147 protein-coding genes and 4 pseudogenes (1 of these 151 running past the window's edge) are annotated in these 180,416 nt (G+C 69.5%); 56 read left to right on the top strand and 95 right to left on the bottom strand.

All coding sequences use genetic code 11. The annotated features are described in order from the left end of the window. Positions 1-108: 108 nt before the first annotated feature. The 3 genes from ABZS42_RS05235 to ABZS42_RS05225 all read right to left on the bottom strand — a co-directional run bounded on the left by ABZS42_RS05235 (position 109) and on the right by ABZS42_RS05225 (position 2,659). Positions 109-1,491 carry an alpha/beta hydrolase domain-containing protein gene (locus tag ABZS42_RS05235; RefSeq protein ID WP_355142681.1) on the bottom strand — a complete coding sequence of 461 codons (1,383 nt, stop codon included), beginning with the start codon at positions 1,489-1,491 and terminating at the stop codon, positions 109-111. Positions 1,492-1,595: 104 nt separating this feature from the next. Beyond that, positions 1,596-2,162, bottom strand: a complete 567-nt coding sequence (locus ABZS42_RS05230; RefSeq protein WP_355142680.1) for a QsdR family transcriptional regulator — start codon at positions 2,160-2,162, stop codon at positions 1,596-1,598. A gap of 230 nt (positions 2,163-2,392) precedes the next feature. Further along, on the bottom strand, positions 2,393-2,659 hold the full coding sequence (locus tag ABZS42_RS05225; protein ID WP_355142679.1) for a zinc ribbon domain-containing protein: 267 nt from the start codon (positions 2,657-2,659) through the stop codon (positions 2,393-2,395). Positions 2,660-2,829: 170 nt separating this feature from the next. On the opposite strand from ABZS42_RS05225, the gene ABZS42_RS05220 reads away from it, so the two are divergent. Together ABZS42_RS05220 and ABZS42_RS05215 are read left to right on the top strand one after the other, a co-directional pair. After that, positions 2,830-3,819: a DnaJ domain-containing protein gene (locus ABZS42_RS05220; RefSeq protein WP_355142691.1), complete on the top strand. Its 990-nt coding sequence runs from the start codon at positions 2,830-2,832 to the stop codon at positions 3,817-3,819. A gap of 511 nt (positions 3,820-4,330) precedes the next feature. Next, complete coding sequence (locus ABZS42_RS05215; protein WP_355142678.1) at positions 4,331-4,558, top strand: hypothetical protein; 228 nt, start codon at positions 4,331-4,333, stop codon at positions 4,556-4,558. A gap of 331 nt (positions 4,559-4,889) precedes the next feature. Here the strand turns inward: ABZS42_RS05215 and ABZS42_RS05210 are convergent, their stop codons facing one another. The 7 genes from ABZS42_RS05210 to ABZS42_RS05180 form a co-directional block, all read right to left on the bottom strand. Beyond that, positions 4,890-5,594 carry a GntR family transcriptional regulator gene (locus ABZS42_RS05210; RefSeq protein WP_355142677.1) on the bottom strand — a complete coding sequence of 235 codons (705 nt, stop codon included), beginning with the start codon at positions 5,592-5,594 and terminating at the stop codon, positions 4,890-4,892. 20 nt (positions 5,595-5,614) lie between these two features. Beyond that, a complete protein-coding gene (locus ABZS42_RS05205) occupies positions 5,615-6,625 on the bottom strand; it encodes a proline racemase family protein (protein ID WP_355142676.1) in 1,011 nt (336 codons plus the stop codon). A 4-nt stretch (positions 6,626-6,629) separates the two neighbouring features. Continuing rightward, complete coding sequence (locus ABZS42_RS05200; RefSeq protein WP_355142675.1) at positions 6,630-7,358, bottom strand: ABC transporter ATP-binding protein; 729 nt, start codon at positions 7,356-7,358, stop codon at positions 6,630-6,632. Beyond that, positions 7,351-8,172, bottom strand: coding sequence for an ABC transporter ATP-binding protein (locus ABZS42_RS05195; RefSeq protein WP_355142674.1), 822 nt, complete (start codon positions 8,170-8,172; stop codon positions 7,351-7,353). The genes ABZS42_RS05200 and ABZS42_RS05195 overlap by 8 nt, the downstream gene beginning before the upstream one ends. Then, positions 8,169-9,206: a branched-chain amino acid ABC transporter permease gene (locus tag ABZS42_RS05190; protein WP_355142673.1), complete on the bottom strand. Its 1,038-nt coding sequence runs from the start codon at positions 9,204-9,206 to the stop codon at positions 8,169-8,171. The genes ABZS42_RS05195 and ABZS42_RS05190 overlap by 4 nt, the downstream gene beginning before the upstream one ends. Further along, the gene (locus tag ABZS42_RS05185) at positions 9,206-10,099 is read right to left on the bottom strand and encodes a branched-chain amino acid ABC transporter permease (RefSeq protein ID WP_355142672.1); all 894 of its coding nucleotides are present in this window, start codon (positions 10,097-10,099) and stop codon (positions 9,206-9,208) included. Before ABZS42_RS05185 ends, ABZS42_RS05190 begins: the two co-directional genes overlap by 1 nt. Before the next feature lie 69 nt (positions 10,100-10,168). Further along, on the bottom strand, positions 10,169-11,341 hold the full coding sequence (locus ABZS42_RS05180) for a branched-chain amino acid ABC transporter substrate-binding protein (RefSeq protein WP_355142671.1): 1,173 nt from the start codon (positions 11,339-11,341) through the stop codon (positions 10,169-10,171). 204 nt (positions 11,342-11,545) lie between these two features. Between ABZS42_RS05180 and ABZS42_RS05175 the strand changes: the two genes are divergently transcribed. The 4 genes from ABZS42_RS05175 to ABZS42_RS05160 are packed head-to-tail and all read left to right on the top strand — an operon-like array spanning position 11,546 to position 14,346. After that, the gene (locus ABZS42_RS05175) at positions 11,546-11,698 is read left to right on the top strand and encodes a hypothetical protein (protein ID WP_355142670.1); all 153 of its coding nucleotides are present in this window, start codon (positions 11,546-11,548) and stop codon (positions 11,696-11,698) included. Continuing rightward, complete coding sequence (locus ABZS42_RS05170; RefSeq protein ID WP_355142669.1) at positions 11,698-12,981, top strand: aconitase X catalytic domain-containing protein; 1,284 nt, start codon at positions 11,698-11,700, stop codon at positions 12,979-12,981. The genes ABZS42_RS05175 and ABZS42_RS05170 overlap by 1 nt, the downstream gene beginning before the upstream one ends. A 4-nt stretch (positions 12,982-12,985) precedes the next feature. Then, positions 12,986-13,414 carry a DUF126 domain-containing protein gene (locus tag ABZS42_RS05165; RefSeq protein WP_355142668.1) on the top strand — a complete coding sequence of 143 codons (429 nt, stop codon included), beginning with the start codon at positions 12,986-12,988 and terminating at the stop codon, positions 13,412-13,414. Continuing rightward, complete coding sequence (locus tag ABZS42_RS05160) at positions 13,411-14,346, top strand: ornithine cyclodeaminase family protein (RefSeq protein WP_355142667.1); 936 nt, start codon at positions 13,411-13,413, stop codon at positions 14,344-14,346. Before ABZS42_RS05165 ends, ABZS42_RS05160 begins: the two co-directional genes overlap by 4 nt. A 126-nt stretch (positions 14,347-14,472) precedes the next feature. On the opposite strand, the gene ABZS42_RS05155 is transcribed toward ABZS42_RS05160, so the two are convergent. The 17 genes from ABZS42_RS05155 to ABZS42_RS05075 all read right to left on the bottom strand — a co-directional run bounded on the left by ABZS42_RS05155 (position 14,473) and on the right by ABZS42_RS05075 (position 37,336). After that, on the bottom strand, positions 14,473-15,183 hold the full coding sequence (locus ABZS42_RS05155; protein ID WP_355142666.1) for a YcnI family protein: 711 nt from the start codon (positions 15,181-15,183) through the stop codon (positions 14,473-14,475). Between the two features lie 87 nt (positions 15,184-15,270). Next, a complete protein-coding gene (locus tag ABZS42_RS05150; RefSeq protein ID WP_355142665.1) occupies positions 15,271-16,005 on the bottom strand; it encodes a hypothetical protein in 735 nt (244 codons plus the stop codon). 52 nt (positions 16,006-16,057) lie between these two features. Further along, positions 16,058-17,203 carry a branched-chain amino acid ABC transporter substrate-binding protein gene (locus ABZS42_RS05145; RefSeq protein ID WP_355142664.1) on the bottom strand — a complete coding sequence of 382 codons (1,146 nt, stop codon included), beginning with the start codon at positions 17,201-17,203 and terminating at the stop codon, positions 16,058-16,060. A gap of 200 nt (positions 17,204-17,403) precedes the next feature. Beyond that, positions 17,404-19,209 carry a hypothetical protein gene (locus ABZS42_RS05140; protein ID WP_355142663.1) on the bottom strand — a complete coding sequence of 602 codons (1,806 nt, stop codon included), beginning with the start codon at positions 19,207-19,209 and terminating at the stop codon, positions 17,404-17,406. 100 nt (positions 19,210-19,309) lie between these two features. Beyond that, positions 19,310-19,954, bottom strand: a complete 645-nt coding sequence (locus ABZS42_RS05135) for a hypothetical protein (RefSeq protein ID WP_355142662.1) — start codon at positions 19,952-19,954, stop codon at positions 19,310-19,312. Positions 19,955-20,079: 125 nt separating this feature from the next. After that, positions 20,080-21,891: a copper resistance protein CopC gene (locus ABZS42_RS05130; protein ID WP_355142661.1), complete on the bottom strand. Its 1,812-nt coding sequence runs from the start codon at positions 21,889-21,891 to the stop codon at positions 20,080-20,082. 5 nt (positions 21,892-21,896) lie between these two features. Then, positions 21,897-23,063, bottom strand: a complete 1,167-nt coding sequence (locus tag ABZS42_RS05125; protein ID WP_355142660.1) for a branched-chain amino acid ABC transporter substrate-binding protein — start codon at positions 23,061-23,063, stop codon at positions 21,897-21,899. Positions 23,064-23,148: 85 nt separating this feature from the next. Beyond that, positions 23,149-24,624, bottom strand: coding sequence for a hypothetical protein (locus ABZS42_RS05120; RefSeq protein WP_355142659.1), 1,476 nt, complete (start codon positions 24,622-24,624; stop codon positions 23,149-23,151). Positions 24,625-24,932: 308 nt separating this feature from the next. Then, entirely contained in the window at positions 24,933-25,112 is a 180-nt protein-coding gene (locus ABZS42_RS05115) for a hypothetical protein (RefSeq protein WP_355142658.1), read from the bottom strand. A gap of 152 nt (positions 25,113-25,264) precedes the next feature. After that, positions 25,265-26,434, bottom strand: coding sequence for an FAD-dependent monooxygenase (locus ABZS42_RS05110; protein WP_355142657.1), 1,170 nt, complete (start codon positions 26,432-26,434; stop codon positions 25,265-25,267). Further along, positions 26,431-27,603, bottom strand: a complete 1,173-nt coding sequence (locus ABZS42_RS05105) for an FAD-dependent monooxygenase (protein WP_355142656.1) — start codon at positions 27,601-27,603, stop codon at positions 26,431-26,433. Before ABZS42_RS05105 ends, ABZS42_RS05110 begins: the two co-directional genes overlap by 4 nt. Then, complete coding sequence (locus ABZS42_RS05100; protein ID WP_355142655.1) at positions 27,600-28,517, bottom strand: thiopeptide-type bacteriocin biosynthesis protein; 918 nt, start codon at positions 28,515-28,517, stop codon at positions 27,600-27,602. The genes ABZS42_RS05105 and ABZS42_RS05100 overlap by 4 nt, the downstream gene beginning before the upstream one ends. A 70-nt stretch (positions 28,518-28,587) precedes the next feature. Further along, complete coding sequence (locus ABZS42_RS05095; RefSeq protein WP_355142654.1) at positions 28,588-30,078, bottom strand: hypothetical protein; 1,491 nt, start codon at positions 30,076-30,078, stop codon at positions 28,588-28,590. Then, positions 30,075-31,997 carry a TOMM precursor leader peptide-binding protein gene (locus ABZS42_RS05090; RefSeq protein ID WP_355142653.1) on the bottom strand — a complete coding sequence of 641 codons (1,923 nt, stop codon included), beginning with the start codon at positions 31,995-31,997 and terminating at the stop codon, positions 30,075-30,077. The genes ABZS42_RS05095 and ABZS42_RS05090 overlap by 4 nt, the downstream gene beginning before the upstream one ends. Then, positions 31,987-33,618: a hypothetical protein gene (locus ABZS42_RS05085; RefSeq protein ID WP_355142652.1), complete on the bottom strand. Its 1,632-nt coding sequence runs from the start codon at positions 33,616-33,618 to the stop codon at positions 31,987-31,989. The genes ABZS42_RS05090 and ABZS42_RS05085 overlap by 11 nt, the downstream gene beginning before the upstream one ends. Then, the gene (locus ABZS42_RS05080; RefSeq protein ID WP_355142651.1) at positions 33,615-36,197 is read right to left on the bottom strand and encodes a hypothetical protein; all 2,583 of its coding nucleotides are present in this window, start codon (positions 36,195-36,197) and stop codon (positions 33,615-33,617) included. The genes ABZS42_RS05085 and ABZS42_RS05080 overlap by 4 nt, the downstream gene beginning before the upstream one ends. Beyond that, entirely contained in the window at positions 36,194-37,336 is a 1,143-nt protein-coding gene (locus tag ABZS42_RS05075; protein ID WP_355142650.1) for a hypothetical protein, read from the bottom strand. Before ABZS42_RS05075 ends, ABZS42_RS05080 begins: the two co-directional genes overlap by 4 nt. A 173-nt stretch (positions 37,337-37,509) precedes the next feature. Between ABZS42_RS05075 and ABZS42_RS05070 the strand changes: the two genes are divergently transcribed. Together ABZS42_RS05070 and ABZS42_RS05065 are read left to right on the top strand one after the other, a co-directional pair. Then, entirely contained in the window at positions 37,510-38,085 is a 576-nt protein-coding gene (locus ABZS42_RS05070) for a hypothetical protein (RefSeq protein WP_355142649.1), read from the top strand. Further along, complete coding sequence (locus ABZS42_RS05065; RefSeq protein ID WP_355142648.1) at positions 38,082-38,240, top strand: hypothetical protein; 159 nt, start codon at positions 38,082-38,084, stop codon at positions 38,238-38,240. The genes ABZS42_RS05070 and ABZS42_RS05065 overlap by 4 nt, the downstream gene beginning before the upstream one ends. Positions 38,241-38,310: 70 nt before the next feature. Here ABZS42_RS05065 and ABZS42_RS05060 read toward each other — a convergent pair whose 3' ends face one another. Then, positions 38,311-38,487, bottom strand: coding sequence for a thiazolylpeptide-type bacteriocin (locus ABZS42_RS05060; RefSeq protein WP_355142647.1), 177 nt, complete (start codon positions 38,485-38,487; stop codon positions 38,311-38,313). A 233-nt stretch (positions 38,488-38,720) separates the two neighbouring features. Beyond that, positions 38,721-40,226: a SagB family peptide dehydrogenase gene (locus ABZS42_RS05055; protein WP_355142646.1), complete on the bottom strand. Its 1,506-nt coding sequence runs from the start codon at positions 40,224-40,226 to the stop codon at positions 38,721-38,723. A 302-nt stretch (positions 40,227-40,528) separates the two neighbouring features. Between ABZS42_RS05055 and ABZS42_RS05050 the strand changes: the two genes are divergently transcribed. Both ABZS42_RS05050 and ABZS42_RS05045 read left to right on the top strand, forming a co-directional pair. Then, complete coding sequence (locus ABZS42_RS05050) at positions 40,529-42,049, top strand: AMP-binding protein (protein ID WP_355142645.1); 1,521 nt, start codon at positions 40,529-40,531, stop codon at positions 42,047-42,049. A gap of 121 nt (positions 42,050-42,170) precedes the next feature. After that, positions 42,171-42,779, top strand: coding sequence for a response regulator transcription factor (locus ABZS42_RS05045; RefSeq protein ID WP_355142644.1), 609 nt, complete (start codon positions 42,171-42,173; stop codon positions 42,777-42,779). Positions 42,780-42,798: 19 nt separating this feature from the next. Here ABZS42_RS05045 and ABZS42_RS05040 read toward each other — a convergent pair whose 3' ends face one another. The 4 genes from ABZS42_RS05040 to ABZS42_RS05025 form a co-directional block, all read right to left on the bottom strand. Further along, positions 42,799-43,992 carry a histidine kinase gene (locus ABZS42_RS05040; RefSeq protein WP_355142643.1) on the bottom strand — a complete coding sequence of 398 codons (1,194 nt, stop codon included), beginning with the start codon at positions 43,990-43,992 and terminating at the stop codon, positions 42,799-42,801. Positions 43,993-44,159: 167 nt separating this feature from the next. Beyond that, positions 44,160-44,813 carry a hypothetical protein gene (locus ABZS42_RS05035; protein ID WP_355142642.1) on the bottom strand — a complete coding sequence of 218 codons (654 nt, stop codon included), beginning with the start codon at positions 44,811-44,813 and terminating at the stop codon, positions 44,160-44,162. Positions 44,814-44,848: 35 nt separating this feature from the next. Further along, positions 44,849-47,107 carry a TOMM precursor leader peptide-binding protein gene (locus ABZS42_RS05030; RefSeq protein ID WP_355142641.1) on the bottom strand — a complete coding sequence of 753 codons (2,259 nt, stop codon included), beginning with the start codon at positions 47,105-47,107 and terminating at the stop codon, positions 44,849-44,851. Position 47,108: 1 nt separating this feature from the next. Further along, entirely contained in the window at positions 47,109-47,297 is a 189-nt protein-coding gene (locus tag ABZS42_RS05025; RefSeq protein WP_355142640.1) for a hypothetical protein, read from the bottom strand. A gap of 287 nt (positions 47,298-47,584) precedes the next feature. Between ABZS42_RS05025 and ABZS42_RS05020 the strand changes: the two genes are divergently transcribed. The 3 genes from ABZS42_RS05020 to ABZS42_RS05010 all read left to right on the top strand — a co-directional run bounded on the left by ABZS42_RS05020 (position 47,585) and on the right by ABZS42_RS05010 (position 50,103). Next, positions 47,585-48,190, top strand: a complete 606-nt coding sequence (locus ABZS42_RS05020) for a response regulator transcription factor (RefSeq protein WP_120674231.1) — start codon at positions 47,585-47,587, stop codon at positions 48,188-48,190. Between the two features lie 129 nt (positions 48,191-48,319). Then, positions 48,320-49,282, top strand: coding sequence for an ABC transporter ATP-binding protein (locus ABZS42_RS05015; protein WP_355142639.1), 963 nt, complete (start codon positions 48,320-48,322; stop codon positions 49,280-49,282). After that, positions 49,279-50,103 carry an ABC transporter permease gene (locus tag ABZS42_RS05010; RefSeq protein WP_355142638.1) on the top strand — a complete coding sequence of 275 codons (825 nt, stop codon included), beginning with the start codon at positions 49,279-49,281 and terminating at the stop codon, positions 50,101-50,103. The genes ABZS42_RS05015 and ABZS42_RS05010 overlap by 4 nt, the downstream gene beginning before the upstream one ends. A gap of 605 nt (positions 50,104-50,708) precedes the next feature. Here ABZS42_RS05010 and ABZS42_RS05005 read toward each other — a convergent pair. Further along, complete coding sequence (locus ABZS42_RS05005) at positions 50,709-51,824, bottom strand: hypothetical protein (RefSeq protein WP_355142637.1); 1,116 nt, start codon at positions 51,822-51,824, stop codon at positions 50,709-50,711. Between the two features lie 345 nt (positions 51,825-52,169). Between ABZS42_RS05005 and ABZS42_RS05000 the strand changes: the two genes are divergently transcribed. The 3 genes from ABZS42_RS05000 to ABZS42_RS04990 all read left to right on the top strand — a co-directional run bounded on the left by ABZS42_RS05000 (position 52,170) and on the right by ABZS42_RS04990 (position 55,629). Beyond that, positions 52,170-53,636 (top strand): multicopper oxidase domain-containing protein, encoded by a 1,467-nt coding sequence (locus ABZS42_RS05000; RefSeq protein ID WP_355142636.1) that lies wholly within the window; start codon positions 52,170-52,172, stop codon positions 53,634-53,636. A gap of 72 nt (positions 53,637-53,708) precedes the next feature. Next, on the top strand, positions 53,709-54,548 hold the full coding sequence (locus tag ABZS42_RS04995; protein WP_355142635.1) for a 2-amino-3,7-dideoxy-D-threo-hept-6-ulosonate synthase: 840 nt from the start codon (positions 53,709-53,711) through the stop codon (positions 54,546-54,548). Beyond that, complete coding sequence (locus ABZS42_RS04990; protein ID WP_355142634.1) at positions 54,520-55,629, top strand: 3-dehydroquinate synthase II; 1,110 nt, start codon at positions 54,520-54,522, stop codon at positions 55,627-55,629. The genes ABZS42_RS04995 and ABZS42_RS04990 overlap by 29 nt, the downstream gene beginning before the upstream one ends. Before the next feature lie 607 nt (positions 55,630-56,236). On the opposite strand, the gene ABZS42_RS04985 is transcribed toward ABZS42_RS04990, so the two are convergent. Then, the gene (locus ABZS42_RS04985; protein ID WP_355142633.1) at positions 56,237-57,205 is read right to left on the bottom strand and encodes a helix-turn-helix domain-containing protein; all 969 of its coding nucleotides are present in this window, start codon (positions 57,203-57,205) and stop codon (positions 56,237-56,239) included. Between the two features lie 141 nt (positions 57,206-57,346). Here ABZS42_RS04985 and ABZS42_RS04980 point away from each other — a divergent pair, with 141 nt between their 5' ends. The 5 genes from ABZS42_RS04980 to ABZS42_RS04960 all read left to right on the top strand — a co-directional run bounded on the left by ABZS42_RS04980 (position 57,347) and on the right by ABZS42_RS04960 (position 65,889). After that, complete coding sequence (locus tag ABZS42_RS04980; RefSeq protein WP_355142632.1) at positions 57,347-61,036, top strand: S8 family serine peptidase; 3,690 nt, start codon at positions 57,347-57,349, stop codon at positions 61,034-61,036. Positions 61,037-61,105: 69 nt separating this feature from the next. After that, on the top strand, positions 61,106-61,945 hold the full coding sequence (locus ABZS42_RS04975) for a hypothetical protein (protein WP_355142631.1): 840 nt from the start codon (positions 61,106-61,108) through the stop codon (positions 61,943-61,945). 463 nt (positions 61,946-62,408) lie between these two features. Beyond that, positions 62,409-63,584: a M14 family zinc carboxypeptidase gene (locus tag ABZS42_RS04970; protein ID WP_355142630.1), complete on the top strand. Its 1,176-nt coding sequence runs from the start codon at positions 62,409-62,411 to the stop codon at positions 63,582-63,584. Between the two features lie 40 nt (positions 63,585-63,624). Next, positions 63,625-65,448, top strand: coding sequence for a CocE/NonD family hydrolase (locus tag ABZS42_RS04965; protein WP_355142629.1), 1,824 nt, complete (start codon positions 63,625-63,627; stop codon positions 65,446-65,448). A gap of 279 nt (positions 65,449-65,727) precedes the next feature. Then, positions 65,728-65,889: a transposase gene (locus ABZS42_RS04960; RefSeq protein WP_355142628.1), complete on the top strand. Its 162-nt coding sequence runs from the start codon at positions 65,728-65,730 to the stop codon at positions 65,887-65,889. Between the two features lie 309 nt (positions 65,890-66,198). Here the strand turns inward: ABZS42_RS04960 and eccCb are convergent, their stop codons facing one another. Both eccCb and ABZS42_RS04950 read right to left on the bottom strand, forming a co-directional pair. Beyond that, positions 66,199-70,536, bottom strand: a complete 4,338-nt coding sequence (gene eccCb, locus ABZS42_RS04955; RefSeq protein WP_355142627.1) for a type VII secretion protein EccCb — start codon at positions 70,534-70,536, stop codon at positions 66,199-66,201. Between the two features lie 2 nt (positions 70,537-70,538). After that, positions 70,539-71,012, bottom strand: a complete 474-nt coding sequence (locus ABZS42_RS04950) for a hypothetical protein (RefSeq protein WP_355142626.1) — start codon at positions 71,010-71,012, stop codon at positions 70,539-70,541. Between the two features lie 354 nt (positions 71,013-71,366). Here ABZS42_RS04950 and ABZS42_RS04945 point away from each other — a divergent pair, with 354 nt between their 5' ends. The 7 genes from ABZS42_RS04945 to ABZS42_RS04915 all read left to right on the top strand — a co-directional run bounded on the left by ABZS42_RS04945 (position 71,367) and on the right by ABZS42_RS04915 (position 74,342). Beyond that, the gene (locus tag ABZS42_RS04945; RefSeq protein ID WP_355142625.1) at positions 71,367-71,837 is read left to right on the top strand and encodes a Scr1 family TA system antitoxin-like transcriptional regulator; all 471 of its coding nucleotides are present in this window, start codon (positions 71,367-71,369) and stop codon (positions 71,835-71,837) included. A gap of 57 nt (positions 71,838-71,894) precedes the next feature. Then, positions 71,895-72,293 carry a YbaB/EbfC family nucleoid-associated protein gene (locus ABZS42_RS04940; RefSeq protein WP_355142624.1) on the top strand — a complete coding sequence of 133 codons (399 nt, stop codon included), beginning with the start codon at positions 71,895-71,897 and terminating at the stop codon, positions 72,291-72,293. After that, positions 72,280-72,600, top strand: a complete 321-nt coding sequence (locus ABZS42_RS04935; RefSeq protein WP_355142623.1) for a type VII secretion target — start codon at positions 72,280-72,282, stop codon at positions 72,598-72,600. Before ABZS42_RS04940 ends, ABZS42_RS04935 begins: the two co-directional genes overlap by 14 nt. Beyond that, entirely contained in the window at positions 72,597-72,968 is a 372-nt protein-coding gene (locus tag ABZS42_RS04930; protein ID WP_355142622.1) for a hypothetical protein, read from the top strand. Before ABZS42_RS04935 ends, ABZS42_RS04930 begins: the two co-directional genes overlap by 4 nt. Before the next feature lie 84 nt (positions 72,969-73,052). Beyond that, a complete protein-coding gene (locus ABZS42_RS04925; RefSeq protein WP_355142621.1) occupies positions 73,053-73,754 on the top strand; it encodes a DUF6883 domain-containing protein in 702 nt (233 codons plus the stop codon). Between the two features lie 3 nt (positions 73,755-73,757). Beyond that, the gene (locus tag ABZS42_RS04920) at positions 73,758-73,952 is read left to right on the top strand and encodes a DUF4926 domain-containing protein (RefSeq protein ID WP_355142620.1); all 195 of its coding nucleotides are present in this window, start codon (positions 73,758-73,760) and stop codon (positions 73,950-73,952) included. 57 nt (positions 73,953-74,009) lie between these two features. Beyond that, positions 74,010-74,342 (top strand): hypothetical protein, encoded by a 333-nt coding sequence (locus ABZS42_RS04915; RefSeq protein ID WP_355142619.1) that lies wholly within the window; start codon positions 74,010-74,012, stop codon positions 74,340-74,342. A gap of 11 nt (positions 74,343-74,353) precedes the next feature. On the opposite strand, the gene ABZS42_RS04910 is transcribed toward ABZS42_RS04915, so the two are convergent. Beyond that, the gene (locus tag ABZS42_RS04910) at positions 74,354-76,501 is read right to left on the bottom strand and encodes a UvrD-helicase domain-containing protein (protein WP_355142618.1); all 2,148 of its coding nucleotides are present in this window, start codon (positions 76,499-76,501) and stop codon (positions 74,354-74,356) included. Positions 76,502-76,705: 204 nt separating this feature from the next. Between ABZS42_RS04910 and ABZS42_RS04905 the strand changes: the two genes are divergently transcribed. Continuing rightward, positions 76,706-79,804: an N-6 DNA methylase gene (locus ABZS42_RS04905; protein WP_355142617.1), complete on the top strand. Its 3,099-nt coding sequence runs from the start codon at positions 76,706-76,708 to the stop codon at positions 79,802-79,804. A 127-nt stretch (positions 79,805-79,931) separates the two neighbouring features. Here ABZS42_RS04905 and ABZS42_RS04900 read toward each other — a convergent pair whose 3' ends face one another. Both ABZS42_RS04900 and ABZS42_RS04895 read right to left on the bottom strand, forming a co-directional pair. Then, the gene (locus ABZS42_RS04900) at positions 79,932-80,318 is read right to left on the bottom strand and encodes a hypothetical protein (protein ID WP_355142616.1); all 387 of its coding nucleotides are present in this window, start codon (positions 80,316-80,318) and stop codon (positions 79,932-79,934) included. Continuing rightward, the gene (locus tag ABZS42_RS04895; RefSeq protein ID WP_355142615.1) at positions 80,315-80,833 is read right to left on the bottom strand and encodes a hypothetical protein; all 519 of its coding nucleotides are present in this window, start codon (positions 80,831-80,833) and stop codon (positions 80,315-80,317) included. Before ABZS42_RS04895 ends, ABZS42_RS04900 begins: the two co-directional genes overlap by 4 nt. A gap of 115 nt (positions 80,834-80,948) precedes the next feature. Between ABZS42_RS04895 and ABZS42_RS04890 the strand changes: the two genes are divergently transcribed. Then, the gene (locus ABZS42_RS04890; RefSeq protein ID WP_167190842.1) at positions 80,949-81,185 is read left to right on the top strand and encodes a GntR family transcriptional regulator; all 237 of its coding nucleotides are present in this window, start codon (positions 80,949-80,951) and stop codon (positions 81,183-81,185) included. A 139-nt stretch (positions 81,186-81,324) separates the two neighbouring features. On the opposite strand, the gene ABZS42_RS04885 is transcribed toward ABZS42_RS04890, so the two are convergent. Genes ABZS42_RS04885 through ABZS42_RS04875 form a run of 3 tightly spaced genes read right to left on the bottom strand, consistent with a single transcriptional unit; the run spans position 81,325 to position 94,605 of the window. Then, on the bottom strand, positions 81,325-85,407 hold the full coding sequence (locus ABZS42_RS04885; protein ID WP_355142614.1) for a DNA methyltransferase: 4,083 nt from the start codon (positions 85,405-85,407) through the stop codon (positions 81,325-81,327). Beyond that, positions 85,407-88,337 (bottom strand): DEAD/DEAH box helicase, encoded by a 2,931-nt coding sequence (locus tag ABZS42_RS04880; protein WP_355142613.1) that lies wholly within the window; start codon positions 88,335-88,337, stop codon positions 85,407-85,409. The genes ABZS42_RS04885 and ABZS42_RS04880 overlap by 1 nt, the downstream gene beginning before the upstream one ends. Before the next feature lie 43 nt (positions 88,338-88,380). Beyond that, entirely contained in the window at positions 88,381-94,605 is a 6,225-nt protein-coding gene (locus ABZS42_RS04875) for a protein kinase (protein WP_355142612.1), read from the bottom strand. A 251-nt stretch (positions 94,606-94,856) separates the two neighbouring features. Between ABZS42_RS04875 and ABZS42_RS04870 the strand changes: the two genes are divergently transcribed. After that, complete coding sequence (locus ABZS42_RS04870) at positions 94,857-95,168, top strand: hypothetical protein (protein WP_355142611.1); 312 nt, start codon at positions 94,857-94,859, stop codon at positions 95,166-95,168. Then, entirely contained in the window at positions 95,165-95,566 is a 402-nt protein-coding gene (locus ABZS42_RS04865; RefSeq protein WP_355142610.1) for a hypothetical protein, read from the top strand. The genes ABZS42_RS04870 and ABZS42_RS04865 overlap by 4 nt, the downstream gene beginning before the upstream one ends. A 2-nt stretch (positions 95,567-95,568) precedes the next feature. Here the strand turns inward: ABZS42_RS04865 and ABZS42_RS04860 are convergent, their stop codons facing one another. Then, positions 95,569-97,485 (bottom strand): N-6 DNA methylase, encoded by a 1,917-nt coding sequence (locus tag ABZS42_RS04860; protein WP_355142609.1) that lies wholly within the window; start codon positions 97,483-97,485, stop codon positions 95,569-95,571. Between the two features lie 106 nt (positions 97,486-97,591). On the opposite strand from ABZS42_RS04860, the gene ABZS42_RS04855 reads away from it, so the two are divergent. From ABZS42_RS04855 to ABZS42_RS04820, 8 genes are all read left to right on the top strand, one after another. Further along, positions 97,592-98,125 carry a DUF4352 domain-containing protein gene (locus ABZS42_RS04855; RefSeq protein ID WP_355142608.1) on the top strand — a complete coding sequence of 178 codons (534 nt, stop codon included), beginning with the start codon at positions 97,592-97,594 and terminating at the stop codon, positions 98,123-98,125. Positions 98,126-98,214: 89 nt separating this feature from the next. Next, a complete protein-coding gene (locus ABZS42_RS04850) occupies positions 98,215-98,973 on the top strand; it encodes a hypothetical protein (RefSeq protein ID WP_355142607.1) in 759 nt (252 codons plus the stop codon). A gap of 207 nt (positions 98,974-99,180) precedes the next feature. Beyond that, positions 99,181-101,652, top strand: coding sequence for an AAA family ATPase (locus ABZS42_RS04845; protein ID WP_355142606.1), 2,472 nt, complete (start codon positions 99,181-99,183; stop codon positions 101,650-101,652). Further along, positions 101,649-102,062, top strand: a complete 414-nt coding sequence (locus tag ABZS42_RS04840; protein WP_355142605.1) for a hypothetical protein — start codon at positions 101,649-101,651, stop codon at positions 102,060-102,062. The genes ABZS42_RS04845 and ABZS42_RS04840 overlap by 4 nt, the downstream gene beginning before the upstream one ends. Before the next feature lie 28 nt (positions 102,063-102,090). After that, positions 102,091-102,486, top strand: coding sequence for a DUF4190 domain-containing protein (locus tag ABZS42_RS04835; RefSeq protein ID WP_355142604.1), 396 nt, complete (start codon positions 102,091-102,093; stop codon positions 102,484-102,486). 105 nt (positions 102,487-102,591) lie between these two features. Beyond that, positions 102,592-103,323 (top strand): hypothetical protein, encoded by a 732-nt coding sequence (locus ABZS42_RS04830; protein WP_355142603.1) that lies wholly within the window; start codon positions 102,592-102,594, stop codon positions 103,321-103,323. 480 nt (positions 103,324-103,803) lie between these two features. Beyond that, positions 103,804-104,700, top strand: a complete 897-nt coding sequence (locus ABZS42_RS04825; RefSeq protein WP_355142602.1) for a hypothetical protein — start codon at positions 103,804-103,806, stop codon at positions 104,698-104,700. A gap of 98 nt (positions 104,701-104,798) precedes the next feature. Further along, the gene (locus tag ABZS42_RS04820) at positions 104,799-106,307 is read left to right on the top strand and encodes a PIN-like domain-containing protein (RefSeq protein WP_355142601.1); all 1,509 of its coding nucleotides are present in this window, start codon (positions 104,799-104,801) and stop codon (positions 106,305-106,307) included. Positions 106,308-106,807: 500 nt separating this feature from the next. Here the strand turns inward: ABZS42_RS04820 and ABZS42_RS04815 are convergent. The 4 genes and pseudogenes from ABZS42_RS04815 to ABZS42_RS04800 form a co-directional block, all read right to left on the bottom strand. After that, positions 106,808-107,302 (bottom strand): annotated as a pseudogene (locus tag ABZS42_RS04815) (site-specific integrase); the annotation flags it as partial. After that, positions 107,299-107,700 (bottom strand): annotated as a pseudogene (locus ABZS42_RS04810) (hypothetical protein). The pseudogenes ABZS42_RS04815 and ABZS42_RS04810, both read right to left, overlap by 4 nt. Continuing rightward, positions 107,675-108,619, bottom strand: coding sequence for a DUF2637 domain-containing protein (locus tag ABZS42_RS04805; RefSeq protein ID WP_355142600.1), 945 nt, complete (start codon positions 108,617-108,619; stop codon positions 107,675-107,677). Before ABZS42_RS04805 ends, ABZS42_RS04810 begins: the two are co-directional and overlap by 26 nt. A gap of 343 nt (positions 108,620-108,962) precedes the next feature. Beyond that, positions 108,963-109,850: a replication-relaxation family protein gene (locus ABZS42_RS04800; protein ID WP_355142599.1), complete on the bottom strand. Its 888-nt coding sequence runs from the start codon at positions 109,848-109,850 to the stop codon at positions 108,963-108,965. 533 nt (positions 109,851-110,383) lie between these two features. Here ABZS42_RS04800 and ABZS42_RS04795 point away from each other — a divergent pair. Beyond that, a pseudogene (locus tag ABZS42_RS04795) lies at positions 110,384-110,866 on the top strand (HAD domain-containing protein); the annotation flags it as partial. Positions 110,867-110,995: 129 nt separating this feature from the next. Here the strand turns inward: ABZS42_RS04795 and ABZS42_RS04790 are convergent. Continuing rightward, positions 110,996-111,793 (bottom strand): DeoR family transcriptional regulator, encoded by a 798-nt coding sequence (locus ABZS42_RS04790; protein WP_355142598.1) that lies wholly within the window; start codon positions 111,791-111,793, stop codon positions 110,996-110,998. Positions 111,794-112,262: 469 nt separating this feature from the next. Here ABZS42_RS04790 and ABZS42_RS04785 point away from each other — a divergent pair, with 469 nt between their 5' ends. Then, positions 112,263-112,760, top strand: a complete 498-nt coding sequence (locus ABZS42_RS04785) for an NUDIX hydrolase (protein ID WP_355142597.1) — start codon at positions 112,263-112,265, stop codon at positions 112,758-112,760. A gap of 196 nt (positions 112,761-112,956) precedes the next feature. Here the strand turns inward: ABZS42_RS04785 and murA are convergent, their stop codons facing one another. The 9 genes from murA to ABZS42_RS04740 all read right to left on the bottom strand — a co-directional run bounded on the left by murA (position 112,957) and on the right by ABZS42_RS04740 (position 120,707). After that, positions 112,957-114,228 (bottom strand): UDP-N-acetylglucosamine 1-carboxyvinyltransferase, encoded by a 1,272-nt coding sequence (gene murA / locus ABZS42_RS04780; RefSeq protein ID WP_355142596.1) that lies wholly within the window; start codon positions 114,226-114,228, stop codon positions 112,957-112,959. Positions 114,229-114,298: 70 nt separating this feature from the next. Beyond that, positions 114,299-114,916: a DapH/DapD/GlmU-related protein gene (locus tag ABZS42_RS04775; RefSeq protein WP_355142595.1), complete on the bottom strand. Its 618-nt coding sequence runs from the start codon at positions 114,914-114,916 to the stop codon at positions 114,299-114,301. After that, positions 114,913-115,164 (bottom strand): acyl carrier protein, encoded by a 252-nt coding sequence (locus ABZS42_RS04770; protein ID WP_355142594.1) that lies wholly within the window; start codon positions 115,162-115,164, stop codon positions 114,913-114,915. Before ABZS42_RS04770 ends, ABZS42_RS04775 begins: the two co-directional genes overlap by 4 nt. Next, a complete protein-coding gene (locus ABZS42_RS04765) occupies positions 115,161-116,573 on the bottom strand; it encodes an FAD-dependent oxidoreductase (RefSeq protein WP_355142593.1) in 1,413 nt (470 codons plus the stop codon). Before ABZS42_RS04765 ends, ABZS42_RS04770 begins: the two co-directional genes overlap by 4 nt. 1 nt (position 116,574) lies before the next feature. Then, positions 116,575-117,438 carry a methyltransferase domain-containing protein gene (locus ABZS42_RS04760; protein ID WP_355142592.1) on the bottom strand — a complete coding sequence of 288 codons (864 nt, stop codon included), beginning with the start codon at positions 117,436-117,438 and terminating at the stop codon, positions 116,575-116,577. Next, complete coding sequence (locus ABZS42_RS04755) at positions 117,435-117,755, bottom strand: hypothetical protein (protein WP_355142591.1); 321 nt, start codon at positions 117,753-117,755, stop codon at positions 117,435-117,437. Before ABZS42_RS04755 ends, ABZS42_RS04760 begins: the two co-directional genes overlap by 4 nt. Positions 117,756-117,846: 91 nt before the next feature. Next, positions 117,847-117,978 carry a multiple cyclophane-containing RiPP AmcA gene (gene amcA, locus ABZS42_RS04750; RefSeq protein WP_355142690.1) on the bottom strand — a complete coding sequence of 44 codons (132 nt, stop codon included), beginning with the start codon at positions 117,976-117,978 and terminating at the stop codon, positions 117,847-117,849. Positions 117,979-118,456: 478 nt separating this feature from the next. Beyond that, positions 118,457-119,341, bottom strand: coding sequence for a phosphotransferase (locus tag ABZS42_RS04745; RefSeq protein ID WP_355142590.1), 885 nt, complete (start codon positions 119,339-119,341; stop codon positions 118,457-118,459). Positions 119,342-119,348: 7 nt separating this feature from the next. Then, the gene (locus ABZS42_RS04740) at positions 119,349-120,707 is read right to left on the bottom strand and encodes a hypothetical protein (protein ID WP_355142589.1); all 1,359 of its coding nucleotides are present in this window, start codon (positions 120,705-120,707) and stop codon (positions 119,349-119,351) included. Between the two features lie 445 nt (positions 120,708-121,152). On the opposite strand from ABZS42_RS04740, the gene ABZS42_RS04735 reads away from it, so the two are divergent. From ABZS42_RS04735 to ABZS42_RS04715, 5 genes are all read left to right on the top strand, one after another. Then, entirely contained in the window at positions 121,153-122,034 is an 882-nt protein-coding gene (locus tag ABZS42_RS04735; RefSeq protein WP_355142588.1) for a hypothetical protein, read from the top strand. A 554-nt stretch (positions 122,035-122,588) separates the two neighbouring features. Next, complete coding sequence (locus ABZS42_RS04730; RefSeq protein ID WP_355142689.1) at positions 122,589-122,777, top strand: Rieske 2Fe-2S domain-containing protein; 189 nt, start codon at positions 122,589-122,591, stop codon at positions 122,775-122,777. Positions 122,778-122,944: 167 nt separating this feature from the next. Further along, a complete protein-coding gene (locus ABZS42_RS04725) occupies positions 122,945-123,070 on the top strand; it encodes a hypothetical protein (protein WP_355142587.1) in 126 nt (41 codons plus the stop codon). Between the two features lie 127 nt (positions 123,071-123,197). Beyond that, positions 123,198-123,614: a cupin domain-containing protein gene (locus ABZS42_RS04720; protein ID WP_355142586.1), complete on the top strand. Its 417-nt coding sequence runs from the start codon at positions 123,198-123,200 to the stop codon at positions 123,612-123,614. Between the two features lie 348 nt (positions 123,615-123,962). Next, entirely contained in the window at positions 123,963-125,054 is a 1,092-nt protein-coding gene (locus tag ABZS42_RS04715) for a hypothetical protein (protein ID WP_355142585.1), read from the top strand. A 199-nt stretch (positions 125,055-125,253) separates the two neighbouring features. On the opposite strand, the gene ABZS42_RS04710 is transcribed toward ABZS42_RS04715, so the two are convergent. Further along, positions 125,254-125,415 carry a hypothetical protein gene (locus tag ABZS42_RS04710; protein ID WP_355142584.1) on the bottom strand — a complete coding sequence of 54 codons (162 nt, stop codon included), beginning with the start codon at positions 125,413-125,415 and terminating at the stop codon, positions 125,254-125,256. Positions 125,416-125,648: 233 nt separating this feature from the next. Between ABZS42_RS04710 and ABZS42_RS04705 the strand changes: the two genes are divergently transcribed. After that, complete coding sequence (locus ABZS42_RS04705) at positions 125,649-126,596, top strand: NAD(P)-dependent oxidoreductase (protein WP_355142583.1); 948 nt, start codon at positions 125,649-125,651, stop codon at positions 126,594-126,596. A 353-nt stretch (positions 126,597-126,949) separates the two neighbouring features. On the opposite strand, the gene ABZS42_RS04700 is transcribed toward ABZS42_RS04705, so the two are convergent. The 7 genes from ABZS42_RS04700 to ABZS42_RS04670 form a co-directional block, all read right to left on the bottom strand. Beyond that, positions 126,950-129,874 carry an FAD-linked oxidase C-terminal domain-containing protein gene (locus ABZS42_RS04700; RefSeq protein WP_355142582.1) on the bottom strand — a complete coding sequence of 975 codons (2,925 nt, stop codon included), beginning with the start codon at positions 129,872-129,874 and terminating at the stop codon, positions 126,950-126,952. A 183-nt stretch (positions 129,875-130,057) separates the two neighbouring features. Then, positions 130,058-131,098: an ABC transporter substrate-binding protein gene (locus tag ABZS42_RS04695; protein WP_355142581.1), complete on the bottom strand. Its 1,041-nt coding sequence runs from the start codon at positions 131,096-131,098 to the stop codon at positions 130,058-130,060. An 87-nt stretch (positions 131,099-131,185) separates the two neighbouring features. Next, entirely contained in the window at positions 131,186-132,043 is an 858-nt protein-coding gene (locus tag ABZS42_RS04690; RefSeq protein ID WP_355142580.1) for an ABC transporter permease, read from the bottom strand. Next, the gene (locus ABZS42_RS04685) at positions 132,040-132,807 is read right to left on the bottom strand and encodes an ABC transporter ATP-binding protein (RefSeq protein WP_355142579.1); all 768 of its coding nucleotides are present in this window, start codon (positions 132,805-132,807) and stop codon (positions 132,040-132,042) included. The genes ABZS42_RS04690 and ABZS42_RS04685 overlap by 4 nt, the downstream gene beginning before the upstream one ends. Beyond that, positions 132,804-133,739 (bottom strand): DUF6282 family protein, encoded by a 936-nt coding sequence (locus ABZS42_RS04680; RefSeq protein WP_355142578.1) that lies wholly within the window; start codon positions 133,737-133,739, stop codon positions 132,804-132,806. Before ABZS42_RS04680 ends, ABZS42_RS04685 begins: the two co-directional genes overlap by 4 nt. A gap of 84 nt (positions 133,740-133,823) precedes the next feature. Then, on the bottom strand, positions 133,824-134,549 hold the full coding sequence (locus ABZS42_RS04675; RefSeq protein ID WP_355142688.1) for a GntR family transcriptional regulator: 726 nt from the start codon (positions 134,547-134,549) through the stop codon (positions 133,824-133,826). 56 nt (positions 134,550-134,605) lie between these two features. Then, entirely contained in the window at positions 134,606-135,625 is a 1,020-nt protein-coding gene (locus ABZS42_RS04670) for an amidohydrolase family protein (protein WP_355142577.1), read from the bottom strand. Between the two features lie 234 nt (positions 135,626-135,859). On the opposite strand from ABZS42_RS04670, the gene ABZS42_RS04665 reads away from it, so the two are divergent. Further along, positions 135,860-136,516, top strand: a complete 657-nt coding sequence (locus ABZS42_RS04665) for a GntR family transcriptional regulator (protein ID WP_120680987.1) — start codon at positions 135,860-135,862, stop codon at positions 136,514-136,516. Positions 136,517-136,556: 40 nt separating this feature from the next. On the opposite strand, the gene ABZS42_RS04660 is transcribed toward ABZS42_RS04665, so the two are convergent. The 6 genes from ABZS42_RS04660 to ABZS42_RS04635 form a co-directional block, all read right to left on the bottom strand. Continuing rightward, a complete protein-coding gene (locus ABZS42_RS04660; RefSeq protein ID WP_355142576.1) occupies positions 136,557-137,360 on the bottom strand; it encodes a DUF1932 domain-containing protein in 804 nt (267 codons plus the stop codon). Between the two features lie 46 nt (positions 137,361-137,406). Further along, positions 137,407-138,483, bottom strand: a complete 1,077-nt coding sequence (locus tag ABZS42_RS04655) for a 4-oxalomesaconate tautomerase (protein WP_355142575.1) — start codon at positions 138,481-138,483, stop codon at positions 137,407-137,409. Beyond that, positions 138,480-139,184 (bottom strand): 4-carboxy-4-hydroxy-2-oxoadipate aldolase/oxaloacetate decarboxylase, encoded by a 705-nt coding sequence (locus ABZS42_RS04650; protein WP_355142573.1) that lies wholly within the window; start codon positions 139,182-139,184, stop codon positions 138,480-138,482. The genes ABZS42_RS04655 and ABZS42_RS04650 overlap by 4 nt, the downstream gene beginning before the upstream one ends. 34 nt (positions 139,185-139,218) lie before the next feature. Beyond that, entirely contained in the window at positions 139,219-139,653 is a 435-nt protein-coding gene (locus ABZS42_RS04645; protein ID WP_355142571.1) for a hypothetical protein, read from the bottom strand. Between the two features lie 464 nt (positions 139,654-140,117). Then, positions 140,118-140,480, bottom strand: a complete 363-nt coding sequence (locus ABZS42_RS04640; protein ID WP_355142569.1) for a nuclear transport factor 2 family protein — start codon at positions 140,478-140,480, stop codon at positions 140,118-140,120. Then, positions 140,477-141,517, bottom strand: a complete 1,041-nt coding sequence (locus ABZS42_RS04635) for an NADP-dependent oxidoreductase (protein WP_355142567.1) — start codon at positions 141,515-141,517, stop codon at positions 140,477-140,479. The genes ABZS42_RS04640 and ABZS42_RS04635 overlap by 4 nt, the downstream gene beginning before the upstream one ends. Before the next feature lie 92 nt (positions 141,518-141,609). On the opposite strand from ABZS42_RS04635, the gene ABZS42_RS04630 reads away from it, so the two are divergent. Beyond that, positions 141,610-142,209, top strand: a complete 600-nt coding sequence (locus tag ABZS42_RS04630; protein ID WP_355142565.1) for a helix-turn-helix domain-containing protein — start codon at positions 141,610-141,612, stop codon at positions 142,207-142,209. A gap of 535 nt (positions 142,210-142,744) precedes the next feature. Here the strand turns inward: ABZS42_RS04630 and ABZS42_RS04625 are convergent. From ABZS42_RS04625 to ABZS42_RS04600, 6 genes are read right to left on the bottom strand one after another with little or no spacing between them, the layout of a single operon-like run. Continuing rightward, entirely contained in the window at positions 142,745-143,494 is a 750-nt protein-coding gene (locus ABZS42_RS04625; RefSeq protein ID WP_355142563.1) for a sugar isomerase domain-containing protein, read from the bottom strand. After that, positions 143,487-144,680 carry a hypothetical protein gene (locus tag ABZS42_RS04620; protein ID WP_355142561.1) on the bottom strand — a complete coding sequence of 398 codons (1,194 nt, stop codon included), beginning with the start codon at positions 144,678-144,680 and terminating at the stop codon, positions 143,487-143,489. Before ABZS42_RS04620 ends, ABZS42_RS04625 begins: the two co-directional genes overlap by 8 nt. Positions 144,681-144,727: 47 nt before the next feature. After that, positions 144,728-145,663 (bottom strand): BadF/BadG/BcrA/BcrD ATPase family protein, encoded by a 936-nt coding sequence (locus ABZS42_RS04615; protein WP_355142559.1) that lies wholly within the window; start codon positions 145,661-145,663, stop codon positions 144,728-144,730. After that, positions 145,660-146,556, bottom strand: coding sequence for a carbohydrate ABC transporter permease (locus ABZS42_RS04610; RefSeq protein WP_355142557.1), 897 nt, complete (start codon positions 146,554-146,556; stop codon positions 145,660-145,662). Before ABZS42_RS04610 ends, ABZS42_RS04615 begins: the two co-directional genes overlap by 4 nt. Next, a complete protein-coding gene (locus ABZS42_RS04605) occupies positions 146,557-147,507 on the bottom strand; it encodes a sugar ABC transporter permease (protein WP_355142555.1) in 951 nt (316 codons plus the stop codon). After that, positions 147,486-148,754, bottom strand: coding sequence for an extracellular solute-binding protein (locus ABZS42_RS04600; protein ID WP_355142553.1), 1,269 nt, complete (start codon positions 148,752-148,754; stop codon positions 147,486-147,488). The genes ABZS42_RS04605 and ABZS42_RS04600 overlap by 22 nt, the downstream gene beginning before the upstream one ends. Before the next feature lie 159 nt (positions 148,755-148,913). On the opposite strand from ABZS42_RS04600, the gene ABZS42_RS04595 reads away from it, so the two are divergent. After that, on the top strand, positions 148,914-149,687 hold the full coding sequence (locus ABZS42_RS04595) for a GntR family transcriptional regulator (RefSeq protein ID WP_350793102.1): 774 nt from the start codon (positions 148,914-148,916) through the stop codon (positions 149,685-149,687). A gap of 18 nt (positions 149,688-149,705) precedes the next feature. On the opposite strand, the gene ABZS42_RS04590 is transcribed toward ABZS42_RS04595, so the two are convergent. The 3 genes and pseudogenes from ABZS42_RS04590 to ABZS42_RS04580 all read right to left on the bottom strand — a co-directional run. Further along, positions 149,706-152,900: a beta-N-acetylglucosaminidase domain-containing protein gene (locus ABZS42_RS04590; protein WP_355142551.1), complete on the bottom strand. Its 3,195-nt coding sequence runs from the start codon at positions 152,898-152,900 to the stop codon at positions 149,706-149,708. Positions 152,901-153,256: 356 nt separating this feature from the next. Next, the gene (locus tag ABZS42_RS04585) at positions 153,257-157,546 is read right to left on the bottom strand and encodes a LamG-like jellyroll fold domain-containing protein (RefSeq protein ID WP_355142549.1); all 4,290 of its coding nucleotides are present in this window, start codon (positions 157,544-157,546) and stop codon (positions 153,257-153,259) included. Positions 157,547-157,953: 407 nt separating this feature from the next. Then, positions 157,954-158,180, bottom strand: a pseudogene (locus ABZS42_RS04580) (IS5/IS1182 family transposase); the annotation flags it as partial. Between the two features lie 177 nt (positions 158,181-158,357). Here ABZS42_RS04580 and ABZS42_RS04575 point away from each other — a divergent pair. Next, positions 158,358-161,294 carry a M4 family metallopeptidase gene (locus ABZS42_RS04575; protein ID WP_355142547.1) on the top strand — a complete coding sequence of 979 codons (2,937 nt, stop codon included), beginning with the start codon at positions 158,358-158,360 and terminating at the stop codon, positions 161,292-161,294. A gap of 155 nt (positions 161,295-161,449) precedes the next feature. Here ABZS42_RS04575 and ABZS42_RS04570 read toward each other — a convergent pair whose 3' ends face one another. Continuing rightward, positions 161,450-162,556, bottom strand: a complete 1,107-nt coding sequence (locus ABZS42_RS04570; protein ID WP_355142545.1) for a LuxR C-terminal-related transcriptional regulator — start codon at positions 162,554-162,556, stop codon at positions 161,450-161,452. 174 nt (positions 162,557-162,730) lie between these two features. Here ABZS42_RS04570 and ABZS42_RS04565 point away from each other — a divergent pair, with 174 nt between their 5' ends. Genes ABZS42_RS04565 through ABZS42_RS04555 form a run of 3 tightly spaced genes read left to right on the top strand, consistent with a single transcriptional unit; the run spans position 162,731 to position 164,959 of the window. Then, on the top strand, positions 162,731-163,789 hold the full coding sequence (locus tag ABZS42_RS04565) for a cupin domain-containing protein (RefSeq protein WP_355142543.1): 1,059 nt from the start codon (positions 162,731-162,733) through the stop codon (positions 163,787-163,789). After that, on the top strand, positions 163,786-164,556 hold the full coding sequence (gene eda, locus ABZS42_RS04560) for a bifunctional 4-hydroxy-2-oxoglutarate aldolase/2-dehydro-3-deoxy-phosphogluconate aldolase (protein ID WP_355142541.1): 771 nt from the start codon (positions 163,786-163,788) through the stop codon (positions 164,554-164,556). The genes ABZS42_RS04565 and eda overlap by 4 nt, the downstream gene beginning before the upstream one ends. Continuing rightward, entirely contained in the window at positions 164,504-164,959 is a 456-nt protein-coding gene (locus ABZS42_RS04555; RefSeq protein ID WP_355142539.1) for a GNAT family N-acetyltransferase, read from the top strand. The genes eda and ABZS42_RS04555 overlap by 53 nt, the downstream gene beginning before the upstream one ends. 24 nt (positions 164,960-164,983) lie before the next feature. Here ABZS42_RS04555 and ABZS42_RS04550 read toward each other — a convergent pair whose 3' ends face one another. From ABZS42_RS04550 to ABZS42_RS04495, 12 genes are all read right to left on the bottom strand, one after another. Further along, the gene (locus tag ABZS42_RS04550; protein WP_355142687.1) at positions 164,984-166,246 is read right to left on the bottom strand and encodes an amidohydrolase/deacetylase family metallohydrolase; all 1,263 of its coding nucleotides are present in this window, start codon (positions 166,244-166,246) and stop codon (positions 164,984-164,986) included. Between the two features lie 167 nt (positions 166,247-166,413). Next, complete coding sequence (locus ABZS42_RS04545) at positions 166,414-166,908, bottom strand: RidA family protein (RefSeq protein WP_355142537.1); 495 nt, start codon at positions 166,906-166,908, stop codon at positions 166,414-166,416. An 85-nt stretch (positions 166,909-166,993) separates the two neighbouring features. After that, positions 166,994-168,589 (bottom strand): hypothetical protein, encoded by a 1,596-nt coding sequence (locus ABZS42_RS04540; protein ID WP_355142535.1) that lies wholly within the window; start codon positions 168,587-168,589, stop codon positions 166,994-166,996. Positions 168,590-169,306: 717 nt separating this feature from the next. Then, the gene (locus tag ABZS42_RS04535) at positions 169,307-170,980 is read right to left on the bottom strand and encodes an FAD-binding protein (protein WP_355142533.1); all 1,674 of its coding nucleotides are present in this window, start codon (positions 170,978-170,980) and stop codon (positions 169,307-169,309) included. Positions 170,981-171,465: 485 nt separating this feature from the next. Next, entirely contained in the window at positions 171,466-171,762 is a 297-nt protein-coding gene (locus tag ABZS42_RS04530) for a hypothetical protein (RefSeq protein ID WP_355142531.1), read from the bottom strand. A gap of 37 nt (positions 171,763-171,799) precedes the next feature. Then, on the bottom strand, positions 171,800-172,597 hold the full coding sequence (locus ABZS42_RS04525; protein ID WP_355142529.1) for an ABC transporter ATP-binding protein: 798 nt from the start codon (positions 172,595-172,597) through the stop codon (positions 171,800-171,802). Beyond that, on the bottom strand, positions 172,594-173,433 hold the full coding sequence (locus tag ABZS42_RS04520; protein WP_355142527.1) for an ABC transporter permease: 840 nt from the start codon (positions 173,431-173,433) through the stop codon (positions 172,594-172,596). Before ABZS42_RS04520 ends, ABZS42_RS04525 begins: the two co-directional genes overlap by 4 nt. Beyond that, on the bottom strand, positions 173,434-174,279 hold the full coding sequence (locus ABZS42_RS04515; protein ID WP_355142525.1) for an ABC transporter permease: 846 nt from the start codon (positions 174,277-174,279) through the stop codon (positions 173,434-173,436). It lies immediately after the preceding gene. Then, the gene (locus tag ABZS42_RS04510; RefSeq protein WP_355142523.1) at positions 174,270-175,382 is read right to left on the bottom strand and encodes an ABC transporter substrate-binding protein; all 1,113 of its coding nucleotides are present in this window, start codon (positions 175,380-175,382) and stop codon (positions 174,270-174,272) included. The genes ABZS42_RS04515 and ABZS42_RS04510 overlap by 10 nt, the downstream gene beginning before the upstream one ends. Before the next feature lie 7 nt (positions 175,383-175,389). Continuing rightward, positions 175,390-176,361 carry a sugar kinase gene (locus ABZS42_RS04505; protein WP_355142521.1) on the bottom strand — a complete coding sequence of 324 codons (972 nt, stop codon included), beginning with the start codon at positions 176,359-176,361 and terminating at the stop codon, positions 175,390-175,392. Positions 176,362-176,368: 7 nt separating this feature from the next. Next, entirely contained in the window at positions 176,369-177,022 is a 654-nt protein-coding gene (locus tag ABZS42_RS04500; RefSeq protein ID WP_355142519.1) for an RraA family protein, read from the bottom strand. Between the two features lie 31 nt (positions 177,023-177,053). Next, entirely contained in the window at positions 177,054-177,821 is a 768-nt protein-coding gene (locus ABZS42_RS04495; RefSeq protein ID WP_355142517.1) for an SDR family oxidoreductase, read from the bottom strand. Between the two features lie 757 nt (positions 177,822-178,578). On the opposite strand from ABZS42_RS04495, the gene ABZS42_RS04490 reads away from it, so the two are divergent. After that, positions 178,579-179,937 carry a mandelate racemase/muconate lactonizing enzyme family protein gene (locus tag ABZS42_RS04490; RefSeq protein WP_355142515.1) on the top strand — a complete coding sequence of 453 codons (1,359 nt, stop codon included), beginning with the start codon at positions 178,579-178,581 and terminating at the stop codon, positions 179,935-179,937. 131 nt (positions 179,938-180,068) lie between these two features. Here ABZS42_RS04490 and ABZS42_RS04485 read toward each other — a convergent pair whose 3' ends face one another. Further along, on the bottom strand, positions 180,069-180,416 hold the 3' portion of the coding sequence (locus ABZS42_RS04485) for a molecular chaperone GroEL (protein WP_355142513.1). 1,296 nt of this gene lie beyond the right edge of the window; the window shows 348 of its 1,644 coding nt (coding positions 1,297-1,644); the start codon falls outside the window, past its right edge — the gene reads right to left on this strand; it ends in the stop codon at positions 180,069-180,071.

The following is a 180,416-nucleotide window of genomic DNA, read 5'->3' as shown; positions in this document are numbered from 1 at the left end:
CCGTGCCGGGCTCTTGTTGCCATCCCCCATCCCGCGAATCGGGACTGGCGCTCAGCACTGGGCAACCCCCCGCGCCCGGCACCGCGGCACGCCGGCCGGGTCGGTTGCTCACGCCGGGCCGGATCGGAGTGTCTCGCGGAGGTTCTCTGCGGCGTCGGCCGGCTGGAGGTAGCCGGCGACGATGTTGCGGACATCGGTGGCCACCACGCGGGCGACGTAGCCGGCGTGCGTCGGGTAGAGATCGTCCAGGGTGGCCTCGTCGAACGGTTGGTAGGTGCCGAACAGCACGCAGAACGACTCGCCGGCGTTGTCGCCGGTGTTCAACGCGGTGGGGACGGCGACCTGCGACAGCCGGATCCCGCCGCGGGCCAGGCCGTGGGCGTCACGGGCCTTCGTACCGTCGGGGTTGAACACCAGCGGCGGCGCGGTCGGCGGCGGGGTTCCGCGCTCGACCCAGCGCGCCAGGTGGGCGTACGCGGCGGCGGTGACGTGGTGCATCGGCACCCGGCTGAACGGTGGCCGGGCGCAGGTGTACACCGGCGCGGCGCCCAGGTCGCGTTCCTGTATGGGTGCCCGGTAGACCTGGCCGTTGTAGCCGCTGTGCGCCGCACCGGCCACCTCCCACCGGCGGAACCGATCGGTGTCGGCGGGTCGGACGGGCGTCCGCACGTCGGTCTCGGACAGCACCTGGAACACGGGTTCGTCGCCGACCCGGGTCGGCGCGGAGCCCACGACGAAGGCGTACCCCTCGAACACCGGCCGCACCTGCGGCAGGACCCGGTCGTAGTAGACGGTCATCCGGCCGGCCGACTGCGAGGCGCCGATGGCCAGGACGGTGCGGGCCCGCAGCCGGCCCAGCGGCGAGACGCCGCGCGGGTCGGCGATGGCCTTTCCGGCCTGGGCGAAGATGTCGTACGAGAGTTCGTCGGCGACGTACCGTCCCCCGCCGGTGACGTCGAGCCGGCCGTACCGGGTCGGGCTCCAGCCGCGGAGCTGGTCGACGCCGACCCGCTGGGCGGAGACCCCGATCCAGGCGTCGCCGGCCCGGATGGTGGACTCGGCGTTCCACAGCGCGTCGAGGTCGTACCCGGCCGTGACGTTCTGCCACTCGACCAGCGCGACGCCGCTGAACCGGCGCGGGTCGGCCGGCCGACGCACGATGAGCCGGGTCTCGTACGCCACATCGGTGGCGACCCGGCTGCCGACGGTGTCCCAGCCGTCGGCCACGCCGGAGAGATAGAACTCCTCCTCGACATAGCCCTTGGCCGCCAGGTCGTCCGGCGTCGAGAAGAAGGGGTACGTGTCGGCCAGCCGCTCGGCGAGCGGGTCGCCCGGCACCGTTCCCGGTATCGGGCCGTGGACCGCGGCGCGGGCGATCGGCTCACGGTCACCGGTCGCCGAGGCGTGCACGGGTGCCGAGACGAGAAGTGTGGCGACCATGCTGGTGACCAGGCCGGCAGCGAGGGCGGCAACGCGCCGTGGACGTGTCATGCCGGAGACTCCTTCACAACGGGCTTCCTGGCCGTACCATAAGCGGCCGTCGATGGAGTGGGAATCGACTGGCGGCAACCTGAGACGGCAGTCGCAGCGGCCGTTCAGCAGGCTTCGAGCACGGCGCGGGCGGCACGTTCCGCGGTGACCGGGTCGGCCCGCCGCCCCCTGATCAGCTCCGCGTACAACATCGACTCGACGATCCGTACGTAGAGGAAAGCGGCGCCGTCGAGGTCGGCGGGCGACCAGGCGGGATCGGCGGCCGCGGCGGCGAGGATGGTCTTCTGCGCCTCGACGACCCGGACGTGCACACCGCCGGCCGGGGTGAACAGCACCCGCGCGGCCGTGACCGGCTCGGCGCGCAGGAAGGCCCGGAACGGCTGCGCCTGCCGCACGGCGACGGCGAACCGACGGGTGGTCTCGAGCACCCCGTCGACGCCGGTGGCGACGGTGTCGGCCCGAGCCTGGGCGAGCAGCCGATCCGCGAGGCGCCAGAGTACGTCGCCGAGCAGCCGGTCGCGGCTGTGCACGACCCGGTAGAGCGTGGCCCGACTGACCGCGAGACTGCCGGCGAGCGCGTCCATGTCGACGGTGGAGTGGCGGAGGAAGAAGGCGCATCCGCCCTGCAGGACGCGTTCCGCGCTGACCACCCGCCGCGACGGCACCGGCATCCCCCGACGATAGCGTCGCGGCCGACGGCGTCTCTACCCGTGCGGCGGGAACACCGCTGCACCGACCGACGCGCCGACGGGACGGGTCGTACGCGCCGGGCCGCAGCGGAGGACCCACCGGTACGCCTGGACGAGGCCCGTGTCGAACCCGACGGCCGATCCCCAGAGGAAGATCCGGAACCGGCGTTGACTTCCTCTGTCCCCTGAAGGAGGCAGGTTCCCGGCGGTGCTCATGCTGCACGCCGAGAGGTTGACGCTTCACAGCGGGACCCGACGGTCTCGGCTCCACGTCCATACACGGCAAGCCCTGCCGCGTTCAAGATGTTCATGGCAGCGTTGCTGTCGGCGTGACCCGTCCAACCGCACGACGTGCAGACGAACGCGACATCCCTGCGGGAAGCCGGGTCACGATGACCGCAGGCCGAACACTTTTGCGACGTACCCGCAGCGGGAACCTTCAAGAACTGACCGCCTCGTTCCACCAACTTGTACGCCATCACTCCGAGGCGGCTGTGCCGTGCCTGGACGATCCGCCGGCCAGGCACGACACCCGGCCGTCGTAAGGCAGGCGCTGACCGCGCCGGACGGGGCGCGTACGCATCGGCAACCGCTGTTATGATCACGGCGGCACGCGCGCACCGAATATTCGCAGGATCCGGTGGAGTTCATGTTCCCTGACGGCCAGGATCCGTATGCGCTTGTCGGCGTGACGCGCGATTCGTCAGTCGCGGAGATTCGGGAGCGCTATCTCGTCCTCGTGCAGATCTGGCATCCGGACAAGCATCAGTCGAGTTCGGCAAAGGTCCGGGCGGAAGTCACCCGGCAGATGCAGCGGATCAACGCGGCGTACAAAGAGCTGACAGATGCTCACGAGCGCGCGGCCCGCGAACGCCAGGACCGTGAACGCCAGGGCCGTGAACGCCAGGACCGTGAACGCCAGGCGCGTGAGCGCGAGAACCGCGAACGCGATACGCACCAACGCCGGGACCGCGAGCGCGAGACCCGCGAACGCCAGGACCGTGAGCGCGAAACGCGCGAACGAGAGCACGCTAGGGCGCGGTGGACCCACCCGCGGTTCACGAGTGCGAGCCCGCCTTCCGCTGTTCACCCGATCGCCATCTCACTTCGGTCCGGCGAGAGGGGATACACGCTGCGCGCGTACCTCGACGACCAACGGACCGACGCGGTTTTCCTCGGCGCGCAGAACCGTCTGCTCCTGTTCAGATCCGCGGAGTCGATGCGCACGTACGCGGCCAGGACGGAAGCGCACGAACTGGCCGGCATGCCGAGCTGGGCCGATTTCGTCGACCAATTGGGGGGCGCGGCGGCAGAGCCTGACGACGAGCACTGCTTCGACCTCGACCTCATCCTGTACAGCCTGAGATATCCACCGGTGCAGTGGGTCCCCGCGTTGTTCATCGCCAATCGCGATTTCATTCGGGAGGTCGCGGAGGCGTTCGACCTCGGTGACGTGCTCAAGCTGCTGACCGTGGGCTCGCCCCTGGATCACCTCGACGACCTGTTCCGGATCGCCGACCGGCCGATTGCCGGGTGGAGCGCACGCCGTCAGCTCGCGTCGGTCGACAGCGGCCTGGTTAGCAGTGCCTGGCGGAAGGCGATCCGTGGGATCGAGGAACACGTCCGCTGGCTACGGTGACCCGCGCCGGGCGGCCCGAGTGCTCGGGCGGCTGGTCCGCACGCTGTCGCGCGTGACCCGGTCCATGATGGCGGGGCTGCCGCCGGCGCCCTCCCAGCTTTCGTCGTCGAGCACGGACACGGCCCGGTCGACACGTGCCACGGCGATCTGGCGTCGCGGCCGGTTGGTCGACCTGGTCCACCCGCACGGAAGATGTACGCCGAGGTGCTTACGCCGCCGGCTGGCATCGACGCGCCCACGGAGAGCTGGCTCGCCGGCGAGGTCGCCCGCAAGAGCGCATGTTCGGCTCCACTTACGAGGTCGGCACCCGGAGATCCCGGCCGAGCTGACCATGCTGGTATGGCGGCTCCCGGTGGCGTAAGCCCGATGTCGAACTACGGCCCCTCATGGGCGACCACCACAGTGAGGCCCGCATCAAGCGTCTCCTGTCAACTCGACCGCACGGCGTGACGGACGAGGGCGTGCCCTGGTACGTCGGGGTTTGTATCCGGCCCAGCCAGCACCCTGGTCAGTGACGACACCCGCGCTGCTGGCGCAGATCTGCGCCGACAAACGGCTCGACAAGCTCAACCTACGCCTACTCGCCCCCACCGTGCTGGCGAGTCAAGCCAACAGGGCCGACATAATGGCCGCCCTACGCAAAGCCGGCTACGCGCCCCGCCAGCAGAACCCCGACGGCCGCGACGTCCTCGAGAAACCCGCCGTCACCGCGCCTGACGGACTGGAGAGCAAATGCTGATCGTACGCGCAACCAAGAAAATCCCGCCCGTCGACGGTGCCGCCCATCACGTCCACGCCGTTGACCAGAATCGACGGCGACGGACAGTCCCCGGCGACCTCGCTGACCACCGCGAGGGGCCGACTGAGGTCGGCCAACACGGCGCGCAGCTCCCGCGGAGCCGCGGCGGGGTTTGGAGAGTCGGGCACGGAACGAAGCTCAACGCCACCCGTCCCACTGCTGCTGCGGTCAGCACTGCACCTCCTCACCATCCCCTCGCCGGATAGCGAGATTACAGCGACGCGCCGTTGCCCGGCTCGACTTCATCCGCCACGGCCCCCGGTGCCGGCGGTCAGGGTTCGTGGTGGCCGGCCCAGGAGCCCCGGACGTGGCCGATGTGGCGTCGCATCAGCGCCGCCGCCCCCGGCGCGTCGCCGGCCACCACCAGATCGACGATCTGCTCGTGCTCGGCGGCCGAACGCCCCAGCTCGCCACGCTCGGCGAGATCGTGCAGGCCGTACAGACGACTGCGGGCCCGCAGGTTCCCGACCACGTCGATGAGATGCCGGTTGCCGGCGAGGGCGAGCAGCGAGAGGTGGAAACGCCTGTCGACCTCGACGTAGCCGATGAGGTCGCCGGTTTCGGCGAGGCGCTCCACCTCCTTCGTCAGCGGACGCAGCTCCTCGACCGCCGCCCGGGTGGGCTCGTTGATGGCCCGGGCGATCTCGGCCACGGTGGGTACCTCGATCAGCGCGCGCAGCGACGTGATCTCGTCCAGGTCCCGGTCACCCAGCTCCTTGACCCGGAAGCCCTTGTTCCGGACGATCGTGACCAGTTCCTCGTTGGCGAGGTCGAGCATCGCTTCGCGCACTGGCGTGGCGGAGACACCGAACTGCTCCGTGAGCATCGGCACGGAGTACAGCACGCCGGCACGCAGCTGCCCCGTGATGACCGCGCCGCGCAGGGCGTGCGCGATCTCTTGTCGGAGGTTGGGCCGGCCTCCCAACTGCGGCAGCGAGAGCGCGTCCGGGGCGAGGCGCCCGGTGGCGTCCGTCACGGTCTCACTCCTTGTCCTTTTCATCGCAGCGTGAATCCCAGTCCGACGGGATCGTTGTCCTCAAGGACAAAATGGTGTTCGCCGGTGCGATAGGCCATCCCTCGCACCTCTGAAACGTAGGCCGGGCGGCCCTCTGTTTGCACTTCCCGCACGACGCGGCCGAGGAATCGTGTTCCGATCACCGAGTCGTGCGTCAGCACCTGGTCAGGGGCGAGTTGCCCGGATGATGCTAGCAGCGCGATCCGCGCGGAGGTGCCTGACCCGCACGGTGACCGGTCGACCTCTCCGTCGGCGAAGACGGTGATGTTGCGCTGGTGGGGGCCGTCGGACCGTCGGCCGAGATCCTCGAACAGGATCGTGCCGTAGACACCGTCGAGCCGCGATTCGCTCGGATGCCGGGCCCATTCGGTGCCGTTGAGTTTCCATTTGATTTCCCGGCCGAGTGCGAGCAGTTCACCGTAGTGCTCCGGGGTGACCGACAGCCCGAGGAGCGAGGCGTCGACGGAGGCGTAGATCCCGCCCCCGTAGCTGACGTCCGCGCGTACCGGGCCGCGGCCGGTGTTCACGATGATGCCCTCGCCCAGTACATACGCGGGCACATTTCGGAAGCCGACCTCGCGGACCTCGCCGGCGACACAGGAGACTGTGGCCGTGACGCGACCGGACGGTACGTCGATCACCACGTCGGTCTCCCCGTCCGGGGCGGCGTCCACGAGCCCGCTGCGCACGGCCCACACACCCAACGCGATGGTGCCGTGTCCGCACGCCGTCGAGTAGCCGTCCTTGTGCCAGAACAGCACCCCGAAGTGTGCGCCCTCGTCGTTCGGCGTCACGAGGAAGCAGCCGTACATGTCGGCGTGGCCACGAGGTTCGTTGACCAGGAGCCGGCGTACCGCGTCGACCTGCTCGTCGCGCTGAGCGTGTTCGCGTCGTTGCAGCACTGTGGTGCCGGGAATCTCCGGGACGCCTTCGGTGACGATGCGGAAGGGCTCTCCCGCCGTGTGGTAGTCGGTGGCACGAATGTCCCGCATCGCCTCAGGCCCCCAGGTACGCCTCGACCACGCGGGAGTCGCGCGCGAGTTCACGGGCCGCTCCCTGCAGGGTGATCACACCGTTCTCCACGACGTACGCCCGGTGCGCGATCTTCAGCGCGGCGCGGGCGTTCTGTTCGACGAGCAGCACCGAGGTGCCGTCGGCGTTGATCTGGCGGATCAGGTTCATGATCTGCGCCACCATGAGTGGTGCGAGCCCCATCGAGGGTTCGTCCAGCATCAGCAGTTTGGGTCCTGCGACCAGCGCGCGACCGACGGCGAGCATCTGCTGCTCGCCGCCGGACATGTTCCCGCCCTGCTGGTTGCGCCGCTCGGCGAGCCGCGGCAGCAGGGCGTACACCTCGTCGATCCGGCGGCCGACCACGGCCTTGTCGCTCACCAGGTAGCCGCCGAGTTGCAGGTTCTCGTGGACGGTCAGCCGGGAGAAGATGCGGCGTCCCTCCGGCACGTGCACGACCCCGGCGCCGACGATCTCCCACGGCTTGGCCTTGGTGATGTCCCGGCCGAACGCGCGCACGGTGCCGCCGGTGGACCGCACCACCCCGGAGACGGTGGCGAGCGTACTGGTCTTGCCCGCGCCGTTGTTGCCGAGCAGGGTGATGATCTCGCCCTCGCCGACGGTCAGGGTGAGCCCCCGGAGGGCGTGGACGCGGCCGTAGTGGACGTCGAGGCCGTCGATTTCGAGTGCCCAGCGGCCGGCGGCGTCACTCATGGCTCATCATCTCCTCGTTCGTGTCCTCCTCCTCGTCGTCGTCCTTGCCGAGGTACGCCTCGATCACGGCGGGGTCGCGGCGTACCTCCTCGGGAGTGCCGTCGGCGATCTCCCGGCCGAAGTTCAGCACGACGACGCGGCGCGACACCTGCATGACGAGGTCCATGTCGTGCTCGATGAGCACGATGGCGATGTCGAGCGCACTGATGCGCTGCAGCAGATCGAGCAGCTTCCCCTTCTCGCCGTAGTTGAGGCCGGCGGCGGGCTCGTCCAGCAGGAGCACCTTGGGCCCGCGGGCGAGGGCCCGAGCGATCTCGACCCGTCGCTGCTCGCCGTACGGAAGGTTCCGCGCGAGACCACCGCGGTCGCCGCGCAGGCCCACGAAGTCGAGCCACCGGTTGGCCTCGTCGGTGGCCTCCCGCTCCGTTCGTCGGAACCGGGGCGTGTGCAGTAGCGCGTCGAGGGCGTTCTGTCGCAGCCGCAGGTGCATCCCGGCGCGGACGTTGTCGAGCACCGTCAGCTCACCGAACAGGCGCAGGTTCTGGAAGGTGCGCGACATCCCACGGGCCGCGACCGCGGACGGTCGCAGGCCGGTGATGTCCACGCCGTGCAGCGTGATCGAGCCGCCGGTGGGCTTGTAGAAGCCCGTGATGCAGTTGAACGCGCTGGTCTTGCCGGCACCGTTGGGACCGACGAGCGAGAGGACGTCGCCTTCGTGGACCTGGAAGGTCAGCCCGTCGACGGCCTTCACGCCACCGAAGTCCAGGTGCAGGTCCTGCACCCGCAGCAGCGGTACGGAATCTCGCGTGCTCACGGCACTACCTCCTTGCCCTTGCGCACGTCATGTTCCTCGGCTCTGCGCCGGTCGCGCCGGGACGGCCGTTCCGCGGCCCGGGCCGGCCACAGCCCCTGCCGACGGAAGATCATCACGATGATGAGCAGGATGCCGAACACGAAGTACCGGTAGTCCGCGGCCTCCCGGAGAAGCTCGGGCAGGACGCTGATGAAGATGGCGCCGAGCACGACGCCGGGCGTCGAGCCCATGCCACCGAGCACGACGGCCATCAGGATGAGGGCCGACCACAGGAAGGTGAAGCTCGGTGGGGAGATGGCGGACAGCTGGGCGCCGAAGAGGATGCCGGCGAGACCGCCCCAGATGGCGCCGCCGATGTAGGCGGCGAGCTTCACCCGGTACGTGTTGATGCCCATCGCCTCGGCGGCGTCCTCGTCCTCGCGGATGAACCGCCAGGCGCGGCCGAGCCGGCTGCGGCCGAGCCGCGCCGCGCCGAGGACGGCCAGAGCAACGACGACCACACAGGTGTAGTAGAGGCCGACCGGGCCGCTCAGGTCGACCCCGAGCAGCATGATGCCGGGGATCCCGTAGATGCCGGACGGCCCCCCGGTGATGGTGAGGTTGTTCGCCGTGATCCGGATGATCTCCCCGAAGCCGAGCGTCACGATTGCCAGGTAGTCGCTGCGCAGCCGCAGGGTGGGTCCACCGATCACGATGCCGGCGACCACCGCCGCGACGATGACGACGGGGACCGTGGCCAGCAGCGGCCAGCCGTACCGGGTGGCGAGGACGCCGCTGACGTAGGCGCCGATGGCGAAGAACGCGGCGTACCCGAGATCGAGCAGGCCGCAGTAGCCGACGACGATGTTGAGGCCGACCGCGAGCATCACGAAGAGCAGCGCGGAGGTCATCACGGACAGGGCGTAGTTGGTGGCGGTGATGAACGGCGCCAGCAACGCGACGGCCAGTCCGACCAGGCCGAGGTAGCGGTTCTGCTGGATGCGGTCGAAGAGCGCGCGGGCGCGGGCGGGTGACGTGGCGAGGTCGGTGGTCATCAGACACGCTCCGTGACGCGCTCGCCGAGGATGCCAGTCGGACGGAGCGTGAGGAAGATGATGAGGAAGCTGAAGGCGAAGACATCGCGCCACTGCCCGCCGATCCAGGCGGTGCCGATCGACTCGAGCAGGCCGAGCGTCAGGCCGCCGAGCATCGCGCCCTTGATGTTGCCGATGCCGCCGATGACGGCCGCGGTGAACGCCTTGAGCCCGATGATGAACCCCATCAGGAAGTCGATCTTCCCGTAGTAGCCGCCGGCCATCACGCCTGCGGCGCCGGCGAGGGCGGAGCCGATGAAGAAGGTGCGGGCGATGACGGCGTCGACGTTGATGCCCATGTACAGGGCCGCCGTCGGGTCCTGGGAGATGGCGCGCATGGCCCGCCCGGTCTCGGTCCCCATGACGAGCCACTGGAGGCCGGCCATCAGCAGGATCGCGATCAGGATGAGACTGACCTGCTGGACGGTGATGCGGGCGCCGAGGAGATTGACCGGGTCGCCCGCCAGCCGGACCGGGTAGACCTCGGGGTTGGGGCCGGCCGCCAGTCGCATTCCGTACTCGAGTGCGAACGAGGCGCCCACCGCGGTGATCAGCACGGAGAGCCGGGGTGCGCCGCGCAGGGGACGGTAGGCGACCCGCTCGAGCAGCAGGCCGGCCGTTCCGGTCACCAGCATCGAGATGATCATGACGATGAGCAGCGCCACGAAGCCGAGGCCGGTCGCCAGGCCGCCGGCGACGCTCAGGACGCCGAAACCGACGAAGGCGCCGAGCATGTACAGGTCGCCGTGGGCGAAGTTGAGGAGTCTGATGATGCCGTACACCATCGTGTAGCCCAGGGCGACCAGGGCGTAGAACGATCCGACGAAGAGACCGTTCCAGATGAGTTGGGTCATGGGAGTCCTTCGGGGCGGGGAACGCCCCGGCGGCGCACTCCTGGGAGGGCGCCGCCGGGAGCAGGCGACCTACTGCAGGGTGTCCTTGAGGACGATCTTGCCGTTCTCCACCGTGAGGATCTGGAAGCCACCGCTGGAGAGCGTGTGGTCGGGCGTGAACTTCAGCGGCCCGGAGAACAGTTGGAAGCCGTCGATCCCCTCGAGTGCCTTGATGACGGCGTCGCCGTCGGTCGAGCCGGCCTGCTTGACCGCCTCGGCGGCCACCCGGACCGCGTCGTAGGCCTGGGTGGAGTACGGACCGGGGGCGGCGCCGAACTTGCTCTTGTAGTCCGCGATCCACTTGTCGGCGCCCTGGACCGTCTCCGGGGTCTGGGTCATGGTGGCGAAGACGCCTTCGGCGGCCTCGGGGCCGGCGATGTCCACCAGCTTCTGGTCGACCGACCCGTCGGCGACCATGATCTTGCCGTTGTAGCCCGCCTGCCGCAGCTGACGGATGATGAGGCCACCCTCCTGGTAGTAGCCGGTCCAGTAGATGAAGTCCGGCTGTCCCTTCAGGATGGCGTTGACGTTGGCGTTGTAGTCGCTCTCACCCGCGGTGACCGACTCACGTCCCGCGAGCGTCGGCGAGCCGGTCAGCAGCTTGGCGGTGGTGTCGGCGATGTCCTTGGAGTAGCTGGTGTTGTCGTCCATGAGGGCGACCTTGGTGGCGCCCACCTTCTTCATGAACTTGAGCGCCGCGTCGGACTGCTGAGCGCCGGTGCCGTTGATCAGGAAGACGTTCTTCTTGTGCTGCGCGACCAGTTCGTTGGAGTTGGCGGCCGGGATGAGCATGGGCACGCCGGCCTTCTCGAAGATCGGCAGCGTCGGGAGCGTCGCACCGGAGCAGTAGCCGCCGACCGAGATCTTCACGCCCGCGGTCACCAGCTTGTTGGCGCCGGCCGTGGCGCTCTTGGCGTCGCACGCCTCGTCCTCGACCTTGAGCTCGAGCTTGCGCCCGTTGACGCCGCCCTTGGCGTTGAGTTCGTCGACGGCGAGTTGCGCGGCGTTTTTCATGTACGGACCGATGGCCGAGCTGCTGCCGGACAGCGGCGTCAGCATGCCGAGGACGATCGGCCCCTCGTCAGACTTGTCGCCCCCTCCCGAGGCGAGACCGTTGCCGCAGGCGGAGAGCATCATGGCCGCCACCGCCGCAGTGCCCACGAGGGCGACTCGCGACAGCCGGCGGGTGAGGTATGACGTCATTGTCCAAACTCACTTCCCTCAAGGACCGACACAGGGACGGCCAGGTAGCGATTGGTGGCACTGCTGTGTGACGTAGCACCGCACTATGGCACAGGACACAAAGTTGCTCCAGAGGTGCACGTGGGGGTGTTACCGACGCGTGATTTCAGCTCGGCGGTCTGCTGTGTAATGTTTTACTGGCCGTCGCGAAAGGGCCTTCCCGAGATGACTGACGCAGCGACCACCGGAGTCGACTTCCACCTGTCGTTCGGCAGCGCGGAGGCGTCCAACGCGGACGGTTGTGAGCAGGGCAAGGCCGCGCAGGACCTCTTCACCTCCCTGCACACCGTGCCCCCGGCCCCCGACGAAGGAGCCTGATGCCCGGCGACGCTCTGGTCCTCACCGCCGAGGAAGAGTCGATGCTGGCCGGCGAGCACGGCCCGGCCACCGCGATGTGCATGCGGCTGATCGTCGGGGTGGCACGCGCGAACGGTGCCGAACGGTTGGTGCCGATCGAATCGGCGCACGCCGACGGCTGCCTGTACCACGGCGTGGCGGGGCTGGAGTTCACCGAACGGCTGGTCTCCCTCGGCGCCCGGGTGCGGGTGCGTACGACACTCAACGTCGGATCGCTCGACCTGCTGCATCCCGGGCTGGTACGCGCCGACCCGGAGGTGGCCGAGAACGGCCGGCGCCTGATGGACGCGCACGTGGCCCTCGGCTGCGAGCCGATCTGGTCGTGCGCGCCGTACCAGTCCGGCCACCGCCCGGCGGCGGGCAGCCACGTGGCGTGGGCGGAGTCGAACGCCATCGCCTTCGTCAACTCGGTGCTCGGGGCGCGCACCGACCGGTACGGCGACTTCATCGACATCGCCGCCGGCGTTGCCGGCCGGGTCCCCCACTCGGGCCTGCACCTGCGGCGGAACCGCGCCGCCGCGCTGGTGCTCGACTTCTCCGCGGTCCCCGCCGCGTTGCTCGACGACGACGTCGCCTGGCCCGCGATCGGGGCGCTGCTCGGGGAACTCGCCGGAACCCGAGTCGCGGCCCTCACCGGCCTGCCGGGCGACCTGAACGACGGCGGGATCACCGAGGACCGGCTCAAGGCGCTCGGCGCCACCGCCGCGTCCGCCGGTGGCGTCGCGCTATTCCACGTCGTCGGGGTGACCCCGGAAGCGCCGACGCTGGACGGAGTGCTGGCGCTCGGTGCCACCACGGTGCCGGTGACGGCACACGACCTCAGGCGAGCGCGCGACCGGCTCAGCAGCACCGCCACGACCGCACTCGACGCCGTCAGCCTCGGCACCCCGCACTTCTCGCTGTCCGAGTTCGCGGCGCTGGCGCGCGAGTTGCGCGACGGCCCGTCGTTCGCCTCGTCGGTCGACGTGTTCGTGTCGACCAGCCGGGCCGTGCTGGCCGAGGCGGAGGCAAGCGGGTACGCCGACGCCGTACGCGACGCGGGTGGCCGCATCCTCACCGACACCTGCACGTACGTGACGCCCGTGCTGAGCGACGGGATCCGCACCGTGATGACGAACTCGGGCAAGTGGGCCTGGTACGCGCCGGCCAACCTTGGGATCGACACCGTACTAGGAAACCTGGCCGAGTGCGTCGCCTCGGCAAGAGCCGGGAGGGTGGTACGCGATGGGCGGCTATGGGGATGAGCCGGTGACGTTGTCCGGCCGCTCCCTTCATCCAGGAGCGACGGACGGCGTCGTCCTCGCGCTCGACGAACCGCTCTCGTTCTGGGGCGGGGTCGACGCGCGCGGGGTGATCGTCGACGCCCACCATCCGCAACGCGGCGTCACGGTCGCCGGGCAGGTCCTCGCGATGCAGGCCGGTCGCGGGTCCAGCTCCTCCACGGCGGTGCTCGCGGAGCTGATCCGCTCGGGGCACGCGCCGGCGGCTCTCCTCCTGGCCGAGTGCGACGCGATCCTGGTGATCGGTGCCCTCGTCGCCGCCGAGATCTACGGCACGAGCCTGCCCATCGTGCAGCTCACCGGCGGCGACCTGGCACGACTGCACACCGGCGCCCAGGCCGCCGTCCTCGCCCACACCGCACCCCGCCCGGCGACCGTGATTGCGAAGACCCGATGACCGCGACGCTGCCGTACCTCGACGAGGCCGACGTCTTCGGCCTGGTGCCGTTCGCCGACGCCGTCGCCGCACTGACGAAGGCGCTGTCCGGCGGGCTCGACCCGCAGGCGTCGCTGCAACGCTCCATCCACGACGTGCAGCACGGGCAGCTGCTGCTGATGCCCGCCGAGACCGCCACCGCCGTGGGCGTGAAGCTGAGCACGGTGGCTCCGGGCAACTCCGGCCGGGGTCTCCCCCGCGTCCAGGCGCTGTACGTGCTCTACGACCGGGTCACGCTGACGCCGGTGGCGCTGCTGGACGGCACGGCCCTGACGACGTTGCGGACCCCCGCGGTTTCCGCGGTCGCGGTGGACCACCTCGCCGCGCCCGGGGCGCGACACCTGGTCGTGCTCGGCTCCGGCCCGCAGGCGTGGGGGCATGTGCAGGCGCTGCGAGCCGTTCGCCCGCTCAGCGACGTCACGGTGGTGGGCCGGAACCCCGACCGCGCCTCGGCCCTGGTGGCCAGGGTCCGCGACAGCGGTCTGGACGCGCGCGTGGGCAGCCACGACGACGTCGCGGACGCGGACGTGCTGGTCTGCGCCACCACCGCCCGCCGGCCGCTGTTCGACGGCCGCCGGCTGCGCCCGGGAACCTGCGCGGTCGCGGTGGGCTCCCACGAGCCGGACGCCCGTGAACTCGACGACGTGACGATCGGCGCCGCCGAACGGGTGGTCGTCGAGTCCCGCAGCGTCGCGCTGCGCGAAGCCGGTGACATCATCCAGGCCGTACGCGCCGGCGTCGTCGCCGAGGACAGCCTCGTCGAGCTACGCGACGCGGTACATCTGGCACCCAGCACGGGTTCATCGGTCTTCAAGAGCGTCGGCATGGGCTGGCAGGACCTCGTGGTGGCCGACCTGGCCCACCAGCGCTGGACGGAGCGAGGCCACGCCTGACGTGGTCGTAGTCGGCCCGGGCATGGTGGGAGCTGCCTGCGCGCCCACCATGCCGCCCACGAGCGACTGCCGCTGACAGTTCCACGGCGGCTCCCGCATCAGGCGCGAGGAGCGCCGATCAGGCGCTCATCGCGTCCGGCGCGACCGTACGGCGATCGTCGCGCACACGAGGCCGATCACCAGGGAGGCCACGGACAGTCCGACCGCCCACCGACTGCCCGCATCCGACTGCGGAGTGCTGTCCACGGCCACCGCCGCCTGCTCGGTGCCCGCCGCCGGCGACGATGCCGTATCCGCCCCGGCCACGAGCCGCAGCACCGGCGCGGGCCGCTCCGGCTCGTCGGTCCCGGAGGCCGGCTCCTGGATCCACCGCACGACCTCGCCGTTGCTGTAGTGCTGCAGCGTCTTGAACACCAACTGGTCGGTCGCGGGCAGCGGTCCGGCGCTCACCGAGAACTCGTCGTACTCACCCGGTTTGATCGCCGACTGCGGATCCGCCGCAGTCCAGGTGATCTTGTCGATGACCTCGCTGATCTGTGCGCCGTGGGCCTCGATCGGGGTGGTCAGCTTCTTCTTCGTGATCTCGTACGACCACCCGGCGTGCGGCTTCACTGAGAGCGAGGCCAGTGGGGAGTCGGTCGGGAACTGCACCTCGACCTTGGTGGTGCTCGCGTCGTCGCTCTCGGTGGGGATCCGGAACGTCAGTGCGGCGTAACCGCCCTGGGTGGCCGTGCCCGGGTTGACCGTCACGTGCGCGAACGCCGCCGCCGGTAGGACACCGACGAGGCAGGCCGCCACGCCTACGGTTACCAGGCCACGTACAACTCGGCGAAGCATGTGCATTCTCCAGCTCTCCACTGATCGACAATCATGGCGTTGAACATGCGGATCACGGTCTCGTGGGCGCTCCGGGGCAGGTCCCGATCAGCCCAGCCGCCGCAGGACTTTCTCCATGGCGCCCTCGGCCTTGTCGGCCGAGTCGGCGCGGTCTCCGACGATCTTCTTCTGAGTGAGGTCGAGGTAGAGGATGAGGTTCGCCCGATGGAGCACCACGACGGCCATGTCCTCGAAATAGACGTCGTCCTGCCCTGGCGGGTACGTGTGGGCGACCTGCTGGACGTATCCCTTCCACCCGAACAGCTCAAGCGGACGGCTGGTCCCCCGATAGGCGCCGAGGATGACCGGCGGTCCCCCGTCGACCTCATACGATTCGGGGCAGGCGGCCAGCCCCATGCCGACCTCGTTCATCGCTTTGTCGGCGATGGCGGCCGAGGCGAAGACGAGGGCGTTCTGAGTCATGTACGGGATGCGGGAGTCGGTAGCCCGGGTAGGTTCCACGGCGAACTGCCCCACGGGCTGCCCGCCGACGGGCTGAACCACGTTGGATGGCGCGTTGGGTGTGTCGGAGCGATGGACCAACGGGCAGGTCTGGATGGCGCTCGGCGGCACGTAGTTGTTGTGCGAGTGGAAGTCCGGGTCGTACCAGTAGTCGCGGGCGCCCTCACCTGCGTCCTTTGCGTTGTAGAACGTGGCCTTGACGTCGGCGGCTGTGTAGGAGGCTTTGCTCGCCGTGGCGCCCGCGGCGCTCGAGCAGCCGGTGACGCCGGCGCAGACGGCGGCCAGCGCGAGGGCCGCCACGGCACGGGAGCTCAAGATCACGGATGGCTCACTTCATCGGGGGGCGGGACAGGATCCACTCAGCCACGGACCGTCAGGAGCCGTCGTCCGAACGTAGTGTGTTGGCGACGGTGAAGGCGCCGCCCTTGACGGTGAGCACGAGATGGTTGTCGTACTTGACCGTGTGGTCGGGGGCGAACTGAAGCTCACCCATGAACGTGGTGAAGCCGTCCTCGAGCTGGGCCAGCTGTTCGCTGTTCAGCGCAGCGTCCACCTTGCCCGTCTGCGTCACGGCCTGGCCCAGGGCGCGCAGCGCGTCGTACGCCTGCAGCGCGTCCCGGCCCGGTGGGTGGCCGAAGGCCTTGGTGAACCGTCCGGTCCAGGCCGCGGCGGCGGGGAGGTTCTGCGGGCTCGCTGTGGTGATCACGAATGCGCCCTCGGCGCCATCTTTGCCGGCGGCGGAGAGGAAATCGGGGCTTTCCGACGCCGCAGAGGCGATGTATCTGCCTTTGTACCCGGCTTTGCGGAGCGCTGCGGCCAGCTGGCCGGATTCCTGGGCCGGGCCGGCCCAGTACACGACGTCGGGCTCGGCGGCCAGCGCGGTGGCAGCCGCCGCGGCCATGTCCCGCTGCCCGGCGGGCAGGATCTGCTTGCTGACCGCCTTGGGAACAGGCGAGGCCACGGAGATCACCTGGTCGACCAGGTATGCGGACTGCGGCGTGTCGTCAGCGATCACCGCGAGCCGCTGCGCCGCGTGGTAGGCCATCCAGCGCACCGACGCGAGCGCCTCCTGGTAGGGCGTGCCGTTGGTGAGATAGGCCGTGGGGGTGTCCTGGGCGCTGACGAGTGTGGGCGAGTTCGCGGAGGTGATGAGGAACGGTATCCCGATGCCGCCGAGAACTCGTGCGGCGGCCTCGGCGGCGCCATCGCAGACGCCCCCGAGGACGCCGGCGACGCTTTCGGTGAGATGGAGCCGCTTCGCCGCCTCCTTGCCGCTGTCGTCGAGGCACTCGTCGTCGACGGTGACGAGGGAGACGTGCAGTCCGATGATCCCACCACGGACGTTGAGGTCGTCCACCGCCATCCGCGCCCCGTCGGCCAGATCCTGCCCGCGTGCCTTGTCCGGCCCGGACAGCGGGGCGAGCACACCGAAGGTGATCTCCCCCCGGGGTGCCGACGGCACGTCGGCGGTCGAGGTGCACGCGGCTACGGCCGGGACCGTGAGGATTGTGAGGGCCATCAGTGCGAGCCAGCGGGTGCGACGGGTCCGGCCGCGGCCGACGGGGGTGGTCGGGAGGTGCATGCGGTGCTTCTCTCTCGGCACGGTGGTGGTGAACGGGATCGTCGAGGCAGGTCCGCCCCAGGGGCGGGTGACGGGAGGAGACCCCGGCCGCCGGTAGCGGCGCGGGGACCCCCCACGTGTGAAACGGCCGCCGGAGACTACTTCTCGCAGGAGTTCCAGCAGACCTTCTTCTCGTGCTTCCCGGGGATGTCACCGGTGAACTTCAGGACATCGACGCCCCGACCGTAGTCGGGGACGTAGACGTACCCGTTGTGCCAGTACGCCGAGGAGGCGTTGCTTCCGATGATCGCCGGGCCGTCGGGGCCGGCGGCGCGGTCGGGCACCCGGAACCAGCCGACCTGCTGCGGGTTGCTCGGGTCGGAGATGTCCAGAAAGCGGACGCCCTGCTCGTAGAAGCCCGCGGCGACGATGTTGCCGTTCACCGTGAACCAGTGCGCGGAGCAGTCGCCGGCCTTACCCGTCGGGTCGACGTAGTGGCCGGGCTTGCCGCCGGGGCTGTAGGTGGCGAGCCGCGTCATCTTGACCGGGTTCTCCGGCGTGGAGGTGATCCCCTCGTCGTCGTGCGTCCCCTCCAGCGACGCCAGGATGAACACGCCGGCCTTCGCGCAGTCCTGGTTGTTGTTCTCGTTGGTGATGAGCATGACGTCGCCCTTCGGGCGGTCGCCGAGGGCGTTCGGAAAGCGGTAGGCGTTGTGCAGGAAGGCACTCTCCGAGCCGCTGACGCTGCCACCCGCGTACGGGATCGGGTCGTAGGCCGTCGCGTAGCGCTTGGTCTGCGTGGCCGGGTCGAAGTGCTTGCCGTCGGTCCAGTAGCCGCGGACGCCGCCGCTACCCGAGACCCAGACGACACCGTCGAAGTCGACATCGACGCTGTGCGTGGAACCGCTCGTCACACCGGTGCGCCGTACGTCGGAAACGACGGCGTGGCTGTAGGTGAACGGGTGGTTGACGTCCCGTACGTCGGTCACGTAGACGGGGGAACTCACACCGCGCACACCCGAGCCCACCGACCAGATGAACCGGCAGTCGTTGATGCACGTCGCGGTGTGGCCGAGCGGGACGCGGTGGAAGCCCAGCAGCTTCGGGTGCCACGGATCGTTGATGTCGATGATGAACAGGCCCTTGGTGCCCGAGTCACGGGTCAGGAAGACCAGCTTGCGCCGGCTGTCGACCGTGAGGTTCTCGCCCTCCCAGAACTGGGTCATGGTCTCGCCCGGCTGCTTGAGCTGGTCGACGGTGACGGCGGCGATGTACTCCGGGTGCTCGGGATCCTTCAGCGACCAGACGGCCAGGCCACCGGTGCCATTGGCGACCATGACGTCGTAGCCGAGCTTCTCGTAATGCACGAAGTTCAGCGACGAGAACGCCGGGCACTTCGTCGCCTTGAAAGCGGGACAGCTCCCGTTGGCGGAGAGCACACCGCGCACGTGGCCGACGACCTCGACGTTGTCGCTGTGCGTCGCGTTGTCCGGGAACACCCCGGTGTCCGGAAGGGTCTGCGTCCCCTCGGTGGCGGTGCCGTCCGTGAGGCCGGCGAGCGACGCGGCCTCACGCTCGGCGTTGGTCGCCGCCTCCGCCGCGGCCGCCGCCGCCTCCGCTGCGGCAGCGGCCTTGTTGTTGTACTCCAACTGCGCCTGCGCGGCCTTGGCGGATGCCTGCGCTGCCTTGGCGGCGGCGGCCTCCGCCTTGTTCTTGTCGGAGATCTTGCCCGACTGCTCGGCCGTGGCGGCAGCGTCAGCGGCCGTCTTCGCCTCCTCCTCCGCCTTGGCCTTAGCCTCGTCCAAGCGGGCGGCTGCCCGGGCGGCGTCCTTCGCGGCCGCGTCCGCCTGGTTCTGCAGGCTGGTCGCCTCGGCCTGGGCGGCGCCGACCGTGCCGGGACGGACCGGACCGGACGGGTCCGCGTGGGCCGCGCCGATGCTCGACATCTGCAGCGCGACCGCCATCGCGAGCACGGTCGCGCCTCTCAGGAGGGCTTTGCCCCTCCTGGCTCTTCCAACGGGTGTAACTCTCACCCTTCCTCCGCTTCCCTAGGTGGTATACGCGCTAGCCGAGACGGGCCAGCGTGGTCTTCATCAATGCCTTGACCTTTTCGTCGGAATCGGCGCGCTTGCCCACGGATTTGATCTGGGTGTAGCCGACGTAGATGATGGCGTTCGCCTTGCGCACCACGACGGTGACCAGATCGTCGTAGGTCTCCGTGTTCACCTCCGGGGGCGAGGTGTGTACGAGATGCTGCGAGAACCCTTTCCACCCGTTGATCTCGATCGACCGGCTGCCGACCTTGTACTCACCGACCACGGTCGCCGGTCCGCCGAGCACGCTGAACGTCGCTGGGCACTTGCCGGCTTCGGCCACGACGGCGTTCATCGCGTCGTCCAAGAGCGAGGCGCTCTGGAAGACCACCGCGCCCTGGGTGACGACCGGCAGCGACGACGGCCCCACGATCTGAGGCGCGACGACGGTCCGTCCGGTCGGATTTCCGCCCACCGGCTCGATCGCCGGCTCCACAGCGACCTCGACGTCCTCGGAACGTTGGACGTACGGGCAGGTCGGGATGCTGTTCGGGGGCGTGTAGATGACGTGCGAGGAATGGCCCTCGTCCTCGATCTCGATCGCGCCCTCGCCCAGGTCACTGGGGCTGACCAGGCCGGAGCGGACCGAGTCCACGGTGTAGGGGGGTTTGGTCACGGGTGCCGGGCCCTCGCTGGAGCAGCCCGTCAGGACGCCGAGGGCGAGCAAGCCGGCGGCGATCGCGGTCGATCGGCTCCGGGAGGCCTTTCGGTCAGCGCCTCGCATGTGTGTCACCTACCTTTTCAGCGTGCCGTGAACTGGACGCGCACGGGTGTCTCGTCGAAATCGGAGACTCGGATGTCCAGCCGCAGCACCCACTCCCCGGGGAACGGGATGGACATCGAGTTCGCCACGTAGTGGCCGGGTTCGGCCGCGGTGACGGTGACCGGCAGTGCCGGGACGTCGCGGTCGGGTGATTCGAGCTGACCGGAGACCTCGGGTACCGCGACGAGCGAGCCGTCCGGGCCGGTGAGGTAGATGTCGGCCACGTTTTTGCCGGACCGCGCCGGCTCGATCTTCACCTCGACCGTGGCGTCCCGCAGCCCGGCGGCCGAGTCGGCTGCGGCGGCGGGAACGGGGACGGTGGTGTGCACCGGCGGCGCGTAGCTGGTGCGGGCCGGGGCGGTGTTGACGAGCACGGCCGTGATCGACACGACCGCTACCCCGAGCAGGATCTCTCCCACGACCGAACGGCGCAGCCGGCGCACCGCGGCGGCGGGAGCGGCGTCGAGGCCGAGGGTTTCGCGGCCGCGCCGCCGCACGAACCGCCGCGCTCCGGCGGCGAGACCCACCACGGCGAGGACGACGGCGAGCTTGCCGAGAAGCAGCCGACCGAAGTCGGTCGCGCCGAGCGCGGCCCACGTCCCCACCTGCCGCCACGCAAGATAGACGCCGGTCACCGCGATCACCGCGAAGCAGAGCTGCGCGAGCCCGGAGAACCTGCGCAACGCGGGCTCCAAGGTGATGGCTCGGCTCGTCTCCCGCCTCCCTGCCGGGATGAGGACGCAGGCCGCGAGCGTGATCAGGCCGCCCAGCCACAGGGCCATGGCGAGCAGGTGCAGGCTGGTCGCCGGCACGGCGAGCCAGGTCTGCACACCGGTCTGCGCGTGATCCGTCAACGTCCAGGTCAGCGGCAGGGCGACGGCGCCGACCGCGGCGACCGCGGGCAGGACGATCCGACGGTTGGCACCGGCCGTCCCGGTGGTCGCCGTCGCGGGGGTCGCCGTCGCGGGGGCGGCAGAGCGTGACCCATGGCGTACGGCGAGCCCGAACGCCACGCCGAGGGCGAGCACGATCACCAGCCGCGCCAGCAACGCGTGGCCCAACCGGGTGGCCAGTGCCGCGCCGAGCAGGTCCGGGTCGAACACCCCGGTCAGCGACGTGCCGGCGGCGTACGGCCCCTGTACGAGCAGGACCACCACGGTGCCGGCGGCCAGCACGGCGAATCCTGACCACACGATGCGGCGGCCGCGGCGGTCGGTGCGGCCGGCGGGCCAGAGCACGGCCACGAACAGCGCGCCACCGAGGGCGAGGGCCATACCGAGAAAGGCCAGGGCACGGCCGACCGCGTCGACGACGACGACGGCACGGTGGGCGTCCTGCTCCACCGGGGCGGCCGTTGCGCTCGGATGGCCGATGCTGAACGTGAGCGCACCCGACACCACGTGCGAGTCCGCGGAGGTGACCCGCCAGGCCAGGACGTACGTTCCCTCGGCCAGATCCGTGGGTAGGCTGACCTGCGCCGTGTTGGCCTTCCCGTCCACGTGACCGGGGGTGCCGATCGTCAGCTTCTCCGCGTTCGTGTCGAGCAGCTGCAGCGACCGCTCGTTGAAGTTGACCGCCTCGTTGAAGCGGAGCCGGACCTCCGCCGGGGGCGAGGCCAGCACCGCGCCGTCGACCGGCGAGGTCTCCTGCAGGTAGGCGTGGGCGTACGCCGGCTGCGCGGTGGACGCGAGGTTGGTGACCAGGCCGCCGGTCGCGAGAAGGAGGACCACCGCCAGCCGCGTGAACAGCCGGGCCCAGCGATGGCCTGCGAGTTGGATCCTGTGCGTCATCCGACCTAGTCCGTACGCAGCTTGCTGGCCAGGGTGAACGTGCCGCCCCGGACCTGGGCGATGACGTAGTTGTCGTACGTCATCGAGTGATCGGCGGCGAAGCGGAGCACCCCGGTGAAGGTGGTGAAGTCCTCGAGCCGCGGGATGTTGTCGACGACCTTCGAAGGTGCCGTGTCCCCTGCCTGGCGCACCGCCTGCGCCAGCGCGCGGAGCGCGTCGTAGGCCTGCATGGCGTCACGGCCCGGGTCCCGCCGGTAACGGTCCTTGAAGCGTGCAGCCCAGTCCGCCGCCGTCGGGAGAAGCTTCGGGCCCGCGGCCGTGGTGAGGAACGCGTCCTCGGCCGCCCCGCCGGCCGCCTGCAGAAACTCCGGGCTGTCCGACTCGGAGGAAGCCATGAAATTGCCGGTGTAGCCGGCCTGACGTAGTGCGCTCACCAGTCGTCCACCTGGTGCCGCTGCCCCCGTCCAGTAGACGAAGTCCGCCTTCGCGGCGATGACGGTCCCGGCGAGCTTCGCAAGATCAGGACCGTTGGTGCTCTGCCTGCTCACCGGCAGGCCGTCGGCCTTGATCCGGTCGGTCACCAGGCCGGACAGCCGCTGTGCGGCCGGCGAGCCGTCATCGAGCACCGCCACCTGCTGCGTGCTCCGGTAGCCCATCCAGTGCACCGCGGCCAGCGCCTCCTGATAGACCGTCGACTCGAGCGGGAACACCGACGGCACCCCGGCTTCGATCAGCCGGTCGGCGGGTGCGGAGGAGACCAGGAAGGGCGTACCAGCCGCGGCCACGGCCTTCGCCGCCGCCACCGCCGCGTCCTCACACAGCCCGCCGACCACTCCCACGACCTTCTTGGCGGCCAGTCCCGTCGCCCCCTGCTCGCCGGTCGCCGACGTGCAGCCGCCGTCCTCGACGACCACCTTCACCTGCCGATCCAGCACCCCACCCTGATCGTTGAGCTCAGCGGCAGCCAGCTGCGCCCCGTCGACGAGGTCCTGCCCGCGCTCAGCCAGATCGCCGGACAGCGGGGCCAGTACCCCGAACATGATCTGACCTTGCAGCTTCGGGGCGCTTCCGCCCCCGCCCTCGTCAGAGCCGCTGCACGCGCCGAGTAGACCGCTCACCACCAGCGCGGCCGCGCCCAGCGCGACCGAGCGCACGGCACCTCTGCGTCGCACCGTTCTACCTCCAGATCCGTCACCACCGAAAGCCGGCCCGGGCGCAGCGGTCGCCGCGCTCGGGCCGGTGCTTCCGTTCAGACGGTTACTTGTCGCACGAGTTCCAACAGATCTTGTCGTCCGGCGCGCCGGCCAGCTTGCCGTCGAACCGCAGGACGTCGACGCCCCGGTTGTAGTCCGCGACGTAGATCAGCCCGTTGTGCCAGTAGACGGCCGACGCCGAACCGCCGGTCACGCCCTGCCCTGCCGGCACCCGGAAGTAGCCGACCTGGGTCGGGTTCCGCGGGTCCGACACGTCGATGAAGCGGGTGCCCTGCCCGTACCACCCCTGCGCCACGATGTTGCCGTTCACCGTGAACCAGTGTGCGGAGCAGCTACCGGTGGTGGCCGAGCCCTCCTTGCCCCACGGCGACCAGTGGCTGATCAGGTCCAGCCGGAAAGGATTCTCCGGCGTGGAACGCCAGCCCTCGCCGTCGTAGCTGCCCTTCAACGAGGCGATCTTGAACTCGCCCGCCCGGGAGCAGGTCGTGATGTTCTCGTTGGTGATGTAGAGCAGCTCGCCCTTGTCGAAGTCGCCGACCTTCTCCGTGTTGTGGTACGCGTTGTGGTCGAAGAAGTCGAAGAAGTCGGTGCCCTCCGGGTTGGTGGCCAGGACGGTACCGCCCGCGTACGGCACCGGGTCGTACGCCGTGGCGACGCGGTTGCGCTTCTGCACCGGGTCGTAATGCCTGCCCTCGGTCCAGTAGCCGCGTACGCCGCCCTCACCGGAGGCCCAGGCGATGCCGTTCTTGTCGACGTCGACGCTGTGCACGTAGTCGGTGACCCCGTCGTGCCGGCCGAGATCGACCGCCTCGTCGAAGGTGTACGGGTGCTTGATGTCGTGGATGTCGGTCACCCGCACCGGCACACCCTTCCAGGAGGGGTCCTGGCCTGGCGTCCCCGTGTTGGCCGGACCGACCGACCAGAGGTACTTGCAGTCGTTGATGCAGGTGGCCGTGTGCCCGGCCGGAATCGGGTGGAAGGTGACGACTTCCGGCTTCCACGGATTCTTGACATCGACGATGTACACGCCGGACTGACCGGTCGAGACGGTGCCGCCGAAGCCACGCGGGTCCCGGGTGAGGAAGACCAGCTTTCGCTTCGGGTCGACGGTCATGTTCTCGCCTTCCCAGAACCTGTCCTGGGTGTCCCCCGGCAGGCGCAGCTCGGCCGCCGTGATCTTCGAGACCAGGGCCGGGTGCTTGGGGTCCTTCAGCGACCAGACGGCGAGACCGCCGGTGCCGTTGGCGAACATGAAGTCGTAGCCGTACTTTTTGTAGTTGATGAAGTTCAGCGCCGAGTAGCCGCTGACTCCCCTGACGTTGTCGATGAACGTGACGTTGCCTGCGACGGCGGTCGTCGGTTCATTGTGGACGTCGTCCAGGACCGCCCCGCCGTGGGCGGAGTTGTCCGACGGGCCCGATCCGGGCCCGGCGGCGAATGCCGCGCCGGCTGCGCCGAGCTGCACTGCCAGAGCCGCCGCCAGAGCGACTGCGCCCGCGACGAGGGGCTTCGCTTTCACCACGTTTCTCCCTTGGCAATTCTCCCTTGGTGACTCTCAGCGCGGCTTGGACACCGCGCAGCCGAAGAGCACACGAGGCATGACACTAAGGACGGCACGAGCGGGACGTCTTGCTGCAGTTGTCGAGGAAGGTGGCCCTGCCACTACGTCAATCGTCGTGATCATGCAACGCCGCACGTCAGCTGAGCTGTCGTGACTCCGCGCGAGTGCCGGACGGCGCCCGCCGACCACCGCGTACGGTGACCGCCCGAGTACGCCGAGCACGCTCCCACGGTCGGCGCCGGTCGGCGCGCGGGCCATCGCCTACGTCAAGTGCCGGACAGCCGGCGGGGAGTCGGCGTCGGCACCGACTTCGTGCACGGCGCGCTGAAGGCGACGGCATCGCGGATCGTCTCTGGGCGCGGCTTCACCAACTGGGCCAGCCACTCGTCGGCGTACGCCCGGAACGTCAGCAGCTGTTCGGCAAGCTCCGGCGCCGGGACGGCCACGCTGGCGGGAAGGAGTAGTCGAGTTGCTGGCCGTCCCACTTGCCCGTGCCGCCGATGCGCCACCTCACCCGCCAGGGGGTGACCTTGCCGCCCTCGTACTGCCTCCCGGACACGTCGGAAGGACCTGCGCGAGCTGCCTGGCCTGCGTCCATCTATCCGCTCCCGCCGGTCGGCGCGCCGTGCGCCAGCTCCGCGTCTGGGTCGTGGCCGTAGAGCCACCGGAGGTGGCTCAGGTCGACCTGCCGGGTCAGTTCCTCGTCGCGGGCGCGCTGCGCCGGCCCGTCGGGCAGGTGGAAGAGGGCGGCCCGATGCCGGGCCTGCCGGTGCACCTCCGCCACCCGGGGGCGGCGCGCCCGCTCGTACCGACTGAGGGCGGTGGCCGGGTCCGCCGCGAGCAGGTCGGCGACGAGCAGGGCGTCCTCCAGCGCCTGGTTGGCGCCCTGCGACAGGTACGGCAGGGTCGGGTGCGCGGCGTCGCCGAGCAGCACCAGCCGACGGCTGTGCCAAGGCCCGGTGATCTCCCGGTCGTACAGTCCCCAGCGGCTGACCCCTCGGGCCGCGCCGATGACCCGGCGCACCTCGGGATGCCAGCCGTCCAGTGCGGCGGTCAGCTCCTCGACGGCAGGGTCGCCGGTCTCCGCGCTCTGCGCGCAGACCGCGCTGACGTGCACCGTTTGTCGGGCTGCGATCGGGTAATACGTGACGTGGGCGTCAGGCCCGAACCAGAAGAGCACCCGGGGTACGCGGCCCAACGCGGGCACCTCGTCCACCGGGAGCAGGCCGCGCCAGACGGCGTAGCCGGAGTAGCGCGGGGTGTCGTCGATCAGCGCGGGACGCACCACGGAGTGCACACCGTCGGCGCCGATGACCAGGTCGGCGGTGTCCCTGGTGCCGTCGGCGAGGTGCAGCGTGGCCTGCTCGTCGTCCTCGGTGACGCGGACAACGCGCCGGCCGAGCCCGAGGTCGGCGGCCGGCAGGAGCCCGACCAGGCCGCGCTGCAGGTCGGCACGGTGGATAAGCACGTACGGGGCGCCGTAGGCGGTCACGCACGCGTCGCCGTGTGGGAGGGCGCAGAGGAGCCGTCCGTCGTCCCAGCGTCGGATCTCGATCGATTCGGCGGCCACGCCGTGCTCGCGCAGCGTCGGGCCCACACCGAGCCGGCGCAGGATCCGCACCCCGTTCGGGGAGAGCTGGATACCGGCGCCAACGGCGGTGAACCGGGCCGCCTGTTCGTAGATGCGGTACGGCACCCCGTGCCGGCGCAGCAGCGCGGCGACGGCCAGGCCGGCCACCCCGCCGCCCACGATCGCGACCCGTGTCACGCCGCCACCCCGCCCGGCTCGTACCCGTACAGCCAGGCGCGGGCCTCCAGGTCGGCGGCCTGGCGCAGCGCCACGTCTCGGGCGGCCTGTTCGGGGCCGTCGGCGAGGTGCATGTGCCGAGCCTGCGCGCGAGAGGCGCGCTGCACGGCGGTGGCCCGGGGCATGCGCTGCCGCTGGTAGCGCAGCAGCCGGTCAGGGGCGTCGGCGCGGGAGGCGCCGGTGAGGCAGGAGGCCAGCTCGACGGCGTCCTCGACGGCCTGGTTGGCGCCTTGAGCCAGGAAGGGCAGCATCGGGTGGGCGGCGTCGCCGAGCAGGGTGACCCGCCCGACCGACAAGGCGGTCAACGGTTCCCGGTCCCACAGCGCCCAGTACCGGACCTCGCGGGCGGCTCGCACGACGGCGGCGACCGGGGCGTGCCAGCCGTCGAAGGTGGCGACGAGTTCGGCCGGATCCACCGTGGCGGACCACGATTCCACGGGCGGCCGGCGCAGGGGGGCGATGGCGGCGAAGCCGAGCGCTCGGCCGCCGCTGACCGGGTAGCAGACGAAGTGCCTGCCCGGACCGAGCCACATCCGGGCCACCGGCGCACGGGCGCCCGCCGGCAGTCGGTCCATCGGCACCAGCCCACGGAACACACCGAGGCCGGAGAAGACCGGCGTGTCCGGGACGAGCGCCGCGCGTACCGCCGACCGCAGCCCGTCCGCGCCGACCAGCACGTCGGCCCGATGGGTGCGTCCGTCGGCGAAGGTGAGCACCACCTCCTCGCCGTCACCGTCCACCCTGGTCAACGGCCGGCCCAGGTGCAGCCGGGTGGGGTCCACCCGCGTGTGCAGGGCGTCGCGCAGGTCGGCCCGGTGCATTCCCAGGTACGGCGCGCCGAAGCGCACCTCACAGGCGGCGCCGAGCTCGGTGCGGGCCACCGGACAGCCGGACCAGCCGTGGATCTGCGCTGCGGCGAGTCGGACGGCCCGGGAGTCCAGCGTGGGCCGCAGGCCGAGCCGGTGCAGGGGCCGGACCGCGTTCGGGGAGAGCTGGACGCCGGCGCCGACCTCGGTGAGCCGGTCGGCACGCTCGAACACCCGGTAGGCCGTGCCGGTCGCGTCGAGGGCCGCGGCCAGGGCCAGTCCGCCGATGCCGGCACCGACGATCGCCACCCGCGGGCTACTCATGACGGGTTTCCGTCCGGGTACGCCGCGGCGAGCCAGGCGTAGGTGCGCAGCTCCTCGAAAAGGCTGCGGCCGAGTCGGTTGTGCAGCATGTGGACGTGGGAGAAAAGGATCTGGGCCGGCGGCGTGTCGCCGCCGGCGGCGATCTGCTCGGCCAGCTCCGCGATCGCGGCGTGCCAACGGCGGAACGGGCCGTGTGCGTCCGGGTCGGGGACCGGGCCTGTGGCGTCGACGGCGCAGAGGGCGGCCAGCTGGTCAGGCGTGGTGCCGGAGTGCCCGGCCCACACCCGCCAGGCGTCCATGCTGCGGCGGTAGAACTCGGCCTGCCGCTCCGGGCCGCCGAGGGCGGCCGCGGCGGCGATGGTGCCCCGCAGCCCCAGCCCGGTGCGCAGCCTCTCGGAGGGCCGGCTGGGCAGCACCGCGACGACGAGCTCGCTGGACAGCTGGAACAGTCGCTCGGTGGCGGGCATCAGCGACCGACCGCCGTAGCGCAGGTGCTCCGGCTCGTAAACGGCTCGATGCACGCCCGGTGGCATCAGATCGCGCACCTGCCGGTCGGCACCGCGTTCGGTGGCGGCGAAGGTCACCGCGCCGGCCCGGTAGCCGGCCTCGTCGAGGGGTTCCTCGTCGTCGGCCAGCCGGCCGGCCTCGGCCAGCCGGTCGCGCAACGCCTCCTCCACCCGGTGGTACGCCTTGGAGCCCAGGTCGCCGACCCGGAACCGCAGGTGAGTGCCGGCCTGCCAGAAACGCATGAAGAACCAGGGCCGGCCGTCGAGTTCGGCGGCCACCGGCCGGATCACCTCCTGGATCACCCGGTCCTGCACCGAGCGGGCGTCGGAGGCGAGGTGCAGGTGCCACGAGCTCCACTCGGTGGGCCGGGTCGCGGCGGGGTCGGGGCGGAGCACGGTCTGGGTCACGGCATCTCCTTCGTTCTCGATTGCCGGGCTCGCGAGCCCGGGTCACTGCTCGCGCTCACGGCACCTCTCCTCACAACCTGATGTCGAGCAGCCCGCCGCTGGCGTGCCGCGGGGTGCCCACTACCGCGGCGAGCGCGATCATCTCGTCGCCGGCCAGGCCGAGCAGGTCCCGTGTCGCGTTCTCCACGAATGCCCGGACCGGCCGGGCGTACAGGTCGGCCGCGCTGGCCGCGAGGGAGAGGCCGTGCGCGGCCCAGCCGACGGCGTACTGGGTGGCCGTCCAGGCGGTCGGCCCGTAGGCGGCATGCAGCTCCCGGGGGCGGACCGACAGGAACCACACCATGGAGGCGTGCCGGACGCCGCAGCCGTCGGTCGGGGTGAGCGGGTAGCCGTACGTCGCCTCCAGCTTTGTGGTGATCTCCCGGTCGGCCCGGTGCAGGACGAGTTCGCCGTCCGGCCCGACCCGGTGCACGCCGTCGGCGTACCCGTCGATGTCGCGCAGCGCGACCGAGACGGTGATCCCGTCGCGGACGGCGGCCAGGGTGGGCCCGGGTGCCGGCACCGCCAGCCAGCGTGTGATGTCGTGCACGACCGCCGCCGGCAGCCGCCGCCGGCGGGAGTCGAAGCCGGGCCGGCCCGCCGGCATCCGCCCCGAGTTCCGGCGCCAGGTCAGCTCCGCCCAGTCCGGCGCGGTCGGTGCGGCAGCCGCGTCCGCCGGCACACCGGAGCCGAGCCGGGTGGGTGGGTCGGTGAACGCCTGCGCCCGGTTCACCGCCGCTACCTCGGCGAGGACCGGATCGGGTGACTCGGCGGGCGGGTCGGCGGGCGTCGGGCCGGGCACCGGAGGGGGCGCGCCCAACCCGACGGTGACCGGCAGCGACCATTCCCAGGCGGGGTCGAGCCCCACCTCGGCGAGGACCGCGCCGGCCCCGGCGTCGGGCAGCCGCACCCACGCCGGCACCCGGAAGAGGTGCAGGCCGATGGCGAGCGCGCGCAGCGCGTAGCCGGTCTCGATGGCGACCAGTGAGCCGCGGAACCAGCGGTAGCCGCGCGGGATGCGGGTGTATCGACCGGTCAGCGCGAGCTGCCGGGCGCGGGGCGGATGCCCGGGTACCGACAGGGTGGTCAGCGCGTGCCGGTCGGGATCCAGCAGTGCCCAGTGCTCTCCGTCGTCGGCGAAGACCTGCACCGGGTACAGGCAGCGCGGCGAGGCGTAGCCGCGGTGCGGGTTGTAGATGTTGTCCGGGTCGTACCACTGCGGCCCGTACGCGGCGACCAGGGCGTGCCCGAGCGGGTCGGCCACCTCCCCCGCCACCTGCCCGTGCGGGTACGCGGTCCGCCCCAGCAGCTCCGCCGTCCCGTACGGCAGTGGGCGGCGGGTGCCTCCGACAGCGGCGGCCGGGGTGGGCGGGTGCACGTGCGTCTCCATCGGAGGCACCGGCTCGGACAGCCAGGGTGGGATCACGGTCTCGTCGGCCCCGGCGGCGTACGCGTACCAGAGCGACTCCCGGCCGATGGTGTGGTCGGTGTACGGGGCGGGAACCCGCAACCCGGCGCTCACGGGAACGGGTGGGGGTCGTAGGGCAGCGGTCGTCCGGCCTGGGCGGTGCCGGCGAGCGCGGCGGCGAGCCGGGGCTGGCCCAGCAGCCGCTGCTGGGCGTGGCCGAAGCACATCGGCAGGATGCCGGGTACGACCATCTTGACCACCGAGATGCCGACGTCCCGGTGCTCCCGGGTGCTCTGGTCGACCAGCACCATCCGGTCCATGCCGGCCGCTGCGTAGAGCTCCCGGACGTGCTCCAGGGCGCCCCGGACGTCACCAGCCGCGGCCCGGTCGAGCTGGCCGGGCCAGTCGCCGAACGCCTCGGCGATCGTCGTCTCCGGGCCGCCCAGCACGGCGGTGGCCCGGGCCAGTGTGGCCGGATGCATGTAGTAGCGGGGGTGGTGGACCAGTTCCTCCATGTTCCACGGGTCGGCCAGCATCGGCTCGATGTCGGAGGTGTCCGGGTCCTGCGGGTCGGTGACGAGCTGGGCGACCTCCCGTAGGGCGCCCCGGATGGCGGTGGCCGGGTTGGCGCCGGACCCTCCGGAGTGGAAGGTGGCCGGGAATCCGCCGGTCCGGTTGACGGCGAGGGTCCACACGATCGGCAGGGCCACGTCCTGGGTGGCGACGAGGATGTGGACGTCGAAGCCGCGAGCGTCGATGAGGTCGATCAACGCCTGACTGTCCGGGTCGGTGATCGTCGAGGTGGGGATCACCGGCAGCGGGGTGGCCCGGTGCCAGGCGATCAGGAAGGCGTCCCGCTCGGCGAGCTCGAGCAGCGAGTGCAGGGCCGCCTCTTCCAGGCAGGAGCCGGCGGCGCAGCCGCTGGAGGAGTCGTAGAAGTGCTTGCGGTTCTCCCGCGGGTTGGCCCGGCGCGCGGCGCGGGCGGCCCGGCGGTTCAACTTGTACCGGTACTCGTACTGGTAGAAGCCGATCTCGGCGGGTACCAGCACCGGCCGCCCGGTGCTGAGGTCGTGGCCCCACACCCAGTCCATCGGGCTGTCCGGGTGCACCGGAAGCACCCGGGCGGTGGGGTGGGCGAGCTGCTCGTCGGTGTGCCCGCCGAGGGTGGCCGGGTCGAGGGCGTAATCGGCGACCTGACGGTAGGTCAGCCCCTGGAGCACTGGCGCGTCGAACGGGAAGCCGCCGAGGCGCTCGTAGAGCTCGATGAGGCCGACCGGTTCGGCCTCCCGGAAGGTCACCGCCCGGCCGTGTCCCCACGCCGGTGCGTCCGGCATGATCGACATGCTCATGGCAAAGGGCGCGGCCGACTCCAGAATGATCTTCTGGACCGGGCCGAAGCGCTCGTCGACGACCCGGTCCCGCAGCGCCCCCGGAACGACCAGGCGGGCACCGTCCGCGGCCCGGGTGGGGTCGCCCGGTGCGGCCGGGTGGCTGCGCAGGGTCAGCGGCTCCGGTCGCCAGTCCAGGTCCGGGTGGAAGCGCGGTGCGCAGCACGAGCAGTAGAAGTGCCGCGGGATCCGGTGCCGCCGCACACCGGCCGGGCCGACCACAGCGAGCTCGCCGGGAGCCAGCGGCACGTCCGCCAGGTTCCGGGCAGCCGCCGCCAGCAGGTCCGGCAGCAGTGGGTCGCCGGTGCCGGTCCGCCAGCGGTTGAGGTCCAGGCGGGCCTGCAACGGGTGCTCCAGCACCGAACGCTCGCGGGACTCGGCGCAGACCGGGCAGCCGGCGTCGGTGCCCGGTACCCAGCGCGGGCCGATCTGCACCTCGTCGTCGTACACCCGCACCGACAGGTGCTCGCGGCCGTCGGCGACGCTGCGGCGCCACTGCCCGGTCTGCCAGTTCAGGTCGAATCCGCGGTCGAGCGTCACGGTGGCGTCGACCGCGAGCAGGGGGGCCAGCGCGGTGAGCCACTCGTCGGCGGCGTCGGCGGCGAACCCCGGCCCGAGGTTGGGCCGGTCGGTGTCAGTGCCCATCGGTCTGCTCCTCGATGTCGCCGGTAACCTCGACCGGGCCGTACCAGAACGGAAGCTCGCCCAGGACCGGATCGGCGTGCCGGGCGCGGCCGCGGAACCGGCGGCCGGTCGCCGCGGCCAGCGCGGTGACCTGCTTGCGCAGCGCGTCCACCACGCCGTCACCGGCGAGCAGCAGGGCGTCGGTGTGCAAGGCGGCTGCCGGCTCGCCGCCGGCCGCCCGGACCTGCCCGGCGGTGACAGCCACCCCCACCGCGGCCCGGACGGCGGTGTCCGCGTCCGGCCCCCAAGCCACACCGAGCGTCTCCCCGCCCGGGGTGCGCACCCGGGCCAGCCGCCAGTCCAGGCCGGGTACCGCGCGCAGGTCGACGACGTGCGGCTGGGCACCCAGGCTCTGCCAGATCCGGTGCGTCTCCGGGTCCAGCTCCGCCGGGTCCACCGTGGGGACCTGCTCGGCTTCCGCGGCGAGCAGCCGCAGTGCGCCGTCGAGCAACCACGTCTCCTCGGTCAGTCCGGCCGCGCCGCCGTCGGCCGTCCGCCGCATCCCCTCGATCGCCGCCGCGACGTACGCGGTCTGGAGGTCGGGCCCACCGGCGAAGACCGAACCGGTCCGGCCGTCGCGGTACGCCAGCTCGCGCTGTGACAGCGGTAGCTGGGGCAGCTCCGGTTCCCGGTCGCCCCGGGTGTACGGGCCGGTCCAGCGGGTGGTGAGGGCGGAGACAGCCGGGGTCAGGTCGTCGATCGTGGGCAGCGGAACGGGTTGGGCGTCGTCCAGCAGGTGCCAGCGCTCGTCGTCGGCCAGCGGCGCTCCGAGCACCACCCGGTCAGCTGTGAGCGCGTCGGAATGCACGACGTGCGCGTCCCTGCGGGTGTCCTGACCAGCGATGACCGTGAACAGCAGGTGCGCGGCGAGCGCACCGGCCAGCGCGTCCGCGACCGGACGAGCGGGCGGCGGCACGGCGTCCGCCGCAGCCTGGTCCAGGACCCGGTCCCGCCACGCCGGCCACCTGGCGGCGGTCGCGGTGTCGGTCACCACCGGTCCGGCCACCAGCACCCGGTCGTCCAGCAGCACCGGCAGCACCGGCGCCGTGGCCGGCTCGGGCGCCTCGCCGGCGGCGAGGCAGCGGATCACCGCGTCGAATCCGGTGAGGTCGTCGGCCGCGTCCCGCGCCTCCGCCGCACCGATCCCGGCCCGGAGCAGCCCCCGCACCGCCGGCCCGGTGACCTCGACGGGGCCCACCACCGCCACCCGCGCTGCCCGCACCGCCGCGAAGGCGGCGTACGGATCCGCGGAGACCGCCTCCAGGTAAGCCAGTGGTCCGGCCCACCGCTGCCGCTCGGCCTCGTCCGGCTCGGCGACGGTGTGCGCCGCGAAATCCAGGAGCAGGTTGTGCCCCCGTAGCTGGTCGACCAGGTGGCGGACGGCCGGCCTGGCCCGCTCGGTGCCCAGCGCGGTCACCATCTCGTCCTCGGTGGTGCCGACGTCCAGCAGCGGCACACAGGTGTCGGCGACCCGGAACAGCAGCGTCGAGCCCCGCAGGACGAGCTGGTCGCGGCCCCCGGCGAGGTAGACGCCGTCGGGCGTCGGCGCGTAGTGCAGGTACGGTCGCGCGCGCAGTCTCATGACTTCTTCCCTCCGTACTGGAACAGGCCGCCGGGGCGCCTGCCGATCTCGACCACCCACTCGTAGGCGTGCGTGCCGTCGACCACCCCGGGAAGCGCCTCCTCCAGGTAGTCCACGGCCTTCCCGTCGGCCCGACGCTCGAGCATCCGCGGCAGCACCCGGGTGCCGAGGGCGGAGGTCAGGTCGACGTACTGCGGCTTCTGCTTCTGCCGGCGGGGCATGATGTCGGCCGGGCGCAGTGACCGGGGCGCCTCGTCGTCGAAGGCGGTCTTGACCACCACCTCTTCCGGTACGCCGTACCGGCCGCGCCAGCCGGTCAGGGCGAGCAGCCGCTCGGGGCCCTCCGGCGCGGCCAGCGCCCCGTCCAGCTCGGCGCCGCCGTACCAGCGGCGGCGGCTCACCACCACATCGCCGACGGCGACCCGCGGGGCGATCCGGGTACGGGCTCGATCCCACGGGTTGCCGCCGTGCCAGAGGTCCAGCAGGTAGTTGTTGAGTCGACCGCCGGTCGCCAGGCAGGACGCCACCGACAATGGCGGCGGGAACAGCCCCGGGTGCCCGGTGCCCAGCGGCAGCACCCGCAGCCGCTGCCCGTCGGCATCGGTGACCGCGAGCGTGTCGGTGTCCGGATCGTGCACCAGACGCAGCGCGTACCAGTCGTCCGGGCCCAACCCGTCCGGCAGCACGCGGGGATGGGCGTTGACGTTGAGCCGGTGCAGCCCCAGGTCCTCCACGACCCGTGCGCCGTCCCAGCCGAAGCGCTCGGCGAGCCGGTCGGCGAGGTACGGCAGCGCCCGTCCGCCGAGCCGCCGGTCGCCGTCGAGGAAGCGGGAGTAGAGCATGCCGTGCCCCGGCAGCCCGTCGTTGACGACCAGCCGGTCCCCCGCCCACTGCGCGAGCACCCCGTAGCTCAGTGGGTCACGCCGGAACTCCTCGGGCAGCTCGGCGACGAGCTCGTACGCCTGCTCGGCGGACCACCGCACCTCAGGCTCGCCCGCCTCGGCGGCTCGACTGATCTCCGCCCGGGTCCAGGCCATGATCCGGCGGCGCAGCGCGTAGAGGCGCAGCAGCGGGTCGTCGCCGACCGGGCTGTCGTCGGTGAGCGTGGCGGCGTACTGGCCGGCCGCCACAGCCTGTGCGGACACCGCCTCGACGAGTTCGTCGGCGTGGTCGGCGAGCGAAACGCCGGCGCCGGCGCCGAAGCGCCCGACGAAGGCCCGGGTGGTCATCATGCGCACGTCGTGCAGCCAGTCGAAGACCGACAGCAGCTCCACCGCCGCGCCCAGGTCGGCCAGGTTGCCCCGCACCGGCTCGGTGTCCACCGTGGCCGGCGGGAGGAGGTAGTCCTCCTCCACCATCACCTGGGCCGGCCGTTGCGCCAGCCCGCTGACCCGGGCCAGGTCGGCGCGCAGGGTCGCCAGGTCGGCGCGCCGCTGCATCACCGGCCCGTCGGCCAGCCGAGACAACCCGGCACGCACGTCGGCGAGGGCGTCGGCGGCCAGGGTGTCCGGCCGGTCCAGCTGTTCGGCCAGGTCGGCGTCGCCGTTCTCGGCCTCGTTGAAGGTGCACAGGATGCCGCCGTCCAGCGCCCGCAGCACGATCTGCTCGGCGTCGGGCAGTGGGCAGCCGGCGTGCGTGGCCACGTACCCGGCCACCGCCCGGGCCGGACGCGGGCCCATGGCGATCGCGTCCATCAGCAGCTTGATCGGGCCCCGCAGCGGTGCGGAGAGGCGCTGGTAGCCGCCCTCGGTGGGGCGCAGGAAGAACAGCGCGCCCTGCTCCGGCTCCACCGCGGAGGTTGGCGAGAGCCCCACCCACGCACCGAGCCGCGCCGCGCCCGCCGGCGGGTTCAGCCCGCCCAGCACATAGGCGATCATGACGCGGTCCAGGCTGGTAAACGAATGCGCCCCGGTGAACGGCACGTTGCGCGGGTCGATCCCGTCGGGGCCGGGCACCGCGATGCCGACAGCGGTGAACCGGGCCAGCGGACTGGTCCGGACCATGGCCCGGGTGACGTACTGGATCAGGCCGCGCTCGGACTTGCGGCCTCGGGCTGCCACCGGTTCGCCGGTGGCCACGGCGGCCCGGTAGCGCTCGGCCTCCTCGTGCACCTCGGGAGCGAGCAGAGCCAGCGAACGGCGCAGGTCCTCGTCGCCCAACAGCCCGGCGAGGGTCTTCCGTTCCCGCTCGGCCGCCGCCGGATGCTCGGCGATGAGCCGGGCCCGCAGCTCGTCGCGGCGATGCCGGGCGGCGACCCAGGCGGCCACGGCGGGCAGATGCGTCAGGTCCGTGCGGGGCTCCCGGTCCCGGGAGATGGCGCGGCGGGCCTCCACCAGGCGCTTGCGTTCGGCCTCGTCGGCGCTGGCACCGATCAGCCGGTAGAGATCGTCGGCGCAGCGGGCGGCACTGTCGGACAGCGCCCGGTCCACTTCGGTCAGGTCGGCCAGGAGCACCCGCAGCGCCGGGTCGGCGAGGCGGGCCCGGCGCAGCGGGTTGATCCGCAACTGCCAGAGGGGCTCCGCCGGCGAGGTGGTGCTGATCGGGGCGAGAGGCGCCGGGGCGGCGGGGGCGAGGGTCATGCCGCCCTCCCCGCGGTCGCGACGACCCGGACCCGGTCACGGGTGAGCCGGTCCTGCCAGCTCTCACCGAGCACCTCGTCGACCAGCTCGCTGATCGCGTAGCACATGTAGTAGCGCTGCATCGGCGACACGGTGAGCAGCGGAAGCTGCTGGTAGAAGAGGTTGATCAGCACGCGGTAGGCGGCGAACCACTGGGTGGTCCGGTCGTAGGCGCCCGACGCGGCGACCCTGCGGTGGAACTCGGTGTCCGGCTGGTCACCGGTCGGCACCACGTCGGGGGCGCTGGGCGGGCCCATCGCGGCGGTGTCCACACCGCCGGTGATCTCGTCTAGGAGGTCGAGGCTGAGCGTGCCGTCGGTCACGGCCGCGTCGAAGGTGCCGGCGCAGTAGGCGAACGCCGTCCGCCAGGCCGCCGCCGGGCCGCTGGGGGTGCCGGCGAGCCGCTGCTCGACCACCGAGCGCAGCACCGTCGCCTCCCGCGCCAGCCGCTGCGCGAAGATCGGGCGTACGTCCCGGGTGGGCCTCGCCCAGGCCAGGAAGGCCTCGACGTGCGACCGGAACGAGTAGACGCCGTGCGCCAGCCCCAAGAAGTACGAGTCGGCGAGCGCCGCGAAGGCCTCGCCGAGGCGTACCGTGCCCTGCTCGGGCCGGCGCGCCAGCTCGTCCACCGTGTCCAGCAGCGGCGTGGTCAGGACGCTCTGCGCCACCTCCCAGCCGGCCAGGGCGCGCAGCGCCGGCTGCCGGGGGCCGCTGTCCTCCCGGCGGAGCAGTTGCACCGCGCCATGCTCGGCCATCGGCAGGTACGGCGGGGGCACCGCCTCCAACCGTCCGAACTCGCGGGCCTGCGTGAGGTAGTCCTCCTCGCTGAGGGCACGGGCCGGGTCCAGTGGGCCGGCGTCCAGCTCTGCGGCGACGGTGGCCCAGTCCGCCGCGCCCCCGGCGCCGCCGTACGCGACGATGTCGACGTGGGGACCGTGCCGCCAGCCCCGGTGGAGGTGGACGACGGCGTTGCCGTCGTCGTGCAGTGCGCGGGCCACCGGCACCACGGATCGCGCCAACCAGGGAAGCGTCACGGGCCCCCTGGTGTGGAGCCGCACACCAATCACGTCGGTGGCCGGCTCATACGCCTCGGTCGTCATGTCGACGCACCTTTCCGGAATTGTCTCGACGAGCAGGAAATTCGCTGGAAATTCGATTCTCGACCCGCGCGGCGATCGAACAACAATGTTCCTGACAACTGTCAGGAATTTGCTGACGGCTGGTCCCGGCGGGTGGTTTGCGCCTTTTGAGCGACCTACGCTAAGGTCTGTCCATGTCAACTGACACCGGCGCGCGTCAATTGGGCGGCGAGTCCGTGAATCGCCGAGGCCCGCTCGCCATGGGCATCGCCACGATGGTCGTCTACGGGATGCTCTGGCTGATCGTGGGTGTGACCGGCCTACCGGTGCCCACCGGCGTCCGGCTCGCCCTCGACCTGGCCGCCGTGGTCGGCGCCGGCGCTCTCCTGGTGGCGAGCCGGCGGCTGCGGGCGCGCGGTCCGGCCCGGGTCCGCCGCGTCCACCCGCATTCGATGCGGTGGTTCCACCTGGTCAACCTGGCGCAGACCGTGTTGATCCTCGCCGCCGTCTTCGGGCTGCTTCGCCTCGGTTCACCAGGGCTGATCGTCGTGGCCGTCTGCCTGGTCGTCGGCTTGCACTTCCTGCCACTGGCCCGGATCTTCGACGTCCCCGGCTACTGGTGGACCGGCGCGCTGCTGATCCTGGTGGCGGCGGTCGGCGCGACAGCGTACGGTCTTGATACGGGCAACGGAACCGTACGCGCGGTGGTCGGCCTGCCGGCCGCCGTCGCGCTCTGGTCCACCGCGCTGGACGTGTCCCGGCGCGGATGAGCGAGGGCCGGGCGCACCGACGTCGGCTGCACTCGTCCAACTTCGACTTGGACGAGCACAGCCGACGTGAGCCGCGTCAGCAGGTGCTGGACGAGCGGGTGGGCGAGGGCGATGACGCCTCGGCGCGGCCACTCGATGCGCCCGACGCCGGCTGACTCTCGCCATCGTTCATCCACTGTGTCCCGTTGCCGGTCCGGCTGGTCTCGGTCCGACCGCGACGGTCGTTCAGCAGGTGCTGGACGAGCAGGTCGAGGAGGAGGACGAGGTGCCGATGCTGCCGCTGGACGCGCCCAGCTCCGGCAGCGCCACGCCCTGGGCGACCTCGAGGACCTCCAGGTCGGCGATCTCGAACGAGTCGAAGGTCTTGTCGTCCTGGGTCGCGGGGGTCTCGTCGATGCTCATGTCATTTCTCCTTCTGTTTTGAAGGGCTTTTCTTCAACCCTTCCGGTGAAATCAATTCTGGCCCCACCCAACGACCGTGTCCATGCTTTGCCAACGCCTGCTGACACATATCACGGTGGCAATTACACCGGTGCCGGCCGTAATCGCGAAAGGGCCGCCCGGGGCGAGATGAGTGCCTGTCGGAGAAGGCGCACACCAGGCCCGGACGGCCTGTGGAACGAAGCTTCGGCAGGTCATCGGCGCCCCAGCTCCTCGCCGGCGCGCAGCGCCCAGTCCGCGCCGTTGAGCAGCCGCCAGCCGTCCTCGGTGCGCCACGTGCCCAGCTCACCCGCCGGCCGGCTGCCGAGCAGGAAGTCTCCCACCGACGTCTCTCGCAGCCAGTCGAGCCGCAGCACCCGGGCGGTCAGGTCGGCGTCGCCGATCCCCAGCCCGCACGGCGCCAGCCCCATCGCCGTCGCCACCAGGTACATCGTCTGGTAGACCACCCCGCAGTGCCGCAGCGTCATCCCGTAGGCGATGCCCGCGTACTTCCAGGACAGCCGCTGGAAGCGGGAGGTCAGGGTGATCAGCACGTCACCGTCCGCCTCGCCGCCGGTGGCTCCCGCGGCGACGTCCAACATCGCCGCCCGGTCCGCCGGCTCGTCGTTGACCAGCACCAACCGGTGCGCCACGGAGTCGTAGAACCAGATCCCCGCGTCCAGGCCCGCGCAGCGGCGCACGGTCAGGTACAGCTCGATCTCGTACGCCGACCCGCCGGTCGGATAGGGCCGCCCCACAATCTCGTTGCCGGTCGGGTCGCCCTCGGCACCGCGCAGCACCCGCACCCGACCCACCCGGTAGAGGAACTCGCCGAGCTGGCGCAGGGTGAGCGGCTCCTCGCCGTAGGAGCGGATGGACCGGCGGCCCTCCAGCGCCACGGTGAACGCCGGGTCCCGGGCCAGCACCTCGTCGAGCTCCGGCCGGTACAGCTCCACGGTGCGGCCCGCCGGCGGCTGCTTGACGGCTGGCAGCGGGGGGATCTCTCCCCGGTGCGGGTAGATCCCGCCGACCGGGTCGTCGTAGCGACCGGGGCGGGTGCGCGAGTGGAAGAGCAGGTCGTGGAAGGACCACTGGCGCAGCGTCGGATCCACCTCGGACTCGAAGCCACCGGCGCTGTCCGCCGCGTCGACCAGGCCCGCACCGACGAGATGGCCCAGGAGCGTGCCGACCGCCGCGACGTCGAGGTCGTCGGCGGCCAACTCCGTCGGGGTACGCGGGGTGCCCAGCTCAGCCACCAGGCGTCGGGCCGCCGGGTGCACCAGGATCACCCGGTGCCGGGCCAACGGCGACTCCACCACCAGCGCGCCTTCCCGAGTGCGGCAGAAGGCGAAGCGGGACAACCGCACCCGGACGGCCGGCGCCACGGTGACCGGCGCGTACCGCGTTCCCGGCGAGGTCCGCTCAAGCTGCAGCATTTCGTGGCCACCCGCGACGACGCCCCGGGCGAGCAGGTGGGGCGCCCGGTCGAGAAACCCGCGCAGCTGGGCGGCTTCCCGCCCGGTCAACCCGGCGAGCAGGACGGCGGGGTCGACCGGCCCGTCGGCGAGCCGGCGTAGCGCCGCGGCGAGCCCGCTGCCGATCTGCCGCATCGCGACCACCCCGGCGGGGCTGGTGAGGACGACCCGGTCGGCTTGGAACTCCACCCGGGCGTCGTCGCGGAACCTGACGACCGTGCCGTCGGTGGGGCTTGTCGTCTGCATGGTGCACTCCGTTTCCGTCGCGGGACTGGGTCTCGGGTCTCGCCGCCACGGATTCCGGACCTCGCCGGACACGACGCAACGAGGCGCCGCCGCCACTGTCCCCGGCTGCCCCGGCCGCCGTCATCGCCGGATGACGCTCGCACCTCACTCCGGTGACACCGGTCATGCCGGGTTCGTGACACCCGTACCGGCATCCGTGACGGACATCGTGGGGGCGCTGGCCCGGTGAACGGTCCGGGTGGAGGCTGGCCGGGTCCCCGCCCTGCCCGGCGGCGGGCGGAGGCTGCGGACGGGAGGTCACGGTGGAGACCGGCGAGGCGCACTACGTACGGCGGCTGTTGGACGCCCTGCAACGGCGACCCGGACGGCCCGTCCTGCACCGACCGGAGGGCGCGACGAGCGGCGGCGCGCTCGCCGCAGCGATCCTGGCGACCGCCATCGGACTGACCCGCGCCGGTGTGGCGCGCGGGGAGACGGTAGCCGTGCTGACCGAGCCGAACGTGCCGGCCATGCTGGTCACCCGGTACGCCGCGCACCTGCTCGGCGCCACCGTCACGCACGTGCGCTCGATGAACGCCCGCGCCGACGGTGAGCATCTTTCGACAGTCGCCCGCCTGCGGGTGCTGCGCGCCACCGGTGCCCGCACCCTCGTGGTCGACGCGGCGAACGCCGGGCGGGGTCGGGAGTTGGCCGCCGCGGCGCCCTCGCTGACGGTGCTGGCCGCCGACGGGCTGTGCCGGTACCGGTCGGATCTTCTTCCGACCGCCGCCTGGCACCCGAACGACATCGCGGTGGTCGACCTGACCAGCGGCAGCTCCGGCGACCCGAAGCTGGTGCAGCAGACGTTCGGCGCCCGCGACACCCGGATCCGGGTGTCTGCCGGCGACGGCTCGCCGGACTGGCCGGTGACCATGCTGTCAGTGACTCCGGTCAGCCACGCCACGGCGACCATGGTCGACGCGGTCCTGATCGGCGGGGGCACGGTGGTGCTCCGCGACGGCTTCGACCTGGACGAAGTGGTCGACGCCGTCGTCCGGCACCGGGTGACGGACGTCTACCTGGCGGTGCCGCACCTCTACCAACTGGTCGACCGGCCGGAGGCCGCCCGGCGAGCACTGCCCTCGCTGCGCCAGGTGCTATACAGCGGTACCTTCGCCGCTCCTTCCCGGATCGCCCAGGCGGTGGCGCTCTTCGGCGAACGGCTGACCCAGCTGTACGGCAGCACCGAGGCCGGCGGCATGTGTACCCTCACCCCGCTCGATCACACCGAGCCGGAGCTCCTGCCCAGCGTCGGCCGACCCTTCTCGTGGGTCGATCTGGAGATCCGCGAGGCCGACGGCCGGACCGCAACGCCTCGCGGAGTCACCGGTGAGGTCTGGGTACGCGCGGCGACCACCATGGCCGGCTACCTCGGCGACCCGGCCTTGACCACGCAGACGATGCACGACGGTTGGATGCGCACCGGCGACCTGGCCCGCTTCGACCGCTACGGTTACCTCCACCTCGTCGGACGCATCGGCAGCGTGATCAAGGCGAACGGCTTGAAGATTCATCCGTCCACCGTGGAGCAGGTTCTCCTCGCCCACCCGGCGGTGGCCGACGCCGTCGTGTACGACCGACGCGACCCGCGCCACGGCGAGACCGCCCACGCCGCGGTGCAGTTGCGTCCAGGGGTCCAGTGTGGTGCTGCCCAACTGCGCGACCACATCGCCGCCGGCCTTTCCCCGGCGCACGTGCCGGCCGGCTTCTCATTCCTCGACGCGCTGCCGCTGACCGTGTCGGGCAAACCCGACCGCGTCGCCCTCCGCGCCGCCGCCGACTGACGCCCGTTCAGTCGGGATGGCACATCCGGATGGGTCGTCCGTAACGACGTTCGGACGGAGAGTGACGCTGGTAGCACGAGTGGCCCCCTAACGCCGGCGCCGTTGATGCGAAGCTGGCCGGGTGACGATCAGGGTTCTGCTCGCCGAGGACATGAACATGGTCCGCGGCGCCCTCCTGGCACTCCTCGCCCTGGAGCCCGACATCGACGTCGTCGCCGAGGTGGCGTCCGGTGACGACATCCTGCCGGCGGCGCTGGCGCACCGGCCGGACGTCGCGGTGCTCGACATCGACCTGCCGGGAATCAACGGGCTGACCGCGGCAGGTCTGCTGCGCGAGCAGTTGCCGAGCTGCCGTTGCCTGATGCTGACCAGCCTCGGGCGGCCAGGCAACCTGCGCCGGGCGATGGCGGCGCACGTCGCCGGCTTCATCCTCAAGGACGCCCCGCCGGAGATCCTGGCCGACGCGATCCGGGGAGTGGCGGCGGGCCGCCGGGTGGTCGACCCGCAGCTGGCGCTCGCCGCCTGGGACAGCGCCGAATGCCCGCTGACCGCCCGCGAGGCCGAAGTGCTCCGGCTCACCGAGAAGGGCGCCGAGCCGAGCGAGATCGCCACGCGGCTGTTCCTGTCTCCCGGGACCGTCCGCAACTACCTGACCACCGCGGTGACCAAGCTCAACGCCCGAAACCGGATCGACGCGATCCGGATCGCCCGCGACGCCGGCTGGCTCTGACCCCGGCCTCCCGGGCCGGTCAGGACGCGAGCTTGGCGGGCGGCTCCAGTGCGGCGGGCAGGCTGACCGGCAGCTCCGCCCGGAGCCGGAACCAGCCATCCGGGGAGCAGCAGGTGACCAGGCGGCCGCCGAGCGCCCCGGCCCGGTCGGAGAGGTTGCGCAGCCCGCTGCCCCCGTGCTCGGACGGCAGGCCGGGCCCCTGGTCGGCGCCGTCGTTGGCGATGGTGAGCAGCACGCGCCCGCCCTGCTCGGTGACCAGCACCTCGCAGTTGCGCGCCCTGCTGTGCCGCAGCAGATTGGTGACCCCCTCGCGGAGCACGGTGGCGAGCACGGTGCTGATCGCCTGTGGCAGCGCGGGATGATCGATCTCCATCCGTACCTGGATGTCGGCGGCGGCCAGCACCGACCGCGCCGAGCGGGCCTCGTCGCCCAGCGACATGTCGCGGTAGCCGCTGGCGAGCTGTCGTACGTCAGCCAGCGCCTGTCGTGAGATGCGCAGGATGTCGTCCAGTTCGGCGACCGCTCGGGTCGGGTTGCGGACCACCAGGCGCCGGGTCAACTCGCTCTTGAGGGTGACCGCGGAGAGGCTGTAGCCGAGCAGGTCGTGCAGGTCACGGGAGAAGCGGAGCCGTTCCCGGATCACTGCCAACCGAGCCAATTCGGTGCGGGTGGCGTGCAACTCACGGACCAGGATGGACATCTGGGACAACCCGTAGACGATAAGACCGCTCAGGACCGTGGACACCGTCGTGTACGCGACGAGCAGGACCTCTGTGGTCATCGCCGACTGGATCACCACAGTGCCGAACACCGTCGCCGCGAAGCCCACGACCGAGCGGGGAGGCGCCAGCATCAGCAGGAAGCTGCCCGCGACGAAGCCCGGCATCCCGACCCAGGACTGGCCGAACACGAGGAACGGTAGGAAACCGAGTAGCGACTGGGCGGCGAGCAGCCCCAGACGGGCCGGCCCGGGGAGCCGACGGGCCCGATCGGTCAGGAAGAACAGCTGCAGTGACAGGAGGCCGCCCATCGACACCAGGGCGAGCACGACCGCGTGGAGCTCCTGCGCCGCCTCGAGGATGTTGAGCAGCGCGACCAGGCTGAGCCCGGTGACGACGGTGGCGACCACGACCCGGGCCAGTCGCGACGCCGTGGGGCCGGTGCGCACGTCGTCGTTGATCGAGCTCGAATCGTCTGACGGTGTCTGGTCCATGTGCACGCCCCCCCGAGCGCCGATCCTCCCGCGCGAGCCTACGCGTTCAGGCCCTCGCGGCGGATCCGCGATAACGCCGAAGTTCGATGTTAAGCTCTGCGTCACCCGAGCGGGGGGCAGCGTCACTCGTGCGCCCGCCTCGCGGACCGCGTGTCCACACTGGTCGGCTACGCCCGCTCGGCATGCATGCCAGTGACCGCCACGCCCGCCGCGAGCAGATGCGCCACCGCCTCGCCGACCAGCGCCGCCGGCAGTCCGACGGCCACCGCCAGCGCCGCCACGGTGCTCGGCACGACCAACGCGTCGACCAGCCGGCTGCCGTCCGGGCGGTGCAGGACCACCCGGTACGCGCCGCCGGGCACCTCCAGCACCAGGCCACCCGACTCGCGGCGCGTCTGGACCGCCGGGGAGAGCCACACCAGGCGGTCCGCGGGCAGCGGCGCCAAGCGGAACACCGCTCTCGGGGTCAGCGGCAGAGCCGAGAGCCACGGACCGAGGCCGTCGGCCAGGCCCACCGATCGGACCACCACGTGCTGAAGTCGGTCCAGCAGCTCGGACAGCCGGCGACGCAGGTCCTCGACGCTGTCGTCCGCGACACCCTGGAGAACGTTCTCCAGGGACACCGGGCCGAAGCTCATCCGGCGCAGCGACTCCACCGTCGTCGGATCCGGATCGGTCACCCGGATCTCACCCCACCGGGTCAGCAGCAGCACGCTGCCGTCCGGGGCGCCGGTCTCCACGAGCACGTCCTCCGGGAACGACCAGAGGGCGACCGTCCTGACTTGCCGGCCGGGCTGCCGCCACGACATGTGGCTGTTCACGTGGGCCCTCCTCACTCCGGCGACGCGCTGATGGATCAGACAAAGATCGGGATCGGGTTCAGGTCCTCGTACCGGGTGGCGCGCTCGACCCGCCCGAGTTGGACCGGCAGGTCGTAGAGACGCCCCGGCGCGAACCTGGCCCAGAAGTGCCGCAGTCCCGGTACGAGCACCTTCACCACCGGCAGGCCGATGTCCGGCCGCGTCTGGTCGAGCACCAGCAGCTCCAGGCCGCGCGCCGTCACCGCCCGCTGCACGGTCTGGATGTCGTCGCGCAGGTCGGTGCCCGGGACGTAGCCATAGTCGGCGGGCGTGCGGGCCGGCACCCCGGCGTTCGGCCTCAACCAGGGCTGGTTGGCCACGGTCGCGCCGGCCCACCAGCGGCGGGCCTCCGGGTCGTCGCAGGCGTACCCACGCCCCGTCGCGTCCACCTCCACCACGGCGGGCAGCAGCTGGTTGACTTCCGTCAGTGCCCGACGCAGCGCCACCGCCGGGTCGAGATGCGCACCGAAGCCGAAGACGATGTCCTCCGCCGGCTTGTCCGTCCGCCGGGACAGCGCCACGAACGTCGGCACGCCCAGGTCGGCGGTCAGGTCCAAGGCCCATACCTCACGGTGCAGCCGGCGGTGTACCTGCCGCAGCTCGACCATCCACCCGTCGGCGAAGGCGTCGAGGTCCACCCCCGGCTGCCGGGTGCGGTTGTACCACCACAGCGCCACCGCGTCCCGCTCCACCAGCTCGAAGAAGCCCTGGCAGATGGCGTCCTCCAGGCTTGCTCCGGCGGCGTTGCCGTTCGAGTCGGCCCGCAGGCAGCGCTGGCTGGCCTCCGCCGGGGTGCCATAGTAGAGCAGCGCGGTGGGGAGCAGCCGTTGCCGCCCGGCGGTCAGCGACCACACCGGCGTCCAGTCCAGCTCGGCCTGCTCGTCGAAGCGCGGACCGATGTATTGGAACGCCGAATGCCGGGCGTTCCAGGCGGCACGTTCGGCGTACTGGCGATCGTCGAACAACTGCACCGAGTTGGGGTGGACGGCCTCGTCGCCCAGCTCCGCGAAGCGGGCCCGGATGCGCAACTCGTCGCCGTGGAAGGTGCCGGACTGGCGCTCCAGCGCCTCACAGAGCGCACTCACCCGAGCCTGCTCGGCGGTGGCGCCCTTGCCGCCGTGCTCGCTGCGGAGACCGCGGCGCAGGTCGTCCAGGCCGCGCACGTCCAGGGCCAGGTTGGCGCCCGCACGGTAGGAGTGCAGGAACTCCGGCCCGCGCGGGTCCCGGCGGATCTCCCGGACCAGCCCGGTGACCGGGCTGACGAGGTGCTCGTACCGCTGCCACACCTGCTCCGGTGAGAGCGCCCGGTGGCCGCCGCCGTCGGTCGACGCCTTGGGCCGGCTGACCGGACTGACCGGGCGGCGGCTGCGCTCACGGACCAGCTGCGGGTCGCCGCAGGAGGGGCACTGCGGGCGGGCCCGCAGCTCATGATGCCGCCCATCCAGGGTGAGGGTGTCCACCGTCCACACCGCCTGCTGACCGGCGTAGCGGTGGCCGGCCAGCCACTTCGACGCTTCGAGGGCGACGAGTTGGGCGGCGACGGCGGCCGACGGCGGCACGGCGGCGACGGGACGGGGCACCGGCCCGTCTCGTCCGAGGACGCGCTGCACGTACGCCTCTGCCCGCCGGTGCAACCAGAGCCGGTGCGCCAGGCAGTGCCAGCAGGCCTGACCCGGTCGCAGCACCGGGCCGATCCAGAGCTGGGTGCCGACCGGGCGAGCCAGCAGCCAGGGCCGGTCGGTCTCGCGCTGCCGCCGGTCCACCGCAGCCAACTCGCGGTCGAGGTAGTCGGCGCAGAGCACCACGTCGAGGTCGGCGGCACCCTCGCCGCTCACCAGGGCGAGGCCGGCGGTGGCACAGGCCTCGCGTACCGCCGTGTCGTCGATCCCGCCCACGGCCCGGACCCGGACGGCGGCACCGGTCAGGGCGGAGGTCGCTGCACCGCTGTCCAGCCCGGCCGACTCCCAGTACGCCACGGCCCGCGGGTCGTGCTGTCCGACACCGGGCGTACGGGCGACGAGCAGCCCGGCGTCGGCCAGGTCGCGGACCAGGCCCGCGCATTCCTCCGGGGCCTCCCGCAGCACGGTCGCCACGTCGCGGGTGCCGTCGAGCAAGGGGGTGAGGTGTTCCATCCGGGCCGCCTGGACGGCCGTCACACCGTGCTCCGAGAAGAGGTACGTCGCCTCGCCGGCGATAACCTCCGGGCGCAGGTGCCGCCGGAAGCCCACCAGCGGCGGCTCCGCGACCCCGGTCATCTCAGGCGGCCCGCTCGTCGTGGGCGGCGTCCGCCAGGCAGATCCAGGTGAAGGCGGCGGGCGGGGTGTCGGACGTCGTCCACGCGTCGTGCTGGCTGATCCGCAGGCCGGAGTTCGCGCCGGCCGGGCCGAAGGCGTTGGCGGTGCCCGCCACACGGGAGTCGCGGTCGGGTGCGGATGAGTGCGTCATGGTGATCCTCGTTCCCGGTAGGGCAGGGGATGATGCTCGCCCTGCGATAGGAAAATGGTGTCGTCGCGGGGGCGGCCCCACCAGTGCCGACGTCACCGACCCGATGTGAAAAACACACGTCGACGCGGCATGAGAATTTCAGGTTCGCCGGCTGTGCAAATTTCATGTTCGCCTCGGGACCGGCGCACTGTTCCGATCACGGTCGCGTCGCCATGCTTTTGGGCAACGTCGGAATGGCCTCCGCAACGCCGGCCACCGACGAATCCTCTCACCAGCGGGGTGGCCCAATGAGCATTCGAATTGTCGTCTGCGACGACCACGCTCTGGTCCTGGACGCGTTCGCGGAGACACTGCGGACGGTTTCGGGCTTCGAGATCGTCGGTCTCGTCAACGGTGGCCAGCACGTGGTCGCCACGGTCCGGCAGCTGCGTCCCTCCATCGTGATCCTGAGCATGGGGATGGCCGGCACGGACTGCCTTCAACTCGCCCGTCAGGTACGCGAAGCACTCCCCTCCTGCGGCGTCGCGCTGATCGCCGCCTCACCCACGCGAGCCCTGGTGGATCGCGCGGTGGAGGCGGGCGTCCTCAGCGTGATCCCGAAACACGCGCGCCTGTCCCACCTGGTCGGCGCGGTCCGCGGGGTGGCTGCCGGCTGTCTCACCATCGACCCGGCCCTGATCGGGCCGCCCGGGGCGCGGGCGCAGGCCCTGTCCCACCGCGAAAGGGAGATCCTCAGCCTCACCGTCGGCGGCGCCTCGGTGAAGGAGATCGCGAAGGAGCTCTTCCTCTCCGCCGGGACGGTCCGCAACCTCTCCTCCTCGGCGATGCGCAAGCTCAAGGGGCGCAACCGTTTCGACGCTGCCCGCATCGCCTACGAGCAGGGCTGGCTTTGACCGCCGGTGACATCTGTCCCGGCCTGCGGTGATGTCGGTCAGCGACGCCGCTCTCCGGCCGCCGGGCGCCCTAGCGTCCGGGGAAACCAATCGAAAGGGAAAGACCGTGACAGCACCGGAGCACCCCCGATGAGCGCCCTGGTCGTGGACGGACTGCGCAAGCGGTACCGCGACCACGAGGCCGTGGCCGGCATCGGCTTCACCGTCGAGCAGGGAGAGATCGTCGCCCTCCTCGGCCCGAACGGCGCGGGCAAGACCACCACACTGGAGATCCTGGAGGGCTTCCGCAGCCGCGACGCCGGCCGCGTGGAGGTGCTGGGCCGTGACCCGGGCGACCGGGCCGAGCGACGCTGGCTGCGGGAACGGGTCGGCCTGGTGCTCCAGGACATCGCGGTGGAACCGCACCTGCGGGTTCGGGAGACGGTCGCCCGCAGCGCTGGCTACTACCCGGACCCGCGGGACGTGGACGAGGTGGTCGAACTCGTCGGACTCGCCGAGAAGCGCGACGCCAAGGTGAAGGACCTCTCCGGCGGGCAGAAGCGGCGGCTGGACCTCGCCCTCGGCGTGATCGGCGACCCGAAGCTGCTCTTCCTCGACGAGCCCACCACCGGTTTCGACCCGACCGCCCGCCGCGGCGCCTGGGAGGTCGTCCGCAGCCTGCGCGATCTCGGCACCACCGTCGTGCTCACCACCCACTACATGGACGAGGCGCAGGCGCTCGCCGACCAGATCGTGGTGCTCAACGCGGGCCGCGTGGTGGCACAGGGCGCCCCGGAGACGATCGGCGGCCGGGACACCGCCCGTACCCGGATCCGCTTCGCCCGGCCCGACGGCGTGACGCCAGAGGAGCTGCCCGTCGTCCCCACCGAGATCGACGAGACGAACGTGACCCTCGAGGTGGACGACGCCACCGAGGCGTTGCACCGGCTGACCGGCTGGGCGCTGGCACGCGGGACGTCGCTGCACCGACTGGCGGTGGAGCAGCCCACCCTCGAGGACGTCTACCTGAGCCTGACCGGCGACGCCGCCGGCCGGCCCGAAGCCGCGCTCGCGTCACGTCGGCCGCGCCGCAGGAACCGGAGGGCAGCATGACCACGTTGAATCCCGTCGCCGTCGGTGCCACCGACGAGACCACTGACCGCCCGTCCCGCCACCGCCGCGGCGACCTGGCCGTGCTGCTCCACCAGATTCGGTACGAGCAGCTGTCGTTCTGGCGCAACCCACAGGCCATGATCTTCACGTTCGTCTTCCCGATCGCGTTCATCGCCATCATCGGTGCGGTCTTCGGTGGCGGGGAGGCCAGCGACTTCTTCTACGGCCGCACCGGCATGCAGTACTACACGGCGACGATCGCCGCCGTGTCGGTGCTCGGGGCCTGCTACGGCCAGCTCGCCATCGCGCTCGCCGCCCGACGGCAGACCGGCGTGCTCAAACGACTGCACGCCACCCCGCTGCCGGCCTGGATCTACTTCGCCGGGCTCCTCGCACACTGCCTGATGGTCAGCGTCATCGACGTCGTCCTGGTAGTGAGTGTGGGCGCGCTGTACGACGCGCCGGTGCCCGCCGACTGGGCCTCGGTCGGTGTCACGCTGCTGCTGGGCTCGGTCTGCTACTGCGCCCTGGGTGCGGCGGTCGCCTCTCTGGTCAGCAACTCCGAGGCGGCCCCCGCGGTGGTGCAGTTCGTGCAGTTTCCGCTCGTCTTCATCTCGGGAAGCTATTTCCCCATCCACTCCGACACGTTGAACACCCTGGCCGGACTACTGCCCGTGAAGCCGTTCAACGACGCCCTGTTGTCGGCGTTCACCACCGGCGACGGCCTGCACTGGAAACAGCACGGCATCCTGCTCGCCTGGGGTGTGCTGGGCACCCTGATCGCTGTCCGCCGATTCCGCTGGGACCCGCGCCCGGAGTGATCCGCGGCCGTACCGGCCCGCCAGCACGGCGGCGTCCGGACGGTGAGTTCCGGCCCTGGTTCCGGAGCTCGCCGCCCGGACGTCGCCGCACTCGTTTGCGGCTGCGGCTGCGGCTGCGGCACCCTGGCCGATGCAGAGGCGCGGCACGGCGTGGACGCAGGCGCCCGGTCAGCGGGGCAGGGACGTGCTCACGCAGCTGGATCGCTCACGGTGGACCGCACCCGACGGTGACCCTCCCCGGTCTGCCTCGGGGCCGTACAGCCGCCTGGCATCCGGAGCTCCTGGACGGTGGCAGGGTGAGGCCCTTCCGGGTCTGCGTGCGGGTCGCGCTAACCGATGGGCGACGGTGACCGGCCCGACCGGCATGGCTACGCGGCGCGCAGGGCCGGCACGGCGGCGGGCAGGGCCGGCACGGCGGCGAGACCGTCCTGGCGCTGCGTCGTCCGGCACGGCGGTGCGTCGTCCGGCACGGCGGTGCGTCGTCCGGCACGGCCGTGCGGAAAGTCCGGCACGGCCGTGCGGAGTGCGGCACAGGCGACTGCGCCCGACCCTCGGCCGAGGCCGTGGATCGGGCGCAGTGGATAGGACGCTGCGGACGCCGGGCGTCAGTGGGCGAAGGCGGTGAGGTTCCAGCGCTGGCTGCGCAGTCGTTCCTGCCAGGGCTCTCCCAGCACGTCGTCGACGGTCTCCGCGATCGCGTGGCACATGTAGTAGCGCTGTAGCGGGGACACGGTCAACAGCGGCAGCTGCTGGTAGAACAGGTTCGTCAGCAAGCTGTACGAGGCGAAGAACGGCGACGGGGACTCGGTCACGCCCGACTCCCCCACCGCCCGGTGGAAGTCGCTGTCCGGTTCACCGGCGAGGCGCCGCCGCGGCCCCCCGTCCGGGCCCACCGAGTCGACCAGGTCCGGGGTCAGCACCCCGTTCGCAGCCGCGTTGTCGAGTGCGCCGGCGCAGTAGCCGAGCGAGGCCCGCCAGCCCGACGCGGCCGGTGACGCCGCGTCGGCGAGCCGGTCGGCGACCACCTGCCGGATCTGGTCGCCCTCCTTGGCGAGACGGTTGGCGAAGGTGGTCCGGACCTTGCCGGCCGGCTTCGCCCAGGCCAGGAATGCCTCCGCGTGCCAGCGCAACGACAGGGCCCCGTACGCGGTGCCGAGGGCGTGCGTGTCGGCGAGCGCGACGAACGCCTCGGCGAGGCGTACGGTCGCCCGTTCCGGGTGGGCGGACAGCTCGTCGACCAGGCGCATCAGCGGCCGGCCGAGCATGCTGCGCACCACATCCTTGAGCTGGTTGAACGCCGGCGCCGGCTCCTCCATGCCGGCGGCCCAGAGGAACTCCACCAGGCCGTGCGTCCGCAAGGCGCCGTACGGTTGTGGCAACCCCTCCAGCCGGCCGAACTCCTCCGCCTGAGCCAGGTACACCTCATCGGTGAGTGCGGTGGCGGGGTCCAGCGGCCCGGCGTCGAGCTGGGCCGCGATGGAGTGCCATGGCGGCGGCGGGCCGAAGGCGCGCCGGGCGATGATGTCCACGTGTGGGCCGTGCAACCAGCCCCGCCTGAGATAGACGATGCGTCCACTACCCTCGGCAAGGGCCCGCGCGACCGGTACGACGTGGTCGGCGAGCCATGGCAGGCTCACCGGCCCACGCGTGTACAGGCGCAGACCGGTCACGCCGGTGGTGTCCAGTTCCACGGTGTGCGGTGGCACGGCGTCAGCCAGCATCTCCATGACCTCCCATAGGCATCGGAAACCGTCCACTGGTGCCGGTTCGGATGAGCGGTTCCGCCGACTGCCGGCGGCCGTTCCGCCTCGGATCATCCGGGCCTAGAAGCATTGCGGGAAAGTGCTGGAAACGATCCGCTGACAAGTGTCATCCCACTTTGTGTGCGGCCGTGAAAAACGCACATGACGGAACGTCAGCGGGACGATGACAAGTGTCCCCGACCGACCCGCCGACACCTTACGTAAGGCCTTTTGCGCCTCATCATCAAGGCGTGGCGCAATGGCCCGGACCGGGCCGCCGGACGCACCGGAATTCGCACCACCGGGTTATTGGAAGGGACCACCGTGTCCACTCGTCGTCAGTTGCTGCGCCTCGGTGCGGCGTCGGGCATCCTCGGCGCGACCGGTGGCCTCGCCAGCCTCGCCGACCGGCTGGCCGACACGCCCGCCGCGGCGGCCACCGTCGCGCCGCCGGCCGCCGTCCCGGCGCCGTACACCGTTGCGCTCACGGTGCCTCAGACACTGCGGCCGGTCCGTCGGACGGCCACCACCGACTACTACTCGGTCACCATGCACCGCCGCCGGTTGGAGATCCTGCCCGGCACCCGCACCGAGGTCTACACCTACAACGGTGACCTGCCCGGCCCCACCATCCGGGCCCGCTCCGGTCGCCGCGTGGTGGTCCAGCAGCGCAACCGGCTCGACATGCCGACCGCGGTGCACCTGCACGGCGGGGCGACCACGCCGGGCGACGACGGTTCCGGCGGTGTGACGATCGCCCCCGGCGAGGAGCGCGTCTACGCCTACCCCAACCACCAGCCGCACGCCACGCTGTGGATGCACGACCACACCCACCACATGGAGGCCGAGCACCTCTATCGCGGACTGAGCAGCCTTTACCTGCTCACCGACGCCACCGAGGAGGCCCTGCCGCTGCCGCGCGGCTCCTTCGACGTCCCGCTGGTGCTACGCGACGCCCATTTCGACGCCGACGCGCAACTGGTCTGGACCATGGACGACGTCGAGAACCGGAACACCATCCTGGTCAACGGCCGGCCGACGCCCCGCTTCCAGGTGCAGGCGCGGCGGTACCGGCTGCGCCTGGTCAACTCCAGCAACATACGCATCTTCCTGCTGCGGCTCGCCGACAGCGGGACCTTCAACGTGATCGGCTCGGACGGCGGGCTGCTGGAAGCGCCGGTCGACACGTCGTACCTGCTGCTGTCCCCGGGGGAGCGGCTGGAGGTGGTGGTCGACTTCGCCCGCTACACACCGGGCAGCTCCGTCGTGCTGGAGAACCTCATGGGCCCGGGCCCGGGCCCGACGGACCAGGTCGGCCAGGTGATGCGCTTCGACGTCGTACCGGCAGCGGCGCGGGATCGCAGCGCGGTGCCGGCCCGGCTGCGCACGCTGCCGGCGCTGCCCACCCCGACGGTGCGGCGGCAGGTCGAATTGCGAATGGACGAACCGGGGACGGGCCACCGGGCGTACATCGACGGAAAGGTCTTCGACCCGGCCCGGATCGACACCACCATCGCGTGGGGCACCACCGAGGAATGGACGGTCACGAATGCGAACAGCACCATTCCCCACAACTTCCACATGCACCTGGTGCAGTTCCGGGTGCTCGATCGCGGGCCCAACCCGGCCGACCCCACCGAATCCGGCCTGAAGGATACCGTGACCATCTTTCCCGGCCAGTCGGTGCGCCTACAGGCGACCTTCAACACCTGGCGCGGTGTCTACCCCTACCACTGCCACATGGTCGACCACAGCGGGATGGGCATGATGGCCCAATTCAGAGTCGTCTGATCCTGACCTGCTCGAAAGAGACTCCCGGCCCACCGGACCGGGCCGCACACCTTCGGGACAGGAAGGATGGAAATGCCACTACACAGCCATTCGGCACGGTCGTTGCGACTACGCCGACTGCACCATCACAGCACCGCCGGTCTGGTCGTCGCGCCGGTCGACCACAGCATCGCCGACGGCCCGGTGGTGACGCCGAGCCAGCCCATCGACCGGCTCGTCGGCCAGCTCGCCGGCGGCGGAGTCGACGCAGTCGTGGTGCACAAGGGCAGCATGCGACACATCGGCCCGGACAGGTTCGCCGACATGTCGCTCATCGTGCACCTCAACGCGAGCACCAGCCAGGCTCCCGACCCCGACGCCAAGTACGTCGTCACGGCGGTGGAGGAGGCGATCCGCCTCGGTGCGGACGGGGTCAGCGTGCACGTCAACCTCGGCTCGCAGCAGGAGCACCAGCAGATCCAGGACCTGGCCCGGATCGCCGACTCGTGCGACCGGTGGAACCTGCCGCTGATGGCGATGATGTACCCGCGCGGGCCACGGATCGACGATCCCCGCGATCCGACCCTGCTCGCACACGCGGTCACCATCGCCGCCGACCTCGGCGCGGACCTGGTCAAGACGGTCTATCCCGGCTCGGTGGCGGGGATGCTCGACCTCACCAGCATCTGCCCGATCCCGGTCCTGGTGGCCGGCGGGCCGCGACGGGGCAGCGAGACCGAGCTGCTCCGCTTCGTCGCCGACGCGCTGGCCGGCGGGGCCGCCGGAGTGGCGATGGGTCGCAACCTCTTCCAGGCCCATGATCCGGAGCAGCTGGCGCGCAGGGTGGCGCGGCTGGTGCATCGCTACCCGATGGAACAGATCGACGACCTAGAGGGAGGACACCATGACGGGCAACAGACTGTGCTGGCTTGACATCCGGGCAGCCGGCAAGGCGACCGCAGCCATTCTCGAGGAGGCCGTACACCAGGGTCTGGACGCCGTGGTGGCGTCCGACCCGGCGGCCTTCGCGGGCCTGCCACCGACACTGGGCAAGGTTCTGCTGCTGCGCGGCGGTGAGTTGCCGGACCACCTCGGGGAGGCCGACACGGTGGTGCTGCCCGGCCCGAGCGCGCAGCGGGCCACGCAACAGGCGGCGCACCCCGGCGTGCGCTTCGGTCGGTACGTCGAGATCGTCGACGCGCCGACCCTCGCCGAGGCATGTACGGCGGCCCGCGAAGAGGAGATCGCGGTATTGGACTTCCGCGACCCCACCAAGATCCCGCTGGAGATCGTGCTCGCCGCAGCGGCCGAGTCCGAGGGAACGATCGTCACGGTGGCCCACGACGTGCCCGAGGCCGAGATTCTCTTCGGGGTGCTGGAGGTCGGCTCCGACGGGGTGCTGATGGCCGCCCGGTCGGTGGGGGACGCCACCGCGCTGCGCCGCGCGGCGATCGGCCAGCACGGCGAGATCCCACTGGTGGAGCTGGAGGTCACCCGGACGCGGCACGTGGGCATGGGCGAACGCGCCTGTGTGGACACGTGCACGTACCTCGGGCAGGACGAGGGGATCCTGGTGGGTTCCCACTCCAAGGGAATGGTGCTCTGCGTCAGCGAGACGCATCCCCTGCCGTACATGCCGACCCGGCCGTTCCGGGTGAACGCCGGCGCCATCCACTCGTACACCGTCGCGGCGGACGGGCGGACGCACTACCTGAGCGAGCTGGAGGCGGGCAGCAAAGTGCTCGCGGTGACCACCAAGGGCCAGACCCGGCTGGTCACGGTCGGCCGAGTCAAGATCGAGACCCGGCCATTGATCTCTATCGACGCGGTCGCGCCGAACGGGCAGACGGTCAACCTGATCCTTCAGGACGACTGGCACGTGCGGGTGCTCGGGCCCGACGCGGTGGTGCTCAACTCGACCGAGCTGCAGCCCGGGGACCGGATCCTGGGCCACCTTCCCACCGCCGATCGGCACGTCGGCTACCCCATTGAGGAGTTCTGCCGCGAACAGTGAGTGACGGTTCCGCGCAGAGACCCGCCCCGCAGGCGTTCACCGGCCTGCGGGGCGCGCCTCTGTGCGGCGATCCGGTGGGCTCCACCGCTACGGGCGGCGAGGCGTCCAGCCGCGCAACGTCGGCGCGGCCAGTAGGTGGTGCAGGGCGTTTATCGCGGTGCCACCGCAGGCCGACGACGTGACTCGACCCGGACGGCGTTGAACCCCGAGAGGTCTACGGAGTATCGCCTCATGTGCCGCCAGCGGCTCGTCGGTACCGGTTGGCGAGCATGTTCAGGTGAGCGACAAGCTCCGGCGGCTCGATGACTTGGTCCACTGAACCTGCAACCCCGCCCCGACCGGACCTGGCGCGCCCGCAGGACCAGCCGGCTTCCTCAAGACCCTGCGCCGCTACCGGCCCGACCACCTCTACATCGTTCCCGGGCCGCATGCCTCCCGATGACCGCAAGGTGCTGTGCGGGATCCTGTCCGAGTAGTCGTACCTGTCGCCGTGCTTCTCACGGGCTCGGGCGATGAACTCAGCGCCGGCGAGTCGTTCTGTCACGGGCCTACCGTAGCCACAACACCCCGACTCGCCCCGTCCGCCTGCGGGCGAGCGATATACGACTCAGAGCCAGCCGCGGCGTTCCGCCAGACTGCCGGCCTGGAACCGGCTCGACGCTCCGAGCTCGGTCATCAGGCGCTGAAGCCGGCGGTAGGTGGTCCGAGTGCTCCAGCCGTTCACGCGCGCGATGGCTGAGTCGGTCAACCCCGCCATCATCATCTTGCAAAGGGACCGGGTTTCCTCGTCCGGCCCTGGGACACCCCCGTCGAGCGGAGCGGCCTGGGCCCATTCCCCCTCGAACAGGGCTTCCAGGGCGGTGAGCAGCGGGGAGCGCCGCACGAGGTAGGCGACCTGTAGGCCGCTGCGGCTGAGGTCGAACGGGATGAGGGCGTCCTGGTCGTCGCGGATGATCAGCTTGATGGGCAGGGTCGGCCGGGTTCGGGCTTCTTCGCCGCCGCGTACGGCGGGCAGGATGTCGGTTTCCAGCTTCTGGGGCCAGGTGACCGCGTCCAGACTGTAGATCACGCGGTGCGTCACGCCGTCGTTCTGGTGGCGGGCGATCTGCGCCTGGGTGTTCCTGGCGGCACCTTCACCCCCGGGCGCCTCGTAGTAGGGCGGCGTGTCGAACACCCGGACCTGATGGTGCGCCTCGGATTCCAGGTGGGCGACGGCCGCGGCGATCGTCTCCCGGTCGGTCAACTGCTCGATCGCAAGCTCAGGGCTCATCCGGTGCGCGCTGCGGTGGATCTCCGACAGCGAGTGGACTTTGGCGCGCGCTGCGCTCAGCTCGCGTTCCCGCTGCTGCACGAGCTGGTTGATCGCGATGTCCGGGGGAGCGGCCAGGTACCGCGCCGGCCTGCCGCTGGGGGCCACCAGGTGCTTCGCGCAGAGCGCGGCGAGGGTCCGCTGCAAGGGGCCCGCCGGGGTTAACAGGTGGTCGGCGAGCGCCGCGACCGTCGACCCCGGCAGGGCGACCAGCGCTTCGTAGACCCGCTCCTCGTCAGCGGACAACCCCAGGACCGCGAGCTCCATTGTCGAGATTGTGCCAGGTGGCAGTGAGCAGCCACGAGGGAATCTTGTGGCGGGTGATGCCGGCTGGCACTGTTCGGCCGCAGTGGCGCTCTTCGACCTGCGCCGACGCGGAAAGGAACCCCGCTATTGAAAACCTCACGCATGCGTCGCGCCATCGCGACGGCCGCCTGCCTCGCGTTGTCGCTCAGCTCGATCATCGTTCCCGGCGAGGCGTCGGCCGCTCCCGGCGAAACATCGAAACGCGCGGCCCCGCAGACCCACACCATCACCCTGATCACCGGCGATGTCGTCACGGTGAACGCGACCGGTGACGCCGGTGACAGCGGGGGGACGATCTCGGTCGAGGGACCGGACGGCGAACCCGCCGACGCGAGGATCCTGGCCTCGGCGGGAGACGTGTACGTCTACCCGTACTCGGCGGTGTCCTACCTTGCCAAGGGGGTGCTCGACCGGCGGCTCTTCAACGTCACGGAACTGATCGCCGACGGCTACGACGACGCTCGCCGCGGCGACCTGCCCCTGATCGTCTCCTACACCGCCCAGTCGCCGGGGTTCCGCGCGAACACCGCCCCGCGGGGATCGGCGCTGGTCCGAACGCTCCCGAGCGTCGACGGCGCCGCCATCACCGCCAGCCACGCGCACGCGCGAGACTTCTGGGCCGCGGTGACGGCAGGAACGCCCGCGGCGGAAGTGGCCCGATCCGCAGCCCCGACGTTCGCGAACGGCATCAAGCAGATCTGGCTCGACGGCAAGGTCCACCCGGACCTGGCCGAATCGGTCGGGCAGATCGGCGCGCCGGAGGTCTGGGCCGGCGGTGACACCGGGCAGGGCGTCGACGTCGCGGTCCTCGACACGGGTGTGGACGAAGGCCACCCCGATCTGGCCGGACGCATCGTCGACACCCGCAGCTTCATCCCCGGCGAGGGCGTCGAGGACGTCCACGGCCACGGCACCCACGTCGCCTCCACCATCGCCGGTACGGGCGCCGCGTCCGGCGGCACGGAGAAGGGTGTCGCCCCCGGCGCTCGCCTGCACATCGGGAAGGTGCTGGCAAACTCCGGCTCCGGCACCGACTCCCAGGTCCTCGCCGGCATGGAGTGGGCGGCGGTGGAGGAGCAGGCCAAGATCATCAACATGAGCCTGGGTTCGCAGGAGCCCTCCGACGGCACGGATCCGTTGTCGCAGGCCGTGAACCGGCTCAGTGCGCAGACCGGCGCGCTGTTCGTGATCGCGGCGGGCAACACCTCCGGCCCCGGCACCGTCAGCTCGCCCGGTGCCGCCGACGCGGCCCTCACCGTGGGCGCGGTGGACAGCGGTGACCGCCTCGCCGAGTTCTCGAGCCAGGGTCCCCGAGTCGGCGACGGCGCGCTCAAGCCGGAGATCACCGCCCCCGGCGTCGACATCCTGGCGGCGCGGTCGCAGTACACCTCCGAAGGGGATGGCCCCTACCAGACGATGAGCGGCACGTCGATGTCCACGCCGCACGTGGTCGGTGCCGCCGCGCTACTCGCCTCGAAGCACCCCGAGCTCACCGGCGCCCAGTTGAAGGACCTGCTGACCAGCACCGCCAAGCAGACCCCCGACTACACCGCGTTCCAGGCCGGCAGCGGCCGCGTGGACGTCGCAGCCGCCGCCCGCGCCGGGATCTTCGCTTCGGCCACCGCGTCCGCCGGGCAGAACGCGGCCGACCCCGTCAGCCGCCCGGTGACTTACACCAACCTCGGCGCCACGCCGGTGACACTCGCCCTGTCGATCGCGGCGCCCGTCGTGCCCGAGGGGATGTTCCGGCTCTCGACCGACCGGGTCACCGTGCCCGCGCACGGCAGCGCCTCGGTCACCGTGACCATCGATCCGCACGCCGCATCCGGCGGTTCCAACGGTTTCAGCGCCCAGATCCTGGCCACCGGACCGGACGGCGGGCTCGCCGCGCACACGGCGGTCTCGCTCGGCGCGCTGGCGCACCGGATGACCATCAGCGTCAAGGACGCCGCGGGCGTACCCGCGTCCGCCTTCGTCATCGTGCTCCGGGCGGGCGATCCGACCCCGATTCCGGTCCCGGTCGATGGCACCGTCAGCTTCTACACTCCGGAAGACCAGTACTCGGCGCTCGGTTATCTGACCGTGCCCGGCGTCCACGGTTCGAATTCACAGGGGCTGGCGCTGCTCGGCGATCCCGACTTCACGTTTGACGGGGACCGCACGATCACGCTGGACGCCCGCCACCTCCGGCTGGTCGATGAGACCACCCCGCAGCCGGGAGTCCCCAGCTACCTGCGGCTCGAGTACTCGCGGATGCTCCACGAGGACGGCCGCTGGCACGACTTCGGTCTCGCTGGCGCGGGCTTCGACAGCCTGTGGATCCAGCCACAGGGCAAGGTGACGCACGGCGACTTCGTCCTCGGTGCGAGGTGGCGCAAGGAGCAGCCGGCGCTGACGGTGTCCGTGCGGGGGACCGAATACACCGATGTCCTCCGGCAGGCGGGCGTCACTCCGCTGCCCGAAGGAACCCGCACCCTGCCGCTCGTCTTCGCGGGTGCCGGGGCGCCGGCGGACTACGCGGGCCTCGGCGCGCGGGGCAAGGCTGTGGTCATCCGGCGCGCCACGTCGGCGACCCCGGCCGCGCTCGCCGAGGCGGCGGCGGACGCCGGCGCCGAGCTGTTGCTGGTGGCCAACGACCGTCCCGGGCGGCAGCGCCTGTACTTCGGGACGGACGCGCTCGACGTCGGGCTCCTCAGCCCCGACGAGGGCGCGAGGCTGATCGCCCAGGCCCAGCGGCCCGGCGCGATGCTGCGCACGGAGTCACACCCGACTCCGGCCTACCTCTACGACCTCATGCACACCTGGCACAACGAGGTGCCGAAGGACATGGTCGTGCGCGCGTCGGGCAGGAACCTCGCGCGCATCGACGAGACGTTCGCAGGCGCCGTCCCCAGTGGAGCCGGTCAGGAATGGCGGTACGATTTCCCGGCGTACTCGGAGTGGGGGATTGGGAACTACGTTGCCATGGCCGCCAGCGGCCGCCGCACGGACTGGGTCACTACCGACGGCGCGAACCGGTGGGGCCACGAGGTCTACGACGGCCTCCTAAGCCAGTGGGGCGTCAGCCGGACGTACGAAGCCGGCACCGTGTCGAGCGACGACTGGTTCACGCCCATCCAGCGGCCCTACCTCAACAACAACTACCTCGGGCCGACGCGTACGGACGACCAGATGCGGATCGACGTGCCGGGGTACGGCAACGCCGACCACGTCGGCGCGATCTCGGACCGGCAGCACGCGAGTCAGACCGTGACCCTCTACCAGGGTGACACCCAGCTGGGCACGTCCGACAACGGACTCATCATCTATCCCACGGCCCCCAGCGCCGGACCGCTGCCGTACCGCCTGGTCGTCGTGAACCAGCGCGACACGTCCGTCAGCCCCTACTCGTCCTCGACCATGACAGAGTGGAGGTTCACCTCCGCCGCCCCGAAGGTCACCGGCCAACGGGACCTGCTCCCGTTGCTGCAGATCCGCTACGACGTCGACCCGAACGCCTCCGGGTCCGTGCGCCGCGACGCGACATTCGGCGTGACCGTCGAACAACGCGCTCCCGTATCGGTCGGCCTGACCCCGGTATCAGTCGGTGGCGGTGGCACTCCTCGCTCGCCCCGCGTGGAGGTCTCCTACGACGACGGCACCACCTGGTCCCGTCTCTCCGACGGCCGCCAGGGCGCCTACCGGCTGGACGCACCGAAAAAGGCGCAGTTCGCCTCGCTGCGCGTAACCGCCACCGACTCCGCCGGCAACTCCGTCACCCAGACAATCCTCCGCGCCCTCGGACTCCACTAACCTATTTGTCCCTTTGCTGACGTCCCGGATTCACTGTGGGGTGTCCCTGGTCCCGAACAACACTTGGCGATGCGCCAAGATCATTGCGCGGATTGCCATGGGACACCCCACCATCCGTCGAGGGATGCGATCGCTGGTGGCACGCTCACCGCCACCATCACCGGCCTGGCCAGCCCGACCGGCCTCGCGATCACGCCCGATGGCAGCCGGGTCTACGCGGCGCTCTCCGGCTCCAACGAGATCGCCGAGATCGACGCCGCCACCCTCGCCGTCACCCGGCGGATCGACCTGTCCGCGTACCCGTCCCCTACCAACCTGTCGCTGGACGGCGACCGGCTCTGGGTGGGCTACGGCGTGAAGGGCAGCTGCGTCGGCGGCGTCCTCAGCCTCGACCTGTCCGCCGCGGCATCCGCGCCGGTCCAGGTCGCCGACCGGATGTACGGCGCGCCGCTGGTCGCGGGAGCCGGCACCACGGTCGCCACCGGCGCGTCCGGCCTCAGCCCCAGCAACCTGCGGGTGCACGACGTGAGCACGACACCGGCCACGCTACGCGGCATCATCAACGGCTCCGCCAACGGTTTGTGGGACCTGAACGACCTCACCATCACGCCGGACGGCGCTCACGCGATCACCGTCTTCCCCGGCTCTGGCCTGGACGTGTGGGACACCACCACACTGGCCAAGGTCCGCACCTACGGTTCCCGGTCGGAGTACCCGGGCGCCCCGCGGTCCGTCGCCCGCAGCGCGGACGGCGCGCACACCTCGCCGCCACCTTCGGCGGCGTCGCCGCGGAAGGTGCCCGGCTGGCGGCTGCGGATGATCACACTGCTGTTGACCACCACGTCCACCACCGCGTCCAGCGTGCGCCGCTCCTGGTACGGCCGGCTCTCAGCGTCCCGGGCCAGGTAGTCGAGCACCTCGGCGCGCTCGAAACCCCCGGACGGGGACACCGTGGACGGGTCGTGCCCGAGGCCTTCGACGAGGGCGATCAGAGTGTCCCGCTCGGTTTCCTGCTCGGTGGCGTCCAGCAGCCGCTCGGCCGGGTAGGCGTCCAGCAGCGCCAACGTCGCCACGGTCTCGCCGCGACGCCGCCCGGTCCGGCTGAGGACCCTTTCGAGCAGGTCACGGTCGTACCGGGCCGCCGACACACGTCTCGACGGATGTCCTAAACGGGCGCTCGAAATCCCTGCACGTGTTCGGTGCCCCTCCGACACCCGGCCAAATACATTGATAAACGAAGATCACAACACCGGCGAGGAAGCTGGTGGCGGTCGCAGCCGCAGGGAGCCCAGCCGGTCATAGACCACGGAGAAGAGGACCGAAATTGGTGGCTACATTACCTGGCATACGTCGAGTGTTCGGAGCCGGCGTCTTGGCCGCACTGGTGTTCACGTCGGTCGCGGTGGTCGAGTCACCGTCGCCGGTCAGAGCGGAACCGTCGCAGTGCAATGAGTTCCCGGAAGGCCAGGGAAGCGAAACGGTCGAGGGGTATTACCAGCCTGCGGAAATCGAGCGCGTGGTCCAAGAGCTTGAGCAAACCGGCCAGGGTGTGACCACCGACGTTATTGGGACGTCGAACCAGGGACGACCGATCTACTCGGTCCGAGTAGGCTCCGGCGACAAGGTCGTCTTCCTGCAGGCCGGAATCCATGCGAACGAGCCAACGGGAACGATCGCACTCGTCAACGTGCTCAAGAGCTTGAGCGACAGCTCGCGTCGATCGCAGCAGATCCGTGAGGCCGTGACCATTGTCGCCGTCCCTCAGCTGAACCCGGACGGGGCTGTCCCGTACCAGCGGGAGAACCACCAGACCTGGGACGATACCGTCGTGATGTTCCCGCAGCTGGCAGGCGCGCCGTCGGCGTTCTACCATTCGCTTCCCGGACCCCGGTTCTGGTCCGATCCGCGGGTACCCGGCTTCGACCTGAACCGCGACTTCAACCCAGACTTCGACTATGCGCCGCAGGCGGGGCATCTTCCCGGCAGCGGCTCGGTGCGCGGCATGTACCTCACCCCCGAGGCGCGGGCTTCGCGCGACCTGTACACAGAGCTGGAGCAGGAGTTCGGCCTCGTAGACGTGTTCGTGGACCTGCACAATCAGGCGCCCTGCAACACGTTCGATGACGGCGACGCGCATACCCCCGACCTGCACACGCCGATGTCGATCTCGGCGCAGTTCCTCCGTGATCCCAGCTCACACGGCGCTGGGACCGTGTATCCGAACTTCGGCTGGGACGCGTCACGCCGCGCGAACGTCGCCGCCTGGGAGGGCGTCCAGCGCGGAGGCTCGACGTTTTCCGGCGCGACCCGTTACCCGCAGAACCTCGACCTGGCCGGCTCGGCCAACGCCTCCTACCAGCTGCGCGGCAGCGCAAGCGTGCTGATGGAGGCCGGCCGTCAGCGCCACGCCAACCCGCAGTGGCGGCACGGATTCATCGCGAAGGTCCACGAACTGGCGATGATGGGAATCATCGACTCCCTCGTCGACAACACCTTCAACGACATCAACCCTGACCGCTACGAGGAGATTCCGGTCCGCAACGGCTGATCGGCGGGACGCGACCATCACGGACGACGAGGAGACATCGATGCAAAGACGGACGACGGCGGCGGCGCTCGGCGTGCTGCTGACCGCGAGCGTCTTCACGGGAGGGATCGCAGCGGCGGCCGCCCCCGCGACGGCGGCGGAGGCCCCGCCGGAGTGGATCACCCACGAGGAGAACGACCGGGTCCCGGAGGGCTCGGTCTGGACGGAGCACTACTTCCCGTCGACGGACGGAGTCGAGCTGCACGCCGACGTGCTGCGGCCCGAGGGACTGCCGGCGGGCGCGAAGACGCCCGTCATCCTCGCCATCGGGCCCTACTTCGGCCACGCGGGGCAGACCGGGCCTGAGGGCTTCACCCACACCGGGCCGTCGGCACGCTTCAACGATTTCCTCGAGGGCACGGACCTCTTCGACGAGGGCTACACGTACGTCATGGTCGACCTGCGCGGGTTCGGCGGGTCCACCGGATGCCTCGACAACAAAGGCCCGGGCGAGCAGAACGACGTCCGCGCGGCCATCGAGTGGTCGGCCTCGCAGCCGTGGTCGAACGGCAACGTCGGCATCTACGGCAAGTCGTACGACGGCGCCACCGGTCTGATGGGCAACAACCTCAAGATGCCGCAGCTCAAGGCGGTCGTGGCGCAAGAGTCGATCTGGAGCGGGTACAACTACCTGTTCTCCAACGGGGTGCCGCGCCCGAACGCCACCGGCACGCCGAACTCCTACAACAACATCGCCACGATGGACCCGCTGGCCGACGACACCTCGCGCTACCAGGCCAACGCCCGGTACGAGGAGTTGCACCCCGAGTGCCTCAGCGAGAACATCGCGGACAACTACGAGCCGGACCCGAACGCCCCCTTCTGGCAGGCGCGCGACATGGCAGCCAAGGCCAAGGGCACGACGACTCCGCTGTTCGTCACGGCGGGCTTCATTGAGAACAACACCAAGCCCGAGGGGATGGAGGAGTTCCTCAAGAACCACGTCGGCCCCGAGCGCGGCTGGCTGGGCCAGTGGGACCACGTGCGCGGCAACGACCGCGTATCCGACGGACGCCTGGCGATGGGCCGCGAGGGCTGGTTCGACGAGGTGATGAGCTTCTACGACCAGTACCTCAAGGGCGAGGAGCCGACGACGACGTACCCCACTTACTCGATCGAGGACAACCTCGGCGAGTGGCGGGCCGAGCCGACCTGGCCGACCCCCGACCGCCGCATCACCGTGGCGCTCGGCAACGGCACCTACGTCGACGACGGCGGCGCCGCGGGCGTGCCGTACGCGTCGTCGCCGTCCACGCTCGCCTTCCCGAAGAGCTACGGGCAGTGGGACATGGAGAGCGCCCCGAGACTCGAGGGACTCGGGGCGACGCGCAAGGCGGCCTCGCCGTCGGCGTCGTCCGACGCGGCCTCCGCGGCGCCGGCGTCGAGCTACCTCGTGTGGTCCGACGTCGTGCGGCAGGAGACGCGGCTGACCGCCACGCCACGCATCGAACTCACGGCTGGTGCGGCGGGCAACGTCATGGTCAAGGTGTGGGACGTCGCGCCCGACGGCACGGCGGTGATGTTCGACGAGAACGTGTCGCTGGTCAAGAAGGGCCGGGTCGGGTTCGACCTCAAGTCGACCGACTGGACGCTGCAGACTGGGCATCGGCTCGCGGTCGAGATCGGCTCGATCACGACCGGAAGCTGGCGGGACACGCCGTCGGGCGCCACGATCAGGGTGACCGGCGCAATCCTGCGGCTGTCGACGAAAAGCACCACGAACGACGTGCCGACCGCGGGGGAACGCTCGCCGTTCCTCGACAGCTACATCCAGGCGTACACGCGCACCCTCCCGGAGCCGGGCACGCCAAAATTCCGACTCTGAGCAGCAGTTCAGGACCAGCGCACGCCGCGGCGTGCGCTGGTCCTGACACCCCCGGATATCCTCTCATCAGCCTCAGGAGAGGCTGCCGCGTTAAGGTGGCCGGAGCCCGTGCCACCTGGTGTCCGGCTCATAGTGGTCGAGCACGTCCATGAGCATCGGATCTGCCGGTCGCCGATCCCAGTGCCGGCGCATTGCGGCAGGCCCGGCGACGACTCGGCCCGTCGCCGTTACGGGCCTTGTTCGACCTGCTGCGCCCGCGGCCGCCGGTATGCGACCTTGTTGCTCGACGCGGTCACCCATCGCCGCATTGACGTGCTGCCCGACCGCCAGGCCGCCACCCTGGCCGCCTGGCTGCGCGAGCACCCCGAAGTCGCGGTGGTCTGCCGCGATGGATCCGCAGCCTACGCCGAGGCGATCCGCGCTGGCCCCCTCAGGCGGTGAAGGTCAGCGACCGGTGGCATCTGTGGCACAACCTGGCCAAGGCGGTCGAGAAGATCGTGGTCGCGCACGGTGGCTGCTGACACCAGAGCCGATCACACTGGGACCGGCCGCTGGATGAACGTACCCGCCGACGGCACGCCGCCGTGCACGCCCTGTTCGACCAAGGCGTCGGTCTGCTGGAATGTGCCCGCCGGCTGGGCTGGGCGCTAAACACCGAACAAACCCTCTCACCGGTTACCCTCCACCAGATCGCGGCATGCCCCGTGTCCACATCCCGGGGAACCTCACCCGAGTGGAATTGCGGCGGCGTCAGGGCTCCGACCATGCGGTCTGTATCAGCCGGGCACCATCACGCCGGCATACCAGCGTCCCGCGGCCGGCCGGCATCCGCTGCGGCCGCAGCCCGCCGAAGAGCTGGCCCTCATCCCGGTCACCTGACATCAGCAGGCCGGGTGAGTCCAGCTCCCGCAGGCGTTTCAGCACGGGCTCGTAGAGTGCCCGGCTCACCCCACCCATCCGGCGTGCGATGATCAGGTGCAGCCCGATGTCCCGAGCCACCGGCAGCAGCTCGTGCAGCACGGCGAGCGGGTTGTTCCCGCCGGAGGCGACCAGGTCGTAGTCGTCCACCAGGATGTAGAGGTCCGGCCCGTGCCACCAGCTCCGGTCACGCAGCTGGGCCGGCGTCACGTCCGGGCCCGGCAGTCGGCGCTGTAGGGCCTCGGAGGCCGCGCTGAGCCCCTGGCTGAGCGCCTGGTTGGAGGGGACGTAGTCGAGCAGGTGGTCGCCCTCCACAGCCCCCAGCAGACCCCTGCGGTAGTCGGCGATGACCAGTCGGGCCTGCAGCGGGGTGTAGCGCTCGACGATGCCCCGGGCGATCAGCCGCAGCAGGTTCGTCTTGCCGCATTCGGCGTCGCCGAAGATGACCAGATGCGGGTCACCGTTCAGCTCGAGGTAGACGGGAGCGAGAGCCGCCTCGTCGACGCCGATGGGCAGCCCGCTGACGGCCGGGTCACTGCGCTCGTTGAGCTCGGCCACCGACAACTGGCGCGGCAGCAGCCGCACCGGCGGGGCCGGCGATCCAGGCCACGCGGCGGCCACCTGGTGGGCGAGTTCGCCCGTCGCCCCATTGAGGTCCTCGGCGGTGTCCCCACCGTCGATGCGGGCCAGGGCGGTCAGGAAGTGCAGCTTGTCGCGGGTGAGACCGTGACCGGGCGAGCCGACCGGGACGCTCTGCGCGGCCCGCCGGTCGATCTCCGACTCCGCGGGGTCGCCAAGCCGCAGCTCCAGCTTGGTGCCGAGCAGGTCGCGCATGTTGATGCGGATCTCCGCCCACCGCACGGCCGTCACAATCACGTGTACGCCGAAGCCCAACCCCCGGGCCGCCAGGTCCCTGATGCTCTGCTCCAGCTCCTCGTAGTCCTGGCGCAGGGTGTTCCAACCGTCGACCACCAGGAACACGTCACCGAACGGGTCGTCGGCGAACTCCCCGACCGCCCGTCGCCGGCGGTAGGTCGCCATCGAGTCGATGCCGTGCTCGCTGAACCGCGCCTCTCGCGCCGCGAGGACCGCGAGCGCCTCGGCGACGGTACGGCGCACCGCCTCGGTTTCCCGCCGACCGGCGACACCGGACACGTGCGGTAGCTGCCCCAGACCGCCCATCGCACCGCCGCTGAGGTCGAGACAGAGGAACTGCACCTCCCGAGGCGTGTGGGTCAGCGCCAGCGCGGCGACGAGGGCGTGCAGCAGAGTGCTCTTGCCCGACCGCGGCGCGCCGACAACGGCGACGTTGCCGTCGGCTCCCGACAGGTCGAGTCGCAGGGGAGCCTGTCGCTGCTCGTGCGGTATGTCGACCACACCGACCGGCGCGGTCAGCGCAGCCGCGGCGGGCACGTTCAGTCCCCGCCGCGGGTGCCGGGCCAACGGCGGCAGGAGCTGGTCGAGGCTGGGCGCAACGGCCAGCGGCGGCAACCAGACCTGGCGCGCCGCCGGCCGGCCACCGCGCAGCCGGTCCAACACCAGGTCGAGGACGCTGAGGCCGGCCAACTCGGGTGGCACCCCCGCGTCCTCCGTCCCGGTCAGGACCGGCGCGCCGGAGACGTAGGTCGCCCGGAAGCGGCGCGTCGATGCGCCGTCCTTCAGCAGGCCGTGTCCCGGGGCGTTCGGCAACTCGGCCGCGTCCGGCACGCCCAGCACCATCCGACTCTCGGCGGCGGAGAAGGTACGCAGACAGATCCGGTACGACAGGTGGCTTTCCAACCCGCGCAGCGTGCCCTCCTCCAACCGCTGAGCGGAGAGGAGGAGGTGCACGCCGAGGGATCGGCCCAGCCGGCCGATCGCCACCAGCAGGTCGATGACCTCCGTCCGGGCGGCGAGCAGTTCGGTGAACCCGTCGCAGATCACCAGCAGACTCGGCAGGGGATCCAGCGCGGCCCCGGCCAGACGCGCCGCCGCGTACGCCGAGCGGCTCGGGTAGTTCCCAGCCGCGCGTAGCAGCTCCTGGCGGCGGGTCAGCTCGCTGAACAGCGAGACCTCGATGCGGTCGACCAGCGAGAGTTCACCCTCGATATTGGTGATCACCGCGCTGGTGTGGGGTAAAGCATCCAGAGTGGCGAAGGTGCTGCCGCCTTTAAAGTCGAGCATGATGAAGTTGAGATCAGCGGACGAGTGGCGGGCCGCCAACATCGCCACGATCGTGCGGAGCAGTTCGCTCTTGCCGGACCCGGTCGCCCCCAACAGCAGCCCGTGCGGACCCATCCCGCCCTGGGCCGATTCCTTGAAGTCGAGGCGCACCGGTTCGCCGGTCTCGTCGACTCCGATGGGTATCCGCAGGTACTCCTCGCCGGTGGGCGTCGGATGGCCGGTGAAGGTCAGCAGCGCCGTGGGGTCCGGCAGGTTGAGCAGGGTCAGGACCTCACCCTGTAGTGCCTCGCCGGCCGTCCGGAGGCTTTCCGGCCCCGTATTCGCCTGTAGCGTCCCCCACGCCTCGGCGATCAACGACACCAATCTGTCGGCTTCCTCCGGGGTGGAGGGTTCCGCCTCAGCATTGCGGTCGACCTCCCCGAGAGCCGGTTCGGGCAGGGCGATGCGGAAGGTACGCCGACCGTGGATGGCCCAGCCGGGCAGGTTCAGCGGAAGGCGAGCCGCCTGGTCCGGATTGACCAGCGACTCGTGTGGTTGGGACAACCGGGTCTCGATCCGGGTCTGCGGCAGCTCTCGCAATTCCTCGGGGATGCTCCGCCAGTTCCGGTCGAGAATCACCACGTGGAACCCGTAACCGAGGCCCTTGTTCGCGAGATCGACCACCCGGGGGGCGAAGTTCTCCAGCAGGGTCGCGAAGTCCTGCCAGCGGTCCACGATCAGGAAGACGTCGGGGCAGGGCACGGCGTCCAGCTCACCCCGTCGGGCGCGCAGACTGGCCGGCGACTCCAGAGAGTGCCGGCGAAACAGTTGCTTGCGGTCGAGGACGTCACGTTCCATGCGATCGAGCAGATCGCTGACCTCGCTCAGCTGGTCGTCGCCGAGGACCGTGCGAACGTGTGGCAGGCGCTGCATCGGCCCCAACCAGTTCCCGCCCGATTCCAGACAGTGGATCGCCACCTCGTTGTCGGAGTGGGTGAGCGCCAGTCCGGCGATGATGGTGCGCAGCAGGGTCGTCTTGCCGGTGCCGGCGCGGCCGACGACGAGCAGATGACCCTCGGCGGATGCCAGGTCCAGCCAGACCGGCTCGCCGGCGGGCTGGTCGATGCGGTGCGCCTGGCCGACCGGCACCTTCAGCAGCCCACGCCGGCGCCAGTCGGTAGCGCAGAGCGGCACGTCGCCCGCCGACTCCAACTTGCCCAGCAGGTCGCCGAGGCGCGGATCGCGTTGGTCCCGTCGCAGGCGCTGACGGTGCTGTCCCTCGCGGGACAAGGCGATGTGTATCTCGTCGCTCGCGCTGCCGAACTGACACGGCGTCTGCGCCGACCGTTTCGGCAACTCCAGGTGCACGTACCGCCACAGGTCGTCCGGGGTGATCCGGCCCTGACCGGTGATGTCCGCCGCACCGGTGCTGAGGCCCTGGATGACCGTCCCGGTGAACGCCGACCGAGAGCCAGGCTCGGTACCGGTGGCCGGCCGGCCGTCGTCGGCCCGTTCCACCGAATTGGTCGCCGTGATGACGTAGCGGCCGTACCCGGTCCGCAGCTCGCCGTCGAGGGCGAGGTCGTCATCCGCCGCCTTCAAGCCCAGGCCCTCGAACGCCCCGCTGTAACAGCAGTCGAGCAAAAGTACCGAGCTGGCGGCATCGGACTCGTCGAGCAACTCACGGATGAACGACGCGGAGATCGCTGTAGAGGAGAGGTGATCCACCTCGGTGTTGGCGACCGCCAGGTGCAGCCGCCCCCGCTTGCTGCTGCGCACGCCGTGGCCGGAGAAGTAGAGCAGCACCATGTCCTCCGGGCCGGCGGCCCGCAGCATCGACTCGATCTCCCGCTCGATGGCGCTCTTCGACTCGTTCTCCAACAACCTGAACTGGTCGAATGCGCCGACGTCCGGGTCGGCCAGCAAGCTGAGCAGGTCCCGGGCCTCCTCGCGGGGGGCGTAGAGATCCGCCAACGAATCGTCGATGTACCGGTCGTTGGCGACCAGTAGAGCCCGTCGCAGTCCCATGCTCAGCTACCGGAAATCCCCCTGAGCGAATTCTGCGCGGCGGGCGGCGCGACGTCCGCCGCCGAATCCTGGGCGGCGGGTGGCGCGATGCCAACCGCCGGCTCAACAGAACCCGGCGCCAGGAGACGACCCAACTCGTCGACGAGCCGCTGGTCCACCCGCGTCGCCCCAGTGATCACCAGCTCGTTGCCGCCGCTGCGCACGGTGATGGAGCGGGCCTTGACCCGGTCCGCGTAGGCGATCGCGATCTGGGCTATGGCCCGCATCGTGGCCGCCGAGAACACACCGCCGACGATGAGCATGCCTAGCTCCCACGCCTGCTGCGATTTGCCGTGTCCGACGGCGGGCGACTGAGCGTGCGCGACCTGCAAGCCCCGCACTGATCGCAGGTCATCCGCGAGCCCAGCGGCCAGCGCGTCGACCCGATCGGCGGGGAGCCCGATGGACGGCTCGATCAGCAGGGAGAGTTCGGACACGGGGGCACCTCCGGCAGTACGAGTGCCTATATTCAACACCACTACTCGACCCCTGCCGTGCCTCGTACTCGTCGGGCGACAGTCGGCCGAGGTCCTCCTGGATGCGTCCGCGGCCGCAGGACACATCAATGCGGATTGAAGTCGCGTTCTCCGCCATGCCCCAGGGTGCGCCACGAGTTGCAACAAACCGGCTCTGGACATTGTCGCCTGACATGTTGCAGGCAAAGATCAAGACGTTCGCTTCAACCTGACGCCGCCTCACGCCGATTGGACCGAGGTCGAAGACGGCACTCTCCTCTCGAATAGGGCCGGCAGAAGCTCGGGCGCATCGACTCCGGTCTCGGGACGGTCCGGATGCTCGACGTCACGGCGATGTGCGAGCTGTACGGCGTCCCGACTGAGCTCACCGAGGCCATGAAGGGCCCCGCCAGAGGCGCCAAGTCGAAGGGCTGGTGGCACGCGGAGGCCGTGTCGAACTTGATCGAGCCGTACGTGAGTTTGGAATCCGCCGCTTCTCACTCACGCCAGCAGGAGGAGGCACTGATTCCCGGTCTCTTGCAGACTCGCGAGTGGGCCTGCGGCCTTGCCAGACTCGATCGGCCCTCGGCACGGGAGGAGGATCGAGAGCGAGCAGTCGAGGTACCTCTGCAGCGGCAGAGTCTGTTGACCTTTGTCGGCCGAAGCCGCCGATCTGCCCAACGTTTCGGACCGAGTGTTCCCGTTCGACGCCGGCCCGCATTCCGGTGCTGTCGCCGGCTCCTTCGTCATCCTGGAGCACTGCTGGCGGCCCACCCGGGCCGACCAGCACGGAGCGTCGCTGACTGATACCGTCACCGTGACCATGATGGCCGTAAGTGCGTAGTGTCCCTGGGGAGGGTCGGCATGTGGGCGGACGAGGCTGCGCTCGACGCGGTGGCGCAAAGACTCGATCGCTGGGAGACGTCCTTCGCTGACCGGGCGCAGCGTGCGCGGTCGCTGACGTCGCAAATCAAAGCGCTGACCGGCACTGCGCGCAGCCCAGACCGGACGGTTGAGACCACCCTGGACTCGACCGGGAAGCTGGTCGAGCTGCGCCTCGACGAGCGGATCCGCCAGCGCCCCGCCGCGCACATCGCCGAGCTGATCGTCACGGCCGCCAGGTCGGCGTACGCCGACCTGCTTCGGCAGGTCACCGAGGTGACCCGGGAAACCCTGGGCGACGACCCGGCAGGGGCAGCCATCGTCGAGTCCTACCAGCGACGTGTGCGGCCCGAGGCCGGTGGCGCCGGTGCCGCCCGGTGACGGCATCCACGTCCGGCCCGAGGACCTGACCGCCCACGCCGGCCGCCTCGACCGCACCGCCGACCGCCTCGACACCGCCCGAGCCGCCGGCCAGCACGTCCGGCTCGACGCCGACGCCTACGGACAGCTCTGCGTACTCATGCCGATGCTGCTGGACGGCCTGCAACGTACCCTCGTGGGCGGCATCGGCGCGGCAGCCGATTCGGTCCGGGACAGCGCCCAGCGGCTGCGCCTCGGCGCGGACCGCTACCTGGCCACCGACGCCCACGCCGAACGGCTGCTCGGCCAGGTGCGGCGTCAGCGGTGACCAACCCGCTGGTGGCCGCCGCGGCGGACACCTCCCCCAGCGCATGGGCGGGCGTGTGGATCCTGGAGGACATCGAGCTCATCCACCAGGGCGTGCGCGACGGCAGCTGGATCGACGGCACCCTCGGCGTGGTGAGCGCGAGCCTCGACGCCCTCGCGTTCGTCTCCGACCCGGTCGGCGCCCTCCTGCAGTACGGCGTCGCCTGGCTTATCGAACACGTCAAGCCGCTCAGCGAAGCCCTCGACTGGCTCGCCGGTGACCCGGCCCAGATCACCGCCCACGCCCAGACCTGGCGCAACACCGCCGCGTCGCTCCGCGAGACCGCCATCGACCTGGCCCGCGACGTCCGCGCCGACGTCACCGGGTGAGGCGGCGCCGCCGGGCCCGCCTACTGCGCATGGGCGGGCGAACAGCAGCAGGCAATCACCGGACTGGCCGCGGGCGCCGACGCGATGGCCATCATCACCGAGGCGACGGCTGGCCTCGTCGCCGCCGTCCGGCTCCTCGTCCGCGACGCCATCGCCACCTGCGTGTCACGCCTCATCGTGTACGCCGCCGAACTCGTCGCCACGGCCGGGCTCGCCACACCCCTGGTCGCCGAGCAGGTCACGACGCTGGTGGCCTCCTGGGCCGCTCGGATCGCCAAGCTCCTGCGCGGATTGATCAACAGCCTCCGGCGGGTCATTCCAGCCGCCCGCCGGCTCGCCGAGCTGATCGACAAGCTCAAGCAAACCCTGGGCCGACTTCAGCGGCAGTCGCCCAGACCGCAGAGGCCCGAGGAGCCCGCGCCAGCGAGGATTCCAGGTGATCCCAATCGGCCGGACTTCAGCAATGCGGAAATCGATGCACGAAAGATCACCGCGTATGCGATGAATCCGGATCACCCAGTCGGCAAGAACAAGTATCGAGTAATCAACTCCGCCACCGGCCTCGGCCTGGAAGATGCCGACCTGATCATGCGGCAGATCCGCGAGGGCGTGCTCACCGGCACCCCCATGCCCGGTAGGGTCGACGAGTTCGGCCAGAGGTGGTCCGTGGACCTCCCACTCACTGGGCCGGCCGGAACGATTACGGTCCGCACGGCTTGGATCCTGGAGAGCGGGGCGTCCGATCCTCGCATGGTGACCATCTCGTTCCCACCGAAGGAAGGTTGACACGTGGAGTTGTACGACGTGGTCAAGCTCAGGGAGGCCCTTCCGAGCGAGCGACTGGCCGCCGGGGCGGTCGGAGCCGTCGTTCACGTCTTCGGTGGCCCTCCAACGGCGTACGAGGTCGAGTTCGCCGACGCGGACGGTCGTACCGTCGCCATGGTCACCCTGACCGCCGAACAGATACAGCAGCACAGGAGGTAGAACAGGTCTGCTGCACCTACATTGCCCGCACCGGATCGCGATCACTACCCTCTCCCCATGCCTGAGATCTTTCAGATGGACCGCGTCGATCGGATCGCCGACATCCTCTACGGCGTTGCCGTCGCGGAGGGCCTAATCGGCTACGGTCCTCTCGGAAGGCGCGTCGGACTCCAAGCGAACTTCTTGAGCCAACCTCTTGCCCAGGTCTCAGAGCGTGCCGCTGAACGAGATGAGCCGATTTGGAGCGCACTCGTGGTCGGCAAGGACACCGGCCGGCCACACGAAGGCTTCTACGCCCTCGCCCGTCGTCTACGTCCCGAGTACGAGAACCTCGATGACGAGGTGCTGTGGAATAAGGAGCGCGAACGCTGCTACGCCGCCGCGCGTTGACCGCGCCTGCGTCATCGCGCGGCGGCGAACGTCAGGAACTGGCTGGGCTGCCCGCTCCATGACACGTGCAGCGCCTCCCGCGCCCGTGTACTAGCCACGAACAGCAGGCACCGCTCCCGAAGCAGGTCGCTCTCGTGCTGCATCGGATCCACTTCGGCCGGCGTGACCTCCTTCGCGAACGGCACTGACCGCGCCGTGACACCGACCACCGCCACGCACCGGAACTCCAGCCCCTTCATCGCGTGCATGGTGGCGAGCCGCACCCCGTCGACGTCCGCGCCAGGCTGATCCCGCACCCGCACAGAAGGAATCCCTGCGGCAGCCAACTCGTCCTGCACGTTGCCCAACGTGATGTTGAACCTGGCGCACACCGCGATCTCGCTGGGCGCCACGCCCTGCTTCAGCCACTCCCCCACCCGCTCGACGAGTGCCGCGATCTCGGCCTGGCTCGTCGGGTACCCGGCAGCGTGGGGCCGCTTGCCGTGCAGCAGCGACCGGTACCCGGCAAGGCTGTCGTCGCCATCGCCGCCGAGGTCCTCGACCCGCGACCCGACGAGCACGCCGGTCGACCACGTGAGGATTTCCTCGGTGCTGCGGTAGTTGACCCGCAGGCGACTGCTGCGTCCGCTGACGGAGATGCCGAGCGCGTTCAGCGAGACGCGGGAGTCGTAGATCCGCTGGTGCGGGTCGCCGGTGATGAAAAGGTCGTCCGGGCCGGGCGCCACCGCCGCCCGCAGCACCCGCCACTGCGCGGGATGCAGGTCCTGCGCCTCGTCGACCACGACGTGGTCGTACCCGTGGTCGGCGAGGTCAGCGCCGTCGAGCAGCTGCGCCGCCCGCGCACAGATCTGCAGGTGGGTGGCGGTGCCGGCGGCGGACAGCTCCTTCTGGAACATGTTCACGGCGTCCCACACCCGGTCGCGCTGCCGCGGACCGAGCGCCGACCCTCTCCCCCGCCGGCTGGCCGCGCGGTACTCCTCCAGGCTCTGCACGTTGTGGGCGAGGATGACGTGCCGGAACTCCTGGGCGAGGAACTGCTCGGGCCACGGCAGGTTCAGTCGCCGGCACACCCGCCGCCAGACCTGCCGCTCGTCCACATCGCCGATGGGGTTCGGCACCCGCCCGGCGAGGGCCCGCACTGTGCGGTGCGCGAACGCGTTCACCGTGGTCACTTCCACCCGTGCCAGCTGCTCCTCGTCGTCGAGGAGCAGCGCCAGGTTCTCCCGCAGGATCGCGGCCAGGGCATTGGTGTACGTGGTGAGCAGCACCCGGCTGTCGGGCGTACGGGAGAGCAGGTGCTTGACCCGGTGCAGCGCCACCACCGTCTTGCCCGTGCCCGGCCCACCGGTCACCTGGACCGGCCCGTTGTAGGAGACCCGGTAGGCGACCCGCCGCTGCGACGGGTGCAGGAACACCCGCCAGGCGGCGAACGGCTTGTCGAGGATCTCGGCGAGTTCGTCCGGCCGGGTAACCAGGGTGATGCGGTTGGCGGTGTTGGCGATCGCGACCGCCAGGCTCTCGCTGGGCTCCGGCGTCGCGTCCGCCGGCCGGCGCTCGGCCACCACGTCGCGGTAGACCTCATCCGGCGTGAAGCCCTCGGCGAGGTACTGCAGCACCTCGAACTGGTCCTCGGGCAGCAGCGTGCCGAACGCGTCCAGCTGCCGTTTGTCGATGATCGTGCGTACCGCCCGCAGCACCTGGTCGTCGATGCCGAGGTGACGCAGCACCGTGTCGGAGTGACGGGCGAAGAGCAGGCTCGGGGCCTCCGCGGCGGCTTTCTCTAGCGCCGGGGTGAGCTGCTCGATGGCGACGACGTTGCGGACCTCCAGCGCCCGGGTCGCCGTGTTCACCGTGTAGAGGCGCTTCGCGGCCCAGGTGTACGCGTCGTCGTGCGGCACGACGTTGAGCAGCAGGAACGTGTCGCTGCCGTCGTCGGGTGCCAGCACCACCCCGCGCCAGAAGTCGGTGACCCGGATGGTCCGCATCCGCGGGTCCCGGGCGTTGTTCACCGACTCCAGGTGCAGGCCCTTGTCGGCGTGCAGCTCGGCGATGCTGAGTTGCTGGAACTTCTCCATCGCCTTGCGTACGCCGGCCTTCACCGGCTTCTCCAGGACGTCGTAGCTCTGCCAAAAGCTGTTGGCGAAGGCGAGCTGCGGCACGGCGCGACCTCCTGTGATTGAACGAGGCGGTGGGTGCGACCCTATCGGGCTACCGGGTGCGTCGAAGTGACCCTATCGACGGGGTTGATGCGGACCGACGCTATCGGTTCCTGGCCGGCTGGGTAACCGTACGTGAGCTGTCCCCAATCCGACAGTGATTCATCATCTCTTGGATTCGGCGGACTTCAATATCCACACTGGTGTATGGCCCGCTCGGACGGTACGCCAGACGCAAGCCGGACCCGCCCCTCACTACCCCGGCCGCAGGTACGCGCGCCCGACGGCTTTCCCCCGTCGCTGCGGCCCTTGCTGGCGCGGATCGCCGACCGGCGTGCCACCCGCACCGAGGCGACCCTGCAGGCCGACATCCGGCAGCTTCTGCTGGCCGGTGATTTCGGGCTCTCCGACGGCCACCTCGACGACGTCGATCTCGAGGCTCCGGCTGGTGGCGGCCGACGCATCGACATCGAAGTTGGCTACACCATCATCGAGGTGAAGCGACGGCTCCAGACCGGGCGCCCGCTACTGGAGGCCGAGCGGCAGCTCGGCGGCTACGTTCGGTCGCGGAGCCTGGAGAGCGGCCAGCGATACGTCGGCATTCTCACCGACGGCGCCACCTGGCGCGCGTACCAGCTGACCGGCGAAGCTCTGGCTCTCATCGACACCCACACGTTGGCCACCAGTCGCCCCGACGGCCTGGCCCTCTTCTACTGGCTGGAAGGCGTGCTGGCGACGAGCCAGCGGGTCAGGCCGGCTCCCGCCGAGGTGGCTCGCCGGCTCGGCGCGCAGAGCACCTCCCACAAGCTGGATCGCGGCGCGCTCGCCGCGCTGTACTCGGAGCATGAACATCTGCCGACCGTCGAGTTGAAGCGGGAGCTGTGGGCGAAGCTGCTGGACAGCGCCCTGGGCACCCAGTTCGTCGACAAACCGGACCTGTTCGTCGAGCACACGCTGCTGATGAACAGCGCGTACATCATCGCGCACCTGGTCGTCGGCATCGACGCCCTGGAGTTGCAGCCGCAGGACCTCATCACCGGGCAACGGTTCGACCAGGCCCGCGTTCTGGGCGTGGTCGAACACGATTTCTTCGGCTGGACCACCGAGGTCCCTGGCGGTCGCGAGTTCATCCAGGGGCTCACCCGGCGGCTGGCCCGGTTCGACTGGCTGCGGGCCGACCACGACATCCTCAAGGTGCTCTACGAGTCGATGATCGGACCGGAGACGCGCAAGCGGATGGGCGAGTACTACACGCCCGACTGGCTCGCGGAGCACCTCGTCGACACCGTCGTCACCGATCCGCTGCGGCAACGGGTGCTGGATCCCGCCTGCGGCTCCGGCACCTTCCTCTTCCACGCCGTACGCCGGTATCTCGCCGCCGCCGAGACCGAGGGTGTGCCGCTGGATGTCGCGCTGACGCAGCTCACCCACCACGTGGTCGGCGTCGACCTGCACCCCGTCGCGGTGGCGCTGGCGCGGGTGACCTACCTGCTCGCCATCGGCCACCAGCGGCTGACCGACCAGCGGGGCGCCATCACCATCCCGGTCTATCTCGGCGACAGCATGCAGTGGCGGGAACGCCGGGACCTCTTCACCGAGGAGCACGTACGGATCAGTGCCGGCTACAACGCCAGCAAGGAAGAGGAGTGGCTGCGCTTCCCCAGAACCCTGCTCGACGAACCGAGCCGCTTCGACCAGATCGTCGCGGGGCTCGCCACCATCGCAGCTAAGCCGCGAGACCCGGACAATCCGCCGTCGCTGGAGGCGTTCTTCCATCACATGCAGATCGCGCCTGACGACCAGCCCATGATCCGAGGCACCTTCGAGGCGATGTGCCGGCTGCACGACGAGGGCCGCGACCACATCTGGAGTTACTACCTGCGCAACCTCGCCCGACCGGTCTGGTTGGCAATGGACGGCAACCGGGTGGACGTACTCATCGGCAACCCGCCTTGGCTCTCCTACCGCCACATGCCGACGGGCATGCAAGCGATGTTCAAAAAGCTCTCCCGTGACCGGGGACTGTGGCGTGGTAGTCAGTTCGCGACGCAGCAGGACCTCTCCGCTCTCTTCGTCGCCAGGACAATCCAGCAGTACCTCCGCGACGGTGGCGCGTTCGCTTTCGTCCTGCCCAACGCCGTACTCGATCGCGAGCACTTCGAGGGTTTCCGCAGCGGCTGGTACGAAGACAAGGCCGAGCCGACCGCGGTTGCCTTCACCGGCTCCTGGGACCTGCGTCGTCTGCGTCCCCACCCTTTTCCGCGGGGCGCCAGTGTCGTCTTCGGCTACAAGGCAGCCACGGGCAGCCCCCGCCGCCTTCCACCGATCACCGAGCGGTGGACGGGGCGCCTCGGTGCCGATGCCAGGAGGTGGGAACAGGCCGCGCCGTCCATTCACCGGGAGCCTGCCGCCTTGGGGCAGGCGTTCCTCGACGAGTCACCGTATAGGGCACACGTGCACAACGGCGCGACGATCTTCCCCAAGATTCTCTTCTTCGTCGAGACGGAATCCGGCGGACGGCTTGGGCTTGGTGCCGGCCGTCACGTCGTACGGTCTGCGCGCAGCAACATGGAGAATCCCCCGTGGAAGGATCTGCCCGCTCTCGAAGGCGTGGTGGAGAGCGAGTTCATCCGGTCGGTGCTGCTCGGCGAGACACTGCTGCCGTATCGGATCCTGCCGGCGAAGAAGGCGGTGCTCCCGCTCGACGGTTCCAGCCTGATGACAGGACCCGGCTCCCGGCTCGACTACTACTTCGGTCTGGCCGAATGGTGGCGGAAGGCGGAAGTAATCTGGGAGGCGCATCGCAGCAGCGCACGTCTGACCCTGGCCGAGCAGCTCGACTTCCGACACAAGCTGACCGCGCAGCTCCCCGCACCGCCGCTTCGGTTGGCCTATTGCGCCTCCGGGATGCACGTCGCCGCCGCCATCGTCGACGACCCGACCGCAGTCATCGAGCACGCGCTCTACTACTGCGCGATCGACAGCCGGGCGGAAGGCCACTACCTCAGCGCGATCCTGAACAACCCCGCTCTCACCACGCTCGCCCGTCCGCTGATGTCATACAGCAAGGACGAACCGCACATCGACAAACACGTGTGGAAACTACCCATCCCCCGGTACGACGACGCCGACCGGGCGCACCGACGGCTCGCAGAACTCGGCCAGGACCAGTGTCAGTTCGTGGCCGGACTCGACCTTGAGGAGGGGCGGAGCTTCGTGACTTTACGTCGGCGGGTCCGAGCCGCACTCGCAGACCACCCGGCGACTCGAGAGATCGAGGCCGCCGTCACGGAGATGCTGGGCTGATGGGCGTTTCGCCTGCTGCCGGGTCGCAGAAACGGTCGATACTGCTCAGGGCACACGACGCCGCACCCGCCCAGGCACCGGGCTTCTCCCTTGAGCAGGTAAGCGGTGGCTCAGTCATGCGGACGCATCACCCACCCGACGAAAGCGCCGCGACCCGGGCCAGCACCGGGCGGAAGGCGCCGTCCTGGCCGTCCGGGCCGATCTCGACACCTTCGAGCCACACCCACTCGCCGTCGTACCACTCGCTGAGGTCCGGCCGGACCCGCACGACCCGGAGCCGGAGCGGGCCGTCCGCGTACCGGTGGTCGGTTTCGGCGAACTGGACCACGTCACCGGGGGCGACGGGCACGCGCGGGACGACCGGCACGCGGGCTACCGCCGCCGACGCCGCCTCGGCCGGGCCGTGTGGGCGGGCCGGCGGCTGCGGTCCCGGTCGGGCGGCCAGCGCCGCCCGACGCGCCCGCAGGATCAGCCGGTTACGGATCTGCGCGGGCGACAGGTCGAAGACGTTCATCGCCAGTACGTCCGCAGGCAGCGCACGATGATCGAGTCGGCCCAGGCTGCCCGGGGGCAGGTGCCGTCGGCGCGGCAGTCCGGGCATTTTCTGGTACGGGCATCCTCGGTAGGGCTACGCCAGTGCAGCTCGGCCAGCCGGTTCGCCCTGGTGAGTTGAGCGGACGTGACAAAGAGGTCGTCGCCCGTCGCCGACCGTGCGGGTCGGGCCGGGTCACCGCCGGGCGGTGCCTTGTCGGCTGGCGTCGGGAACCTTCCCCGGTTCCGCTCGCCGCGCCGGTCCGGTTCGTAGCCGCCCGCACGCTGGTTCCGCGCCGGGGACGCCACCGGCCGCTCCTCGGGGCGCTCGTAGACGAGCGCCCCGTCGCAGCGGGAGGTTTCCCGCAGCTCCGGTACGAGGTGCTCGACCGCCAGCCGCCGAAACCGCCCCGGCACGTCCCCGTCCGGCACCGCCTGCCCGGTCAGGTCGAGCACGACCTTCCGAGGCCGCAAGAACCACTTCCACCGCCTACCCATGCCCCTCCCCTCATCGCCCTGTCACGACGAGCAGAGTCTACGACACCTGTAAAGCCTGTAAAGATAGGTTGGGGATGCTTTACATGATCCTTCGCGTGGGTGCTTCCCTGATCCCATGCCGTACGCCCAGCCGCTCTGGCGCCAGATCAGGGATGATCTACGCGCCAAGATCCGAGCTGGCATCTACCCGCCGGGCAGCAAGCTCCCGTCCGCGCGACTCCTCGCCGAGGAGTACGACACCAGCCACGTGACGGTCAGACGCGCCTTGGATTCCATGATCGAGCTGGGTGAGCTGGTCGGCCGCATGGGCATCGGCGTCTTCGTCGCCGACACGTCGGAGCAGGATTCGTAGCTTCCGAACCAAGCCGACGAGTTTATCGTCAGCACGATGCTCCCCGACAGGGTCGCCTTGATGGCGCTGCTCTAGTGGCTCCCCATGGCAGTGGCGCCCTCCAACTGGCCTACTCGTTGACGAGGCTCCTCCTCTGCTATCAAGGCGTGGCAGGGCTCGCCGGGTGACGCGGACCGTGTCCGGGTGGCGGGGTCAGGGTCGACGCGAAGTTCTTTCCGTCAACTAGCGGTCTGGTCAGACTGACGCCCAAATCAGCCATGCGGTCATACTCGGCCAGGATCAGTTCCTTGGTTCGATACCTGCCATACTTCGCAATCTCGTTGTGCCTCAGGCCGCCCGCCTCAGTCTGGAAGGTCTCCAGGATGTAATCCACATCGGATCGGGAGATCCCGTATAGATGGAAACAGTAGGCGTCCAACTCGGCACGGATCTGGAGCCGCCGCTCCTCGTCCCATCGAAATGGAGTACCTGAGTCGTCGACTTCGCGGGCGAGTCCAATCATGTCATGGGCGGTGTAGACAAGCTCGAGAACGCGGGGCGCAAGAAACGGCGCGTGTGGCTCCAACATCGAAGGCGTGGGCACAGGTAGCTGCTTGAGGATCGTCAGGGTAAGGTGCACGCCACTGACCTTCTGTCGACCGACGTAATCAAACACCAAGGCTGATTTTATGGCAGCGAGTCCAGCGGCAAGTTCTGGACTACACGAAGACAAGACTAATGGAAACGTGTGACCGACAGCAACCCTAGGAAGCAAGGCTGGAATTGCTGTTCGTTCATTGGTTGCACTCGTGACATCGCAGTAGCCAAAAAGCCATTGATGCTCCCAGCCCATGGCCCTCAACTTCTTGGAAACCTCTTGTTCGGCGACCCAGTGGTTCGGCTGGGCAAGGCGATCGGGTGAATCATGCTCCTTGGCCGTCAGATAGTTCGGCTGATTCTGTCGCTTCGCTGCAGTCTGGCTCTTGATTACGTCAGCCGCCCGATGATCGAAAAAGCTCACCATTTTGGCTTCATACAAGGGAAGCATCTTCGATTCGCCTTTTACGAACACGTTTCCGACCAGCGCCCAACCATCCTTCTCGAGTTCCGACTGCGAGACGAAGAGCGCCGAGTCGTGCGACATGTTGAAAAGCCCTTGGGCGGAAGTGAGTTGCCAGGGGTTGCCGTTGGAGTCGCCGTCTCTGATCAGAACAGGCAGGCGGCGGTAGATACTAAGAGTAAGCTCTGCATCGCGGCGAGAGCGAAAGACCGGACACGTTCCACTGTTGGGATTGAGGAGGCTGATCTCCTCAGGGGTGAGAACGAAAGTCCTGTTGGCGGCGTCAAGATCTGTTGGATCATGAAGGAAAAACGCGAACCTCCCCGCTGGCACTCGCAGACTTGATCCCGCTAGGGACAGGATACTAAACCTTGCCCGCGAGTCTACTGCAGGAAACAGCCCCATACGATTCTCAAAATCGTAGAGTGCGGCTATGGCGCCATTCTGCACCAAGTCCCTGAAGAAGAACTGCGTGCGAGCATCAGTTGCAATGCCCGTTGGAACGATGACTCCTGCCCTACCTCTGCCAGCCATCAAGGTTCGGGCAGTTTCCGTGAAGACGGAATACGTATTGAGGTTACCTTGGCCGGTTAAGGGAACGCGACCCGAATGCCGCAGAAAGTGGCTCTGAGCGTAACTTTTCCGCTTTGCAACTTCGAATTCTTCGAACAGCCCCCGGGTGTCCGACCCCTCCCCGAGGGACACTATTAGCCTCTTCCGCTCTGAGGCCGTCGACGCAGTGGCAATGGCGGGAACGAGGTGAGCGAAGAATTCCTGTTCTTTGAGGTCGACGGTATCCCATGGTGGATTGCCGAGGACGCAATCGAATCCACCCGCCCATCCCGTCATCGGGTCAACGCCGGCATCGTTGTCTGGGACATCGAAGACATCAGGGAACTCAAGGTGCCAGTGAAAGAAGTTGTGTTGTGCCTGGAGACGGACAATCTCATCGTGCGTCTCCCTGAGGGCGGCAGAAGCGTTAGGGTCCTCCAAACCGCGGAAGATCGCGTGGGTGACAGAATGGGGAGAGCCCGCCGCCTTCTTCCACATAAATGCCGCGCACCAAGCGTTCGCGACGTGTAAGGCTCGCTCGTACTCGGCCGAGGTTGCCCATTCGTGATAGGCGGACTCTTGCCTGCGCACATCCCTAAGGTTATCGGAGGGACCACCGATGATGCGGCGCAGACCGTGCGCGAAGATGCTGTTGCTTACCTTCGCCACTTGGTCCGGGTCGAACAGGCTTATCTGCTGCGCTCGTTGCTGACTGTTTTGCTTCTCCAGCGCCTTAGCGTACTTCTTGTCGTCACCCTCAGTGGGGATGAATGCCTCGTCGGGGATGCCGCGCTTCAGCAGCGCGGGAGTGGCGCCGATCAGCGCGTTGCCGCACTTCACGTGCGCGTCGAGGAAGCTCAACGGCTTGCCCGGCTCCAGGGCCTCCATCCAGAGCGACACCTTGGCGAGTTCGACGGCCATCGGGTTGAGGTCGACGCCGTAGATGCAGCGGGCGACGACCTCGTGCAGGGCATGGCGGACCGCGTCGACGGTCGGTTCGGGGTTGCGTTCGCGGACTGCGGCCACCCGCTTAGCGATCCGACGGGCTGCGGCGACCAGGAAGTGGCCGGAGCCGCAGGCCGGGTCGCAGACGGTGAGCGCCAGCAGTTCGTCAACGATGGCGTCGCTCGGGTCGGGCTGCCCGGCCGCGGTAGCGGCCTGCTCGCCGCGCTTCACCGCGTCGTCGATCACCGGGTCGAGCGCCGAGTCGAGCAGGCAGTCGATCAGCGAGGCCGGGGTGTAGTAGGAGCCGGTGGTCTTGCGGGTGTTGCCGGCGAGTTCGACCAGCTCGAAGGTGCGGTCCACGGCGCTGTGCTTCGGCACCAACTCCAGCAGGGACTCATAGATCGAGCCCAGTTCCTCAGCGTCCAGGTTGCGGTAGTCGACCGACCGCCAGCGGCGCGAGGCCGCGTCCCGCACCAGCGACAGGTGACGAACAGCCGTCAACAGGTAGTCGTTCGACAGCGACAGGCCACGCAGCGGAGCGTCGGGTTCGCTGGCATCGAAAAGGCCGCCGAGGCCGGGCAGGCCCAGCTCCGGGCGGCCCTTCTCGTCGCCGAGCGCGTCGAGAACGATCCGCAGCGCCCGATAGAGGTCGCTGTGCGTGGCGCCCCGGCGGCGTCGCGCCTGCGACCGCAGCCGGGCGGACGAGAAGTACGCCGCGTACCGTTCGCGGGCCTGCTCGTCGGCGTAAGGATGGTGCAGCGCGTCGCGGTCCTCTGCGACGAAGAGGAAGAGCAGCCGGTAGACCAGGCGCAGCAGGGCGTTGTGCAGGGCCTGCGGGTCGACGTTCTCCCGCAGTGCGGCGTTGTCGGGGTGACGGAGGAAGCCGGTGCCGAGCGCGGTAATCGCGTCCTGGACACCCTTGCGGAGCTGGTCGAGCGCCCGGGTGCCGGCGGTGATCGCCTCGGTGCGCCACTTCTCCAGCCAGCACGTCGACGGCGCCGCGTCCTCGGCGACCTCGAAGCGCGAGACGTGCAGCAGGCGGTACAGCAGCACGAACTCGCTGAACAGCTCACCGTCGAAGATCGCCTCCAGGTCGAACTCGACGTACGCGGCGGTGGCGAGCGCGCTGGAGTCGCGCAGCAGCCGCAGCTGCCGGCCGTTGGTGAGCACACCCCACAGGTGGGCCTCGGAGCGGTTGAGCAGCTCCTGCACCAGCGACTGCGGCGGCACGCCGCCCCCACCGGCGGGCCGCTTGTCCAACGCCGCGTTCCACGGGGCCAGGTGGATCGGCACGTGATTCCAGCGATGGCTGATGACGAACGTCTTGGCACCGTCGTCGGAGGTGATGCCGGTGGCGCCGAGTGCGGTCAGGCGGCCGAAGCCGAGCTCCGCGAAGAGCGGCTCCAGCCACTGGGCGACCGCCAGGCCGGTGGGGTCGGCGGGGGTCTCGGCCTCCGGGGCGACGGGGAGTCGGTCGCGCAACTCCTTCCAGATTGACTTGAGGTAGTCCCAGTGCCGCTCGGCGTCGTCGCGGACCGACCGTGAGCCGACGACCTTGTAGTCGGCGGGCTTGGAGCCGCTGACGTCCCTGCCCTCCTCCGAGATCCGGACCAGCATGTCGGCGGGGATCAGACCGCCGATCGTGTGGACGGCGGAGAAGACCTGGTTGCGGGCGGTGGCGGACATCAGGCGTTGCCTCCGGCGGGGGTGGAAGCGGGCAGGTAGACGTAAGCGCCGAGGATGTCGGCGGGCTTCTGCGCGGTGACGGTGAGGCCGCGGACGATCTCACCGGCGGCGCTGCGCACCCGGCGGTGCGAAGCGAGCAGCTCGGCGGCCAACTCCTCGCCGTACGCCTCAAGGTGGTCGGTGACCTCGGGCAGCCCGTCGAGAATCCGGCTCATGGTGCGCTCGCCGAAGTCCGGGTCGGTGTTCTCGTCGGCGGTGGCATCGAGCAGCTTCAGCGCGTCCGCGGTGGGCAGCCAAGTGGCGTTCGCAGGGGCACCGGCGAAGGCGAGCAGCCGGGCGTCCTCGGCGACGAGCTGCCGGGTTCCGGTCCGCGACGGCAGGGTGAGGTGGAAGCGGTAGCGGACCAGCAGCAGGGTGGTGCGGCCGCTGACAGCGCGGGTGCGGATGACTCCGCAGCGGCGGGCCGGGCGCGGGCCGGAGACCTGGTCGTCCAGGGCGGCGTTGAGGACGTACCCGGCGAGCGCCACCACCGCCGGGTCGGTGCGGACCAGGGCGGCCTCGCCACGCGCGACGGCCGCGGTGGTCCGGAACGGGACCTGGCGGCCCGACTCGACGGCGTCGCCGCCGAGCACTGGGGCGAGCGCGTCGCGGAGCCCGGCGGGGGTGCCACTCAGGTCGGCGGTGAAGTCGCCCGTCCGGCCCGGCTCGTCGCGCAGCACGCCGTCGAGCGCGCGAAGTGACTGGCGTATGAAGTCGCGGATCTCGGCGGCGCGGCCGAGCGTGTCGCGGATCGCGGCGACCTCCTGGGCCACCTCGTCGGGGCGGATGGTGTGCTGGGCGAACCGGGACCGGGAGGTCTTCTCCTTCTCGGCCGCGGACTGCCACTCGGCCCCTAGGGCAGCGGCCTTCTTGTCGATGGCGCGGTACTCCTCGGCGTCGAAGAGGCTGCCCTGTTCCTGCTCCTGGCCGCGCAGCAGCAGCCACTCGACGATCGCGTCGGTCACGCCCTGGGAGGCGGCGTCCGGGACTGAGACGGAGATGCCGAGGTCCTTGCGGATCTGGCGGTGCTTGCGGATCAGGACGTCGAGGACCTTGCCGTCGATGCCGTTGTCGCTGCCCCAGAGGGTGATGACCCGGACCACGTCGCGCTTCTGGCCGTACCGGTCGACCCGGCCCTCCCGCTGGTCGTGGCGTGTGGGGTTCCAGGCGAGGTCGTAGTGGACGACGGCGTCGAAGTGGTGCTGGAGGTTGACGCCCTCGGAGAGGCAGTCGGTGGCGATCAGCACGCGGCGGGCGGCCGGGTCGTCGCCGGCCGCCTCGGCCAGTTCCTCGATGCGCTGCAGGCGCTGCTGCGGCGAGAGGGTGCCGGTGACGGCACGCACCACGGTCTTCTTGCCGAGCGCGCCCTCCAGATGCTCGGCCACGTACTCGGCGGTGGGGATGTAGCGGCAGAAGACGATCGGGTGGTAGCCCTGCTTGAGCAGGTCCTTGAGGTGCTTGACCAGCGCGGCCAGCTTCTTGTCCTCGGCCGGGCCCTCCAGCTCGGCCGCCCGGTCGGCCAGTTCGGCCAGCCGCGCGCCCGCGTCGACCTCCACACCGCCGGCCTCGGCACCGGGCGCGACATCCAGCCCTTCCAGGGCGTCGGTGTCGGAGAAGTCGCTGGTCAGCGGGGCGCCGAGCCGGTCGGCTTCCTCAGCGGTGACGGCGGTCGCGGTCGCCGAGCGGGTCCGTAGGGTCTGCGCGGCGGCGCGCGGCGAGGACACCAGCGAGCGCAGCAGGGCGATCGCCGACCACCAGGCGATGCGGGCCTCCCGCCGGCCCCGGCTGTCCGCGGCGGTCACCCGCTCGCTGGCGTACGCGATGGCGTCGTTGAGCAGCGCGCGGTAGGCCGGGGTGAGCTTGTACGTCTCGTCCTTGAACTCCCGGTCGGACGGGAATGCCGTCTCCTCGGCAAGGCTGTCGTCGGTAAGGCCGTCTTCCCTGGTGAGGTACTGCCGCACGTCGGCGCGCTTGCGGTGCACGAAGTGTTGGGCGAGCATCCGCCGGCCGGCCTCCGAGCCGAGGTCGACGGTGGCGAGTTCCGGCCGGACCAGACCGAGTAGGTTGCGGAAGGCGCTCTCCTTGCCGCTGTGCGGGGTCGCGGTGACCAGCAGCAGGTGGCGTTCGGTGTCGGCGGCGACGCGCTGCAGCAGCTCGAAGCGGAGCTGGTTTTGGGCCGAGGTGTTGTCGTCGGCGGCGACGCAGGTGTGGGCCTCGTCGACGATGACCAGGTCCGGGCAGTGACGGACGAAGTCGTCGCGGTGCCGGGTGGACTTGATGAAGTCCATGGAGACGATGACGTGCGGGTGCTTGTCGAAGAGCGACTGGCCCAGGTCCAACCCGCGCTCCAGCCGGGACACCGTCGAGGCGAGCACCAGCTCGGCGTCGATGCCAAACTTGGTGCGCAGCTCCGCCTGCCACTGCTCGGCCAGGGCAGGCGAGCAGAGCACGGCGAGCTTGGTGGCACTTCCCTGGGCCAGCAGCTCACTGGCGATCAGGCCCGCCTCGACGGTCTTGCCGATACCGACATCATCAGAAATCAGCATCCGCACGGTCCGCTGCCGCAACGCCATCAGCAGCGGCACAAGCTGGTAGGCGCGCGGCTCGACCGCGATCCCGGCGAGCGAGCGGAACGGGCCGGCGCCGGAGCGAAAACCGATCCGCAGCGCGGAATGGAGCAGGCCCGCCGCGTACGCGTCGCCGAGGTCGGACGGGGTGGGTGGGGCGAACTCGGCGCTTTTGACCTGCTCGAAGGCGGGGAAGACGGCGGCGATGTCGTCGTCGGCGCCGCCCAACGGTCGCAGGACCAGCATGTCGGGGGCGCTTTCGGGCAGCACGACCCAGTCGCGGCCCCGGGCGGAGACCAGCGTTCCGGCGCTGAAGGTGGTCATGAGGCTGTTCCTCGCGTCGTCATGATGAGTGGCAGTCGGATGGTCAGGCGTTGGCGCCGGTGCCGAAGTAGCGCTTGTTCTCGGTGGCGATAGCGGCCCAGTCGGCGTTGTGCGGGAAGCGCACGACGTCCCAGCCCATGTCGAACAGGCGCTCCTCCGCCTCGCGGTCACGTTCGGCGATCGAATCGTGCTCGTGGACCGGTCCGTCGACGAACACGGCGACGTTCGCCCCGGGCAGGCGGTAGACGTAGTCGGGGCGGGCCAGCGCCTCGGTGACGAAGACCTGCGCGTCGTCCGGCAGTCGCAGGCCGCGCTCCTTCAGCCAGGCGATCAGCTTCCCCTCCAGCTTGGTGTCCGACCGCTCGGTGAGGCGGGCCAGCTGCTCCGTGCGGGACTCGGCCTCGCCGGTGGTGCGCGCCGCCGCACCGGCGAACCGCAGCAGCAGGTCGCGGACCAGGTGCCGGTTGATGGAGTGGTGGTTGAGCTGGTTGCCGTAGGTGAGCAGGCACTCGTAGCAGCCCCAGGCGCAGGGCCGGTCCTTATGCGGGCCGCCCCGGTCGGTGCCGTCCGGCTCGAAGTGGCAGATGTCCAGCGCTGTGGCGGCGGCGCGGGTCAGCGCCGCCGGGTCCGACTGCATGAGCCGGAGCGCGCCGGCACCGCCCTCCGCTGCCTCGGTGAAGAGCATCCGGTCGCGGGGACCGTCGTCGGGCGGGAGCAGCTCGGTGGTGAGCTCCGAGTCCTCCAGTTCGAAGGCGGCCTCGATGCCGCGTTCGAGCGCGTACATCAGGGTGAGCGCGACGTCGTGCTCCACCGGCTCGTCGAGCTTGAGCACGAGGATGTTCCGGCGGTCCTCGACGTACGGGATGACCCGCTTCTTGCGGCGCTTCTCGTTCCCGTCGGCGTCGACCACGGGCATCTCGCTGGAGTCGCCGGACGCCTCGCCGGCGTCACGTTCGTTCATCCACCGCCCGTCCGCAGGGTCGAGCCAGAAGCCGTCGGGCTCGTCCTGCTTGGCGCGGGCCCGGCCGACGTTGGTGATGCGGACCGTCGCCGAATCGCCGTACGAGAGGGTGGCGAGCCGGTCGTCGCCGTCGGACACCACCGCGTCCTGCCGGCCGGCCCGGGCGCCGTGGTCCTGGAAGCGGTACGACGTCACCAGCCGGAAGCCCGCCCGGCGTCGCTCCTCCTCGTCCGAGGAGATCCGTTCCCGGCGCTTGGTGTAGACGGTGTGCAGGTGCAGCAGGCCGTAGGTGGTGTCGCCGAGCTTCTCGTCGCACATCTCGCAGCGGACCGCGCCGCCCCGGGCGTCGTGGTGGTAGCCGCAACTCGTGCAGCGCCGGGCCTGGCTCGTCACTACCTCCCCGGCCGCGTCCGGCGGCAGCTGGATGCGGGTGACCTGGTAGCGCGCGCCCTCGTGGTAGATGAGCGCACCGGGCCCGAACTCGCGGATGGCGAGGAAGCGGGGGCGCTGCAGGTAGTCACCCTCCCCCGACCTGCGCCCCGTGGTCGGCACATACGCGGCCAGTGGCAGGCGCGGGAAAGAGTAGCCCGGCAGGAAACCCTCGCTGGCCAGGTAGCGGTACGGGTTGAAGTCCGAGAGCACTGACCGGTTCTCGACCGTCTCGTTCTTGAGCAGGTTGAGCTGCGTCTCAGCCTCCTTGCGGCGACCCACGGCGATGCGCCGGTCCCGCTCGGAGAGGGTGTGGTCGAGGACCCGGCGGTTCTGTTCGGCCTGGTCGACGAGCGCCGCCTTGAACAGGTCCCGCCAGCGGTCGAACGCGCGGTCGAACTGCTCCGGCGTGGTCCGGACGGTGTCCTCGATCCAGTTGTCGTCCCACCACGTCGACTTCCGGAAGTCGGGCAGCAGTTCGGCGAAGACCGCGCGGGCCGCGGCCGCCGCTCGGTCCTGCGCGTGCGTGTCCTGCAGCGCCGCGGTGATGTGATCGGCCAGCGCCAGCGCAGGGTTGGGATTGCGGGTGTCCTCGAGGTAGCTGATGTCGATCGTTTCGGGGATCGCCCGGCCCAGCTTGAGGCCCGCCTCAGCCAACCAGATGGCGTGCACATGTGAGCGCACCAGGTCCTCGTTGGCCAGGTCCAGGCGAGGCGGTGCCACCGCCCCGGCCACCATCCGCTCCGAGCGCCGGAAGTAGTACTGGTCGTGGCTGTTGCCGGTGGCGCAGTAGGTGGTGACCAGCGCCGGCTGCCCCGACCGCCCAGCGCGGCCGCTGCGCTGCGCGTAGTTCGCTGGCGTCGGCGGGACGTTGCGCATCATGACGGCGTTGAGCTCGGAGATGTCGACGCCGAGTTCCATTGTCGGCGAGCAGTAGAGCAGCTTGAGCTCGGCCTTGCGGAAGGCTTCCTCCCGCCGCTCCCGCTCCATGGGGTCCACCTGCGCCGTGTGCTCCCGTGCGGTCAGGCCGGCGAGGGTCCCGGCCGTGCTCTGGTACAGCTCGCGGAAGAACTTGTTGACCCGCGGCCCGTCGCCGCTGGCGTACGTCCGCGTCAGCGGGTCGTGGCTGCCGGTCTCACCCGTCCCAGCCCGCCAGATCAGCGCCGCCGCCGAGACCTGGTAGCCGGTGGCTACAGTGCCGGCCGAACGCCGGTACCGCCCGGCGCGTTCCGGCACCTGGGTGACCTCGGTGACCTGGCCGCCCCGCTTGAGCACCTCCAGCAGGTCGGCGATCACCTCCTGGGCGTCGTTCCACGACAGCTCGTGGAAGTGCACCCTCCGCAGGTACTTTCCGACCTTTCCTCGGCCGGATAGGAACAGGTTCGATCGGTCCAGGCCGCGGCCGGAGGGTTGGGGGTAGGCGGCACCTATCTTGGGCTTGTCGGTGGCCGAGAGCACCCATGGGTCGACGAGGCGTTCCTCGCTGGCCCGCTGGAGCGAGTCGAAGTCGTCCCGGAAGTACTGGACGTCGATCGCCAGCCCGCGGCGCATTTCGTCCAGGAGCACCCGCATGATCGCGATGCGGTCCTCCGGCTCCGCGTCGCGGAGCTTCTCGTGGGTGCCCGACCAGCGGTCCTGCCTCTCGGCGAGCCAGCCCAGATCGTGGTAGTCGATCTTCAGGAGGCCGGTCTGCTCGAGGTTGGGCATGGTGATGCGCCAGCCGCGTTCCAGATCGAGGTACAGCCGGAACGCGACGACGTCCCGCAGCGTCTTCGCTGCCAGGTTGGCCAGCGACGGCGGAAGGTCGGCTTCCCGTGCGTAGTCGCCGAGGCTCAGCCCGAGCGCGGCGCTGACCCGGGCGGCGAGATCCTCGTGGGTGATGCCTTCGTCGCCCGCCTCGACCACGGCCCGGTAGAGAGCCCCACGAAGCTGCGTGACTTGCACGAAGTCGTTGAAGTGGCCGGCCTGCAGCGAAGCGTCCTGGCGGTTGTCGACGAAGGTGAGCAGCTTGCGGGCCTTCTTGTTGAGCGCCTCCGGCGGTGCCTGCATCAGCGATCGGACGATCGACGCCGAAACCAGCGAGGTGGCCGAGGAGCGGCCCTCCTGGTCCAGGGTCGCGAGCTTGGCGAAGTCCTTTCCCCGGGTCTGCTCGTAGCTGACGCCGCAGTGCAGGCAGAAGAGGAACGGCGAGGGAATGAAGGCGGCTTTCAGGTCGCCGTGCCCCTCCCAGCCCTGCGGGTCGACCGTGACCGCCCGCGGCAGCCGTGGCCGGTAGGAGCTCTTGACCACCTCGTGTCCGCCGGCGTCGACCTCCAGCCAGGATTCCGGAACCCGCCGGGCCTCGATCGCCTCCTCCTCGTTGGCGGGCCAGGGACGGTCCGAGTCGATGTAGAGGTAGCCGTCGTCCCCCGAGCCACCGGTCGCGGCGGTGTCGCGGCGCGGCGCGTACACGACCTTGCCGTCCTTCTCGGACCGCCACACGGTCAGGTACTCCTGGCCGCACTCGCGGCAGAAGGCCAGCGGGAGGAGGATCTTGCTGTCGGAGCCGGGCAGGACGAGCTGGTATTCGCGGGTGAGGTGCCGGGTGAGCTCGTCCTCCAAGGTGACGTAGACGGTGTCGCCCTTGGACAGGAACTGATGCAGCCGGAATGCGAACAGCGGGCGCTCCGTGACTGGGTCCCGGGCCTCGGATCCGGCCTTGAGCGTGGCCCGAATCGCCTGGGCGCAGTCGGCGGCGGTCAGGTCACTCTGCCGCGCCAACTCCAGCGCGGCATCCTCGATCTTGGCGGGTTTCTGCCGCACGAGCTGGCCGGTGATCGAATCGGTGTCGAGCCCGAAGCGGGTCTCGATCCAGCGGGCCAGCGGGTCCTCAACCAGATCCGCGTACGCACGTGGCGCGCCCGGCGCTCGCAGCCGCTCCACCGGCACGCTGTCGGGCGCCTCCGCCGTGGCGCGGATCAACGTCTCGCCGATGACGTTGCCGTCGCTGACCTCGGTGCCGAAGAGAGTGGTGGCCACCCGTGCCACCGCGGCCCGTTGGTCATCCAGGGTGCCCTCGGTCGACATCGTGGCGGAGGTGCCGATGCACTGCAGATCGGTCGCCTGGCAGGCCTCGCGGACCCGGCGGATCAGCAGAGCCACGTCGGCGCCCTGACGGCCCCGGTAGGTGTGTAGCTCGTCGAAGACGAGGAACTCCAGCCCTCGGGCCATCTTGATGAGCGACCGGCGGTCGTCCGGCCGGGTCAGCATCAGCTCGAGCATCACGTAGTTGGTGAGCAGGATGTCCGGGGGGTTGTCGCGGATCTCCTTGCGCCGCTCGTCGCTCTCCTGCCCGGTGTACCGGGCGTACGTCACCGGCTCCCGGCCCGGCCCGTACCCGTCACAGAGGTACTTGTCGAGCTCCTTGAGCTGGCTGTTGGCCAGCGCGTTCATCGGGTAGACGATGATCGCCCGAACGCGCTTGCGGGTCTTCGGGCCCTCCTGCTCGGGTGCCTTGAGCACCTTGTCCACGATCGGAACGATGTACGACAGGGACTTGCCGGAGCCGGTGCCGGTGGTGAGCACGTAGGAGGCACCCGACTGGGCCTTCTCGATGGCCTCGCGCTGGTGCCGGTGCAGGGTGAGCGGTCGCCCGTCGCAGTCGGTGCCGCCCTCGGTCTTGTTCGCCTGGAAGATGCGCGCACACTCGCGGTGCAGCACGCCCTCGTTGACGAGTTCGAGCATGCTGCCGCCGGAGGCGAAGAACGGGTTCAGCGACAGCCAGGGGTCGGGCCACTGCGACTTCGCGTCGAGGTCGCGCTCGACGAACTCGGTGATCCGGTCGTCGCGGATGATCGTGCCGCCCTCGGTGAAGGCCCGGTAGTCGGTGATGAGCTGACGGTGCACACCGAACACGTCCATGCCGGAGGCCGGGCCGGTCATGGTCGTTGTCTCGTTGGTCGCGGGTCGGTTGGTGCCCGCGCCAATCGTGTAGGTAGTGCGGAAACAGCCAACCGGGTTGAAGTCGTCCCAGCCGATGACCTTGTCCTCGCCCTTCGCCAGCGGCAGGAGCGCCTCACGGACGGCCACGGCGTCCTCCGGCCGATCCGCCGGGTCCTTGGCGAGCAGGCGTTCGATGAGTCGCTCCAGGCTCGGCGGAACATCTGAACGCAACACCCGAACCGGCGGTGGCGGCTCCTCCAGGTGCTTCTGCCCCACCTCGTGCGCGGAGCCGCTGTGGAACGGCGGCACACCGGTGAGCAGCTCGAACAGAACACAACCGAGGGCGTACAGGTCGGCGGCCTGGGTGACCGATGAGGCCCGGAACTGCTCAGGCGCCATGTAGCGGGCCGTACCCACCGTGACGCCGGTGCTGGTCAGCCGCTCGGCCTCGTCGGAGTCGACGATCCGACCCATGCCGAAGTCGAGGACCTTGACGAGGCCACCGCGCAGAAGCATCACGTTCGACGGCTTGAGGTCGCGATGGATGACACCAGCGGTGTGTGCCGCGGCAAGAGCGTCGGCGATCTGGGCCCCGACTGCGGCGACCCACGAGATCGGCAGTTGCGGCTGTTCAGAAATCAGGTCCCGGAGCGTCTCGCCGTCGAGAACCTCCATGGCGATGTATGGAAGGCCAGAGGGATCGACGCCACCCGCGATCGAACGTGGCAGGTTCGGGTGGGTCAGGCGACGCATAATCCGGGACTCGCGCTCGAACCTCTGCACCGCCTTGTTGTCAGCGGTCGAATCGATGACGGCGCCGGACCGGCTCCGGAGGATCAACTTGACGGCGACGACGCGGTCGCTGGAACCCTCCGGCGCCTGCATGTCCTCCGCCCGGTGGACCTCCCCCATGTTGCCCCGGCCGAGGGAGTTCAACAGGCGGAATCGGTTCGCCACCAGCTCCAGGTTCACAACCACCCCTACATCGCCACGTGCTGTCACGCTTACTTCAACGGCTCGGACACGGTCCAGGTCAGCGACAACGTCTCCGGACGACGGCACCCATCGGCTTCCTTTTGTTTTCCTTAAGTCCCGCAGTATGCCCCCGGTGTCGCATCCGCGTGGTCCCCCGCCCGGTGGAGATCATTTGACCGAGTGGCAGCGAGTCGTTGCCGACCCCCGATTCACACTTCGGTAGGGTGTTCCGTATGACTCGGCGTGTGACGATCTCGGTGCCGGACGATGTGGCCGAGCAGCTGGACGCGCTGCCCGCCCGCCAGGTTTCCGCGTACGTCACGGAGGCACTGCGCCGGCGTCGGACATCCGACGACATGCGGACCGCCCTCCGGGCCGCAGGACACGGGGACTTCCCGTACGACCCGATCGGTGCCGCGCAACGGCTGGCCGCCCACCAGGTGAGCCCGGAGGCACGCGAAACGGCGATCGCCCGGGCGGCGGAGCTGTTGGGCCGCCCGGCCGACGATCTGCGGGCGGAACTGGACCGGCGCTCGGCCGCGTGAGCCGGCCGTACTGGGTGCTCGACACCGGGGCGCTGCTGGCCTACGTGCACGGGTTGCAGGCCGTCGGCGAGACGCTGGTCGAGGTAGCCGACGCCGAGGGCAGTGTGACCGTGCCGTCGACGTGCCTGCTCGAGGCGTACTGCCTGCTGGACCCGGGCGAGCAGGAACTGTTGCGGATGCTGCGCCGCAATCCGGCGGTGCACACCGTGGCGCCCGCTTTGGATCTGGTGGGCGACGACGAGGCGCCGATGATCGGCAGCATGGGCCGACACGCCGGTCGGCTCGGCGCCGGTCACGCCGCCTGGGTGGCATTGGTCAATCAGGCCGGCGTCATCACGTCGCGGCCCGACCAGGTGCAGGCCGTGCTCGGGGAGGGCTGGGAGATCCTGCAGGTGTGACGTCACTGCGTCTTCCCGTCGGGTCGGACCGCGCCCTGGGCCAGCCCGTCGGCGGTGAGCTGCACCAGCTCCGCTCCGAGCGACGCCGCCTGCCGCATGGCGGACTCGAAGGCGTCCAGGCGCTGAAACGCCTCCCCATGGGCGCGCTGCTCGTCTAGTGGTAGCCGCCGCACCAGCGCCCGCCGGACGTCGAAACGTAGGGCGCCGGAGAGGCTGGATGCCTGCTTCTCGTTCGCCGAGTTCCGCAGTTGACCGGCGAGGAACCAGGGGTCGAGGGCCGCGGGGTTGGGGCGGAGCAGGTAGATGTTGGCGCCGAGTAACGCCTTCTCTGTGGTGATCACGCGGGCGGTGAGCCGCCGAGCGACCATCGGCACCAGCACGTCGCCGGGGGCTACGGCAATTGCTTGGCCGGGCGGCCGCTCTGATCGTGGCGACGGCGCGGCTCCCTCCACCACATCCCGCGCCGTAAGGACTGGTAGGTCGCTGGAGCCAGCGGGGGCCTCGGCTGTGCCGACTGTTGGCCGGAGAGGTCCGATGAGTTGCAGCGCTCCCGTGCGGGCCAGGTCGCTAATGGAGATGGCGGGAGCTGCGGCTGTCCCGTCGGGCGTCGGTGCGACATGCGGCATCAGCGCGGGCAGTTCACAGACGATGGCGGCGAGCCTTTCCCTGGTGCGCACGAGATGTTCACCAGTCCGCTCCGCTGTCGCAGCGGGTTGCCGACGTGCGGGAGTGAGGTCGACGTCCTCGTCGAGGAGTTCGATGACCGGTACGGCGCGGGCGAAGCCGATCTCCTCGACCTCACCGTCGGGCTCACTCGTGAATGAATGCCACGCGGCCAACACCCGCGCGGAAAGTTCGGCGAGTTTCCCGTCGGCCGCGTCGATCAGCAGGGCGCGAGCCGGTGCGGGCGCATCGGCGGCGGGTCGGCGTAGCACCCACAGGTGCAGCGGCACGGCGTGCGGTGCGGCCACGCCGCTGGGCAGCGCGATGACGGCTCGCAGCGCACCGCGTCGTAGCAGGTCGGCGCGGATCCGGCGGCCGGCACGCCTGCGCGCTGCGGTGGGTGGCATGAGGAGCACGGCGCGCCCATCGGGCCGCAAATGGCTCAGGGCGTGCTGCACCCACGCCAATTCCGGTTCGGTGCGCGGAGGTAGGCCGTACTCCCAGCGGGGGTCGTAGCCGAGTTCTTCGTGGCCCCAGTTAGTGACGCCGAACGGTGGGTGGCAGACGACGGCGTCGACGGTGCGGCCGGCGAACGCGTCGGCGCGTAGTGAGTCGCCGGCGCTGACCTCGCCGGGCACGTCCCGCAGCGCAAGCCACAGGCCGGCGAGCCGGGCGAGATCCTCGTCGAGTTCCTGCCCATATGCCTCGGTGCAGCCGGCTCGGACGGCGGCCCGCAGGACGGCGCCGGAGCCGGCGGCAGGGTCGAGGACCGTACCACCGGGTACGTCGGCGAGCCCGATCATCAGGTCGGCGAGGTCGTCGGGGGTGGCGAAGGGACGGCCAGGGCCGGGCGCGGAGAAACGCTGCCACAGCTCGTCGAACGCTGCTTGCGGGCCGAGTTCGTCGGCGAGCGCGTTGACGTCGGGCAGAAGTGGCTTCAGGTGCGGGTCCGGCGTTAGGCAACGCTGGTCGCGTTGCCGGGCGATCAGCAGCTCGCCGACGGCGGCGAGACCGGCGGTTGCGGTCTCGCTGGCCGCGGCGACGCGCCGCCACAGTCGGTCGGCGGTGGTGAGTTCGGGGAGTTTGCCCTGTCCGCGTAGCCACTTTTCGACCTCTGTCAGGTCGAACTCTGGGCTGGCCGAGGTGCCGCCCACGGGGGCGGGAAAGTCGGCGTACCGCTTGCGCCAGTTGCTGACCGCGGCGCGGCCAACGCCCGCGAGCCGGGCGATCTCTGCTGCCGTAATGCTCGGGTTCACCTGCACTTCCGTAGTGTGTCACACCTGTCAAGCATCATGTGTGTTGACAGCGTTCACAGGTGGTGCTCTTATTGACGCCGCCACGTTCACAACGGAGGAAAACACGATGCGCAAGACCACCACCCTCGCCCTGATCGCCGCCGCCGCCGTCGCCCTGGGCTGCGGCGCCGGCGCCACCGACAACGCCAGTAGCTCCAGCAGCGACGACGGCGGGGCCAAGGGCGAGGAGAAGGCGGCGAAGACCGCCAAGATCGGCCAGCCGGTCCGCGACGGGAAGTTCGAGTTCACCGTCAAGTCGTCCAAGTGCGGCGCCACGAAGGTCGGCAGCGACCTGATCGGCGACAAGGCACAGGGCCAGTTCTGCCTGATCACCATCAACGTGAAGAACATCGGCAAGGAGCCGCAGACCCTCGACGGCAGCAGCCAGAAGGCCTACACCGCCGACGGCACCGAATACTCCTCCGACACCGAAGCCGGCCTCTACGCCAACAAGGAGCAGAGCACCTTCTTTGAGGAGATCAACCCCGGTAACCAGGTGACCGGTGTGTTCGTCTTCGACATTCCGAAGAAGGTGAAGCTCGCCAAGCTCGAGCTCCACGACTCGATGTTCTCCGGCGGCGTCGAGGTCTCCCTCAGCTGATCAACCGCTTGACGGGGCGGGCGCACACCGCCCGCCCCGCCCTCTCCTCCGCACCCACCGCCACATCAGCGTTCACAGGGAGCACCGTCATGTCCGATCCGAACACGCCGCCGCGCGCCAAGCCAGCCGGCCAGCCGCAGCCCATCGGCGAGCCGCACGGGGCATCGATCCGGCCTTCGCCGTCCGACTCGACACCACCTCCACCGCACCAGCCGACAGAAGGCGAGTCGCCGACGCCCACCGCGCGGAAACGCCAAACCGCTCGGGCCGCCATCGTCGGCGGGCTCGCCCTGGCCGTCGCGCTCGGCGCGGGGGTGGCCATCGGCACGATGAGCTCCGGCGGCGCCAACCCGGCCGGTGACGGGAGCCGCACGATCGCACCCGCACTGAGCAGCGCCGCCTCGACCACGGCCACGCCGACGAGCTCCACGCCCACGAGCGCGACGCCCACGAGTGCTGCCCCGTCGCCGACCCGGACCACTCCGGCACCGAAGCCGAAGCCGCCGTCCTACAAGACGCTGACCGCCCGCCAGTGGAAGCTCATCGCCAAGAACCCTGACGCTTACATCGGCAAGACCTACGTCGTCTACGGCGTGGTCACGCAGTTCGACGCCGCGACCGGCACCGACACCTTCCGCGCCGACGTCGCACACTGGCGACTGACCGACAAGTACGACTACGAAACCAACACGATGCTCACCGGAGATGCCGCAGACCTCGAGAATCTGGTGGAGGACGACATCTTCCGCGCCAACGTCACGGTGCTTAGTTCCTTCAGCTACGAGACCCAGATCGGCGGCGAGACGACCGCGCCGCTGCTCATGGTCAACTCGATCAAGGTCCTGTAACCACCTCCCTACCCTCACGACACCCTGTGCCGACCGTGTTCACAGGGTCCGCGCGGTAGCGCCGACGGCGCACGTCGACAGGCCACCGCACCCGCTGAGTCGTCACTGACATCAGCTGAACAGCGTCTCGGACTCGCAAATCCACCGCTCATCCCGGGCGGGCCGGCACATCTGCCGCCCCGCGGACACCTCGCGCCTGGAGACGACATGCCGCTTCCCCACCAGCACTCCCCCGCCCCGTCGAAGGCCCGCACCGACCCCCTGGTCGAGCTGATCTTCAACCGGCTCGCCGACGACCATGTACCCGACGACACCGCCGACCTGGTCCTCGCCGCGCTCTCCGGCGAGGCCGACCTGGCCGCCGCGCTCAACGGCGACACGGCCGGCCTGAACCTGTCCGCGCCGGCTCCGGCCGAGCCGCCGGCGCAGATCTGGCTCTCCTCGATCACCGTCGCCGGGTTCCGCGGCGTCGGCCCGGAACGCACCCTGCAGATCGGCCCGGGACCCGGGATCACCCTGATCGTGGGCCGCAACGGGTCGGGCAAGTCGAGTTTCGCCGAGGCGGTGGAGCTGGCGTTGACTGGTGACAGCACCCGCTGGGCGGACCGCAACAGCGTGTGGCGTACGGGGTGGCGCAACCTGCACAGCCCGGACCCGTGCTGGATCGACGTGCAGTTGCGCGTCGACGGCGTCGCGAAGCCGGTGCGGGTGAACCGGTCGTGGCCGCTGGGTGCGGGGCTCGCCGAGGCGGAGGTGACCGTCTCCAGCGAGCAGGGCCGGCACGCGGACCTGACCGAGCTGGGGTTGGCGCGCCCGCTGACCCTGTACCGGCCGTTCCTCACCGCCGCCGAGCTGGGACGGCTCGCCGCCGGCACGCAGAGTCAGCTCTTCGACGCGATCTCCGCGATCCTTGGCCTGGAGGCGATCACCGACGCCGACCAGCGCCTGCTGGCCGCCATCCGGCCGGCCGACACGGCAGTCAGGGAGGTACGCGCACAGCGGGCCACCCTCGCCGCCCGGCTGGCCGAGGTGGGCGACGACCGGGCGCGCCGCGCCGCCACCCTGATGAAGAAGCGCGGCCCGGTGGACCTGCCGGCGCTGGCCGCGATCCTCGACGAGCCGGACGATGTGACCGCCGACGGCCCGCTACGGCTGTGTCGGGCGCTCGTCGAGCTGCACCTGCCGACCCTGGAGGCGGTGACCGGCCTGGCCGCCCGGCTGGCCGACGCCGCCACCGAGGCGCGCCAGCACGACGGTGGGCGAACGCGGGCCGCACTGCGTAGCGCCGAGCTGCTGCGCCTGGCCATCGAGCACCACGAGGACACCGGCGACGGCCCCTGCCCGGTCTGCGCCACGGGCAGCCTCGACGACGAATGGCGTACGGCCGCCGCCGTGTCCCTCGATCAGCTGCGGCACCGGAGCCTCGCCGCGCAGGCCGCAGACTCCCGCCTCGACGCGGTACTGAAGCAGGCACGGCACCTCGTCGACGACGTCAGACTGCCCGAAGGTGAGGCTCCGGACGTACCGCTCGACGCGCTGCGGCATGCGGTGACCGCGCTGCGACAGCTGCCGGGTGAGCCGCCGGAGCTCGCGCGCCACCTCGCCGCCTGCTACCCGGCGGTCGTAGACGCGGCGCAGGACGCCCGAGCGTACGCCGAGAAGACCTTGCGGGAACGTGACACCGGTTGGCGGCAGGCGGCGGCCGAGCTGCGGTCCTGGCTGGACGCCTGCGCCGGGGTGTCGTCGCGGGAGGCGGCCCTGGCCCGGCTGAAGGCGGCCCGGGCCTGGCTGAAGGAGACCGCCGCGCAGCTGCGCAACGAACGGCTGGCGCCGTTCGCGGAGCACTCGCAACGGATCTGGGCGCAGCTGCGCCAGGAAAGCAACGTCGAGCTCGGCGCGATGACCCTGGAGGGCAGCAACACCCGCCGCAAGGTGGTCTTCCCGGTCAGCGTGGACGGCGCCGACAACGGCACCGCGCTGGGTGTGATGAGCCAGGGCGAGATGCACGCCCTCGGCCTGGCGACGTTCCTCCCGCGCAGCTGCGCCGCGGAGAGCCCGTTCCGGTTCATCGTCGTCGACGACCCGGTGCAGAGCATGGACCCGGCGAAGGTCGACGGCCTGGCCCGGGTGCTCGCCGAGCTGGCCGAGCAGCGGCAGGTGGTGGTGTTCACCCACGACACCCGGCTGCCCGACGCGATCGGTCGGCTCGACCTGGGCAACGCGCGGATCGTTGAGGTGACCCGCGCCGAACGGTCGGTGGTGACTTTGCGTTCCGCCTCGGATCCGGTGACCCGTTACCTCGACGACGCGTCCGCGTTGGCGCGTAACGACGAGATCGCCGCGGAGGTGCGTGGGCCCGTGGTGGCGGAGTTGTGCCGCTCGACGATCGAGGCCACCTGTCATCGGAGGGTATGGCGGGTACGGGTAGGGCGCGGCGTGCCGCACGCCGACATCGAGGACGCGATCGAGCAGGCGTCTCGGCGGGTCGCCACGATCGTCGCGCTCGCCGTGTTCGACGACGCCGAGCGGGGCGGTGACGTGTTCGGCTGGCTGCGCCGGCACGGGCCGCGGGCCGTGAACGCGTACACAGCGTGCCGCGAGGGGGTCCACGGCGTCTACCTTGCGGACCTGCCCGGACTGGTCGCGGACGTCCGCCACCTCGTGGAGGTGCTCTCGTGACCGCGCCGACGCCGCAGCGCTGCCTGGCGGCTGCCGACCAGCTGCTGCGCGGCTCCGGCGCGCTCGGCGCCACCGCGGTGACCGCCGGCTGGTGGCCGCGGGCCTGCGCCTGCCTCATCCGGCTCGCCCTCGAAGGCGGCGTCAACGCCTACTGGCGGCGGGTCAAGCCGAGCGTGGCCGCCTGCCGGCAGGGCCGCGCCAAGCAGCTCATGCTGCGCGGCCGGCTCGGCCCGGGCGCCGACACCGCGCGGCGGGTGGCGTTCGCGTGGGCCACGCTGTCCGCCGCCGCGCACCACCACTGTTACGAGCTGGCGCCGACGGCTGCGGAGCTGCGTCGCCTACACGCCGAGGTCACCGCCCTGCTCACCCGCCTGCAGGCCGGCGGCGCCGGCCCGTCGCACCCGAACTGACCACCGTCACCGACCTGAGAGGTACGCCGTGTCCCACCAGCCCTACTACGACCCGGGCAGCCCGCGGCCGCCGGCATCCGCGGCGCCCGCGAGCCCGTACCCGGTCACCGGCACCCACGCACCGCGACACGTGTTGGTGCAGGTCCCGCCCGCCTCCGGCGCCGCCACCGCGTCGATGGTGTTCGGGATCCTCGGGGTGCTCGGCGGTTGGTGCCTGTTCGGGCTGCCCTGCATCCTGGCGGTCGTCCTCGGTCACGTCGGACTGCACGAGACACGGCAGGGTACGAAGTCCGGGCGGGGCATGGCCGTCGCCGGCCTGGTCCTCGGCTACGTGTTCGTCGCGCCGATGATCGCATTCACGATCATGGTGTTCTTCGGTGGCATCATGGGCGCCGATACCCCGACACCGAACACTACGCCCTGAGGCTGAGCGCAGGCCGCAGGAACGGCGTCCGCATTCAACGATCAGCGCAAGATCCGCTCGGCTGCTCGAATAGGCGACTCAGCTGGAACGCTCAAGGAGTTCAACATGGCGACAGGTGCCCACGACGGGCCGGATCCGGAAGCTGCCGTACGTGGGCAGCGAGTCCTCGACCTCCTGGATAAGGCAATCGCCATCCAGAGTCCACTAGTGCGCAAGAACATCGCCCGGGCCCGTCAGCGGAACCCAGAGGCGACACCAGCACAGGTAATCCGCACTCTCGAGCGGATGTACGTCAGCGCCTTGACCGGGACCGGCGCTGCAGTGGGAGGAGCTGCCGCCGCGCCCGGCGTCGGCACCGGCGTCGCACTGGCCCTGTCGGCCGGCGAGGTGCTCTCATCTCTTGAGCTGAGCGCCCTCTTCGCGCTCTCGATCGCCGAAGTCCACGGAGTCCGCATCGACGAGATCGAGCGCCGCCGAACGATCGTCATGGGAATCATGCTCGGCGGATCCGGCTCCGCCACCATTACCAAGGTCGCCGAGCGCACCGGGCAGCACTGGGGAAGACAGGTCGTCGCCAAGGTGCCTATCGAGACGTTGCGTCAGATCAACAAGATCTTGGGGAGACACTTCGTCACGAAGTACGGGACCAAACAGGGCATCATCGTGCTCGGCCGAGTGGCACCCTTCGGTATCGGCGCTGTGATTGGTGGTGGCGCCAACGCTGCCCTCGCCACTCTGGCTGTGCGCGCCGGTCGTCGCGCATTTGGCTCACCCCCGACGTCGTGGCCAGAGCCGACGCGCAGCACACCGCCAACGCCCGAGAACTCGCTCGACTGACCCTCGTTGAGCCGGGCCTCGGGCTTGTAGCCGGCACCGTCAGCGTGGCCGCGCAGACCGTGGGCGAGGTCGCTGATCGGGCGAATGGTGCAGGCCTTGCTCCGCTGCAAAGACGAGCTGGGATGACAGGGGTGAGTGAGCGTCCGGGAACTGAGAGCTTGGCCTGGCGTTGTTCGCCACCCGACCCGTGTCCTGCTGGGCAGGGCATCGACGCGGCCGCGAAGTGGTGCTTGTGCGTCGCGCGGGTCCGTCGTACGGTGCAAAAGCCGGGACGTCGGTCGATCCGTCTCCCTTGCTGCCGCCTCCTCTCGCGGAGCCCACCTCGCGGCCTGAGTGCCGAGGGCTACAGAACCGCTCGCGGCCCCGCTCACGTGACTGGTGAAGGCGTTTTCCGATCTGATGTCTCGCGCGTTCCATGCTCGCTGGGTCCGCTGCCGCGTCCGTGGTCAGCGTCACTTGCGCCGTGAGAGGACTACCACCATGGGCCTCCGATTCCGTGTCCTTAAGCAGGATCCCGTCGGTGCCTGGTTCGCGGAGACCTTTCCGCAACAAGATCTTCTGCGCGCCGAGATCGCGGCCGAACTTCGCCGCTGTCCGATCCTGCTGACAGACCCGCCGAACAAGTCTTACTTCGGCCACGTCGTCGAACTCGCCATCGGCTTGGCCCTGTGCGATCAGCGCCCGTACCCACGTCTGTTCCACTGCCTCGACCCTGGCCTCGCGACCCGGATGCTCATCATGGCCGGCTATCAACCCACCGTTGCCGATGCGGCAGGCTACGACGCCAGGCGCAGTAGCGACCCCACGGTGCACCCGGCGCACCTCTTCACCGCCGCCAGCCGGCTCGCCCACGTCCGTATCCTGCTCAACAAGTTCGACGGCCACGACTGCGATGCTGTGCCTAACACCCGTTATGTCCTCGGGCAGTACCCGCACCTCCTCCACGGACTCCCCAGAGAGACGTACCAGACCAGGCGTGCCTTCGGTGTGCTGTGGTCGAGCTACTGCGGCGGCTTTCACGACGCTCTCCGCTCGTACGGGCCGGCGACCGCGCAGCTGTCCCTGCTCAACGGACACCGCCACGCCGACTTCCTCCTGGGCACCACCGGGCTGGAAGTGAAAAGCGGCCGGCTCGACGAAGACCGCTACCTCGACGAGCTGATCCGTCAGATCCTGACGTACGCACTGCTCGCCCATCACGACGGGCACCACGTCACCCACGTCGCCGTCTACGCGACTCGATACCAGCGGCTGCTGCGTTACCGCCTCGATGAGCTGACCAACCAGCTCACCGGCAACCCCAGCGACCTCAGCGCAACCGGAGCCGAACTAGCCGCCCTCATCAGGAACCAGCCCTGCCGACGGTCGGCCGCCTGACCGCAGGGGCGGACCAGCAGACCGGCAATCGGCCGCTCGGCCCATAGGACCGCGGCATGGGATCGACAACAATGAAATCCGTCTCGGGGAGGTCATTGATGGCTGGGCTGTTCGACGGGTTTGAAGGCTATCGCGTGGTAAGCGAGGCCGAGTCACGCCAGGCGTTGACCACCGCGCTAGTCGCGGTAGACGCGAACGTGCTTCTCAACCTCTACCGCTACAACGCTCGGACGACGGCGGATCTGTTGGCGATCTTCGAGAAGCTCGGTGACCGTCTCGTCGTGCCGTACCAGGCTATGCGCGAGTTCCACCGCAATCGGCTCCGCGCCATCGGCAATCCCGAACAGGCGACCGGCGAAGCCCGCGCCGCCCTGGAGAAGAGCCGCGCAGCGGCAGTGCGGGCTCTCGAGACCTGGTCGAAGCAGTTGGCCATCGACGACGCCGAACTGCAACGTTTGCATCTTGACATCGACGGCGTGTTCCAACGCCTACGGGACGCGATCGACCAAGCCACACCCGACCGCGTTCACCCCTCCACACCGGCCGACGCAGACCCGGTACTGAGCAGACTCTCCGAGCTTTTGGCCGGCAGGGTCCTCCGACGCCCCGAGGACAAAGTCTGGGACGCGCTGATCACCGAGGGCAATCAGCGCGTCGACGAACTCATACCCCCCGGCTATCTGGATGCAGAAAAGAGCGACCAGTATCCGGAGGGCGCGGCTGGTGACTTCCTCGTCTACCGACAGGCATGCCACGAGGCGAAAACGCGGGACATGGACCTCATCATCGTCACGAACGACGAGAAGGAGGACTGGTGGTGGCGCCGTGGGCCAGACATGATCGGCCCGCGACAGGAGATGACGAAAGAGTTCTTCGACAGCACGGGGCGCCGTCTGTTCCTGATGCGGGCCAGCGACCTGCTGAACAGGTCCCAGGCTCTCGATGTCGAGGTCAATCCCGAGTCCGCCAGAGACGCCGACGTGAACCGTGCAGATATCCATGAGCCTGGCAAGTGGACGGCTGAAGCGGTGGACATGCTGCTCCAGCAGCTACGCGGCGAAGGGCGACGCGACCTAGCCGACGTGATCACTGCCGCCGCGTCTGCCGGCGGCACCATCAGTCGCGAAGACATCTACATCCTCTGCGACTACCGCGAGGATCGCATGCTGCGCGGAATCACCCGACCAACCGCCCGGATCACCGGCGACCTGCAGGCCGCTAGGGTCCTACCACCCTCCGTCACACCGATGATGAAGCCGGTTTACATCGACGCAGGCGCCTTGAGTGCCATCCGAATCCCGTCGGAGGTCGTGGAGATCCTCGATCCGAATACAACACTGCCCAGCGCAGGGCTGGATGCAGAAGCGAGCGGCAAGTATCAACCCCTCGCTGACTATCTGGCGGCGCTGGATACCGAGACGACATCAATGACTTTCGGTAAGATCGAAGACATCCTCGGCGACACGCTTGCACCCTCGGCCCGCAAGCACCTCCCCTACTGGTACTCCCCGCAGAACTCACTGGGCAAAGCGATAGCAGCGGCAGGCTTCAAAGCTCGCGGTGTACGGACGGAGACCGAAACGGTCGAGTTCGTCCGGCGCTCCTAGACCAATCAACCCGAGACCGCCCGACCGCCGCGACGGAACCCCCGCGACGGCCTTGCCGAGGCCAGCACCGCGGGCGGCGGGAGTCGCCATCACCGGCTGCGACAGCAACCCAGCACTGAACTTGAGCCCCGCCAACGCCCGCCCCTCCACCTCGGGTAGACAGATGCGCTACCCGGCATACGTGATCGACTCTCCCCCAGGCAGCCGACGTGAGTTCCCCTCGCAGGTTGGTCTGGTTGGGTTGCCACAATCGTGGTTCTACAAGTGGCGCGATCAGCCACTGACCGCCCGTCGGCAGCGGCAGCACGACCTGGATGAGACGGTCCGGGCAAGCTTCGCCGCCTCCGGCGGCACCTACGGCTTCCCGCGGCTCACCGTCGATCTGCGGGCGACCGGCTGGCGGTTGCGGGAAACGCGTCGCCGCGCGGATGACGGCCCTCGGCCTGGCCGGCCGTACCCCAGGATGCCGGCGCGCTCTCACCAGGCAGGGCAGAAGGCCGGCCGAGGTTCTTGATCAGGTACAGCCGGATATGCCCTTCGTAGGAGCGCAGGGTGCCGGTCATGATGTTCTTGCGTCCAGCGAGCCAGTCGGTCAGGTAAGCCTGCATCGTGGGCAGCTCGGTCGGGGTGATGTCCAGGTGCAGCGCCCGCCGGACCTGGTCCGGGGCGGGAACCGGCGCACCGGCCTTGACGGCGGATTCGATCAGGTCGCCGGTCTTGACAGTGGTGTGCGCGTCGGTGGGATCGGGGACGGCGAGCGCGGCCCGGATCCGGTCCAGGACGGAGTCTGCGTCGGCCTGGGTGGCGTAGGGGCCGTGACGGAGCGGGCGGCGGGTGCCGTCAGCGCGGGCGGGCACTTCAATCTGCCAGTGCCAGTGGCCGTGGGTGCGGGACCAGCCGCCGCCGGGCCGGCGAAGCTGGGGACACGAGCGTCCCAGTCGCCGGCCCGTAACGCTGTCGCGGCAGCCGCAGCGTTTGAAGGTGGATCCCTTCACTCATCGTCTCCTGGATGCTCCGTATGGCACCGCCAGCGGCGCCGGGTGGAATCCGCTGGCGGCGGGGTCAACGCGTCCACGCTCACCTTCGCGTCGGCATCAAGTTGCCCACCGCCGGTGGCGTCGGCGTCTGGTTGGAGGAGGTGGAGCAGGGCGGCGACCGGGACGATGATGCGGCTGCCGGCCCGGATCAGCGGTAGAGGGAACTAATCGGTGGCGGCGAGCCGATACGCCTGGGATCGGCTGATCCCGAGCACCGAGGCGGTGGTGGCGAGGGTGGTGATCACGCCGAGGGCACGGATGCGCTCGATCGTCCACACCTGCCCGACGCTGGGCGCGGTGGTGTTGTCGGTCGTGGTGCGGGTGGTCTTGTCACCGTGGTTCGTTGGGCTGTTCATGATCAGGCTTCTCCTGGTTATGAGATGGATGGCTGTGCGGTAGGAGCGGAGCAGCCCTGTCGGGGTCGACCGGCGCGGGGGTGGCTACTCCGCCACCATCGCGCCGCTCCGGTGACAGAGGCGGTGACGCCGGGCTGGTCGGCATGACCGGGCTCACGATCACTCCGGGTGGTGCCGACGACTCGACCTTGAGGGTCTTGAGCAGTTCGGATATTCGGGTGTTGGACACGGTGTGACCGGCTGCGCGGAGGGCTTCGGCGAGCGCCGCCCGGGTCAGTGCCTGCCCGTCCGCAGCGAGCCGGTCCCGGACCTTTCGCCCCGCTGGCAGTAACTCGGCCACCGCACGGGACGGCTGCGGGGACGGTCCCCGGTCCGCTCGCCGCCGCCGTTCCCGTCCGCCCCCGTGACGACGAGCATCCGATGAGCGGACGGTCCGGTTGCTGGACCGATCCCCCGCCGTGACGGCGGGCCCCACGGTCTCGTCCGGTCCGCTGTCCGGACGGGTCCATCCGGCCTCATCCGGTTGGCAGTCCACAACCGCCACGTCAGGGGCGGGCATGGCGGTACTGGTCCGGCCGAGGGCGATCTTGACCATGACGAGGAACCCGAGCGCGGGTACGGCGGCAGCGACCCACCCGATGATCGAGGGTTCGGCCTCGACGACCTGCGCTGCCAGGGACAGGGTGACCGCACACGCCAGCACGGTGGCTGGGAACACGGTGGAGGTGTGGGCGCGTTTGCGGCGGCGTAGTTCCAGGCCGGCGGCGATGGACATCAGCTCCAGGACGATCGCGTCGGCCCAGGCCAGCCAACCGGGCTGGCCGTGCGCGGCGGCCACGTTGTGTACGTGGGTGAAGCTGGCCGCCCCCGCTGCGCCGCCGATGGCCAGCATGATGACGACCTGGACTACACCCTCCACGCGGCTGGCACGCGGACTGCCGTCCGGGTCAGGGACCGGCGCTGTCGTGGCCCATCACCTCCTCAACCCTGACCGGCGTTCCGGTCCCGTCCGCCAGCGGTAGGCGGCAGGACCGAGTAGCGGACCGACCCGGCGTCGGACAACAGTCGGGACGGGGACCGGACATCGGTCGCGGACCGCCCGACGCGGACGCCGGACCGAGAAGTGGTCCGCCGCTGTGGGAGCGCTCTCATGGATCTGTCAGCGCCGACCGCGCTGCTCACGACAGATCCGTGACAGACGCCGGCCGTTGCTGTCCGCTCCGCCGCGGAGGTACTGTCCGCCGCCGTTGTGCCGTCACCAATCACGCGGCCTCACTCACCCGGCTGGAGACGTCAACGGCATATCGGGCCAGGTCGGCCAGCCGCAACCGCGGCCTTTCCCGGCCGGCCATGGCCCACACCGCCTCTGCCGGGCGGAGGCCCGTCGTCGCGGCGTGGTCGCGGGCCCCGGTGGCGACCGGCACCGCCAGCGGCACGTCGGCCAGCACCCGGCGTAGGTTGCGCTCGCGGGCGGCCGAGTGCAGCCAGAACAGCACCGGCCACGCCCGCTCGATCGTGCCGAACAGCTCTTGATAGCCGTCCACCTTGGCGGCGAGGATCGACAGCTGCTCCGCGCCGGTGTCGTACTCGACGAAGAACGGCACCTCGACATCGTTCTCGGCCCACCGGCCGTAGCCGTCCGGGCGTACCCGTGGCTGATACGCCCGCACCAGCCCCGGATCCTGGCGGCTGGTGAACGTCCCGGCGCGCTGGCACACCGCCTCCGGCAACCACTCCACCAAGCCGGCACCCGGATGAGTACGGGCGTGCCCGGCCAGGTCGGTGAAGAACCCGTTCACCCCGAGGCGGTGGGTGAGGCTGCGGGTCGAGGTCCAGCGCCGCCGCTCCACCCGGGCGTGGTCGCGCCGGGGTGGGCGTTCGTCCCGGCTGGCCGCGACGACCTCGGCGCCGAGCTGGTCGATGACGTAGTGGTACGGGTACGAGCCGCCGTCGGCGCGCTGTGGCCGGAACCGGGCTACCAACCGCAGCCGGTGCAGGGTCCGCAGTCGCCGCTGGCAGAAGTCCAACGACGGGAACAAGGCGCTCGCGAGCTGGAACGACGTCAACACGCCGTGGTCGTACAACCAGCCCAGCAGCACACGGTCACGGCCGGTCAACTGGGACTGGACCCGAAGGACCGGATCATCCACCGGCTACCACCTCCTTTTCCGGGTAGGAAATTCCAGCCCCAGGGGGAGAGACCCGAGACCAGGCAGGGTCTGTCGCAGGACAAGCCGACGGCACTGACAGACGGGCTGACCTGCGGTGTGAGAGGAAACAGGGGGTCGGTTCGGGGGTCCGGCTGAAGACTGACGTCAACGCTGACCCCAAGCCCGACCCCCGAACGGAGATCAAGCCGAAACTCATCACTGCCAATGCCTACGGCAGTCGTTGAAGGTGTCGACGAAACCACGAGAACTCCTTGGTTGAGGATGTGGGATGTGGTGTTGCTGGCGTGGTCGGGTCACCGGCGCCGGCGGAGCAGAAGGGATCTGGTGAGAGGCATCCCGGCACCGCCCCTGTCGCGGTCCGGGTCGGGGTCGGGGTCGGGGTCAGCGGCGCGTGACTGCCCGCCGCCAGGAGCAGCAGCGAAACGAATGGCCTTGGGGCAAGCGCGCGGAGGTAGCCCTGGGCGGGGTGAGGGCTAGCCTCTTGGGTCATGTCCGACCCTGCGCCGCGTCCCTTGCTGTTCCTCGACGTGGACGGCACCCTCATCCCGTTCGGAACACCCGCGGCGGCCCAACCGGGCGCGTCGCATGGCCGCCCTATGGCACCGGCTCTACCGGCCGATGCCCATCCCCTGCTGTACAAGGTCGATCCGGGACACGGCCGCCGACTGGAGGCCCTGCTGTGTGATCTCGTATGGGCGACGACCTGGATGAGCGACGCGAATGACGTGCTCGCCCCGCTGCTCGGGCTACCATCTCTGCCCGTTGTGGACTGGGCCGACGCCGACGAGGTCGGCGTCCTGCACTGGAAGACCCGTGGGCTGGTCGAGTGGGCGCAGGAACGCCCCTTCGTCTGGGTCGACGACGAAATCTCCCACGCCGATCAACAGTGGATATCGACTCATCACCACGGCCCAGCCCTGTTGCATCGGGTCGATCCACATCGCGGCCTGACCGAGCAGGACCTCGCTGCCATCGAAGGCTGGCTTATGCAGGCGCGGCAGGGCGAGCTTCCAGCCATTGCGGGTGCTGCGCTGGACGGCTGCCTGCCAGTTGGGGCCGCCGTTGGTGAGGTCCCGCACCAAGCCGCTGGCGTTGACGCGGCCCGGAATTATGACGTGGTGCGGTCAGGATCCGACCTCGATGAGGCGACGCCTGCCACTCTCGCCCGGCACCTGCCACACCTGCTCGTCCGGCCAGTGCCGGTACAACAACTGCTGCGTGGTCGTGGCGACCACGTTCGGCAGAGGCTCGCGGAGCAGGTCGGCCCGTAGTCGATCCTCCCGCTCGGCGTCCTGAGCAATCATCAGAACCGCCCCGACCGGCACCAGCCGGTTCGCACGCCGGTAGCCCGCCAGCAGGCCACCCAGCCCTGACGTCGCTCGCTCGTGCTCGGCGACGACGCCGCCGATCGGGCCACGGTCTACGTGGACCAGGAACCGCAGGCACCGCCCGTCCTGCAGCCAGACGCCGTAGCCGTCGGCCCGCAACTGCGCCAGGTCGTGCTGGCGCAACCACGACGAGGTCTCCATCGTCGCCAGCCACTGGAACAGCTCGCACCGCCCCGGGTTGCGCCGCGACACCTCCACCAGCGGTAGGAAAAACAGGGCATCCGCCCTGCCGGAGGGCCGCTGACCCAACCGCAGCGGAACCGGCCGCCCCGACGCTGCCAGGACGCGCCGGAGCACGTCGGTCCCCTCGGGCGTGACCTCGTACCACCAGGTGTGGGTCCGGTCCTCCGGCGAGCGTTCGCGGCGCACCAGCCCCGCCTCGTGCAGCCACACCAGGTCGCGGTGGGCCGTCAGCCGCGATACTCCGCAGACAAGCGCCACGTCCAGCGTCGACGCGGAGCCGTGCTGCGCCAGGTACGACAGGATCCGCCACCGCCGCGGGGACAACCGTCGCGTGGCACCCTGGTCGCCCATCCCCTGATGATCCTCCTGGCACCGACAGTCCGACATCCTGTCCCTGACAGCCGTAACAGAGAGTGGTCAATGCGCCGACCGGAACATCGGAAGTCGGGACTGCCGTGACCGGAGACAGCGCTCGCCCTCGGCCGTTGAACGGGGCGTCGGCGGGTCGTGCGAGCACCCACATATACAAACCGTGGTTTTGGGGCCGATTCTGAAGATCACTGTTCAGTGAATCAGCCGAAGAGCTGAGGACAGAAGACGCGGTACGGTCAAATCAGACCGCCGCTAGTTGATCTCCACGGTCGGCACCGTACTGCGCGCCGATCCGTCAGAGGCCCGAGACCAAGGCCAGGCCGACTCGACGACGCAACGCCACACACCGAAACGATGGTTACCCGAAGTAACCACGCAGGGGGATCGTTGCCGCGTCTTCCTTCAGGAACGGGCGATGCGCCGAGGGCGAGCCCGTAGGGTCGGTCGCGTGGCCGAGACGCAGACCAAAGCGGAGCTGTCCTACATCGCCAGCGTGACGAGGGTCCGCGCGGCGGCCGGCGTGATCCTCCGCGACCAGGCCGGCCGGGTTCTGCTGGTCCATCCGGCCTACAAGGACGTGTGGGAAGTTCCCGGCGGAACCGTGGAGCCGGACGAGTCCCCGGCAGACGCCTGCACCCGCGAGATCCGGGAAGAGTTGGGTCTGTCGATACCTGCGGGAGCGCTGCTGTGCGTCGACTGGGTGCCGGCGAGCCCGCCGTGGGACGGCGGGCTCATGTTCCTGTTCGACGGCGGGGTTCTGACGGCGGACCAGGTCGCGGCGGTGCGGCTGTGCCCGGACGAGTTGGACGGCTTCGAGTTCGTCGAGCCGGAGCGCTTGGGCGGGGTGTTGATCCCTCGGTTGGCTCGGCGGATTGTCGCGGCTCTCGCCGCAATCGGGCAGGGAGGTGTCTACCTTGAGGATGGAGTCGCGATCTCGAACAGGTAGTCAGCCGGGCTGAGGCGTAGGCGCGGGTGCGCGTAGCAGCTCAGGCGCGATGGAGCTGCCGGTTGCCGCCGAGGCGCGGATGGCCTCGGCGGCGGCAATGATCGCGGCGGCCTGCCACTGGATTGCAACTGGCGCTCCTCAGCCGAGGACAGCCCGGCACGGCAGGAGGCTATGTGCTCGCTCAGCAAGCCTGTCGTCAGAACTCCTCGCGGGCGATGTCGGCGCCGAGAGCGGTGAGACGGCCGGTCAAGTATGCGTGACCCCGGTCGATCATGGCGCCGTTGCCGATGACGGTTTCGCCGTCGGCAACAAGTCCGGCCAGCACGAGACCAATGCCGGTCCGCAGGTCTCGGGCGATGACCTCGGTGCCGCGCAGCGGCTTACCACCGTGGACCACGGCCTTTTCGCCGTCAACGGTGAGGTCCGCGCCGAGCTTGGTCAACTCACCGGCGAGAGCGTAGCGGGCGTCGTGGATGCGCTCACGGAAGTAGCTTGTCCCGGGTGCTTGGGTCGCGAGGGCCATCAGGGGAGGCTGTAGGTCGGTGGCGAACCCGGGGTGGGTGTCAGTGATGACGTTGATCGGATGCAGTTGACCGGGTCGGATGACGCTGGTGACCGCTCCGGCGGCGCTGAGTTCGATGCCCATCTGGTGGAGCTTGTGCGCGGCGACTCCGAAATGATCGAGTACGTTGCCACCGACGAGGTTGATCGTGCCACCGGTGATGGCAGCCGCGATGGTGAGCACGCCGGCGTCCATACGGTCCGGCATGATCGTGTATTCGACCGCGTTGAGCTCGTCGACGCCGATGACGGCGATGCGGCCAGTTCCTGCGCCGGTGATCTGGGCGCCCATGGCCGTGAGCATGGCGACTACGTCGAGAACTTCGGGTTCCAGCGCGGCGTTCTCGATGACGGTCCGGCCAGGTGTCAGGGCTGCGGCCATGATGAGGTTCTCGGTGCCGGTGTGCGAGGGCGTGTCGAGGTAGAGGTCCGCGCCGCACAGGTTGCTGGCTTTGATGCTGATCGTGGTGCCATGTTCCTCGATGTGTCCGCCGAGGCGGGCCAGGCCCCGGTAGTGGAAGTCAAGCCCTCGGGTGCCGAGGGCGCAGCCGCCGGCGCCCTCGAAGATCACCTCGCCTCGACGGTGCAGCACCGGGGCAAGGAACAAGACACTGCCCCGAAACTGGCGGGTGAGATCGGCTGGTAGCCGTGAGCTGGTGATCTCGGTGGCGTCGATGACGAGCAGTCGGTCGCCCGGGTGGTACTCGACCTGAGCGCCAAGAAGCCGGGCGAGGTCCACGGCGTGCTGGACATCGGTGATCGCGGGGACGTTACGCAGCACCGTCTGACCGCGTCGGGCGAGCAGCGCAGCACCGATCATAGGCAGGGCCGCGTTCTTGGCACCCTGAACGACGACGGTCCCGTTGAGCGGGCCGGCGGGGCGGACACGATAGCGAACTTCGGTCATGTGACGTTCCTTCAGCAGAGGAAGTGGTTAAGCAGGCACGGGCGGGACAGTCGGCGGTGGTGGGCGGCGGTTACGCAGCCAGGGACAAGCCGTTCGATCCTTGGCGGTAGAACCGCCCGCAGGCGGGGCAGGTGAGGTTGTCGTCGAGGCGGTGTCCGCACCTGCAGGCCCAGCCGATCTGCCGGGCCGGGTTGCCCATGACGAGGCCGTAGTCCGGCACGTCATGTCCCACAACGGCGCCGATGGCGACCATGGCGTATCGGCCGATGGTGACGCCTGGGGCCATGACCGCGTTGGCACCGACGGTGGCGCCGTAGCGGATCGTCACCGGTTCCCGCCGCCAGTCGTCGCGGCCCTTCAGGTGGCCGGCGGGGTTGACAGCTCGAGGTGCGGAGTCCTCCAGCAGGTAGACGCCGGGGGCAAGCATCACGCCGTCCTCCAGGACAGCCCCGTACACTCCGCACCCGTCCTGAATCTTGACCCGGTTTCCGATGACCGCTGCCGAGGCCACATGAACGCCCTTGCCGAGTACGCAGTCCTCGCCGATCCGGACGTCCCCGTCGACCTGAGCGTGGTGCCAGATCCTGGTTCGTGCGCCGACACAGGCCGCGTCTGCTACCTCAGCCGACTCAGCGATGAAGGGCGTGTCCGACGTGAGCCCGGGTGTCGGTGCTGGCGTCTTGGTCATACCGAACGCTCCGCGGGTTTCAGGAGCCGCTCCAGGTCGCTCAGCGTCCTGACGCTGATCAGCTCGTCGTCGGGCAGGGGATGACCGGTTCTTTCCTCCAGCAGCACCGCGAGCGTGAGCCGGCCGAGCGAGTCCAGACCGAGATCGGACAGCCGCGTGGAGGCAATGAACGTGTCGGTGGCCCGGCCGCTGATCTCTGCGAGAATCTGCCGGGCTACTGTCTGCCGGTTCAGAGCGCCCGTGCTCATCGGATCCGCCCGGCGGCGTCGAGCAACAGCGGCAGGCACTCGGCCATGGGCGCACGCTGCCAAAGTCTGCGGACGGCGACCGCCCTGGTCGAGGTGCCGGCGGCGAGTTCGTGCAACGCCGCCTCGAGGAACCGCTCCAGCATCTCGTGCGTGCCCGGCGGGAGGTTGCCACCCGGCTGGCACAGCATGTCCACCAGGCCTCGGGTCGCGCCGTCGATGAGGTCGTCGAGTACCGGTAGGTGCATCGCGCGCCGAGGGCTGTAGGGATGGGTGGCGGTCGAACCGGGAGCGGTGATCCCGTCGGCCACGATGACAGCGGCGCGCGGAGCCAGCAGCACGCCGCACCGGTAAGTACCGGTCGCAAGGTGGACCATCGGGTGTCCGGTCCGGCCGAACAGCGGCAGGTGATCGAGGGTGACCGGCCGGTGCCCCACCCGGACCTCGATCAACGCGGCATCGCGCAGCTGAGTGTTGAGCTCGGCACTCGCGTCATGGATCAAGGTGGCGATCTCGTCCAGAGCGGCGGGTTGGCTGTAGTCGGGTTCAGTGGAGAGCCGATTCGTCGCCCCCAGATAGATGGTGCCCTCGCCGCGCGGGACCATGTGGCTGCCACAGGCGAAGCCCCGGTTCGGGGTTCGCACGGCAGCGGGCAGCGAGAACGGGACGCGGGCCAGCAGCGACACGCCTAGCCCGGACCGCAGCGGAGGTGCTTCGACCTGCTTGGCGAGCGATGGGCCGAGCAGACCCGTGGTCCCGACCCCGGCGGCGAGCACCAGGTGGGCGGCCAGGACAGTGCTGCCGTCAGCCGCGTCAACGGCTACATGCTCGCCGCGCTCGCTGACGGTCGTCACGGTGGTATCAAGCCAACGACAGCGAGGATGGGCGGTCAGCGCTGTGGCCAGGCCCTCGACCAGGGCCGTCGGGTCGACGCTGGCCTCATCCGGCAGCCACAGTGCCTCGTGCGCGCGCACCTGCGATGCCAGCCCCGGTACGACGCTCGGCGACGCGAACTCGGCGCGGCACCCGTGGGTCTGGGCGGCCTCCGCGATGGCCCGAAGATTCGCGGCGTCGTCCGGCCCGTAGCCGTTGCTGACCACCCACACGCCTGGGAGAAGCCGTAGTGCCCGCATGCTGGCCGTGCCGATGCGGTCCAGCCAGGCTTCGTACCCGGCCCGGGCGGCCAACCGTTCGCCGACTTCGAGGCTGACGCGCTGGGGATCATGGCTCGCCTCGACCTCGCTGAACACGGTGAGCATCGCGCCGGCGGCCCGGGACGCCTGCCCCGCGTGGTCACCGGTCCGTGGTCCGACCAGGGTGACGTCCAGGTCCCGGCTGAGCAGCTCGAACGCGGTGGCGAGCCCCAGCAGGCCGGAGCCGGCCACCACAACGTCTGTCACGAGCTGGTTCATGTCACTCACCTGATCCGTCCAGGGAATCGATGCGGGTGGCGGCGAGGGTGTGTACCTCGAACCGGAGGCCACGGAATGCTGCCCGTTCGGCGGCCCGGAGCGGATACAGCCGCGACAGCAGCACGTCGCGGTGCATCGCGTAGCGGCGCAAGGGGATGTCCAGCTCGCAAGTCTGCACAGTGCGGCACTCGTATCCGCTTCGTCGTAGCGTCTGGCGAGTGCGGGGGATGTCGGTCAGGGAGGAGTGCGTCAGCAGCAGCGTCCCGCCCGGCGCGAGCAGCTCGTCGAGGCGGGCGAGCAGGACGTCATATAACGCCCGCCCGTCACTGCCACCGACCAGCGCGGTCTCAATGCCGTCGTCAACGGCGTACACCGGATCGTGTGGGAAGTGCGGAGGGTTGCAAACGACTAGGTCCCAGGGTTCGGGGACTGCCAATTCGGCGAGGTCCCCGACGATCGTGGCCACCTGGGCGGGTGAGATGCCGTTGCGGGACGCGTTGTCGCGGGTCACCTCCGAACATGCCTGATTGACGTCCAACGCGGTCACATGTGCCGCGCCCGCCGAGGCCAGGGCCACCGTGTACAGGCCGGAGCCGCACCCGATGTCCAAGGCCCGGGCACCCGAAACAGGCAGGCCGGGGTCGGCGTTCAGCGCGCTCAGCAACGTGAACCCCACGTCGGTCGGGAAGAGGACCGGGCCGTCCTCCGGCGTCTCGATCTCGATTCGCCGGCCGAGTACCTCCACCGTGGCCGAGATGGTGCCGTCACGTGTCGGCCCCAATTGGCAGAGTGCATGCGCCGCTCCTGCCGGTACCCTCACCCGGACCGTCTGCGGCGGCGCATTGATGACGTCAGTGCTGCTCATGAAGATTCCTCCTCATCATCAGAAGAAGTCCTGCTGGAGAGCCGGTAGGAGCGGGTGTGCCGGGCTGGCCAGCCGAGGAAGCGGTCGAAGACATGGGCGGTGCTGCCGGTGTCGCTGGGCCGGAGCTGGTGCAGATCGTCGATCGCGTCATGCAGGCAGCTGGCCAGATAGAGGAAGAGACTGACCAGGCTGTCCCTGTACTCCGTCAGAAGGGCGACCTTCGCCGCGCCGCAGGGCCACGGCTGGCCGCACCGTCGGCACAGCCACAGTGGCCGCATCGGCACGTGCGGCAGGGAGTGCTCGTTAGGGGCCGTCATACCGACCACCACGGCAGCGCCAGCGGACGCAACCGTAGATGCGCCAGGGGCGCAGGCGTCCCGATCTCCGCGTAGAAGCCCCGGTCGCTGCTCATCGAGCCTCACGCTCCCGCGTCTGCCGCTCGAAAACGACCTGCCAGACGTACGTCAGCAGAGGCGGATCGACCGACGCCGGTCGCAACGCTTGAGCCGCTGCCGGGCGACCTCTTGGCGGGTCGCCCATCGTCGCGTTGCGCGAGAGGTAAACGGTCATGGCCGGCCCCAGTTCGGGTCCGCGGCCTGAGTGCGGTGGGCTTGCCGGCGCACCGGCGAGCCCACCATCGTCGGCCAGCGGCGGGGAGCAAACCGCCGGTCACCCGCCCACACAGCCTCGCTGGCGGTACGCGAACGGGGAGTCACCCGTACGGTCGACGGAGTGCCCGGCGCGAGCACCTGCCGGTGCGTCGGGTCGCATTCCGACCTGTCGCCGATCGACACGACCATCTGGTTCTCCCTGGCGTGACATTGCCGCTGGCCCGCCGGCGCCATGGGATCAGGATGGTCCTGGATCGTTCCGCCGACGTGTTCCTGATGTCCACGATCGCGGGCGGCACGGGCCCGAGACAGACCCAGCGTGGTGGGCCACGGTGGGCCTCACTGTGGTCGGCCCCGACCGATGCGAGGAGGACAGGCGGTACTACGCCGTCCCTACGAGACTCATCTCAGAGGATGTGCCAGCGGCGGAGTTCCGGCCCGCCGTGGACAAGTCCTGCAATCCGGTGGTGCACCTCGTCGGCGGCGTCGGTTCCGGGCCGGGACTTGCGGGCGTTGGTGGCGATCATCTGCAGTTCGCGAAGCTGGCACAGCTCCTCGAACCCCGGCCAGCATGTGGCATCCCAGCCGTAGTCGGCGGTGAAGCCGGCGAACGCCTCGGGACCGGGCGGATCGAACCGGCGGCAGTGGACAGCGACCGTGGCGATGTCCCACTCGCGGGGCCCAAGGGCGGCGCCGTCCCAGTCGGCGAGTACGGGCGTGCCGTCGAAACGCCGGAGCGCGTTGCGGATCTGCGGATCTGACTGGATCAGGCTCGTGCCACGGGGAAACCGCATCGCCTCCCAGCCAGCGGCCAGCGTCTCGAGCCGGCCCAGCAGCAGGTCCTGTTCCTTGCCGTTCAGGATCTCCGAACGGGTCACGGATCGCTCGATGCCATGGATCGGCCGCAGCACGGGCAATGGCACCGGTGGTGCAGGCAGGGCGTGCAGATCCCGGAGAAGGCTGCCGAGCTCGGCGACGGTGATCGGGTCGTCGTGTGCCGGGTCCAGACGCTGCCAAACCGTAACGGCATGCCCGCCCACCTCCAACGGCTGGGACAGGCCCGGGTGAAGGCCGACTGTGGGGAAATCTCGGTCCACCAGCCAGTCGACCACGGCAACCATCGCGCGCACCCGGTCCAGGTGCTGGTCGCCAGGGGCGATCTTGATGACGACGTCCCCGACGGCGTAGACGGCGTTAGTGTGGTGCCGCAGCAGAGCCGCGTTCGAGTCGGAGTAGCCGAGGAGACGACATACCTCGGCGAGCACCGGCCGGGTGCGCGCCTCGACGAACATGGGGCTCCTAGGGACCAAGTGCGGCTGTGGTCCCAAGACTACGGGCGCGCTCGCGGCAGGCCCGTACATAGTCCGTCAAGGTGGCGACCTCACCGCGCTGGCTCTCTCCAGGAATCGCCGTGGCCACGTCGGTCGCCCTGGTCAAGATGATCTCCGTCCGCTGCGTCTCGGGCAGGTCCGCGACGGCATCCCGCGCGGTTACCGCCGCCTCGGTCGCCCGCCGGTCCCGCGCGAGACACATCGACCGGTCCAGGTCGATGAGCGCCACGTCGATCGGTACGGCCGGAGCCGTGCCATAGAGCCGCAATGCCTCGTCCTGAACCCGGTACGCCTCCACCGTGTCACCGAGCCAGGTGTACGCGCCGGAGAGGTAGAGCAGCAGCCGCTTCGCCGGGAACCTGAACGCCACGTCGGTGTCCTCGTCGCCAGCCTGATCGAACAGCCGGCGTGCCTGATCGACGGCCGACCGCGCCTGCTCGGTGGCACCGATTCTGGCCAGGGCACGCGCCCGGCCCGCAGCCGCCAGGGCAGCCGACGACGATGCGGCCGGGGTGACCGCCAGAGCCGCATCAGCCAGAGCGACGGTCTGGGCGGGATCCCCGAAGTAGTACGGCAGCATCGCCGCCTGGGCCCGCACGAGCACCCTGAATCGAGCCTCCCCGCTGTCGTCCGCCGCGTGGATCGCTGTGCCGTACCACCGTCGAGCTTCGACGACATCCCCAAGCCTCATCAACGCGTCAGCGCACATCGTCGCCAGCAGAGCCGCCACCGCGGACAGCCGGGCCTGGACCGCCGCCGGCTGGCGCCGAAGCGACAGCACCTGCACCTCTCGGCAGTCGGCCGCCAGCAGTGACAGCATCGTCTGCGGCGAAGCCGAGGGATAGACTCGCAGGTGCTCGCCAGCGCTTTGCTCGATCAGCTCAAGCTGCCGAGGAGCGACACTCGACGCCGCCAGAGCCTCGTCCAGTCCCAGACGGAGTCTGACCAGACCTCCGGCCTCGCTGCTCCCCATACGGGCAGGCGATCGATCCGCTCCACCGGCCACGGTCTCGATGCTGAGGTCACGCGGCATAGTGCTGTCCTCGTCGCGGCCGAGCCCCATGACCGGACGCGGAATGTGCAGACCCACGGCGATCCGTTCCAGCACCTCGTACGCCGTGACCTGCCGGACGCCCTTAGCGATCTCAGTAGCGCGGTGAGGCGAGAGGCCTACGAGAGCGGCGATCCTGCCGTAGGACACGCCTCGGGCGTGAAGGAAGCGGAAGGCCGCAGTGATGTCGCGCCGCTGAAGAAACTCGCTGATCGGTCGGCCGTTCCACAGCCCCGAACTCCACCACTCGGGATCCACCTGCGCGGCCACGATCACCTCCGATCGGACGACGACCACCTGACAGCACAACGCATCCGCGCCATCACATCAAGTCAATGGCGGTCGAGTCGACAGCCCCAACCAGAGTCGACGCTCGGGGTGGCATCCGGAAGACCCACGATGAGCCCTCAGCGTGTCCCCTCCTGGGATCAGCGCAGGCTCCGGAGCGCCATGACCTGTCCAGCCCGAGCCTTGGTCGCCGGTCTGGGACGGAAGCGAGTGAATGCAGATGAGGGAAGAGCCGTCTATCAATAATCCGTCGCAGCCCAGCAGAAGAAGCAGATCTATAGGCACCCACCAGGCAGAACGCCCGCAGAAGGTGGAGGCCCAGAGTCGAGCTGCCCCGGCCCAGTCACACACTGATTGGCATCCATCGCTGCCTGACATAGAGTCACTGGCTAGTCACATTAAGCGCAAACGACCGGGCGGCGACTTGCGGATGATGACCAACACCCACAGAGCCAACTGCGCAAATGCTCAGAGGCCGGGCTGCACATGCTCCGGCTGCGGGGGCTCAAAACACGGCTGGCAAGGATGGACATCTCTGGCCGCCGACCGGCCAGAGAAGCGCGACGACCGGCGGCGCGAACTCAAGGAGAAGGTGGAGGGGGACAGACGATCCGGACGCCAGAAGTTCAACGCCCACAACCGGGAAATCTACTTCGACCTCGCACGCCTAGACATCGCCGATTACCTGTGGGCCGCCGACCGCCGAACCAGAATCAACGGCCGACTGCCACGCGATGTTAAACCAACATCGATGTCATCAGACCTTGGCCGGATGGACACCCTTGCCCACCAGGTCATGGAGAACCCGTGGGACGAGATCTCAGCCGGCATAGACAGCCTCGTCCGGAATAAGGCTGACGCCAGGGAGGTCAAGAAGCGCCTGGCCGATCACACGTGGTGCAGCCTGCTGGTGGCCCTGATTCAGTTGATCGAGAAGATCAACAAGACCGTCGAACTGCTGACGGATACCGCCAAGCAGTTCATCACCGGCGCGCTGTCGCGGCGGTTCGATTCGGGGCTGCCCCGGCTGGTGACCGACGCCGTCATCCGCCTTGTCGTGGACAAGGTGCGGTCAGCCCTGGCGAGGCTGCTGGAGGCTCACTTTCCCCTCCTCGGAACAGACACCCTGCGCGTCCTGAGGATGCTGGCCATCTTCACCTGCCCCTCGGTCGAACACCACCCAGAGGTCTACAAGCACGCCGTCAGACCGCTCATGGGCGACGCGCACGAGATCATCACGGACGAGATCAAGACGCACGTGGTCACCCTCTTCAGCGCGTGGTGGCGGCGGCGCGCCCCGGAAGCTCTCGCCTGACGCGCCCCGGACACGCCCGGCCCCATCAACCCCGGAAAAGAACCAGCGGTGCGCGCCGGACGTACACGAGACCCGCGTTCAGTCCGGGCAACACCGGCCCGGTCCAACGGCTCCCGAGCACCCACCGAGCCACCACCCACTCTCGGCGTACGCGAAGAAGGCCCCGGCCCGGTGTGAACCACCAGGTCAGGGCCTTGATCGTTGGTGCGCCGCCAGGGACTCGAACCCCGAACCCGCGGATTAAGAGACCGCTACGAAAAACCATTGCCGACACTGCCGCCGCGCTGGCGCATACGTGTCTCTGGTGGTCGCCGACGGGCGACAGCCGGGGACGGACCAAGCGACATAACCGAGCTGCTGAGCATCTGCGAGAAGGTCAGAGGTAAGAAAAGGCCAACAACCAGCGCCCGCCCACCTCGATGCCTGCCAGTGAGGCTGTCAGAACTGGCCGTCTGTGCCTCACCCCATCAGCGCAAGACCGCCGAACTGCGACCAGCCCCGCTACGTCGGCCGTCGGTGCCGCACAGGTTGCGGGCCTGCGGTAGTGGGACTTAATCCAGGTAGACGGGCAGGCCTGCGTCGTCTGCCCGTGGCACGGCAGCACGTTCCGATTGAAGGACGGAGAGGTCGTACACATCCCCGCCAGCACCGACCAGCGGGGTACTGCCCGTGCGGGTCGTCGAAGGCATGCTGGAGGCCAGACTTCCCTGACTCGGAATCGCAGCCATCACGGCGTGCTTTAGTCCGCGCAGTTGGGCATCGGGCTCGCGCTCGCGGTCCTACGCCACCAGCATCCCGGCTGGGACCGGCGTGAAGATGTGGTGCTGGAGTCAGGGGCACCACGTCCCGGGGCACAGGCCAGCCCAGTTCAGGTGCTGCACGAGCTGGGCGTGGCCATGCGCTGCTGCCGTTGGCCTCGGCCGCGCAGGAGCGGCTGCTGATCCGGGCCGGGCTCGGCCAGGGACTGCACCTGACCGGCCTGCACAGCAGCGGCTACTGGCACGAGCCGGTGGACGAGCGGCAGGCGGGGCCCTGATCCTCGGGTACGCGGCGCCACCAGCGCACGCCTGGCGAACGGCGCTGACCCGGCTGGGTCAACTGGTCCAGCAGAATGCTGCCTGACTGGTCCATTTCGCTGGTCCGGATCGGGCTAGTTTCGATGCATGCAGAAGATGAAGATGGGAAACAACGAAGCCGAGCTGCTGGGCACGGTCATGCCACCGGAGCTGCCACCGGGCTCGCACGTGATGACGGCGATCATCGAAATGCCGGCGGGCGATCCCGGTTCGCCACCGCACCGGCACTCCGGTCCCGTCTTCGGCTACATGCTCGAAGGCGAGATGATCTTCGAACTCGAGGGTGAGCCGGAGCGAGTGATCAAGGCCGGTGAGGCGTTCTGGGAGCCCGGCGGTGACGTCATTCACTACCAGGCGGCCAACAACCTGCCCGACCAGCAGGCCAGGTTCCTGGTCGTCATGGTCTGCGCGCCGGACAAGGAGATGCTGGTGCTGGTGAGCCCCGAGGAGCTCGAAGCGCGCAAGGACCGTCGGGCGCCCCGGCCGACGGACGGAGCGGCCTGATCATGCGGATCCTGCTCGCCGGCTCGACCGGCGTGGTCAACGCCCGCGATCACGCGCTCGCCGCGGGTTCGGAACGGGTGCCCGCGTTCTGTGCGGTGCCGGGCTCCCGGCACCCGAAGTGACCGAAGACGAACGGCACCGCCGGGCCCGGGGAGCGAACAACCGCTACGCCCGCAAGCACGTTGGCTGGCCCCCGAAGCACCAGACCTGGCGGCACGGATTCGCCACCAGGTGAACCGATCACCCACCGCCGGCGCCCTTTCCCCGCCGGGCAGGCCCGGCACCAGTTGGGGACTCGAGGAGGCGTCGCAACGTCCGCCCCATGGCCCCCGACGGAGAGGAAGAGTCATGTCGGATCAACTCAAACTGGCCGCGCTGAGCGACGACTACACGCGCTTCGGGCTGGAGCGCGACGCCGTACGCGAATGGGAGGACGGCGCCCGCACCGACGATAGCGCCGGATCGTACGAGTGGTGGTACTTCGACGCCCACCTCTCCGACGGCGCGAAGATCGTCGTGGTGTTCATGAACAAGGACCTGGGCGCGGCGAGCAGCCCGCTGTCCCCGCAACTGCGGGTCAACCTGGAACTGCCCGACGGGACGATGTCCAACAACACGATCGCGATTCCCGCGGCCCAATGGTCGGCGGCGAGCGAACGCGCGGACATACGGATGGGACCGGGCAACCGGTTCCAGGGCGAGAACCTGCGCGAGTACCGGATTCAGGCAACCGCTGGGCCGGTACAGGTCGACTTCACGCTCACATCCGAGGTCCCGGCCTGGCGTCCGGCCACCGGGCACATGCTGTTCGGCGCGACTCGCGACCTCGAGTTCAACTGGCTGCCTTCGGTGCCACAAGGAGCCGTGCGAGGCTCGTACACGATCGACGGGGAGCGGCACGAGACGGCCGGTGTCGGCTATCACGACCACAACTGGGGCAACGTCGGGCTGCAGAAGATCGTCAACGACTGGTACTGGGGTCGGGGGCAGGCCGGGCCGTACACGGTCATCGCGTCGTTCATCACAAGCGCCGAGAAGTACGGCTTCGCCGAGATCCCCATCTTCATGCTGGCCCGCGACGGCCGGATCGTCGCCGACGATCCGGAGAAAATGACGTTCGAGCGAGACGAAATCTATACGGATGCGAAGACGGGCAAGCCAGTCGCGGGCATCGTCCGGTACACGTACGCAGACGACGTCGACACGTACGTGGTGACCTTCGACCGCAAGCGCGACCTAGTCCGCAACCCACTCACCAAGGACCTGCCCTGGCTGAAGCGGGCGGCGGCCCGGCTGGCCGGGTTCGACGGCGCCTACCTCCGCTTCGCCGGCGTGCTCACGATCGAGCACCACCAGGGTGGACGCCTGGTGGAGAAGTTCGCCGAGGACGCGATCTGGGAGCTCATGTACTTCGGACACGCCCGCGCCGTCAGCAATTGACGTTCTGGACGTGCCGCTGCGACGTGTGCTCACCGGGCCGGGCGCGGTCCGGAGTGGGTGGACGACGGCGGGCACGAACGCGTGTATCGGTGGCTCCTGCCCTCTGCCGTGGCGGTGATGGTGACCGCCGCGGCCGCCGTCGTCGTCGAGGTCGTCTACCTCCTGGCGAGACAGCACGCGGACGGGCAGGTGAGCGGGTTCACGACGTCGCCTGCTTGGCGAGACCGGCACCCTCGGCCATCTTGAGTCGGGTCCAGACGTTCATGTTGATGACGATCCCGATGATCTCGAGGATCTCCTCTTGCGAGAAGTGCTCGGCGAGCGTCGTGCCGGGCACCGAAATCGTCAGCGACGGTCGCATCCGCGACGCGAGTGAGCGCCTCGGTGTAGGCGAGGGCAGCGCGGGCCGCGGGTTGTGCTACGCGCTGAGCACCCGCATCGTTCAGTTAGGTGCATCGCCGGTCATGCTGCGCGCCGTCCGGTGGGCACGGGCCGACGTGCCCGGCTCCCCCGACGCCGCACGTGTCGGTTCCATCATTTGAACTGGTTTCGCCGGACCCTAACCCGACAGTGAGTTCCCCATTGGAGGTAGTGATGCGAGTGCTTGTGGCGGGCGCCTCTGGCGTCCTCGGAAGACACATGAGCATGGCTCTGGCCGACGCCGGTCACGACGTGATCGGCATGACCCGGTCGCCCGCCGGCATTGAGCAGCTGGGCAGGATGGGCATTGAGCCGTTGGTGGCGGATCTGATGGACCGCGACGCTCTACTCCATGCCGTTGACGGCATGCAGGCAGACGCGGCCGTCCACGCGGCAACCGCGCTGCGCAAAGTGCCGATGCGGCACCAGGACATGGCCGCCACCAACGCGCTGCGTGGCCAGGGCACCCGCAACCTCATCGAGGCGGCCCAGTCAATCGGGGCCCGCCGGCTCATCGTCGAGTCGATGCACTTCGGGTATGGCTATGGCGATTTCGGCGACCGGACGATCACCGAAACCAATACCCCGTTCGCGCCGCCTGGGCGCACGCCGGCGCTGGAGCGCCACCTGCACGGCTTCCGGGTCAAGGAGCACCTCGCCCTGCACACCGACGGCGTGGATGGCATCTCGCTGCGTTTCGGCGCCCTCTACGGCCCCGGATTCGGTGATGGCGGCACGGACCAGATCGTCACGATGCTGCGCAAGCGCCGGCTGCCTGTCGTGCCCGACCGTCGCCCGGGCCTGCTGCCGTGGACCCACCTCGCCGACGCTGGTACGGCCACCGTTGCGGCCCTGGAACGCGGCACGCCCGGCCAGGCCTACCACATCGTCGACGACGAGCCGGCATCCATGAACGCACACGTGCGGTTCCTGGCGGCCGCGTTCGGCACGCCGAAGCCGATGACCGTACCGCTATCGCTCGTGCGGGTCATCGGGCCGTACCTGCACGCGTTCCTGACCTCGGCGGCGCGCCTTTCGAACGACAAGGCCAAGCGGGAGCTCGGCTGGACACCGACGTACCCCACCTGCCGTGACGGCATCCGTAGTCTCGCTACCAGTTAACCCGAGTGTTGGCAGGATCTACCCGTTGCTGGTCAGCCGGGCGACTCGGTGCGATCGTGCATGGGTGCCGGCCGCTCAGGTCGCCGTTGCTGCTGCAGGCCCTGCGTCGGCTTGTTCGCCTTGTCCACGTGCACTGAGAGGAAGTCGCCATGCGGTACTCCCAGCACGTCAGGCTGACGGTGGTGCGGTCAAGGCCAACGCCACTGAGTCGGGCGAGCAGGGATCAGTACTCGCCGCTTGAAGGGCGGCCAGCAGCCCGGCCCAGCGGGCCTGGTTGACGCAGGATGGCGGCAGCAACTCTTAGATCGGCAGGGCGCTTCGTAGCTGAGCCTGGGCGAGCCGGCCAGAACCCATCACCGAGTCGCCGCTGGGGAGTAGTTGCCGCGAGCAAGGAGTTCAGCGAGATGAACACCCTGACGGCCGGCGAGATGGTCGGCCTGGGTGCGGCAGGAGAAGCCGTCCGCGAGGTAGACGGTGTCCGGCCCACCATTGCGCAGGGCGGGCAGCAGGGCGTTCTCGGCGACGGCGACGGACGTGTCGTAGTGGCCGGCCTCCATGCCGAAGTTGCCGGCCAGGCCGCAGCAGCCGGTTAGCCGGGTCACGGACGCGCCTGCCTGGGTCAGGAGCGCGGCGTCGGCTTCCCAGCCCATGACCGAGTGGTGGTGGCAGTGCGGCTGGGCGACGACCTCGACACCTGTTAGCGATGGCGGGGTCCAGCCGGGACCGGGGCCCAGCGGAGCGGGGGCGGTGAGCAGCTCGGCGAGGGTGTAGGTGCCGGCGGCGAGGATCCGGGCGCGGGCGTCGTCTGGGAGGAGGTCGACCATGTCTGAGCGCAGCACGGCGGTGCACGAGGGTTCGACGCCCACGATGGGGATCCCGTCGGTGGCGTAGGGCGCCAGGACGGCGAGTAGGTGGGTCAGGCGTTTCTTGGCCCCGTCCAGCTGGCCGGTGGAGATCCAGGTGAGCCCGCAGCAGGCGGACTCCTCGGGCACGATCACGGTGTATCCGGCTTCCTGCAGCACGGCGGCGGTGGCCCGCGCCCCGGCTGGATCCAGCGTTTCGGAGAACGTGTCGGCCCACAGCACCACCGGCCGTGGCGGAGTGGGCGGCGGGGGCGTGGCGGCGAGCGCCGTGCTATCCGGCGTGGTCGCGCGGCCCTGTTTCCTGAACCAGGCGGAGAAGCCGTCCTCAGCGAAGGTGACGATCTGCCGGCGGGGGTCCATCCCGCCCGCAACGAGCATCGCCCTCGCGATGGGGCGGATCCTGAGCACTGTGTTGGCCAGCCTGGCCAGGGCCGGGATCTTGGTGACCAGGGAGGACCAGCGGGGCAGCTGGCCAAGGATGTAGTGGTTGCGCGGACGAATCCTGCCCGTGTAGACGCGGTGGAGGACCTCGGACTTGTAGCGGGCCATGTCGGTGCCGGTGGGGCAGTCCGTCGAGCAGGCCTTGCATGACAGGCACAGGTCGAGGGACTCAAGCACCGCCGGGGAGCGCCAGTCGGTGATCAGCGAGCCGTTGGTCAGCTCCTGCAGCACCCGCGCACGGCCGCGGGTGACGTCCTTCTCGTTCCGGGTCGCCTGGTAGCTCGGGCACATGAACCCGCCCGCGCCGGAGTTGTCGGCCCGGCACTTGCCCACCCCGGTGCAACGGTGGACCGCGCGGGTGAAGTCCCCGCCGTCGTCGGCGAAGGCGAACCCGTGCCGGGGCGAGGTCAGGCGGGCGGCGGGCCGACGCAGGTCCGAGTCCAGGGGCCGCGGGTCCACCACAATCCCCGGGTTCAGCACGTTCTCCGGGTCGAATAGCGCCTTGACCTGGCCGAACAAGCCGATCACCTCGGGGGTGTACATACGCGTCAGCAGCTCCGAACGAGCCCGCCCGTCTCCGTGCTCGCCGGAGAGTGACCCGCCGTACGCGGCGATGAGGTCCGCGGACGCTTCGAGGAAGGCCCGCGAGGGCCCGATCCCGGCAGGTGTCTCCAGCGGTAGGTCCAGGCGAACATGTACGCACCCGTCCCCGAAGTGCCCGTACAGCAGCCCGTCCACGCCACGGTCCGCCATCAACGCAGTGAAGTCGCGCAGGTAGTCCCCCAGCCGGTCAGGCGGGACGGCGGCATCCTCCCAGCCCGGCCACGCCGGCGCGCCGCTCGGGGTCCGCCCGCCCAGACCGGCGCCGTCGGCCCGGATGCGCCACAGCGCCGCCGCCTCAGCCCCTGCGGGGACCACCCGCACCGCGTCGGTGCCGGCGTCAGCGGCCAGCGCGTACGCCCGGGTCAGCACGTCGTCAGCGCCCTCACCGGCCTCGGCGCCGACTTCCACGAGCAGCCATCCGCCACCGGCGGGCAGCTGTGGCACCGCACCCGCTCCGCAGTGGCGGCGCACGACCTCAACGAGGCGGGCGTCCATGCCCTCGATCGCCAGGGGCCGGTGGGTCAGGAGCGCGGGTACCGCGTCGGCGGCCGTTGGCATGTCCGGGTATCCCAGCGCGACGACGACCGGAGCGGCCGGTACGGGTACGAGGTTCACCGTGGCCTGCAGGACCGTGACCAGGGTGCCTTCGGTGCCGACGAGCATCTTGGCCAGGTCGCGGCCGTGTTCGGGAAGGAGGTGCTCGAGGGAGTAGCCGGAGACCTGCCGGCCGAAGCGGCCCAGCTCGGTGCGGATCGTCGCCAGGTTCGCGTGCACCAGGGCGTCCAGGCCCGCGACCGCGTCCAGCGCGCTGGTGCCGGCGCGGGCGTGGAATCGGTGCCCGGCACCGTCGGCGACGTCGAGCGAGACGACGTTGTCGGCGGTGCGGCCGTAGGCGACGGCGTGGGGGCCGCACGCGTTGTTTCCAATCATCCCGCCCAGCGTCGCCCGGTTCTGCGTCGACGGGTCGGGGCCGAAGCGCAGCCCGTGGGGAGCGGCTGCGGCCTGCAGGGAGGACATCACCACCCCTGGCTGGACCACGGCGGTGCGGGCGTCGGGGTCGAGCGCGATGATCCGGTTCATGTGCCGGGAGAAGTCGAGCACCATTCCGGTGCCGACTGCGTTGCCCGCCACCGACGTACCCGCGCCGCGGGCGGTGACCGGCACTGTGAGGCGGCGGGCCACGTCCAGGGCGGCTAGCACGTCGTCGTTGTCTCGCGGGGCCACCACTACCCGCGGGGGCACCCGGTAGTTCGACGCGTCGGTGGAGTACTCGGCCCGGCGGCGTTCGGAGTCGTCGACATCCCCGTCGACTGCCTTCCGAAGTGCCGCGACGAGGTCATCGTTGAGCCCCGGTGCGCGCACCGATTTCATTGCTGCCCTCCCTCGTTGGCATGCGGGCGGCGCATCCGACGGCACCAGTCGTTGCCCGTACTTTTGATCGGTGCGCATGCCGCTGTCGCGCCGCGCTCACTCGGAGACAGATGTCGCTCGGGCTTTTTGTACCGACCGGACCCGTCGCGAGGGTCCGGTCGACACGAAGTCGGCTGCTGCTTGTCAGCCCTTGATCGCGGTAGCGATCCACTCGGAGGGAATGATGTCGGTGAACGTGGGCGTGGTGGGCACCAGGCCGGTCTGCCGGTGGAAGTCCGCCGAGACGTTGTAGGCGGCCTCGGTGGGTGTCGGGGCGTCCGGGATCTCTTCCTGCAGGACCGGCACGAGTGCTTGAACCGTCTGGGCGTTCATCGTCTTCTGGTACTGCTGCAGCAGTTCGGTGGCCTTTGTCGGGTCGCCGTTGATGGTCTGCTCGGCCTTGGCGATGGCGCGCAGGAACGCGCCGACCGCCTTGCCCTTTCGGTCGATGACGTTCTGGGTGGTGAAGACGACACCGTGGATGGCGTCCTTGAGAGCGGGGACGTCACCGCGAGCGGGTGAGATGTAGACCCGGCCGACTCCGGTGGCCACGGCCTGCTGCCCGATCGGCTGGAAGAACGACAGGGCGTCGACCCGGCCGGCCTTCAGCGCACCGATCGCGGCGGACGCGTCGGCGCCGAGGTTGACCAGGGTCGCATCGTTCTTGGGGTCGAGGTTCGCCTGCTTGAACAGGTAGTTCACCAGCGCCTCGGTGCCGCTGCCCGGCCCGGTCATGCCGATCTTCTTGCCGCGCAGGGCCTGAATCCGCTCGTTCAGCGGCGCCGAGTCGCCGGCGGTCGGGATCTTCGATCCGGCGATGATGTCGACGTAGTAGGCATCGACGAGGGAGCCGACCACACGCGCCTTGTTGTTGATCTTGTACAGGTTGAACGCGTCGGTCATCACACCGCCGGCAACGTCGATGCTGCCGGACTGGACCGCCGCGGCGAGCTTGGCGCCGGTGCCGAGCCGGGGCCGCTCTCCCAGGGTGAGCCCTTCGGCTTTGAAGTAGCCCTCGTGTTCGGCGACGAACAGCGGGAAGAACGCGACGGAGTCGCTGATCTGCCCGACGTTGAGGCGCATGGCGTCGGCGCCGGTGGCCGGCTCGCTGCCGCCGTCCTTGTTGGCACAGCCGGCGGCGAGCAGCGCTGCCGAGACGGCGACGATGGCCCCGAGACGGCGCAATACGGATGTTCTACTGTGGGACATGGTGGACTCTTTCGACTGAGGGACGGGTGAGGAGCTGCCGCGCGTATGACCGGGCAGCGGCTGTCAGACCTCGGCGTCCAGGGGCTTCCAGCGGTTGGCCCGCTTGCCCAGGAGGTTGACGACGGCGTTCAGGACGGCGGCGATGACGCTGAGCACGACGAGGGTGGCGAACACCCCGTCGGTGTCGAACTTCGCGGACGAATCGCTGATCAGATACCCGAGGCCACGGTTGGATGCCACGAGCTCGCCGATGACCGCGCCGATCAGCGCGTACGGGATGGAGACCCGCAGTCCGGTCAGTAGACCGGTCATCGAGGCGGGCAGGACGACCTTGAAGGCGATGTCCCGGCGGGTGCCGTTCATCAGCCGTACGGCGTCAACCAGAGCGCGGTCCACTTCGTGCACCCCGGCTGCCGTGTTCAGGAAGACCAGGAAGAACACAGTGACGGCAGCGAGCAGCACCTTCATGTCGGTGCCGATGCCGAACCATACGATGAACAGCGGCGCCAGGGCGACCTTCGGGATGGCGTAGAGCGCCATCAGGAACGGTTCCAGGATGTCCCAGACCACTCGGACGGAGGCGATCAGGTAGGCCAACGCGGCGCCGGACAGCGCACCGACGAGGAAACCGAGCACGATCTCCTGCACGGTGATCCAGGTGTTCGACCACAGCGTGCCGTCGGCGACCCAGTCGCCGAGCCGGGTGGCGATGCCGTTCGGGCTGCTGACGAACTGCGGGTCGAGGACGGGACCCGACAGTGCCTGCCAGACCACCAGCAGGACGACGAGCAGACCGATCCGCCACCCCCAGATCAGGGTTTTGCGGCCGTGCCGCTGGCGCCAGGTACGCCGGGACGTCTCCCGCAGGGGGCCCGCAGGCCTGGCGGCCGAGCCCACTTGCGGGGTCGTGGTGGCGCTCATCGTGCCCCCTCCTTCAGCGCCGCGGACAGCCGCCGGTGCAGTTCGACGAAGTGTGGATCGACCCGGATGTCGTCGGGATCGCGCGGCCGGGTCAGGTCCACCGGCTGGTCGAGCAGGATCGTTCCGACCGGCCCGAGCACCACGACGCGGTCGGCGAGGATCAGCGCCTCCTCGATGTCATGGGTGACGAAGACGACGGTGCGCCCGCTGCCGGACCACAGCCGCAGCAGTTCGCCCTGCAGTTCGGTGCGCAGTTGGGCGTCGAGCGCTCCGAAGGGCTCGTCGAGCAGCAGCGTCTCCGGGTCAGCACACAGCATCCGGGCCAGGCTGGCGCGTCGGCGCATGCCACCGGACAGCTCGCGTGGGTAGTGCCGCTCGAAGCCGTCCAGGCCGACAAGCTTGATCAGCTCGGCGGCGACCGCAGCCCGTTCCTTCTTGCTCTCCCCACGCAGCTCGCGGGGCATCTGCACGTTGCGGGCGACGTCACGCCACGGCATCAGCGTGTCGTGTTGGGTCAGGTAGCCGACCTGTGTGTTGGGTCCGCGCATCGGCTCGCCGTCATACGTGATCTGCCCGCTGGTCGGCGGAGTCAACCCGGCGAGGAGGTTGAGCAGGGTCGACTTGCCGCAACCGCTGCGTCCCAGCAACACCAGGAAGGACCCCTGCTCGACGGTCAGGTCGACGCCGCGCAGCGCGATCAGTTCCTCGTCGTCCTTGCGGAAGTGCTTGGACAGTCCCTGCACCTCGATGACGGCGGCGCTCATGCTGTCACCGCCGACGGCGCCGCCGCGACGCGGCGGGTGTTCGTCACTGCCATCACGTGTACCTCGTCCTCGGTGAACCCGGCCTCCAGCAGACGGTCGGCCAGCAGCGCAAGCCCGTCCTCCACCGGAGGGTTGAACGGCTGGCCGAGGTCGGAGGAGAGCAGCGAGTGCTCGGGGCCGACCTGGCGGATGTGGTCGAACAGGGTGCCCCAGCTGACCTTTCCGGTGTACGCGGTGGTGAAGCAGCGTTCCATCAGCGCGCCCCGCTCGGCCAGGTGTCGCTGCACCTGAACCGACAGTCGCTGGGAGGTGAACTCAGGGTGCGTGACAACGATGCGCCGCACCCCGAGGTCGGCCGCCGCGTCGACGACCGTGGTGATCTCGTCACCGGACAGATGCCCGGTCGCCAGCACCATGTCGTGCTTGGCGATGACGCTCAGCACCTCCCGGAGCACCGGCACAATCGCGCCGTCGGAGTCGACGACGTCGATCGCCGGGGCCATGATGCCCTGCTCGGCCAGGTCGGCCTGCAGTTGCGCCCACATTGGCGGGGTGGCGCCCTCCGGCTCGCAGGCCTGGCATTCCCGCTGGTTGGCGCAGTCCACGGTGGGCAGCCAGACGATCCGCGCGCCCTGCCGGCCCGCGATCTCCACCGCCACCGGGTTGAGCCCGCCGACCGAGCCGTTCAGCGTGAGAGCGCCGAGCACGTCCACGCCGGGCACGGCGTTGCGCACCACTTCGGCCCGCTCGGCGGTGGGCACATAGTGCGATTTCAGTACGAAGCCCGCCAGGCCAACCTCGGCGAACCGGCGCGCCAATGAGACGTCGTCGATGCGTCGGCGCATCACGTCCGGCGCGACGTGGATGTGCGTGTCGTACGCCCCGGCGACGAGTTCACGGGCTCGGGCCGAGGGGGTGGGGTGGTCACTCACGGAGCCTCCAAGGGGAATCAGGACATCGCCCCGCGACGTGGCACCGCGGTGGCCGGTCGAGCTGTGATGTGGTGGATTCACGATTCAGAAGTGGACGAGGTGGGGTGGAGACGCGCGGTGCTGCGCGTGGGCGGACGTCATCTCGCGTAGGGTGTCTGCGACGTGGGAGAGGTGGTAACGCATCGCGGCCTCGGCGGCGTCCGGGTCACCCGCCTCGATGGCGTCGACGATCCGGGTGTGCTCGACGAAGGACCGGGCGGACCTGCCGGGAACGAGCACCGTGCGGTATTGAAAACGCACCATCTGTGCCTTGAGCCCGGCGATGAGTCGAGTGGCCGTGTGATGCCGGGACGCCTCGATGATCTTCGCGTGCATCCGGGCGTTGCCGTCCGAGTACGCCAGCAGGTCGCCCGCCTTCAGGCAGGCCGACATCTGCGCGAGCGTCTCGCGCATGAACGCGACCTCCGCTGGTGTGGCCTTCACAGCGGCCTCGCGGGCGGCGAGTGCCTCGAGCGCACCGCGCGCCTGGGTGATCTCAAGGGCCTCGGCCTCGGTCACCATCCGCACCCGGGCGCCGCGGTTCGGCTCATGGACCACGAGCCCTTCCTGCTCGAGTCGGGCGAGCACGGTGCGGACCGCGGTGCGGCCTACCCCGAGCGTGACGGCTAGGTCGACCTCGACCAGCCGCTGGTTTGGCATCAGCCGCCCCCTGACGATGTCCTCGCGCAGTCTCGTGTACGCCTCATCGGCGGCGATCCGCCCGCGGCCGTTGCGGCCGGCGGTCGTCGGCACCGACTGCGGCGGTGGCATGGCGTCCACGACGGCTCCTTTCATCGGCTGCGGGGTCGAGCGGGCGGACACGGCTCTCAACGGCTTCTGGCCTTCAGCGCCGCATCCAGTCGCGGGTAGACCCGGCGGGCGTTGCGCTCGAGGACCTTCTCTCGGTCTCCCGGCGCGAGGCGTAGCGCGTCCACGTACCGCAGGGTGTCGTCGAAGTGGTGGCCGGTCTGCGGATCGATGCCCCGGACCGCGCCGACCATCTCGGAGCCGAACAGGATGTTGTCGACGCCGATGACGCTGAAGAGCAGGTCGATGCCGGGCTGGTGGTACACGCAGGTGTCGAAGAAGACGTTGTCCATGACCGACTCGTCCAACGCGGGGCGGTTGAGCATGTCCGCGAGCCCTCGGAAGCGGCCCCAGTGGTAGGGCACTGCTCCCCCGCCGTGCGGGATGACGAATCGCAGGTCTGGGAAGTCCTTGAAGAGGTCCGACTGCAAGAACTGCATGAACGCGGTGGTGTCGGCGTTGAGGTAGTGCGACCCGGTGGCGTGGAAGTTTGTGTTGGTCACCGCCGAGACGTGCACCATCGCCGGCACCTGCAGCTCTACCATCGCCTCGTAGAAGGGATACCAGCTGCGGTCGGTCAGCGGCGGGGAAGTCCAGTGGCCACCGCTCGTGTCGGGGTTGAGGTTGCATCCCACGAACCCGAGCTCCAGCACGCAGCGTTGCAGCTCAGCCACCGAGTGCGAGATGGGGACTCCGGGCGACTGCGGGAGCTGGCAGACTCCGATGAAGTTCTCCGGGTACAGCTCGACCACGCGCGCGATGAGGTCGTTGGAGACCTGCGCCCAGCGACTGCTGACGGCCTCGTCGCCGACGTGATGGCCCATTGCTGAGGCGCGCGGCGAGAAGATGGTCAGGTCGATCCCGCGCTCGGCCATGAGTCGCAGCTGGCTGCCCTCAATCGTCTCGCGGATCTCATCGTCCGAGATGCCGGGGTATGCCGGCGGTTCTTCGCCGGCACTGAAGGCCGCCTGCTGCGCCTCTCGCCACGACGTGTGCGCCTGCGGCGCGGTCGTGTAGTGGCCATGGCAGTCGATGATCACGTGTCCCAGGGCTCCTTGGGGTCGGCTGATCGGCAGAACCAGCTCCACTCACCGGCAGGCGATGTGATTCGGGGCTCATGGCCTCCCACGTCACGCTCGCGAATGCCGCTCGGCAACTGTGACCGTAACCACCACACAACATCGTCGCAATAGATGTCGAGCAGATTGTCGACAATATTTTGACCACGGCCTCCACAGAGGCCATATACTCATCCGCGACTGAGGAGGTCCGGTTTGGCCAAGACCCCGCGTGAGGGTGCCGCTGCCACGAGGCTGGCAGCCGACGCACTACGCGCCGCGCTGATGAACGGCGATCTCGCGCCCGGACAGCGGCTGGTGGAAGCAGAGCTCGCCGAGTCGTTCAGCGTCAGCCGCGCCAGTCTCCGCACAGCGCTCTTCGACCTGACCGCCGAGGGACTGGTCGAACGCATCCCGAACCGTGGCGCCCGCGTACGGGTCGTGTCCGTGGCCGAGGCGGTGGCGATCACCGAGTGCCGCATGGTCCTCGAGGGCCTGTGCGCCGCCAAGGCAGCCGAACGGGTCACCGACGAGCAGATCGCCGTACTGACCGACCTCGGCGACAAGATGCAGCGTGCTGTCGCCGACGGCGATCCGATGAAGTACTCAGCGCTCAACCGGGAACTCCACCGCCTCGTACGCGAATACGCGGCGCAACCGGTGGCCTCGGGGCTACTCGACCGGCTCAACGGTCAGCTCGTTCGCCACCAGTTCCGCCTCGCGCTGCGCGCCGGCCGCCCGCAGGTGTCCCTCCGGGAGCACCTCGCGATCATCGACGGGATCGCACGCCGCGATCCCGCCGACGCTGAGGCCGCCACCCGCGCACACTTGAGCAGCGTCATCACCGCACTGCAGGAGGCCGACACCGAGTAGAGCCGGGCGGACCACTGTCCGCCCGGCCGACGCCGGCGGGCTATCGGCCACCGTTGTCGCGCAGATCGATGAGCAGATCACGCGTCGCTCCACTGATCCTCGCCGGGACCCCCAGCTCCTCGAGCTGCTCGGCAGCAGCGGTCATCTCGTCCGCCCGTCGGCGGGCGTGCTGGTGGGTCCCGTCGATCAGCCTGTCGAGGGTGCGCTGGTCGAAGCCGGCCAGCTCGGAGCTGATGTTGTCGCGCAGCCAGTCGGCACAGCCCGCCGCCTCCGCAGCGGCCACCGCTTCCACCACCGCCGCGGCCAGTCCCTTGTAGAAGACGCTACGGAGCAGCTTGCGCGAAATCGCCGCGCCCGCCGGCCCCGGCTGAATCGCCACCTCCGCGCCGAAGCCGGACAGGATGGCCGCGTATCGGTCGGCGGCGGCGCCGGACAGCAGCATGGGAGTATGCAACCCCTTGCCCGGTACCGGCGCCATCAGCGCGACGTCGACGACCGGGATGGACGCCCCGGCCGCCTCCGCGAGCGCCGCTTTGAGACTCGGCGAAGCGGTGTTGAGGTCGGCCCAGATCGTCCCCGGCCGCACGGAAGGCAACGCGTGGCGCAGCGCGTCCATCGCGTCGTGGGAACTGTTGACACTGAGCACCAGATCGGCGTCGCGCACCGCGTCGGCCTCGTCGGCCCGAGGGGCGACGCCGTCGGCGGCCGGCACCTTCGGGTCGTAGCCCCGGACGTCGGCGCCGGCCGCTACCAGATCGCGGGCGATCTCCGAGCCGGCCTCCCCCAACCCGAGGACGGCGATGCGGACGGCCGTGCGGGCCTCCGGGTTTTGCAGCGGGGGCATGTTGTCTCCACATCGTCGATGAACGCACGGATCAAAGGGGGCAAAGTCAGCGGGGAAAGGCGATGCCCTCGAAGAGCTTGCGGGCAGTGCGTACGACACCTGAGCGGACGACACGCGGTGGGGAGACGCCGGCGTCGACCGTCACGTCCACCAGCAAGTGGCCGGTCGGGTGCTCCACGTCGACCTGCGAGCGGTCGGCCGGCCAGTCCGCGGTGAGCTCGTGACCGACCGCGCCCGGCAGCAGCATGCCGGTGACCACGCTGACCGCGGCCAGCACACCGATCGAGGTGTGCGGCTGGACGGGAATGAAGGACCGGGTGCAGACCTGGCCGCCGTCGCGTGCGGCGGCGACCAGCGCCGTCTTCGGCACGGAGGACTGGCTCACGTCCCCCAGACCCATGAGAGCACCGGCCTTGACACGGAGGGCGTCGATGCGCTCGAGCAGCGCCGCGTCGGCTGCCAACTGCTCGTGCGTCTCGTAGCCGCTCAGGCCGAGCGACTCGGCCCGCGCCACGACCAGCGGCATGCCGTTGTCGACACAGGTCACGTCAACGCCGTCGATCGAGTCCCGGACTCTGCCGGTCGGCAGCAGGCTGCCGGTCGCTGAGCCCGCCGTGTCGGTGAAGGCGAGAACGATCGGCGCGGCGGTGCCGGGAACCCCAGCGATCGCGACGTCGCCACGGTACTCGGGACGACCACCCGGGGTCGGGAAGGTGGCCACCGCGACGCTGTCGGAGTTGACCATCCGGATCCGTACGCTGGTCTCGCCCGGGCCTGCCGGAACCAGTCCGCGTTCGACGGCGAAGGGCCCCACGCCGGCCAGAATGTTGCCGCAGTTCTGGCGGTCGCTGACCGTCGCGGTATCGACGCCGAGCTGAAGGAACAGGTAGTCGACGTCCACGTCCGGGTTCGCCGACCGACTCACGACCGCGACCTTGCTGGTGAGCGAGGTACCCCCGCCGAGGCCGTCGATCTGGCGCGGATCGGGGCTGCCCATCAGCCGCAGCAGCAGCTCGTCCCGCTCGGCCGTGTCGGCCGGCAGGTCGGCAGCCTCGAAGTACAGGCCACGAGAGGTGCCGCCACGCATCATGGTGCAGCGCACCCCCGTGTCGTCGTAGCTCACCGCTCACCCTTGACGTACTCGTCGTAGGAGACGTACTCGATGCCGAAGTCGTGGAGCTTGTCACGGAGCCCGTAGCGGTCCAGGCCCAGCTGACCCTGCTCGAAAGCAGCGCGGCTGGCGGCTTCCTTATCCGTCCGGGCCTGCGCTGCAGTCAGCGCCCGGGGCACGTCGGCCCTGGCTACGACCATGACGCCGTCGTCGTCGGCGACGATCACGTCACCGGGGTGCACGGTCTGTCCGCCGAGGACGATCGGTACGTTCACCGACCCGGCCGTGGCCTTGACCGAGCCCTGCGCGCTGACCGCCCGCGACCACGCCGGGAACCCCATCTCACGCAACTCCGCGACGTCGCGCACCCCACTGGCGAGCACCACGCCACGGACGCCCCGCTTAGCCAGGGCGGTCGCGAACAGCTCACCGAACAGTCCATCAGTCGAGGGCGAGTTGGTCGCGACCACCAGGACGTCACCGGGCCGACACTGCTCCACCGCAACGTGGATCATCAGGTTGTCCCCGGGCCAGCACAGCACGGTGACGGCGGTGCCACCGATGCGCGCACCCGGCCACGCGGGCCGGAACTCGGGGCCCAGGTAGCCGACGCGGCCGAGCGCCTCGTGCACGGTGGCGACACCGTACCCGCCGAGACGCTCCGCATGGCCGACGTCGGCGCGCGGTGGATCAGTGACGACGACAGTCCTCATGCGGAAGTCTCCTTCTAGTACTAAGGTCAGGCGCTCATTTGTCAGGGCGGCTGCGAGCTCGGCTCAGGTGGGTCCGGGCCGCCGCTTCCGCGTCGGCTCGCCTGCCCGCGCTGCCTGCCGCATCCTTCAGGGCATGGACGCGCGGTGCGCATACCTCGGGGTCCGTGGCGTGCGGCGCGGCCTTCGCCGCGATCAGACCGTCAAGCGCCATACGGCACTCGCTGATCGCCACCGCCTCCGCGGTCGAGACCGTACGCACGCGCGCGCCGCGTTTCTTGACCCGATCGACAAGCCAGTCGGCCATCAGAGAGTCCATGGTGAGCCAGGCGGCCTTGCGGGAGGTCCCGAGCAGGGTCACCAGATCAGCCTCGATCAGCCGCCGGCCCGCGATGAGCTTGGTGATCGCTTCGCGCAACGACACCTGGTCTGCCTGTCGGCCGGCCACTTCGCCGCTGGCGATCCTCTCCATGGCTCACCCCCAACAGATCTAGCGCTGACGCTAGGCGGCTCGCGACAAGATTGTCAACACTTCTGTTGAAAGACGCTGGACCAGCACCAACACCACCCTGCCGGAAGTCGACCGGACGGCTGGTCACGACCATCTCCCGCTACCACTGCCCGTGCAGGCCGCTCGTACGGCGGCGCGTAGGCGTCCGTGGCCGCTCTGCCACGCGGCAATGACCCGCAGGGGCGAAGATGAGAGGCGCCCAAATCTCGGCGCGGGCGGATCGCCTACACGCGCGAGGGTGAGGTGGCGGGCATGGCGACGCCTCGGTCGCCATCAGCCCGCGGCGTCGGCAGCCGCTGGACATCCGGGCGTAGGGCGTGCAGTGCGGCCAGCCGAGCATCGATTGGATCGGACACCTACGTGATGGGCAGCGGTTTCACTCACGCGCGCAGCGCTTCGTCGGCTCGGGTTTGCGGATGAGGCGTTCAGGCTGGGTCGAGCGAACTGAACTGGATGCCGGCGAGTCGCCACCCGTCTGGTTGTTCGATCCATGTCTGGCTCAGTCGGACTGTCAGTGTCATCACTTCACCACGCCAGGTCGCGCGGCTGCGCTGGACGCAGCGCACGATCGCGGCGCCGTCATAGCGGCGCACGTCGAGTTCGGTTGTCCTCAGGGACTGGTAGCCGAAGTCGGCGTGCCGGTCGATCCACTGCCGCTTGTCCAGCAGGTAGCCCCGCTCGCCGATGGACATGAAGTCATCCGCCAGCAGGGTGTTCAAGCGGTCGGTGTCGGCGTGCAGTTCGGCGTGGTCGAATGCTTGCTGGAGGTCGCGGATGTCAGCTGTCACGTGAGGGCCCTGTCGCGCGTGGGGTCGTCAAAGTTCAGATTGCCGAGAAGCGCTGATGGCAGTGTGTTTCGCATCGTGACGACGAGCTTGCCGGTCGTGTGCCGGTGGACGAAGTCGACGCATGCTTGAGCGCCCTGGTTGAGGGTGTAGCGGCGGCCGATCGTGGCCGGTAGTTCTCCGCGGATTGCAATTTCACCGACTTCGCGCATCCCGCCGAGGGTGCCGTCCATGTCCAGCACGAAGTGCAGGCTGACATCGTCGCGGCCGATCCAGTCCTGCTGCGGTACTGGGTAGGTGATCGTGAGGAGGCGTCCACCCGGGCGGATGACGCCTGCGACTCCGGCAAGGTGGTCACTCGGCAGGGTCAGGTTGAGCACGACGTCGACGTCGGACGGGTATTCGGATTCGGCGTACCCGATGGTTTTGTCGGCGCCGAGAGCGCGGAGGATGCCGGCGTCAGCGGCGGTCGCCGTGGCGATCACCCGAGCCTTCGCGGCGGCGAGCAGCGGGACCACTGCGGTTCCGACGCCGCCGGTCGCGCCGACGACCAGGACCGTTTCGCCGGGCTGCACCTTGGCGGTGGCCATGAGCGCCCGTGCGGTCAGGCCGACGGTGGGCAGGGCAGCCGCCTGCTCGATGTCGAGGCCGGCCGGGCGGTGTGCCAGGAACGGGGTGTCGGCCTCGAAGACCGCGTACTCGGCCAGTGAGCCGGTGCTCAGCGACGGCCGGGTCGCACCGGCCATCGCCCGCAGCGCCCGCGGCACAGCCTGACCGAAGACCTCGTCGCCGACCTGGTAGGCCGTCACGCCCGCACCGACCTCGCTGACCGTGCCGGCGAAGTCATTGCCCGGCACGTGCGGGAACTCCAGTGGCACGACGTCACGGAAATCGCCGCTGGGCAGCCGGACGTCCGCCGGGTTGATCGAGGCGGCGGCGATCCGGACCTGGATCTGCCCCGGCCCAGGCTGAGGCACCGGCACGTCCCCCACGGTGTATTGCTCGGGCGGCCCGTAGCCGGTCACGACAATTGCCTTCATGCGCTTCCTCCATAAACGGACCGGGTGGTCATGTTATCGGTCGCGAAGCTAGCAATAAACGGACCGCGCGGTCAACTTGCTAGGGTGGCAGCGTGACCTCGACCCGCCCGTTGCGTGCCGACGCCGCCCGAAACCGGCGGCTGCTACTGGCAGCCGCCGCTGAAGAGTTCGCGGAGCGTGGCCTTGACGTCTCGGTCGCCGACATCGCCCGCCGGGCCGGCCTCGGCAAGGGCACCCTGTTCCGTCACTTCGCCACGAAGGATGACCTGCTCGCCGCGATCGTCCTCGATCGGATCGACGCGCTCAACGTCGTCGGCGAACAGTTGCTCGACGCGGCGGATCCGGGTGCCGCGCTACTGGAGTTCCTCACCGCCGCCGCAGACCAACAACGGCAACGCGACCTGTCGTTCCTGCAGGAAGCCGGCGAACTGAACGCAGACGTGATCAGAGCCCGCGAGCAGATGTTCCGGACCGTGCACAAGCTTGTCGATCGGGCTCGTGAACACGGCGCCGTACGGGTCGACGTCACCGGCGCCGACGTCATCCTGCTGATGTGCGCGCCAAACTACGTCACCAGCTACGTGCCAGACGCCCCGCCCGACCTGTGGCAGCGATACCTTGCCATCATCTTCGACGGCCTACGTCCGGAAGGCGCCCACCCGCTGCCCCACCCGCCGCCAGCCGCTCCTTGACGCGTTAACACAGGGTCTGGCCGTCGGTGCCTGCTGGCACCTCTGGGGCTGCTCGGCTGGACGTGCTCACGTGGAAACGGAAACGGCCGCACCTGGTTGAGCACGTTGGCACACAGCGTCCATGACACAACCGCGCCGCACAACCCACCATCTGATCGGCCGACCCGAGTTAGGCACAGCAACGTCCTTCAGCCCGCCACCAGGGCAAGCCATCTCAGTTGTCACCTAACGGTGCGCGGCAGACCCGACCGCCGGCCAGCCGGGCGCGAGGGGCTGTTACTACGACCGGCGTAGCAACAGCACCCCACGCCCGGGCAGGCACCTACTCAAACAATCCGGCAGCTCGCCGATTCGGTCAACGACAGGCTGAAAAAGGGCAAGCCGTCTTGTGCCCACTGCTGCGAGCAAAGCCGGCGGAGCAGTCACCCCGGTCGCTGGCCACTGCGGCGTTCTCTGGGAGCACACGTCACTCGGCCCTCCCGGCCGGGGGTTTCACCTTCTCCCCCGATGCTTGGAGGCCCTCGTCCGTGGCGGGTCAGGGTTCGATCGGGCGTACCTGATCGCGGTACCGCTCATAGAGGACGCGATTGTGTGCGTCGCCTGCGGCGAGATTCGCGGATACGTGGACGGGCGGGTCGATGCCGCGGTCCAGCATCTGGCGGCAGATCAGTTCGGTGAGCAGCTGGGCGATGAGGACTCCGGTGAAGGACGAGAGCGCCCCTATCCGAAGTCCTGGGGCGATCTCCAGTGCTGCGTCTCCCGCCGGGGCGAGGTTGTCGATCACCACGTCCGCCAGGTCAGCGAGGTGCGGTCCCTGTGTGGCACGGGCACCGGCCGAGCGGGTGTGCGTCAGGGAGGTGACCGCCACGATCGGGTGCGAGCGCTCGCGGGCCAGCGCCGCCATCTCGATGATGGCGGCGTTGATGCCGGAGTTGGAAACGATCAGGAAGGCATCGTGCTCGGAGGGTGCGGCGAGGTGGTAGATCCGGTCGGCCAGGCCGGACTCACGCTCGTACGTCGGATCAAGGATCGGCTTTGGGTCGGCGCCGCCGAACATCACGAGATCCTTGACCGCGAGCATGCTGACGGCGGCGAGCCCGCCGGCACGCGCTGCGAGTTCGAGGGTGACGATCCGCGAGTGGCCGGTCCCGAACGCCTGTAAGACACCACCTGCGGTGATGGCGTCGGCGACGATCCCGGCCGCTTTCTCGATGGCGTCGAGTTGTGTTGCCAGAACCTGTTCGAGTGCGGAACGGGCGATGTTGGCGTAAGCCGGCTCAGGCACTGATCCTCCTGGGTTGTTCACGGTTGCTCACGGCCTCTACGGCGGCCTCTACGGCGGCCTCAACGACGATCTCGCCGCTGCCCGAGGTGACCGGACTGGCATAGGTTTCGTAGCAGGGCTGTGTGTCACGGGTGGGCAGGTAGCCGAGGTAGCCGTTCGCATAGCCGAGGACCACGAGGCTTCCCCCCTGGTCCGGCGCTGCCGAACGGATCGTTTCGCCCAGTTCCAGGAACAGCTCGCCGGGAATGGCCACGACCGTGACCCCGTCGAGGTCCACGGCCTCCACGTCGATTACGTACGGTTCGGTGCGCTCGCGGGCGGCTTGTTCCTCCGCGATCCGCAGTCCCTGCTGCAGAACCCGGTGGATGCGATCGTTTCCGGTCTCCGGCGGCGGGCCCTGACGCACGGCGAGGTCGAGCTCGGCTCGCTGTTTCGGCGCAAGCGTCACTGTTCGCGAGACCGGCGGGCGTACGGGTGCCGGGCTATCCCTGCTGACGCTCGGCGTCACTGGATCGACCCGGTCGGCCAGCCAGGCGCCAAGCCGATCCACCTCGTCGAGTCCCCGCCCCTGGCGGGTGTGTCTGGTGCTGATGTCGCCGGCCGCACCGGTGGCCACGACCACCCACCTGTCGGGTGTGGAGAGCGCGCGGCGGATACCGCCGTTGAGGTCCGCGCTCACATGGTTGTTGTCGGCGGGAAGGACGGTCGGGTGGACCGGTGACACCACGATCATCCCCACCACCTCGGTACCTGCGGTGACCACGATGGTGTCGACGGGAGTGTCGAGGGGATCCGGATCAGCGACGTTACGGTGACCTGCCAGCTTCGGAACCAGCGTGCGGCCGGCGTCGAGTCTGGCGGCACGCTCGGATGCCATGGCGGACCGCGCGGCCGCGAGCGATGCTGCTTCGAGCCGGTCGCCGAGGTGCCGTGGCGTGGCCTCGCCGCCGGGGCTGCAGCCTGCCTCGGGGCTCGCGTGGGTGTGGGTGGCGGCGACCCAGCAGGACTGCACGCCGACGTCGCGCATGGCGCTGCGGATCCGTTCGACGACGTCGACGTTGACGCAGATCAGGTCGGCGACCACCAGCGCGAACCGGTGGCGATCGTCGGCGAAGGTCACGACATGGACTTCCAGCGGGTCGAGCGCGTTCTGTACTCCGTCGCGGCGGTCGGCGTACCCGCCCATTGGTTCTCCGGGCACGACCTCGAGACGTGCCACCCCGTGTCCGACCCTCATGCGTCGCCACCGGATTCCTGGCGTGCCAGTAGGCGTGCGTAGGGGGCGGCACCGCTCAGGAGCGCCGGACCGCCGTCGAGTGGCTCCGCTCGGGGCGTGACCAGGGGCAATCCTCTGGCCTCGAGTTCGGCCGACAGCGCATGGTGGAGAGCGTTTCCCGGGATCAGCAGCCGGCCGCTGAAGGACACCCGGCGGGCTGGTCCGCTGAGACCGAGCCGGTCGTTTGCCGCCTGCGCCGCGTCGGCGAGATCGGTCGCTGCGTCGACGCAGATCCGGCTCGCCACTGAGTCGGCCTGGGCTGCCGCATCGATCACCTCGCGGGCGAACGCCGCCGTACGCGGGATCATGGCCTGGTCCCGGTAGTACCTTTGCAGCGAGGCCAGGTCGACGCCACCGAGCGCCGCGACGAGGCGATCGACCAGCATGGTTGCCGGCCCGACCTGGTCGTACGACGCGGCTGCGGCGCGCATTCCGGCCAGTCCGACGGCGTACGCGCTGCCGCGGTCACCGAGATGGGGCCCCCAGCCGTCGAGCCGTGCGTGCTCCCCGTCGGCGTCCACGGCGAGCACCGTCGTTCCGGTCCCGACGCACAGCAGTACGCCGGGACCGCCGAGAGCTCCGGCGTGCGCGAGGATGCTGTCCTCGACGACCACGGCCGGGCCGCCGAACTGCTGCTCGAGGGCGACGGCGAGACGTCGGCGTTCAGCCTGCTCCCCCGGTACGCCGGTCAGGCCGGCCACCACGCCCGCCACCTGTGCGGGAAGGGTGATCGTCGCCGAGGCGCCACGAACTGCGGCCAGGATCCGTTCGACGCCGTCCTCGTGCGGCCGGTAGGAGAAGCCCGGGCCGACACCGAGGTGGCGGCCCGCCGGGGTACACAGCAGGAGCCGAAGCTCCGACTTGCCGCCGTCGATGGTGATCGTCGTTGTCAACGCGACATCCCTGCCGTCAGGCCCGCGACGATCTGCTTGGTCGCGAGCGCGAACACCACAGCCAGCGGCACCAGGGCGATCACGAGCCCGGCGAACAGGGTGCCGCGATCGGTGGCGAACTCGCCGAAGAACCGGGTCAGTCCGACCGGGATGGTGTACTTGTCCCCGCTGCGCAGCAGCACCAACGGATAGAAGAAGTCGTTCCAGGTCGGTGCGAACTGGAAGACCGTGGCCACCGCGAGCGCCGGCCGCATCAGGGGCAGGACGACCGACACGAACAGCCGGCCCTCGTGTGCTCCGTCGATCCGCGCGGCCTCCTCGAGCTCACCGGGCATTCCCCGCATGAAGCCCATGATCACGAAGACTGAGAACGGGATTCCGCTCGCCGCGTAGAGCAGTACCAGCCCGATCCGGCTGTCGATGAGGCCCATCGACTGGAACATGTAGAAGACCGGCAGCAGGCCGAGCTTCGCGGGAATCATCAGCCCGGACAGGAAGAACGCCGCCAGCAGGGCGCGGCCCCTGAACTTCCACCGGGCCAGGGCGTGGGCGGCCATCGCCGACACGGTGACGCACAGTGCCACCGAAGCGCAGGTGACGGCCAGCGAGTTGATGAAGTACGTCGAGATCGACGCGGTCTGCCACGCGCGGGTGTAGTTGCTCAGGTCGAACGAGGTGGGCAGTCCGATCGGTGCCCGCAGGATCTCCGCGTTCGGTCGCAGCGATCCGATCAGCACCAGCAGCAGCGGGCCGAAGGCGATCGCGGCGTAGGCCCACAGGATGAGCTGGCCGCCGGCGGTGCGGAGCAGCGAGCGCTGGCGGGTGCCGCGCGGAATTGGAATATCGGGTCGGGCTTTCGATGCCGTGCGGGGGGCGGCGCGCAGGGTGTCCATCTAGTGGACCTCCCGGCGGCGCAGCGCACGCTCCAAGGCCAGGGAGACCCCGAAGATGAGCACGAAGATCAGCATGGCCAACGCCGACGACTCTCCGATCGCGTTGCTGCCGCCCTGGAAGGCGGTCCGGTAGTAGAGCAGGCCCAGCACGTCCATGGCGCCGCCGGGGCCTCCGTCGGAACCGCCCAGCGCGTACACGAGGTCGAAGATGTTGAAGCATCCGATGAACGTCAGCACGGTGATCACGCCGACCGCCGGTATCAGGAGTGGGAACCGGATGCTCCAGAACGTCCGGGTCGCTGACGCGCCGTCCATCGCGGCCGCCTCCTCCAGCTCCTGGGGGATACCTGCCAGGGCGGCGCCGAAGATGAGCATCGGTCCGCCGATCCACTGCCAGGCGTTGACCAGGATCAGTACGGGCAGCGCGAGGTCGGGCTCACCGAGCCATGGCTGCGCCCACCCGTCCAGGCCGACCGCTCTGAGTGCGGAGTTGATCGGGCCGAAGGTGGGACTCAGCAGGAGCGACCAGATGTACCCGACGATCAGCGGGCTGATCAGGTAGGGAAGCGAGAAGATCGTCTGGAACAGCCGCTTGCCCCAGGGGTTGCGGTGCAGAAGCACCGCCAGGCCCAGTCCGATGGTGTTCTGGATCGCCATGGTGCCGACGAAGAAGAGGACATTGTGCCCCAGCGCGGCCGGGATCTCGTCGCCCAACGGATAACGGGTGAGAACCTCCTGGTAGTTGCCGATCCCAACGAACGCCCCCTTGCGGGTGCCGTCCCACTGGAACAGCCCGTAGTAGAGGGCGGTGACGAGCGGTACCACGAGGAAAAGTCCGTAGAGCGAGAAGGCCGGCAGGCAGAAGGTGGTGATCCACCCTGCCGAGACCCGTCCTGCCCGGCGGCGTGTCCGCCGGGCGGGACGGACCGTCAATTCTTGGGTCGGAACCACTGATCGACCCCTCGTTGGATGTGTGCTGCCGTGTCACTGGCGTTGCTTCGGCCGAGGACGTAGTCGGAGAACGCCTGGGAGGCGAGGTCCCATGCGGTGGGTGTGCCGCCGGAGAAGTACGCGTAGGTGACGTACGGGCTCGGGTTCGCCTGGTACTCCTTGAGCGCCTGGGCCAGGAGTTCGTCCGGCGGCTCGACGCCCGGTACCGGGGAGATCTGGCGGAGCTCGGTGGACAGGGCCCGGCCGAACTCCTCGGTCGCCATCCACCGCACGAGGTCCATGGCCGCGTCCTTGCGGGGCGATTTCGCCGAGACGCCGAACGACCCGTCGACGTAGCCGGGTACCAGCGTCTTGTCGACCGCCGCGCCGGGCGCGGGTGGCACGTTGAAGATGCCCAGGTCCAGCTGCGGGTTCGCCTTCTGGAATCCGGCGATCTCCCACACGCCGCCGGGGAACGCCGCAGCGCGGCCGGAGCTGAAGAGCGCCTGCGCGTCGGTGTAGCTCACCCCGGACGCCTGCGCCGGCCAGTACTTCTTGGTGCTCTTCCAGGTTTCGAGGGAATTCACCCAGGGCACGTCGGTGAACTTCGCCGAGCCGTTGAGCATCCTGGTGAGGTAGTCGGGACCGCCGTATGTGGTGGCCCCGAAGATCTCCTGCTCGATCGGCAGCATCCACCCGTCGGTGACGGTGTTCGCCAGCGGGATGACGCCGGCCTTGCTGAGCTTGTCGAAGCCCGCGATCATGTCCGCCCAGCTGGTGGGGGCGGTGATGCCGTTGTCGGCGAAGATTTTCTTGTTGTAAATGACGTGCAGGGTCTGGAGCGCGAACGGAACGCCGTAGACGCGTCCGTCCTTCTCGCCTCTCGCGCCGTCGAGGATCTGCTTCGGGAAGCCGCCCAGCTTGTCGACCTGGCCGTCGAGGGGCACCAGGCTGCCGGCGCCGACGAGTGGCTGGAGCAGCCCGTAGGAGCGCAGCTGCGCGACGTCGGGACCGCTGGAGTCGGTGAGGCCGGTCTTGAGGATCGTGTCGTACTCGGTGTTCTTGTAGGGGACGTACTCCACCTTTACGCCCGGGTGGGCATCCTCGTAGATCTGGAAGATCTTCTTGTACGCCGCGACATCCTCCTGCCGCCAGCCCCAGACCTTCAGGTTGACGGCGTCGCTGCCGCTCCCGCCGCCTGGCGCGCACGCAGTAAGGGCGAAGGCGAGCAGCGCCACCGCTCCCAACACACCGCGTCTTCTGGGCATCGCATCTCCGATCGTCGTGGTCGCCACCCGCTCGACGTAGCGAACCAGCCGAGGTTAATACTGGTATAGACCGGAGGTCAACGGTTATGCCGACCTCACCAGTCGTCCGGGAAATTGCCCGTACGATGACTGCAAACTCGCGGGAAGGGGAGCGGGTCCGTGCCAAGGACGCGACACGAACCAAGCGACGAGGCGCTTGAGTTTCTGCCGGCGGAGCACAGCGGCAGCAAAGGCGAGCACATCAGGGACGCCCTCACCGCCATGGTCCTGAACTCGCGAGACGGTGCGCTGCTCCCATCGGAGCGGGTCCTCGCCGAACGGTTCCGAGTCGCCCGGATGACCGTCCGGGGATCCATCGACGCGCTGGAGTCGAAGGGAATGGTCCGGCGGGTGCCCGGACGTGGGACCTTCGTTCAGCATCCGACGCTGACCCACTCGGAGATCTTCCGCTCGTTCAGCGAGGACATGCGGATGCGCGGCATGACACCGGGCGCCAAGTCGTACCGCGCCCGCACCCGCCCGGCCAGCCGCCTGGTCGCCGCCAACCTCGACCTCGCCTCGGGCGCCCCGACCCACTACATCGAGCGGATCCGCACGGCGGACGGCATCCCGATGGCGCTGGAGCGGACGAACCTCTCCGCGGCGCGGTTTCCCAGCCTGCTGAAGGTGATGGAGCGCGACGACTCGCTGTACGAGATCCTGGATCGCGTCTTCGGGGTACGACTCGAATCTGCACGGCAGACCATCACCATCGCCCGGCTCACCGACACCGAGGCGCAACGGCTCGAAGTCGCCGAGGACGCCCCGGCGTTCCTGATCGAGCGCATCTCGGTCGACAACATGGGAAAGGTCGTCGAGTACGGCCGGTCGCTCTACCGCGGCGACCGCTACGCCATCCAGATGCACGTCAGCCCCCCATCGCAGGGAGGCTGACGCGCATCCGGCGGCCGGTCAGCCGAGACCGGTGAGGTAGTGCGTTTCGAGTTCGGCGGCGGTCAGGGCACGGTCGTAGATCGCCGCCTCGTCGAGGTCGCCCTGCAGCCGCTGGGACATGTCGTCCCCGCGCCCACCGAGCTTGACACTCGCCGTACCGCTGCCTGGCGACACCGACGTCGCGACGCTGTTGTCCTCGACGCCGTCGAGGTACACGGTCAGTCGTGACCCGTCGAAGACGGCGGCGACGTGGTGCCACTCCTTCGCCGTCAGCCGGGTACGGCCGGTCACGAGGCCGTACCCCTTCCCGGCGGCGCCGAGCGACCATGCCTGCAGGACACCGTCGGTCACACGCAGGGCGTACCCGTTGACCGCCGGCCCGGCGTAACTCTCGATGACCGCCTGCCCCGGCGCCGGGGCCAGCGAGTCGAGCTTCACCCACGCCTCCAGCGTGAAGGCGCCCTGGAGGTCGGTTCGCGGGCTTCGTGACGCCTCGATGTAACCGGCGGAGAGGTCCGCCGCCCGGTCCCCGGTGATCGCACCCTCGGCGCCCGGCTGGGCGCCGGCCAGGTAGGTGCCGTCCTGCCCGCTCGCGGAGCTGTCCACGGCGGTGCCGGAGCCGGCCGCGTCGCCGAGCCTCCAGTAGCCGGCCGGGTCCGCCCCGGTCACGAGACTCGGGTAGCTCTGCTCCCCGACCAGGATGGGCAGCGACACCTCCACCGGTGGCGCGCCGTCCTCGTTGAAGGCCACCGTGACCTGATAGCGCCCTGGCTTCGTGCCAGCCGGGACGGTCACCTCCACCGGCACGCTCGCGACGATGGTCCGGCCGTCCGGCTTGGCGCGGAACCGCTGCGTCGCCGGGTCGATGGTCCAGCCGTTCGGACCGGTGCCGGTCACTTCTCCGCTGAGCTGGTGATCCGCGAACGCCTCGAAGGCGACCTGGAACCGCTTCGTCTTGCCAGGCGCGATGAGCGACCCCGACGGCTTGACCGAGACGCTACCGCTGAACACGTCGGAGTAGCGCGGGACGATCTCGTAGATGCGCGGGGCCGCGCTGTCCGCCGCCCACCGGATCCGCACCGCGCTGGCCGCCTGGTCCGCCGCCGGCACCCTGGTGAACCCGCCGGCGAGCGGTCCGAGATCCACCCAGGCGCCGTCGACCAGCGCCTGGATCATTCCGTCGGCGGGAGCGGTCGCGTCCTGCACCACGGTCACCGCCGACAGCCGGTGCGGCTTGGTGATCGGAACCGTGATCGCATCGCCGTCCTGTGGTTTGCCGGCCGCGGCGTAGGCCATGTCGTCGCGCCGATCGGTCAGGTTGCCCAACGCGGAGCCCTCGGCGGCAGCTGGTAGACCCGTGGGGGCCCCGAGGTCGCCGTACCAGCGGTCACCGATGTACCCGTCGCTCTGCGAGGCCGCGAAGTCGAGGAGATCGTCGACCGGGCCGGGACTGATCTGCTGCCACGTCCCGTCGAGGATGCCACGGGTACGCGCCTGCTCCCGCCGGGCCAGCCAGGCGGCGTCCCCGTCCCCCCGGTCCTGCGCCCGAAGGATGCCCACGGCCGCCCGGCCCGCCTGGCCGGTCGTGCCGACCCGGTCGAGCCAGGGCCCGATCTGCTGGAGTAGCAGAGGATTGCCGAGCCGCGCCCGGAGTGTGGTGGGGAGTTCCTCCAGACGGCGCAGCTCGCGGTCGAGCTGGTCGAGTTCAGCGTCGACTGCTCGGCCTGCCGAGTAGTCGGCGATGAGCCGGTTGACGAGCGCGGCGAACTGCGGGCGTGCGGTGTTGTCCAGGACGCTGGCCCTGTTGTTCTCCGCGAAGAGCCGCAGTTCCTCGTACGCGTCGCCGCCGATGATCTGAAGCGTCTGCGTCCATGAGCGTTCCGCGTCGTACGCTGCGGGGTTCCAGGCGTAGTCGGCTTGGGTGCCGAGTGGGATCTGCGAGGCCTCCTGATGCTGGACGAGTTCGTTGAACGAGATGCCGACGACGTCGTCCGCCATGCCGGCGTCACGGTTCACCAGTGGGCCCAACAGCAGCCGGTTGGTGCTGTAATCGTTGACCGGATAGTTGTCCCAGATCATGATTCGGTGCCGCGGCCAGGCGTCCTTGGCGGCCCGGAGGTCGTCCTCGGTAATGCTCGGTGAAACCACCGCAGGGCCCGTCCAGTAGAGGTCGACCTCGGTACTCACCAACTCGTCAAACCGAGTCTTGTACGGCGTGTGCGTCATGCCCCAGTACTCCGTCGGCACGGCCACCACGCGGCCGGCGCCGGGGCGTTTCGCGATGAACTCGCGTTGGACCAGGTTGGTGACCCCGGCCTGGGCGGCCGCGAGTGGCGCCAGATCCTCCTGGTAGGCGTCCCGGTCCTCCTGGCACGCGAAGTTGCCGGACACGTCGTCCCAGGCGATGACGTAACTGCGAACCCCGATGTCCCACAACTGCGCCAGGCGTGCCAGAAGCTTGGCCCGATCGGCGTCACGTACGTGGCAGATCCCTCGGCCAGGTGCCATTGGCGCCTCCGGCGAGATCCGGTACACGAAGTCGACGTGGCGGGACCTCGCCAGGTCGACGATCTCCTTCAGCCGGCCCAGTTCCGCTTCGTCGTACACGGAGTCCCAGTTCGATCCGGTACGCAGGTCGTCCGCCGGTCCGTAGAAGAACTGGTTCATCTTGTGTCGGGCCAGGAACTCGATCTGCGAGCGCCGGTCCTCCTGCGACCACACCGGCCCGTAGAACGACTCCATGCCACCACGGACCCGGTAACCCGGCCAGTCGCGCACGGCCACACCGTCCACGGTCACCCGGGCGCCTTTCGACACGAGCAACTGACGCAATGACTGAACGGCGTAGAAGGTCCCGGCGCCATCCACACCTGCGAGGACGATCCGCGGTCGTCCGCCCCGATCGTGCCCCGCCGCCAGCACGTACCCCTCACCGGGCAACTCCGCCGGCCCCTGCACTCCGAGAGCATCCAGCGCGGCGATGCTTGCCGCGGTCTCGTTCGGGCCACCGAGGAAGATCACCGGACGCGAGGTCGACGTTTGCGCGCTTTCGACGACCCTGGCCGTGACCCCTCGGTCGTGGAGCACCTCCACAAGAGACTGCCGGGCCGCCGGATCCACGGCGGCACCCGCGACGACGTCGACGTTGTCCGACAGGACGACGGACCCCGGACGCGGCTCTACCCGCTGCGGCGCCGGGAGGATGCGCGCCACGCCCGCCCCCTCAGGAGCCTCGGCGGCGGCCCGAGCCGGCAGAGGGTTCACCAGGCCGATGGCGAGGGCGACCGATCCGGCAAATGCAAAGATCCGGCGATAGCTATGGAGCGAGCGCGACAGAAACATCAAACCTCCACTCAATCTATTTGGGCCAGCAGTGGTTCCGTACGTGCTCAAAGTTGCGTGCGGTGGGCAAGCCACCGCGAGGACTGACCACCAAGGCGCGTCTCCGGTCCGGTCAGGTCATTCGGGACGAGGCCGGCCGCTACGGCCTCGTCCCGAATGACCTGCCACCGGCCAAGGTCGGCATGTCTGCGTCACGCCCAACACCGAAGCCAGGTGGCGCGGAGTAATCAGCCCGTCGTGCCGGCTGAATAGTGTTGTGCGACCTCGTCGACGGTCAGGGCGTGGTCGTAGACGGCAACCTCGTCGAGCAGCCCGGCGAGCCTGGTACCGGCGTCGTCGCCACGGGCCCCCAGCTTGAGGCTGCCCGCTCCGTCGGTCGGGTTGATTTTTGTGGCGGCCGAGCCGTCGAGTTTTCCGTCGAGGTAGACCGAGATGGTCGACCCGTCGTAAACCGCGGCAACGTGATGCCACTCGTCCGGCGTGACCACCGTCTGCCCTTCGACCGAGGCCAACTGCCCGGCCGCGCCCAACGTGAGGGCGCTTATCCTGCCGCCGGGCAGTACGCGCAAAACGTAGCCGTTGTAGGCGGGCGCATCGTACTTTTCCACCACCCCGTACTGCTGGCAGACATCGTTGAGATTCACCCATGCCTCGAGGGTGAAGGAGCCGCTGACGCTCAGCGAGGCAGAGTCCGGTACGGCGATGTGGCCGCTGGTCAGCTCGGCGGCGGTGTCCGGATCGCCCGTCAACGCGCCTGGGCGGCCCAGCGTCACAGCGTCCGTGTAGACGCCGGGGTTGCCGGTGCCGGACGAGTCCTCGGCGCTCGCGCCAGATCGCTCGCCCAGCCGCCAGTAGCCGACTGGCTTGTCAGCCAGCACCTGAGCCGCGTAGGAAGATTCGCCACTGACCGCCGGCTGCTGACTCGTCGATCTCTGCCTGGGTGCCGAGCCCGCCGGAGCCGAGACTGAGGTGCTCTGCCCGGTGCTCCCACCGGCCCGCACTGCGCTGGCTGACTGGCCGGGGTTGCCGAGCACTCCCTTGACGTAGTGGGAGTCGATCTGACCTGGGGTCAGGGCCTTGTTGTAGATCGCGACCTCGTCCAAGCTGCCGACGAATCGGTTGAACCCGTCGTCTCCACGGGCGCCCAGCTTGAGGCTACTCGTGCCGTCAGTCGGCGCCTTGGCCATCGGGGTGGATGCTTGCAGCTGCCCGTCGATGTAGGTCCGCAACGTCGTTCCGTCATACGCCGCCGCGACGTGATGCCATCGCCCCTGCTCGACACTGCGAGGACTGGACGCGCTGGCCTGCGCCTGGTCAGCGACCGTCAGCGCCTGCAGCTTGTTGCCGTTGACCAGCCGCAAGGCGTAGCCGCCGCGCGACGGCAGGCAGTCACCGCCGTCGTACTTCTCGACGATGCCCTGCGGTCCACCCGCGGTGTCCTTGACCCACGACTCCAGCGTGTAGGCACCGGTGATGCTGAGCGAGGCGCTGTCCGGAATCTCCGCGTAGCCGTCATCGAGCCGGACCGCGGTGTCGGCAGAGTCGGCGATCGCCCCTGGCTGGGACCAGCCGACGCTGCCACGGTAGGCGCCAGTGTTTGCGTTGCCGGAGGCATCCTCCACCGGCTGGCCCGAGGCGTCACCGAGCCGCCAGTAGCCCACCGGCTGGTCCCGCTTCACCAGCGCGGCGTAGTCCGCCGGGTCCGGTCGGGCGACCCGGACCGACAGCGAGGAGGTCCGCGCTGGACCACCGGACGGCCGGGCGACGACGTCGATCCGGTAGTTTCCGGGCGCCGCATCAGCGGGGATACGCACCGAGGTGGCAAGCTGAGACCAGGCCAGTTTCTGGTTGCTGTTCACGCTGAACGGCAGCTTCGAATCGCTGACCTTCCACCCGGCCGGAGCGCCGATCTCGGCGGTGCCACTGACCTTGCCCAACCCCAGCGCCTCGACCTCCACGTCCAGCGCAAACGTCTCCCCCGGCTCCAGCAACGGCCGCGGAGTCGTCACCTTCGTGGCCTCCGCGCTCGGCGCGTCGGCCACCTTCGTCGCCCGATACGTCGCCCGGACCGTGACCGCCGCCGTCAACCGACCGAGGTCGACCAGCTCACGCGCGGCGTCGAACGTCACAGGACGGCCGTCGACAGTGACGCCGGTCAACTGGTGACCGCGCGGCGCGCGCAGGTGCAGCACCACGTCCGTCAGCGGCGCCCGCCCGGCCACCGCGCGCGGTGGGTCGACCCGCACGGTCAGCCGGCCGGCCGCCAGCTCCGACGACGAGGCGAACCCGACGTCGCCGAAGGAGGTGGGCAGGTCGGCGACCTCGATCCGCTCGCCGTCCGCGAGCCAGGGCCGCGGCGTAGCCGGTGCCAGATGCAGCGTGGCCGGCACGCCGTTGGCGTCCAGGTCCTCGCTGACCAGCAGGCCGCGCAGCGCCTCCAGGTAGGTGGCGTTGTTCGGCGACAACGGTGGCCAGTACTGGGACCGGTAGTACTCACCGAACTGCGGGCACGGCGAGATCGTGGCGCCCTCGCCACCGACGAAGGTGTTCGGCGTGAGGTCATGCGCGAGCATCCCGTAGAAGCTCAGATCGAGGCGATCGGACTCGGCATTGTCGGCCAAGAACCGCATCAGTGAGTAGCCGTACTGCTGGTCGATACCGCTGGACTTGTATCCAGGCACCGCCGGCCACTGGTTGTGCGGGATGTTCTGGCAGACACCGGGATCAGCGGTCGACAGGTTGAACCTGGTGAGGCCGAGGAACAGCGACCCGTGCTTGTAGAGGTAGTCACGCAGTCCGGTCGCCGTCGCGCTGCCCGGCTCGAACAGCCCGGTCGCGAGCGCGTACGGCATGATCAGGTTCCAGTAGCTGCCGAGGAAGTCGGTGGTTACCTTGTCGTACGGCTTCGACGAGGCGGGGTCCAGCAGCGCGATCGGCACGAACGTCGAGCCGTCCGGCAACACCGTCTTCGACTTCTCCACCGCGTCCAGCAGCGACGTGCGTAGGCCGGCAGCCTCGTCGAGGAACGGTTGCGCCTCGCTGGTACGGCCCATCAGTCGCAGCGCGACACCCACGTCGCGCAGACCCCGCCAGACCTCGGACTGGTGGTGCAGGCCGTAGACAGGCTCCGGGATGTCGGAGGCGTAACGGGTCTTGGCCAGCAGACCGTTTGGGTCTGCGAGGCGTTGCCGCTTGAAGTCCGCGAGCCAGTCGCGGAACGTCGGCAGGTTTTCCTGCAGCAGCGACCCGTCGTTGCTCTGCAGGTAGTACGTCGCCACCGTTTGCAGCTTGATCCCGCGCTCCCAGGACAGGAAAAAGCTGCCCTGGCCGCGTCGCAGCATCTCGGTGAGGTTCGCGCGTGCCTTTTCCTGGTACCCGAAGTCGCCGAGCGAGGTGACCGTCGCGGCGATCTCCGGCACGAAGGCGAAGGACTTGTCCAGCGACTCGTAGCCGTTTCCGACGGTCAGATTGAAGCCCATCACCAGGTTGTTCAGTAGCGTGCTGCGCATGGCGTCCGCGGCGTACTGCTCCGGAATCCGGACCTTCGCACCGGTGTTGAGCTGCGCCGTCCAGTAGTCAGCAGTGCGGGACTTCGCAGCGTTGTACAGCTTGGCCGACGGACGTACGGCGGCCAGCTCGGCCGGCTCGTTCGGCACGACCAGGTACAACTCGACCTTTCCGCGGCTCAAGTCGGGCATGAAGCTCAAGTCGGGCGCGGACCACGTCGCCGCACCGCTGTACGCGACCACGGTTTTCCCGTCGAGAGTCAGCCGCCCAGGCTCGGCGACGACGTCTGCCACCTTGTCGCGGCTCAGGTTGAGCCGGAGTCGCGGGTGCGCGTTCGCCGGCCCGTTGACGACAAAGCGGAGCATGCTGACCGCCGGGCCGCCCGGGGTGAGCTCGGTGACGAACGACTCGCGTTCGTAGCGGACCCCGGCGGCGTCCCGATAGGAGTTGGACAGGATCGGCAAGTATCCGCCGGTCAGGCGGGGATCGGCTGACCTCGCCTCGGCTTGGCCGTAGCGCTCGGTCCCGCCCGCGCCGACAAAGAAGCGAACGCGCTGGGTCGCCCGCGAGTCCGACCATTGCGACATCAGCTCGCTGCCGTCAGCGACGTGCAACGAGAAGTCCCTCTCCTCGGCCCACCGACTCGGATCCGGTGCCGGATAGGTGAAGGGCAGGTAGTACCAGGGCGACGCGGCGTCCGTCGTACCACCGTGGTTGGCCGGCACCAGCAGCGGCTTGACGTTGGCCATTGTCGGACCGTCAGGCAGGCCGAGCAACTTCTCGCCCCAGTGGTCGGATCCCTCGTTCAACGCGTGGTTCACTCGATCGGCGTAGCCGTCGGGCAAGGTCAGGTCGCCGCGTGAGCCCGGCTGGTCGTGCGCAGTCTGCTCGCCGGCTGCCCGGACGCCGGCTGCCTGGACGTCCTCGGATGCCTGCGCCAGCAAACCGGCCGCCAGCGTCACCACCGTTAGCAGCGACAGCGCCGCTCTCGCTTTCGATCTCGTGGCCATTTGATCCACCCTCATGTGGACTACCGCATGGAATACCGGACTAGTCCAGTAACTCTGGAGCATCCGGCTCGCCGGTGTCAACACTTCGCCTGCCGTCCCCAGCGAGGACGCGTCGCGATTAATCTGCCCCTGCGCGGGCCGCCCGGTGCGAGCCGCTCAAGGGTTGGCCCGATGAGGAGATGGAGTCATGGCGCGACCGAGCAGAGAGTTGTGCAGATGAACCTCGTCCGTGGAGTCATCCTGGCGACGGCACCGACACCAAGGCGGTCAACGGGGGCGGACGAACATCCCCGGACACGCCGAACCCGAGGCCGCACGCGCCGACGGCGATGAGGGTTTCGGCTGCTGGCGAGGATGCGCAGGCATGCGCGCCCCGGCTTGGATCGCCTAGGCCCCTGTCCAGCCGATCATGGAAGCCAGATGACAGCGGCGATAAGCACGAGGCCGGCCCGGTATAGGGATACCCGTTTGGCGTAGCGGGTAGCCAGATCACACCATTGCTTGAAGCGGTTGAAGCAGCGTTCCACGACGTTGCGCTTCTCGTAGAGGGCCTTGTCGCGAAGGTGAGTGGTCCACCGCTGGCGCCGCCCTTGACGGCCCGGCGGGCGACCTGGTCCGAGCGTTCCGGGACTACACCCACCACCGGCCCCGACCAGGTGTGCCGTTCGAATCGGCTCTTCCTTGGCTGGCTTCTGGTTTGTGCAGGTGCGCAAAGTGGTCCTTGTGTCGGCGGCGACACCGCAGTGAGGGTGATCAAATCCCGTGCCGCAAGGAGTCGGCCGGGCGCTGAACCACCTTGCAGGAGCAACAGATGCGCAGAGTCAAGGCACCACCCGCCCTCGCCATCCTGGCGACGGCCGCCCTCCTCGGTACCACCGCCCAGGCCGCGAACGCCGCGCCGTCGAGCACGGCGACGGACGCGGAGGCGTCGGTCCCGGCCACCGTGGCGCCCGCTACGGACACCCCGGCGCTCGTTGACGACCTGGCCGAGCCGGTCGACGCCACGATCGCCCCGGACAAGGCCGCCAAGGCGCACCTCACCGGCCACAAGGACCGCTACAAGATCGCCGACCCGGCCGGCACGCTCACCACGGCGGGCGTCGACACCCGGGGAGAGCGGGAGACGGTCCGGCTCAACCAGAAGTACAAGGGCCTGCCCGTGTTCGGCGGCCAGTACGTGGTGCGTATGGAGAAGAAGGCCGGCAAGCGTGCGGTGACCGGCACGTCGGGCAGCTACTTCACCGACCTCGATGTCGACACGACGCGCCCGACGATGCCCGCCGACGTCGCGATCGCCCGAGCGGTCGAGGACGTACGCAGGAGCCTGCACCCCGGCGCCGCCGTCGTGGCCGGGGCGCCGCGTCCCGGCGCGGCCAGCGCAGACCTCACCGGCACCGACCAGGGGCTCGTGGTCATGCCGACCGGCACCGGCGTCCTCGCGCGCCGGGTGCTCGTCAAGGGCAAGGACGTCGCCACGGGCCAGCCGGTGCTCCGCGACGTCTACGTGGGCGCGACGAACGGGGTGACGCTGCTCAGCGTCAGCCGGATCAAGTCCTTCGCCACCGCGCAGCAGGCCGCCGCCCTGGCCGCCGGCGGGACCGCTGTCGCGCCGCGGACCACGCCGGCGCCGTCCACGTCGGCCGACGGCACGACCTCGGTCGTCGGTGAGGGCAAGAGCCTGCACGGCGTCACCGTGCCGGTCCCGCTCGTCCGGACCGGCGACGCGGACTCGTACCTCATGATCGACCAGACGCACACCCTCCCGGACGGCCGGACGGTGCCGATCACCACCTGGGATGCCCGGGGCCGGGACTACTACGACCTGCTCGACGGGCAGTTGCCCGAGGGCGTCGGGCCGTTCGCGTCGTCGTCGAGCACGCTCGGCGCGGACCTCACCGACGCCGGCGCCGTGGACGCGGCCTGGGATGCGGCGAAGGTGTTCGAGTGGTACCAGACGAAGCTCGGGCGTAACAGCCTGGACGACAACGGCATGGCGATCAACTCGATCGTCGGCATCACCTACGGCGGCTACCCGTGGGTCAACGCCTACTGGGACGGCACCCGGATGGTGTACGGCAGCGGCGACGCCGAGTACCTGCCGCTGGCCGCCGACCCGGACGTGGTGGGCCACGAGATGACGCACGGCGTGGTGGAGAACTCCGCCAGCCTCGTCTACGCCGGCCAGCCGGGCGCGCTCAACGAGGCGATCGCCGACTACTTCGGCAACGCCATCGACGTCGACGCGACCGGCACGCCGATGACCGACCCCGAGGCGAGCCTGATCGGCGGCGACCTCTGCCGCACCCTGACGCCCACCAAGTGCGCCCTGCGCAATCTCGACGACGGCGCCACCACGGCTGACTTCCAGCACCTGATGGACACGCCGCAGATGGACGACGGTGGCGTGCACCTCAACTCGACGATCGTGTCCGGGGCGCTGTGGGACCTGCGTCAGGCGTTCGGCGGCCCCGTCGCCGACAAGATCGTCTACCGGGCGCTCACCGACTACCTCACCCCCATGTCCGACTTCGTGGACGCCCGCGAGGCGGTGCTCGCCTCCGCCAAGTCCTCAGGGCTGAGCAACAAGGACCTCAAGGTGGTGCAGGCGGCGTTCGACTCGCGCGGGATCACTGCGAAGTGGAAGGCGAACCTCTACGGCAAGAAGACCGACCTCCTGATCGACCGGCTCAACACCGGACTGTACGTCGACATGACGGCGAGCATGGCCGGCGGCTGGTTCGCCGTGCCGCGGGCGGACGCGAACCGCACCGAGCCGACGTCGATCTGGGTGGGCCGCACCGACGGCAAGGGCGCCCCGTACCGGATCTCCCCGAACGACGGTAACCCGCACAGCTTCCCGCACACCGACGGCAAGCGGGTCGTGTGGCTGTCGATCGAGGCGGACCAGAACTCGCCGACGTGGGAGACCGACCGCATCCTTTCGGCACCCATCGACGGCGGCCACGTGGAGGAGTTGTACCGCTCCCCGTACCGGATCAACGGCCTGGGCTTCGACGGCGACGTCGTGACGTGGAGCCAGTACGACCCGGAGCAGGGCTACCGCGACGTCGTGCGCTACCTGCAGGGCAACTCGCGGACCGTCCACACCCTCGCGCACCCCGACTGGGTCGGGAACGCGACGGCGCCGAGCGTCAAGAACGGAAAGATCTCCTACGTCCGGTACGAGGACTACGCGCAGCCCGACGCCAACGGCAACCGGTGGTCGCTGGGTGTCGAGGTGTACGACCTCGCGACGGGGAAGGCGACCTTCGCCGGCGGTGACCCCGGGGCCGAGACGATGAGCTACCCCCAGGTGTCCGGCACCGGCGTCGCCTGGGTCATCAACCGCGACTACGGCAGGTTGGTCGACGGCCAGTGGAACCAGGGGACGTTCAACGACTCGGTGCGGCTCTTCGACTTCGCCACGCGCACGAGCCATCTGCTCTTCGAGGAGAACTCGCCGCAGGCGATCCGTGCCGACGTCCTCACGCTGTCCGACACGACGCTCACGGTCACCGAGGAGGCCCCGTACGACCTCTGGCTCTCCACCGGCGGCTACCCGGACAACGCGCTCAACCCGAAGCTCAAGCAGTACACGTTCAACGGGAAGTACGTCGGACCGGCGTCCTGCAGCCCGGGCGCACAGATGTTCGCTACCGCCGGCGCGGGGCGCGAGGTGATCTTCATGGACTCGTCGGCAGGCGGTTTCGGCCTGGCGTACGCGAAGGGAGCCAAGTCCTGCAAGTGATCCCCTGCTAGGGGATGCGACGCACGGCGGCGCGCCGGTACCTCATGAGAGGTCCCGGCGCGCCGCCGTGTTCGGGATACGCGCTGACCCGCGAATCGCCGGCCAGGACGAGGCGATCGGCGACGCAAATGGGTTTTGACGTGGGACTGCGCAGTTCAACGAGCCGCCGTCGAGGCCTGGGACGACGCGGCCGAAAATGAAGCAGAGACGGCCGCGGGTGCCGGACCGGCAGGCGCTGTGCGGCGCTCTGTCCGCACCGGCTCCTTCAGCCACCCCCGCTCAGCAGCCAGCAGCGCGATCTGGAACCGGGTCCGGGCACCGAGCAGGGAACCCGCATCGCTGACATGCTTCTGCACGGTACGGCGGCTCACCTTGAGCACGCGGGCGATCGCCTCGTCCTTCATCCCGGTTGCCATCATGCGCAGGATTTCCCGTGTTCGCAGGTCCGGTCCCACGGTCGTCGGACTGCCCTTCGGGGTCGGCCCATCGTGTCGGCTCGCCAGCGACACCGGGTCGGCGCGCTCCCACACGCTCTCGAACAGCGCCACCAGCGCCACCACCAGCGCGGGCGAGTGCACGACCATCGAACCGGCCGCCGGGCGGTCCTCGCGCACCGGCAGCAGAGCGGCCGCATTGTCGAACACCACCAACTTCACCGGCAGCCGGGCCGCCAGCCGCAGTTCCCCGCCCTGACCCGTCCCGCGCAGCGCCGTCTTGAGCGACACCGCATCGGTGAAGCCCTCCGTCTCGTACACCGACCGCATCCGCACCCCGGGCGCGACCGCCGGCTCCCCGACGGACGCCCGCGTGGCCGTCACATACGGCGGCTTGGCCAGATGCAGTACCTCGACCGAACTCCCCTTCAGCAGCTGGCCGTAGCGCGCCGGCACCTCGTCCTCGTGCTGCAGCACTTCCACCAGGTGCGCGGCGCGCGGCCCGGACACCGCCTCGTACACGTCGTGAAGCCGCTCCACGAGGTCCTCGACGCGGGCGAGTTCGGCCCGTCGCCGGGCCAGCAGTGCGCTGAGCGACGACCTCGGGGGGCCGGCCACCCATCGCGGCGTCGTACCGTCGATCTGCAGCACCAGTGCGGAGTCCGCGAGGTGCCCTAGTGCTCGTTCCGCCTCCGCCGGGGATACCCCGACCGCCGCCGCCACATCGGTGACGTCCGCCGACCGCACGGCCACCAGGTGCTCCAACACCCGCCCGGCGAGTGGATCCAGACCGGCTACCGCCCACGGGCTGCCTGCAGTTCCGTCCATACGTTCTGACACTCCTGTGGTCCGAGCTTGCTCCACTCTGGCGGGCACCATCGGCGTGGTGGTCAGGCCGCCAGGGCGGCTCCTAGTCGGCGGGACTGCGGTGGCCCAGGCCGCTCTGCGGCCGGTGCAAGTTCTACCAGCCGCCTGGCAACCGAGGACGCCCGTACCCCGCCAATGGCCGCCGCCGACGAGTTCGCAGAGCGTGGCCTGGACGCCTCCGTCGCCGACATCGCCCGCCGCGCCGGTCTCGGCGAACGCACCCTGTTTCGCCACTTCGTCAGGAAGGATGACGTGCTCGCCGCGATCGTCCTCGACCGGATCGACGGGCTCGACATGGCCGCCACCGAGGTGGCCTCACGCGCTGGCCGTGCCGTCGAGGCCGCCGGCCCGTCTCCGGTCGACGTCGGGCGGAGCCGAGACGCCGGGATGGCTGCCGACGTGCAGGAGCTGGTTGACATGCTCAACCGTCTGAAGATCGCCCTCGGCACGCGAGGGGCACCAAGCCAACGCGTCGCCGCATTGCCCGGCCGTACGTGGACGTCCTCCGCGGCATCGCCCCGCGGATGCGCCGCCTGCTGTGGTCAATCCACCCTGGCCCCTTCGCGGGCGTCGTTGAGCCACCGAGCAATCCGTTTGTTCCGACGATCGGCCCGAGTCGTATTCGGCTTCCGCATGGCCCTATCCAGCCTTGGTTCTTCACCGCACGACTCGCCCGCCATAGGGTTTTCATGCCGCGGCGAGGCGAACCAGAAGGAGCATCGACGCATGGAGCAGCTGAACCCGATCAAGGATTTCCTCATCCGGACCCCCGATCTGCCCTGGGTCCCGCAGGGCTCCGCCAACGTGTGGTTCAAGCCGCTGCGCATTTCGCCGGCCACCGGTAGCTGGGTCAACTTGCTCAAGGTGGCCAAGAGCGGGGTGGTCAACCGGCATCGACATCTCGCCGAGGTCGAGGGGTGGGTCATCCAGGGCCGCTGGCACTACCTCGAACACGACTGGCAGGCTGAGCCTGGGGCTTATGTCTACGAGCCGCCCGGCGACGTGCACACCCTCGTGGCGGATGTGGACGCCCCAGACGAACCCATGCTGACGCTCTTCTCGATCCACGGTCCGATCGAGTACACGGATGAGACCGGTAAGGTCGCCTACGTCGAGACTGCGGAAAGCAAGTTGCGTCGCTACCACGAGTACTGTCGCGAGGAGGGCATCGTCCCGCAGGACATCGTATTTTGAGCGCCGCCATGACGGACCGAACGCACCCGCAGACGGCCCGGGACCTGATGTCGATCTCGCCGGTGATTCCCGTTGTCGTGGTGACGCAGACGACCGACAGCGCGTCGCTCGCCCGGGCACTGCTCAGCGGGGGCGTCGGCATCATGGAGATCACCCTTCGGACCAGTGCGGCGCTGGAGGCCATCCGAAGGGCGACTCAGGAGGTGCCCGGCATGGTCGTTGGCGCCGGCAGCGTCAGCACCGTTCGGCAGGCCGAGCAGGCCCGAGCGGCGGGCGCGATGTTCCTGGTCAGCCCGGGCGCGACACCGAATCTGGCTCGCGCTGCGCTTGACACCGGCCTGCCCTACCTGCCGGGAGTCAGCACCGTCAGCGAGATGTTGGCGCTGCGGGAGCTGGGTCTGGACGCCATGAAGTTCTTCCCCGCGCTCGCGAGCGGCGGACTCGCCTTCCTCTCGGCGGTCGCCGGGCCACTGCCTCACCTGATGTTCTGCCCGACCGGTGGCATCACGCTGGCGAACGCGACTGACTGGCTCAGCCTGCGCAACGTCGGATGCGTCGGCGGATCCTGGCTCACCCCGGCCGACGCCCTGGCAGCCCGTGACTGGGGCCGCATCGAGGAGCTAGCGCAAAGCGCCACCCGACTCACGAACGCCGTCGCATCGCATGTGTCGGCGCCGGCTGAGACGTTCGCCTCCCTGGCCGGGGCGGAGCAGAGTGAGGACCACAACGGCGGCGAATGCGGCACTGCGGCCAATCGTCGATTCTGACCTCGACGCGCTGTTCGACCAGAAGCGTGACCCCGAGTCGGTTTGGATGGCCGCGTTCACCGCCGAGAACCCCGACGACCGTGAAGCGTTCGACGCCCACATGTCGAAGGTGAGGGCCTCTGCTGACGTCACGTTGCGCGCGGTGATCCGCGATGGGCGCCTCGGTGGCAGCATCGCCGGCTTCGTCATGGACGGCGATACCGAGGTCACCTACTGGATCGACTGTGCGCTCTGGGGTCAAGGTATCGCCAGCCGCACCCTTGCCCTGTTCCTCGAAACGGTTCCGGTCCGGCCGCTGTATGCGCGAGCCGCCAGCGACATCGTGCGCGGTCACACCGACACTCAACGCTGTGCCAGGGAACTACTCGAAGTAGATGGAGAACGATGGCCGCTACGCCGGTAGCGGCCATCGTTCAACACCGGCTAACTAGTCCCGGTCCCGGCCGGGCTTCCACTCGGTGGCAGCGATCCCGTTGAGGTCCCAGACGACGTCGCCTTCCCGCAGGGTCAGCTCAGCGGTCAGCTTCTCTTTGCCGTCCATCCGGAAGCCGAAGGAGTCGACGAATCCGAACCGTCCCCGGTCAAGGCTGAACACCGCGACGTCGGCAGGCGCCCCAACCGACAGGTGCCCCAGCTCAGGGTGCTGAATAACCTGTGCGGGCGTCCACGTACTGGCCTCCACCACGTCTTCCAGCGACATGCCGAGGGTCAACATCTTCGACATCACGTTGGCCATGTCCTTCATGCCGCTGTTCATCGACGTGATGTGCAGGTCCGTGGAGATCGTGTCCGGCGGCAGGTTCTCCTTCATGCCCTGAACCGCCACGTCCCACGAGAAGCTTCCGCCGCCGTGCCCGACGTCGTAGACGATTCCGCGCTCCCTACCCGCCTGAAGGGCAGGATTGAGGCGGCCGTCGTCGCCGAGCTCCCGACGAAGGCCGGAATAAACGTGCGTGTAAACGTCACCCGGCCGTAGCTCCTGGGTCAGAAGCTGCTCGATGGTGCGCTGTTCCGAGTCCGAGCCAAAATCGACCATGACCGGGACATCGGCGATCTCGCCGGCCTGGACCGAGCGGCGCACCGGATCCCACTCCGGGCCGTTGTAATGCGCCGTTTTGATGCCAACGATGACGTCCGGGTGCTGTAGCGCCACTTCGGCGGCCGGCTCCGCCTGCATGTTCTCGAGATCCTGCTCCCGCTCTCCCCCGGCCATGCCCTTGCCGACGATGTTGAGGAACGACAGCACCCGGGTCTTCGATCGATCGATGACATTCGTCTTGAATTCGTCGAAGTTCTCCCAGCCCGCAGATCCGGTGTCCACTGCGGTGGTGACGCCGGCCCGGAACGTGAACCCGTCCGGGGCGACGCTGTTCCAACCGGCGGCGTAGTCGTTGGCCGGTCCGACGAACATGTGGGCGTGCATGTCGATGATGCCCGGAGTGACGTACTTGCCCCGGGCGTTGACGACCTGCTCGGCGTCCTTCGGGTTGAGGGACTTGGCGACAGCCGCGATGCGCCCGTCGCGCACCGCGATGTCCCGGACACCGTCGATGTTGTTCTTGGGGTCGATCACATGGCCGTTGTCGAGGATGAGGTCGTAGCGGGGCTCGGCTACGGTTCCGGCCGCGCCAGGCCGCTGGGTCGGTGTCGCACTCGCCTGGGTGACCTGCCCAGCCCCGACCAACCCCATCGGAAGGATGACCGAGGCGGCCAGAGCGGCCTTCCGACGCCATGAATTCAGTTTCATCAGCTGACTCCTTCTCCGAACGTTGCACCTGCGGCGCGTTCTCGCCGGCTGGTGCTGATCGGACGCCCAGCGCGGATCACCGGGCGTTCGAGATGGCCCCACGGGATGTGTCAGGTGGCGGCGATGCAGTCAATCTCGACCAGGGAATCACCGGGGATGCCCGCAGCAGCCGCGATGGTGGTCCGCACCCCGGGCCTCTTTCCGAAGCGACCGAGGTAGACGGCGTTCATGCCGTCGTAGTCGTCCAGACTGTTGAGGTACACGTTTACCTTGAGCACCTTTTCCATCGATGACCCGACTGCCTCGAGGTTGCGCTCCAGTTCGTTGAGCACGTGCTCGGTGTGCGAGGTGATGTCACCGTCGAAGTGGGCGCCGATGCCGGAGAGGAACACCAGGTTCCCGAAGGTGACGACCGGGCTGAAGAGCGGGTTCTCCGGAGGTTCCCCGCCTGGCCAGTGGGCCTCCTTGACTGGCGGCTTGCACTTGCACTTGTTGCAGTGGTCTTCGTCCTGTCGGTCCAGGGCGACGGCGCCCGGTACGACGGCAGCGACGGCGGCCACCGTGGGAACTCGGCGGATGAACTCCCGCCTGGTCGACTCGCTCATGTTCCTCCCTCTCGCTGATCCGGTGCGGTGCTATTCGCGTGTGCGGCGTAACGGACCAACTGGCCCGCGCCGCTCGGCAACGCCGTCACCCACGTCGTGTGGCGGACCACTTGGCGGCCAGGTACTCCCCCATGTCGAGCGCACCGGCCATCGTCTGGCCGCCGGCCGTGCCGGTGAAGGTGAAGCTGAGGGCGTCGCCGTTCGACTCCGGGTAGTTGCTGCGGAGCCGGACCTCGCGGTCGCTGATCGTCCCGGAGAGTGGTCGCGAGACGAACTCGCCGCGATGCGCACCGGTGATCTCGTTGCCCTGCTGGGTCAGCTCGAAGACGTGGGTGGACGAGCTGGCGAGGTACTCGATCTGGACCTCCCACCGTCCGGTGAGGTCGACCGTCGGTGGCAGCGTCGGCGTTTCCGGCTGGGGTGGCGGGTTCTTCAGCAGCTTGTAGAGCTCGTTCGCCACCGTCCGCTCATCGCCGGGCATCATCATGTACGGGGTGATCGAGACCCCGGTCAATCCATCACTGCTGGTCGAGCTGCAGGCGATCCGGGGTTCGCCGGCGTCGAGTGCGCTGACGGCGGCACCGCCGGACAGGCGGAGCTCCTTCTCGTTCCAGAGCACCCGAAGCGACGGTGTCCGATTGGACAGGCCCGTCGGCTGCACGATCCTCGTCGTGACCCCCCGGACCCGCTGCACCCGGTTGGCGATGTGCTCGAGCCATGACGTCCATTGCGCCCACTCGGCGTCGTGGTCACGCCGTACCCACATCTCCACCGCCATCAGCATGCCGATGGCCTCCTCCTTGCCGACTTTGAAGCCGCGGGCGAAGCCGTGGTGCGGGGCACTGTGCACCCATGCTGCGCGCACCAGGTCCTCACGGCCGAGCACCAGGCCGGCCGATTGCGGGCCCCGGATGGCCTTGCCACCGCTGTACGCGACGAGCGTCGCACCGTTGCGCAGGTGGACGTTGGGAATGGTGAGGATCTCGGCGGCGGCGTCAACCAGGAGCGGCACCCCGCGCGGCTCGGTGATGACTGCGATCGCCCGGGTGTGCAGTTCGCTCTCGTCCACCCGTGGTCCGGCCATCACGTAGACCATCGCGGTCTGCGGCCCGATTGCCGCCTCGAGCTCTGCGCGGGTGTTCACCTCGACCACGCGTACGCCGACGGCGCTGACCGCGGCCTCGTAGACGTTGCGGGAGTGCCGAGGAATGATCACCTCGGTCTTCTGGAAGCCCGTCAGGTCGGGGATACGGACGTGCAGGTCGGGATTGCCGCCGGCGACGCAGGCGGCGGTCGCGTGGGTCAACCCCGCCGAACAGCCGGAGCTGACCAGGCCGAACTCCGCGCCGGTGAGCTCCGCCAGCCGGGTGCCGACCGCATCCGCCAGCTCGTCCAGGTGTACGTAGTGCCGCGCGGCCGCGTCGATCGCGTCCCGCACCTCGGGCAGCATCAGGGATCCGCTGATGATGGTGAACGTGCCACGAGCGTTGATCATCGGCCGCACGCCGATCGACTCGTAGATTCGCTTACCGATGCGGAGTCCGTCGTCACCTGCCGGCGCGCTCGCCATCGTGGGGGCCGCCATCGCCACTTCCTGCAGAAGCGGACTCAGGGCGAGCACGCCGCCCACGATGCCCCCTCGCTTCAGCAACTCACGTCTGTTCAATGTGCCTGGCTTCATCACAGCTCCTTCAGTCCCTCGCGCGGACGCGGATGCTTATGCCGGCTCCTGCGGGGCCCGAGATGTGGCGGCTCCTCCGCGGCAGGCCCGCAGCGGACGATCGAGACGGCGGTTGCCGACCACGGTACGAGGGCTTTGACGAGGCGTTAAGCGCATCTCTCTGATGCGAGTATCAGCAAATCTGATTCACTCTTGAAGTGGCGCTAGTCAATGCTCGGCTTCGTTTGCGGAACCTGATCGGAATCGGCCCGACTCTCCCCAACGCAACCCTGCAACGGTCGGTAGCTGCGTAGACATCTCCCTCGCGAGGGGTCTGCACAACCAGCGCGTTGGATCGCCGGACGGCGACGGCCTCGTCTGGCAGGCATCTGCCAGCTGCGCCGATAAATGAATTCCACTCTTGTTATCAATGCTGAGCAGGCCCTCACCTACCGTCGTCCACGCCCCGCTCGGCCTACCGGCTCGCCATGCGGAAAAGAATGGGCACGACGGACGGCACGCTTCCGTTCCGCATGTCGGCGCCAACGCCATCGCGCCGGGCGTATTCAGGGCGACATTCCCGTTTGTTCGCGGCGGCTGGCTGTGTCACTGCGGACGTGAGCGAGGGCACGGGGATGGGCACGCCGATCACCTGCGCCGACCGGGAAGGCCGGCGGGGCAAGCATTCGCCGCTGAACTCGACGGTGGAAGAGTTGGGCTGCCAGCGACTCCAACGCGCTACACGGCGCCCGGCAGGCGTACGGACTGGGTGTGTCGGAAGGTGTCGGTCGGATCCCAGCGCCGCTTCACCTGCTGGAGCCTGGGGTAGTTCTCCTTGTAGTAGAGGTCATGCCACGGCACGCCCGAGGCGTTCCACTGAGGATCGTTGAGGTCAACGTCCGGGTAGTTGACGTAGCAGCCGTCGGTCACTCCGTTGGAGACAGGAACGCCGCCAGTGCCGCGGTAGACATCGCGGTAGAACTCGCGCAGCCAGGCGACCTTGCCGGCCTCCTCGGCCGGATCGCTCCAATAGTTCTGATACTGCAGCTTCAGGATCGAGTTGCGGTGCGCCGCCGCGGTCGCTCCGGGCTGCACCGCGTTGATCTCGCAGCCGTACGAGCTGACCTGGAGCAGGTCGCTGGTGTTCTCCGTGTTGGTCAGGTGCCGGTAGATCGTGGCGATCTGGTCGTCCGGAAAACCGGTCAGCATGTACGTCGACTTGTAGTCCGAGCATCGCGACCAGCTGCCCCCGCCGCCGGAGGACCTGATGGTCTGGTACCACCGCAACGCCTGCGGGACGAAGAACTCCGGCCTGGCCGCCTGCTCGCCGGCCCGGACCCGCATCGGCCGTGGCGCGCCCAACCCCGTGCTGACCGCACTAATGAACGCATCCAGCCGCTGCGCCGCGCCCGGCGTACTAGCCTCGATCTGGGTGGACATCGAGATCTCACCGCTCGCCGCCGTATTGAGCGCCAACGAGCTGTGCAGTCCCGCATAGGGCGAGCCCGGGGAACTGTTGGCCTCGTGCCAGGTCCCGAAGTTCTTCAGCAGCGTACGGAACCTGCTCTGCGTCATGTCGGCCCAGTCCCAGGAGAGGGAATGTGAGTACACCTGTCCCGGCGGCTTCGGCAACTGCTCGCTCGGTGGCCGGTTCTCAGTGCCCGAGGTGCGGAGGAAATAGCGGGTGACGATACCGAAGTTCCCCCCGCCGCCACCGGTGTGCGCCCACCACAGGTCGCGGTTGGGATCACCCTCGTCGCGGGTGGCGACCACGGGGCGGGCCCGGCCGCGCTGGTCCACCACGACCACTTCGACCCCGTACACATGGTCGACGGTCAGCCCGTGCAGCCGGGAGAGCAACCCGAACCCGCCGCCGCAGATGTGGCCGCCGGCACCCACCGAACCGCAGGAACCGCCGGGTATCGTCACACCCTGCGACCGATACAGCTCCAGGTAGACCTCGTAGAGCGTTGCGCCGGCCTCGGCGACAAACGCGCGACGCGCGTCGTCGTAGTACACGGCACGCATGACCGACAGGTCGATGACGACTTCCACGTCCGCGTTGTAGACGAAGTCCTCGTAACAGTGTCCGCCGCTGCGTACCGACAGGCGCTTGCGGGCTCGTACCGCGTCCTGGACCGCGTCGACCACCTGCTGGGTGGTCTGCACCACCCGGATGCGCTCCGGACTGCCGGTCCACCGCCGATTGCTTCCGTAGACCATGTCCGCATATCGGGCGTCGCTCGGAGTCACCGTGACCGCTTCTCCCGAACTGGTGAGCTGCGGTGCGCCCACCGGCAGGCCGGCCGTGGTGGGGCGAGCCGACGGGCCGGCGCTCAGGCCGATCCCGGCCGTGCCGCCCAGCGCCGCCGCGCCACCCAGAAGCACTTTCCGACGGGACACCTCACTCATCCAGAACTCCCATCCCTATGAGGTGATTGGGCTGCACCATAGGCGGACGGACGACAATTCCGGCCTGGACGCCTGATCCGTACGTCATTCATCAAGTTGGCCGAAATTACGATCGCTCTGATGTCGATGCCCGCCGACCTTTTCGAGAGCTGCGGCCTGCGCACTGTCCGGACGTCCGCGCTTGGGTCAATTCCTGGCGCGGTCGGCTTCCTGAACCGGCCCGGGTCCGACTCTATTACGTCCTGTAGCACGGGGTAAATGGTCAGTTACTGATGCCTACATCAGGCACTCTGATAGTGCGCGGCGCATCGTCGCGTTCCATTGAGACGTAGAACGTGTCCGAGAGGGCTCTATGGTAGGTGGAGCACCAGCCACCCACTGTGGACGTGAACACGGCAGCAGCGGCCGCGCGACAGGCCCAGATCCCGAACGCGTTCTTACGCGTGCTGCCGGTCGGAGCATGGGTGCGGTTGAGCCGTACCCGGTCACCGGCTCCGGTTCGGCAAGCTGGCCGGGTCGATGCGCTCGATCCAGTACTCGCGAGCGAGCGCGTCCACGCCCGCTGGCGAGACCGACCGCAGGTGCACGACCATGTCGCTGGTGCCGGCGACCCGTCCGTGCTTCTGCAACTCCAGGATGTGATAGCGCTCCGGGGCGAAGTTGAGCACCACATCGACGCCGAACCTGCCGCGCTGGTCGGGGTGTTCGCCCACACCAGGGGTCACCTTGCCAACCGCCTGGATGCTCAGCCAGACCTGCCAGGCGAGGAGAAGAAGTACCACGACGCCGATCCGGCGAAGCGCCGATATCCGGACGACGCTAGTCAGCATCGATCGCAGGGATGACATCTTCGTCACCTCCCGACAGCAGTTCGGTGATTCGGTTGGAGATGTGGCGGAACTCGGGCAGCTGGGTCGTCTCCCGCCAGGTCCTCGGCCTGGGCAGATCGATCGTGACGATCTCCCGGACGATGCTCGGCCGCTTGGACAGGACGACCACTCGATCGGAGAGAAACACTGCCTCGTCGATGTCGTGGGTCACGAAGAAGACCGTGGGGCGGCGCAACTCGAACACGCGGGTCAGGTCTTCCTGCAGCTTACGGCGTGTTTGGGCATCGATGCTCGCGAACGGTTCGTCCATCAGCATGACGTCTGGCTCGTTGGCGAGCACCCGGGCCACGCCCAAACGTTGCTGCATGCCGCCGGACAGCTCGTGCGGATATTTGTGCTCGAACCCTCCCAGGCCGACGAGCTCAAGGTACTCGCGAGCGGTCGCTTCGCGTTGCTTGGGTGGGACTCTCTTCATCCGCAGCCCGAAGGCGGCGTTGCCGAGCACGGTCTTCCACGGGAAGAGGGCGTGGCTCTGGAAGACGACGCCACGGTCGGGGCCTGGACCGTCGACGACGCGGCCGCCGACCTTGACCGTCCCGGCGGTCTGCTTCACGAAACCGGCGATGATGTTGAGCACGGTCGTCTTTCCGCAACCGCTCGGGCCGAGGATCGAGACGAACTCACCCCGGCCAACAGTGAATGAGACCCCACCGATTGCGGTGATCTCTTCGCCGGTGTAGGCGTCGACGTAGTCCTTGCTCAGACCGTTGATCTCAAGCGCGGTCACTTTCCTGCCTCCGCCTGTCGAACCAATCCCCAACGCTCGACTGTCGCCCTTTCGAAGGGCGCAAGGACGAGCGCGTCCGTCGCGTACCACAGGACACCGAGCACGATCATGCCCAGGAAAACCTCGGCCACGTCCCCGACCCGCCGAGCGTCGAACATCATGAATCCCACTCCGCTGGTCCCGACGATGATCTCCGCGGCGACCAGTGCCCGCCAGCCGTAGCCCAGTCCGGTTCGGATACCGCTGGCCACCGACGGAAGGGCACCGGGGACGATCACCTCGAGGAAGACACGCAGCCGGCCGGCGCCGAGACTGCGCGCGGCTCGGATCAGTTCGTGGGGTACCTGTTCCACCCCCGCGACGATGCCGAGGACCAGGGGAAACACGATGGTGTAGACGATGACGAAGGTGACAGCGGTCAAGCTGAAGCCGAACCAGACGATGACGATCGGCAGCCAGGCGATGTCGGCGATCGCCTGGAAGAAGAGCAACAGCGGCCAGGTCAGCCGACGCGCCCAGAACGACATCGCGATCGCGAAGCCGAGCGGCAGCCCGATGAGCAGCCCGAAGCCGACCCCGTACATCAGCCGAGTAAGCGAATCGGAGAGATAGCCGGGCAGCACACCCTTGCGCATCAGCTCGACGAACTCGCCGACCACCGTATCCGGCCCCACGAAGAATGCGCCGGGGAAAACCTTGAGCTCGGCCAGCAGCCACCACAGAAGGACGACCGGCACGAAGGGGCCGAGGACCCGTACGACTGGATTGGCGAAGAGTCGACGCCGGATCGCGAAGACACGCTTCGGTCGGACCGGTGCCCGCGTCGTGATGTCCAACTACGTCGCCCCCTTCATGCCCCAGCGCTCCACGGTGCGGCGCTCCAGTGGTGCCAGCAGCAGTCGGTCCATCACCAGCCAGAGCACACCGATGATCACCATTGCGGTGATGACCACATCGGTAGAGAACTCGGTCTGCGCCAGGAACAGGGCGTAGCCCAAGCCGGCACTGCTCGCGATGATCTCCGCGGCGACGAGGCCACGCCAGCCGTAGCCGAGACCGATCCGCAGGCCGGTCACGATGCTGGGCAGGGCGCCTGGCAGGAGGACCTCGAAGAACATGTGTAGGCGGCCGGCGCCCATGGACCGCGCGGCGCGGAGCAGTTCGAGCGGGATTCGCTGCACACCGAGCATGGCGTTGTAGGTGAGCGCGAAGAACATCGCGTTCCAGACGATGAAGATGACTGCCGAATCGCTGTAGCCGAGCCACAGCGTCGCGATCGGGATCCAGGCGATGCCGGCGAGCGCGACGGAGAACCGCAGCAGCGGCGCGAAGAACGCCGCCAGCGTGGGGCTGACACCGAGTGCCACTCCGAACGGCAGCGCGGTCAGCACCGCGATCGCGGCGCCGACGCCGACCCGGCGCAGGCTCGCTCCGAGGTGCCGGAGCAGGTCACCGCTCACCCACATCTCTCGCAGTGCTGCGAGCACGTCGGTCACCTGCGGGAAGACCCGCATCGGGGTGTTGGTGACGGCGACCACGGCAGCCCAGATGACGATGAGCAGGACGAACGGCAGGATGAACCAGAACGCGGACACCATCCGGGCGGTAGGGCCACGGCGCGCACCGCGAGCAACCTTGCGGCGCGCGCCCTGGCTACGAATCTCGGTGAGGGTCACGGACATGCCTTCATCGCTGCTTCACGGTCGAACTGGAAGCCGTCGCTGATCGCCGCGGCCTGCGGCACGGCGGGCAGGTCGTCGAAGAGTTCAGGTCTCGACTGCATCACCTCGAGGATCGGCCCGGGCTCGAAGTACTTGTTGACATCGAAACCGGCTTCGACCACGTCCTGCTCGGCCAGCAGCTGGCTGATCGTGTCCAGGGCGAGGTAGTTGCACTGACTGAATCGGCCGTCGAGTTGTTCGACGTTGTACTCCATAGCCCTGCTCGCCACCTCGGGCTTGGTGCCGGGCAGCCAACGGGCGGCGGACTCCGCGGCGTCGGCCGGGTTCTTGCGCATCCACTGGTCCACGCCCGCGCGAGCGGTCAGGAACTTGGTGACGACCTCAGGATTCTGCTCGACGAAGCTACGGGTGGCGATGATGTAGCCGATGAACGGGATGTACCCCCCGCCGCGCAGCACCTCTTGGGCGCCACTCACCTGGTCGGTGATCACGATCGGCCACGGGTCCCAGACGACGGCCACGTCGATGCCGTTGGTCTGCAGCGCCACGGCCATGTCCGGTGGCGCGGTGTTGACGATCCGCACGTCGGTCGCGGACAGGTTGGCCTTCTGCAGCAGGCCGAGCAGGTAGAGATGGTTGATCGAGCCGACCGAGACTCCGATCCGTTTGCCCTTCAGAGTCGCCAGGTTATTGGTGTCGATGCCGGCCTTGTCGGTCGCGACGACTGCCATCGTCTGGTCGATGCTGCGCCGGGTGGACGAGCCGGTGTAGTTGCCGAGCAGGACCAGGTCGATCCCCTTCTGGGCCGCGGAGATGATCGGCGTACCCGCCTGCACGAAGTCGACGCTGCCCGACTGCAACGCGTTCAGGGCGTCCACTCCGGTGGGGAACGGCTGAGCCAGCTCCACGTCCAGACCTTGCTCCTCGAACTGTCCCGTCTCGAGCGCGACGGGCAGCCCGATCTGGTCGATCGCGGAGACGTACCCGGCCCGCACCTTGACGATCCCGCCTTGGCCGTCGCCGACCGGGCCATCGTCGATGGTGGAACCCCCGCCGCACGCGGCCAGCAGCGTCATGACCGCCACCGCAGCCGCAGTGATCATCGAACGCCTACGATATGACAAAAGAATCACCCTCCGCTAGTGGTCGACCGACGCCCTCTTCGTGCAGCGCGGCCATAATCGCGTCGCGACGAGGAATCGGGTTGACCGCTCCGTGACCTTGCGTCGTGAGTGCTCCCGCGACCGCGGCGTAGCGTGCGGCCTCGACCGGGGAGTCCCCGTCGACGAGGCGGGCCAGGAAGGCGCCGTCGAACGCGTCGCCGGCGCCAGTGCTGTCCACGGGCACGACGGGGTGCGGTGGGATCTCGCTGATCTGGTCCTTGTGCCAGAGCAGCGCGCCCTGTTCGCCCATCTTCAGCACCACGATCCGGGGGCCGAGAGCCACGAACCACCTGAGGACGTCGTTCGGCGTCGTGCGCTCACTCAGCAGCCGGCCCTCCTCGATGTTCGGCAGCGCCACATCGCACAGTTGCACACTGCGGGTGATGACCGCCCGGGCTCGTTCCAGTGGCCACAGCGTAGGCCGATAGTTCGGGTCGTAACTGACCAACGTCGATCCCTGGCGGGCGGCGCGCATCGCGTGGAAGGCGGCGTCACACGCCGACGTGCTGATCGCCTGGGTGATCCCGGAGACGTGCAGGGCCGCCGCCGCCTCGATGGCCGGCAGCGGAACGTCCCGCGGACTGAGACGACTCGACGGCGAATCGGCCCGGTAGTACGTGAAGGAACTGCTGCGGCTGTCGCGGGAAATGAAGTAGATGCCTGTACGTCCGCCCGGCTCCCGCACGACGTGGGTCGTGTCGACACCCTCGCGCTCCCACAGGCGCAGCAGCGCGGTGCCGAACCCGTCGTCGCCGATGCGGGTGAGGTAACCGGTGCTCGCACCCGACCGGCTTGCCGCGATGATGGCGTTGGACGTGTCGCCGCCGAAGCCGACCGAGAACTGTTCGGCCTCGTCGAGGGACTGGTCCGCTACAGAGCTGAATTCGAGCAGCGGTTCACCGAGGGCGAGTACGTGCATCGCGACCTCACACCCGGTTGTGCTTCGCGATGCCGGTGAGCAGGGAGCCCGTTTCGTGGATCATCCTGGTCTGCTCCCGCTCGCGCGCCTCGATGAGCTGCGCGGCCCGCAGCACCTCGGCCATCCGGGCGGCCGGGACACAGACCACGCCATCACTGTCAGCGACGATCAAATCACCAGGAGAGATGGTCACGCCGCCCATGTCGACCGGCTCGTTCAACGACACCGTCCGGTAACGCCCGACCGTGGTCGCCGGGACACTGCCCCGGGCGTAGATCGGCAGGTTCGGGTAGTCACGCCGAATCTCCTCCACGTCCCGCACGCACGCGTCGAGGACGGCACCACCGATGCCCCGCACCGAGGCGCCGGCCGCCATGAGCCCGCCCCACACCGCGACGTCGGCCCCACCGGCCGCAATACAGATCACGCTGCCCGCTTCCGACTCCTCGATCGCGCGCAGGGCGTACGTCGGCGGCTCCACGGTCTCCGACGGCTCCTCCAGCACGGTGACGGCCGGGCCGACGAGCTTGCCGGGCAGGATCGGCCGGATGTCGCCGGTCAGGTATCCGCGGACCCCGAACTGCTCGACGGCATCCGCGACGGACGCGGTGGCCAGGGTCCGATAGGCGTCGATCATCTCCTGGGGCGGCACGACAAGCACGTGGTCTTCCTTTCGTTGCAGTTGTTGGTGGTCAACGGCAGAGCCAGCCGCCGTCGACGACGAGGATGTGGCCGTGGACGTAGGCGGCCGCGTCGGAGGCCAGGAAGACGGCCGCGCCCACGATGTCCTCCGGCGTGGCCCACCGGCCGGCGGGAATCCGGGCGGTGATCTCGGCCCGGCGCTCCGGGTCGGCACGCAGGTGGGCGGTCACCGCCGTCTCGACGTAACCCGGGGCGATGGCGTTGACGTTGATCCCGCGGCCGGCCCACTCGTTGGCCAGCGCCTTCGTGAGCCCGCCGATCGCGTGCTTGCTCGCCGCGTAGGACGGGACGAACATGCCGCCCTGGAAACTGAGTACCGACGCGATGTTGATGATCTTTCCGCCACCGCGCTGGAGCATCCGGGCGCCGGCGGTACGAGCGAAGTGGAACGCGGCGTGCACGTTCACCTCCATCACCTCGTACCAGTCGCCGTCGCTGAACGTCTCGGCCGGCGCCCTGCGGATCACGCCCGCGTTGTTGACGAGAATGTCGATGTCGTGGGAATCGAACAGCGACTCGACGAACGCGGGCCGGCCGGCGATGTCCAACAAATCGAACTGGATTGTCGACGCCCGGGCACCGATCGTCCGCGCCTGATCCGTCACCTCTGAGAGGTCGTCGCGCTCGGACAGCAGAACCAGTTCGGCGCCGACAGCCGCAAAGCCCAAGGCAATAGCACGTCCGATCCCGGTGCCGGCGCCGGTGACAAGGGCACGCCGGCCGTCCAGGCGGAACATCGGCGGCGTCTCTTCCGTCACGGCCACAATGTCCCCTCACCTCTCGCCGGGCTGCTCCCACCATTGGTGGTGCGGACGAGACTAGGCGAGTTGTTGCCGGCCGTTAACAACGGAAATCAAATGGGCGTATCCGCATAACGGATGGCGGCGGCGTGACAAGCCGACGCGCACCGGAGCACACCGGACGCCAACCCGGTCGGTGCACCATGAACGGTCGGGTGGACCCGATGCCTGGCAGCTGCCGGCGGCCGGGCACCCCAGCGCCGGTCACGGCGAGGACCGGGGTGCGTACGACGGCCGTGCCGGCGTTCGGCGGGATTGTCCCGTCGGGCGGAGACAGCGACAACCGCCGACATAGGCGCTTGTCGACACCGACTGTCAGCGCGAATTCGGTATCCGAATGATCGGATCCGTAACTCGAACTTAACCGGCCGCGGCGCATGCCTATAGCATCTGGCCCCACAAACAACCGATCATCTCCCGGGCCGAGCCGGCAAGCTCTTTCACTGACCATTTCCGGCGGGCCGGGACTCGGTGAGGCGCGGCCTGTCCATCGCTCGGCCAAATCACCGCCGGGTGCGGCGCGACGCCAGAAGGGAACGAGGCCAGAAGCGTAAGGCATTGACAACCACGGGTTCGCCGAGAAGCTGTGGCACGTTCCGCCGGCCTCGCCGTCGGGCCCGTTTCCGATCCTGTTACCCGATTTCTGAGAGCGCACAGAGAGGGCAAGAACCTCATGACAGCAAATTCGAACCTCGGACGACGGGGGTTTCTGGGCATGGCCGCGGCCGGCGCGGGCGGGCTGAGCCTGGCGGGACTGGTCTCGTCGCCTATGGAGGACCAGGTCGAGTACGCCACGCAGAACGTGTCGAAGACCTCCAGCCCGTCGGACCTCAAGATCACCGACCTGCGCACCGTCACGTTGCGCGGCGTGCCGTTCCGCAGCACGATCGTCCGGATCGACACCAATCAGGGGTTGTACGGCCTGGGTGAGGTGCGCGACGACGGCGACCGGCGGTACGCGCTGCTGCTGAAGAGCCGCCTGGTGGGCCAGAATCCGCTCAACGTCGAGAAGCTGTTCAAGATGCTCAAGCAGTTCGGCGGGCACGGCCGCCAGGGCGGGGGCGTGTCGGCCGTGGAGATGGCCCTCTGGGACATCGCCGGCAAGGCCTACGGGGTGCCCGTCTACCAGCTGCTCGGCGGGAAGTACCGCGACCGTGTCCGCGTGTACGCCGACGCTGCCGTGTCGAACAACCCGAAGACCTACGCCCAGCGCATGAAGGACCGGGTCAAGGAGGGCTACACGTTCCTGAAGATGGACCTCGGCATCGAGATGATCCAGGACGTCAAGGGAGCCTTCAACGGCAGGAACCTGTGGCCGGGAGACCTCGCCCAGTACAACTTCACTCCCGGCGGGTACGGCGCCACCCTGCACCCGTTCACCAGGGTCCAGCTGACCCGTAAGGGCCTGGACGCGATGGCCGACTACGTCGAAGCCGTGCGCGACGCCGTCGGCTACGGCGTACCGATCGGCCACGACCACATGGGACACTTCGGCATCAACGACCAGATCAAGCTGGCCCAGCGCCTCGAGGAGTACGCGCCGGCGTACATGGAGGACGTCGTGGCGTGGATGTACACCAAGCAGTTCAAGCAGTTCCGGGAGTCGACAAACGTACCGGTGATGACCGGTGAGGACATCTACGGACTCGAGGCGTTCAAGGAGCTCATCGACGCCGATGCCGTCGACATCGTCCACCCGGACCCGGCCACCGCCGGCGGCATCCTCGAGACCAAGAAGATCGGCGACTACGCCGAAGAACACGGTGTCCCGATGTTCCTGCACTACGCCGGGTCGCCGGTGGGAGCGATGGCCGCCGTGCACATCGCCGCGGCGACCCAGAACTTCGTCGCGCTGGAGAACCACTCGTTCGAGGTCGAAGGCTGGGACAACATCATCATCGGTCCGGCCAAGCCGCTGGTAAAGGACGGCTTCTACACCGTGCCGCAGGGGCCCGGCCTGGGTGTCGAGCTGAACGAGCAGGAGGTCAAGCGCCGGATGGACCCCGCCGAGGGATACTTCAACCCGACGCCGGAATGGGACAAGGCCAACTCGCACGACCGCATCTGGAGCTGACACGGGAGCGGCCGTCGCACCCCCAACGCCGCGGCGGCAGACCACGTACCGAGAAGGGGGCCGACCCGTGCGGTTCGGCCCCCTCCCGCGCCGCCGCCCATCCGTAGGACCCGACCGGGCCGCCCGCGTGGTCAGTGCTCGTGGCCGTGGTGATGACCGTCCTCGCCGTGGCGGTGCCCCACGTAGAAGTCGACCGTCCGGCTGCTCGCTGTGCCGGTCACGACCACCTCGGTGGTGAGAAGCGCCCCCGTCACCGACGCCGCGGTGCGCAGCGCGCGAAGCGCCACCGACACTGGGTCGACGATGCCCTCGCCCAGCAGGTCGCGGTAGTCGCCAGTGCGCGCGTCGTATCCGATCGGCTCGGGCAGCGAGGCGACGTGGGCGGCGACATGCGCCCCGTCCGCGCCGGCGTTGGTCACGATCCACCGCAGCGGCTCGGCGAGCGCCTCGCGGACGACGTACACCCCGATTTGCTCGTC

The organism is Micromonospora sp. NPDC005367, assembly GCF_040606825.1.
Classification (GTDB): Bacteria; Actinomycetota; Actinomycetes; order Mycobacteriales; family Micromonosporaceae; genus Micromonospora.
Note: the sequence above shows the minus strand (reverse complement) of the source record. Positions and strands in the feature narration are given on the sequence as shown.

What these genes read in the sequence shown, in the direction of transcription:
- ABZS42_RS05235 (WP_355142681.1), bottom strand. Translation starts at nt 1,491, where the DNA reads ATGACACGTCCACGGCGCGTTGCCGCCCTCGCTGCCGGCCTGGTCACC.
- ABZS42_RS05230 (WP_355142680.1), bottom strand. Translation starts at nt 2,162, where the DNA reads ATGCCGGTGCCGTCGCGGCGGGTGGTCAGCGCGGAACGCGTCCTGCAG.
- ABZS42_RS05225 (WP_355142679.1), bottom strand. Translation starts at nt 2,659, where the DNA reads ATGGCGTACAAGTTGGTGGAACGAGGCGGTCAGTTCTTGAAGGTTCCC.
- ABZS42_RS05220 (WP_355142691.1), top strand. Translation starts at nt 2,830, where the DNA reads ATGTTCCCTGACGGCCAGGATCCGTATGCGCTTGTCGGCGTGACGCGC.
- ABZS42_RS05205 (WP_355142676.1), bottom strand. Translation starts at nt 6,625, where the DNA reads ATGCGGGACATTCGTGCCACCGACTACCACACGGCGGGAGAGCCCTTC.
- ABZS42_RS05200 (WP_355142675.1), bottom strand. Translation starts at nt 7,358, where the DNA reads ATGAGTGACGCCGCCGGCCGCTGGGCACTCGAAATCGACGGCCTCGAC.
- ABZS42_RS05190 (WP_355142673.1), bottom strand. Translation starts at nt 9,206, where the DNA reads ATGACCACCGACCTCGCCACGTCACCCGCCCGCGCCCGCGCGCTCTTC.
- ABZS42_RS05185 (WP_355142672.1), bottom strand. Translation starts at nt 10,099, where the DNA reads ATGACCCAACTCATCTGGAACGGTCTCTTCGTCGGATCGTTCTACGCC.
- ABZS42_RS05180 (WP_355142671.1), bottom strand. Translation starts at nt 11,341, where the DNA reads ATGACGTCATACCTCACCCGCCGGCTGTCGCGAGTCGCCCTCGTGGGC.
- ABZS42_RS05175 (WP_355142670.1), top strand. Translation starts at nt 11,546, where the DNA reads ATGACTGACGCAGCGACCACCGGAGTCGACTTCCACCTGTCGTTCGGC.
- ABZS42_RS05170 (WP_355142669.1), top strand. Translation starts at nt 11,698, where the DNA reads ATGCCCGGCGACGCTCTGGTCCTCACCGCCGAGGAAGAGTCGATGCTG.
- ABZS42_RS05160 (WP_355142667.1), top strand. Translation starts at nt 13,411, where the DNA reads ATGACCGCGACGCTGCCGTACCTCGACGAGGCCGACGTCTTCGGCCTG.
- ABZS42_RS05155 (WP_355142666.1), bottom strand. Translation starts at nt 15,183, where the DNA reads ATGCTTCGCCGAGTTGTACGTGGCCTGGTAACCGTAGGCGTGGCGGCC.
- ABZS42_RS05145 (WP_355142664.1), bottom strand. Translation starts at nt 17,203, where the DNA reads ATGGCCCTCACAATCCTCACGGTCCCGGCCGTAGCCGCGTGCACCTCG.
- ABZS42_RS05140 (WP_355142663.1), bottom strand. Translation starts at nt 19,209, where the DNA reads ATGGCGGTCGCGCTGCAGATGTCGAGCATCGGCGCGGCCCACGCGGAC.
- ABZS42_RS05130 (WP_355142661.1), bottom strand. Translation starts at nt 21,891, where the DNA reads ATGACGCACAGGATCCAACTCGCAGGCCATCGCTGGGCCCGGCTGTTC.
- ABZS42_RS05105 (WP_355142656.1), bottom strand. Translation starts at nt 27,603, where the DNA reads ATGAGTAGCCCGCGGGTGGCGATCGTCGGTGCCGGCATCGGCGGACTG.
- ABZS42_RS05090 (WP_355142653.1), bottom strand. Translation starts at nt 31,997, where the DNA reads ATGGGCACTGACACCGACCGGCCCAACCTCGGGCCGGGGTTCGCCGCC.
- ABZS42_RS05085 (WP_355142652.1), bottom strand. Translation starts at nt 33,618, where the DNA reads ATGAGACTGCGCGCGCGACCGTACCTGCACTACGCGCCGACGCCCGAC.
- ABZS42_RS05080 (WP_355142651.1), bottom strand. Translation starts at nt 36,197, where the DNA reads ATGACCCTCGCCCCCGCCGCCCCGGCGCCTCTCGCCCCGATCAGCACC.
- ABZS42_RS05075 (WP_355142650.1), bottom strand. Translation starts at nt 37,336, where the DNA reads ATGACGACCGAGGCGTATGAGCCGGCCACCGACGTGATTGGTGTGCGG.
- ABZS42_RS05070 (WP_355142649.1), top strand. Translation starts at nt 37,510, where the DNA reads ATGTCAACTGACACCGGCGCGCGTCAATTGGGCGGCGAGTCCGTGAAT.
- ABZS42_RS05065 (WP_355142648.1), top strand. Translation starts at nt 38,082, where the DNA reads ATGAGCGAGGGCCGGGCGCACCGACGTCGGCTGCACTCGTCCAACTTC.
- ABZS42_RS05060 (WP_355142647.1), bottom strand. Translation starts at nt 38,487, where the DNA reads ATGAGCATCGACGAGACCCCCGCGACCCAGGACGACAAGACCTTCGAC.
- ABZS42_RS05055 (WP_355142646.1), bottom strand. Translation starts at nt 40,226, where the DNA reads ATGCAGACGACAAGCCCCACCGACGGCACGGTCGTCAGGTTCCGCGAC.
- ABZS42_RS05040 (WP_355142643.1), bottom strand. Translation starts at nt 43,992, where the DNA reads ATGGACCAGACACCGTCAGACGATTCGAGCTCGATCAACGACGACGTG.
- ABZS42_RS05030 (WP_355142641.1), bottom strand. Translation starts at nt 47,107, where the DNA reads ATGACCGGGGTCGCGGAGCCGCCGCTGGTGGGCTTCCGGCGGCACCTG.
- ABZS42_RS05025 (WP_355142640.1), bottom strand. Translation starts at nt 47,297, where the DNA reads ATGACGCACTCATCCGCACCCGACCGCGACTCCCGTGTGGCGGGCACC.
- ABZS42_RS05020 (WP_120674231.1), top strand. Translation starts at nt 47,585, where the DNA reads ATGAGCATTCGAATTGTCGTCTGCGACGACCACGCTCTGGTCCTGGAC.
- ABZS42_RS05015 (WP_355142639.1), top strand. Translation starts at nt 48,320, where the DNA reads ATGAGCGCCCTGGTCGTGGACGGACTGCGCAAGCGGTACCGCGACCAC.
- ABZS42_RS05010 (WP_355142638.1), top strand. Translation starts at nt 49,279, where the DNA reads ATGACCACGTTGAATCCCGTCGCCGTCGGTGCCACCGACGAGACCACT.
- ABZS42_RS05005 (WP_355142637.1), bottom strand. Translation starts at nt 51,824, where the DNA reads ATGCTGGCTGACGCCGTGCCACCGCACACCGTGGAACTGGACACCACC.
- ABZS42_RS04995 (WP_355142635.1), top strand. Translation starts at nt 53,709, where the DNA reads ATGCCACTACACAGCCATTCGGCACGGTCGTTGCGACTACGCCGACTG.
- ABZS42_RS04990 (WP_355142634.1), top strand. Translation starts at nt 54,520, where the DNA reads ATGACGGGCAACAGACTGTGCTGGCTTGACATCCGGGCAGCCGGCAAG.
- ABZS42_RS04985 (WP_355142633.1), bottom strand. Translation starts at nt 57,205, where the DNA reads ATGGAGCTCGCGGTCCTGGGGTTGTCCGCTGACGAGGAGCGGGTCTAC.
- ABZS42_RS04980 (WP_355142632.1), top strand. Translation starts at nt 57,347, where the DNA reads ATGCGTCGCGCCATCGCGACGGCCGCCTGCCTCGCGTTGTCGCTCAGC.
- ABZS42_RS04975 (WP_355142631.1), top strand. Translation starts at nt 61,106, where the DNA reads ATGCGCCAAGATCATTGCGCGGATTGCCATGGGACACCCCACCATCCG.
- ABZS42_RS04965 (WP_355142629.1), top strand. Translation starts at nt 63,625, where the DNA reads ATGCAAAGACGGACGACGGCGGCGGCGCTCGGCGTGCTGCTGACCGCG.
- eccCb (WP_355142627.1), bottom strand. Translation starts at nt 70,536, where the DNA reads ATGGGACTGCGACGGGCTCTACTGGTCGCCAACGACCGGTACATCGAC.
- ABZS42_RS04945 (WP_355142625.1), top strand. Translation starts at nt 71,367, where the DNA reads ATGCTCGACGTCACGGCGATGTGCGAGCTGTACGGCGTCCCGACTGAG.
- ABZS42_RS04940 (WP_355142624.1), top strand. Translation starts at nt 71,895, where the DNA reads ATGTGGGCGGACGAGGCTGCGCTCGACGCGGTGGCGCAAAGACTCGAT.
- ABZS42_RS04925 (WP_355142621.1), top strand. Translation starts at nt 73,053, where the DNA reads ATGGCCATCATCACCGAGGCGACGGCTGGCCTCGTCGCCGCCGTCCGG.
- ABZS42_RS04915 (WP_355142619.1), top strand. Translation starts at nt 74,010, where the DNA reads ATGCCTGAGATCTTTCAGATGGACCGCGTCGATCGGATCGCCGACATC.
- ABZS42_RS04905 (WP_355142617.1), top strand. Translation starts at nt 76,706, where the DNA reads ATGGCCCGCTCGGACGGTACGCCAGACGCAAGCCGGACCCGCCCCTCA.
- ABZS42_RS04900 (WP_355142616.1), bottom strand. Translation starts at nt 80,318, where the DNA reads ATGAACGTCTTCGACCTGTCGCCCGCGCAGATCCGTAACCGGCTGATC.
- ABZS42_RS04895 (WP_355142615.1), bottom strand. Translation starts at nt 80,833, where the DNA reads ATGGGTAGGCGGTGGAAGTGGTTCTTGCGGCCTCGGAAGGTCGTGCTC.
- ABZS42_RS04890 (WP_167190842.1), top strand. Translation starts at nt 80,949, where the DNA reads ATGCCGTACGCCCAGCCGCTCTGGCGCCAGATCAGGGATGATCTACGC.
- ABZS42_RS04885 (WP_355142614.1), bottom strand. Translation starts at nt 85,407, where the DNA reads ATGTCCGCCACCGCCCGCAACCAGGTCTTCTCCGCCGTCCACACGATC.
- ABZS42_RS04880 (WP_355142613.1), bottom strand. Translation starts at nt 88,337, where the DNA reads ATGACCACCTTCAGCGCCGGAACGCTGGTCTCCGCCCGGGGCCGCGAC.
- ABZS42_RS04870 (WP_355142611.1), top strand. Translation starts at nt 94,857, where the DNA reads ATGACTCGGCGTGTGACGATCTCGGTGCCGGACGATGTGGCCGAGCAG.
- ABZS42_RS04855 (WP_355142608.1), top strand. Translation starts at nt 97,592, where the DNA reads ATGCGCAAGACCACCACCCTCGCCCTGATCGCCGCCGCCGCCGTCGCC.
- ABZS42_RS04850 (WP_355142607.1), top strand. Translation starts at nt 98,215, where the DNA reads ATGTCCGATCCGAACACGCCGCCGCGCGCCAAGCCAGCCGGCCAGCCG.
- ABZS42_RS04845 (WP_355142606.1), top strand. Translation starts at nt 99,181, where the DNA reads ATGCCGCTTCCCCACCAGCACTCCCCCGCCCCGTCGAAGGCCCGCACC.
- ABZS42_RS04830 (WP_355142603.1), top strand. Translation starts at nt 102,592, where the DNA reads ATGGCGACAGGTGCCCACGACGGGCCGGATCCGGAAGCTGCCGTACGT.
- ABZS42_RS04825 (WP_355142602.1), top strand. Translation starts at nt 103,804, where the DNA reads ATGGGCCTCCGATTCCGTGTCCTTAAGCAGGATCCCGTCGGTGCCTGG.
- ABZS42_RS04820 (WP_355142601.1), top strand. Translation starts at nt 104,799, where the DNA reads ATGGCTGGGCTGTTCGACGGGTTTGAAGGCTATCGCGTGGTAAGCGAG.
- ABZS42_RS04790 (WP_355142598.1), bottom strand. Translation starts at nt 111,793, where the DNA reads ATGGGCGACCAGGGTGCCACGCGACGGTTGTCCCCGCGGCGGTGGCGG.
- murA (WP_355142596.1), bottom strand. Translation starts at nt 114,228, where the DNA reads ATGACCGAAGTTCGCTATCGTGTCCGCCCCGCCGGCCCGCTCAACGGG.
- ABZS42_RS04775 (WP_355142595.1), bottom strand. Translation starts at nt 114,916, where the DNA reads ATGACCAAGACGCCAGCACCGACACCCGGGCTCACGTCGGACACGCCC.
- ABZS42_RS04770 (WP_355142594.1), bottom strand. Translation starts at nt 115,164, where the DNA reads ATGAGCACGGGCGCTCTGAACCGGCAGACAGTAGCCCGGCAGATTCTC.
- ABZS42_RS04765 (WP_355142593.1), bottom strand. Translation starts at nt 116,573, where the DNA reads ATGAACCAGCTCGTGACAGACGTTGTGGTGGCCGGCTCCGGCCTGCTG.
- ABZS42_RS04760 (WP_355142592.1), bottom strand. Translation starts at nt 117,438, where the DNA reads ATGAGCAGCACTGACGTCATCAATGCGCCGCCGCAGACGGTCCGGGTG.
- ABZS42_RS04755 (WP_355142591.1), bottom strand. Translation starts at nt 117,755, where the DNA reads ATGACGGCCCCTAACGAGCACTCCCTGCCGCACGTGCCGATGCGGCCA.
- amcA (WP_355142690.1), bottom strand. Translation starts at nt 117,978, where the DNA reads ATGGGCGACCCGCCAAGAGGTCGCCCGGCAGCGGCTCAAGCGTTGCGA.
- ABZS42_RS04745 (WP_355142590.1), bottom strand. Translation starts at nt 119,341, where the DNA reads ATGTTCGTCGAGGCGCGCACCCGGCCGGTGCTCGCCGAGGTATGTCGT.
- ABZS42_RS04735 (WP_355142588.1), top strand. Translation starts at nt 121,153, where the DNA reads ATGACCAACACCCACAGAGCCAACTGCGCAAATGCTCAGAGGCCGGGC.
- ABZS42_RS04720 (WP_355142586.1), top strand. Translation starts at nt 123,198, where the DNA reads ATGCAGAAGATGAAGATGGGAAACAACGAAGCCGAGCTGCTGGGCACG.
- ABZS42_RS04715 (WP_355142585.1), top strand. Translation starts at nt 123,963, where the DNA reads ATGTCGGATCAACTCAAACTGGCCGCGCTGAGCGACGACTACACGCGC.
- ABZS42_RS04710 (WP_355142584.1), bottom strand. Translation starts at nt 125,415, where the DNA reads ATGCGACCGTCGCTGACGATTTCGGTGCCCGGCACGACGCTCGCCGAG.
- ABZS42_RS04705 (WP_355142583.1), top strand. Translation starts at nt 125,649, where the DNA reads ATGCGAGTGCTTGTGGCGGGCGCCTCTGGCGTCCTCGGAAGACACATG.
- ABZS42_RS04700 (WP_355142582.1), bottom strand. Translation starts at nt 129,874, where the DNA reads ATGAAATCGGTGCGCGCACCGGGGCTCAACGATGACCTCGTCGCGGCA.
- ABZS42_RS04690 (WP_355142580.1), bottom strand. Translation starts at nt 132,043, where the DNA reads ATGAGCGCCACCACGACCCCGCAAGTGGGCTCGGCCGCCAGGCCTGCG.
- ABZS42_RS04685 (WP_355142579.1), bottom strand. Translation starts at nt 132,807, where the DNA reads ATGAGCGCCGCCGTCATCGAGGTGCAGGGACTGTCCAAGCACTTCCGC.
- ABZS42_RS04675 (WP_355142688.1), bottom strand. Translation starts at nt 134,549, where the DNA reads ATGCCACCGCCGCAGTCGGTGCCGACGACCGCCGGCCGCAACGGCCGC.
- ABZS42_RS04660 (WP_355142576.1), bottom strand. Translation starts at nt 137,360, where the DNA reads ATGCCCCCGCTGCAAAACCCGGAGGCCCGCACGGCCGTCCGCATCGCC.
- ABZS42_RS04650 (WP_355142573.1), bottom strand. Translation starts at nt 139,184, where the DNA reads ATGAGGACTGTCGTCGTCACTGATCCACCGCGCGCCGACGTCGGCCAT.
- ABZS42_RS04645 (WP_355142571.1), bottom strand. Translation starts at nt 139,653, where the DNA reads ATGGAGAGGATCGCCAGCGGCGAAGTGGCCGGCCGACAGGCAGACCAG.
- ABZS42_RS04635 (WP_355142567.1), bottom strand. Translation starts at nt 141,517, where the DNA reads ATGAAGGCAATTGTCGTGACCGGCTACGGGCCGCCCGAGCAATACACC.
- ABZS42_RS04620 (WP_355142561.1), bottom strand. Translation starts at nt 144,680, where the DNA reads ATGGGCGGGTACGCCGACCGCCGCGACGGAGTACAGAACGCGCTCGAC.
- ABZS42_RS04610 (WP_355142557.1), bottom strand. Translation starts at nt 146,556, where the DNA reads ATGGACACCCTGCGCGCCGCCCCCCGCACGGCATCGAAAGCCCGACCC.
- ABZS42_RS04600 (WP_355142553.1), bottom strand. Translation starts at nt 148,754, where the DNA reads ATGCCCAGAAGACGCGGTGTGTTGGGAGCGGTGGCGCTGCTCGCCTTC.
- ABZS42_RS04585 (WP_355142549.1), bottom strand. Translation starts at nt 157,546, where the DNA reads ATGGCCACGAGATCGAAAGCGAGAGCGGCGCTGTCGCTGCTAACGGTG.
- ABZS42_RS04575 (WP_355142547.1), top strand. Translation starts at nt 158,358, where the DNA reads ATGCGCAGAGTCAAGGCACCACCCGCCCTCGCCATCCTGGCGACGGCC.
- ABZS42_RS04570 (WP_355142545.1), bottom strand. Translation starts at nt 162,556, where the DNA reads ATGGACGGAACTGCAGGCAGCCCGTGGGCGGTAGCCGGTCTGGATCCA.
- ABZS42_RS04565 (WP_355142543.1), top strand. Translation starts at nt 162,731, where the DNA reads ATGGCCGCCGCCGACGAGTTCGCAGAGCGTGGCCTGGACGCCTCCGTC.
- ABZS42_RS04550 (WP_355142687.1), bottom strand. Translation starts at nt 166,246, where the DNA reads ATGGGGTTGGTCGGGGCTGGGCAGGTCACCCAGGCGAGTGCGACACCG.
- ABZS42_RS04545 (WP_355142537.1), bottom strand. Translation starts at nt 166,908, where the DNA reads ATGAGCGAGTCGACCAGGCGGGAGTTCATCCGCCGAGTTCCCACGGTG.
- ABZS42_RS04540 (WP_355142535.1), bottom strand. Translation starts at nt 168,589, where the DNA reads ATGAAGCCAGGCACATTGAACAGACGTGAGTTGCTGAAGCGAGGGGGC.
- ABZS42_RS04535 (WP_355142533.1), bottom strand. Translation starts at nt 170,980, where the DNA reads ATGAGTGAGGTGTCCCGTCGGAAAGTGCTTCTGGGTGGCGCGGCGGCG.
- ABZS42_RS04515 (WP_355142525.1), bottom strand. Translation starts at nt 174,279, where the DNA reads ATGTCCGTGACCCTCACCGAGATTCGTAGCCAGGGCGCGCGCCGCAAG.
- ABZS42_RS04510 (WP_355142523.1), bottom strand. Translation starts at nt 175,382, where the DNA reads ATGATCACTGCGGCTGCGGTGGCGGTCATGACGCTGCTGGCCGCGTGC.
- ABZS42_RS04505 (WP_355142521.1), bottom strand. Translation starts at nt 176,361, where the DNA reads ATGCACGTACTCGCCCTCGGTGAACCGCTGCTCGAATTCAGCTCTGTA.
- ABZS42_RS04490 (WP_355142515.1), top strand. Translation starts at nt 178,579, where the DNA reads ATGGCCGCGGCCGGCGCGGGCGGGCTGAGCCTGGCGGGACTGGTCTCG.